Annotated in this window: 223 protein-coding genes, 2 tRNA genes and 4 pseudogenes (1 of these 229 only partly in view); 96 read left to right on the forward strand and 133 right to left on the reverse strand. The window is 64.5% G+C overall.

What is annotated here, in order from left to right; all coding sequences use genetic code 11:
* Positions 1 to 894, forward strand: partial view of a GlxA family transcriptional regulator gene (locus tag XI09_RS42410; RefSeq protein ID WP_271572255.1) — the 3' portion only. 84 nt of this gene lie to the left of the window's left edge; the window shows 894 of its 978 coding nt (coding positions 85-978); its start codon lies beyond the left edge, outside the window; it ends in the stop codon at positions 892 to 894.
* A gap of 401 nt (positions 895 to 1,295) precedes the next feature.
* Here XI09_RS42410 and XI09_RS42415 read toward each other — a convergent pair whose 3' ends face one another.
* Genes XI09_RS42415 through pdhA form a run of 3 tightly spaced genes read right to left on the reverse strand, consistent with a single transcriptional unit; the run spans position 1,296 to position 4,482 of the window.
* Positions 1,296 to 2,390, reverse strand: coding sequence for a dihydrolipoamide acetyltransferase family protein (locus tag XI09_RS42415; protein WP_271572256.1), 1,095 nt, complete (start codon positions 2,388 to 2,390; stop codon positions 1,296 to 1,298).
* Positions 2,391 to 2,411: 21 nt separating this feature from the next.
* Positions 2,412 to 3,392, reverse strand: coding sequence for an alpha-ketoacid dehydrogenase subunit beta (locus XI09_RS42420; protein WP_271572443.1), 981 nt, complete (start codon positions 3,390 to 3,392; stop codon positions 2,412 to 2,414).
* A complete protein-coding gene (gene pdhA / locus XI09_RS42425; protein WP_271572257.1) occupies positions 3,385 to 4,482 on the reverse strand; it encodes a pyruvate dehydrogenase (acetyl-transferring) E1 component subunit alpha in 1,098 nt (365 codons plus the stop codon). Before pdhA ends, XI09_RS42420 begins: the two co-directional genes overlap by 8 nt.
* A gap of 179 nt (positions 4,483 to 4,661) precedes the next feature.
* On the opposite strand from pdhA, the gene XI09_RS42430 reads away from it, so the two are divergent.
* Entirely contained in the window at positions 4,662 to 4,880 is a 219-nt protein-coding gene (locus tag XI09_RS42430) for a hypothetical protein (protein WP_271572258.1), read from the forward strand.
* Positions 4,881 to 4,987: 107 nt separating this feature from the next.
* Here XI09_RS42430 and XI09_RS42435 read toward each other — a convergent pair whose 3' ends face one another.
* Entirely contained in the window at positions 4,988 to 5,761 is a 774-nt protein-coding gene (locus XI09_RS42435) for a gamma-glutamyl-gamma-aminobutyrate hydrolase family protein (protein WP_271572259.1), read from the reverse strand.
* A gap of 259 nt (positions 5,762 to 6,020) precedes the next feature.
* On the opposite strand from XI09_RS42435, the gene XI09_RS42440 reads away from it, so the two are divergent.
* Entirely contained in the window at positions 6,021 to 7,151 is a 1,131-nt protein-coding gene (locus tag XI09_RS42440) for an AI-2E family transporter (RefSeq protein ID WP_271572260.1), read from the forward strand.
* 6 nt (positions 7,152 to 7,157) lie between these two features.
* Here XI09_RS42440 and XI09_RS42445 read toward each other — a convergent pair whose 3' ends face one another.
* The 6 genes from XI09_RS42445 to XI09_RS42470 all read right to left on the reverse strand — a co-directional run bounded on the left by XI09_RS42445 (position 7,158) and on the right by XI09_RS42470 (position 10,832).
* Positions 7,158 to 7,454: an antibiotic biosynthesis monooxygenase family protein gene (locus XI09_RS42445; protein WP_271572261.1), complete on the reverse strand. Its 297-nt coding sequence runs from the start codon at positions 7,452 to 7,454 to the stop codon at positions 7,158 to 7,160.
* Between the two features lie 101 nt (positions 7,455 to 7,555).
* The gene (locus XI09_RS42450) at positions 7,556 to 7,792 is read right to left on the reverse strand and encodes a hypothetical protein (protein WP_271572262.1); all 237 of its coding nucleotides are present in this window, start codon (positions 7,790 to 7,792) and stop codon (positions 7,556 to 7,558) included.
* A 56-nt stretch (positions 7,793 to 7,848) separates the two neighbouring features.
* Positions 7,849 to 9,069 (reverse strand): GGDEF domain-containing protein, encoded by a 1,221-nt coding sequence (locus tag XI09_RS42455; protein WP_271572263.1) that lies wholly within the window; start codon positions 9,067 to 9,069, stop codon positions 7,849 to 7,851.
* A 230-nt stretch (positions 9,070 to 9,299) separates the two neighbouring features.
* Positions 9,300 to 9,779: a 30S ribosomal protein S9 gene (gene rpsI, locus XI09_RS42460; RefSeq protein ID WP_011087725.1), complete on the reverse strand. Its 480-nt coding sequence runs from the start codon at positions 9,777 to 9,779 to the stop codon at positions 9,300 to 9,302.
* Between the two features lies 1 nt (position 9,780).
* Positions 9,781 to 10,245: a 50S ribosomal protein L13 gene (gene rplM / locus XI09_RS42465; protein ID WP_011087726.1), complete on the reverse strand. Its 465-nt coding sequence runs from the start codon at positions 10,243 to 10,245 to the stop codon at positions 9,781 to 9,783.
* A gap of 158 nt (positions 10,246 to 10,403) precedes the next feature.
* Positions 10,404 to 10,832, reverse strand: a complete 429-nt coding sequence (locus XI09_RS42470) for a PaaI family thioesterase (protein ID WP_018642441.1) — start codon at positions 10,830 to 10,832, stop codon at positions 10,404 to 10,406.
* A gap of 86 nt (positions 10,833 to 10,918) precedes the next feature.
* Here XI09_RS42470 and XI09_RS42475 point away from each other — a divergent pair, with 86 nt between their 5' ends.
* The 4 genes from XI09_RS42475 to XI09_RS42490 all read left to right on the forward strand — a co-directional run bounded on the left by XI09_RS42475 (position 10,919) and on the right by XI09_RS42490 (position 14,392).
* On the forward strand, positions 10,919 to 11,743 hold the full coding sequence (locus XI09_RS42475; protein ID WP_271572264.1) for an enoyl-CoA hydratase: 825 nt from the start codon (positions 10,919 to 10,921) through the stop codon (positions 11,741 to 11,743).
* 101 nt (positions 11,744 to 11,844) lie between these two features.
* On the forward strand, positions 11,845 to 12,429 hold the full coding sequence (locus XI09_RS42480; protein ID WP_271572265.1) for a CoA-binding protein: 585 nt from the start codon (positions 11,845 to 11,847) through the stop codon (positions 12,427 to 12,429).
* Positions 12,430 to 12,567: 138 nt separating this feature from the next.
* Positions 12,568 to 13,848, forward strand: coding sequence for an O-acetylhomoserine aminocarboxypropyltransferase (locus XI09_RS42485; protein ID WP_271572266.1), 1,281 nt, complete (start codon positions 12,568 to 12,570; stop codon positions 13,846 to 13,848).
* 199 nt (positions 13,849 to 14,047) lie between these two features.
* Positions 14,048 to 14,392 (forward strand): hypothetical protein, encoded by a 345-nt coding sequence (locus XI09_RS42490; protein WP_271572267.1) that lies wholly within the window; start codon positions 14,048 to 14,050, stop codon positions 14,390 to 14,392.
* A gap of 19 nt (positions 14,393 to 14,411) precedes the next feature.
* Here XI09_RS42490 and XI09_RS42495 read toward each other — a convergent pair whose 3' ends face one another.
* Positions 14,412 to 15,494, reverse strand: a complete 1,083-nt coding sequence (locus XI09_RS42495) for a COX15/CtaA family protein (protein WP_271572268.1) — start codon at positions 15,492 to 15,494, stop codon at positions 14,412 to 14,414.
* Between the two features lie 123 nt (positions 15,495 to 15,617).
* Here XI09_RS42495 and XI09_RS42500 point away from each other — a divergent pair, with 123 nt between their 5' ends.
* The gene (locus tag XI09_RS42500) at positions 15,618 to 15,836 is read left to right on the forward strand and encodes a DUF2842 domain-containing protein (RefSeq protein WP_027547383.1); all 219 of its coding nucleotides are present in this window, start codon (positions 15,618 to 15,620) and stop codon (positions 15,834 to 15,836) included.
* Positions 15,837 to 15,841: 5 nt separating this feature from the next.
* Here the strand turns inward: XI09_RS42500 and XI09_RS42505 are convergent, their stop codons facing one another.
* Complete coding sequence (locus XI09_RS42505) at positions 15,842 to 16,882, reverse strand: polysaccharide deacetylase family protein (RefSeq protein ID WP_271572269.1); 1,041 nt, start codon at positions 16,880 to 16,882, stop codon at positions 15,842 to 15,844.
* Between the two features lie 130 nt (positions 16,883 to 17,012).
* Here XI09_RS42505 and XI09_RS42510 point away from each other — a divergent pair, with 130 nt between their 5' ends.
* A complete protein-coding gene (locus XI09_RS42510) occupies positions 17,013 to 18,194 on the forward strand; it encodes a GNAT family N-acetyltransferase (protein WP_271572270.1) in 1,182 nt (393 codons plus the stop codon).
* A 196-nt stretch (positions 18,195 to 18,390) separates the two neighbouring features.
* Here the strand turns inward: XI09_RS42510 and XI09_RS42515 are convergent, their stop codons facing one another.
* A complete protein-coding gene (locus XI09_RS42515; protein WP_271572271.1) occupies positions 18,391 to 20,646 on the reverse strand; it encodes a GumC family protein in 2,256 nt (751 codons plus the stop codon).
* A 200-nt stretch (positions 20,647 to 20,846) separates the two neighbouring features.
* Here XI09_RS42515 and XI09_RS42520 point away from each other — a divergent pair, with 200 nt between their 5' ends.
* From XI09_RS42520 to XI09_RS42530, 3 genes are all read left to right on the forward strand, one after another.
* Positions 20,847 to 21,980: a glycosyltransferase family 4 protein gene (locus tag XI09_RS42520; RefSeq protein ID WP_271572272.1), complete on the forward strand. Its 1,134-nt coding sequence runs from the start codon at positions 20,847 to 20,849 to the stop codon at positions 21,978 to 21,980.
* Between the two features lie 115 nt (positions 21,981 to 22,095).
* Positions 22,096 to 23,646: an undecaprenyl-phosphate glucose phosphotransferase gene (locus XI09_RS42525; RefSeq protein ID WP_271572273.1), complete on the forward strand. Its 1,551-nt coding sequence runs from the start codon at positions 22,096 to 22,098 to the stop codon at positions 23,644 to 23,646.
* A gap of 84 nt (positions 23,647 to 23,730) precedes the next feature.
* Positions 23,731 to 24,987, forward strand: coding sequence for an O-antigen ligase family protein (locus XI09_RS42530; protein ID WP_271572274.1), 1,257 nt, complete (start codon positions 23,731 to 23,733; stop codon positions 24,985 to 24,987).
* Here the strand turns inward: XI09_RS42530 and XI09_RS42535 are convergent.
* On the reverse strand, positions 24,956 to 25,432 hold the full coding sequence (locus XI09_RS42535; protein WP_271572444.1) for a MarR family winged helix-turn-helix transcriptional regulator: 477 nt from the start codon (positions 25,430 to 25,432) through the stop codon (positions 24,956 to 24,958). The two genes, XI09_RS42530 and XI09_RS42535, sit on opposite strands and share 32 nt — an antisense overlap.
* A 147-nt stretch (positions 25,433 to 25,579) precedes the next feature.
* Here XI09_RS42535 and XI09_RS42540 point away from each other — a divergent pair, with 147 nt between their 5' ends.
* Positions 25,580 to 26,776: an FAD-dependent monooxygenase gene (locus XI09_RS42540; protein WP_271572275.1), complete on the forward strand. Its 1,197-nt coding sequence runs from the start codon at positions 25,580 to 25,582 to the stop codon at positions 26,774 to 26,776.
* A gap of 139 nt (positions 26,777 to 26,915) precedes the next feature.
* On the opposite strand, the gene XI09_RS42545 is transcribed toward XI09_RS42540, so the two are convergent.
* From XI09_RS42545 to XI09_RS42555, 3 genes are read right to left on the reverse strand one after another with little or no spacing between them, the layout of a single operon-like run.
* The gene (locus tag XI09_RS42545; protein ID WP_271572276.1) at positions 26,916 to 28,094 is read right to left on the reverse strand and encodes a saccharopine dehydrogenase family protein; all 1,179 of its coding nucleotides are present in this window, start codon (positions 28,092 to 28,094) and stop codon (positions 26,916 to 26,918) included.
* A 9-nt stretch (positions 28,095 to 28,103) separates the two neighbouring features.
* The gene (locus tag XI09_RS42550; protein ID WP_271572277.1) at positions 28,104 to 28,886 is read right to left on the reverse strand and encodes a DUF169 domain-containing protein; all 783 of its coding nucleotides are present in this window, start codon (positions 28,884 to 28,886) and stop codon (positions 28,104 to 28,106) included.
* A gap of 60 nt (positions 28,887 to 28,946) precedes the next feature.
* Entirely contained in the window at positions 28,947 to 29,663 is a 717-nt protein-coding gene (locus XI09_RS42555; RefSeq protein ID WP_271572445.1) for a YdcF family protein, read from the reverse strand.
* Positions 29,664 to 29,882: 219 nt separating this feature from the next.
* Here XI09_RS42555 and XI09_RS42560 point away from each other — a divergent pair, with 219 nt between their 5' ends.
* From XI09_RS42560 to XI09_RS42570, 3 genes are all read left to right on the forward strand, one after another.
* Positions 29,883 to 30,824, forward strand: a complete 942-nt coding sequence (locus tag XI09_RS42560; protein ID WP_271572278.1) for an acetamidase/formamidase family protein — start codon at positions 29,883 to 29,885, stop codon at positions 30,822 to 30,824.
* A 200-nt stretch (positions 30,825 to 31,024) separates the two neighbouring features.
* On the forward strand, positions 31,025 to 31,222 hold the full coding sequence (locus XI09_RS42565; RefSeq protein WP_007603456.1) for a hypothetical protein: 198 nt from the start codon (positions 31,025 to 31,027) through the stop codon (positions 31,220 to 31,222).
* Positions 31,223 to 31,295: 73 nt separating this feature from the next.
* The gene (locus XI09_RS42570) at positions 31,296 to 31,775 is read left to right on the forward strand and encodes a GcrA family cell cycle regulator (protein ID WP_271572279.1); all 480 of its coding nucleotides are present in this window, start codon (positions 31,296 to 31,298) and stop codon (positions 31,773 to 31,775) included.
* A gap of 280 nt (positions 31,776 to 32,055) precedes the next feature.
* On the opposite strand, the gene XI09_RS42575 is transcribed toward XI09_RS42570, so the two are convergent.
* A complete protein-coding gene (locus XI09_RS42575; RefSeq protein WP_271572280.1) occupies positions 32,056 to 33,534 on the reverse strand; it encodes a porin in 1,479 nt (492 codons plus the stop codon).
* A gap of 412 nt (positions 33,535 to 33,946) precedes the next feature.
* On the opposite strand from XI09_RS42575, the gene XI09_RS42580 reads away from it, so the two are divergent.
* The gene (locus tag XI09_RS42580) at positions 33,947 to 34,453 is read left to right on the forward strand and encodes a MarR family winged helix-turn-helix transcriptional regulator (RefSeq protein WP_271572281.1); all 507 of its coding nucleotides are present in this window, start codon (positions 33,947 to 33,949) and stop codon (positions 34,451 to 34,453) included.
* A gap of 15 nt (positions 34,454 to 34,468) precedes the next feature.
* On the opposite strand, the gene XI09_RS42585 is transcribed toward XI09_RS42580, so the two are convergent.
* From XI09_RS42585 to XI09_RS42600, 4 genes and pseudogenes are all read right to left on the reverse strand, one after another.
* Positions 34,469 to 35,584 (reverse strand): alpha/beta hydrolase family protein, encoded by a 1,116-nt coding sequence (locus tag XI09_RS42585; protein WP_271572282.1) that lies wholly within the window; start codon positions 35,582 to 35,584, stop codon positions 34,469 to 34,471.
* 275 nt (positions 35,585 to 35,859) lie between these two features.
* Positions 35,860 to 36,831 carry an SDR family NAD(P)-dependent oxidoreductase gene (locus XI09_RS42590; protein WP_271572283.1) on the reverse strand — a complete coding sequence of 324 codons (972 nt, stop codon included), beginning with the start codon at positions 36,829 to 36,831 and terminating at the stop codon, positions 35,860 to 35,862.
* A 35-nt stretch (positions 36,832 to 36,866) separates the two neighbouring features.
* A complete protein-coding gene (locus tag XI09_RS42595; protein WP_271572284.1) occupies positions 36,867 to 37,073 on the reverse strand; it encodes a hypothetical protein in 207 nt (68 codons plus the stop codon).
* Between the two features lie 19 nt (positions 37,074 to 37,092).
* Positions 37,093 to 37,599, reverse strand: a pseudogene (locus XI09_RS42600) (dihydrodipicolinate synthase family protein); the annotation flags it as partial.
* 361 nt (positions 37,600 to 37,960) lie between these two features.
* On the opposite strand from XI09_RS42600, the gene XI09_RS42605 reads away from it, so the two are divergent.
* Positions 37,961 to 38,200, forward strand: coding sequence for a hypothetical protein (locus XI09_RS42605; RefSeq protein WP_027547402.1), 240 nt, complete (start codon positions 37,961 to 37,963; stop codon positions 38,198 to 38,200).
* Positions 38,201 to 38,332: 132 nt separating this feature from the next.
* Here the strand turns inward: XI09_RS42605 and XI09_RS42610 are convergent, their stop codons facing one another.
* Entirely contained in the window at positions 38,333 to 39,307 is a 975-nt protein-coding gene (locus tag XI09_RS42610; RefSeq protein WP_271572285.1) for an alpha/beta fold hydrolase, read from the reverse strand.
* A gap of 119 nt (positions 39,308 to 39,426) precedes the next feature.
* Here XI09_RS42610 and XI09_RS42615 point away from each other — a divergent pair, with 119 nt between their 5' ends.
* From XI09_RS42615 to XI09_RS42720, 22 genes are all read left to right on the forward strand, one after another.
* On the forward strand, positions 39,427 to 40,053 hold the full coding sequence (locus tag XI09_RS42615) for a TetR/AcrR family transcriptional regulator (protein WP_271572286.1): 627 nt from the start codon (positions 39,427 to 39,429) through the stop codon (positions 40,051 to 40,053).
* Positions 40,054 to 40,576: 523 nt separating this feature from the next.
* Positions 40,577 to 41,053, forward strand: coding sequence for a DUF3833 family protein (locus XI09_RS42620; RefSeq protein ID WP_271572287.1), 477 nt, complete (start codon positions 40,577 to 40,579; stop codon positions 41,051 to 41,053).
* A gap of 27 nt (positions 41,054 to 41,080) precedes the next feature.
* Positions 41,081 to 41,422 carry a hypothetical protein gene (locus XI09_RS42625; protein ID WP_271572447.1) on the forward strand — a complete coding sequence of 114 codons (342 nt, stop codon included), beginning with the start codon at positions 41,081 to 41,083 and terminating at the stop codon, positions 41,420 to 41,422.
* Positions 41,423 to 41,961: 539 nt separating this feature from the next.
* On the forward strand, positions 41,962 to 43,278 hold the full coding sequence (locus XI09_RS42630; protein ID WP_271572288.1) for a site-specific integrase: 1,317 nt from the start codon (positions 41,962 to 41,964) through the stop codon (positions 43,276 to 43,278).
* A complete protein-coding gene (locus XI09_RS42635; RefSeq protein ID WP_271572289.1) occupies positions 43,275 to 44,225 on the forward strand; it encodes a hypothetical protein in 951 nt (316 codons plus the stop codon). The genes XI09_RS42630 and XI09_RS42635 overlap by 4 nt, the downstream gene beginning before the upstream one ends.
* A 433-nt stretch (positions 44,226 to 44,658) precedes the next feature.
* On the forward strand, positions 44,659 to 44,913 hold the full coding sequence (locus XI09_RS42640) for a DUF6074 family protein (protein WP_161534515.1): 255 nt from the start codon (positions 44,659 to 44,661) through the stop codon (positions 44,911 to 44,913).
* Positions 44,910 to 46,097 carry an AAA family ATPase gene (locus tag XI09_RS42645; RefSeq protein ID WP_271572290.1) on the forward strand — a complete coding sequence of 396 codons (1,188 nt, stop codon included), beginning with the start codon at positions 44,910 to 44,912 and terminating at the stop codon, positions 46,095 to 46,097. The genes XI09_RS42640 and XI09_RS42645 overlap by 4 nt, the downstream gene beginning before the upstream one ends.
* Positions 46,098 to 46,203: 106 nt before the next feature.
* Positions 46,204 to 46,572, forward strand: coding sequence for a hypothetical protein (locus XI09_RS42650; protein ID WP_271572291.1), 369 nt, complete (start codon positions 46,204 to 46,206; stop codon positions 46,570 to 46,572).
* Between the two features lie 11 nt (positions 46,573 to 46,583).
* A complete protein-coding gene (locus XI09_RS42655) occupies positions 46,584 to 46,748 on the forward strand; it encodes a hypothetical protein (protein WP_271572292.1) in 165 nt (54 codons plus the stop codon).
* Between the two features lie 265 nt (positions 46,749 to 47,013).
* Complete coding sequence (locus XI09_RS42660; protein WP_271572293.1) at positions 47,014 to 47,505, forward strand: hypothetical protein; 492 nt, start codon at positions 47,014 to 47,016, stop codon at positions 47,503 to 47,505.
* The gene (locus tag XI09_RS42665) at positions 47,502 to 47,912 is read left to right on the forward strand and encodes a hypothetical protein (RefSeq protein WP_271572294.1); all 411 of its coding nucleotides are present in this window, start codon (positions 47,502 to 47,504) and stop codon (positions 47,910 to 47,912) included. Before XI09_RS42660 ends, XI09_RS42665 begins: the two co-directional genes overlap by 4 nt.
* Positions 47,913 to 47,929: 17 nt before the next feature.
* A complete protein-coding gene (locus XI09_RS42670) occupies positions 47,930 to 48,181 on the forward strand; it encodes a hypothetical protein (RefSeq protein ID WP_271572295.1) in 252 nt (83 codons plus the stop codon).
* A gap of 45 nt (positions 48,182 to 48,226) precedes the next feature.
* Positions 48,227 to 48,520: a hypothetical protein gene (locus XI09_RS42675; protein WP_271572296.1), complete on the forward strand. Its 294-nt coding sequence runs from the start codon at positions 48,227 to 48,229 to the stop codon at positions 48,518 to 48,520.
* The gene (locus XI09_RS42680; RefSeq protein WP_271572297.1) at positions 48,517 to 49,407 is read left to right on the forward strand and encodes a hypothetical protein; all 891 of its coding nucleotides are present in this window, start codon (positions 48,517 to 48,519) and stop codon (positions 49,405 to 49,407) included. Before XI09_RS42675 ends, XI09_RS42680 begins: the two co-directional genes overlap by 4 nt.
* A 192-nt stretch (positions 49,408 to 49,599) precedes the next feature.
* Positions 49,600 to 49,923, forward strand: coding sequence for a hypothetical protein (locus XI09_RS42685; RefSeq protein WP_271572298.1), 324 nt, complete (start codon positions 49,600 to 49,602; stop codon positions 49,921 to 49,923).
* A gap of 217 nt (positions 49,924 to 50,140) precedes the next feature.
* Positions 50,141 to 52,342, forward strand: coding sequence for a hypothetical protein (locus XI09_RS42690; protein WP_271572299.1), 2,202 nt, complete (start codon positions 50,141 to 50,143; stop codon positions 52,340 to 52,342).
* 1 nt (position 52,343) lies between these two features.
* Complete coding sequence (locus XI09_RS42695; protein WP_271572300.1) at positions 52,344 to 52,604, forward strand: hypothetical protein; 261 nt, start codon at positions 52,344 to 52,346, stop codon at positions 52,602 to 52,604.
* 84 nt (positions 52,605 to 52,688) lie between these two features.
* A complete protein-coding gene (locus tag XI09_RS42700; protein ID WP_271572301.1) occupies positions 52,689 to 54,029 on the forward strand; it encodes a pectinesterase family protein in 1,341 nt (446 codons plus the stop codon).
* 200 nt (positions 54,030 to 54,229) lie between these two features.
* The gene (locus tag XI09_RS42705) at positions 54,230 to 54,601 is read left to right on the forward strand and encodes a hypothetical protein (RefSeq protein WP_271572302.1); all 372 of its coding nucleotides are present in this window, start codon (positions 54,230 to 54,232) and stop codon (positions 54,599 to 54,601) included.
* Positions 54,602 to 54,609: 8 nt separating this feature from the next.
* Positions 54,610 to 54,945 (forward strand): hypothetical protein, encoded by a 336-nt coding sequence (locus XI09_RS42710; protein ID WP_271572303.1) that lies wholly within the window; start codon positions 54,610 to 54,612, stop codon positions 54,943 to 54,945.
* On the forward strand, positions 54,942 to 55,226 hold the full coding sequence (locus tag XI09_RS42715) for a hypothetical protein (protein ID WP_271572304.1): 285 nt from the start codon (positions 54,942 to 54,944) through the stop codon (positions 55,224 to 55,226). Before XI09_RS42710 ends, XI09_RS42715 begins: the two co-directional genes overlap by 4 nt.
* A 121-nt stretch (positions 55,227 to 55,347) precedes the next feature.
* Complete coding sequence (locus XI09_RS42720; protein ID WP_271572305.1) at positions 55,348 to 55,611, forward strand: hypothetical protein; 264 nt, start codon at positions 55,348 to 55,350, stop codon at positions 55,609 to 55,611.
* On the opposite strand, the gene XI09_RS42725 is transcribed toward XI09_RS42720, so the two are convergent.
* The 3 genes from XI09_RS42725 to XI09_RS42735 all read right to left on the reverse strand — a co-directional run bounded on the left by XI09_RS42725 (position 55,598) and on the right by XI09_RS42735 (position 57,756).
* On the reverse strand, positions 55,598 to 55,846 hold the full coding sequence (locus tag XI09_RS42725) for a hypothetical protein (protein ID WP_271572306.1): 249 nt from the start codon (positions 55,844 to 55,846) through the stop codon (positions 55,598 to 55,600). The genes XI09_RS42720 and XI09_RS42725 overlap by 14 nt on opposite strands.
* 1,312 nt (positions 55,847 to 57,158) lie before the next feature.
* A complete protein-coding gene (locus XI09_RS42730) occupies positions 57,159 to 57,380 on the reverse strand; it encodes a hypothetical protein (RefSeq protein WP_271572307.1) in 222 nt (73 codons plus the stop codon).
* 142 nt (positions 57,381 to 57,522) lie between these two features.
* A complete protein-coding gene (locus XI09_RS42735; RefSeq protein ID WP_271572308.1) occupies positions 57,523 to 57,756 on the reverse strand; it encodes a hypothetical protein in 234 nt (77 codons plus the stop codon).
* A gap of 639 nt (positions 57,757 to 58,395) precedes the next feature.
* Between XI09_RS42735 and XI09_RS42740 the strand changes: the two genes are divergently transcribed.
* The gene (locus tag XI09_RS42740; RefSeq protein ID WP_271572309.1) at positions 58,396 to 58,533 is read left to right on the forward strand and encodes a hypothetical protein; all 138 of its coding nucleotides are present in this window, start codon (positions 58,396 to 58,398) and stop codon (positions 58,531 to 58,533) included.
* Between the two features lie 71 nt (positions 58,534 to 58,604).
* Here the strand turns inward: XI09_RS42740 and XI09_RS42745 are convergent, their stop codons facing one another.
* The 13 genes from XI09_RS42745 to XI09_RS42805 all read right to left on the reverse strand — a co-directional run bounded on the left by XI09_RS42745 (position 58,605) and on the right by XI09_RS42805 (position 70,472).
* Positions 58,605 to 58,874, reverse strand: coding sequence for a hypothetical protein (locus XI09_RS42745; protein WP_271572310.1), 270 nt, complete (start codon positions 58,872 to 58,874; stop codon positions 58,605 to 58,607).
* 209 nt (positions 58,875 to 59,083) lie between these two features.
* Positions 59,084 to 61,636, reverse strand: a complete 2,553-nt coding sequence (locus XI09_RS42750; protein WP_271572311.1) for a class I SAM-dependent DNA methyltransferase — start codon at positions 61,634 to 61,636, stop codon at positions 59,084 to 59,086.
* A gap of 552 nt (positions 61,637 to 62,188) precedes the next feature.
* Positions 62,189 to 63,019 carry a hypothetical protein gene (locus tag XI09_RS42755; RefSeq protein WP_271572312.1) on the reverse strand — a complete coding sequence of 277 codons (831 nt, stop codon included), beginning with the start codon at positions 63,017 to 63,019 and terminating at the stop codon, positions 62,189 to 62,191.
* 38 nt (positions 63,020 to 63,057) lie between these two features.
* The gene (locus XI09_RS42760; RefSeq protein WP_271572313.1) at positions 63,058 to 63,522 is read right to left on the reverse strand and encodes a hypothetical protein; all 465 of its coding nucleotides are present in this window, start codon (positions 63,520 to 63,522) and stop codon (positions 63,058 to 63,060) included.
* Between the two features lie 462 nt (positions 63,523 to 63,984).
* Positions 63,985 to 64,869 (reverse strand): DUF3037 domain-containing protein, encoded by an 885-nt coding sequence (locus XI09_RS42765; RefSeq protein ID WP_271572314.1) that lies wholly within the window; start codon positions 64,867 to 64,869, stop codon positions 63,985 to 63,987.
* Positions 64,853 to 65,614, reverse strand: a complete 762-nt coding sequence (locus XI09_RS42770) for a hypothetical protein (RefSeq protein WP_271572315.1) — start codon at positions 65,612 to 65,614, stop codon at positions 64,853 to 64,855. Before XI09_RS42770 ends, XI09_RS42765 begins: the two co-directional genes overlap by 17 nt.
* Before the next feature lie 107 nt (positions 65,615 to 65,721).
* Positions 65,722 to 65,799 (reverse strand) — tRNA-Pro (locus XI09_RS42775).
* 126 nt (positions 65,800 to 65,925) lie between these two features.
* The gene (locus XI09_RS42780) at positions 65,926 to 66,504 is read right to left on the reverse strand and encodes a MerR family transcriptional regulator (RefSeq protein WP_271572316.1); all 579 of its coding nucleotides are present in this window, start codon (positions 66,502 to 66,504) and stop codon (positions 65,926 to 65,928) included.
* Positions 66,505 to 66,530: 26 nt separating this feature from the next.
* A complete protein-coding gene (locus XI09_RS42785) occupies positions 66,531 to 66,872 on the reverse strand; it encodes an integration host factor subunit alpha (protein WP_018456841.1) in 342 nt (113 codons plus the stop codon).
* 134 nt (positions 66,873 to 67,006) lie between these two features.
* Positions 67,007 to 67,987 (reverse strand): beta-ketoacyl-ACP synthase III, encoded by a 981-nt coding sequence (locus XI09_RS42790; RefSeq protein ID WP_271572317.1) that lies wholly within the window; start codon positions 67,985 to 67,987, stop codon positions 67,007 to 67,009.
* A complete protein-coding gene (plsX, locus tag XI09_RS42795) occupies positions 67,984 to 69,045 on the reverse strand; it encodes a phosphate acyltransferase PlsX (protein ID WP_271572318.1) in 1,062 nt (353 codons plus the stop codon). The genes XI09_RS42790 and plsX overlap by 4 nt, the downstream gene beginning before the upstream one ends.
* Before the next feature lie 297 nt (positions 69,046 to 69,342).
* The gene (locus XI09_RS42800) at positions 69,343 to 69,912 is read right to left on the reverse strand and encodes a YceD family protein (RefSeq protein WP_271572319.1); all 570 of its coding nucleotides are present in this window, start codon (positions 69,910 to 69,912) and stop codon (positions 69,343 to 69,345) included.
* Complete coding sequence (locus tag XI09_RS42805) at positions 69,909 to 70,472, reverse strand: ubiquinol-cytochrome C chaperone family protein (protein WP_271572320.1); 564 nt, start codon at positions 70,470 to 70,472, stop codon at positions 69,909 to 69,911. Before XI09_RS42805 ends, XI09_RS42800 begins: the two co-directional genes overlap by 4 nt.
* 98 nt (positions 70,473 to 70,570) lie before the next feature.
* Here XI09_RS42805 and XI09_RS42810 point away from each other — a divergent pair, with 98 nt between their 5' ends.
* Together XI09_RS42810 and XI09_RS42815 are read left to right on the forward strand one after the other, a co-directional pair.
* The gene (locus XI09_RS42810) at positions 70,571 to 71,056 is read left to right on the forward strand and encodes an outer membrane protein assembly factor BamE (RefSeq protein ID WP_271572321.1); all 486 of its coding nucleotides are present in this window, start codon (positions 70,571 to 70,573) and stop codon (positions 71,054 to 71,056) included.
* A gap of 117 nt (positions 71,057 to 71,173) precedes the next feature.
* Entirely contained in the window at positions 71,174 to 72,175 is a 1,002-nt protein-coding gene (locus tag XI09_RS42815) for a Bug family tripartite tricarboxylate transporter substrate binding protein (RefSeq protein ID WP_271572322.1), read from the forward strand.
* 85 nt (positions 72,176 to 72,260) lie between these two features.
* Here the strand turns inward: XI09_RS42815 and XI09_RS42820 are convergent, their stop codons facing one another.
* The 16 genes from XI09_RS42820 to XI09_RS42895 form a co-directional block, all read right to left on the reverse strand.
* Positions 72,261 to 72,533, reverse strand: coding sequence for an acyl carrier protein (locus XI09_RS42820; protein WP_271572323.1), 273 nt, complete (start codon positions 72,531 to 72,533; stop codon positions 72,261 to 72,263).
* Positions 72,530 to 74,008 (reverse strand): hypothetical protein, encoded by a 1,479-nt coding sequence (locus XI09_RS42825; protein WP_271572324.1) that lies wholly within the window; start codon positions 74,006 to 74,008, stop codon positions 72,530 to 72,532. Before XI09_RS42825 ends, XI09_RS42820 begins: the two co-directional genes overlap by 4 nt.
* A gap of 35 nt (positions 74,009 to 74,043) precedes the next feature.
* On the reverse strand, positions 74,044 to 75,594 hold the full coding sequence (locus XI09_RS42830) for an amino acid adenylation domain-containing protein (protein ID WP_271572325.1): 1,551 nt from the start codon (positions 75,592 to 75,594) through the stop codon (positions 74,044 to 74,046).
* Positions 75,591 to 76,805: a class I SAM-dependent methyltransferase gene (locus XI09_RS42835; RefSeq protein WP_271572326.1), complete on the reverse strand. Its 1,215-nt coding sequence runs from the start codon at positions 76,803 to 76,805 to the stop codon at positions 75,591 to 75,593. The genes XI09_RS42830 and XI09_RS42835 overlap by 4 nt, the downstream gene beginning before the upstream one ends.
* 329 nt (positions 76,806 to 77,134) lie before the next feature.
* Positions 77,135 to 79,255 carry a sodium-translocating pyrophosphatase gene (locus XI09_RS42840; RefSeq protein ID WP_271572327.1) on the reverse strand — a complete coding sequence of 707 codons (2,121 nt, stop codon included), beginning with the start codon at positions 79,253 to 79,255 and terminating at the stop codon, positions 77,135 to 77,137.
* Positions 79,256 to 79,532: 277 nt separating this feature from the next.
* Complete coding sequence (thiL, locus tag XI09_RS42845) at positions 79,533 to 80,531, reverse strand: thiamine-phosphate kinase (RefSeq protein WP_271572328.1); 999 nt, start codon at positions 80,529 to 80,531, stop codon at positions 79,533 to 79,535.
* Between the two features lie 138 nt (positions 80,532 to 80,669).
* Positions 80,670 to 81,167 carry a transcription antitermination factor NusB gene (gene nusB, locus XI09_RS42850; RefSeq protein ID WP_271572329.1) on the reverse strand — a complete coding sequence of 166 codons (498 nt, stop codon included), beginning with the start codon at positions 81,165 to 81,167 and terminating at the stop codon, positions 80,670 to 80,672.
* A gap of 3 nt (positions 81,168 to 81,170) precedes the next feature.
* Positions 81,171 to 81,662: a 6,7-dimethyl-8-ribityllumazine synthase gene (ribH, locus tag XI09_RS42855; RefSeq protein WP_271572330.1), complete on the reverse strand. Its 492-nt coding sequence runs from the start codon at positions 81,660 to 81,662 to the stop codon at positions 81,171 to 81,173.
* A 112-nt stretch (positions 81,663 to 81,774) separates the two neighbouring features.
* A complete protein-coding gene (locus XI09_RS42860; RefSeq protein WP_271572331.1) occupies positions 81,775 to 82,383 on the reverse strand; it encodes a riboflavin synthase in 609 nt (202 codons plus the stop codon).
* A 1-nt stretch (position 82,384) separates the two neighbouring features.
* A complete protein-coding gene (ribD, locus tag XI09_RS42865) occupies positions 82,385 to 83,533 on the reverse strand; it encodes a bifunctional diaminohydroxyphosphoribosylaminopyrimidine deaminase/5-amino-6-(5-phosphoribosylamino)uracil reductase RibD (protein WP_271572332.1) in 1,149 nt (382 codons plus the stop codon).
* On the reverse strand, positions 83,530 to 84,012 hold the full coding sequence (gene nrdR, locus XI09_RS42870) for a transcriptional regulator NrdR (protein ID WP_011087793.1): 483 nt from the start codon (positions 84,010 to 84,012) through the stop codon (positions 83,530 to 83,532). Before nrdR ends, ribD begins: the two co-directional genes overlap by 4 nt.
* Positions 84,013 to 84,027: 15 nt before the next feature.
* A complete protein-coding gene (gene glyA, locus XI09_RS42875; RefSeq protein ID WP_271572333.1) occupies positions 84,028 to 85,326 on the reverse strand; it encodes a serine hydroxymethyltransferase in 1,299 nt (432 codons plus the stop codon).
* 254 nt (positions 85,327 to 85,580) lie between these two features.
* Positions 85,581 to 85,802: a hypothetical protein gene (locus XI09_RS42880; protein ID WP_091893260.1), complete on the reverse strand. Its 222-nt coding sequence runs from the start codon at positions 85,800 to 85,802 to the stop codon at positions 85,581 to 85,583.
* Positions 85,803 to 85,839: 37 nt separating this feature from the next.
* The gene (locus XI09_RS42885) at positions 85,840 to 86,076 is read right to left on the reverse strand and encodes a hypothetical protein (RefSeq protein WP_271572334.1); all 237 of its coding nucleotides are present in this window, start codon (positions 86,074 to 86,076) and stop codon (positions 85,840 to 85,842) included.
* A 198-nt stretch (positions 86,077 to 86,274) separates the two neighbouring features.
* Complete coding sequence (gene ldtR, locus XI09_RS42890) at positions 86,275 to 86,793, reverse strand: transcriptional regulator LdtR (protein WP_011087797.1); 519 nt, start codon at positions 86,791 to 86,793, stop codon at positions 86,275 to 86,277.
* Between the two features lie 530 nt (positions 86,794 to 87,323).
* On the reverse strand, positions 87,324 to 87,827 hold the full coding sequence (locus XI09_RS42895) for a DUF6163 family protein (RefSeq protein ID WP_135176087.1): 504 nt from the start codon (positions 87,825 to 87,827) through the stop codon (positions 87,324 to 87,326).
* Positions 87,828 to 87,950: 123 nt separating this feature from the next.
* On the opposite strand from XI09_RS42895, the gene hemB reads away from it, so the two are divergent.
* The 3 genes from hemB (at position 87,951) to XI09_RS42910 (ending at position 90,795) form a co-directional block, all read left to right on the forward strand.
* Positions 87,951 to 89,012 carry a porphobilinogen synthase gene (gene hemB, locus XI09_RS42900; RefSeq protein WP_271572335.1) on the forward strand — a complete coding sequence of 354 codons (1,062 nt, stop codon included), beginning with the start codon at positions 87,951 to 87,953 and terminating at the stop codon, positions 89,010 to 89,012.
* Between the two features lie 329 nt (positions 89,013 to 89,341).
* Complete coding sequence (locus XI09_RS42905) at positions 89,342 to 89,899, forward strand: RDD family protein (RefSeq protein WP_271572336.1); 558 nt, start codon at positions 89,342 to 89,344, stop codon at positions 89,897 to 89,899.
* A gap of 119 nt (positions 89,900 to 90,018) precedes the next feature.
* On the forward strand, positions 90,019 to 90,795 hold the full coding sequence (locus XI09_RS42910) for an arginyltransferase (RefSeq protein WP_271572337.1): 777 nt from the start codon (positions 90,019 to 90,021) through the stop codon (positions 90,793 to 90,795).
* A gap of 52 nt (positions 90,796 to 90,847) precedes the next feature.
* On the opposite strand, the gene XI09_RS42915 is transcribed toward XI09_RS42910, so the two are convergent.
* Complete coding sequence (locus XI09_RS42915; RefSeq protein ID WP_271572338.1) at positions 90,848 to 92,200, reverse strand: Nramp family divalent metal transporter; 1,353 nt, start codon at positions 92,198 to 92,200, stop codon at positions 90,848 to 90,850.
* A 169-nt stretch (positions 92,201 to 92,369) separates the two neighbouring features.
* Between XI09_RS42915 and XI09_RS42920 the strand changes: the two genes are divergently transcribed.
* Positions 92,370 to 93,614 (forward strand): MFS transporter, encoded by a 1,245-nt coding sequence (locus XI09_RS42920; protein WP_271572339.1) that lies wholly within the window; start codon positions 92,370 to 92,372, stop codon positions 93,612 to 93,614.
* A gap of 74 nt (positions 93,615 to 93,688) precedes the next feature.
* Here the strand turns inward: XI09_RS42920 and XI09_RS42925 are convergent, their stop codons facing one another.
* Entirely contained in the window at positions 93,689 to 94,948 is a 1,260-nt protein-coding gene (locus XI09_RS42925) for an adenylate/guanylate cyclase domain-containing protein (protein ID WP_271572340.1), read from the reverse strand.
* 177 nt (positions 94,949 to 95,125) lie between these two features.
* Here XI09_RS42925 and XI09_RS42930 point away from each other — a divergent pair, with 177 nt between their 5' ends.
* A complete protein-coding gene (locus XI09_RS42930; protein ID WP_271572341.1) occupies positions 95,126 to 96,283 on the forward strand; it encodes an MFS transporter in 1,158 nt (385 codons plus the stop codon).
* A 31-nt stretch (positions 96,284 to 96,314) separates the two neighbouring features.
* Positions 96,315 to 96,506, forward strand: coding sequence for a hypothetical protein (locus tag XI09_RS42935; RefSeq protein WP_271572342.1), 192 nt, complete (start codon positions 96,315 to 96,317; stop codon positions 96,504 to 96,506).
* A 6-nt stretch (positions 96,507 to 96,512) separates the two neighbouring features.
* On the opposite strand, the gene XI09_RS42940 is transcribed toward XI09_RS42935, so the two are convergent.
* Complete coding sequence (locus tag XI09_RS42940) at positions 96,513 to 97,343, reverse strand: N-acyl homoserine lactonase family protein (protein ID WP_271572343.1); 831 nt, start codon at positions 97,341 to 97,343, stop codon at positions 96,513 to 96,515.
* An 88-nt stretch (positions 97,344 to 97,431) separates the two neighbouring features.
* Complete coding sequence (dmeF, locus tag XI09_RS42945; RefSeq protein WP_271572344.1) at positions 97,432 to 98,394, reverse strand: CDF family Co(II)/Ni(II) efflux transporter DmeF; 963 nt, start codon at positions 98,392 to 98,394, stop codon at positions 97,432 to 97,434.
* A gap of 203 nt (positions 98,395 to 98,597) precedes the next feature.
* On the opposite strand from dmeF, the gene XI09_RS42950 reads away from it, so the two are divergent.
* Together XI09_RS42950 and chrA are read left to right on the forward strand one after the other, a co-directional pair.
* Positions 98,598 to 99,416 carry a chromate resistance protein ChrB domain-containing protein gene (locus tag XI09_RS42950; protein WP_271572345.1) on the forward strand — a complete coding sequence of 273 codons (819 nt, stop codon included), beginning with the start codon at positions 98,598 to 98,600 and terminating at the stop codon, positions 99,414 to 99,416.
* A complete protein-coding gene (gene chrA / locus XI09_RS42955; protein WP_271572346.1) occupies positions 99,416 to 100,801 on the forward strand; it encodes a chromate efflux transporter in 1,386 nt (461 codons plus the stop codon). Before XI09_RS42950 ends, chrA begins: the two co-directional genes overlap by 1 nt.
* Positions 100,802 to 100,892: 91 nt before the next feature.
* Here chrA and XI09_RS42960 read toward each other — a convergent pair whose 3' ends face one another.
* On the reverse strand, positions 100,893 to 101,042 hold the full coding sequence (locus tag XI09_RS42960) for a hypothetical protein (RefSeq protein ID WP_271572347.1): 150 nt from the start codon (positions 101,040 to 101,042) through the stop codon (positions 100,893 to 100,895).
* Between the two features lie 1,089 nt (positions 101,043 to 102,131).
* Here XI09_RS42960 and XI09_RS42965 point away from each other — a divergent pair.
* Complete coding sequence (locus XI09_RS42965; protein ID WP_271572348.1) at positions 102,132 to 102,737, forward strand: SgcJ/EcaC family oxidoreductase; 606 nt, start codon at positions 102,132 to 102,134, stop codon at positions 102,735 to 102,737.
* Here XI09_RS42965 and XI09_RS42970 read toward each other — a convergent pair.
* On the reverse strand, positions 102,720 to 103,406 hold the full coding sequence (locus XI09_RS42970) for an L-2-amino-thiazoline-4-carboxylic acid hydrolase (protein WP_271572349.1): 687 nt from the start codon (positions 103,404 to 103,406) through the stop codon (positions 102,720 to 102,722). The genes XI09_RS42965 and XI09_RS42970 overlap by 18 nt on opposite strands.
* 48 nt (positions 103,407 to 103,454) lie before the next feature.
* Positions 103,455 to 103,837, reverse strand: a pseudogene (locus XI09_RS42975) (RidA family protein).
* Positions 103,838 to 103,965: 128 nt separating this feature from the next.
* Here XI09_RS42975 and XI09_RS42980 point away from each other — a divergent pair.
* Entirely contained in the window at positions 103,966 to 104,595 is a 630-nt protein-coding gene (locus XI09_RS42980) for a LysR family transcriptional regulator (protein ID WP_271572350.1), read from the forward strand.
* An 876-nt stretch (positions 104,596 to 105,471) separates the two neighbouring features.
* On the opposite strand, the gene XI09_RS42985 is transcribed toward XI09_RS42980, so the two are convergent.
* The 13 genes from XI09_RS42985 to rpoZ form a co-directional block, all read right to left on the reverse strand.
* A complete protein-coding gene (locus XI09_RS42985; protein WP_271572351.1) occupies positions 105,472 to 107,016 on the reverse strand; it encodes a GMC family oxidoreductase in 1,545 nt (514 codons plus the stop codon).
* A 4-nt stretch (positions 107,017 to 107,020) separates the two neighbouring features.
* Positions 107,021 to 108,571 carry an ABC transporter substrate-binding protein gene (locus XI09_RS42990; protein WP_271572352.1) on the reverse strand — a complete coding sequence of 517 codons (1,551 nt, stop codon included), beginning with the start codon at positions 108,569 to 108,571 and terminating at the stop codon, positions 107,021 to 107,023.
* Positions 108,572 to 108,920: 349 nt separating this feature from the next.
* Positions 108,921 to 111,176, reverse strand: a complete 2,256-nt coding sequence (parC, locus tag XI09_RS42995; RefSeq protein WP_271572353.1) for a DNA topoisomerase IV subunit A — start codon at positions 111,174 to 111,176, stop codon at positions 108,921 to 108,923.
* Between the two features lie 61 nt (positions 111,177 to 111,237).
* Positions 111,238 to 111,522 (reverse strand): hypothetical protein, encoded by a 285-nt coding sequence (locus XI09_RS43000; RefSeq protein WP_271572354.1) that lies wholly within the window; start codon positions 111,520 to 111,522, stop codon positions 111,238 to 111,240.
* 99 nt (positions 111,523 to 111,621) lie between these two features.
* The gene (gene recO / locus XI09_RS43005) at positions 111,622 to 112,374 is read right to left on the reverse strand and encodes a DNA repair protein RecO (RefSeq protein ID WP_271572355.1); all 753 of its coding nucleotides are present in this window, start codon (positions 112,372 to 112,374) and stop codon (positions 111,622 to 111,624) included.
* A gap of 169 nt (positions 112,375 to 112,543) precedes the next feature.
* Positions 112,544 to 112,924 carry a hypothetical protein gene (locus tag XI09_RS43010; protein WP_011087820.1) on the reverse strand — a complete coding sequence of 127 codons (381 nt, stop codon included), beginning with the start codon at positions 112,922 to 112,924 and terminating at the stop codon, positions 112,544 to 112,546.
* A gap of 21 nt (positions 112,925 to 112,945) precedes the next feature.
* Positions 112,946 to 113,872 (reverse strand): GTPase Era, encoded by a 927-nt coding sequence (gene era / locus XI09_RS43015; protein WP_271572356.1) that lies wholly within the window; start codon positions 113,870 to 113,872, stop codon positions 112,946 to 112,948.
* Positions 113,862 to 114,677: a ribonuclease III gene (gene rnc / locus XI09_RS43020; protein ID WP_027547163.1), complete on the reverse strand. Its 816-nt coding sequence runs from the start codon at positions 114,675 to 114,677 to the stop codon at positions 113,862 to 113,864. The genes era and rnc overlap by 11 nt, the downstream gene beginning before the upstream one ends.
* Entirely contained in the window at positions 114,674 to 115,438 is a 765-nt protein-coding gene (lepB, locus tag XI09_RS43025; RefSeq protein WP_011087823.1) for a signal peptidase I, read from the reverse strand. Before lepB ends, rnc begins: the two co-directional genes overlap by 4 nt.
* A gap of 249 nt (positions 115,439 to 115,687) precedes the next feature.
* Positions 115,688 to 116,107: a holo-ACP synthase gene (gene acpS, locus XI09_RS43030; protein WP_271572357.1), complete on the reverse strand. Its 420-nt coding sequence runs from the start codon at positions 116,105 to 116,107 to the stop codon at positions 115,688 to 115,690.
* The gene (locus XI09_RS43035) at positions 116,104 to 116,856 is read right to left on the reverse strand and encodes a pyridoxine 5'-phosphate synthase (RefSeq protein ID WP_271572358.1); all 753 of its coding nucleotides are present in this window, start codon (positions 116,854 to 116,856) and stop codon (positions 116,104 to 116,106) included. Before XI09_RS43035 ends, acpS begins: the two co-directional genes overlap by 4 nt.
* 111 nt (positions 116,857 to 116,967) lie before the next feature.
* The gene (locus tag XI09_RS43040; RefSeq protein WP_271572359.1) at positions 116,968 to 119,256 is read right to left on the reverse strand and encodes a RelA/SpoT family protein; all 2,289 of its coding nucleotides are present in this window, start codon (positions 119,254 to 119,256) and stop codon (positions 116,968 to 116,970) included.
* A 209-nt stretch (positions 119,257 to 119,465) separates the two neighbouring features.
* Positions 119,466 to 119,858, reverse strand: coding sequence for a DNA-directed RNA polymerase subunit omega (gene rpoZ, locus XI09_RS43045; protein WP_027522935.1), 393 nt, complete (start codon positions 119,856 to 119,858; stop codon positions 119,466 to 119,468).
* Positions 119,859 to 120,184: 326 nt separating this feature from the next.
* Here rpoZ and XI09_RS43050 point away from each other — a divergent pair, with 326 nt between their 5' ends.
* Together XI09_RS43050 and XI09_RS43055 are read left to right on the forward strand one after the other, a co-directional pair.
* Positions 120,185 to 120,829, forward strand: a complete 645-nt coding sequence (locus tag XI09_RS43050) for a LabA-like NYN domain-containing protein (protein WP_011087827.1) — start codon at positions 120,185 to 120,187, stop codon at positions 120,827 to 120,829.
* A complete protein-coding gene (locus XI09_RS43055) occupies positions 120,810 to 121,484 on the forward strand; it encodes a uracil-DNA glycosylase (RefSeq protein WP_271572360.1) in 675 nt (224 codons plus the stop codon). The genes XI09_RS43050 and XI09_RS43055 overlap by 20 nt, the downstream gene beginning before the upstream one ends.
* On the opposite strand, the gene XI09_RS43060 is transcribed toward XI09_RS43055, so the two are convergent.
* The 4 genes from XI09_RS43060 to dapA form a co-directional block, all read right to left on the reverse strand.
* Complete coding sequence (locus XI09_RS43060) at positions 121,481 to 122,062, reverse strand: peroxiredoxin (RefSeq protein ID WP_271572361.1); 582 nt, start codon at positions 122,060 to 122,062, stop codon at positions 121,481 to 121,483. The two genes, XI09_RS43055 and XI09_RS43060, sit on opposite strands and share 4 nt — an antisense overlap.
* A 4-nt stretch (positions 122,063 to 122,066) precedes the next feature.
* On the reverse strand, positions 122,067 to 122,540 hold the full coding sequence (gene smpB, locus XI09_RS43065) for an SsrA-binding protein SmpB (protein WP_011087830.1): 474 nt from the start codon (positions 122,538 to 122,540) through the stop codon (positions 122,067 to 122,069).
* A gap of 73 nt (positions 122,541 to 122,613) precedes the next feature.
* Positions 122,614 to 123,030: a large conductance mechanosensitive channel protein MscL gene (gene mscL / locus XI09_RS43070; protein WP_271572448.1), complete on the reverse strand. Its 417-nt coding sequence runs from the start codon at positions 123,028 to 123,030 to the stop codon at positions 122,614 to 122,616.
* 57 nt (positions 123,031 to 123,087) lie between these two features.
* On the reverse strand, positions 123,088 to 123,978 hold the full coding sequence (dapA, locus tag XI09_RS43075) for a 4-hydroxy-tetrahydrodipicolinate synthase (protein ID WP_271572362.1): 891 nt from the start codon (positions 123,976 to 123,978) through the stop codon (positions 123,088 to 123,090).
* A 281-nt stretch (positions 123,979 to 124,259) separates the two neighbouring features.
* Here dapA and XI09_RS43080 point away from each other — a divergent pair, with 281 nt between their 5' ends.
* The gene (locus XI09_RS43080; protein WP_271572449.1) at positions 124,260 to 126,683 is read left to right on the forward strand and encodes a lytic transglycosylase domain-containing protein; all 2,424 of its coding nucleotides are present in this window, start codon (positions 124,260 to 124,262) and stop codon (positions 126,681 to 126,683) included.
* A gap of 147 nt (positions 126,684 to 126,830) precedes the next feature.
* Positions 126,831 to 127,109 carry a DUF3551 domain-containing protein gene (locus XI09_RS43085; protein ID WP_271572363.1) on the forward strand — a complete coding sequence of 93 codons (279 nt, stop codon included), beginning with the start codon at positions 126,831 to 126,833 and terminating at the stop codon, positions 127,107 to 127,109.
* 22 nt (positions 127,110 to 127,131) lie between these two features.
* Here XI09_RS43085 and XI09_RS43090 read toward each other — a convergent pair whose 3' ends face one another.
* From XI09_RS43090 to XI09_RS43105, 4 genes are all read right to left on the reverse strand, one after another.
* Complete coding sequence (locus XI09_RS43090; RefSeq protein WP_271572450.1) at positions 127,132 to 127,431, reverse strand: DUF3551 domain-containing protein; 300 nt, start codon at positions 127,429 to 127,431, stop codon at positions 127,132 to 127,134.
* A gap of 178 nt (positions 127,432 to 127,609) precedes the next feature.
* Positions 127,610 to 129,127, reverse strand: coding sequence for a porin (locus XI09_RS43095; RefSeq protein ID WP_271572364.1), 1,518 nt, complete (start codon positions 129,125 to 129,127; stop codon positions 127,610 to 127,612).
* A gap of 572 nt (positions 129,128 to 129,699) precedes the next feature.
* Positions 129,700 to 132,312: a tetratricopeptide repeat protein gene (locus XI09_RS43100; RefSeq protein ID WP_271572365.1), complete on the reverse strand. Its 2,613-nt coding sequence runs from the start codon at positions 132,310 to 132,312 to the stop codon at positions 129,700 to 129,702.
* A 374-nt stretch (positions 132,313 to 132,686) separates the two neighbouring features.
* Positions 132,687 to 132,780 (reverse strand) — tRNA-Ser (locus XI09_RS43105).
* Between the two features lie 267 nt (positions 132,781 to 133,047).
* Here XI09_RS43105 and XI09_RS43110 point away from each other — a divergent pair.
* Positions 133,048 to 135,069, forward strand: a complete 2,022-nt coding sequence (locus XI09_RS43110; RefSeq protein ID WP_271572366.1) for an O-linked N-acetylglucosamine transferase, SPINDLY family protein — start codon at positions 133,048 to 133,050, stop codon at positions 135,067 to 135,069.
* Positions 135,070 to 135,131: 62 nt separating this feature from the next.
* Here XI09_RS43110 and XI09_RS43115 read toward each other — a convergent pair whose 3' ends face one another.
* The gene (locus XI09_RS43115) at positions 135,132 to 135,398 is read right to left on the reverse strand and encodes a hypothetical protein (RefSeq protein ID WP_027547175.1); all 267 of its coding nucleotides are present in this window, start codon (positions 135,396 to 135,398) and stop codon (positions 135,132 to 135,134) included.
* A gap of 1,577 nt (positions 135,399 to 136,975) precedes the next feature.
* On the reverse strand, positions 136,976 to 138,460 hold the full coding sequence (gene gatB / locus XI09_RS43120; RefSeq protein ID WP_271572367.1) for an Asp-tRNA(Asn)/Glu-tRNA(Gln) amidotransferase subunit GatB: 1,485 nt from the start codon (positions 138,458 to 138,460) through the stop codon (positions 136,976 to 136,978).
* Positions 138,461 to 138,652: 192 nt separating this feature from the next.
* Here gatB and XI09_RS43125 point away from each other — a divergent pair, with 192 nt between their 5' ends.
* Entirely contained in the window at positions 138,653 to 140,095 is a 1,443-nt protein-coding gene (locus tag XI09_RS43125; protein WP_271572368.1) for an FkbM family methyltransferase, read from the forward strand.
* A 4-nt stretch (positions 140,096 to 140,099) separates the two neighbouring features.
* Here XI09_RS43125 and XI09_RS43130 read toward each other — a convergent pair whose 3' ends face one another.
* The 6 genes from XI09_RS43130 to XI09_RS43155 form a co-directional block, all read right to left on the reverse strand.
* Positions 140,100 to 140,405 (reverse strand): hypothetical protein, encoded by a 306-nt coding sequence (locus XI09_RS43130; protein WP_271572369.1) that lies wholly within the window; start codon positions 140,403 to 140,405, stop codon positions 140,100 to 140,102.
* Positions 140,396 to 141,871 (reverse strand): Asp-tRNA(Asn)/Glu-tRNA(Gln) amidotransferase subunit GatA, encoded by a 1,476-nt coding sequence (gene gatA, locus XI09_RS43135; protein ID WP_271572370.1) that lies wholly within the window; start codon positions 141,869 to 141,871, stop codon positions 140,396 to 140,398. Before gatA ends, XI09_RS43130 begins: the two co-directional genes overlap by 10 nt.
* Complete coding sequence (locus XI09_RS43140; RefSeq protein WP_027547180.1) at positions 141,868 to 142,080, reverse strand: hypothetical protein; 213 nt, start codon at positions 142,078 to 142,080, stop codon at positions 141,868 to 141,870. The genes gatA and XI09_RS43140 overlap by 4 nt, the downstream gene beginning before the upstream one ends.
* A 78-nt stretch (positions 142,081 to 142,158) precedes the next feature.
* Positions 142,159 to 142,446 carry an Asp-tRNA(Asn)/Glu-tRNA(Gln) amidotransferase subunit GatC gene (gatC, locus tag XI09_RS43145; RefSeq protein WP_271572371.1) on the reverse strand — a complete coding sequence of 96 codons (288 nt, stop codon included), beginning with the start codon at positions 142,444 to 142,446 and terminating at the stop codon, positions 142,159 to 142,161.
* A 77-nt stretch (positions 142,447 to 142,523) separates the two neighbouring features.
* Positions 142,524 to 143,600: an NAD(P)H-dependent flavin oxidoreductase gene (locus tag XI09_RS43150; RefSeq protein WP_271572372.1), complete on the reverse strand. Its 1,077-nt coding sequence runs from the start codon at positions 143,598 to 143,600 to the stop codon at positions 142,524 to 142,526.
* 26 nt (positions 143,601 to 143,626) lie between these two features.
* Positions 143,627 to 144,631, reverse strand: a complete 1,005-nt coding sequence (locus XI09_RS43155; protein WP_271572373.1) for an NAD(P)H-dependent flavin oxidoreductase — start codon at positions 144,629 to 144,631, stop codon at positions 143,627 to 143,629.
* Between the two features lie 97 nt (positions 144,632 to 144,728).
* Here XI09_RS43155 and XI09_RS43160 point away from each other — a divergent pair, with 97 nt between their 5' ends.
* Positions 144,729 to 145,619 carry a LysR family transcriptional regulator gene (locus XI09_RS43160; RefSeq protein WP_271572374.1) on the forward strand — a complete coding sequence of 297 codons (891 nt, stop codon included), beginning with the start codon at positions 144,729 to 144,731 and terminating at the stop codon, positions 145,617 to 145,619.
* A gap of 208 nt (positions 145,620 to 145,827) precedes the next feature.
* Positions 145,828 to 146,763, forward strand: a complete 936-nt coding sequence (locus tag XI09_RS43165) for a cyclase family protein (RefSeq protein ID WP_271572375.1) — start codon at positions 145,828 to 145,830, stop codon at positions 146,761 to 146,763.
* A gap of 65 nt (positions 146,764 to 146,828) precedes the next feature.
* On the opposite strand, the gene XI09_RS43170 is transcribed toward XI09_RS43165, so the two are convergent.
* Positions 146,829 to 147,044: a hypothetical protein gene (locus XI09_RS43170; RefSeq protein ID WP_271572376.1), complete on the reverse strand. Its 216-nt coding sequence runs from the start codon at positions 147,042 to 147,044 to the stop codon at positions 146,829 to 146,831.
* A 46-nt stretch (positions 147,045 to 147,090) separates the two neighbouring features.
* Here XI09_RS43170 and ruvX point away from each other — a divergent pair, with 46 nt between their 5' ends.
* Together ruvX and XI09_RS43180 are read left to right on the forward strand one after the other, a co-directional pair.
* Positions 147,091 to 147,576 (forward strand): Holliday junction resolvase RuvX, encoded by a 486-nt coding sequence (gene ruvX / locus XI09_RS43175; protein WP_271572377.1) that lies wholly within the window; start codon positions 147,091 to 147,093, stop codon positions 147,574 to 147,576.
* 4 nt (positions 147,577 to 147,580) lie between these two features.
* Positions 147,581 to 148,128: pseudogene (locus XI09_RS43180) on the forward strand (AEC family transporter).
* A 177-nt stretch (positions 148,129 to 148,305) separates the two neighbouring features.
* Here XI09_RS43180 and XI09_RS43185 read toward each other — a convergent pair.
* The 3 genes from XI09_RS43185 to XI09_RS43195 all read right to left on the reverse strand — a co-directional run bounded on the left by XI09_RS43185 (position 148,306) and on the right by XI09_RS43195 (position 151,676).
* The gene (locus tag XI09_RS43185) at positions 148,306 to 149,076 is read right to left on the reverse strand and encodes a CPBP family intramembrane glutamic endopeptidase (RefSeq protein ID WP_271572378.1); all 771 of its coding nucleotides are present in this window, start codon (positions 149,074 to 149,076) and stop codon (positions 148,306 to 148,308) included.
* 186 nt (positions 149,077 to 149,262) lie between these two features.
* Positions 149,263 to 150,906: an acyl-CoA dehydrogenase family protein gene (locus XI09_RS43190; RefSeq protein ID WP_271572379.1), complete on the reverse strand. Its 1,644-nt coding sequence runs from the start codon at positions 150,904 to 150,906 to the stop codon at positions 149,263 to 149,265.
* Between the two features lie 20 nt (positions 150,907 to 150,926).
* Positions 150,927 to 151,676 carry a M15 family metallopeptidase gene (locus XI09_RS43195; RefSeq protein ID WP_271572380.1) on the reverse strand — a complete coding sequence of 250 codons (750 nt, stop codon included), beginning with the start codon at positions 151,674 to 151,676 and terminating at the stop codon, positions 150,927 to 150,929.
* A 204-nt stretch (positions 151,677 to 151,880) separates the two neighbouring features.
* Here XI09_RS43195 and XI09_RS43200 point away from each other — a divergent pair, with 204 nt between their 5' ends.
* The 4 genes from XI09_RS43200 to XI09_RS43215 all read left to right on the forward strand — a co-directional run bounded on the left by XI09_RS43200 (position 151,881) and on the right by XI09_RS43215 (position 156,233).
* Positions 151,881 to 152,828 (forward strand): aspartate carbamoyltransferase catalytic subunit, encoded by a 948-nt coding sequence (locus XI09_RS43200; protein ID WP_014494716.1) that lies wholly within the window; start codon positions 151,881 to 151,883, stop codon positions 152,826 to 152,828.
* On the forward strand, positions 152,828 to 154,135 hold the full coding sequence (locus XI09_RS43205) for a dihydroorotase (RefSeq protein ID WP_271572381.1): 1,308 nt from the start codon (positions 152,828 to 152,830) through the stop codon (positions 154,133 to 154,135). Before XI09_RS43200 ends, XI09_RS43205 begins: the two co-directional genes overlap by 1 nt.
* A gap of 89 nt (positions 154,136 to 154,224) precedes the next feature.
* The gene (gene plsY, locus XI09_RS43210; protein ID WP_271572382.1) at positions 154,225 to 154,821 is read left to right on the forward strand and encodes a glycerol-3-phosphate 1-O-acyltransferase PlsY; all 597 of its coding nucleotides are present in this window, start codon (positions 154,225 to 154,227) and stop codon (positions 154,819 to 154,821) included.
* Positions 154,822 to 155,033: 212 nt separating this feature from the next.
* Positions 155,034 to 156,233 (forward strand): patatin-like phospholipase family protein, encoded by a 1,200-nt coding sequence (locus XI09_RS43215; protein WP_271572383.1) that lies wholly within the window; start codon positions 155,034 to 155,036, stop codon positions 156,231 to 156,233.
* A 9-nt stretch (positions 156,234 to 156,242) separates the two neighbouring features.
* Here XI09_RS43215 and XI09_RS43220 read toward each other — a convergent pair whose 3' ends face one another.
* The 3 genes from XI09_RS43220 to XI09_RS43230 all read right to left on the reverse strand — a co-directional run bounded on the left by XI09_RS43220 (position 156,243) and on the right by XI09_RS43230 (position 159,054).
* Positions 156,243 to 156,839, reverse strand: coding sequence for a cupin domain-containing protein (locus XI09_RS43220; protein ID WP_271572384.1), 597 nt, complete (start codon positions 156,837 to 156,839; stop codon positions 156,243 to 156,245).
* A gap of 43 nt (positions 156,840 to 156,882) precedes the next feature.
* Positions 156,883 to 157,740 (reverse strand): helix-turn-helix domain-containing protein, encoded by an 858-nt coding sequence (locus XI09_RS43225; RefSeq protein WP_271572385.1) that lies wholly within the window; start codon positions 157,738 to 157,740, stop codon positions 156,883 to 156,885.
* A gap of 72 nt (positions 157,741 to 157,812) precedes the next feature.
* Complete coding sequence (locus tag XI09_RS43230) at positions 157,813 to 159,054, reverse strand: amidase (protein WP_271572386.1); 1,242 nt, start codon at positions 159,052 to 159,054, stop codon at positions 157,813 to 157,815.
* Positions 159,055 to 159,145: 91 nt separating this feature from the next.
* Here XI09_RS43230 and dprA point away from each other — a divergent pair, with 91 nt between their 5' ends.
* Positions 159,146 to 160,288, forward strand: coding sequence for a DNA-processing protein DprA (gene dprA / locus XI09_RS43235; protein ID WP_271572387.1), 1,143 nt, complete (start codon positions 159,146 to 159,148; stop codon positions 160,286 to 160,288).
* On the opposite strand, the gene XI09_RS43240 is transcribed toward dprA, so the two are convergent.
* Complete coding sequence (locus XI09_RS43240) at positions 160,285 to 160,707, reverse strand: winged helix-turn-helix transcriptional regulator (RefSeq protein WP_271572388.1); 423 nt, start codon at positions 160,705 to 160,707, stop codon at positions 160,285 to 160,287. The genes dprA and XI09_RS43240 overlap by 4 nt on opposite strands.
* Positions 160,708 to 160,790: 83 nt before the next feature.
* On the opposite strand from XI09_RS43240, the gene XI09_RS43245 reads away from it, so the two are divergent.
* Positions 160,791 to 161,399, forward strand: coding sequence for an FMN-dependent NADH-azoreductase (locus XI09_RS43245; protein ID WP_271572389.1), 609 nt, complete (start codon positions 160,791 to 160,793; stop codon positions 161,397 to 161,399).
* 61 nt (positions 161,400 to 161,460) lie between these two features.
* Here XI09_RS43245 and XI09_RS43250 read toward each other — a convergent pair whose 3' ends face one another.
* On the reverse strand, positions 161,461 to 161,643 hold the full coding sequence (locus tag XI09_RS43250; RefSeq protein ID WP_271572390.1) for a hypothetical protein: 183 nt from the start codon (positions 161,641 to 161,643) through the stop codon (positions 161,461 to 161,463).
* 176 nt (positions 161,644 to 161,819) lie between these two features.
* Positions 161,820 to 162,593 carry an SDR family oxidoreductase gene (locus tag XI09_RS43255; RefSeq protein ID WP_271572391.1) on the reverse strand — a complete coding sequence of 258 codons (774 nt, stop codon included), beginning with the start codon at positions 162,591 to 162,593 and terminating at the stop codon, positions 161,820 to 161,822.
* Between the two features lie 121 nt (positions 162,594 to 162,714).
* Between XI09_RS43255 and XI09_RS43260 the strand changes: the two genes are divergently transcribed.
* On the forward strand, positions 162,715 to 163,182 hold the full coding sequence (locus XI09_RS43260) for a winged helix-turn-helix transcriptional regulator (protein WP_271572392.1): 468 nt from the start codon (positions 162,715 to 162,717) through the stop codon (positions 163,180 to 163,182).
* Between the two features lie 341 nt (positions 163,183 to 163,523).
* Here the strand turns inward: XI09_RS43260 and XI09_RS43265 are convergent, their stop codons facing one another.
* Complete coding sequence (locus tag XI09_RS43265) at positions 163,524 to 163,763, reverse strand: hypothetical protein (protein WP_271572393.1); 240 nt, start codon at positions 163,761 to 163,763, stop codon at positions 163,524 to 163,526.
* A 228-nt stretch (positions 163,764 to 163,991) separates the two neighbouring features.
* Here XI09_RS43265 and topA point away from each other — a divergent pair, with 228 nt between their 5' ends.
* Genes topA through XI09_RS43285 form a run of 4 tightly spaced genes read left to right on the forward strand, consistent with a single transcriptional unit; the run spans position 163,992 to position 170,331 of the window.
* Positions 163,992 to 166,748 (forward strand): type I DNA topoisomerase, encoded by a 2,757-nt coding sequence (gene topA, locus XI09_RS43270; protein WP_271572394.1) that lies wholly within the window; start codon positions 163,992 to 163,994, stop codon positions 166,746 to 166,748.
* A gap of 7 nt (positions 166,749 to 166,755) precedes the next feature.
* Positions 166,756 to 169,113 (forward strand): ribonuclease R, encoded by a 2,358-nt coding sequence (gene rnr, locus XI09_RS43275; protein WP_271572395.1) that lies wholly within the window; start codon positions 166,756 to 166,758, stop codon positions 169,111 to 169,113.
* Positions 169,107 to 169,547, forward strand: a complete 441-nt coding sequence (locus tag XI09_RS43280) for a DUF983 domain-containing protein (RefSeq protein ID WP_271572396.1) — start codon at positions 169,107 to 169,109, stop codon at positions 169,545 to 169,547. Before rnr ends, XI09_RS43280 begins: the two co-directional genes overlap by 7 nt.
* Positions 169,548 to 169,578: 31 nt before the next feature.
* Complete coding sequence (locus tag XI09_RS43285) at positions 169,579 to 170,331, forward strand: NUDIX hydrolase (RefSeq protein WP_271572397.1); 753 nt, start codon at positions 169,579 to 169,581, stop codon at positions 170,329 to 170,331.
* A 142-nt stretch (positions 170,332 to 170,473) separates the two neighbouring features.
* On the opposite strand, the gene XI09_RS43290 is transcribed toward XI09_RS43285, so the two are convergent.
* Entirely contained in the window at positions 170,474 to 171,016 is a 543-nt protein-coding gene (locus tag XI09_RS43290) for a hypothetical protein (protein WP_271572398.1), read from the reverse strand.
* A gap of 383 nt (positions 171,017 to 171,399) precedes the next feature.
* Here XI09_RS43290 and XI09_RS43295 point away from each other — a divergent pair, with 383 nt between their 5' ends.
* The 3 genes from XI09_RS43295 (at position 171,400) to XI09_RS43305 (ending at position 174,035) form a co-directional block, all read left to right on the forward strand.
* Complete coding sequence (locus tag XI09_RS43295) at positions 171,400 to 172,725, forward strand: LLM class flavin-dependent oxidoreductase (RefSeq protein ID WP_271572399.1); 1,326 nt, start codon at positions 171,400 to 171,402, stop codon at positions 172,723 to 172,725.
* A gap of 207 nt (positions 172,726 to 172,932) precedes the next feature.
* Complete coding sequence (gene rpmG, locus XI09_RS43300) at positions 172,933 to 173,100, forward strand: 50S ribosomal protein L33 (protein WP_007603295.1); 168 nt, start codon at positions 172,933 to 172,935, stop codon at positions 173,098 to 173,100.
* Positions 173,101 to 173,768: 668 nt separating this feature from the next.
* On the forward strand, positions 173,769 to 174,035 hold the full coding sequence (locus XI09_RS43305) for a DUF3551 domain-containing protein (protein WP_271572400.1): 267 nt from the start codon (positions 173,769 to 173,771) through the stop codon (positions 174,033 to 174,035).
* Positions 174,036 to 174,056: 21 nt separating this feature from the next.
* Here XI09_RS43305 and XI09_RS43310 read toward each other — a convergent pair whose 3' ends face one another.
* Positions 174,057 to 175,295: an MFS transporter gene (locus XI09_RS43310; RefSeq protein ID WP_271572401.1), complete on the reverse strand. Its 1,239-nt coding sequence runs from the start codon at positions 175,293 to 175,295 to the stop codon at positions 174,057 to 174,059.
* 131 nt (positions 175,296 to 175,426) lie between these two features.
* Between XI09_RS43310 and XI09_RS43315 the strand changes: the two genes are divergently transcribed.
* Positions 175,427 to 176,044, forward strand: a complete 618-nt coding sequence (locus XI09_RS43315; protein ID WP_333939202.1) for a TetR/AcrR family transcriptional regulator — start codon at positions 175,427 to 175,429, stop codon at positions 176,042 to 176,044.
* A 310-nt stretch (positions 176,045 to 176,354) separates the two neighbouring features.
* Here the strand turns inward: XI09_RS43315 and XI09_RS43320 are convergent, their stop codons facing one another.
* Positions 176,355 to 177,728: a PleD family two-component system response regulator gene (locus tag XI09_RS43320; RefSeq protein WP_271572403.1), complete on the reverse strand. Its 1,374-nt coding sequence runs from the start codon at positions 177,726 to 177,728 to the stop codon at positions 176,355 to 176,357.
* A 14-nt stretch (positions 177,729 to 177,742) separates the two neighbouring features.
* Entirely contained in the window at positions 177,743 to 178,108 is a 366-nt protein-coding gene (locus XI09_RS43325) for a response regulator (RefSeq protein WP_027547216.1), read from the reverse strand.
* A 237-nt stretch (positions 178,109 to 178,345) separates the two neighbouring features.
* Between XI09_RS43325 and XI09_RS43330 the strand changes: the two genes are divergently transcribed.
* Both XI09_RS43330 and XI09_RS43335 read left to right on the forward strand, forming a co-directional pair.
* On the forward strand, positions 178,346 to 178,657 hold the full coding sequence (locus XI09_RS43330; protein ID WP_271572404.1) for a DUF3572 domain-containing protein: 312 nt from the start codon (positions 178,346 to 178,348) through the stop codon (positions 178,655 to 178,657).
* Positions 178,654 to 179,958 (forward strand): DNA polymerase IV, encoded by a 1,305-nt coding sequence (locus XI09_RS43335; RefSeq protein ID WP_271572405.1) that lies wholly within the window; start codon positions 178,654 to 178,656, stop codon positions 179,956 to 179,958. Before XI09_RS43330 ends, XI09_RS43335 begins: the two co-directional genes overlap by 4 nt.
* 16 nt (positions 179,959 to 179,974) lie before the next feature.
* On the opposite strand, the gene XI09_RS43340 is transcribed toward XI09_RS43335, so the two are convergent.
* On the reverse strand, positions 179,975 to 180,130 hold the full coding sequence (locus XI09_RS43340; RefSeq protein ID WP_201760246.1) for a hypothetical protein: 156 nt from the start codon (positions 180,128 to 180,130) through the stop codon (positions 179,975 to 179,977).
* 199 nt (positions 180,131 to 180,329) lie between these two features.
* Here XI09_RS43340 and XI09_RS43345 point away from each other — a divergent pair, with 199 nt between their 5' ends.
* Complete coding sequence (locus XI09_RS43345) at positions 180,330 to 180,737, forward strand: ACT domain-containing protein (protein WP_271572406.1); 408 nt, start codon at positions 180,330 to 180,332, stop codon at positions 180,735 to 180,737.
* A gap of 68 nt (positions 180,738 to 180,805) precedes the next feature.
* Complete coding sequence (locus XI09_RS43350; protein WP_271572407.1) at positions 180,806 to 181,216, forward strand: nuclear transport factor 2 family protein; 411 nt, start codon at positions 180,806 to 180,808, stop codon at positions 181,214 to 181,216.
* Here XI09_RS43350 and XI09_RS43355 read toward each other — a convergent pair.
* The 3 genes from XI09_RS43355 to XI09_RS43365 all read right to left on the reverse strand — a co-directional run bounded on the left by XI09_RS43355 (position 181,193) and on the right by XI09_RS43365 (position 183,212).
* Positions 181,193 to 181,633, reverse strand: coding sequence for a MerR family transcriptional regulator (locus XI09_RS43355; protein WP_271572408.1), 441 nt, complete (start codon positions 181,631 to 181,633; stop codon positions 181,193 to 181,195). The genes XI09_RS43350 and XI09_RS43355 overlap by 24 nt on opposite strands.
* 58 nt (positions 181,634 to 181,691) lie before the next feature.
* Complete coding sequence (locus XI09_RS43360; protein WP_028171561.1) at positions 181,692 to 182,093, reverse strand: RidA family protein; 402 nt, start codon at positions 182,091 to 182,093, stop codon at positions 181,692 to 181,694.
* Positions 182,094 to 182,366: 273 nt separating this feature from the next.
* The gene (locus tag XI09_RS43365; RefSeq protein ID WP_271572409.1) at positions 182,367 to 183,212 is read right to left on the reverse strand and encodes a cell envelope integrity EipB family protein; all 846 of its coding nucleotides are present in this window, start codon (positions 183,210 to 183,212) and stop codon (positions 182,367 to 182,369) included.
* A gap of 246 nt (positions 183,213 to 183,458) precedes the next feature.
* Here XI09_RS43365 and XI09_RS43370 point away from each other — a divergent pair, with 246 nt between their 5' ends.
* The 4 genes from XI09_RS43370 (at position 183,459) to XI09_RS43385 (ending at position 186,490) form a co-directional block, all read left to right on the forward strand.
* Positions 183,459 to 183,926 carry a RidA family protein gene (locus tag XI09_RS43370; RefSeq protein WP_271572410.1) on the forward strand — a complete coding sequence of 156 codons (468 nt, stop codon included), beginning with the start codon at positions 183,459 to 183,461 and terminating at the stop codon, positions 183,924 to 183,926.
* Between the two features lie 10 nt (positions 183,927 to 183,936).
* Positions 183,937 to 184,683: a glycerophosphodiester phosphodiesterase gene (locus XI09_RS43375; RefSeq protein ID WP_271572411.1), complete on the forward strand. Its 747-nt coding sequence runs from the start codon at positions 183,937 to 183,939 to the stop codon at positions 184,681 to 184,683.
* Positions 184,684 to 184,760: 77 nt separating this feature from the next.
* Positions 184,761 to 186,002, forward strand: coding sequence for a GNAT family N-acetyltransferase (locus tag XI09_RS43380; protein ID WP_271572412.1), 1,242 nt, complete (start codon positions 184,761 to 184,763; stop codon positions 186,000 to 186,002).
* Between the two features lie 59 nt (positions 186,003 to 186,061).
* Positions 186,062 to 186,490, forward strand: a complete 429-nt coding sequence (locus XI09_RS43385; protein ID WP_271572413.1) for an HIT family protein — start codon at positions 186,062 to 186,064, stop codon at positions 186,488 to 186,490.
* A gap of 119 nt (positions 186,491 to 186,609) precedes the next feature.
* Here XI09_RS43385 and tsaA read toward each other — a convergent pair whose 3' ends face one another.
* From tsaA to XI09_RS43405, 4 genes are all read right to left on the reverse strand, one after another.
* The gene (gene tsaA, locus XI09_RS43390; protein WP_271572414.1) at positions 186,610 to 187,101 is read right to left on the reverse strand and encodes a tRNA (N6-threonylcarbamoyladenosine(37)-N6)-methyltransferase TrmO; all 492 of its coding nucleotides are present in this window, start codon (positions 187,099 to 187,101) and stop codon (positions 186,610 to 186,612) included.
* 31 nt (positions 187,102 to 187,132) lie between these two features.
* On the reverse strand, positions 187,133 to 187,483 hold the full coding sequence (locus tag XI09_RS43395; RefSeq protein ID WP_027548116.1) for an AzlD domain-containing protein: 351 nt from the start codon (positions 187,481 to 187,483) through the stop codon (positions 187,133 to 187,135).
* Positions 187,480 to 188,220 (reverse strand): AzlC family ABC transporter permease, encoded by a 741-nt coding sequence (locus XI09_RS43400; protein WP_271572451.1) that lies wholly within the window; start codon positions 188,218 to 188,220, stop codon positions 187,480 to 187,482. Before XI09_RS43400 ends, XI09_RS43395 begins: the two co-directional genes overlap by 4 nt.
* 229 nt (positions 188,221 to 188,449) lie before the next feature.
* Positions 188,450 to 189,472 carry a lytic transglycosylase domain-containing protein gene (locus XI09_RS43405; RefSeq protein ID WP_271572415.1) on the reverse strand — a complete coding sequence of 341 codons (1,023 nt, stop codon included), beginning with the start codon at positions 189,470 to 189,472 and terminating at the stop codon, positions 188,450 to 188,452.
* A gap of 39 nt (positions 189,473 to 189,511) precedes the next feature.
* Between XI09_RS43405 and XI09_RS43410 the strand changes: the two genes are divergently transcribed.
* The gene (locus XI09_RS43410; protein WP_271572416.1) at positions 189,512 to 190,528 is read left to right on the forward strand and encodes a TRAP transporter substrate-binding protein; all 1,017 of its coding nucleotides are present in this window, start codon (positions 189,512 to 189,514) and stop codon (positions 190,526 to 190,528) included.
* 70 nt (positions 190,529 to 190,598) lie between these two features.
* On the opposite strand, the gene XI09_RS43415 is transcribed toward XI09_RS43410, so the two are convergent.
* The 8 genes and pseudogenes from XI09_RS43415 to XI09_RS43450 form a co-directional block, all read right to left on the reverse strand.
* Positions 190,599 to 190,799 (reverse strand): hypothetical protein, encoded by a 201-nt coding sequence (locus XI09_RS43415; protein ID WP_011087899.1) that lies wholly within the window; start codon positions 190,797 to 190,799, stop codon positions 190,599 to 190,601.
* Positions 190,800 to 190,843: 44 nt separating this feature from the next.
* Positions 190,844 to 191,086: a hypothetical protein gene (locus tag XI09_RS43420; RefSeq protein ID WP_271572417.1), complete on the reverse strand. Its 243-nt coding sequence runs from the start codon at positions 191,084 to 191,086 to the stop codon at positions 190,844 to 190,846.
* A gap of 60 nt (positions 191,087 to 191,146) precedes the next feature.
* The gene (locus tag XI09_RS43425; RefSeq protein WP_271572418.1) at positions 191,147 to 192,445 is read right to left on the reverse strand and encodes a glycoside hydrolase family 130 protein; all 1,299 of its coding nucleotides are present in this window, start codon (positions 192,443 to 192,445) and stop codon (positions 191,147 to 191,149) included.
* A gap of 34 nt (positions 192,446 to 192,479) precedes the next feature.
* Complete coding sequence (locus XI09_RS43430) at positions 192,480 to 194,765, reverse strand: glycosyltransferase family 4 protein (RefSeq protein ID WP_271572419.1); 2,286 nt, start codon at positions 194,763 to 194,765, stop codon at positions 192,480 to 192,482.
* Positions 194,762 to 195,688, reverse strand: a complete 927-nt coding sequence (locus XI09_RS43435) for a class I mannose-6-phosphate isomerase (protein ID WP_271572420.1) — start codon at positions 195,686 to 195,688, stop codon at positions 194,762 to 194,764. The genes XI09_RS43430 and XI09_RS43435 overlap by 4 nt, the downstream gene beginning before the upstream one ends.
* Before the next feature lie 12 nt (positions 195,689 to 195,700).
* Positions 195,701 to 195,811, reverse strand: a pseudogene (locus XI09_RS43440) (signal transduction histidine kinase); the annotation flags it as partial.
* A gap of 126 nt (positions 195,812 to 195,937) precedes the next feature.
* Positions 195,938 to 196,222: a hypothetical protein gene (locus XI09_RS43445; protein ID WP_271572421.1), complete on the reverse strand. Its 285-nt coding sequence runs from the start codon at positions 196,220 to 196,222 to the stop codon at positions 195,938 to 195,940.
* 97 nt (positions 196,223 to 196,319) lie between these two features.
* On the reverse strand, positions 196,320 to 196,514 hold the full coding sequence (locus XI09_RS43450; protein WP_097658906.1) for a hypothetical protein: 195 nt from the start codon (positions 196,512 to 196,514) through the stop codon (positions 196,320 to 196,322).
* Positions 196,515 to 197,139: 625 nt separating this feature from the next.
* Here XI09_RS43450 and XI09_RS43455 point away from each other — a divergent pair.
* Positions 197,140 to 197,778, forward strand: a complete 639-nt coding sequence (locus tag XI09_RS43455) for an HAD family hydrolase (protein WP_271572422.1) — start codon at positions 197,140 to 197,142, stop codon at positions 197,776 to 197,778.
* Here the strand turns inward: XI09_RS43455 and XI09_RS43460 are convergent.
* Both XI09_RS43460 and XI09_RS43465 read right to left on the reverse strand, forming a co-directional pair.
* Positions 197,775 to 198,815 (reverse strand): phenylacetaldoxime dehydratase family protein, encoded by a 1,041-nt coding sequence (locus XI09_RS43460; protein WP_271572423.1) that lies wholly within the window; start codon positions 198,813 to 198,815, stop codon positions 197,775 to 197,777. The genes XI09_RS43455 and XI09_RS43460 overlap by 4 nt on opposite strands.
* A 27-nt stretch (positions 198,816 to 198,842) precedes the next feature.
* Positions 198,843 to 199,859 (reverse strand): carbon-nitrogen hydrolase family protein, encoded by a 1,017-nt coding sequence (locus XI09_RS43465; RefSeq protein WP_271572424.1) that lies wholly within the window; start codon positions 199,857 to 199,859, stop codon positions 198,843 to 198,845.
* A gap of 196 nt (positions 199,860 to 200,055) precedes the next feature.
* On the opposite strand from XI09_RS43465, the gene XI09_RS43470 reads away from it, so the two are divergent.
* The 6 genes from XI09_RS43470 to XI09_RS43495 all read left to right on the forward strand — a co-directional run bounded on the left by XI09_RS43470 (position 200,056) and on the right by XI09_RS43495 (position 204,878).
* On the forward strand, positions 200,056 to 201,012 hold the full coding sequence (locus tag XI09_RS43470) for a helix-turn-helix domain-containing protein (RefSeq protein WP_271572425.1): 957 nt from the start codon (positions 200,056 to 200,058) through the stop codon (positions 201,010 to 201,012).
* A gap of 104 nt (positions 201,013 to 201,116) precedes the next feature.
* Complete coding sequence (locus XI09_RS43475) at positions 201,117 to 201,353, forward strand: hypothetical protein (RefSeq protein WP_271572426.1); 237 nt, start codon at positions 201,117 to 201,119, stop codon at positions 201,351 to 201,353.
* Positions 201,354 to 201,468: 115 nt separating this feature from the next.
* Positions 201,469 to 202,494, forward strand: a complete 1,026-nt coding sequence (locus tag XI09_RS43480; RefSeq protein WP_271572427.1) for an aldo/keto reductase — start codon at positions 201,469 to 201,471, stop codon at positions 202,492 to 202,494.
* Between the two features lie 75 nt (positions 202,495 to 202,569).
* The gene (locus XI09_RS43485; protein ID WP_271572428.1) at positions 202,570 to 202,731 is read left to right on the forward strand and encodes a hypothetical protein; all 162 of its coding nucleotides are present in this window, start codon (positions 202,570 to 202,572) and stop codon (positions 202,729 to 202,731) included.
* A 147-nt stretch (positions 202,732 to 202,878) separates the two neighbouring features.
* Complete coding sequence (locus XI09_RS43490; RefSeq protein WP_271572429.1) at positions 202,879 to 204,300, forward strand: MFS transporter; 1,422 nt, start codon at positions 202,879 to 202,881, stop codon at positions 204,298 to 204,300.
* A 128-nt stretch (positions 204,301 to 204,428) separates the two neighbouring features.
* Entirely contained in the window at positions 204,429 to 204,878 is a 450-nt protein-coding gene (locus tag XI09_RS43495) for a PEGA domain-containing protein (RefSeq protein WP_271572430.1), read from the forward strand.
* Between the two features lie 79 nt (positions 204,879 to 204,957).
* Here the strand turns inward: XI09_RS43495 and clpA are convergent, their stop codons facing one another.
* From clpA to XI09_RS43515, 4 genes are all read right to left on the reverse strand, one after another.
* Entirely contained in the window at positions 204,958 to 207,366 is a 2,409-nt protein-coding gene (clpA, locus tag XI09_RS43500) for an ATP-dependent Clp protease ATP-binding subunit ClpA (RefSeq protein WP_271572431.1), read from the reverse strand.
* A gap of 293 nt (positions 207,367 to 207,659) precedes the next feature.
* Positions 207,660 to 207,992 carry an ATP-dependent Clp protease adapter ClpS gene (gene clpS / locus XI09_RS43505; protein ID WP_027548135.1) on the reverse strand — a complete coding sequence of 111 codons (333 nt, stop codon included), beginning with the start codon at positions 207,990 to 207,992 and terminating at the stop codon, positions 207,660 to 207,662.
* Between the two features lie 284 nt (positions 207,993 to 208,276).
* Positions 208,277 to 208,756, reverse strand: a complete 480-nt coding sequence (locus tag XI09_RS43510; protein WP_271572432.1) for a hypothetical protein — start codon at positions 208,754 to 208,756, stop codon at positions 208,277 to 208,279.
* Between the two features lie 122 nt (positions 208,757 to 208,878).
* Positions 208,879 to 209,217, reverse strand: coding sequence for a phasin family protein (locus XI09_RS43515; RefSeq protein ID WP_011087913.1), 339 nt, complete (start codon positions 209,215 to 209,217; stop codon positions 208,879 to 208,881).
* Positions 209,218 to 209,606: 389 nt separating this feature from the next.
* On the opposite strand from XI09_RS43515, the gene XI09_RS43520 reads away from it, so the two are divergent.
* Positions 209,607 to 211,442 carry a D-alanyl-D-alanine carboxypeptidase gene (locus XI09_RS43520; protein WP_271572433.1) on the forward strand — a complete coding sequence of 612 codons (1,836 nt, stop codon included), beginning with the start codon at positions 209,607 to 209,609 and terminating at the stop codon, positions 211,440 to 211,442.
* 223 nt (positions 211,443 to 211,665) lie between these two features.
* Here the strand turns inward: XI09_RS43520 and XI09_RS43525 are convergent, their stop codons facing one another.
* The 4 genes from XI09_RS43525 to XI09_RS43540 form a co-directional block, all read right to left on the reverse strand.
* Complete coding sequence (locus XI09_RS43525; RefSeq protein ID WP_271572434.1) at positions 211,666 to 212,391, reverse strand: DnaJ domain-containing protein; 726 nt, start codon at positions 212,389 to 212,391, stop codon at positions 211,666 to 211,668.
* A gap of 137 nt (positions 212,392 to 212,528) precedes the next feature.
* Positions 212,529 to 213,275: a VWA domain-containing protein gene (locus tag XI09_RS43530; RefSeq protein WP_271572435.1), complete on the reverse strand. Its 747-nt coding sequence runs from the start codon at positions 213,273 to 213,275 to the stop codon at positions 212,529 to 212,531.
* Positions 213,276 to 213,394: 119 nt separating this feature from the next.
* Positions 213,395 to 214,255, reverse strand: coding sequence for an alpha/beta fold hydrolase (locus XI09_RS43535; protein ID WP_271572436.1), 861 nt, complete (start codon positions 214,253 to 214,255; stop codon positions 213,395 to 213,397).
* 343 nt (positions 214,256 to 214,598) lie between these two features.
* A complete protein-coding gene (locus XI09_RS43540) occupies positions 214,599 to 215,522 on the reverse strand; it encodes a division plane positioning ATPase MipZ (protein WP_271572437.1) in 924 nt (307 codons plus the stop codon).
* A 282-nt stretch (positions 215,523 to 215,804) separates the two neighbouring features.
* Between XI09_RS43540 and panC the strand changes: the two genes are divergently transcribed.
* The gene (panC, locus tag XI09_RS43545; RefSeq protein ID WP_271572438.1) at positions 215,805 to 216,656 is read left to right on the forward strand and encodes a pantoate--beta-alanine ligase; all 852 of its coding nucleotides are present in this window, start codon (positions 215,805 to 215,807) and stop codon (positions 216,654 to 216,656) included.
* Between the two features lie 83 nt (positions 216,657 to 216,739).
* Here panC and XI09_RS43550 read toward each other — a convergent pair whose 3' ends face one another.
* The gene (locus XI09_RS43550; protein ID WP_011087921.1) at positions 216,740 to 217,180 is read right to left on the reverse strand and encodes a DUF1489 family protein; all 441 of its coding nucleotides are present in this window, start codon (positions 217,178 to 217,180) and stop codon (positions 216,740 to 216,742) included.
* Positions 217,181 to 217,284 lie beyond the last annotated feature (104 nt).

The following is a 217,284-nucleotide window of genomic DNA, read 5'->3' on the forward strand; positions in this document are numbered from 1 at the left end:
GTGATGCAGCAGAGCGGCGCAAAATCCCGCTTCGCCTGGCAGACGCTGTCGCTCGACGGCAAGGCCGTGCGCGCCGGCGGCGGCCAGACGGTCGCGGTCGACGGCGCGATCGGCAAACGCGCCGGCTTCGACGCGATCCTCGTCCCCGGCAGCCTCGTCGATCACGTCACGGCCGAGCGGCTGCAACCGCAATATGCCCGTGCCGGTGCATGGCTGCGGCAACAGCACGCGAACGGCCGGCTGATCGGTGCCTTTTGCAGCGGTGTGTTCCTGCTCGCCGGAGCTGGCCTGCTCGACAACCGCCGCGCCACCATCACCTGGTGGCTGCAAAGCGAGCTTCGACAGCGCCATCCCGCGATCGACCTCGCCCCGGACGCCGTCATCACCAGCGCGGACCGCATCGTCTGCGCCGCCGGCCCGATGTCGTGGGTCGACCTCCTGCTCAGGCTAATCGAGATGGTCGAAGGCAAGGAGATCGCAAAACTGTGCGCGGACTACGTCGTCATCGACACCGCGCAGCGCACCCAGTCGATCTTCATGCCCGTGGGCTACCTGCTCTCGCAGGACCCGCTGCTGACCAGGGCCGACCTGCTGGTTCGTCGCACCGGCAGGGGGCCGATGACGGTCAAGCGCCTTGCCGGCGCGCTCGGCCTCAGCGAGCGCACGCTGAACCGGAAGTTTCAGGAGCTCACGCACGAGCCGCCACAAGCCTTCATCATGCGCCGCCGCGTCGAGCACGCGCGCACGCTGCTGGAGACGACGACGCAGCCGATCAAGACCATCGCGCGCACGACGGGGTATGAAGACGAGAGCAGCTTTCGCAAGGCGTTCCGCAAGCTGACGTTGATGTCGCCGCAAGCCTATCGCGCACGACGGATGGTGCGGACGGCGTGAGCAGAACAAAAGCGGCGGCGGCCGTGTTACCCATCATCGGAGTGCAATTCCCATTTCGAAATTCGAACTGGAAAAGAGCACACTGAACGCGACTCCATCACCGTCACCCCCGCGCAACCGCGAAGCGGTTGTCGCTGGAGGTGCCGGAGCGAAGCGAAGGCCTCGAAGGGCGACGGCCCGGCCGGCAGCTGGCCGTTCATCCTTCGAGGCTCGCACGGCAGCGCGATCGCGCTGCCGCCCTCATGATCTGCACGGCAAGGGCTCCCTTGCCGAAGCATATGGTGTTCCGTTTCGGAACCTCGATGCCCCGGATCGGGACGAGGGATCACGCGCGTCGTTGTGCAGTGCAATGGTGCAGGTCGGTCGAAAAACTTTCACTGCCTGCAGTGCAGTCGCGCGGTTCATGAAGCCCGCTCGAGATCCGACTTGAGTGCAACGAGGAAGCGCGCGGCTTCGCCGCCCGTCACAACACGATGGTCGAAGGTGAGCGACAACGGCAAAAGGCGCCTGACCGCGAGCTGGCCCCGATGCGCGACCGCCCGTTCCGAGATTCGGCCAGCACCTACGATTGCCGCCTGCGGCGGCACGATGATCAGATTGGCAAACCGGCCTCCGATCATTCCGAAATTCGACAGCGTGATCGTGGCGCCGCGCAGTTCTTCCGGAGGTATCGCGCGCGCGATGGCGTCCGCCCGCAGACGATCGAGGCCGGCCCGCAAGTCGGATACCTCGCGCGCGGCAACATTGCGCAGCACGGGAACAATTAGGCCACCCTCGGTATCGACGGCGATGCCGAGATCGACGCGGTCGATCAGCCGCCGTTCTCCCGTACCTGAATTGTACCAGGCATTGAGCGCGGGGGCGGCTTTGCAGGCGGCAGCGATCGCCCGCGCGAGGCGGATCGTCACGTCCTCGCCCTGCCGCCAATCGTCGATGTCGGCTTCGTCGGTGACAGTGGCGGGGACGATCGCGGCATGGGATGCCGCCATGCGTTGCGCCATCGCGCGCCGCATCCCGCGCAGCGGCTCGGCAGGTCCCGTGTCGGACGCGCCCTTCGCAGCCCGCTCGACATCGGCCCGCGTAACGGTACCGCCGGGACCAGTGCCCTCGACGAGCTCGAGCGCGACGCCGAGCTTTTGCGCCAGCGCGCGTACCGCGGGGAACACCTGCGGTCCGGCCGGTTGCGCAGTAGCGATCGTTGCCGCCCGCGCGGCCTCGTCGCCGCCGAGCTCGCCAACGATGGTGCCAGTGTCCTGTTCGGCGCCCTCAGCAAATTCGACGAGTGGCATGCCGACCTTCACGATATCGCCCTTGGTGCCAAACACGCGCGCGATGCGCCCGCTTGACGGCGACGGGATCTCGACGACCGCTTTATCGGTCTCGACGGAAACGAGCGGCTGATCGGTGACGACGTGATCGCCTTCGCCGACATACCAGCTGACGATCTCCGCCTCCTCAAGCCCCTCTCCAAGGTCCGGCAGCGTGAACTGGCGCATGAGCCGAGATTCCATTGACGTCTAGGTGAACTGGCAGACCTTGCGGGCGGCGGTCACGATGCGTTCGACCGAAGGCATATAATGTTGCTCGAGGCGTGCCATGGGGACGATCGTGTCGTAGCCCGTGACGCGGGTGACAGGCGCAAGCAGCGAGGACAGGCGACGTTCGGCGATCATCGCGGCGATCTCGGCGCCAAATCCGCCGGTGCGTGCCGCCTCGTGTACGATGACGCAGCGCCCGGTCTTTGCGACCGAACCGAGCACGGTGTCTTCATCATAGGGTTTTAGCGTGGCGAGATCGATGACCTCGGCGGAGATGTCCTGACTAGACAGCGCATCGGCCGCGGCCAGGGTCTCCTTCAGCATCGCACCCCAGCTGATAAGCGTGAGGTCTCGGCCTTCCCGCAAGACAAAAGCGACATCCAGCGGCAAGGCTTCGCCATTGTCCTCCACCTCGCCCTTGGCCGCGCGGTAGAGGCGCGTCGGCTCCAGAAACACCACAGGATCGGGATCGCGGATGGCGGCAAGCAGAAGTCCATAGGCGCGTTCCGGCGACGACGGCATGACGACGCGCAAGCCGGGAATATGGGCGAGCATCGCCTCGGTGCTTTCAGAATGATGCTCGGGCGCTCGGATGCCGGCCCCGTGCGGCGTGCGCAGAACCATTGGACAGGTGAGCCGTCCCTGCGTCCGGTTGCGCAATCGCGAGGCGTGATTCACCAACTGGTCGAGGCAAGGGTAAATGAACCCCATGAACTGGATCTCGCCCACGGGCTTCAGCCCCTGCGCCGCCATGCCGACGCAGAGCCCGCTGATCAGCAGCTCGGCAAGTGGCGTATCGAGGACGCGCTCCGGTCCAAAGCGCTTTTGCAGGCCTGCAGTGGCGCGGAATACGCCTCCATTGACGCCCACATCTTCGCCAAGCACGACAACGTCGGGATCATCCTGCATCGCGCGTCCGAGCGCCAGATTGATGGCTTCCACCAACGTCGCCTCAGGCATCGTGCTCTCCCGCGAGTTCGCGGCGCTGCGCGGCATAGACCTCGGGCAGATCGGCATAGAGGTGATCGAACATCGTTTCCGGGCGGCGCGGTGCGGTTGCCAGATAGCGTTCGGCCGCCGCCTCGACGTGCTCATGGCATTCGGCGGCGAGTTGCTCCTCCTCTGCCTTGCCCCACATCTTCTGGGCGACGAGATAGGCCCGCAGCCGCGCGATCGGCTCTTCCTTCCAACGCGCCTGGACTTCCTCGGCCGAACGGTAGCGCGCTGCGTCGTCGGAGGTCGTATGGTCACCGAGCCGGTAGGTGACCGCCTCGATGAAGCGAGGACCATTGCCGTCACGGGCGGCGGCAATGGCCTCTTCAGCCGCGGCGCGCACCGCCACCACGTCATTCCCGTCGACCTGCTCACCGGTGAAGCCTGCGGCGATCGCCTTTTGGGCCAGCGTTTCGCAAGCCGTCTGCAGACGTAATGGTACCGAGATGGCCCATTGATTGTTGGCCACCACAAAAACGAGCGGCAATCTATGCACGCCGGCAAAGTTCATCGCTTCGTAGACGTCACCTTTCGAGGTGGCGCCATCGCCGAACAGGCAGACGGCGACGCGCGGTTCCTTGCGAAGCTTGAGAGCATAGGCGACGCCGGCGGCATGCGGCGCCTGGGAGCCGACCGGAACGCAAAATGGGAAATCGTGAACCGGTCCTGAAAACTGATTGCCGCGCTCGTCGCCGCCCCAGAACAGGAGGATCTCCTCCAGTTTGACGCCACGCCAGAGCAGCGCACCGTTGTCGCGATAGGACGGCAACAGCACGTCGTCCTCCCGCATCGCACCGGCAATCCCGACCGACACAGCCTCCTGGCCGAGCGAAACGGCGTAAGTCCCAAGCCGGCCGGTGCGCTGCAACGCAACAGCCTTTCGGTCGAACAGGCGCAGCAGCACCATCGATCGGTAAAGCGCAACCAGAAGCTTGGCGTCGGAGGCGAAGGCAGGCAGCGGCCGCTGGATCGAGCCGTCCGGCGCAAGGTAGTTGCGACGACGTACCTCGAAGCGCGCGATGACGGGAAGGTCCTGGTTTACCCTTCGGCTGGCCACGCTCTCACTCCCGGAGCGATTGTGCCTTCTACAACTCAGTCAGGTGGCGTTTGTGCCGACACGATGCAATACCACTGGAGGATTAGTTCCGGCGCGCCGATCGCTGCTGCACCGCCACTTTGGTGGCGATCGATCCATACGATCATGGAAACGAGGTCGTAACGGAGGTATAGGAGACAATGGCAAATGGTCAGGTTGTGCTGGTGACAACTGAGCCTTTGGGCGGCGGCGCGCCCGTCCGCACGGTTTTCTTTGTGGCCGAAGGAGATCCGGCAAGGGCCACCGCGATCATCGCAGCCATGATGGCCCCGAATGAGCGGGTCGAAGCATATGGACCGCTTCCGGAAGTCGCCGTTAAAGCGCTCGGACTAAGACCCGGCGACTTCACGCACAGCTGACGCGCAGTCAACCGCCAGGGATCGCAGCCTCAAGAGCGGTTCGACGATCGCTCACGATCCCGCCTGCTCATCAAACGGGGCACGCCCTCCCCGCCGCACGATGCGCGCTACGCCGTCGCCCGCTGCCGTGCCAAGAGCGCCTCGCCAAACGCCTCAAACAGCTTTCGGTTGATCGGATTGCGCTGGGGATCGTATTCGGCGTGCCACTGCACGCCGAGCGCAAAGGTCGGGGCTTCCGCAATGCGGATGGCCTCGATGGTGCCGTCCTCGGCAACGCCTTCGATCAGCACGCGCTTGCCGGGTTCGAGGATGCCCTGGCCGTGCAGGGAATTGACCCGGATCTTCTCGCAGCCCAGCAGCCGTGCGAACGCCCCGCCCGGCGTGAGGTCGACGTCGTGACGATCGGCGAACACCACGGTCGGATCGGGGTGGATCTCGCCGTTCTCGAGTCTGGGCATGCGATGGTTCATGCGGCCCGGAATTTCGCGGATCTCGGGATGCAGCGAGCCGCCGAAGGCGACGTTCATCTCCTGGAGGCCGCGGCAGATCCCGAACAGCGGAATGCCGCGGGAGACGCAGGCGACGGAGAGAGCCAGCGCCACCTCGTCGCGGTGAATGTCGTAGGGCTCGTGCTTTTCGCAAGGATCGACGTTGAAGCGGGTCGGATGGACGTTGGCGCGGGCACCCGTGAGGACGATGCCATCGACGGTATCGAGCAGCGCACCGATGTCGGTGATGTCGGGCGAGCCCGCAAACATCACCGGCAAGCCGCCGGAGACCTCGGCCACGGCCCGCAAGTTACGCTCGCCGACCATCTGGACCTGAAATCGATTTTCGACGCGATGGGCATTCCCGATGACGCCGACGACCGGCTTTCTCATCTTCCGTTCCGACCTCCCCCGTAAGAAGATTCTCCAAACATGCCCTTGGGGTGGAACAAATTCAACAGAAGGGATCGCGGGACGGCAATGCTATTTTCGCGCAAATGCCCGCCCCGGGGGCCGCCGTGGCCCCCTTTTGCACCCCGGCGTTGGCCAAAAGCAGGCCGCCGACGCGTCAAACCGGTGCATGGCCGCGGCTTGATCCCAGGTGAGATTTGGCGAAAGAGTGCCCTCTGCTACCTTTCTAAAAGGAGACGACGTGACAATTTCCCGAGATGAACGACCCCGGTCCCGCTCCGATCAGGCTTGGGCCATCTCGGTCGGCGGCATCGGCGTCGTGCTGTTCACGGCGCTGCTCGCCTTCACCTGGTATTTTGCCGCCACCCTGCTCCTGATCTTCACCGGCATGCTGCTCGGCGTCGGCCTCAACGCGCTGACCAATGCGCTCGGCCGCCGCGTGCACCTGCCGCACACCCTGCGGCTTGCGATCGTCTGCGTCGCGCTGGCCCTGATGCTCGCGGGCGTCGCCTATCTCGGCGGTGCCACCATCGCCGAACAGGCTTCGCTGCTCAGCAAGACAATCAAGTCGCAGATCACCAACGTGAAGTCCTTTCTCGACAACCACGGCATCGACACCAGCTTCTTCGATTTCGGCAGCGCGGCACCCGCCGCCACCGATGCGGGGTCGACGCCCACCCCAAACGCGGCCTCGCGCGGCAGTTTGCCGGGCGCAGGCGCCCTCGCTTCCAGCGGCGGGGCGATCGTGAGCCAGACCTTCAAGCTGCTGTTCGGGGCCATCAGCGCCGTCGGCAACATCTTCATCGTGCTGTTTCTGGGGCTCGCCTTCGCCGCCCAGCCCAGCGTCTATCACGACGGCCTGCTGTTCCTCGTGCCGGCCAGGCATCGCACGCGGGCCACGCTCATCGTCGACGGCATCAGCGAGACGCTGGAGCGCTGGCTGATCGCTCAGATCATCGTCATGCTGGCGGTCGGCGTGGTGACCTGGATCGGGCTTGCCATCATCGGCATCCCCGGCTCGTTCATCCTGGGAATCCAGGCCGGCCTGCTCGCTTTCATCCCGACCGTCGGCGCCATCATCGCCGGCGTGGTCGTGGTGCTGGCGAGCCTTGCCTCGGGCTGGATCGCGGCGCTATCCGCGCTGATCCTGTTTCTCGGCGTGCATGCGATGGAGAGCTATGTGCTGACGCCGCTGCTCCAGCGGCAGGCGCTGGACATTCCGCCGGCCACGCTGTTCGCATTCCAGATCCTGCTCGGCGTCGTCTTTGGCATCTGGGGCCTGGCGCTGGCGCTGCCCCTCGTCGCCATCGCCAAGGTCATGATCGACCATTTCAACACATATGAAGCGCCGCCTCTGGCAGAGGCGGCCTGAGGCGGCTCAGGTCGTCAGCACGGTCTCGGTGTGCTCGACCTCGGGGGGCGCGGCAAAATACTGGCCGACGAGGCCGCGCCATTCGGTGAAGTTCTCGGAGCTGCGGAAATCGACGGTGTGGTTCTCCAGCGTCGCCCACTTCACCATCAGACGATAGCGCTGCGGCTTCTCGATCGACTTGTGCAGCTCGAAGCCGTGAAAGCCCTTGGAGCGGCCGAACGCGGCCTTGGCCTTGGCCACGGCGGCCTCGAAATCCTTCTCGCTGCCCGGCTTGACGTCGATTTGCGCGATCTCGGTGATCATCGGTTTCCACCCTTCTTGTTTGATCGGCGTGTCTACCGCACCCCGCCCAAAAGAAAAAGGCGCCGAAACGGCGCCCTGGCTGGCCGGAAATTGCAGGTCTGTCAGGCGAACAGCAGAACGGTGCCGGCCACGATGAGCGCGCAACCGACGAACAGCACGAGCGGCCAATAGCTGCGGCTCTGCGTGTAGCGTCCCTGGGCGCGGCGCTCGGTGATCAGCGCCGTCTCGTATTCCTCCGCAGTCGAGAATAGACAGCCGAAGCCGCCTCGCGCCGAGGCGGCTTGAGCTTCGAGCGACATCAGGGCGGCCTGCGGGGTCTGTCGACGGATCGATTCCATGACCGGAATGGTAGGGATCGAATGGTAAACAGAAGATTACCGCAGCGCCCGTTGCCTCAAGCCGTGGCCGGACGCGCCTGCGGCGCGCCGATCCGCGCGGCGCTCTGACGGCGCCAGTTCTCCAGCGACAGCGGCAGCTCCTCCGCCGCCTCGACGCGGTTACGGCCGCCGCGCTTGGCCTGGTAAAGCGCAGTGTCAGCCGAGGCCAGCAGCACCTCGAGTTCGGTGCCGGCCGGACCGCCGGCCACACCGATGCTGACGGTGGTGTCGACCGGGCCTTCATCGACCACGACGCCGGAGGTCTCGAACGCCTCGCGCACGCGCTCGGCGACCAGCACGCCCTCCTCCAGCGAACACGGCAGCAGCGCCGCGAATTCCTCACCGCCGATGCGGCCGGAAAGGTCGGTCATGCGCAGATTGCTGACCACCACGGTCGAGAACAGCCTCAGCATCTCGTCGCCGGCGGGATGGCCGAAGCGGTCGTTGATCGACTTGAAGTGGTCGATGTCGAAGATCATCACGGTCACGGGACGTCCGGCCTTGGCCTCGCGGTCGATCACGCGGCCGCAGGCTTCCGAGAAGCCACGGCGGTTGAGCATGCCGGTCAAGGGATCGGTGGACGCGGCGGTCCGGTGCGCGGTGACGGTACGCTCCGACACCAGCATGAAGATCACGAACACGGTGCCGACGGCGTACAGCACGAGTTCGACCGCGAACACGGTGACCCAGATGCTCGAGGAGAAGCCGGCATCGTGCGGGCGCAGGAAGCTGCCGAGCAGAATCGGCAGCATCAGCACGCAGCCGTGCATCACCGGCACCACGAAGGCCGGCCAGCGCCGTTGCAGGCTCTTGCGCCGCTCGACCCAGAGCTCGCTTGCAGTCAGCGCCGCATAGACCGAGACGATGCCGGCGCCGATCATCATGCGCAGCATGGACGCCGCGGGATCGAGCAGCGTCGCGGCCGCGACCCAGGCGAGCGCGCCGAGCACGAGGCCGGGCCAGTTCGGCTTGCGGCCGTGGAAGACGCGCGCCGCATTCCACACCATGCCGCAGGCGACGAAGCCGACGGCATTTAACGCCAGATAGAGATGCGGCCCCAGCCGGTCGCCTGCCGCCGTCCACAATGCGACCGAGGCAGCGCCGAGGAGATAGGCGGTGCCCCACCATTTCAGCGCAGGACTGTTCTCCTGCTTGCCGAAGAACACCATCATGGCGCCGAGCAGTGCGGCAACCATGGTGGCAACCAAATAGAGCGTGATGCTATCGAGCGACATCATGTCGGCCCCCTTGAAAACATAGCAGTTACGCGATCGGCCCAGCCGATTTGCGCGCCCTTCCAAATGCGACGCTATGTTCCCGCGGGTTCCATTCAGGTTTTCACGCGGCCGCAAGTTTTCGGGAAACACGTCGTCAATTTGCATACAAACGAACAACAAAAAGGGCGCTGAAATCAGCGCCCTTTTGCATCTCATTGAAGCCGCTTTCGCGGCGAATGTGACCGAAGCGATTAACGCTTCGAGAACTGGAAGGACCGGCGGGCCTTGGCCTTGCCGTACTTCTTGCGCTCGACCACGCGGGAGTCGCGGGTGAGGAAGCCGCCCTTCTTGAGCACGGTGCGCAGCTCCGGCTCGAAATAGGTGAGCGCCTTGGAGATGCCGTGACGGACGGCGCCGGCCTGGCCGGACAGACCGCCGCCGGCGACGGTGCAGATCACGTCGTACTGGCCGGAACGCTGGGCCACGGAGAACGGCTGCTCGATCATCATGCGCAGCACGGGACGGGCGAAATAGACCTCGACCTCGCGCGAATTGACCGTGACCTTGCCGGCACCCGGCTTGATCCAGACGCGGGCGACCGCGTCCTTGCGCTTGCCGGTGGCGTAGGCGCGGTTGAACTTGTCGACCTTCTTCTCGTGCTTGGGCGCGTCGGGCGCCGCCGCCGTCTTGAGCTGCGAGAGCTGGTCGAGCGACTGGATGGATTCGGCCATGTTATGCGGCCCTCGTGTTCTTGCGGTTCAACTTGGCGATGTCGATCTTCTCGGGCTGCTGCGCCTCGTGCGGATGATCGGCTCCGCCGTAGACACGGAGGTTGCCCATCTGCACGCGACCGAGCGGACCACGCGGGATCATGCGCTCGACGGCCTTCTCGAGCACGCGCTCGGGATGCTTGCCCTCGAGGATCTGGCGCGCGGTGCGCTCCTTGACGTGGCCGACATAGCCGGTGTGCTTGTAGTAGGTCTTCTGCTCGCGCTTGCGACCGGTGAGGACCGCATGCTGCGCGTTGATGATGATGACGTTGTCGCCGCAATCAACGTGCGGGGTGTAGGTCGGGAGGTGCTTGCCGCGCAGGCGCATGGCGACGATGGTGGCGAGACGGCCGACGACCAGACCCTTGGCGTCGATCAGTACCCATTTCTTCGTCACCTCAGCCGGCTTTGCCGAAAAGGTTTTCATATCGGAGTTTCCGTGGACGGGAGATATCGGCGCGAACACCGCACCGGACTGCGCGGTTTTCTAGAGAAGAGACGCGCAACGGTCAATGCCCGAAGACGGAAATTACGCACGTAAAATCAATGACTTAAAAATATGGTGTGATATTACCTGCAAAAAGTTCAAACATTTGGAATGGAATAGGTCGAGGTGACATGGGCGATCGGATCGGGCGAGGTGCCCGACAACAGGTTCACCTCCCCGACCGCCAGCCGCTTGCCGAGCTTGAGGAGCCGCGCCTCGGCCAGAACGTCCTGGCCGGGCTGGCCCTTGCGCAGGAAGTTGATGTTGAGATTGGTGGTGACTGCGAGCCCGATCGGCCCGATCGCGGACAGAAGCACCACGTACATCGCAAAATCGGCGAGCGCCATCAGCGTCGGGCCGGACACGGTTCCGCCCGGCCGCAGCATCCTTTCGCTGTAGCGCTGGCGCAGGAGGCAGGTCTGGCCGTCCGCGCTCTCGATCGTGATGTCGTCGCCGCTGAAGGCCTGGGGAAACTCGTCACGGAGAAACTGCTCGACCTCCGCCACGCTCATTTTCGCTAACGCCATGCCACCCCTCACCCTCGCTTCAGGTCCGCTGTTGCATTAGGTTATCTGCATCATCCAATTGCAATAATCCAACTGGAAACGCTTCGATGTCCGTCCAGCCCGCCCGCCCCCCCTCCCCGGAACCGCCGATCCTGCTGCGGGAGATCGTCGGGACCGTCGCCGTGCTCACGCTGAACCGCCCCGCCGCGCGCAACAGCCTGTCGGAGGCGATGATCGGCCAGCTGCATGCGAGCTTCAACGCAATTGCCGAGGACAAGCGCATCCGCGCCGCCGTCATCGCCGCCAACGGTCCGGCCTTCTCCGCCGGCCACGATATGAAGGAATTGACCGCGCGCCGCAGCGACCCCGATCGCGGCCGCGCCTATTTCGCCGAGATCATGAACGCCTGTAGCGCGATGATGCAGGCGATCGTGCGTCTGCCCAAGCCGGTGGTCGCTGCCGTCCAGGGGATTGCGACCGCGGCCGGCTGCCAGCTCGTCGCAAGCTGCGACCTTGCGATCGCTTCAGACGCCGCAAGCTTCGCTACGCCCGGCGTCGACATCGGCCTGTTCTGCTCGACGCCGATGGTGGCGCTGTCGCGCAACGTGCCGCGCAAGCAGGCGATGGAGATGCTGCTGACGGGCGAGCCGATCCCGGCCGCCCGCGCCCGCGAGATCGGGCTCGTCAACCGTGTGGTGCCCGCCGGCACTGAACTCGGCGCAGCGATCGAGCTCGCGCAACAGGTCGCGCTGAAATCCGCCTACACGGTCAAGCTCGGCAAGGAGGCGTTCTATCGCCAGGCCGAGATGAGCCTTGCGGACGCCTATCGCCATGCGGCAGAGGTGATGACCGAGAACATGATGGCGCGCGACGCCGAGGAAGGCATCGGCGCCTTCATCGAAAAGCGCGCGCCGACATGGCGGGATGAGTAACCCCCGTCATTGCGAGCGCAGCGAAGCAATCCAGAATCTTTCCACGGTGACAGCCTGGATTGCTTCGCTGCGCTCGCAATGACAAAAAGATAAAGACGAAAATGAACCACGACGCCTATCCCGACAATTACATCCGCGCCATCCTCAACAGCGTGAAGTCGATCGCGATGGTCGGCGCCTCGCCGGTCGATGTGCGGCCGAGCTATTTCGCATTCAAATATCTGGCGCAGCGAGGCTACGACATGATTCCGGTCAATCCCGGCCATGTCGGCAAGGAGCTGCTTGGAAAACCCTTCGTCGCCTCGCTGTCCGACATCGGCCGTCCCGTCGACATGATCGACATATTTCGCAACTCCAGCCACATCATGCCCGTGGTCGAGGAAGCCCTGACGCTCGATCCGCTGCCGAAGGTGATCTGGATGCAGCTCGGCGCGCGTGACGACGTTGCGGCGGCAAAGGCGGAAGCGGCCGGCCTCAAGGTCGTGATGAACCGCTGCCCCAAGATCGAATATGGCCGCTTGTCGTCCGAGATCTCCTGGATGGGCGTCAATTCGCGCACGCTCAGCTCCAAGCGCGCGCCGGCGCCGACGCAAGGCATGCGGCTATCCCTCAATCGGATGAGTGTCGGCGGTGGCGATACCGCGGCATCCGATCGTGCCGCCAAAAACAAGAGCGAGCAAAGCTGACGCAATTGCGAAGGATTCGTTTCGCGAACGCGACAATACGCAGCACGATCGTTCCGATGTGAAGTCGCGCCTTGACGCCAGCAGCGGCGCCGATCAGCATGCCGCGCGATTTCAGACCACAAGAACAGGACGCCCTCAATGAGCGATCGCCTTCCGGGATTTTCAACCCTCGCCGTGCATGCCGGTGCACAGCCCGACCCGACGACCGGTGCGCGCGCGACTCCCATTTATCAAACAACCTCTTTCGTCTTCAACGACGCCGACCACGCCGCCTCGCTGTTCGGATTGCAGGCGTTCGGCAACATCTATACCCGCATCGGAAACCCCACCAACGCGGTGCTGGAAGAGCGCGTTGCTGCGCTCGAAGGCGGCACGGCCGCGCTGGCCGTTGCCTCCGGCCACGCCGCGCAGGTCGTGGTGTTGCAGCAATTGCTCCAGCCCGGCGACGAGTTCATCGCCGCGCGAAAGCTCTATGGCGGCTCGATCAACCAGTTCACGCATGCGTTCAAGAGCTTCGGCTGGAACGTGGTGTGGGCCGATTCCGATGACATCGCCAGCTTCGAGCGCGCCATCACCCCGCGCACCAAGGCGATCTTCATCGAGTCCATCGCCAATCCCGGCGGCAGCATCACCGACATCGAGGCGATCTCGACGGTGGCGCGCAAGGCGGGCGTGCCGCTGATCGTCGACAACACGCTGGCCTCGCCCTACCTGATCCGACCGATCGACCACGGCGCCGACATCGTCGTGCACTCGCTGACGAAGTTTCTGGGCGGCCACGGCAATTCGCTCGGCGGCATCATCGTCGATGCCGGCACGTTCGACTGGTCGGCGGGCGGCAAATATCCGATGCTGTCGGAGCCGCGGCCGGAATATCACGGCATCCGCCTCCAGGAGACCTTCGGCAATTTCGCCTTCGCGATCGCCTGCCGCGTGCTCGGCTTGCGCGACCTCGGGCCGGCGCTGTCGCCGTTCAACGCCTTCATGATCCTCACCGGCATCGAGACGCTGCCGCTGCGCATGCAGAAGCACTGCGACAACGCCAAGGCGGTCGCCGAATTCCTGGCCGGCCATCCGGCGGTGGCCTCGGTGAGCTATGCGGGCCTTGCCAGCGACAAGTACAACCGGCTTGCGCGCAAATACGCGCCGAAGGGCGCAGGTGCCGTGTTCACCTTCAGCCTGAAGGGCGGCTATGACGCAGGCGTCAGCCTGGTGTCGAAGCTGCAGCTGTTCTCGCATCTGGCCAATGTCGGCGACACCCGCTCGCTGGTGATCCATCCGGCCTCGACCACGCACAGCCAGCTCGACGACGCCGCCAAGGTGAAGTCCGGCGCCGGCCCCGACGTGGTGCGGCTCTCGATCGGCATCGAGGACAAGGAAGACCTGATCGCCGATCTGGAGCAGGCGCTGGGCGCGTAGTTGATGTCATTCCGGGATGGTCCGAAGGACCAGACCACAGGTGCGCAATTGCGCACCGGGGAATCTCGAGATTCCGGGTTCGGTCCTGCCGGACCGCCCCGGAATGACGGCGGCCGTTTTGGCCGCCGTCAGTTAACAGTCATTAACCACATCTGCCGCATACATCGTCTTTGGATCGCCCTTTGATTCGGAGCCGACGATGCTGCGCTGGATGGTGCCTGCCCTTGCGGCGATGCTGACGCTCTCAAGCGCGCTCGCCGCCGATCTTCCGGCCACGCCGAAGCGGCGGGCCGCCGCGCCGCCGCAGGAGGCGCCACAGGTCTATGTCGAGACCGATCCGGATGCGCTGATCTCGCCGGCCTATGGCGTCGGCAGCTACATCCGCAATCTGCCGGGCACGCCGCTCCTGCCCGGCTCTCACACGCTGCCGGGCTATTACGGCCGCCCCTGGGACTACGACTATCAGGGCTCGTATTACGGCGGGAAGCAGGTCGACTATTTCTGGCGCCTGCCCTACTCGTGCGGCATCTACGGCTATTGCTGATCAGCCGGGCTGATGGTGATCAGCCGGGCTGACTGACCGGAACCGCGCGCGGCTGTGCTTGCGCAGACTGCCGCGAGGCCAGCCGTTCCGCCTGCATCACCGCAAGCGTGAGCACCAGGATCGCAACCGCCTGGTGCGCGAGCGCGAGCCCGATCGGCACCTGGTTGAGCAACGTCAGGATGCCGAGCACCGCTTGCAGGCTCACCGCCGCGAACAGCCAGAGCGCGCCGTTCGCAGCTGAACCTGCGCGTGAGCGCACCGCATCGAACGCGTGCAGCGCCGCCAGCACGAACAGCGCATAGGCCGTCATGCGGTGCTCGAACTGCACCGTCAGCACGTTGTCGAACATGTTGCGCCACCACGGCGTCTCGAACCACAGCCGCTCGGCGGAGGGAATGAGCGCACCGTCGATCTGCGGCCAGGTGTTGTAGGCGCGACCCGCACGCAGGCCAGCGACCAGCGCGCCGAAATAGATCTGCACGAAGGTCACGACGAGCAGCAGCGCACTTGTGAACCGCAGCCGCGCAGGACCTGCGATCTTCGGCCGGTCGGCCAGCCGCCGTACCGTCCAGACGATGCCGGCGAAGATCAGCAGCGCGAGCACCAGATGCGTCGCCAGCCGATATTGCGACACCTCGACACGTTCCGTCAGACCCGAGGCCACCATCCACCAGCCGACCGCTCCTTGAAGCCCGCCGAGCGTGAACAGCAGCCACAGCCTGCGCTTCAACTCACCGGACAGGCCCCCGCGCCACAGGAAGAACAGGAACGGCAAGAGATACGCGACGCCGATGAAGCGGCCGAGCAGCCGGTGGCTCCACTCCCACCAGAAGATCTCCTTGAACTCGGACAGGCTCATGCCCGCGTTGAGCTCGCGATATTGCGGGATCCTCTTGTAGGCCTCGAACGCCTCGGTCCACTGCACCTGCGAGAGCGGCGGCAGGCTGCCCGTCACCGGCTTCCATTCGACGATCGAGAGTCCGGATTCCGTCAGCCGCGTCGCGCCGCCGACCAGCACCATCAGCGCGATCAGCGCGGCCACGGAAATCAGCCACCAGCGCACGGCGCGATACGGCTCGGACGGGGCGGAATTCGTCGTCATTTCAGGGCGACACCAAACCTTGTACCGAAGAGACTTGAACCAAGAGGCTTGAACCGGACTGCGTGCCCCTTATAGTCCCCCGCTCCCGCAGCGCAAGTTACGCGAAAGCCGCAGCATTCCGCCATGACGATCCGCACCCGCAAGTTCCTCGGCGCCATCCTGCTCCTGGTGCTGGCCACGGTCTGGGCCCTGCTCGGCATGGCGCTGGCGCAGATGCCGTGGATCGCCGAATCCGGCTGGCGGCAGGCGATCTACTACGTGGTGGTCGGCATGGGCTGGGTGCTGCCGGCGATGCCGATCGTGAGCTGGATGCAGCGCCCTGATCGCGCCAAGTCGACGTAACGCTCCTAAGTAGCGCTGCCCGTCGGTTTCACCGGCGCGAAGGCAATTCCCGACACCAGCACGCGCAGCATGCGCAGCGAACGCACCCGGCCGTCCCAGGAAATCCGCGGCAGCGCGCGCAGATTGGTGCGCCCTTCCGCATCCACGATGCCTGGTATGGTCGACACCGCGCTGGCAAAGCCCGCCTCCTCCGCCATCACCACATGGCTGCGCCGGAACGAGGCGCGATCGCCGAACGGAAACGCCAGGTGCCGGATCTCGCGGCGGAAGGCCGCTTCCGCCACCGCCTTGCCCATTGTCATCTCGCGTAGCGCGGCTGCATCCTTCATGTTGGCGAGAACGGGATAGTTCACGGTCGCGCTGCCGATCGTGACGAGCGGATCGGCCGCAAGCTTCGCCAGGTCCTCCCAATCCATCGACGCCTCGCGCGAGAGCGCAGGCAGATCGATCCGGTAGCGCGTGCAGAGATCGGCGATCGCAGCCGACACATCCGCCGGCGGCAGCGAGCGCAGCCAATTCTCGACGAACGAAAATAGCGCCTGCTTCTCGGCACTGCCTGTGACGGTGAAGCGCTGCTCCCTCTCGCCCATCATCAGGCTGATGCGGCTCTCGCGCGCGATCACCTGCTCGAGCCCGAGCCACCAGGCTTCCCCGACGCCATCGGGAAACGCAGTGGGCACATAGATCGTGAACGGCACGGCGTGGCGGGCCAGTACCGGATAGGCGAACGTGATGAGATCCTTAGCAGCGCCGTCGAAGGTGAGCGCCACGAAGCGCCGCCTCTCCGGCAGTGTCACCGCACGCCGGCAGACCTCGTCCATGCCGAGAATGTCGTACTTCCAGCGCTTCAGCGCCCGAATGACGCGGTCGAGGAATTGCGGCGCGATCTCGTTCTCGCGCAGCGGCTGAAACCCGCCGCGCCGCCGCGGCCGCACGTGCACAAAGCGCAGGATGGCGCCGGCCCCACGACTGCGCAGCGCAGCCTGGCCGGTGAACCAGGTCAGCTCCAGGCGCAGCCGTTCCAGCCATCTGTCGTCGGATGCCAATATCCCACCTTCGCGCTCACCGGCGGCCCGTTCCCTCGTCCATTGTCATTACCCTTTGTTGACATTTCTTTGCAAAGGTCGGCCACAGGCCGAAATACGCATATTTTTGATTTCTCGACAGGTTTCGCGAATGACCATGGCTGCGGCGATGCAAAGCCGGACGGCAGAAGCGCCAGCGCGGTCGAAAGCGAGCCGTATCGCGCACGTCGATATCGTCCGGGATCCCGGCGAGGCCGAACCGGTCTGGCGTGCCTTCGAGGAGAGCGGCCACCTCTTCACGCCCTACCAGCGCTTCGACCTGCTTAGCCCCTGGCAGCGACTGGTCGGTGGCTGCGATGGCGCGCGCCCCTTCATCGTGATCGCCCGCGACGCCGAACGCAGGCCGCTGCTGCTGCTGCCGCTCTCCTTGCGCCAAGGCCACGGGGTGCGCACGGCCTGCTTCATGGGCGGCAAGCATACGACCTTCAACATGGGCCTGTGGAACGCCGAGTTCGCGGCACAGGCCGTCGCCGCCGATCTCGACGCACTGCTTGCGCCGCTGCGCGAGCATGTCGACGTGCTCTCGCTGACGCAGCAGCCGCTGCGCTGGGACGATCAGCAGAACCCGTTCGCGGCTCTGCCGCGGCAGAGTGCGATCAACGGCTGCCCGCTGCTGGTGATGGAGCCGGGCGGCCCGCCCGCATCGCGGATCAGCAACTCGTTCCGCCGCCGCCTCAAGAGCAAGGAGAAGAAGCTCCAGGCGCTCGCCGGCTACCGTTATCACCTCGCCACCACCGACGCCGACGTCACCCGCCTGCTCGACTGGTTCTTCCGCGTCAAGCCGGTGCGGATGGCCGAACAGAAACTGCCCAACGTCTTCGCCGAGCCGGGCGTCGAACAGTTCGTCCGCAGCGCCTGCCTGTCGCCGCGCGGCGAAGGCCGTGTCATCGATATCCACGCGCTCGAATGCGACGACGAGGTGATCGCGATCTTTGCCGGTGTCGCCGACGGCCAGCGCTTCTCGATGATGTTCAACACCTACACCATGTCGGAGCACGCCCGCTACAGCCCGGGCCTGATCCTGATGCGCTACATCATCGACCGCTACGCCGAGCGCGGCTACCGCGCGCTCGACCTCGGCATCGGCTCGGACGACTACAAGCGGATGTTCTGCAAGGACGACGAGGACATTTTCGACAGCTTCGTGCCGCTGACCTCGCGCGGCAAGCTTGCGGCAATGGCGATGTCCTCGCTCAGCCACGGCAAGCGGCTGGTGAAGCAGAACCAGACGCTGTTCGACCTGGCGCGACGGCTGCGGCAGGCGTTCGGGTAGGTTTCACAGCCTCTCAATCTCTCACCACTTGCGAGCTGTTCTTCCTTCTCCCCTTGCGGGAGAAGGTGGCGCGAAGCGTCGGATGAGGGGTATCTATCCGCGGACTCAAAAGGCAGTGGGACTCGTTGAGAGATACCCCTCACCCGGCTTCGCTGCGCGAAGTCACCCTCTCCCGCAAGGGGAGAGGGAAGTGAAGCTAAGCCGCCACCACGCGCGGCGCGTCCATTGCATCCGACGGCTGCACCGGCCTGCTCAGCATCGTCACCTCGCTGAAGCCGACGGCCTTGAGCTGCTCGCACATCAGCGTGCGCGCATCCGGCTCCATCGACGTATCGGGCACCACGACCGCGCGGGCATTGGCCGTCAGCAGCTCTGCCGGAAGGTCGGAGGCGCTGCCGGCATCGAGCAGCACGTGGTCGTAGGCCCGCAGCAGCGCGTCGATCGCGAGCGTCACGCGCGGCGATTGCAGCAGGCTGCGGTCGAAGCCGGGACGGCCGGCCATCACCAGATGCAGCCGCGACAGCTTGTCCCGGGTGATCACCTGCGCGAACGAGGATTCGCCCTGCATCAGTTCGGCAAGGCCGGGCGCCGAGGCATCGACGGACACCGCGGCAATCGTCGGCGAGGACGCGGCGAGATCGACCACGACCACCCGCGCATCGCGCGCCAGGTGGCGGGCCAGCGTCAGCGCCGACAGCGTGACGGCTTCGCCCGACGCGGTGCCGAGCACCGTGATCTTCTTTGCCGCCGCGGTGCGCAGGCTCTCGGCCAGATGCTCGATCTCGGCAAACTCGGTGACACCGGCATCGGCCATCACCTCCGGCTGAAGCGGCGCGGGCTCTTCCATGACCGTTTCGACGACCGGCTCGACCACCGGCTGGACGAATGGTTCCTGGCGAACCGCCGCCTGCGTCGGAGCAAAGGCAGCCACGGCGCGCGGCGCGGTCTGGCGCAACAGCTCGCCCGTGACGGCGACGCCGGACGAGAGCAGCAGCGTCGCGATCGTCGCGATCAGCACGATCGGAAGTTTCTTCGGATAGGCCGGCGTGTTCGAGACGACGGCGCGCGAGATGATGCGGCCTTCCGCCGGCGCCGTGTCGATGGTCTCGCGGGTGCTGGCCTCGCGATACTTGCCAAGATACGTTTCCAGCAGGTCGCGCTGCGCCTTGGCCTCACGCTCGAGCGCACGGAGCTGGACGTCCTGGCCGTTGGTCGAGGTCGCCTGCTTCTTGAGCTGCTCGAGGCTCGTGGTCAGGCCGTCGACCCGGCCACCGGCGATGCGCGCATCGCTTTCGAGCGAGCGGGAGATCTTGGCCGCTTCGTCGCGGATCTGGTTGTCGAGGTCGCCGAGCTGCGCCTTCAGTTCCTTGATCCGCGGGTGATTGCCGAGCAGCGTGGACGACTGTTCGGCGAGCTGCGCCCGCAGCGTGACCCGCTGCTCGGACAGTCGCCGCATCAGCTCGGAGTTCACCACCTCGGACGCCTCGATCGGCTTGCCGCTCTGGAGCATCTCCTTGATCAGCCGCGCCTTGGATTCCGCATCTGCCCTCATCGAGCGCGCGTTGTTGAGCTGGGTGTTGACCTCGCCCATCTGCTGGTTCGACAGCGTGGTGTTGTTGGTGCCGACGAAGAGTGACGACTTGGAGCGGAAGTCCTCGACCTTGGCTTCGGCGTCGGAAACCTTCTTGCGTAGATTCTCGATCTCGCCCGCGAGCCATTGGCTGGCATTGCGCGCCTGGTCCTGGCGCGCATTCTGCTGGAGCACGAGATAGCCGTCGGCGATCGAATTGGCGACGCGCACGGCGAGATCCGGATCGGCCGACTGGAATTCGATCACGATCACGCGCGACTTGTCGACGGCATAGGCCTGGAGGCGCTCGTAATAGGCATCCAGCACCCGCTCTTCCGGCGTCATCGAGAACGGATCCCGGCCGATGCCGATCAGCGCCGCCAGCGACTTCAGCGGCGAAATGCCTTGCAGCACCGGATCGAATTCGGGGCGCTCGGCAAGCTTGTTCTTCTTGATGATCTCGCGCGCGAGATCGCGCGACAGCACGAGCTGGACCTGGCTGGTGACGGCCTCGGGGTCGAGCGCCTGCCGCTCCTCGTTGCTGCGGTCGCTGCTCGGACGCAGGAACACGTTCTCGCGGCCATCGATCAGGATGCGCGACTCGGACTTGTAGCGCGGCGTCACGAGATTGACGACGGCGACGGAGGCGACCAGCGCCAGCACCGTCGGCACGATGATCCAGCCGCGCTTGCGCGCAAGCGCGCTACCGAGCGCGTGAAGATCGATGTCGCCGGATTCGCCGGACGCCTGCCTGGTGACAACGGGCGCAGGCCTTGCTTCAACCTTGGGCTTGGCTTCGCGCCTGGCTTCGGCTTTGGACTTCGAAACAGCCCGCTCGACCACCGCCTTGTCCTTGCCGGCACGCCAGAACGCTAAACGCATCGAACACTCCCGCAGGGCAACGCCGCCAAGCTACCTCAACCGGGGCGATTACACTCCATTAAGGTTGCCGCTGGGTTAATCGGGCAATCCCGCGACCAGCGCACGCGTGCTCGTCATCGTTTGTTAACCACGAGGCCTCTTAATCCGTCTCGATATTTCGACAATTGTTCGGCATTCGCCGTCGAGCGCTGGTTCAGATCATGCCCCCCTCTCCCGACCGGCCGCTTCGCATTCTGCACGCCGTACGCGCACCCGTGGGCGGCATCTTCCGCCATATCCTCGACGTCGCCAACGGCCAGGTCGATCGCGGCCATCATGTCGGGATTCTCGCCGACAGCCTCACCGGCGGCGCGCGCGCCGACAAGGCGCTGGCCGAGCTCGCGCCGCGGCTGAAGCTCGGCATGCACCGCATGGCGATCCGCCGCGAGCCGTCGCCCGACGATGTCCTGGTGTGGCTTCGGATGCGGCGCCTGATCGCGGAGCTCAAGCCCGACGTCATGCACGGCCATGGCGCCAAGGCCGGCGCCTTCGTCCGTCTGCGTCGTCGCTCCGACGACACCATCCGCATCTACACGCCGCATGGCGGCTCGCTGCACTATCCGCTCAACACCTTGAAGGGCGAGTTCTACGCGCGGCTCGAACGCTCGCTGATGGACTCGACGGACTTGTTCCTGTTCGAGAGCGCCTTTGCCCGCGATACCTATCAGCGCATCGTCGGCACACCGAAGGGCGTGGTGCATTGTGTCTTCAATGGCGTGACCCCGGAGGAATTCGAGCCTGTTATCACCACCGAGGATGCCACCGACCTCTGCTATGTCGGCGAGTTCAGGCACATCAAGGGCGCGGATCTGCTGGTCGATGCCGTGGCGCGCCTGCACGAAGGCGGCAAGAAGGTCACCCTCACGCTCGGCGGCGACGGCGAGGAGACGGCAGCGCTGAAGGCGCAGGTCGAGAGGCTCGGCCTCTCCGGCGCGATCCGCTTCATCGGCCACGTCAAGGCACGCTACGGTTTCTCCAAGGGACGGCTGCTGGTCGTTCCCTCGCGCGGCGATTCCATGCCCTATGTGGTGATCGAGGCGGGCGCGGCCGGCATTCCCATGATCGCCGCGCGCGTCGGCGGCATTCCAGAGATCTTCGGCGCGGAGAGCCCGGCCCTGTTCGCGGCAAGCAACGCCGAGGCGATGGCGGAAGCGATTGCGGCCGCACTCGCCGATCCGCAGGCGACAGCGCAGCGCGCATCCGCCTTGCGCGAGCGCATCTCCGCGCATTTCTCCCAGCAGGCGATGGTTGACGGCGTGATCGCGGGCTATCGCGACGCATTTGCCAATCATTAACCATCCTTAAGGTCGCTTTAGAGAATCTTCCGATTTGTCCGATAACGAAGTGCGGGGGATGCTCGCCCGGGGTGCAAGGCTGCGCCGCGGGTTTTTGGAATGGACGTGGACGCCCGTGGAACCGCTCAACGCACGCTCGATGCTCGATGACGCGACCAGAGCCGCGGCGAAGCCGGCTGACCAGCCCTTTGTGGAGCGCCGCCGCCGGCTCTCTCCCGCCGCGCTCGACGTCGTCAACCAGAAGGTCGCCCGCGCCTATTCGCCGATTGTGATCACCGGCATCGTGCGCCTTGCCGACTTCGCACTGCTGAGCCTCGTCGGCATCGCGGTCTATGTCGGCTACGTCATGCCGCTGGCCGGCTCCTTCAGCTGGGTTTATCCGGCGGAGATCCTCGCCGTCGCGGTCGCCGCCGTGGTCTGCTTCGAGGCCGCCGACCTCTACCAGGTGCAGCTGTTCCGCGGTCAACTCCGGCAGATGACGCGGATGATCTCGTCCTGGTCGTTCGTTTTCCTGCTGTTCATCGGCATCTCCTTCTTCGCCAAGTTCGGCAGCGAAATATCGCGGCTGTGGCTTGCCGCCTTCTATTTCTTCGGGCTCGTCGCGCTCATCGTCGAGCGCCTGGTGCTGCGCTCGCTGGTGCGGGCCTGGGGGCGCGAGGGCCGGCTCGATCGCCGCACCATCATCGTCGGCTCCGACAGTAACGGCGAGCAGCTGGTGGAGGCCCTGAAGGCGCAGGAGGATTCCGACATTCACGTGCTCGGCGTGTTCGACGACCGCAACGACAGCCGCGCGCTGGACACTTGCGCCGGTGCGCGCAAGCTCGGCAAGGTCGACGATATCGTCGAGTTCGCCCGCCGCACCCGCGTCGATCTCGTGCTGTTCGCGCTGCCGATCTCGGCGGAAACGCGCATCCTGGAGATGCTGAAGAAGCTTTGGGTGCTGCCGGTCGACATCCGCCTCTCCGCCCATACCAACAAGCTGCGCTTCCGTCCCCGCTCCTACTCCTATCTCGGCGAAGTCCCGACGCTCGACGTGTTCGAGGCGCCGATCACCGACTGGGACCTCGTGATGAAATGGCTGTTCGACCGCCTCGTCGGCGGTCTCGCACTGCTCGCGGCCCTGCCGGTGATGGGACTGGTGGCGCTGGCGGTGAAGCTCGACAGCCCCGGCCCGGTGCTGTTCCGCCAGAAACGCTTCGGCTTCAACAACGAGCGCATCGACGTCTACAAATTCCGCTCGATGTACCATCACCAGGCGGATCCGACGGCCTCGAAGGTCGTGACCAAGAACGATCCGCGCGTGACCCGCGTCGGCCGCTTCATCCGCAAGACCAGCCTCGACGAGCTGCCGCAGCTCTTCAACGTGGTCTTCTCCGGCAACCTCTCCCTGGTCGGCCCGCGCCCGCATGCGGTGCAGGGCAAGCTCCAGAGCCGCCTGTTCGACGAGGCCGTCGACGGCTATTTCGCCCGCCACCGCGTCAAGCCCGGCATCTCCGGCTGGGCCCAGATCAACGGCTGGCGCGGCGAGATCGACAATGAAGAGAAGATCCAGAAGCGCGTCGAGTTCGACCTCTATTACATCGAGAACTGGTCGGTGCTGTTCGACCTCGTCATTCTCCTGAAGACGCCGGTCTCGCTGCTGACCAAGAACGAGAACGCGTATTAAGGCGAGATTCCCCGTCATGCCCCGCGAAGGCGGGGCATCCAGCTGTTTTGTGGCGTATGAGTTGCGCAAGCGTATGAGCATGTGATGGCGTATGCGGCGACAGCCGGTGGAGTGAACGTAGCCGCACCGGCTGCGCCCGGCGTGCTGGCCCTCCAGCGCGCGCTGGTGTGGCTGGTCGGCGCTTGCGGCGCCATCGTCTTCATCGAACCCAGCCCCTACGAGATCGTGACGCTGCTCGCCACCGTCACCTTCTTCGCCACCGGCCTGCGCCTGCGGCTCGCGCTGATGCCGCTGCTACTGATGCTGGTCCTGCTCAATGTCGGCTACACCATCAGCGCGATCCCGCTGTTCGAGCAGCCCGAGGTGGTGAGCTGGATCGCGACCTCCTGGTACATGGCGGTGACCGTGGTGTTCTTCGCCATGATCACGTCCGAGGATACCGCGGCCCGGCTCGACATGCTCCGCCGCGGCCTCGTGGTCGGCGCGATGGTTGCCTCGCTGGCGGCGGTCGCCGGCTACTTCCACCTGGTTCCCGGCGGAGACGACCTCCTCACGCTCTACGGACGTGCCCGCGGCACGTTCAAGGACCCGAACGTGCTCGGCGCCTTCCTGATCCTGCCGGCGCTGTTCGCGCTCCAGAGCGTGGTCTCTGACAAGCTCGGCAAGTCGTTCCGCAACGTCATCGCCTTCGGCATCATGTCGCTGGCGATCCTGCTCGCCTTCTCCCGTGCCGCCTGGGGCGGGCTGGTGCTGACCTCAGCCTTCATGCTGGCGTTGATGGTGCTGACCAGCCGCACCAACGCGCAGCGCTCGCGCGTCGTCGTCATGGCGATCGTCGCCGCAGTGCTGGGCGTTGCGCTGATCGCGGTACTGCTGTCATTCGATTCCACCGCCGAGATGTTCAAGCAGCGCGCCAGTTTCGACCAGAGCTATGACGAGGGCCGCTTCGGCCGGTTCGGCCGGCACATCTTAGGTGCGGAGATGGCGCTCGACCTGCCATTCGGCATCGGCCCCTTGCAATTCCACCGCTTGTTCCCCGAGGACACCCACAACTCCTATCTCAACGCCTTCATGTCCGGCGGCTGGCTCTCAGGCGTGTGCTATCCCGCCCTGGTCTTCACCACGGTGATCACGGGCTTCCGGCACATCTTCGTCCGTGTGCCCTGGCAGCGTGCCTATCTCGCGGTCTTCTCCGCCTTCGTCGGCACCGTCGGCGAAAGCTTCGTGATCGACACCGACCACTGGCGGCACTTCTGGATGATGCTGGGCGCGATGTGGGGCATGATCGCAGCCGCACAGGCCTACAAGATCAAGTCTCGCGACGAAGCTTCTTCAGCTTGAGATCGGGACGCTTCTCCGGCGGCGTGTCCAGAAGGCTCTTCAGCGCCTCGGTGGCCGCGAGCACGCCCTTGTAGCCCTCGGTCGCGAAGCGCAGCAGCAGGCGCAGCTCCTCGTCGGAATAGGCGCCAAAGACCTTCTCCATTGCCTGCTGCATCGGCACGTAGAACTGGCCGATCTTCATCGCCGCTTCCGGCACGACCGCGATGAAGACCTTGCGGCGGTCTTCCTCATCCCGCTCGCGGCGCACCAGGCCAGCCTTCTCGAGCCGGTCGATCACGCCGGTGATGGCGCCTGTCGTGAGGCCTGTCACCTCGGCGAGCCGGCCCGCGGTGACGCGTCCCTCGAGATAGAGGATGTCCATGCATTCGAGGTCGGAATTGGCAATTCCGGCAACGTTCGCAACGGTCTGGCCATAAAGCACGCCCTGCGCGGACGACCGGCGCATCGCCTCCTCGAGCTCCTGCAGCAGCGCAGCGCGCGCCTTCGTCCTTGACAAGGCCGACCTCATATCTTAGTCGATATATATCTCAGTCACTAAGAGATTTAGCGACCGTAATTTCTCCTAGCACCACGGAAACGTCGGGAGCAAGCCATGTCCAACCGTCCCCGCAAGGCCCTGATCATCGGCGCCGGCATCGCCGGGCCTGTCGCCGCGATCCTGCTCCGCCGCGCCGGCATCGAGTCCGCGATCTACGAGGCCTGGCCCTATTCGAAGGGCATCGGCGGCGGCCTCCAGATCGCGCCGAACGGCATGCATGTGATGGACGAGATCGGCCTTTCAAACGAGCTGATCAGCCGCGGCTCGGTCGCGGAGGCCTTCGACTTCTATTCGCAAGGCGGCCGAAAGCTCGGCTCGATCAATCGCGACATGGAGCGCCGCTTCGGCCAGCCCGCGGTGAACGTCTGCCGCGCCGCGCTGAACGAGATGCTGATCGACAAGGCCTGGTGCGCCTGCGTCTCGCTCTATTTCGAGAAGCGCCTGATCAAGATCGAAGACCGCGGCGACCAGCCGATCATCGCCTATTTTGCCGACGGCACCACCGCCGAAGGCGACTTCCTGATCGGCGCAGACGGCGTGCATTCGATCACGCGACGCCAGGTGGTGCCGGACGGACCCCGGCCCTTCGACACCGGACTGATCGGCTTCGGCGGCTTCGTGCCCCACGCCGTGCTCGACGGCAGGCCGATCGGCCGGCATGTCGAGACCGCGTTCGGCCAGAGCGGCTTCTTCGGCTACGGCTATTGCAGCCCGGATCCGAACGATGGCGTGATGTGGTGGAGCACGCAGCCCGCGCACGGCATGGACGCGGCGATGTTCCGCGCGCTCGATGCGTCGACGCTGAAGCAGCATCTGCGCAGCTTCCATCGCGGCTGGCACGATCCGATCCCCGACATCATCGAGGCGGCCGAGAACATCGTGGTCACCGACACGCTCGATGTCGCGACCCTGCCGACCTGGTCGCGCAAGCGCTCGCTGCTGATCGGCGATGCCGCGCATGCGACCAGCCCCCATGCCGGACAGGGCGCCTCGCTCGCTCTGGAAGATGCGATGCGGCTCGCGCGGCTGATGCAGGACGGACAGGAGCTCGGCGCCACCTTCCAGGCTTTCGAGGCCGAGCGGCGCCCGCGCACCGAGAAGATCGTCGCGATGGCGCGCCGCAACGGCAACAGCAAGCGCGAGTTCAGCGCCACCGGCGCGTGGGTCAGAAATCAGATGATGAAATGGTTCTTACCGTTGGGGGCAAAGGGCATGGACTTCATGTACGCGTATGACGCGCGGGCGGTGTAGCGATTGACGCTGTCATGCCCCGCGAAAGCGGGGCATCCAGTACGCCGCGGCCTCTCGGCTCAATCACTACTGTCTCTGGAATACTGGATCGCCCGGTCGCAGCCGGGCGATGACACCGTGATTGTGGCGCGCAACCGCGCTAGCCCTCCACCCCGAACGTCAGCCCGGCATGATCCTGCAGCCGCTTGATCAGCTTGTGCTGCATCGCTGCGCCCGGCGTCCAGATGCCCCCGGGCACGTCCGTCGCATCGCGCAGCAGGCAGATCGCGCATTCGGAGATCATCTTCGAGGTCGAGCCGTAGCCCGGATCGCGGTCACCGGTGACGCCGGCGCGGACCATGCGGCCGTCGGGCGCGACCGCGACATAGAGCAGATTGAAGAGCCCCTTCTCACGCTCCTCCTTCGACGGCCCCTCGCCCGGCTTCGGCGCATTCGGACCGGTCTTTTCGGCGTTGGCGGCCATCACGCGCTTCGCATTGGCCTCGCCCTTCTCGCCGGGGCCGGTCAGGACCATCTCGTCGTAGACGAACTCGCGGCCGTAGGGAAAGCCCATCAGCATGTTGGAGCGATGGACGTTGCGCGTGTTGATCAGCGCCATCATGAACGGCGCGGTCCAGGACTGCAGATCCTCCTCATAAGCTGCTCGGTTGCCCTTCGGCTGCTTCGGGCCGGTGAAGCCGGGTGTCAGCGCGAAGTGATCGTTGAGAATCGCGACAAGGCTGAGATCCTTGGCGACCGCATCGAAGGTCGCTTTCGCGCTCGCCGCGGTGCCGCCTGACAGCGTGCCGCGCATGTCCCGCACGCGGCCCTTCACGCGCGCAGCCGGCGTGCCGAACACGCGCCGGGCCTCTTCCTGCACGAAGAACGTGCCGAGCTCGAACGGCACGGAATCATAACCGCAGGAGAACACGATGCGCGCGCCGCTCGCCTTGGCCGCCGCCTCGTACTTGTCGATCATCTGCCGCATCCAGACCGGCTCGCCGCAGAGGTCGAAATAATCCGTGCCGCCAGCAACGCAGGCCGCGAGCAGCGCTTCGCCATAGTGCTGATACGGACCGACCGTCGTGATCACCGACTTGGTCTGTGCGACCATTGCCTTCAACGAGGCGGCATCGGACGCATCGGCCACGATCAGCGGCGTATCCGCGGGCGCGCCGATCGCGTCGCGCACCGATTTCAGCTTGTCGAGGCTGCGGCCCGCCATCGCCCATTTCAGCGCCTTGTCGTCCTTGTAGTGCGCTGCCAGATATTCGGCGACGAGCTGGCCGGTGAAACCGGTCGCACCGTAGACGACGATGTCGAATTTCGCAGAGCTCATGACTGGCCTTTACTTGTTCGCGTAACTCACGCCCATGCCGGCACGGACGTCGCTTTGAATGCCATAGGGCGGAATCGGATAGCGCAGGCCGTTCTTCGCCAGCGCCTTCATGCCGACAATCGCCTTGGCGAGATGCTCAGGCTTCAGGGCCATCAGCATCTCCTCGTCCGGCACGCCGCCATAGCGCCGTTCGGCATAGCATGGCAAGGACAGGCTGGGCTCCCCGGTCTTGAGCGCCCGCCCCCACGAATCCGCGCAAGCGGTCTCCCCGACCACGCCCCATTCGAACTTCCTGTAGCCGGTATATTGCAGGCCGTTGATCAGGATGATCATCTGCCCGGGCGTCGCATAGACGAGACAGATGTCGGGCGGATCGAGCCGGCCGCTGGCGAGCGGACTGACCGCGAGCGCCTGATAGTGCCCGAACGGCACCACGTCGAGCGCCTCCTGGCGCTTGCGTGCATCCTCCGCCGTGCCGTGCCAGACCCCGACATAATTTTCGCCGGCGAGCCATTTGTCGTCCTGCGGCGCAAGGCCGATCACCGCGCGGCACTGGCTACCTACGAGATCGTCGGCGGTGATGCCGACGGTCCACCCCAGGCGCGCGGCCATGCTGACGATCTGGTCGGTGGTGTGGATCGCGTTCGGCCGCCGGATTTTCGGGATCGCTTCCATGTCCGCAGCGCGTGCGAACAGCTTCATGCCGATCACCGTGGTCTTCAGCCGCAACAGGCTGTTGAGATCGGCGACGAGGCCGGCAAGATCGATCTTCTCAGCGCTCTGCTGTTGCATGGCGTCCTCCGGGCCGGCGATCGAGCGCCGGTGCTGTGTTCTTGTTTTGCGCCTCTCGTTCTAGTCCTTGCCCGGCCCCGGAAGCAACTCACCGGTCCGGCCCATGACACGGTAAGTCAACAGGCCGATCCATTCGCGCACCGCCACGTCGATCCTGGCGAGACCGTCCCCGCCGACGCGGGTGAACGTGAAGAGATCGTCACGCCCGCCCATTCGCCAATCCACGGGATAGGCTTCGACGTCGAACCCGGCCTTGCGAAAGATTCCCATCGAACGCGGCATGTGAAAGGCCGACGTCACCAGGAGCCAGCGCTCGCCCGGCTTCGGCGCCACCAATTGCTTGGTGAAGATCGCATTCTCCCAGGTGTTGCGGGAGTCCCGCTCGAGGATCAGGCGTTCCCTGGGTATGCCGAGACCTTCCAGGATCGGCGCGGAGTAGTCGGCTTCCCTGGTCTCGGTCGAGACAAGGTTCGCTGTGCCGCCGGTGAAGACGATGCGCGCATTGGGGTAGCGGCGCGCCAGCTCGGCCGCCGCCAGCAGACGGTCGGCCGCGTGCGAAACCACCGGCGTGCGGTGCGCCGCCGACAGATCGGTGTCGACGGAGCCGCCGAGCACGATGATGCCGTCGGGCGCGCCGCGCGACGCATCCCATGCCGGAAAGCGCGACTCCAGCGGATAAAGTAGAAGATTGCCGAGCGGTGAGGACGCGGCGAGTGCCAGCAGGACCAGCGTGGTCACCGCAAGCTTGCGGCCGAGCGCCGCAAAGCGCGTCAGCATCAGCACCAGCGACAGGATTCCGAGCTCGACCAGAAGATTGATCGGCAGCAGCGCAATGCCGAGAGTCTTGGAAAGAACGAAATACAGGGGAGCCTCGCTGGAATGATCGTGTCATGCGCGGGCTTGACCGGCCCGTCCATCTTCAGAAATCTTCTTGAAAGAGGATCGATCGCCCGGTCAAGCCCAGGCATAACAAGCAAAACCGAACGGACGCGGCAAATGACCCATCACCACCTGCATTCCAGCCCCGAGACCTGTCATTGGGGCTTCTTTGAAGCCGCGCTCAAGCCAGTGCTGACGATCAAAAGCGGCGATGAGGTGACCGTCGACAGCATCAGCGGCGGTCCGGACGTGCTGCCCGACCGCAACACATTTCACGTTCCGCCGGAGATGTTCGAGGTTCACGCCAGGAACGAGCGCATGCTGCCCGGCCACATCCTCACCGGCCCGATCGCGGTCGAGGGGGCCGAACCCGGCGACGTGCTCGCGGTCGAGATCCTCGACGTCCAGCTCCGGCAGGACTGGGGCTGGAATCTGATCAAGCCGCTGTCCGGCACCCTGCCCGACGATTTCCACGAGACGCGCATCCTCAACATCCCGCTGGACCGGTCGCGGATGGTCGGCCGCATGCCCTGGGGCCTCGACCTGCCCCTCAAGCCGTTCTTCGGCGTGATGGGCGTTTCGCCGCCACCGGCCTGGGGCCGCATCTCCTCGCTGGTCCCGCGCGCGATGGGCGGCAATCTCGACAACAAGGAGCTCGGTGCCGGTGCGACGCTGTATCTGCCGGTGTTCGTTCCGGGCGCGCTGTTCTCCTGCGGCGACGGCCACGGCGTGCAGGGCGACGGCGAGGTCTGCGTCACCGCGATCGAGACCGCGCTCCAGGGCCGCTTCCGCCTGACGCTGCGCAAGGACCTGCGGCTCGACTATCCCCGGGCCGAGACGCCGACGCACTACATGACCATGGCGATGGACCCCGATCTCGACCAGTGCGTGGTGCGCGCGCTGCGCGACATGATCGCGCTGCTCGGCGAGACGCGAAACCTGTCGCGCGAGGACGCCTACACGCTGTGCAGCCTGGCGGCCGATCTGCGGGTGACCCAGACCGTCAACGGCGCCAAGGGCATCCATTGCATGATCGAAAAGGCGATCGTGCACGGCTGAGCCGGCCCCCGCTTCCCTGACCTGCTGACGCCACACCGCCGCTCGGACTCTCGCGCGGCGCGCCGTCTCACGTCAAATTTCATGTGCGATTCCAACAGGCTGAGCGACAAGCCCAGCCCGCATTTGACTTCCACCCCAGAACCTAAATAGAGTCTTAATCGTTACTTTTATGTACCCGAGTAAGAGGCTAGCGTTCGGCCATGGCCACCGAAAAAGCCGAGACTGACCGCATTCCCGTAACCTTGGCGCTCTCGACCATCACCTATCTGGAGAAACTGGTGAGACAGGGCACCCACGGCACCAGCGTTCCCGGCGTCGCACGGACCTTGATCGAGGAAGGCATCCGTCTCGCCATCAAGGACGGGCTTTTGTCGATTCGCGACAATGGCAGGACGTGAGCACGCGCCGGACGTGAGGCGGACGGATCTCGAGAGGCGGATGGCCGACATCTGCAACCTGGGACCGCTACAAATGCCTGTTCTCTCACCGACCTGGACCGACGAACGAATCGAACTTCTGAAGCGGCACTTCGAGGCCGGCCTTTCCTGCCGCGAGATCGCCGCCGACATCGGCGTCAGCCGCAACGCCGTGATCGGCAAGCTGTCCCGGCTGAACCTCACGCGCGGACGCACGGTCGACGACCGCAAGGTTCAGGACAGGAGCTTTGCGCCGGCGCGCGCGTCGAGGGCGGTGCCGCGGCTGCAATATGAGATGCTCGCCACCATCTACGGCGAGACCGACGCGCGCGTGGTCGCAGGTCCGATCGACGACGCCAATCGCTGCTCGCTGCTGGAGCTTTCCGAGAACCGCTGCCGCTGGCCGATCTCGACGCCCGGCGAAGACGATTTCTGCTTTTGCGGCAATACTGCGCCCGACGGCCAGTCCTATTGCACCGGCCACAGCCGCCTCGCCTACCGGCCGAACTCGCGCGCGCGGCTCGCACGCGGCTGAGGCCGCAAGCTCATCACAAAACAAAAACCTCCGGCAGGGCATTGCCGGAGGTTTCGAGAGGCTTAGCGTGAAGCTAAGAGCCGTGATTTTGATATTTCGGCCTCCGACTATATAGCTGACTAACTCAGGTAAGTAAATAAATTTGGCGGCGATGGATTCGCATAGCTCGTCTTCGTCCTGTGCAGCGCGCTTTCTGGATTGTCGAAGCCTGCATCCAACAGCAAGAAAGCCCCGGCAGTTTTCCGCCGGGGCCCTCCGAATCGATCTGAAAGATCGATGATTAGAAGTTGCGCTGAGCGCGCAGCAGCATGGTGACCGAGTTCTGGTCCTTCAGCTCGTACACGGCCGCCGGCTTCGCAGCGGTGGCAATGCCCGGGCTCGCGATGGTGCCGGAGTACTTCTGGTCAAGGTGCGACCAGCTCAGGTCGGCAGTGAACGCCAGGTTCTTGACCGGAGTCCACACGGTGTTGACACCGACGACCGCGAAGTTGAAGTCCGGATTACAGGTAGCACCCGCGAGCGCGATAGCAGCGAAGTTGCCGCAGATCAGGGCTTTGCCGGCATTGCCGTACTTCAGCTGGGCATAGCCACCGTAGACGGCGCTCGCCCAGTTCGGGCTCCAGTTGTGGGTATAGCCACCACGGAGGCCCCAGGTCTTGACGGTATCGATGCCGGTACCGGCCCCGAAGACGCCGTCAGAAAGACCGGCGAAACCGGTGCTCTGATACGCGCCGGCGCTGCTACCGCTGAACATGAAGAAGCTCTGCGGGAACAGGCTCTGGAAGTTGTAGCGAGTCGCGCCATCCGTGTAGACGGCCTGCAGGTTGATGTTGTCGCCCGCACCGGTCGGGATATTCTTGATCGACAACGCGCCCTGCACAGCCCAACCCCACTTGTCTTCGGGATGGCCAGTCGGCTCCGTCGTGCCGTAGTAGGCAGTGTGGAGTTCGTGCGCGACAACCGAGATCTGGGCCAGACCCCAAGCTTGGTCGACGCGGACCTGACCGATGATGTCAGGAGAACGCGTGCCACCCCAGGCGTTGGCACCGTAGACACCCGTCACGAACTGAGCGGACGTACCCGAGGACACGTTCCAGAGGTTCGATTGACCGTTGTTCGCCGTCGTCTCATCCTGCAAGGCGAACGAAGCCGTGATGCCCTGGCCGAAGTCAGCCGTGTAGGCAACCTGGTTCACGCCGTTGGTGTGGTTCGAACCGCCCGGAATGGTGTCGGGACCGCCAGCCGGATAGCTCTGCCACGGGGCATCGAAGATCGAGACCGTGCGGCCGAAGGTGAAGCCGGCGAACTGGATGAACGCATGGTAGAGGCCGAGTGCGGCCGAACCGGTCGAGAACGTCGACGGGTTGCTGCCGGTGACCGACTGGGAATCCCAGGTGAAGACCATGTCGGCGTAGGTGCGAACCACGCCGTACTCGGTCGCCGTGCGCGTGTCGACGTTGAAGTCGAAACGAGCGCGGCTCATATAGTAGTTGGTCAGACGGTTGTTCGAGCCAGCGTTCGCGCCTTGCTGGAAATTATAGTCGCCTGCGCCGCCAAGGACCGCATCGGCGCGCAGATAGCCGCCGAACTTGATGCAGGTGTCGGTGCCCGGCATGTAGTAGAATCCGGCACCGTACAGGGAGCAGATCTTCACGTATTCGACCGCCTTGGCCTTCACGGGAAGATCGGCCGCCTGCGCCCCGCTCACGGCGATCAGACCCGCCGCTGAGCCGAGCAAGAGGCTCTTCACCAATTTCATATTCAATCTCCAAGTTGCTCATTTGCGAAGGAGCTCGAACCATTCGCGGCCCCTATGCTCTTTCGCTTTCAAAACCGCTCTGGGGGCTTCTCGACTTCGGACCCACCGCATCGACGCGAGGGACTTGAGCGAACCACCTGCAACGGGACGATTGAGATTCCCCCACCGCCGAACTCAATATGCATAGGTCTCTTCGCTAATTAAAATAGTTTATTAGATCAGCTATTGGATTCCAGCCACATTGTGTCGCACGCGCAACACCGTCGTCCACGCTGCCAATTTGCTGATCAGTTCATATTTGTAAAATGACTGACACAATTACCTGGCTCTGCACTTGCGTCAGAGCAGACTTGCGTGAACTATGGCCCTCCACGAACACCGGCCTGATGAGGCAGTTCACGGGAGTGATGCTGTGTCCGCAACGAGAAAAGAAGGAGCGCGCCTGCGCCCCATCGGCAATCTCGACATCATCAGGCGCTTCACCTGGGAGATATCGTCGATCAACATGTATCTGGAGGAGCTGCGTCAGTTCTGGGCGAGGACGCTCGGCATCAGCGGCCCGCAATGGCTGATCCTGATGGCCATCTCAGACCTCGACAAGGACGACGGCGTGCCCGTCAACATGGTCTCCAAGCTGCTCCACGTCGATCCCTCGTTCGTCACCACCCAGTCCAAGCTCCTGGAGAAGAAGGGCTTACTCCGCCGGCGGCCCTCGCCGACCGACGCCCGGGTCGTGCGGCTGTCACTGGCCGACAAGACCCAGAAGCACATTGCGAGCCTCAACGAGCAGTACAAGACGATTCGCGAATTCGTCTTCGAGGAGTTCGACGAGAACGAGCTGACGGAATTCACCGCCAAGCTCGCGACGCTGAAGAACCGGCTCGAAAAAGCCTGTGTCAGGATATCGCTCGACTTCTGAGCCGCGCGACCGCGCTCAGGTCCGCCGGCCGACGGCGCCCAGTCGCGATTCCAGCCAGTCGAAGATGTATTCGTTGGCCAGGCTCGGATTGTCCGCATGGGCCTGCGCCGCGCCGGTCTCCGCCGCGGTGAACACCTTCAGCACGATATCGGAGCTGCCGAGCCGGGATTTCTGGACGATCTGACGCGCCCGGTCGGCCTTGAGCCAGCCATCCTCGCCGAGCGTGATCAGCACCGGGCAGTCGGCGCTGGAGGCCATCAGCGGTGCATGCGGCACCGGAACGATGCTGAGGTCGCTTATTGCGAAGCGGCTGGCGAAGAAGGATCGTTCGTGCAGATCCCACAGGCCGCCATCGCAGACGGCGGCGGCGAGCCGCGGCTCCTGCAACACCGCGCGGGTCACGAAAGAGGATCCCCACCCGTCCGCCACGATGGCGACGCGATCGAAATCGACGTCGCTGCGCGTTTCCAGATAGTCCATGACGCTCGCGATCGAGCTCTCGAGGTCGCGGCGCTGCAAGAGCGTATCGGCATAATCGTCGCGCTGGTCGCCGAGCAGGTCCAGCGCGAGCATCGACAGTCCGCGCTCGCGCGCATGCGGCGCGAGCTTGAACAGGAATTCCTCCTTGCGGTGTCCCGGCTCGCCGATGCAGATCACGGTCGGGGCCCGCCCGCTCGCCGACGGCGCGGGCAGGAAATAGCCCTGCAACGAATGATCGTCGACCCAGGGAATCGTCACGACCTCGCCGGCCGGACCGCGCACCGCAAGATAGCGGCGGGCGCATTCCTGCATCGCCAGCACCGCGACCCAGCGGCGCTCGTCGGCCTGGTCGAGCGGCATCGCCGCTGCGCCGTAGTAGTTCATCGCCCGCAGCCAGTTGCGTTGCGCGGTCGCCATGTGGCCTTCCGCAAATGCGGCCTCGGCGCGCTGCCGGTTGGCCTGCGCCAGCCTCTTCCACTCGCGATGCCAGGATTGCTCGTCGCCCCGCCTGAGCTGCCGCGCGATCATCAGGCATTCCGCGATCGTGGAGCCGCCCTCCTGGGCCGCGGTCAGGAGCCGCGTGAATTCAGCGGAGATGTCCTCTCTCTCCGGGCACGGGGTCCAGTCGTCGGAGAGGCATGCGGGTATCATCGGAGCTGCGCTCTATTATCGCGTTACCCCTGATTCATTAAACTATTTTAATTCGCCAACCAAGCTGCGGCGCGCCGAGCGCGGCCCGTTTGTCATCACCATCGCTTGAACGATGCTTGAACGACAGACCATGTCCATGCGCGACATTACAATTCGTCATATGGCAACGAACGTTTGGCAAGAGGTGGCACGTAAAATTACCTGCGCGCCTCTTGCCATGATGATCATCATACCCATATTGGCGCGCGTTCGTTGACGGTCTCAGCCAACCTGATTCAGCCGAGCCGCCAGCCAACCTCCTGGGTCAAACTTTCGTAGAAGGCGCGATCATAGGCTTGCTCCGGCGTGGCGCGGACGCGCTCGTCAAGGCGCATGGCGTCCTCGCCCACAAGAATGCGCCAGCGCTCGGCCTTCACCCCGTCGAGGATGATCTTCGCGGCTTGCGCAGCCGTCGTCGGCGCATCCTCCAGGAAGCTGCGGGCCCGCTCGGCGAACGCCGCCTGGATATCCTCGTCCGACATCTTGTCGGCATCCGGCACGCCGGCCGCGACCATGCGCTTGCGGGTCAGCGCGACCTCGTCGGCGTTGAGCCGCTCCGACCCGTCCATGCTCTGCACCTTGCGCGAATTGGAGACGATCGAGGTGCCGATATGGCCGGGCATCACCACCGAGCATTTGACGTGCGGCGCGTGCAGGCGGAGGTCGTTGATCAGCGCTTCGGTAAATCCCTTCACCGCGAACTTGGCCGAGCTGTAGGCGGTGTGCGCCTGGCTCATGCCGATCGAGGCCCAGAAGCCGTTGACGCTCGCGGTGTTGACGATGTGGGCCTCGTCGGCCGCCACCAGCATCGGCAGGAAGGTGCGCACGCCGAGATAGACCCCGCCCCAGCAGATGTTGAAGGTGCGCTCCCACTGCTCGCGCGTGTTGGTGAACAGGCTGCCGCCGCCACCGATGCCGGCATTGTTGAACAGAAGATGGATCCGGTCGGTCTTCTGCTGTTCGGCGAGCTCGTCACGAAAACGCTTCAGGTGATCCTCGATCGCGACATCGGCGACATGCGTCGTGACGCGCAGGCCCTGCGGCAGCTTCTCGACCTCGCAGAGCCGCTTGGTCTCGGCCATCGCGGCCTCCGAGACGTCGCACATTGCGACATTGCAGCCCTCGGCCACGAGCTGCCGCGCGAGCTCGCGCCCCATTCCCGTGCCGCCGCCGGTGATGACCGCGATCTTTCCTGCAAAATCCTTCATGGGACTTTCGGCCCCTCCCTTGTCGGTATGTTTCTTCAGAGCATGATCCGGACCCGGAGGGCCGCGTTAGCGCAAAGTGTGAAGCGGTTTTCCGAAGAGATCATGCTCAAACAATAACCTAAAGCGCGATGATGATTCATCCCAATCTCATCGCGCTTCAGCGCCGCTGATCGCGGCGCGCGTAAAATGTAGCAGCGCCGCATCCGCAGGTAAAAGCGGATCGGCGCTGCCATCTTCGCCATCGTTATTTCGGCGGGCGGACTATTCGGCCGCCTCGACGCGCGGCCCGCCCAATGCGCCGAGTGCCTCCAGCGCCTTGCGGATCGCGGCCTGCTGCGCCGGCGAAGCCTCCGGCATCGGCGCGCGCGGATATGTCCTGGGCAGGCCCTGGAGCGTCTGCGCATGGCGCGTGCAGGCCGGCAGATTGTCGGCGATGACAGCGTTCCACAGCGTCAGCAGCTTCCTGTGCAGGTCGAGTGCGCGCGGATGGTCGCCCGCCTTCACCGCATCCCACAGCGCGACGGAGGCACGCGGCGCCGCGGTCAGGATCGCGGCGATCGAGCCGTGGGCCCCGAGCGTGTAGGAGGGATACATCAAGGCATCGACCGCGCTGTAGATCAGCTTGTCAGGCGCCATCATCATCAGGTCGGCGAACAGCTTGAGATTGCCCGCGCTCTGCTTGACGCCGATGACCAGCGGCACCTCGATCATGATCCGCGTCAGCAGCGCCGGCGACAGATAGGACCACGGCACCACGTTGTAGATGATATCGGCGGGATCACGCCGGTCGGTCTCACCTTCATGTTCTGCCCTCGCGCTTCCATAGCCCTTGTGGCGGTCCCGCTCTTTTGACGAGTATCCGCACGCTTTGAAACGTATCGGCTGTGCAGGCCCTGTGAAGGGCCGCCCGCGCGGCGCTGCCCCTGGAATCCGACATTCCTGTGGTCACCCCTCCGGTTCCCGTATTTGTCCGGATTCGGGCTAGGGGCAATTTTTTTACAATCCGAATCGTCAAATGGGGGTGGACGCTGGGGCGACTCGGCCAGGCCAGCGTGTTGTTTGTGTCACAGGCTCTGGCACTCCGCTTGCATCCTCTTCGTGGTCAGAAACTACCGATGAGGTGACAGGAATGTTCGTGACCGTCGTTGCCGTGCTCTGCCGGCTTGGTGCATCTGCCTCGGGCGCTTGCGTCGAGGAGATCGTGACCGACAGCAATATGACGCCCGAAATGTCGATGATGCAGTGTGCAATCGGCGCACAGGCACCCTTGGCGAAATGGATGGGCGAGCATCCGATCTATCACGCCAACTGGCGCCTCGAGCGCTACAAATGCGTGCCGGGTCACTACGAGATCAAGGGCCACGCCTAAGGCCCCGCAAAACTACTGATACCAAGACGACCGAGGAAACGCCCCGGGGGCCGCCTTTCTCCTCCGCGCGGGCACCGCTGGCGCCAGACCCATCGCGGCGGCGCGCTTTGTGACAAGCGTCACGCTCCCCCCTCAAGCAATCGCACGCAAGATGATCGCACGCGCCTGCCGCCCCTCCGGCGTCGGCATCAGCGCATAATTGTGCGGCTGGTCACGGAGCAGATGCAGCTCGACCGGCACACCCACCGCCCTCGCCCGCTCCGCTAGATCGACGCTGTCGGGGTAAAGCAGATCGCGCGTGCCAGAGAAGATCGTCATTGGCGGCAGCGAGCGGAACGCGCCGTTGAGCGGGCTGACGAAGGGATGGCCGACATCGAGCTCGCCGGCATAGAGGCGTCCCGCCTCGAGGATCCCCGGAATGTCCTGGATCGGATCGCGCGCCGCGATCGCAGTCTGCTCCGGACGACTGACCGATGCATCCGCCGCGGGCGAGATCAGCACCATCAGGTTTGGCTGCCGATGTCCGCGATCACGCAGCCACTGGCAGGCGGCGAGCGCAAGGCCCGCGCCGGCCGAATTGCCGACCACCGTGACCTTTGCGGGCCCGGCATCTTCCAGCAGCATCCGCAACAGCTCGGCCGTCCCCGGCACGACATCCTTGGCGGTGGCGCGCGGCGCAAGCGGATAGATCGGCACGACGCAGCAGACGTTCGCCTGCCGCGTCATCTGGCCGACGAAGCGCCAGTGCGCGGGCACGATCTCGTTGATGAAGCCGCCGCCATGCAGGAACATGACGTAGTTGCAGCCCTCATGCCCCGAAGATGGCGCGGTGTAATAGACCGGCCATCCGCCCATCCTGGTCAGCGTCACCTCGACACCACGGCCGAGCCCCGTCGGCTCGTATGAGGCTGGCTCCAGCGCGAGCTTCTGCACATGCGTCTGCACGGCCTCGGCGGATGCGAGCTGCGTCTTGAACGGAAGCTGCCGCAGCAGCATGTTGAAGCAGCGGCTCTGCAAGCTCGGCGCGGGATCGCGCGGCGGCGGCGCATCCAGCGCGCGGCCGCCAGGGCAAAACTGCAACGCCGACACGATCTTCGCAACGCTCATTGGCCACCTCCCCTGGCTCTCCCGACGCGGCGGCAAAGAGGCTTGCCGACCCGTCGCCACTTGCGGATATAATGCGAGCATTCACTCGCTTTTCCTACTCGCATTCGGACCGCTGGCCCATGGCGCGCAAACCACCGACAAAACCCCGGAAAAATGCCTCCCAGCAGAGGTCCCGCGCCACCGTCGACGCGCTGGTCGAGGCAACCGCTCGCATTCTGGTCCGTGAAGGATTCGAGAAGGCCAGCACCAACCGCATCGCCGAAATCGCCGGCGTCAGCGTCGGCTCGCTCTACCAGTATTTCCCGAGCAAGGAGGCGCTCGTCGCCGCCGTGATCGACCGCCACAACGAGGAGATCATGGCCATCGTCCGCTCAACGCTGACCGAAGTCGCGGACCTGCCGATCGAGAAGGCCGTGCGCAAGCTCGTCACCGTCGCGATCGAAGCCCACCGCATCGACCCGAAACTGCACCGCGTCCTCGCCGAGCAGATCCCGCGCACCGGCCAGCTCAAGGACGTCGAAGCCTTCAACCGCGAGGTCCACGCCTTAGTGCGCACCTATCTCGAAAGCCGCCGCAACGAGATGCGCAAGATCGACCCGGCCCTCGCCACCTTCATCTGCGTCAGCGCGATCGAGGCCGTCGCGCACAACACGGTGCTGAACCACGCCGAGATGCTCACGGAGAAGACGGTGCGGACGCTGGTGGACGAGACGACGAGGATGGTGGTGGGGTATTTGATAGCCTAATGCATTTGTATTTAGGATATCTCCCTAACGTGCAATTCTAAAGTGACGAGGCAATCACATGGCTGCGATTAGTCGAATTGAGGGTCGGCAGCGGTTCTGGTGCGGCACGGTGTGCCTAAGAGGCCACTAACTCTGGTATTCCTAATTCGAGCGTCGGATTTCCGACTCTTCTCCGCTCGCGTTGAAGTTAGAATGTGTGCGCTGGGGCTGAGATTAGCCGCTTGATTTTAGACTCCCGGTGGCCGCTCGTTTATTGCGGGCGGCCTTTTGTTCTTTTTACTGTGCGATTTGGGGTCTGCCATGGACCGCAATCAATACCGCTGTACCGCCTGCGACAAGCCGCGAAAGTTCGTCAGTAGCGAGCTGGCCGCCAAGCGGTACGAAATCCGATCGTATGAATGCCCGTCCTGCAAGAGCGTGTTGCGCATGGTAGAGTGCACCGACCGAGCATGTTTCCGCGCCGGTCGGGAACCTGCCCGATAGAGGCGACTTAGTTCGTTGGACGCTTTTCGAGGGCTTACCGATGGCGATCTATGCTTTCGCGCGCACAACGCCGCTGTTTCTTCCTGAACGATTTTTCGTCGGGCAGCTCGAAGGCTGGGTAGTGCTGGAGAATTTGGTCGGTGGACTACTGAAGCGAGCAGCGATAGCTGGCCACGGCGAACGGGATGCGGACACCGATGCGCTGGTGTTCAACGAGACATATACGTTTGACGATGGACACAGCGACACCTTGCATTGGACGATACGAAAAGGCGAGGCCGGCAAGTACACCGGGTTGGAAAACCGACTTGAAGGTGAGGCAGTAGGCGAGCAAGCCGGTTGCGCGTTCCATTGGAAGTACACGCGCGACACACCGCAAGCGGGCGGTAAGTCCATCAAGCTGAATTTCGACGATTGGTTCTATGCGATCGATGACAGGGTTTGCATCGTGCGAGGTAGCGCCGGGCGTGCGGGAATTCCGTTTGCGACGGCACACGTCACCTATCGGAAGCTATAGCTTCGCTTGGTTCAGTAGACTCGGCCGATCGACAAGGCCGTGCGCAAGCTCGTCACCGTCGCGATCGAGGCCCACCGCATCGACCCGAAACTGCACCGCGTCCTCGCCGAGCAGATCCCGCGCACCGGCCAGCTCAAGGACGTCGAAGCCTTCAACCGCGAGGTCCACGTCCTCGTCCGCACCTATCTCGAAAGCCGCCGCAACGAGATGCGCAAGATCGACCCGGCGCTGGCCACCTTCATCTGCGTCAGCGCCATCGAGGCGGTCGCGCACAACACGGTGCTGAACCACGCCGAGATGCTCACGGAGAAGACGGTGCGAACGCTGGTGGACGAGACGACGCGGATGGTGGTGGGGTATTTGAGGTAGGTGGAACGATGTCTGGGGGCCTGCACGCGACCTGCTGGCCGCGAGAAGGTTACGCTTCATGGCGCGGGGAGAGGACAAGTCCGCTCCGGACGTTCGTCCCACGAACCGGCATGATGACATCATGCCCTGTTTTGCCCGACGGGTCAAACCGATTCGGAAAAACGTTATCCGCCAATGGCCTCGCTACTGTGCATGGGGTTGTTTTCGGCATTTTACTTTGCCCGCCACCGAAGCGGCCACCCGCTACTGATCGTCGCGCATGCGTCACGGGCGGGAGCAGGCTCCACGCCGACGGTCAATCCACCCGACAGATGAGTTGGAAAAAATGGTCGGAGCGAGAGGATTTGAACCTCCGACCCCTAGTCTCCCAGTTTGATTATCCGGCATTCCCAGTCGTTCCCGCCAATTCCCTGGCTGTCAATTTCCACGAATAATCGCTTGTTTCCAGATGGTTATTCGAATATCCGGATGGACGGGCATTCCTGCCCATTTCCTCTACCGTGCTTACACGGTGCTTACACGAGATCCGGGGGGCAAAGATGGCGCGTCTGACGAAGACCTTCGTCGAAGGGTTAGAGCCGCGCGACCGGACCTTCATTGAATGGGATGACGACCTTCCCGGCTTCGGGGTCCGCGTAACGACAACCGGCGCGAAGTCGTGGGTCGTCCAGTATCGCGCCGCCGGCGGGGGCCGCGGTGCGCCGACCAAGCGTATGACGCTGGGATCGCTCGCCACCCTGACCAGCGAAAAGGCGCGGGGCGGCGCGAAGGACATTCTGGCGCGGGTTCGGCTCGGTGCGGACCCAGCGAGCGACCTTGCGAAGGGGCGCGGGGCGGCGACGGTCAAGGAACTCTCCGAAAAGTTCCTGAAGCCCGAGGCCAACGTCAAGCGGAAGACCGCCACGCTGGCTTTGTACCGCTTGTATTTCGACGTCCATATTCTGCCCGCCCTCGGGAGCAAGCGGGCTATTGACGTCACGCACGCTGACGTCGTTCGGCTACATCGCCGGATCGGTCTCGACGAAGGTAAGCCAGCAACTGCCAACCGGGTGTTGGCGACGTTGTCAGGCTTCTTCAAGTGGGGCACCAACGGCAAGCACAAGCTGATCGACCGTTCAGATAATCCGGCGCGGGAAATCGACAAGTTCAAGGAAACGTCCCGCGAGCGATTTCTGACGACGGACGAACTGTCGCGGCTGGGCGCGGCGCTGCGGGAAGCCGAAACGGTCGGCCTGCCCCACCTTGTCGACGAAACGAAGCCTACGTCGAAGCACGCGCGGAAGCCGGAAAACCGCCGGACCATCATCGATCCGTTTTCCGCGGCGGCAATTCGCCTGCTGATCCTAACCGGCGCGCGGCTGCGGGAAATCCTGCACCTGCGCCGCGCGGACGTCGACCTTGAGCGGGGCCTTCTGAACCTGCCCGACAGCAAATCGGGAAAGAAATCGATCGTGCTCAACGCGCCGGCTGTGCAAATTCTGACCGCCCTGCCCCGCGTTGGTCAGTTCGTCATCGCCGGCCGGTCTGCCGGGACTGAGGAAGAGGCGCCGCGCGCGGACCTGCATCGGCCGTGGCAGGCGATCACGAAGCGCGCCAACCTTGAAAGCCTTCGAATTCACGATCTGCGGCACACGCATGCGTCCATCGGCGCCGGCGCTGGCGTCGGTCTTCCGATCATTGGCGCAATACTGGGCCACGCCGACGCGGCCACGACGGCAAAATACGCGCATCTGGCGAACGATCCGGTCCGCCGCGCGTCCGAGCGGATCGGCAGCGACATCGCCGCCGCGATGGGCGAAGCACCGCCGCCACCTAGCGACGACGTCGTCGTCCCGATGGTGAGGGCCCGCCAATGACCAAGCGCACGAAAGTGGCAGCAGCCGCCCGCGGAAAGAAACATCCGACCACGCCGACAACGACGACGTCGACCGCACCGACGAGGTCGTTCGAACAAGCCAAGTCCGAATGGCTGCCGCTGCATGTCGCAATGATGCGGTTCTTCCCGACCTATGCGACGGAGAAGGCATTCCCGAACGACGTAAAGCAGATGGTCGCCACTCTGACCGGACCGGACGATTTCAGCGTCGCGGAAATCGCCCCCTATGTCGTCAGGATCGCGTGCGACCGCGTTGGTCTCGTGATCGATGCCGAGCACGGCGAAATCGAAATCGAACGGGACGTTGTCGGCGACGACTGGGAGGTGATCTTCGACTTCGCCAGCATTCGCGCTCGAATGGACCAATTCCCGGCAGAGTTTCCAGCCGTGGAAGTCAGGCCAGAATTCCGGGAAGCCACCCGGCGCCAGCATGATCTTGCGCTTCGACTGATCGGGCTTTTCGCGACCCGCTTCCGCGAGGCTGTTGACGATGGCGGGGCGGAACTCTTCGGCCGCTGGCGCGACCTGAAGGCGCCGTTCGAGCCTGTTTATCCGGATCAATGGCACCGACTGAAAAAGGCGCCCGGTGTGGATTGGTCGCCTGGGACGGACATGTCGACCACGACGGCCGCCGGCGACGTCACGATCTATTCGGTGCAAGTGCACCCGCACCGAAAGCAGGAGAGCGCATCGAACCTTGCTTCCATTGCCTGCACCGAATTCTTTGTCGGCGAAATCCGCAAACGCTCTTTGAGCGGTCGCGTGATCCAAAGTGAGTTGATAAATGACGCACGCGAGCGCTGGCCGCGAAATAGACTGCCCGAACGCGAAATCCTGCGCTGTTTTGCAAAAGCAAAAAGCGAAACAAATTCAACGGGATTGGTCCGACGCGGACGCCCGCCGAAATTAATTCACAGCACCCAATAAGGGCGCTGCTCTTATTTTCAATTCGCTTTCCAGCAATCTTCCACTCATTCCGACGCGTTCACCGCGTCGCCCTGCGGAGGACTGGAATGCAAGAAAGAGCGACGAGCAAGGCGGCTTCCCGCTATATCGATGACCGCGCCGCCGCGCGATATCTGAGCGTCTCAACGTCGGCGCTGGCGAAGTGGAGAATGCACGGCATTGGTCCGCGCTTCCACAAGTTCGGTACGTGTGTCCGGTACACGATCGAAGACCTGGACGCCTACGCCGAACAGTCTAGGTCGGCCTAGGCCCCCTTTCCCTTTCTTTGCTCCGGCGGACGCGACAGCCGCCGGCGCCCGCGCCGCCGGCGGACGTACCCGCGGCGCACCCGGCGGCGCGCTGTGATCCCTTGCAGCGCGCCGCCCTTCCCACGCATCAGTCTGCGAGGTCAGAAGTGACAACGATTATTCCGTTCCCCTACAGCCGGCAACGTCATCTCGTTGAGCGTCACGCACGCGCGATGCGCGGCCTGCCGCCTGATGAAGCTAGCGACTATCTGGCTAAGGTCCTCGAACGAGTTTGCGAAGACATCGAGAAGTTCGGCATCGCCTGTTGTGACGCTGACGACATGTTTATGGACTTCGCCAGCGCCATCGGACGCGAGTTGCACGGTCCGGATTTCCGCATCCAACTTGACGGGTCGAAATGACACCACGCGCTCAGATCAAAGAAGTATCGGACGCCGTCGTGCAATCTAGTGACGGCCGATCAAAGAGGGCATCAACTGTCGATTACGAGTTCTTAGGTGACCCCTCCATCGTTCAACGCAAGGAGTGGGTAGTTCCCGGGCTGTTCGGTATCGGAGAGGTCGTCGTGATCCATGCCGACACGAAGATCGGAAAAACCCAGTTCGCCACTCACCTCAGCTTGTGCATAGCAACCGGCACCGATTTCTTCCGACGGAAGGTCCGCCAAGGCGCAGTGTTGTACCTCGCCCTTGAAAAAGGTCGCATTACGAAGAAACGCTTTCGAGCCTCACAGAAGCTGCGCGGCAATATTCGGCCCCCGATCGCCGTATCGACCACGCCGATCAATCTAACCACCGCAAAGGATGCGAGCGCCGTGATCGCAACGATGCGCGAAATCTCATCCAAGGTCCAAAACGGCAGCTTAGTCGTAGTCGATACACTGAACCGTTGCGCGGGCGGGATCGATGAAAATGCCGCCGGTCCGATGGGCACGATGATGAACGAAATGACCCGCATAGCGGAAGAAGCCCGTGTTGCCGTCGTGGTTCTGCATCACAATACTGAAGGCCGTGGAAAGGCGCGCGGCAGCACCACGATCACCGCCAGCGCCGACGTCGTCATCTCCATTCAGAAGGAGGCGGATGAAGTTCGGGTGGCGGAAGTCACTCTGGCAAACGATGCTCCCGACGGACAAATATTTCGGTTTCGTATGCCCACAGTCGAGGTCACGCCGGCGACCGAAGAAGTGGATGCGGAGTTCTCGGTCTTCATCGAACCGATCTACGATGAAGGCGATCGTGATGCCGGCGGCGCGCCCAAAGGCGCGCAAGCCACCGCCTCCAGGGCGGACTTGCAACGAGCCGAAAGGGTGTTTGCACTGTTCAATACGATAGCTGCCGATGGTCGGGTCGACAGGGCTACCCTGTTGGATGTGGCCCGGCAGCAAGAGATCGTTACACCCCTAAATCCATCTTCCGGTGCCGAAATGCTCCGGCGTTGTTTAGTGGAACTGAAGAAGCAGTCCCGCTTGGATTTCACCTCCAAGGAGGTCTGGATCCAGCCAGAGCCGTCCCCAACCCCAACGGCCCAATCCTCTCTTAAGAGAGAGGATTTGTTGGGGGTCAGTCATTGGGCCCAACGATGATGCTGTTGGGGTTCTATTGGGCTTCATTGGGGTTATTGGGGCCATTGGGCCCTGCGGTGCCCAATGAAGATGCTGTTGGGCTTAGACGCTCAGGCGTGATCGCTAAATGTCCGAAGCGCCGGACGCGCCTTTGGGCGCGCGCCGGCGACGGGCAATCAACCGGATTGAAGACGGACACCGCAAGAAGCGGGGTCAGAACATGATCGACGGTGCTGAAATCCTCAGCCTGCGACAACGTCGATCCACGACCGGCGAAACGTACTTCACCGGTCGGATGGGCGCCGCTCTGGTTGTCTTAGTCCGCGACGACGTCGAACGCGATGTCTGGCGCTTGATCGCGACCGACCCTTCCCCGGGAAGCACCCGCAACGATGCCCTGGCGCCGGCGCGCGCCATAGCGCCGCCGGCGGACGACACCGGTTGGTATCAAACCGAAATGGACGATGACCTTCCCGAAGGCATCGCGACAGAGTGAAAGGAAAGACGATGGCAGACATCGATCACGATTGGGACACTGGCGAATTCCAGCCGATCAAGCCCGTTGCACCGTCACGCCGCGGCAAGCCGCAGCCGGCTAAGACATCGACGCCGATCGATCGTAACGGCGCCGCCGCGGTAGATCAGGGTCAGGGCGATGAACAAGCGCGGTAGCGCCGCCAAGCCAGAAGGGACGCGCGCTGATGCGCGCGCCAATCGGACGACGTCGGACAGCGGCCAACCGCAGCCAGCGAATGCTAGGCCCCTCCGCAGGGCAGCGCGCGCCCATCCAAAGGCAATGGCAAAAGACGTTAGGGACCGTATGACGGGCGGCTTTGGGGTGCGGCACGAAGCGCCCCGATTTCTGAGCATGTCCAGTCCGGTTGAATGCCCGTTTATATAATTGAAAGGCTCCAACGAAATGGGTTCAAAGCCAAAAATGAAACGCCCCTCCGGTAAGGTACCCGGCGTTTCGCAGGCGCAAGTCGCGCAGCACTTGGATGTCAGCCAACCTCGCGTCGCTCAGTTCGTCGGCGAAGGTGTGTTCAAGCCGCTACCAAACCGGAAGCTTGATCTAGACGCATCCCGGGTCGCGTATATCCGCTGGCTACGCGACGAAACGAGGAAGTCGACCCAGTCAGCGGCATCGGCGCGCGTGCAGGACGCGCGCGCCCGGGCAATTGAACTGCGTACCGCTCGGGAAGAAGCTCGGCTTGTTCCGCTTGACGACGTTCAGGCCGTGGTAGCCGACATTCTGGGAACGTACCGCTCTGAGCTGACCGGCATCGCCGCGGCGGCGACGCGCGATCTGTCTGTCCGCGCCGCGATCCAGCAGCACCTTGACGACGCCATTGATCGTTGCCGCGTCAAATTCGAGAAAGCAAACCGCGATCTAGTCTCCGGCTGCGACCCGCTAGAGGACAGCGAATGATGGATGATGCCGAAACGAAGCTGTTCGTCTACACCTTAGCTTCAAAGATCATGGGTCCGCCCCTTTTCCCGCGGCCACCGTCACCAGCACCGGCGGTCGGGAATTTGATCGTCGATAGCATCGTTGCTGATCTGAGTGATCTGATCGCGAACGCAACAGCGCTCCGCGATCGAGTTGCAGCGGCTTCGACGGCATCGGCGTCGCCGATCACAACGCCGACGCGGACCTATCGAAATGCCGCTGAAGCCTTCCGCGACCGCGGCTTCCCGTTCAATGACCAGAAGGTTCGCCGACTTTGTCGTGCCAACGCCATCGGTAAGCCCAGCGGCGCGCAGTTTGCGCAGATGCTTGCCGGAACGTGGCATGTGATCCTGCCGGCCTTCGAGCAATGGGCTGATCGACTTTAACGCGGCCTTGAACGGATTTGACGTTTTCTGCGATCCACATCGCGCTCATCATCGCAACGTCAACCGCAACCGGAGCGAACCTTGTGGCTTGGAAACAGCTTACGGACATCGACGGGCGAAGCCAGCACGTGAACCTCGACAACGTCGCGTACATCACCGCCGAAGGTGACCGTTCGTGGATCGCGTTTGCGGGTCGCGGCGGTCAGGGTTTCATAGGCACGATCGCTGTCCGCGAGAAGCCGTCCGAAATCCTCAAGGGCGTGTCTTGACCGTCTTTCGCTACCGTCGACCAACCCAACCTAACGAGGTTATCCATGCAAGCCGTTGCCGAGCGTAACCGGATCGCCGCGATCCGATCGCTCCCCGAAGCCGTCGGTCGCGAAAATCTCGCGATGACCTTAGCGACCACCACCGATATGTCGGTCGACCAGATCAAGACGGCCCTCGCCGCCGCTCCGATCGACGCCGCCGCTGTTTCCGCCCTGTGGAGCGCTTCGCTGGCCTCCCGCGGGATGAATGTGGGCGCTGTCGCACCGAACGCTTCGACTGACGACGCGCTGTGGACCGCGGCGCTAACTTCCCGTGGCATGCAGGTGAAGGACGCTTGACCGTGGCACTGTTCAACAAGCGCGAGGAAGACAAGCGCCTCACTTCCGCGCGTAGCGATCTGGACGCGGCGCAGCGCAAGCTGTCGACGCTGTTGGCGCGGGAAAGTGTCGCGTCGGCATCCGCGGATCGCTGGGCGCAGTGGACGGCAGAGCGTGACGCGGCACAGGCCGAACTCGCGCGGTGCAGCGCTCGGGTCGGACATCTCGAAGCCGCTGCCGAGGCGGCGAAACGAGAAGCAGAGAACGCCGAAATCCTAAGGCAGGTCGAAGCGTGCCGCGCCAAAAATGCTGCGGTCAAGGATCGCATTGGCACCGATGGACGCGCACTGATCACCGGCCTAATGGCGCTGGCGAGAGACGCAGCTGAGGCAACATTGGAGGCGCAGCGGCTTAACGCGATATTGCCGCCCGGCGTCCCTCCAATCGAGATCGGGGATTACGCCGCGCGTGACACGCTCAGCGAGCCCCGTCGTGACATTGCGACGACCGAGCAAATTCTTTGGGTCGACGCAGCCGGCAGTCCCATCGGTGATCCGGACAGCGTCGTCGCAAACAAAGATGGGGAGACCGGCTATGTTGCGATCAACCGATCAATGCGCTTGACCTGCTACAAGCGGCGGTTTCGGTCGACTACTTACCATCCCCCGCTTGCTCTCGACCATCCGGGACATTTCTTCCAGTCTATTCGTCTGCCTTTCGTTGACCGCCCGGGCACTGCTTTCGACGGCACCTACGCGTTGATTGAAACCGTGGCTGCGATGCCGATAGAGCTGCCGCCATTGCCGAAGCCATCAACGCGACCGCTGATGGTCGAATTGACGCCGATCGATCCTTGGCCGCCCGCCGGGATGGCGCCGACTGAAGCTAGTTGGAACATCGATGCGTGAAGTTCGACTGCCTTGGTTCCTTGCGTCGGCGCCAAGGCCGTCGTCGGGAGGGGCCGCGGGCTTGTCTAGAGCCCGCGGCCTAAGCGTTTCGAGTTCGTCCGTTCGGCTCTCCGTCGCCGTACAGGACCGATGGCCGCGGGTTTTTCGGGAAGGACCCGCGGCCCTTCAATTTCGACCCAGAGGGTAACTTCGATGGCACTTGCTGGCGTGAACATCACATTCGGTTACACAGGCGTGGCGATTGCCGGAGATGGGAACGCCGGTTGCGGCCCTCTTTTGGCAAAAGCGACCGCGTCCGACACGATGGCGGCTGCGGGCACGTCGCAGAAGACGGCATCCGAAGGGCCCCCGGGCTGCCATCCGATGATTTCGATCACGGCTTCGCTCGCGATCTTCTATGCGATCGGGCCGAACCCCGACGCGACGAACGGACCGCGGCGCTATTACGACCCGGCGTTCGGCACCACCGACATTGCGGTGAACGCCGGCGACAGGTTTGCATGGGTGGCGGCCTAATCGTGACCGTCGGAGGCCGCGGAAACTTCCGCGGTCCTTTCAATAGGAGGCAGCCATCGCTAAAATCATCGAAGCCAAGGCAATAATTTCCGCCGAAGACAAGACCGGCGCTGTCTTCGACAAGATCGCGAAGAAGATCGAAGGCATCGCCAAGTCGGCGAAGTCTTCGAAGGAAGTCGACGCGCTGTCGAAATCGCTCGCGCGGGCGCAACAGCAAATGGCGGCGATCGACCGCTTCGGGTCCGCCCGGGGCGGCTTCGCCGATGCGCGGACGCGCTTCCGGGAAGCACAGATCGCGGTCGATGCCGCTGCAAGGGCCATGAAGAAGGGCGAAGGCGATGCCCGGTCGCTCCAACGCGCCTACGAGAGCGCCCAAGGCGCCGTCAGCCGGGCAGCGCAGGCTTTCGAGCGGCAGAAGGTCGCCGTCCTTCAGGCGAAGTCCGGGCTGGAACAGTTGGGCATCCCCGCCAATCGCGCAGCTGCCGCACAGAACGCGCTGCGCGCGGCGGTCGACCGCACGAATGCTGCGCTGGAACGTCAGCCCGGCCTTGCGCGGCGTGCGCTGGGCGCGGCTGGCCGCGGCGCTGCAAATGCCGCCATGCTCGCCGGCCCGGGCATCCTTCACGGCACGAAGGAAGCGGCGAAGTCTGGCGCCGAAATCCAGTCCGAACTGGTCAAGATGCGCGCCGCCGGCATCCCGGAAGCCGATATCAAGCGCGCGGCCGCGGAAGCGCCGCACCTGACCAGCAAATATACGAACGTGAAGACCGCCGACGCGTTGGAGCGGTTCAAGGAACTGCGGTCGATCGTCCTTCATCCTGAAGAAGCGCATGAACTGCTTCCGACCGCTGTCGCCGCGAACAGCGTCCTGAACGCGATGGATCGCAGCGGCGAGGCTGGGCAGGGTCTCGGCTTCGCCTTCCGGGGCGCCGAAATCCTCGGGCGCGCGCAGAACCCGGAGAAGTTTCGCGACTACATGGACGCCGTGATCCGCGCTCGGCAGGTCATGGGCAACACCGTGACCGCCGAAGGCATCTATGAGAACGCCAAATATATGCGTTCGTCCGGCGCGCAGCTGTCCGACCGCTACCTGACGACGACGGCGCTGTCGCTGGCGCAGGAAATGGGCGGGTCCAGCGCCGGCGTCGCGACCGACATGTTCGAAAAGACCGTTCAGGGCGGTCTGGCGAACCGGCACGCCGCGGCGAAGGCGTTCGTTCGCTACGGCTTGGCGAACGAAGACGATTTCGAGAAGACCAAGACCGGAGAACTGAAGGGCCTGAAGGCTGGAAAGCACGTTCAGGACTGGAAGAAGGCGATGGCGAACCCGGATCAATGGGTCTGGGAAAACCTGATCCCGGCGTTGGAAAAGCGCGGCGTCACGGATCAGGCCGAACAGATCGCCGAAGCCCGGAAGATGTTCCCGGGGACGTCGTCCGATCTTGTCGCCAAGCTCATCACGCAAAAGCAGTCTCTGCAAAATCACGCGACGCTGTACGGACAGGCGCAGGGCCTGAAGGCCGCGGAAGGCAATCAGAAGGACCCCTTCGTCGCGCTCAATTCGCTGACGACGTCGCTGTCGAACTTCACCGGCGCGCTGACGTCCCCGGCGATGGAAAGCGCCGCCGGCGTCCTGTCCAGCATGTCGTCGGCGATCGGCGGCTGGGCTGAAAGCCTGTCGAAGTTCAGCGCCGATAATCCGACCACGGCCAAGTTGATCGGCGGCGGAACGCTCGCGGGCGGCTTGGGCGCCGGCGCCGTGGGAAGCGGCATGCTGGTGAAGAACTTGTTCACCGGCTTCGGCCTGTCGTCGTCAGCTGTCGCGCTCGATGGGTCCGCTGCGGCGCTCACGGCGGCCGCAGCGGAGTTGTCCGCGGCCGCAGGCGTCGGCGCCGCCGCCAAGGGCGCGGCCACTGGCGGCGTTGGAAGCGCCATCTGGACGGCAGGCGCCGCGGCCGCCCCTTGGGTCGCCGGGGCTGCCGGGATCGCTGGCGGGCTCTACGCGATGCACAAGTCCGTAGAGGACGCAGGGTATTCCGGCCTGACCAGCGGCGAGCGGCTTCGACTTCAGCGCGGCGGATCGATGCGCGACGTCTATCGCCGGGCCTTTGGTTACGGCGACAACACGCTGGCGCCAGAACTGTCCCCGACCATGACCTACGGGACCGGCGTCAGCGGCGACAAGGGTCCGCAGCACGTCGACGTTTCCGGGAACGTGACCGGCGACGGGAAGCTTCAAGTCGAAGTTAACGCCGGGTCGTCCTTGCTCGACGTCGTCAGGCGCGCCGAAGCCGCTATCCGGCTGTCTGGGACGATCAATTCCAGCGGCCCGGGGTCGCTGGGTCATTCCTCGCCCGACGCATCAGCGCCTTCGCCGCGGCCGTCGACGGGCAGCAGCGGCGCAAGCGGGAGTTGGTAGGATGGAAGCGCAGCGCGATATTCTTCTCGAAATCAGCCGCGTCACTGCAAGGTTGGCTGCCGCCGAAGCCGTCGTCGTGCAGATCACCGCCCCGATGTTGGAAGCGATAGAGCCGGGATTGTCGCGCCAGGTGATCCAAACCATCAGAGCAGGCTTGACTATGCCGACTGCTGACGAATTCCAGAGGCTCGCCGTCGAAGAATATCTGCAACGATTTGCGGACAGCATCGAAGCCCGCGTTCGCTCGAAGATTGGCACGTAGCGTCGAGCCATCGATGTCCTTCGCCTATCGAACAGAGACGTGCAATCCCAAGTTCAGCCCCAAGCAGAAAGGTAGATAGACAACATGGCTCTTGATCTTCTCGGCCCGGCATCGGCTCCCGGCGCGGTAACTGTCCGGCCGTCTGAAAGCCGGTCCTTTGGCGCGACCGATACGTTCTTCCGCGACTGTTCGTCGCCCGATCTGGACGACGGCACGGAATTTCAAGCCGCATGGTTCAATCAAGTGTTGGCTGTCATGCGCGCGCTCGCGCGCGGCAACGGCCAGACCGCGGCGACCGTGAACGTCGTCACCGAAGACAATACCGACGACAGCCTTCTTCTGAAGGCCGTTCAGCATCTGCTTCAGCGCGGGCAACCGAATTGGGCGATTGACACCGGAACAACGAATTCGATCGTCGTTTCGTGCACCCCGGCAATGGCCGAGTACAAGGCCGGGACGTCGATCCGCGTCCTGATGTTGAATAAGCCGACCGGGCCGACGGTCATCAACTGCAACGGTCTGGGGACGAAGAACGTCTATAACAACAGCGCGCCGTTGCTCGGCAACGAATGGCAGGCGCTGCAAGTTGTGTCGATGACCTATGACGGCACGCAATGGCAGTGTAGCGGATTGTCCGCTCGCCCCGTTCTGGCTCAGAACACGACGATTTACGTCAACAATGGCACCGGCAGCGATACGATTTATGACGGCACCGCGGCCGTTGTCAGCGGATCGCATGGGCCGTTCAAGACGATCCAGCGCGCCGTCAATGCAGCTTACGGCTACTCGCCCAGCCAATACACGATCACAGTTCAGGTTGCGGCGGGAAGCTGGATCGAAAGCGTCATCACTCCGGCTTACGCTGGCCCGAATATTGTGATCATCGGCGCGGGCGCGACGGCTACGCTGATCACTGGCGCTGGGACGCACGTATTCGAGGTTGTCGGACCAAACACGCTGACCATTCAGAACCTGTCGGTCACCGCAACCGGGTCGGGCTCAAGCTGTTTTGTTGCTGCAAATGGCGCGACGCTTACGACGAACAACACGGCGAGCGGCGCCGCTCCGCTCTCGGTTTTTCATTCCTTCGCTGGCGCCACGGTCAACGTTGGATCGCACACGTTCAACGCTGGGACTTACGCGGCGTTCTTCTATGCGACCGGCCTCGGCGTAATGGTGTTGCAGCAAGGCGCGCTGTTCACTGTGGGCGGGCCCGCCACGGTCGGCGCGGTCGCGCAGGCGACTGATATCGGTTATTTGCGCGCGCAGGCGCTACCTTCGCCGACTTGGAACAACGGCGGCAACGTCACCGGACAGCGCTATGCCGTCACGGGCAATAGCGTAATCAACAGCAGCGGCAACGGCGTCAACTTCTTCCCCGGCACCGTCGCCGGCGCGGCCGCAAACGGAGGCCTGTACCTCTAAGACCCGCGGGGGTGCTTCATCCGACACGAGCCGGTGAGTGAACCGGGAAATAACGCGCCTCAGACCGGGAGCCTGTTCTCGTTGGAGCCGGGAAAACGTTCAGACTATCTTCCCGCTCGCACTTTCTGCTAGCCCTGAAGCGGACCGCCGGCAGCTGCGAACTGCCGACAGTCCTAACTCACAGCACGATAGGTGACATCATGCAGCAAGCTGAACAGACCAATATCATCCTCGGACCTTGGGCGCACTCCCTAAGGAAGCTGACGCCGATCGAACAGCTTTGGAAGCAGTATCAGGTCACGGCAAGCGAGAAGCGGCGCATCTACGCTCTGGCGGATCAGCCCGTCGACGGCGATCTTGAAGCGGCAGAAGCTGCCTGCGACGCGGCGTATGAAGCTTTGGAGGCCATCGCTGATGCGATCCTAACCGCGCCCTTAGCATCGGAGGCGGATGCTACGATCCAGGCGCAGGTTCTATTGGCGCGTGGCGCCGACCCGGCGGACCTGCTTCACTACCGGCCGCAGGACTTGACGCGGTTCGTCCGGGAAGTCGGCGCCCTCGCCAAGCTGTAGACGCTCGCATGACTGGGGACCGCACCGAGCGCATCAAGGCACTCAGCAAGCTGGCGCTCGGTATTGTCCGCCGGTGCGGCGAGCGTTGTTGCGTCGATCGCGCCGACGGCCGCTATCGGCTGTCGGAGGTTCGGCACAACGAATTCAAACTGACATTGTCAAAGCCGATCGATAATGGTGACCGGACGTCCACGTTGGACGTCCGGTACGACGGCAAGTCCGTCCTGCACGTCGAATGGACCACAGAGAAAGTTTGGCGGACATCATACCAGCCCGGCTCTTGGGAAGCCCTCTTGCTTCGTTACGACCGGGCACCGGTGCTAGCTGGGCGTCTCAAAGCATGAAAGCCGAGTTTCCGTATTGGCCGGCAGCGCTGCGGCTGGATCAGGCGGCCGCCTACTGCGGCCTAAGCGTCCCAACGTTTTCGGCCGTCTGCCCGGTGAAGCCGATCGAATTCACTCAATCCAGCCGCGGGCAGCGCTACCTGCGGGCCCGGCTGGATGCATGGCTTGCATCGCTGGACAAGAATGATCCCGAAACCGGCAGCGTACGGCGCAGATTTGGGGACATGCTCGGCAAGTCGTCGCAACCGATCACGAGAAGGCGTCGCCGTGACCAGACCTGAACCTAACGACGATCTGCGCGACGCAGCTGACTTGGACCAAGCAAAGAGGCAACCGAGGGCAAGACCGCGTAGCTCCATAGTCACACTCGAACAATTGCCCCTGTTTGCTGACGAACGGGCCTTGAGCGAGGCCGTTTTGGGGCATGGAAAGTACACTCACTGGCGATCAGTTGTTCCCCTGCTAGAAGGCCGCGGCTTCCCCAAAATCGATGGCCTAATGGGCGGCCGCTACACACGCGCTGTCCGCGCGTTCTTTGACCGGGAATATTGCATCCACGGCAAAGAACAGATTTCGAAGCCGCATTCGCCGGCGAAGTTGGGGGCGGCGCATCAGCCTGCGGATTTGGGGGCACCTTGGAAGAAGCGCGATCTTAAACGGCGTTGAGCCGGCGACAATTTACATCGCCCTTCGGTGGTTGCTTGCCGGCTTCACCGCGCGTCGACAGCCGTCGAACAACGCCCGGATCGCGCTCTTCGGCGTCCCTGATCTGGCGGGCTTCGTGGATTTCTTTATCTGAAAGCCCAACGTCGGCGGCGCCCGGCTTCTTCTGCTTTGGAAGAAGCTGATTGTCGGCGCGCGTCCGGATTTCGCCCCGCGCCTGCGCCGCGTTCATATTCATCGGCAAGCCAGCGCTTCGCCTGCGCCTCGATATCCAGCGCGTCGGCCTGCGCGCGGAAGGCGCGGCGACCATTTTCCGGCCGGACATATGGTCCGGCAAAGAGCGTTCGCGGGCGTTGCCGCCAGCGCGTCCAGTTCAGCACCCTTGTCCAGCGACGTCCCAGCGATCCGATCCAGATCAGCGCCTAGCGTCTTGGCGCGGCTGGCATCGCGCTGGATTGTCCTTTCCGGCTTGCCGGTCTTGGCTGCCGTATCGGCGGTGAGACGGGCGACATCGTCGCCAAGTTGGCGACGATTGCGGCCACCGGCCTTTGTGGGGCGCGCCGGCCGTGCAACGGTCGTGGCACGCTAATGGACAAACTCCACCCCGGCGAAAGCATCGCGACGCCATACGAAGCGACAAGGGAAGCCCGTTCGGAATTGGTCGAAAGATAGGTCGAAGTTTGTCGACGAGATCGAAGCATCGTCCAGCAATAAGCCGGCGCCAAGAACCGAAAGGTTTCGCATTGTGCAGGGTGTGATTGTTGCGCCGCCCGAAAACGAGATCATAACTATCTGGTCGACCGTCTTGCGTGTGGCGCGTCGCCGCTCAACACCGGTCCATTCAACAGACACTTTCGGCTCCCCGAGGTTAACAGCATCATATGGCGGGGCCGCCGACCGAGGGGACGGCGACCCCTCGCCGCGAAGGCGTCGATACGCGAAACGAGGACGACTTCGCGGCTGCATCCAGCATCGGGTCCCCGCTGGCCGACGCAAGAACGTCCGTGCGTTAGTGTTACTTGGGCTGCTTAACGACGCCTGATGGCTTCGCAGATCGGCCGCGCGAGACGATCTCCTCAACACTTCGTAGCGTCCGAGCGAATTCGGACCAAATATGTCGAGCGTGCGCCGCGTCTTTTGGCTCTGAAAGAAATGCGGTCTTCACGAGGAAGCGGTTCAATCGCGATGTCACCAGAAGATTGTCAGAGTGTTGCGAGCGCAAGTTCGTGATCTGTCGTCGCATCTCAACGAGATCGAACCGGACTTCGTCGGGCTTATTCGCCAAATGAAGCTCATACCGTTGCGGCGGATAAACGAAGCCGCCGCGCCGAATATCTTGGCGCGACGACCTCGCCATGGTGAACCCGGACGGGGCAATGTCCGGTGCGCTAAAGGTATCGGCGAGCGGGGCGGGCGCAATCGAACTCGCGAATTAAGCTTGATGCCGCCGTCCGGGGTTAATTCCGGAACCGCGCCTGCGACGGCAATCCTTGGCACCTACTTGCTCAGGTACGACCAAAGGTCGGTCCCAACAACGGGGTGCGGCGTTCCTATCGTTGAGGATCGCCGATGTCGAATGCGCCTAGACGAAATTCTTCGCCCACCGACTGCTCGTCCGCCATTTGCGTGATCAAGGTGAACGTCGCGTGGGGATAGCGCGTCCACACTTCGATATCGTCTGACGTGACGGTTAGATAGCCGAAGAAGCACTTGTATCGGCCGGGCTCCGTCACGCGGCCGATCTTGTCCCAATTGATCTTGTTAACGCGCATCTCTGTCGATCAAAAGGGAAGCCCGCTCACCAACGGGGGAGCGGGCTCCTTATGCCCATGAGTATCGCGCTTGATCAGTCCACCAGCGCAATTACAAGCCTAGTTGCAGATTGGTTTCCGCCGAGTTTACGGCTCCTCCGCGCTAGCCCCAATCGTTCTCAGGCAACGAGCCAGGCGGCGGCTTGAGTTCTTCGAGGCCGGCTTCGATCACGGCAAGTTCGTCTTGTATTGCCTTCACCGCATTTTCGGGGTTGATGCCCGACACGGCCTGCAGCTGAGCGAGCACCGTGCGGCGATGCGATAGCAAGTCCGTTAGAGCGTGTCGATCCCGCACCTTCACGTAGCCAGCGACGATCAATTCTATGGCCGTGGACACTTTGTCTTCCTATCGGCAACTGCCGGTTATCGCGGTCGGCTGAGCTCCGTCAGACCGGCTTCGGTTATGCGGTATTCGACACCTTCGCTCGTTGCCCGCCGTTCGATCCATCCGTTTCGCAGGAGGGTAAGCTTTGTTCCGGGCGTGTCGGGCAATTTCGAGCAAGGCAGCCATTCGAGGTCACGGAGACGATCGAGAAATTGCCGGTGATATTGATTGAATGTCGGACTGCGGCGTTCTCGCCGACGGAGGTCTTGAAATATCATCTCAAGCGAACGTTCTGTTTGCATAGCGCTGCCCTAGCTTTGCATCGCACTATTGACGATCGGTTACGCGACGCGGAAACAGCGGCAATCTTTTCTAAACGGTTTGAAGGCATTCTTTCGCGGCATGGATCACGAGGATGCATCGGATTGGTTCGTTCTGGCTCTCCGGCGAAGCTACGCTCGTCTAGCAGCGTGGATGACGCGCGGAAATCGCGCGCCTGAGCCCAGCCGCTTGCCGGCGCCGCCGCGCTCAGAGCGGCCAGCTCGCTTTGCCGACCCACCGCGGCGGCCAGCGCCGCCGCGCATTTAGGCGTTGCACCAAACGGTTGATTTGGATCAATGCCACGGCATGGCCCCGGCCGAATGATGGAACATGACGGAGCCAAAGCAGAAGAGCGCGCCGAAGGAAGCGAAGCCAACCCGGGCTGAAGAAGCGCTGCGGATCATCGAGGAGTACGCAAACGGCCTACGCGAGATTATCAAGAAGCTGCGCCGCGCCGCCGGTAACTGACCCCGTCGGCTGCCGGGTCGATCCCAGCAACTCTGGATAGGTGCGTACCCCAACGCGCGGGGCCGAATTGGCTAGCCCACCAATGAGTTTTCGCGGGGGGAGAGCAGCTTTACATACGTGCCGCTCTCGTGAAGATCGAGCCAGCCCTTCTCGATCGCCCATTTGATGCCAGCGCCGAATTCGGGCCCGCTGCCGTTGCAGCCGTCCTTTGCCATGAAGGGATAATTGATCTTCTCGATGTGAATGCGGCCGTTGATCGGCTCGACGCCGGCGGCAAGCTCGACGAGCTTGCGCGCGGCCGCTTCCGGATCGGCGTAGGGGCGTTCGTCGACCAATTTCATTTCGGTAGTCCGGCAAATTGTCAATTGCTTGCGTGTCGAGGTGTAGTCGACACGCTGCGGCTTGTGGGTGTGGACAATGGCCGGCGGGCATCACTGCCGCCGGCCATCGCTTCGCGCTGCCTTTGGGCTGGGGGTAATCAGGCGGCGCTTGACGGCAAGCCTGCCGACCACCGATTAACAACCCGCTAACCAATTCAGGCAGGCTCAGGCTATTTCGCGGGCAACAACGCGGCATGTGCTGCGGCTCGTTTCTGGTTGAGCGTAAACAGGCGCGCAAGCGCCTCCTCCTCCGAAATGTCAGCCGGCCAGCCGTAGGCGGCAGCGACCGCGGCATCCAACTCGGCGTGCGCATTGACGAGCCAAGTCGGGCGTTCGTTGTAAAGGTTGGTCAGGCTGCGCTTCTTTAGCGTCTTTTCTGCCTCTTCGCTGACCGGAATAAGGCGATCGGGAAACCCGGGGACAACCTCAGGCTCAATGCGAACTAGATCACTGGGATTAAGCCAACGTTCACGCAGCGCGTTCAGATGGGCAGCAGCTGTCGCGATTTTCAATGCCCGCGGATCGTCCGCATAACTAGCTGCCGGCCGGTCGGGCGTAAGGCCTTCAGGAAATGGGAACGTCTCGAAAGTCGTGCTGGGCGTGTAACGAGGGTCGTTGCCTACGCCGAGCCACGTGCAAAGCCCTAATGCCCAAACCTCGTGAAAACGGCTGTTGAGGATACCGAAAGCTGTGTCGTCATCTCGGGCGATTACGATCAACTGATGATCGGCACAGATCGGCTTTTGCAGCCACGCGAAAATGCGATGCTTCGAGACGGTCGGGGTCACAATGAAGCGATCCATGTGCTTCAGAGCCGCCCACATGCCTTGCCGGGGCTCAACATGACGCCACCAATATTTCCGATACGCTTCTCGGCGGTTTTGCGCTCGAATAGGCTTTACGGAGGCTTCGACGTGAGCGAAAGGCGCGGCATACAAAGATGCATCGCCATCGCTCATCGTCCATCCGAAGTCGACGATCCATTTGCCGGCTGAGCGCCGAGTGACGTCCATTCCGTTTACCCAAGGGCGAAGAACCTCGGAATTGGGTTTTCCGTTGGGGTTGAGTGGAAGCTTAAGCCAGCCCCTTGCGACGACACCATCCACATCGAAGGCGCCGCCCTTCGTGTCGCCCATAAAAGCCACGCTGCGATTTTCAACAAGACCTGCCGCTTTTGTAAGATCAACGGCCGCCCCCGTCAGATCGGCATAGATTTCAGGGACCGGCTTGCCGTTCAAAGCTGGCGAGATGCCTGGACGTCCCGGTTCGAAGCAAATGAGCGAGACACGAACCGCCGCGCCTTCCACTACCCAAGCTTCATCATCCCAAGCGCTGAAAATGTGTCCGGTGCCAGCGATAGGTTCGAGGACCCGTCTATTTGCACCTCCACGGATCGAGTTCGTCGTTACGAGGCCGGCGCGACATGTGTCCCCAGCACGCATAACCTCCCACGTCTTGGCCAGCCAATAGGTTACCAGATCAGCTTCGGCCGGAACTCGGCCGTCGTAGCAACTGAATAAGTTATCAACGTAACCATCGCCGAGCACGGCGCGTAAGAGCTTCCCACCCAAGAAGGGGGGATTACCAATTACAACGTCTGCTTGGGGCCATTTCGCCTCGGAGCCGTCATCATTTAGGATAGCGTCGCGACACTCAATAGTATCGAGAGGCTTCAGGATGGGATGATCCGACACGCCGAAACCGTTCCGCCGCATCCACTGAATTTCGCCCACCCAAACCGAAACGCGGGCAAGCTCTGCTGCGTACCCGTTGATTTCGATGCCCTTGACCGACGCCGGCCCAACTTGGGAGAACTCGCGCTGCAATCCCATCGCTTCGGCTTCAATGCTGATACGATGTTCAACGTCCTTCAGAGCCAGCAAAGCGAGATAGAGAAAATTTCCTGATCCACACGCCGGGTCGAGAACTCTGAATGCGCGAAGCCTGTTCAAAAATGCGCGGTAATCGGACACTGCCTGATCGTGGGCCTTAGTGCGGGCACTGGCCGATTTAGCCGAGCGCGACTTCTCAATCCCGTTCGCAATCTGCGCCTTGGCGGCGTCCCATTCGGCTAACCAAGGGCGGACGACGACCGGGTCGACGATCATCATGATCTTCTCACGATCGGTGTAGTGCGCGCCCAGCTGGGAGCGTTTGCCCGGATCGAGACCCCGTTCGAAGAGCGTTCCAAGGATCGAAGGGTCAACTTCCGCCCAATCTAGCCGAGCGGCCCCAAGAGCAATTTTCAGATCGTCCGCGTCCAATGGTAACGCAACGTCATCATTGAAGAGGCCACCGTTAAACCAAGCGACCTGCTCGAAGCCGACCCGGCCACCAGACTTCATCGCCCGGAATAGATCAGTCGCCAGTTCCTGAAAGTGCTGTGGTGACGTCTGAGCATGTTCGAGCATCCGCTTGAACATTCCGTTGGGAAGGAGGTCGACGTCCTCCGCGAACATGCAGAACACAAGCCGATTGATGAAATGCGCAACAGTCTCCGCATCGTGACCTCGATCGCGAAGCCGCTGAGCGAGCTTCGCGAACTCCGCGGCAGCCTCCTCTGTCAGCGCCTGCCGCGTCTGACCCGGCCGCAGCCGCTCGGGATCGCTGAAGACCCACTTCAACTGCTCGCGGACATTGGCGTCGCGTAGGTCTTCGAGCTTGAAGTCGTACTTTTTGGAGACGCTATTGGTCCAGTTCGTGTGGATACGAAATTGATCCATGTCACAAACGACCAACAGCGGCGGATTTTCCAGAGCCAGCGCATATTGCTGGAGCTGAGCGAAGGCCGCGTTCAGGTCCTTCCGCTTGCCCTTATATTCCCAACCGATGGGCTTGCTTCCAGACGTCCGCCCAGCCTTCGCCGCCGGTCGTTTTGGTGGCGCCTCTCTCGAATGCGTACCACTCGCCTTTCGGGTCCGCGTCCGTGGGACCCGGCTCGCCCAAGAGACGGCATAGATCGATGAAATGAGATTGGGCCGCGGCGCGTTCGGTTAGTTCGGCGCTCTTCCACTTCGAAATGAACTGATCAGGTGTCAAACCGTCTACTCCCAAAGCTCTGTCCCAACGCGGTTTTGTCTACTGTGGCTTAGATGCGGTCCAAATTCTTCAAAAACCAACTCGCGGAAGTCTTCCATCTTCGGTGTCCACACTTCCAGCTTGGACGCTGCCCTCGCGATCATCATGGCAGCGTCGACGCATTCGATTTGCATTTCGTCGTCGCCGCCGTGCCTCAGCCAGTCGCGCTCTCGATTAAGCGATCCATGCGCGGGACGTCAGCCGAACCCCCAATGCGTCCGCTGGATGACCTTCAGCGGTGTGTTCCGGTCAAAAAAGTCTTTTGAAAGGTCGTCGTTTGGGGAGACCAAATAGAGCGGTTGCACCGATCGCGCCGACGAACTGTCGGGCGTCGTGACGTAAAGCTGCAAGCAGACAATGTAGCTATCGTTCTGTTCTTCCTTGGCCCGCCGGAAGCGAAGTCCGTCTTTGTCCCCATCCCAAGGATAACGCTGCACCACCTTCGCATGTACCGGCAAAATGTCTCCCGGCTTTATGACGATCTGGGTCGTATTAAGAACGATGGATTTGGCGAAGCGGCCATCGCATCCAGTCTGAGGATCAGTGATCAGCACCAATTCGGCGTAGATTTCGCTGATGACGGCTTGGCGGTTTCCAGAATTGATGAATATGAAATCCTGATCTTGCGCCAGCACTAATCCCCCTTTATCGCGTGTCACTTTCAGGGCTTCACCGATAACGACCCGAATGTCGTCGCGCTGGTAAAGAACGCTCGTGAAAAAGGCGATGCCCAGCGATGTGACCGTGACTGCCCCCAAGAACCAATCGAGCCAATGCTTCCTGTGCTGCCTGCCCTCCGATGCCTCTCGGTTGCGATCGCGCCATGCCAACCAGTCTTCAACGAAGCCGATCGTCATTTGCGTTGCGCCGATGGTAACCGAGCCGGCAGGGCCGGCGTCGGTTTGCGCTAGTCTGTTGCGAACGTTCAGCGCACTTTGCGTTTCGAGTTCCTCAAACCATCGCTTTGCTTCGTCCGGTTGGCCCGGTGACCATCGCGACGCTTCATACGGAAATCGGTCAGCCTTCATCTAATTCGAACCCTGTAAGTACCCGTTCCGCTCAGCCATCACCACGGCAGCCAAGCCTTCGTCTGCTTGTCTGTGAACTTCATGTACGGTCCGAAAATCGAGTTTAGCTGCGCGGGCTGCTCTACAATTCGAAGTTCGGCTTGATGTTTTTGATCGATCAGGGCTTCCCTGTTCGCCGTCGCAGGGTCGGCGAGCATGGCGTCCCTGTAGGTCAGACAGAACGCGAAGTCTCGTTGCAGAGCCTTCAAATGATCTTGGACGTCTTCACCGAACAGGAAGCGGGCGGCCGCTTTCGCGGTCAGTAGATCGTTGAAGCTTTGGCCGTCGACTTTACCGCTCGACTGAAAAGCTCCGACGGCTCGTTCCACCATTTCCATGACTTTCAGGCGTCGATCGAACAGGTCGAGCATCAGCTTTCGGCGGGCCATAACAAATTGGAAATAGGCAATCACAGCGCCGGCGACAGCGACGATCGTCGTTACGATGCCTAGCCAAACCGTCATGCCCCGAAGCCCCCGCCCGCGCCGCCAAGAGCTCGATCGCGACCGGCCCAACGTCTTCGCGCCGATAATCTTCGCCGCTTGGAAGGACACTCCCCCCATACCGGGCGAGTAAAGGTGCGGTTCCGGTCGGCCGGGATACGCGGTCCACCGGCGTTGGTCGGCGTGTGGATAACCTCGTTTTCGTCGACCTGAAACTGATCCCGACAGACCTGCGTCCGCGCCATAATTGCTCCCGGTTGCAGATACCGACATTACACGCGTCGCCGTCGACCGGGCATGCTCCCGTTGAGGTTTTCCACGTCAAATCTTTACGAGAGAGATAAGAGCAACTCGTCCGGTTCGTGGGCGAGTGCGCAGGGTTTACCGGCCGGCGGGCACGGGAGACGTTCTTGCTTCGATACGATCCGATGCACGCCGCCCGCTCCGGACCAAGCCGCAGCGGATCGTCCCTGATGCGCGCGGCTATTCGATCGGCAATGGAGGCCCGGCGAATTTTACTTTACGGTTCTTTTTGGGGACTGGTGTCGCCAACATCGCCATTGAATGGATGAACCTGTTGCGTTCGTCTGTACTGGCCCAGTTGATCAATTCCGCACCCTGATGCGCAGCGGCATCGAACGAAGGTCTTGCGATCTTTTCGAGGGTCGCGGACGCGCTATAGACCAGCCGAGCTTTCACATGGTCGGCGCCGAACCTCATTCGGGCGCGTTCGAGAACAAGCGCGGCAATTCCGACTTCGGATATCGCCTTTCGCAATGAACCTTCGTCGCCAGATGCATCAACGGTCTCCACGACGTGGAAGGCACCGTTTCTTAAGACGAGGTCCGCGACCAGCCCTTCATCTAATTCAAAGCCCGGTACGATCCTGTGTGACGACAGGTCTTCGTTCTTTTTCGCCAGAACGTGTTCCTGACGGAACGCCGTCTTCACCTGCTTCAGCAACTTCGATCGTTTCTCACGGATCCTTTTTATCGCCGGCTCCGACAGAACCATCGTCTTTAGGATTGCCTGAATACGTTCTTCATAGGCCGTCGCATCGTGCGCAACGAAGCTTCCGAGAGCCGAGAGCTGAAGCGGGCCGATCGCCGAAATAGCACTGTAGCGAGCCTCAACGCTGTCTTGCCCGGCGTCTCTGAAGCGCGCATCGATGTCAGCGAAAGAGCCAATCAGGTCACGCAGGGCGTCTGCGTCGGCCGCTGCGGACAACGCGCGCAGCTTGTCCAGCTTGGGCGGAATTCTGATGTCGACGCTTTGGTCGTTGAAGACCATCGCGCCGACGTTCAATCGTTCATCACGACCATCATCCGGCGCAAGGCGGATGATGGCGAACTTATAGGAGTGTGCCATCGCTAAAACCTCGCCGAAGAACTGCAATTCGAGTGGAGCAATGCCCCGCCGTCCAGATGTCACTGAATTGAGCACGTAACTGGTCAGTGCACCAATCTGTGGGCATGTGGTTAAGAAAACCCTCTATCGTCGCCGGCGCGAGGCCTCCGATGTTGTCCAAAACGGCGTTGGCGGCTGCGCTGTCGAACCCGTGAAGCTGCCGCAATACTCTCCCGTGCGTACGCGTGTGCGTTTGTGGGTCCGGATATCCATTCCAAGGCCATTGCCAGAACACCGCGCGGCTAAAGTCGAAGGCGTACAACCGCCGGACCCCGTTGTCGTCGATCGACAGATAATTGCCGAAGTGACGGTCGACGTTTCCGAGAAACATGTCCAGCGCATAAATGCGCGAGAGAATGCCCGTTAGACCGCTGATTGGCATGGCTACGTTCGAGGCGGACGGCGTCAGCAAGTAAGCGCGGGTCAGAATATCGTCGGCCACCCCGACAATGCGGCGCGATCCAAAAACGATGTCACCGTTCAACCGTTCGATCTGGACCGCGGCGGGGGCCTGTATTCCAACTGCTTCGGCAATGTGCGTCCCCAACCACTCGCTGGCCCGCGTCGGGCGACCGCGGTCATCGGCCTTGATGTAGTAGAGCGCCCCGTCGTCTGCTTCGGCCATTCCCAGACTGTCGGCCGTCTGCTTCGCGGGCGGATATTCGATCAGCGCCTTCCGTGGCCAGAACTGCAATTGTGCGGGCAATGAGGCCTCATTCCAGACCCGGTGCTTACACCGTGCTTACATGCGGAAGGCGCCGCACGCACGTCCCTGAAAGCTACCGAACAAGACATTGATTTAGCTTCTAAAAATGGTCGGAGCGAGAGGATTTGAACCTCCGACCCCTAGTCTCCCAGACTAGTGCGCTAACCGGGCTGCGCCACGCTCCGAACGTCGTTCCATTAGCTAGGATCGCCGCTTTGCGCAAGGCGAGGCCACACCATTTTGGTGTCCGGTTTGGTGCCTCTGCCCAAGGCCGCCGGAACTGCCCCGCAAAGCCGGCGGAATGCGGGCCCTCAGCCGTCCTTCAGCGCCAGGTCCAGCATCTCCCGGCAGGCGATGAGGTCGGCGAGCGCCCGTCCGAGCCGCTCCCGGTCCAGCGCGCTGGGGCCGGCGGGCGCGGCGGGGGTGCCGCCCTTGCGGAAGGTGGTGAGGATTTCCTCGTCGTCGACCTCCGTGAAGCGAAAGTCGATGCCTTCCTCTTCGTTGCCCTGGTAGTCGTCATCGTCGGCATCGGCGACGCCCTTGATCGGCGCCTCGTCGTCCGGCTCCATCAGGCTCGCGCCGATGGCGTCCTCGATGGCCCCGAACGAGACCGCGGCCGCGCCGTCGGCGAGCCCCTGCACCGATTTGACGCCGTGCTCCTTCAGGATCCGCTGCACGCCGCGGATGGTGTAGCCCTCCCCGTAGAGCAGCCGGCGGATGCCCTTGAGCAGGTCGACGTCGTCGGGGCGATAGTAGCGGCGGCCGCCGCTGCGCTTCATCGGCTTGATCTGGGAGAACCGGGTCTCCCAGAACCGCAGCACGTGCTGCGGAATGTCGAGTTCCTGCGCTACTTCGCTGATGGTTCGGAACGCATCCGGCGCTTTGTCCAAATGCCAAATCCTTATCCGAAAGGCGATTAGGCCTCGGGTTGAGCCTTGCTGGCGTCGCCGTTGGTGCGGTGCTGGGCGTTGATCCGCTGCTTCAGGATCGCCGACGGCTTGAACACCATGACCCGGCGCGGCGAGATCGGCACTTCGGTACCGGTCTTCGGGTTACGGCCGATGCGCTGGCCCTTCTTGCGGACCATGAAGGAACCGAACGAGGACAGCTTCACCGTCTCGCCCTTCTCGAGGCAGTCGGTGATCTCCTTCAGCACGAGTTCCACGAACGCAGACGATTCCGTCCGCGACAGGCCCACCTTCTGGTAGACGGCTTCGCAGAGATCAACACGCGTTACGGTTTTACTTTGATCGGTCATCGCCCTGCCCCACATCACGGCGAACAATTGTTGTCTGAAATTATGAGCTTACGATACGGCGGTCAACAGCGCTCATCAATGCATACGCATCGATAATCCGCGCTGATTCCGGCAAAATTTTATCGACTGTGGCTCTACCAGCGCACCAGCGCCGAGCCCCAGGTGAAGCCGCCGCCCATTGCCTCGAGCAGAATCAGGTCGCCGCGCTTGATACGGCCGTCCTTGCGCGCCACCGCCAGCGCCAGCGGAATCGAGGCCGCCGACGTGTTGCCGTGACGGTCCACCGTCAGCACCACCTTCTCCGGCGCGATATGCAGCTTGTGCGCGGAAGCGTCGATGATTCGCTTGTTGGCCTGGTGCGGCACGAACCAGTCGATGCTGTCGGCATTGAGCCCGGTCGCCTCGAAGGCATCGACGATCACGTCGGTGATCATGCCGACCGCGTGCTTGAAGACCTCGCGGCCCTCCATGCGGAGATGGCCGACGGTCTGGGTCGAGGACGGTCCGCCGTCGACGAACAGTTTTGCCTTGTGGCGGCCGTCGGAGCGCAAGTGCGTGGTGACGACGCCGCGGTCGGTCGCGGCATGGCCCGGCTGCTCCAGCGCCTCCAGCACGACCGCGCCGGCGCCGTCGCCGAACAGCACGCAGGTGCCGCGGTCGTTCCAGTCGAGGATGCGCGAGAAGGTCTCGGCGCCGATCACCAGCGCGCGCTTGAAGGCGCCGGTGCGCAGGAAATTGTCGGCGGTGGCGAGCGCGAACACGAAGCCCGAGCATACCGCCTGCAGGTCGAAGGCCGCGCCATGGTTGATGCCGAGCCCGTGCTGCACGGCGACAGCGGTCGCGGGGAAGGTGTTATCAGGCGTCGAGGTCGCCAGCACGATCAGATCGATCGACTGCGCGTCCACGCCGGCATCGGTGAGCGCGGCCTGCGCGGCCTTGATCGCCAGGTGCGAGGTGAACTCGCCCTCGGCCGCAATGTGCCGCTCGCGAATGCCGGTACGCTGGACGATCCACTCGTCGGACGTGTCGATACGCGCCGCCAATTGGGCGTTGGTCACCACCTGCTCCGGCAGGTAGGAGCCGCAGCCGAGCACGACCGAACGAATTTGAGTCACGAAACAGCCTCCTGCGCGGTCTGCACGGAATTGAGTGCACCACCCTCGCGGTTGAGCATCTGATTGATCTTGTTCAGGAGATCGTAGTGAGCCATCTCATAGCCAACATCGATCGCATAGGCAAAGCCTTCGGCGCTGGTTCCGCCGTGGCTTTTAACCACCAGTCCGTTGAGCCCCAGGAACACGCCGCCATTGGACTTGTTGGGGTCCATCTTGTCCCGCAGGGCCTGGAAAGCGCTGCGCGCAAACAGATAGCCGAGCTTGGACAGCCAGCTCCGTTGCATCTCGTTACGGAGTAATTCCGCCATCTGCCGCGCGGTTCCCTCGGCAGCCTTGAGCGCGATATTGCCGCTGAACCCTTCGGCGACGATGACGTCGGCCAGCCCCTTGCCGATGCCGTCGCCCTCGACGAAGCCGATATAGTCGAGCTCCGGCAGGTTCCTCGCCCGCAGGATCTCACTGGCTTCGCGGATCTCCTCGTGCCCCTTGATCTCCTCGGCCCCGATGTTGAGCAGGCCGACCGTGGGGCGCGGCTTGTTGAACAAGACGCTTGCCATTGCCGCCCCCATGACGGCCAGCGACACCAGATGGTGCGCATCGCCGCCGATGGTGGCGCCGAGGTCGAGCACGACGGACTCGCCGCGCTTGGTCGGCCATATCCCCGTGATCGCAGGCCGGTCGATGCCCGGCAGCGTGCGCAGGTGGAAGCGCGACATCGCCATCAGCGCGCCGGTATTGCCGGCGGAGACCGCGACATCCGCCTCGCCCTTCTTCACCGCATCGATGGCAAGCCACATCGAGGAGGTCCTGCGGCCACGGCGCAGCGCCTGGCTCGGCTTGTCCTCCATGCTGACGGCGACGTCGGTATGAACGATCCTGGAAGCGGCCTTGAGCGCGGGGTGCTTCTCGAGCTCGGGCTCGATCCTGGCGCGGTCGCCGACCAGCAGGAATTCGGTCTCGCGATGCCTCCGAAGCGAGATGGCGGCGCCTGGAATGACCACGGCGGGCCCGACATCGCCTCCCATGGCGTCAAGCGCGATGCGAACCTTGCTTAGCATAAAAGTCCTGGAAACCTGGTCTGGTGCGGTCTTGAACGAGCGGGGGCCGCGAAATGGGTTCGCCACGGACATGGCGACGGCCAGGCGCCACGCCGCGCCCCGGCCGGGGCGCGACAATAGCGTTTTGTTATCCCGAAACAACCTCTTGCACCCAGCCTTTTGCATTCGGGGCGACGCGGCGGCAAACGCGAAAATTCGAAGGAAATATATAGAAATCAGATAGATAAAACAGGCTTTCAAACCACTCAAGCAAAGACCTCGCGCGGCCTGGCAAGCGGTCTTACGGGGAATCGGCAGCTATTGGCCTTTCTTCTTGTCCTGGAGCGCCTTCAGCGCTGCGAAAGGATGGTCCTCCGGGTCGAGGGCAACGACCTCCGCCTCGAACACGGCCCCCGGCTTGCGCGGATAGGGGTCGATCGCCAGGAACAAGGCATCGGTGGCGAGCCGGCCGAGGTCGATGATGCCATTGATGATGGCCTCCGGCGAGTCGATGACCTCGGGCGGCTCCTCGTCGTCCTGCCCCTCCTCGATCAGGTCGGACAGGCGGCGCGCCTCGGCCTCGGGGGCGAATGTCAGGTCCACCTCCTCCTCGATCTCGTTCTCGATCGGATCGAGCGTGACCACGCAGGTCTGGCCGACCCGGGCGCGGACGTGCCCCGTGACCTGGATCCGGCCGCCGCTTTTCGGCACGACGTTGAAGCTGGCGTTGGCGGACAGGATCTCCCGCACGCCCGCGACCTCCGCCATCACCTTCCGTTCGGCGGCCGACGCCTCGATCTCGCGGTGCAGGCCGGTGTCGGGAATCTGCGCAACGATGACGGGGGCCCGCCAGGGATCGGGCTCGGATCCAGTATTCGGTCGGCTCATGGTGTGACATCCTCGGGAAGCGCCGGGGGAAAATTGAAGGACGCGCGCAGCAGCGCGGCCTCGCCGGTCCGGCCGAGATCGGCATCCGTGGCCCGCGCGTAGGCCGCGAGCCGCTTCGCCTGGTCGAGGCCAGCCCCATTCAAGATATTCTTGCAGATCGCCGCCGCCAGCGCCTCACCGCCACCTTGCATTGCCTGGTCATAGGCCTGCACTCGGCCGTAAAAGGCCTCGCCGAAGGCCCGCATCCGCTTCGGCACGGTCTGATCGCCCACCCCCATCTCCCGCAGATTGTCGTCCATGTCCTCGCAGAAACGGTCGAACAGCGCCTGCGACAGCTCCGTGGCGCCTCCGTTGGCGCCTTGGACCGTGCGCAGGCGGCGCAGCAGCAGCCAGAGATGGAGCAGCAACAGGTCGAAACGCCCGTTAACCGTATCCGGTACGCCCAAGTCGCGGTAAAATATGGGTTCTCGCGCCTGCGTCACGATCATGCCATAGATGGCTTCAATGGTGCCCGGCGGGGCGAGCCGGGGTTTCCTGAAGTGATTGAACGGCCAAAGCATTGTGGTTTCCGCAAGCGGGCGCGCGCGTGTTGCATTCAGAGCCTCCGCCCGGTACTTCAGCGCCTCGCGCGACGCAAGGGGACGGAATCAGTTCCGCTATGACGATAACGAACCAGACCAGCCCGCGCGCAGACAAGCGGCGCGGCCTTCATGCACGCTGGCGCGGCCTGCGCATGGCCGCGGCTGCGGCCTTGGTCGGCGTGGCGCTCGCGGGCTGCACCGGCGAGCAGTTCCAGAAGGGCTACATCCTGCCGCCCGGCGCGCTCGAGCAGATTCCGATCGGCGCGAGCCAGGACCAGGTGCTGATCGTGATGGGCACGCCCTCCACGGTCGCCACCCTCGACGGTGAGGTCTTCTACTACATCTCGCAGCGCTCGGAGCGCGTGGTCGCCTTCATGAACCAGAGGGTGGTCGATCAGCGCGTGATCGCGATCTACTTCGACAAGAACCGGCGCGTGCGCCGGCTGGCGAATTACGGCCTCCAGGACGGCAAGATCTTCGACTTCATCAGCCGCACCACGCCGACGTCGGGCCAGGAGATGAGCTACCTCACGCCGCTGTTCAAGCTGCTCAGCTTTAACTGAGCATTCAGCCTGCGGCGTCGTGCCGCCCTTCGCGCGGCCCTAACCGTCGCGTGCGACTTGCCGTTGCGCGCCGGGTTCCATACGCTCCCTGCAAAACAAGAAGCAGGGAGTGGATTCGTGCCTAAAACGTTGTTGTCCCGCCGCCGCGTGCTCACCGGCGCTGCCGGCCTGTCGGCCGCAGCGATCCTGCCGCGATCGAGCCTGGCGGACTGGAAGCCCACCGAGAACGTCCGCCTGGTCGTGCCGGCTGCGGCCGGCGGTTCGACCGACGTCATGGGCCGGCTGCTGGCCGCCCATCTGCAAACCGCCTGGGGCCAGTCGGCCGTCGTCGAAAACCGCTCCGGCGGCGGCGGCACGATCGGCACCGCCGAGGTGGTTCGGGCCAAGCCGGATGGCCACACCATCCTGGTCGGCAACCCCGGGCCGAACGCGATCGCCTACAGCATCTTCAAGAACCTCACCTACAAGCCGGACCAGCTCCAGCCGGTCTCCAACATGATCCGGATCCCGAACATCGTCTCGGCGCATCCGAAGACCGGCATCAAGTCGGTCGCCGAGCTGATCGCCTATCTCAAGGCCAATCCGGACAAGCTCAGCTATGCCTCCTCCGGCGTCGGCCAGAGCCCTCACCTGACCGGCGCCTGGTTCCTCCAGCTCACCGGACTGAAGATGACGCACATCCCGTTCCGCGGCGCCGGGCCTGCGCTCCAGGCCGCGCTCGCCGGCGACATCCAGATCCTGTTCGACAACCTCTATCCGAGCCTGCCGCAGGTCCAGAACGGCACGCTCACCGGCCTCTGCGTGACCACCACCGAGCGCAGCGACCTCGCGCCGAACCTGCCGACCATGCGCGAGAGCGCACCGGAGCTGGCCAATTTCGACGTCTCGTCCTGGTTCGCGGTGTTTTTGCCGAAGGGCGTCCCTGCCCCGGTTCTCGAAGCGCTCAATCTCCAGGTGAAGGCGATGCTGGAGCGCGACGACATCAAGAAGAACATCGCCGCCATGGGCGCCCGCGCCGACTACGGCACACCGCAGCAGTTCGCCGACTTCGTGGACGCCGAGACGAAGAAGTTCGCCGGCATCATCCAGAAGGAAGGTTTGCAGATGGATGTGCAGTAGCTCTGGTGTCCCCGGACGCGGCGCAGCGTGCAACGCTGGGCCGCACATGCGGGGTGCTCGAGTGGCAACATCGTTGCGAGCGGATCTAGGCAGACGCGGTCGCTGGCTGCTCCACCAAACCGGCGATGGCCGAAATCGAGTCCAGGCGCGTCAAGTCGAAACCAATGTCGGAGAAATTGATCCCATAGTCGGTTTCAATGCTCATGATGAGCTCGACTGCGTCGAGTGAATCGAGACGTCCACTGGTAAACAGCAGATCGTCATCACTCAGCGGCGCACCATCGCCCTTCATGAGCAGCCGTTGCACGATGTAGCGTCGCATTTGCGATCTGATTTCAGAGCCGGCTTTCGTGGTCATGGCGTGACTCCCAGGAGGTAAAACAGGAATTCGGCGCGTTGCCAGAGCGAATGCTCGCGGTCCAACGGCGCGTCGAAGACGTGGATGAGACAAAAGAAGGTCGAAACCCACAGGCAAGGCAGCAAGCGGCTGCCCAGCCATCCTCGCGACGCCGGCTGCGGTGCGCGACGCATCTGCGAGAGCCCTACGCTGATTGCCAGGACAAGCGTGTAGAACGCATGCGATTGCTGACCGATCACAGCCCGCCAAAGGCCCATGTCGCCGACGAAATGAATGTCGCGAATGAAGTGAAACAGCAGGTTGCCGACACAAGCCGCAGCGAAGGTGGCGAAGAACATTCGAAGCCGGCGATGGCCGCGGAAACAGCGAACAAAGGTCGGGTAGAAGAAGTGATCGACGAGCAGTTCCTTGTAGTAGAAGTAATAGCGATTCCAGAATTCGGCGAGAGTCGTTGACTCCAGAGGCCGGTAGGTGTTGCGCAGCAGGCGAAAACCGGCAAGCCGCGCCGTTGCTACGATGATGCCGCCAAACACCGTCATGCCAAGCAGGTCTTCCACAAAGAAGCTGACGAGACTCGCCCACCCTACGAAACGCGGCCAGGGATGACCGGCGAGATATTGCAGCAAGTTGTCGTCGAACAGTGGAAGCTGCAAATGATCGTGGACGAGTTCGCCGAAACAAATCTTGACGATAGCCAGCACCAAAGTCCAAGCCGCAAGCTTGACGCCTTTGAGTTGCGTGACCGCGAGTTCCTCGGGTGTCTTGGCCTCGAAGCGCTCGAGATAAGACAGTCCCTTCCCGAACGGCGTCAGCGTCGATCCCCAGAACGGGTGAAAAACGCTCAGACGCTGCCACACCGGAGATCGTATCTTGCCGGCATCGGCCAGACCGTAGGCAAGGAACCATAGGTAGGGTTGGGCTGCCATCAGAAACGACCAGAGCAGAACGCGTGGCATGCCGGCCATCATCGTTGCCTGCGTCGCCACGACAAGCGCCAGGAATACGAGCAACAGGCTGAGCGTCGGGCGGCGGAGCCCAATGCCTCCTGAACCTTGCATGGCCAGCAGGCACGAGAACAGCGCAAACACCACCGCCAACATGGTCGCCTCCAGCAGCGGCTGATGGATCCGGTCCGCGACGCCTTCGTCGATGGCCAACCGCTCGAGAAACGCGCGGTCAATCAGGAAGCCGCTCCGGAAAAGCAGCAGAAAGGTTGCCAGCAGGATCAGGACGCGCCGGTGCTTCCCGGCGTAGGCGCACATCATCGCGAGACCTGCCGCTGAAAAGTCGATACCCACCAGCGAGAGCAGCACGGCGAGCAGAGCGACGGTGCACCAAAGCAGCAAGCGGCCGCGGATTCCTTGGGCGCCGGCCACAAGTCGCGGGTCGCGATCGATCTGAGGGATCAACCGCCACGACGGCCTCACGAGAAGACCCGTGGCCGCGTAGCCGTAGGGCTGGCTATCGACGCTCATCGGAAAACGCGCGCGAGCACGGCGGGCTGTGGCATCTACGAGGCCCTTGCGACAGCTTCACCGAGCAATGACGCCACCGAGCGCCGGTCCGCCTTGCCATTGGCGTTGACGGGAATGTCCTCCAGCCAGATGAATCGGCTCGGCACCATGTAGGCGGGAAGGCGCGCGGCGCAGTGCCGGCGCAAATCGCTGTCCGCCGTTCTTGCACCCGAATAGGCGGCGAGGAGCCGGCTTGCTCCAGAGGCATCGTGAAGCACCACGGCGAGGGCGCGGGTGATGCCCTCGCATGCCACCAGGGCGTGGTCGATCTCCTCCAGCTCGACCCGATATCCCCGAAGCTTGACCTGATTATCCGCGCGGCCGCGAAAACGGAGCACGCCCGTTTCGGCTTCGGCCTCCACGAGGTCACCGGTCCGATAGAGGATCGAGCGATAGCCGTCGATCAGCGGGTCCTGACAAAAGCGGCGGGCCGTCTCCTGGGGATTGTTGATGTAGCCGAGCCCGACGCACGGGCCGCCCAGCCACAACTCGCCGGCAGTGCCCGCGGCGACCGGCTTCATGTCCTCGTCCAGAATCCGGTAGCTGAAATTGGGATTGAGCCGCCCCAGCGGAGCCAGACCGTCGTCAGTGTCGAAAACCGACTCGACGATCTCGAAACCGCTGCAGATGCAGCTCGTCTCGGTCGGGCCGTAGCAATTGATCAGCTTCGCCTTGCCGGCAAACGCGTCGTGGAACCGGCGCAGCCGCGCCAGCGGAAATCCCTCGCCGCCGAACATGAACCGGCTGACGCTCGGCAGCCATTCGGGACTCAACAGATGCATGGAGTCCAGGAACATGAAGAGGGTCGGCACGGCGAAGAAGAACGTGCACCGATGCCTCGTGATCTCCGACACCAGCTCCGCGGGCGGCCTTCCTTTCAGCGCGTCGAGCGCGACAATGGACGCGCCGTTCAGCAATCCGGCATGGATGTCAAAGACCGAATTGTCGAAGTAGATCGGATTGACATTCGTCAGCCGGTCTTGCGGCCCAATGCCAAGGTCGCTCTTTGCCCACGCGATCAGGTGAAGCACACCCTGATGGGGAATGACCACGCCCTTCGGCTCACCTGTCGATCCGGAGGTGAACATGACATAGGCCGGATCGGCCCCGGTGATCAGGGACGTCAGCGGCAGATTGTCGTCGTCGAGTTTCGAAACGGCATGATGCAAGGCCGCTCTGGCCTCTGCATCGCCGATCACCGTCCGCGGGCCGGATCCCTCGCGCACGCTGACGATCAAGGCGGGCCGGCATCGCTCCAGCATCAGCCGGGCACGCTCCGCGGGGGCCGCGGGATCCAGGAATGCATAAGGCGCTCCGATCTTGACGCAGGCCATGGCAAGCGCATAGGCCTCGGCAATCTTCGGCAACTCAAGGCACACCACGGCGCCCTTGCTCACGCCCTGCGACGTCAGCCATCGCGCCAACCGGTTTGCCGACTTGTTGAGCTCTGAAAACGTGCAGCTGTCGCCTTCGCAGATCAGCGCGACGGCATTCGGCGAGAACGCCACGACCTCTTCGAAGCGCAGCCCCAGATTATGGGTGGTCATATCGCTGCCTCGTCCGCTTCATGGCTGCCGGGCTCGTCCGGCGCGGACGACAACGACGGCGCAATCTCGGCAAAATCCCGCTGGTTGAGCGCAATCACGGCCGCAGGCAATTCCAGTCCCGGAAATTGTGTCCGCAACACGTTCCCGAGCTCCATGCCGAGATGCTGCAGGAACGCCGCGGCCATCGGATCGGTCGCCATCGGCCCGCTCTCGCTGGCCCAATGCTTCATCTGCGGCACGAGGCTGTTGTTCTCACGGCAAGCTGGAACAGCCTGATGATCGACACGCATGACCACATCGTACCGATAACGGGTCAGTTCGTAGCTCGATCCGCGCTTGAGCAGGACTTCCGCCCTCGATATCCGCGGGATGGATTCCGCGACACCTTGAAAATAACAGGGGTCGATGACCAGTTCGCGCTCCTGGGCGATCGACAAGAAGATCTTTCGCTCGAGCGAGGCGTCCGTTGCGCCAGGCGAGGCTTTCGCGGATTGGACTTCGCGATGGAAGACTGGCAAGAGCTCGAGGTTACGAACGTCACCGACGAAGATGTGCCCTCCAGGAGCCACCAGGTCGACGGCTTGTTCGAGGACCGAGTGCAGATATTCGATGCCCGGGAAATATTGCACGACCGAGTTGAGCACCACCGCGTCGAATGAGTGCGGCGACAAGCCCCTCAGATCCGTGGCTTCCCGCTCGAGAAATTCGACATGCCGAAGCTCAGGCCTGGACTGCGCGAACGCGCGCAACCGATGAACGGCCACCGGCGAGAGGTCGGTCCCGCAATACGTCTCGCATGAGGGCGCGAGCTTTTCCACGAGCAATCCGACACCGCAGCCGATTTCCAATATCCGCCTTGCACCGAGCGCACGAATTTGCCGGACCGTGTGATCGAGCCAATCGACCATGTCGGGCTCGGGAATGGGCCTGTTGGTGAAGTTGCTGGTCCACCCCACGAACGACGGCGCATAACCATCGGCGTCGTGGCGATAGGCCTGATCGAAAGCCCGACGCCACTGCCCTACCCTCCGATCCGTCTCGGCCTGGAGGCGCTTCGACTTTCCGGCGCTCAGACGATCGGGGTCTATCGCGACGAACGCGATCTTGAACTGGCGCCCGTCGTGGGTTTGCTCGAGGCTGAGGAAAGCCTTCGTCACGTCGGGATGCGCCATCAGTGCGCGCTCAATCTCGTTCATCGGCAGCGCACCCAACGGACCCTCCTCTTGCAATCGGCAAGCAACGAGCATCTGAACATGTCGAAAGGCACCTCGCGCCGCGTGGTGAGAGCGGAGTTCCCACGCGTGCGGCGCAAGCTCGCCGAATACCGCCGGCACCTCTCGCATTCTTAGAGCGCCGCCGGTTAAACAACCTTAAATATGATGCACGCTCAGGATGTGCATCGCAGGCTTGTTCCAGCGCCGGTTCCAGCCCGGGTTCCACGTGCAGATGATGCGTCCGAGGCGCGACGCAATCCGGATTCAAAGCAAAACCCCCGCGGCCTGCGCCGCGGGGGTCTGCTTCTTCTACGCGATGTCGTGTTTCAGTGCGCCAGGATCGCCAGCAGCAGCAAAGCCACGATGTTGGTGATCTTGATCATCGGGTTCACCGCGGGGCCGGCCGTGTCCTTGTAGGGATCGCCGACGGTGTCGCCGGTGACGGCGGACTTGTGGGCATCACTGCCCTTGCCGCCGTAATGGCCGTCCTCGATGTACTTCTTGGCGTTGTCCCAGGCGCCGCCGCCCGAGGTCATGGAGATCGCGACGAACAGGCCCGTCACGATCACGCCGAGCAGCATCGCACCGACCGCCGAGAACGCCGCAGACTTGCCGGCCGCACCGCCTCCGGCGATCACGTAGATCAGGAAGTAGACGACGATCGGCGACAACACCGGCAGCAGCGAGGGGATGATCATCTCCTTGATCGCCGCCTTGGTCAGCAGGTCGACCGCCTTGCCGTAGTCCGGCTTGTCGGTGCCCTGCATGATGCCCGGCTTCTCGCGGAACTGACGCCGCACCTCCTCGACGATCGCGCTCGCCGCACGGCCCACCGCCGTCATGCCCATCGCGCCGAACAGGTACGGCAGCAGACCACCGAACAGGAGGCCCACCACCACATAGGGATTGTTCAGCGAGAAGTCCGGATTGACGCCGGCGAAGTAGGGGTGATGCGCGGAGTCCGCAACGAAGAACTTGAGGTCCTGGTTGTAGGCCGCGAACAGCACGAGCGCGCCGAGACCGGCCGAGCCGATCGCGTAACCCTTGGTGACCGCCTTGGTGGTGTTACCGACCGCGTCGAGCGCGTCGGTCGACTTGCGCACCTCTTTCGGCAGGCCCGCCATCTCGGCGATGCCGCCGGCGTTGTCCGTCACCGGACCGAAGGCGTCGAGTGCGACGATCATGCCGGCCAGCGCCAGCATGGTGGCCGTCGCGATCGCGATGCCGAACAGGCCGGCGAGGCTGTAGGTGACGAGGATGCCGGCGATGATGACGATCGCGGGCAGCGCGGTCGCCTCCATCGAGATCGCAAGGCCCTGGATCACGTTGGTGCCGTGGCCGGTCACCGACGCAGCCGCGATTGACTTCACCGGACGATAGTCGGTGCCGGTGTAGTATTCGGTGATCCAGATGATCAGCGCGGTGACGATCAGGCCGACGACGCCGCATTCAAACAGCGACATGCCGGTATAATCGACACCGTCGAGCTTGCCGAAGCCGATCAGCGTGTAGATCACCACGGCAATGCCGATCAGCGACAGCACGCCGGTTGCGATCAGGCCCTTGTAGAGCGCGCCCATGATCGACTGGCTCGGCCCGAGCTTGACGAAGAAGGTGCCGATGATCGAGGTGATGATGCAGATGCCGCCAATGGCGAGCGGCAGCGTCATCATGCTCATGAGGATCGGCGTCTTGGCGAAGAAGATCGCCGCAAGCACCATGGTGGCGACCGCAGTCACCGCATAGGTCTCGAACAGGTCGGCGGCCATGCCGGCGCAATCGCCCACGTTGTCGCCGACGTTGTCGGCGATGGTCGCGGGGTTACGCGGATCGTCCTCGGGGATGCCGGCCTCGACCTTGCCGACGAGGTCGCCGCCGACGTCCGCACCCTTGGTGAAGATGCCGCCGCCGAGACGGGCGAAGATCGAGATCAGCGAGGCGCCGAAGCCGAGCGCCACCATGGCGTCGACGACGACGCGGCTGTCAGGCGCCAGCTTCAGCGAATAGACCAGGAAGCCGAAATAGAGGGTCACGCCGAGCAGCGCGAGACCCGCCACCAGCATGCCGGTGATCGCGCCCGCCTTGAAGGCGAGCTCGAGGCCGCCGGCGAGCGACGTCGTCGCGGCCTGGGCGGTGCGCACGTTGGCGCGAACCGAGACGTTCATGCCGATGAAGCCGGCCGCCCCCGACAGGATGGCGCCGATGGCAAAGCCGATCGCGACATAAAACCCAAGGAAATAGACAAGCAGCACGAAGATGACGATGCCGACGACACCGATCGTGGTGTACTGGCGCCGCAGATAGGCCTGTGCGCCTTCGCGCACCGCAGCTGCGATCTCCTGCATGCGCGGCGACCCCGCATCCGCGCTCAACACCGAAGACGTCGCCCAAATCGCGTAGACGACGGAAAGCACTCCGCAGAGCACTATCAACCATAATGCTGTCATGTGATTTTTTGCCTCAGATCCTTGATGTACCCCCGGCGCCTTTTATTGTCCGTCGTGCGGTGCGGCGCCTTGATTTCGAACAAGGCCGCCCCTTTCCCGAAGAGGCGGCCTCAGTCGGTCGCGAGCTTGCCAAAATCAACTTGATGGTGCAACGCCGGAAGCGGCCGAAAAAGCCGATCTCGGCAAGTATTTAGGCCAAGTCCTGAGCAAGTGCTGAGCAAGTCCTGAGCTCCAAGTCCTGAGCCCAGAGCCTGGACGCCGCGATTTGGAGCAATTCCTAGAAGTGGCTGTAGGACAGCCGCTTCAAAGCCAGTTCCTGGCCCTGTCCGTCCAGGAAGCGCGGCCGCGCGCCGCCCGCGACGATCGTGCCGATCGCCGTGACCGCAACGCCGACGGCCCGCCCCGCGGCAATCAGCGCATCGCTTTGCGCCGGCGGCACGGTGCACAGCACCTCGTAATCGTCGCCCCCGGCAAGCAGCGTCTCGACGCAAACGGCGTTGCGGGCGATCAGGCCCGCCGCGGCGGCCGACAGCGGCACGTTCGCCACGTCCACGGAGGCCGAGACGCCCGACGCCGCGCAGAGTTTGGTCAGATCGCCGGCGAGCCCGTCGGAGACATCCATCGCGGCCGACGCATGGTCCCTCACCGCCCGCGCCAGCACGTTGCGCGGCTGCGGGATGCGATAGCGCGAGACCAGAGCTTCCCTTGCAGCGGGATCGGACGCGAGCGCCGCAGCCACCACGCCGCCCGTGAGCACGTCGAGGCCGAGCGCGGCATCGCCGATCGTGCCCGTCACCAGGACGAGGTCGCCCGGCCTTGCGCCGGTGCGACCAACCATCTGCCCTTGCGGCACGCGGCCGAAGGCGGTGATCGAGATCATCTGCGGTCCCGGCGTCGACACCGTGTCGCCGCCGAGCAGCGGACACGCGAAGGTTTTCGCATCCTCGCCCAGCGCATCCGCGAACGGCCTCAGCCAGGCATCTTCCTTGCTCCGCAGCGCCAGCGTCAGGACGAAGCCGGCGGGCACAGCGCCCTTGGCCGCGAGATCGGACAGGTTCACCCGCAGCGCCTTGCGCGCGATGGTGTCGGGTGGATCGCCGGCAAGATAATGCACGCCCTCGACCACGGCATCGGTGGTGACGACGATGTCGTCGCCGGAGGAGGACAGGACCGCGGCATCATCGACCAGGCCGAACGCACCTGGATCGGTCGCCAGCGGCTTGAAATAGCGCGCGATCAGGGAGTCTTCGGCGGAGGTTTCCGGTGCGTTCGTCATCGGCACTAGCCCCAAACTCCACTGTCATCGCCCGGCTTGACCGGGCGATCCAGTACGCCGAGACGCCTGATATAGACAACCGCTGCCGCGGCGTACTGGATCACCCGCCTTCGCGGGTGATGACAGCGGAATGTGTAACTACCCCCGCCCGAACTCGTCACCGCGAAACTGACGGCCGATCTGGTCGAGCACCGCGTTCACCATGCCGGTCTCCTCGCGATCGACGAAGGCATTCGCAACGTCGACATATTCGGAGACGACGACACGGCCCGGCACGTCCTTGCGATGCTGGAGCTCATAGGCCCCTGCCCGCAGCACGGCGCGCAGGATCGCCTCGATCCGCTTCAAGGGCCAGCCCTTCGACAGCGCCTCGTCGATCAGGGGGTCGAGCTTCTTCTGGTCACGCACGACGCCGGAGACGACGTCGCGGAAGAACGCGGCTTCGGCCGGCAGGTAGGTGTCGCCCTCGACCTCGTTGCCGAGCCAGTAGCTCTCGAACTCGGCGAAGATGTCGTTGATGCCGGCGCCGGCGATGTCCATCTGGTACAGCGCCTGGACGGCCGCGAGCCGCGCCGCACCGCGTCGGTTCGCCTTCTTCTCCGAAGCGCCTGCCGGCTTCTTGTTGTTGTCAGCCATGGCTCAGGCCCGCGCCAGGCGGCGCTTGATGCGCAGCATCGCCAGCGCCGCGCGCGCGGCATCGCCGCCCTTGTTGAGTTCGCTGGCGCGCGCCCGCGCCCAGGCCTGCGCCTCGGTGTTGACGGTGAGGATGCCGTTGCCGAGCGGCAGCTTGCGCGAAACCGCAAGGTCCATCAGCGCGCGGGAGGATTCCTGCGAGACGATCTCGAAATGGATGGTGTCGCCGCGGATCACGCAGCCGAGCGCGACCACCGCGTCATAGGGATTGCCGTTGGCCGCTGCGGCATCCACCGCAATGGCCACCGCCGCCGGGATCTCCAGCGCACCGGGAACCGTGATGACGTCATGCGTCAGGCCGGCGGCCTTCAACTCGGCCACCGCACCGTCCAATAGCGCGTCCTGGAGATCGTCATAGAACCGCGCCTCGACAATCAGCGCACGTGCGCCGGAAATGTCGGTCTGGTCCTTCAGGGGTGCGCGCCGCGCGTCTGCCATGGTCAACCTATTCTGTCATTGCCGGGCTTGCCCCGGCAATCCGTCGGGCAAGCCCCTCTTAAGAGGATGGATGCGCGGGTCAAGCCCGCGCATGACGAACTTTATCCGCCGGTCACTTCATTTCCGTCAGCCGCGCCGCGTAGCGGGCCATCAGGTCGACCTCGATATTGACCTCGGCCCCCGCCTTCCAGCCGCCGATCGTCGTGACCGCCAGCGTGTGCGGGATGATCAGCACCGAAAAGGTCACGTCCGCAACCGTATTGATCGTCAGCGAGACGCCGTCGAGCGTGATCGATCCCTTGGTGGCGATGAACCGCGCCAGCTCGCGCGTCGTGGAGAGCACGAACCGCGCCATGTCGGGCAGGTCCTCGCGGCTGACGATGGTCGCGATCCCGTCGGCGTGACCTGCGACGATATGGCCGCCGAGTTCGTCGCCGATCTTGAGCGCGCGTTCGAGATTGAGCCTGGTGCCGACCTTCCAGTGCTTTGCCGTCGTCAGCGCCAGCGTCTCGGCGGCCGTATCGACGTCGAACCAGGTCTTGCCGCCCGCGACACCTGAAGCGACGACCGTCAGACAGACGCCATTGCAAGCGATCGAGGCACCATCGGCAATGGTGCTCTGATCATAGCGGCAGGCGATGCGCAGCCGGTGCAACTGGCCCTGCGCCGTTGGCGTGAAGCTGACGATCTCGCCGAGATCGGTGACAATACCGGTGAACATGTTAGGCGCGCTCGTAGATGGTGAGAGTATCCTTGTCGAATGTTTCGCTAGCATGAACCTTGTAGGCCTGCGACTGCGTGATTTTCGACAGGGGCAATGCATCGAGCGCATCGACGCCGCGACTGCCCACCTCTTCCGCGCCGCGGAACAGCCAGATCTCGTCGACGAGATCGGCCGCCACGAACGAAGCCGCAACGCGGCTGCCGCCCTCCACCATCAAGCGCGAGATGCCTTTCCCGGCCAGCGCATGCAGCACGGCCGGCAGATCGAGCCCGGAGGCGTTTCCCGCCGGTACGCGGATGATCTGCGCGCCGGCGGCTCCAAGCCGCGTGGCGGCCGCAGCCTCGACGAGTTCGGAGCCCACCACCCACAGCGGCGTCTCACGCGCGGAGCGCACGAGCTGGCTCGCTGCGGGGATGCGCAGGCTCTGGTCGAGCACCACGCGCACCGGCGAGCGCGCCGCCATGCCCGGCAGGCGGCAGGTGAGAAGCGGATCATCCGCCTGCACCGTTCCGATGCCGACCAGAATGGCATCGCTCTGCGCGCGGAGCAGATGCACGCGATTGCGCACAGCTTCGCCGGTGATCGCAACCGGCTTGCCGCCGGCGGCGCCGATCTTGCCGTCGGGCGAGACCGCAAGCTTCAGGATCACATGCGGGCGCTTGTCGCGGATGCGGCGGAAATGTCCGGCGTGGTCGAAGGCGGCCTCCGCCGCGCACAGACCGACGTCCACCGTGATGCCGGCGGCGCGCAGGCGCGCATGGCCCTGGCCCGCGACTTCAGGATTGGGATCCTCGATCGCCGCCACCACGCGCGTGATGCCGGCCGCAATTACCGCGTCCGCACAAGGCGGCGACTTGCCGAAATGCGAGCAGGGCTCGAGCGTGACGTAGAGCGTGGCCCCGCGCGCCGCCTCACCTGCCCGCCGCAGCGCCTCGGGCTCGCCATGCGGACGTCCGCCGGGTTGCGTCCAGCCGCGGCCGACGATGACGCCATCTTTCACGATGACGGCGCCGACGGCCGGATTGGGCCAGGTCCGCCCCTGCCCGCGCCGGCCGAGCGCCAGCGCAAGCTGCATGAAGCGGCGATCGGCGTCCTTGGATTCGCGGATCTTCTGCGCGAACTGATCCTCCAGGATGCGGAAGATCATTTGCGGATCGCGGCGAGCCGCGCTTCCTCCTCGCCGGAGAGCTCGCCGAGCACGTCGGCGAAATCCTTGGCCTCACGGAAATTGCGGTAGACCGAGGCGAAGCGCACATAGGCGACATCGTCGAGCGTGCGCAGATGCTCCATCACGGTCTCGCCGATCACCTCGGAGGAGATCTCGGCTTCGCCCCCGGTCTCGAGCTCGCGCACGATGGTGGAGACCATCTTCTCCACCCGCTCCGGCTCGACCTGGCGCTTGCGCAGGCTGATCTGCACCGAGCGCATCAGCTTGTCGCGGTCGAACGGCACGCGGCGGCCATTACGCTTGATCACCGTGAGCTCGCGCAGCTGCACGCGCTCGAAGGTGGTGAAGCGGAAATTGCAGGCGACGCACACGCGCCGCCTGCGGATCACGGACGAGTCCTCGGTCGGACGCGAGTCCTTTACCTGCGTATCGAGACTGTTGCAGTTCGGGCAGCGCATCCGCTTGGCCTAGCCTTACTGGTAGATCGGGAACCGGTCGGTGAGCGCCTTGACCCGTTCCTTGATCGCGGCTTCCACCAGCGGCGCCTTGCCGTCGTCGGACTGCGCGATCGCGTTCAGGACCTCGGCGATCATGCCGCCGACCTGCTGGAATTCGGCAACGCCGAATCCGCGCGTGGTCGCGGCCGGCGTGCCCAGCCGCAGACCCGAGGTCACGAAGGGCTTTTCGGGATCGAAGGGAATGCCGTTCTTGTTGCAGGTGATGGCCGCGCGAACCAGCGCCTTCTCCGAGACGTTGCCCTTCAGGCCCTTCGGCCTGAGGTCGACGAGCATCAGATGGTTATCCGTGCCGCCCGAGACAATATCGAACCCGTGGCTCTTCATCGCCTCGGCCAGCGCCTTGGCGTTCTCGACGACGTTCTTGGCATAGACCTTGAAGTCCGGACGCAGCGCCTCGCCGAAGGCAACCGCCTTCGCCGCGATCACATGCATCAAGGGTCCGCCCTGGAGGCCCGGGAAAATCGCCCCGTTGAACTTCTTGGTCAGCGTCTCGTCATTCCACAGCATCAGGCCGCCGCGCGGACCGCGCAGCGACTTGTGCGTCGTGGTGGTGGTGATGTGGGCATGCGGCACGGGCGAAGCATGCACACCGCCGGCGACGAGGCCGGCGAAGTGCGCCATGTCGACCAGCAGGTACGCGCCGACGCTGTCCGCGATCTCACGGAAACGCTTGAAGTCCCAGGCACGCGAATAGGCCGAGCCGCCGGCGACGATCAGCTTCGGCTTGATCTCTTCGGCCTGCTTCTGCACCGCATCCATGTCGATGATCTGGTCCTCGCGGCGCACGGTGTAGTGCGCAGCCTTGAACCACTTGCCGCTCATGTTGACGGGCGAGCCGTGGGTGAGATGGCCGCCGGCGGCGAGGTCGAGGCCCATGAAGGTGTCGCCGGGCTGGAGCAGCGCCAGGAACACCGCCTGGTTCATCTGGCTGCCGGAGTTCGGCTGCACATTGGCGAAGTTGGCGCCGAACAGCTTCTTGGCGCGGTCGATCGCGAGGTTCTCGGCGACGTCGACCCACTCACAACCGCCGTAGTAACGCGCGCCCGGATAACCTTCCGCGTACTTGTTGGTCATCACCGAACCCTGCGCTTCCAGTACGGCCCGGCTGACGATGTTCTCGGAGGCGATCAGCTCGACCTCATGGCGCTGCCGGCCGAGCTCGCCCTTGATGGCGGCAGCGATTTCCGGGTCGGCCCGGTCGAGCGAGGCGGTGAAAAACGAATCGGGCGCGGAGGCGGTTTTGGCTGAGGTCATCTTGCGAATATCTCCACCGCCGCAGCCTTTTGGCGGGCTACGGGCGGGTCTGGTGTGGCGATCGGAAGCGGCGAGCGCGATCTACCACATCGGCCGCCCCCGGCCAAGCATTTGCGGGTCGGGCCTGATATTTATGCAAGATATGGTGGGGATTGAAGGATCTGGACGCTGGTGCGGTTCTCTGGAACCGCCCCGTTCCGATTCCCTGAAGGAGCCGCTTTGGACCTTAAGGCCCTGCCGGCCGATGAGGCCCCTTAGAGCCCGGTATACCCCGCCTTCACGGGGTCCACGCTGCCGTCGAGTTGGCGCAAATAGGTCAGGCCGCAGACCGTCAACCTGTGGGTGTCCTTCTCGCCGGCTTCCATCAACGTGTTGAGGTAGTTCGTGACCTTGGCCCGTGCCTCCTCGCTGGCCGCGGCGGTGCGGTTGGCGAGCAGGTCATAGGTCTGCATGATGCGGTCGATGGCAGCTTCCATGGCACCCTCTGGTTCTCTGGAATATCGGGAGTTTTGATCAGGCAACCGCGCGGGCCTCGAACTGTGTCTCGAACCGGCCGATCGCCTTGTTGGCGAGCCTGATCTTGTTGAATTCGCCGTGCTGGAGCAGCTTGATGATGATCTCCAGCAGGTGTTCGTTGGTGACGAGCGTGTCCGGAATTGCCCCGGAGCGGCGGAGGTAATTCGCGGCGATGGCATAGGCATCGCTCACGAGTTCGACGTTCATTGCCTGCAACCCAGGCCCGACCTGCATCGCATCCTCCGATCCAGAGGACTAACGGCGATGCCGGGACTTGGTTCCACCCGAACGGCGAATTTTCTCGCAGCTGCGAAACGACAAAACGCACCGGTCCGGAGAGAAGCCGGGCCGATGCGCTTGGGGAAGTCAGGCACGTTCGGGGGGCTTGCCGGTCTTGTTGCGGGCCGGCTTGGCCATGATCCCTTTTAGAACTCAGAGCCGATACAGGATCTGGTCGGTCCAGAACCGCTCGAGACGGTGCAGCGACTTGTTGAGGGTCGAGAATTCCTCGCCCGAGATGCCGCCGACCTGCTCGACCGTCTTGACGTGCTTCTGATAGAGCGAGTCGACGATGCGGCGGACTTCCTGGCCCTGCGGCGTCAGGCGGATGCGCACCGAGCGGCGATCGACGCGCGAGCGCTGATGATCGAGGAAGCCGAGCTCGACGAGCTTCTTCAGATTGTAGGAGACGTTGGAGCCGAGATAGTAGCCGCGCGTGCGCAGCTCGCCCGCGGTCAGCTCCTTGTCGCCGATGTTGTAGAGCAGCAGTGCCTGCACCGAGTTGATGTCGGCACGGCCGCGGCGATCGAACTCGTCCTTGATGACGTCGAGGAGCCGGCGATGCAGCCGCTCCACCAGAGTCAAAGCTTCCAGATAGAGCGACTGCACCGAACCCTGCTGGCCGGAGACGCGCTCTGCGGTATCTGCCGCAGTTGCGACGGCTTTCATCATGACACTTCCCCTGTTGTCGTTTTTATCGACACTTATTCGACGAAACTTGTGTCCCGCCTGATAGGTGCAACTTAAGGGGCTCGTTTGAAGATCGGCTTAAATAAGAGAATAAAGAGATCATGAATTTAAGACAGTGAATTGCGGATTAAGCCTGTGCCACAAGGGCTTTTCGCAACCGTCTGTTGACCTTCGCAAGGTCCTGTTCACCCTCCGTCCGCCCCGATTGTCGCATTCCAGAACAGCGCGCCCCGTTTCGAAACGCCCGCGTAAGAGCTGTGGCGGAATGCACGGAGTCAACGAAAAGTTACCTCGAATTTTACGCAACCAACGGTCAACCAAGCGCGCACAACCGCGGTCGTGTCCCGGACAAGATCCAGCGCGCAGCGATGCATCGCAGAGCCGGGACCCAGACAGCCAGAGCGTACACCGTGGAGAGATGGGCCCCGGGTCTGCAACGCATCACGCCGCAAGTGCGGCGCGCCGCATTGCGTCCGGGGAACGAGCGCAGTTTGCCGTGTCGACGTCGCCGCCTACGGCGGCCGTTCGCGCGCGGCCATCCAGGCGAGCGCCAGATAAGCGGCGAGCATGAAGACCTCGACGCCGACCACGACCAGGCTGCCGCCGTAGATTCCCGGGAACATCAGCTCGATCACCGCCATCGACACCACGGTCGTCAGCCAGACCACCGCGCCCCAGGGCGTTGCGAGCCACAGCCCGACGGCGGCGACGAGCTCGATCACGGCGAAGTAGACGGTCGCGGCCTGCCAGGCCATCGACTGGTTCTCGAACGCCTCGTCCTCGCCGCCGACGAAGCCGGTCACCTGTGCCCAGTGATAGAGGCCCTTGAGGATCGAGAGCAGCGCCATCACCCGCAGGAACAGCACAAGCCGGCGCGTCCAGACATTGTCGTCGGACTCCGCGCGCTCCGACGAGATCGCCGCCACCGACATGGCATTGTCTCTGGCATTGTCTCTGGCGGCGTCCCTGGCGTTGGCGCTGTCGCGGGCCGCATCGCGGGTGGAGATCTCGGACATGGCCCCCTTCTGGCTGCTTCGCCCCGCAAAATCAATCGGCTGCCATCCCTTGCGGCAAGTCAAGCCGCGGTGACGGGAACCATGCGAGCTGGTATAAGAATAATTCCAGCCGGAGGAAGAGTGATGGCGATCAAATACGGGCGTCCGATCGAAGTGCGCGAGGTTTCGCGCCGGGATGGCGGTTTGGCCTCCCCTGCCCTCGATCTGACCGTCCGCCCGCGCCGCAACCGCAAGGCCGAGTGGGCCCGGCGGATGGTGCGCGAGAACGTGCTCACCACCGACGATTTGATCTGGCCGCTGTTCCTGATCGACGGCAACAACAAGCGCGAGCAGATCGCCTCGATGCCGGGCGTCGACCGCCTCAGCGTCGACCAGGCCGTGCGCGAGGCCGAGCGCGCCATGAAGCTCACGATCCCCTGCATCGCCCTGTTTCCCTACACCGACCCGTCCCTGCGCGACGAGGAAGGCTCGGAGGCCTGCAACCCGAACAACCTGGTCTGCCAGGCGGTGCGCGCGATCAAGCGGGAGTTTCCGGAGATCGGCGTGCTCTGCGACGTCGCGCTCGACCCCTTCACCAGCCACGGCCATGACGGACTGATCGCGGACGGCGAGATCCTGAACGACGAGACGGTCGCCGTGCTGGTGCGTCAGGCCCTGGTGCAGGCCGAAGCCGGCTGCGACATCATCGCGCCCTCCGACATGATGGACGGCCGTGTTGCCGCGATCCGCGAGGGACTGGATCAGGCAGGGCTCATCGACGTGCAGATCATGGCCTATGCGGCCAAATACGCCTCCGCCTTCTACGGCCCGTTCCGCGACGCCATCGGCTCAGCCAAGACGCTGACCGGCGACAAGCGCACTTACCAGATGGACAGCGCCAACACCGACGAGGCGCTGCGCGAGGTCGAGCTCGATATCTCCGAGGGCGCCGACATGGTGATGGTGAAGCCCGGCATGCCCTATCTCGACGTGGTCCGCCGCGTGAAGGACACCTTTGCGATGCCGACCTTCGCCTACCAGGTGTCGGGTGAGTACGCGATGATCGCAGCGGCTGCCGGCAACGGCTGGCTCGACGGCGACCGCGCGATGATGGAGAGCCTGCTCGCCTTCAAGCGCGCCGGCGCCGATGGTGTGCTGAGCTACTTTGCGCCGAAGGCGGCGGAGAAGCTGCGGGCGCAGGGGTAAGTCCCGCACGGCTTCCTCGCGATCGCTCTGCGGGGTTAGGCACTCTGGCTCCACAAGCGTCGTCCTGGCGAACGCCAGGACCCATACCGCGTGATCTATCGGCGGCGCTCGGTATCGGTACCGGGCGACTGTCAATCTTCGCCAAACTTCTCCCTGGGGTAATGGGTCCTGGCGTTCGCCAGGACGACGGTGGAAGCGCCGCGCCTTCCATAAGCCCCACCGCCCCCGAATCGCCGGAATATTTCGGCTTGTTAATCCCGACGCCCTTGGCACGCGGACCGCCTGTTCCCATCTCCTGCCACGGGAGTTTCCCTTCGGGAGGATGGACCATGTCGTATTCGGACTCGGGCAATTCAGGCCCCCAGGCGGACGCCTGGCGTAATGACGGCGGGGTGCAACCGCATGCCTACGATCCCTATCTGCACCCGGAACTGTTCCGCGGCGTTGCAACGCGGCGGGTGTTCGCCTTCCTGATCGACATGGTCGTGATCTCGGTGCCGGTCATCCTCGGCTACCTCTTCATCGCCTTGTTCGGCGTGGTCACGCTCGGCATCGGCTGGGCGCTGTTCTGGCTGGCCTGGCCGGCCTCCGTGATCTGGGCCATCGTCTATTACGGCGCCTGCATCGGCGGTCCGTCATCGGCGACGATCGGCATGCGGGTGATGGATCTGGAGCTGCGCACCTGGTACGGCGCGCCGGGCTATTTCGTGCTCGGCGCCACCCATGCCGTGCTGTTCTGGGTGACGGTCTCGTTCCTGTCGCCCTTCGTGGTCCTGGTCGGCCTGTTCAACGGCCGCCGGCGGCTGTTGCATGACTTCGTGCTCGGAACGGTCGTGATCAACAACTCGGTCCGCGCACCCGTGCCCCAGGGCGCCAGACCCTACTGATCAAGGACCTATCAACCAGGACCGACTAAGCTGACTGATCAGATCTGCCGAGCAGACCAATTGACCGGGGGCTTCCGTAGCGCGATGCTGATACCCACTTCGGAGGCCCACGACGTCCCTTGACCCAACACTCGCGCGACACCCCCCAATTTTACCTCACGGCGCCTTCTCCGTGCCCGTATCTGCCGGGCCGGCATGAGCGCAAGGTGTTCACGCACCTCGTGGGTGACCGCGCGGGCGATCTCAACGACCTCCTGACCCATGGCGGCTTCCGCCGCAGCCAGTCGATCGCCTATCGGCCCGCCTGCGACCAGTGCCGCGCCTGCGTGTCGGTCCGGGTCATTGCCAACGAGTTCCGCCCGTCCCGCAACTTCCGCAAGGTGATGGCGCGCAACGCCGACATCATCGGCGAGCAGCGCAGCGCGGTGCCGACCTCCGAGCAATATTCGGTGTTCCGCGCCTATCTCGACGCCCGCCACCGCCATGGCGGCATGGCCGACATGACCGTGCTCGACTACGCCATGATGGTCGAGGACAGCCATGTCGAGACCCGCATCATCGAGTACCGCAAGCGCGGCCCGGACAGCGGCATCACCGGCCGCGGCGAGGAGCTGATCGCGGTTGCACTCACCGACGTGCTCAGCGACGGCCTGTCGATGGTCTATTCCTTCTTCGAGCCGAGCCAGGTCAGCCGCTCGATGGGCACCTTCATGATCTTGGATCATATCGCCCGCGCCCGCCGGCAAGGGTTGCCCTACGTCTATCTCGGCTACTGGATCGAGGGCTCGAAGAAGATGGATTACAAGGCCCGCTTCCTGCCGCAGCAGCGGCTGGCGCCATCCGGATGGCTGCGCATCGATGTGCAAGGGGATTCGGCGTCAGAGCCGCAGGATTGAACGAGCGAATGGCGAGTGGCGAATAGGAAGCTCCCCATTCGCTATTCGCCACTCACCCGAACAGCGTATCCGCCAGCAGCTTCAGATTCAGGACCACGATGACGCCCGCGACGATCCACGCGATCGCGGCAACGTATGGCGGAATCGCGAACTGCCCCATCTTGCGGCGGTCGGAGACGAAGCGGACCAGCGGTATCACGGCGAAAGGCAATTGCATCGACAGCACGACCTGGCTGAACACCAGCAGATCGGCCGTGCCGCGCTCGCCATAGATCGCGGTGACAACGATGACGGGAACGATCGCGATGCCGCGTGTGAGCAAGCGGCGCGCCCAGCTCGGCAGGCGCAGATCGAGAAAACCCTCCATCACGATCTGGCCGGCAAGCGTCGCCGTCACTGTCGAGTTGAGACCCGAGGCGAGCAGCGCAATCGCAAACAGCGTCGAGGCGATGCCGAGGCCGAGCAGCGGTGACAGGAGCTCGAAAGCCTGACCGATCTCGGCGACGTCGGAATGGCCGCTCTTGTGGAACGTCGCAGCTGCCACGACGAGGATCGCAGCGTTGATGAACAGCGCCAGCATCAGGGCGATGGTCGAGTCCGTCGTCGCCCATTTGATCGCCTCGCGCCGGCCCTTCTCGTTGCGCTCATAGGCGCGCGTCTGCACGATCGAGGAGTGCAGATAGAGATTATGCGGCATCACGGTCGCACCGATGATGCCGATCGCGATGTAGAGCATTTCCGGATTGGTGAAGATCTCGGTCTTCGGCACGAAACCGTGCAGCACCTCCGCGACCGGCGGCGCCGCGGCCACGATCTGGACCGCGAAGCAGACCGCGATCACCGCGAGCAGCGCGATGACGAAGGCTTCCAGGAAACGGAAGCCGCGGTTCATCAGAAGAAGCAGCAGGAAGGCATCGAGCGCCGCAAGCAGCGCGCCGCCGATCAGGGGAATGCCGAACAGGAGCTTGAGCGCGATCGCGGTGCCGATGACCTCGGCGAGATCGCAGGCGATGATCGCCGCTTCGCAGGCGAGCCAGAGCAGGAAGTTCACCGCCGGCGAATAGGTCGCGCGGCAGGCCTGCGCGAGGTCGCGGTCGGTGACGATGCCGAGCCGCGCTGCCAGCGACTGGAGCAGGATCGCCATCAGGTTCGAGAGCAGGATGACCGAGAGCAGCGTGTAGCCGAACTTCGATCCGCCGGCGAGGTCGGTCGCCCAATTGCCGGGGTCCATGTAGCCGACCGAGACCAGATAGCCCGGACCGACGAAGGCGAGCAGCCGCCGCCACCAGCGGCCTGCCGCTGGAACGGCGACTGTGGAATTTACCTCGGCGAGGCTCTTGGTGGCCGGCGCGTCGGTGCGCCAGCCGGCGGCGTCGGGGGTGAGATCGGGCGAACGAGCATCCATGGGGTCAGAATACCGAAGTCGAAGCTTATTGCAACTCATTTGCAACTGCATCTAGCCGCATCGGTTCCCGGCGCGGCCCTGTTTTCTCCCGCCCTGTCGGGAAGCGGGTGGGTTTGGCCGGTCTCGGGGGCGGATACTGGCGCCAATCCGACTTTGCAGGAAATGAGCCATGTCAAATCCGCCGCGCCTCCCCGACACCTTCAACCGCCTCGCCTGGTCCAATCTCGCGGCGCAATCGGCCGAGCAGATCGCGCTGGCCGCAGCGCCCATCGTCGCGGTGCTGACGCTCGGGGTTGCCGAAGGCCAGACCGGCGTCCTGCAAACCGCGTTGACGCTCCCCTTCGTGCTGTTCGCCATTCCGGCCGGGCTGCTCGCCGACCGCATCTCCCGCCGCGCCTTGATGGCGGGCGCCGAGGCGCTGCGGGCCGCAGCCCTCGCGGCCATCGTGCTGCTGCTCGCGCTCGGCGCCCTCAATCTGCCGCTGCTGGCACTGCTCGGCTTCGCCGCCGTGTGCGGCACCGTCGTCTACAGCGTGGCCGCACCGGCCCTGGTGCCCTCGCTGGTGAGTTCGGACCTGTTGCCAGCCGCCAATGCCCGGATCGAGCTTGCGCGCACCATCGCCTTTGCCAGCGGGCCTGCGCTCGGCGGCGCGCTGGTCGGCTGGTGGGGCGCGAGCCCGGCTTTCGGCTTTGCCGCGGCGCTCTCGGCCATTGCCGTGGTGCTGCTCTCCGGCATCTACGAGCCCGCCCGCACGCCGGCGCCGCGGCGCCATCCATTCCAGGACATCCGCGAAGGCGCGGCCTTCGTGTTTCACCATCCGCTGCTGCGGCCGGTCTTCATCACCCAGTTCATCTTCAACACCGGCTGGTTCCTGCAGATCGCGGTGTTCGTGCCTTACGCCGTGCGCCATCTCGGCCTGACCGCCGCCGGCGTCGGCACGGTGCTGACGATGTACGGCGTCGGCATGGTGATCGGTGCGCTGCTCGCGACGCGGGTGATGCAGCGCGTCGCCTTCGGCACGGTTGTCGGCCTCGGCCCGGTCACCGGCTTCGTCGCCTCCCTGGTGATGGCGCTGACGGTGCTGGTCCCCTCGCCCTGGCTCGCGGGCTTGAGCTTCTTCCTGCTCGGCGTCGGACCGATCCTGTGGGTGATCTCGACCACCACCTTGCGCCAGTCCGTGACGCCGCCGCGCCTCCTCGGCCGCGTCTCCGCCATCAACATCATGAGCTACGGCGCCCGCCCGCTCGGCTCGGCGCTGGGCGCGATCGTCGGCGGCCTCTGGAGCGCGGAGGCGTGCCTTTATCTCGCTGCGGCGGTGTTCGGCATGCAGGCGCTCGTGATCCTCCTGTCACCCGCGGTGGCGCTACATCGGCAGCCGGACATGGTGGGGGACGGCGCGGCGGTGCGGTGTTAGCCCGCTGTGATTGGGAGCGAAGCGAAGCAACAATCTCTACTGTCGTCCCGGCCTGCGCCGGGACGACATTGGAGCTACCCCGCCAGATACCGCTCGTAGCTTCCCGTCACCGGCTCGCTCGCGTCGACCTCGGGATCGAGCGTGTAGAGGTCCTGCGCACGGCCGATGCCGCGCAGCGCATAGCGGCCGGTGGAGACGAGATAGCGGCGGCCGGCGGCATCGAGGCCCTTGTAGAACTCCGCAGATGCCAGCAGCTCGCGGTCGACCGAGCGGCTCATCGAGGCGATGCGGCTGACCTCGTTCACCGTCGGACCCACCGCCGTGAAGTCCAGCCGGTCCTCGCTGCCGATATTGCCGTAGAAGACCTCGCCGACATGCAGGCCGATATAGGCGGACGTGACGGGACGGCCGTCGGCCGCCCGGCGCGCGTTCAGCGCCACGACGTTCTGGCGGAACAGGTGCTCGGCTCGCAGCGCAGCGCGGCGCGCGGCCGCCATGTCCTCGCCGGTGAACATCGCGAGCACGCCGTCACCGATCAGCTTCAAGACGTCGCCGCCGGCGTCATGGATCGCGTCGATCACGGCCTGCGCATAGTCGTTGAGGAACGGGATGATCTCGTCCGGGCCGATGCTCTCGCTGATCCGGGTCGAGCCGCGCAAATCCGAATACCAGAGCACGGCGTTGATGCGCTCGGTGACGCCGCGCGAGATGCGCCCTCCCAGCACCTGCTCCGAGGCACCGCGGCCGAGATAGACGCGCCCCAGCGTGCGCGCGATGTCGACCTGCTGCGCCGACTTGATCGCGAGCCCCAGCACGGGCACGAGGTCGCGCAGCGCGGCGAGCTCGGCTTCCGTAAAGCCGTCGTCGCGTCGCGTCGTCCAGTAGGAGTAGAGGCAGTCCATCTGCCCGAGCGCTCCGGTCTCGCCGAAGCGGTGCACGAAAGCCAGGAAATGGCGGTGCCCCGTTTCGGCGAGGTCGCCGATTTGCGCGAAATCGAGCGAGGGCGCGTCGGCCAGATCGATCACCATCTCATCGTGGCCATGCTCGAGCAAATGATAAAACACCGAGCGGCGCCAGTTCTTGGCCGCGTCACCCTCAGCCGTCGAGCCGTATTCGATGACGTCGCTCTCGTTGGTCGGCGTATCGCTCCAGCGGAAGGCACGGCCCTCGTAGATCGGATGCAGCGTGTCGATGACGACGAGCCCGCGCGAGAGTTCCAGCCCCTCGGCGCGGCAGCGCTCACAGAACCCGCGTAGCAGTTCGGGTTCGGGCAGGCCGGTGAGCCCCTGGCCGGCCAGCCAGTTCATCAGCGCAAGGCGCGAGGTCAATTGCATGCGCCATTATGCCGTGCATTCGTGACGAGCGAAAGGCGCAAGCCTCGCGCGAGCCGTGCGCAAGGCTCCCGTCCCTTGCAGGTCGAATATGCCGCGATCGCGGTTGACGCACTCGCTGCGCGGGCGGCAAATGCCGGCGATGATGACTTGGTCGGCCAGAATCGGAAGCACGCGCGGATGAGCCAGCGCCAGCTCCCGATCATCCTGGCGCTCGGCACCACGCAGACCCTGGCCTGGGCTTCCAGTTACTACCTGCCGGCCCTGCTCGCCGATCCCATGGCGCACGACCTCGGCATCTCCTCCAACTGGATCTTTGGCGCGTTCTCGGCCTCGCTGGTGATCTCCGCGATGCTCGGCCCGCGGATCGGACGGCAGATCGATCTGGTCGGCGGACGGCAGGTGCTGTCGGCCTCCAACCTGATCATCGCCGCCGGCCTCGTACTCCTTGGATTGTCGCAATCCGTTCTGGTGATGGCGATCGCCTGGCTCGTGCTCGGCATCGGCATGGCGATGGGACTCTATGACGCCGCCTTCGCCGCGCTCGGCCGCATCTACGGCACCGAGGCGCGCAGGCCCATCACCGGCATCACGCTGATGGCGGGCTTCGCCTCCACCGTCGGCTGGCCGCTCACCGCCTGGGGCCTCGCCCATATCGGCTGGCGCGACACCTGCTTTGCCTGGGCCGCCGCCAACATCCTGATCGGCCTGCCCCTCAACTTCTTCATGCTGCCGGCGATCAAGGGCGCGAAGCAGGCGGCGGCGACGGCCGAGAAGCCGCACGTGCCGCTCGACCGCACCATGATCCTGCTCGCCTTCGTCTTCGCCGCGGCCTGGACGGTCACCGGCGCGATGGCGGTGCATTTCCCGCGCATCGTGGAGGCAACCGGCGCGACGCATGTCGAGGCGATCGCGGCCGGCGCACTGATCGGTCCGGCGCAAGTGCTCGCGCGCATCCTCGAGGCGAGCGTCCTGAGCCGCTTTCATCCGCTGTGGTCGACGCGGCTCGCCTGCGTGACCCATCCGATTGGAGCTGCCGTTGTCGCCATCTTCGGCGGCGCCGCGGCGAGCGCGTTTGCGTTGCTGCACGGCTCGGGCAACGGCATCCTGACGATCGCCCGCGGCACGCTGCCGCTGTCGATCTTCGGGCCGAAGGATTTTGGCTACCGCCTCGGCATCATCGGCGCGCCGGCACGGATGGCACAGGCGGTGGCGCCGCTGGCCTTCGGCCTGCTCATCGACGTCATGGGCGCCAAGGTGCTGATGGTCTCCTCCGCGCTGAGCCTCTCGGCGCTGGCGGCGCTGTTCCTGATCCGCGCCGAGCGCCGGCCCGATTGACCGCCCAGCCGCTTTCGCGCACAAGCGGGCCATGACCGAAGACAACAGCCCGCCCCGCACATTCAAGGGCCTCCTGCGCTGGGCGACCACGCCGCCGCAGGCCTGGGTCGTCTATCTCCTTGCCGTGCTGCTGGTGTGGCTGCTGTCGTTCTATGCCGGCACGCTGAAGCCGAAGAAGACGCCGGACGCGAGCCCTCCCGCGGCGACAGCACCGCGGAGCTGACCCGCCCTAGTCGTAGAACTCCGGCGACATCTTCTGGCTGTCGCGCTGGGCCTTGTCGTGATTGATCCAGAGCTGCGCCTTCTCCCTGGCGAGCGTGTCGGCGATCTTCTGCATCGAGGCCGCGCTCTGGTCCTTGTTGACGTTCATGCTGGGCACGCGGCGGTTATCCCAATTATCCTTGAAGTGAACGACATCGCCGGACAGGATCACCGCACCGGTCTTCGGCAACTTCACCAGCAGCGACTGGTGTCCCGGCGTATGGCCTGGTGTCGACAGGATGGTCACGCTGCCGTCGCCGAACACGTCCTTGTCGCCCGCGATCTGCTCGACCGGATGCGAGGGCTTGAAGCGGGGCTCGTTGTTGGCGCCAGGCCAGTCATATTCGGCCTTCTGCACGTAGAGGACGGCCTGCGGGAACAGCTCGACATTGCCGGAGTGGTCGGGATGGGTGTGGGAGACGGCCATCGCCTTGACGTCATCGGGCTTGACGCCGAGCTGTTCGAGCTGGGCGGCAAGCGTCTTCGGCCGCCGCCAGGTCACGGCCTTGGGATCGGCCGGCGCGAGACCGTTCGGCATGGCGGCGACGGAATCGGCGATGCCGGTGTCCCACAGGAACCAGCCCTTGGTGTGCTTGATGAGGTAGCAGCTGTCGACGAAGTCCATCGTCTTGCCCTCGTTCAGGCCGGGCGTCCAGCGCGAGATATCGCCGGCGGTGCCCTCACCGCAATTGAGGACGTAGAGCTTTTCGACGCCGGTCCTTTCCGACTGCGCCATCGCCCCATGGCTGGACAGAGCGAGCGCGGCGGCGGCAAGAGCGAGCTTGATTCTGGGCGTCATCCTTGGTCCCTCCTTGGCAGCGATTGGGGCAGCTGCGACCGAGGATCAACCCCGGCCGCGCTGCAGAATTCCGCCTTCACCGATCACGTCAGTGCGGGCAGGTCTCGACCTCGACCGTGACGTGGCTGAGGCCCTTCAGCCCGGCGAGCCGCTTCTTGTAGACGGCCGGCTGCTTCGGCTTGTCCGACACCACCGACACCAGCACGGCGCAGTGGCCGGGGCCGACCTGCCAGAGATGCAGGTCGGTGACACGATCGTCGCCGACCTCCATGCGTGCCCGGATCACCCGCTCAAGCTTCTCGTCGACGCGCACGTCGAGCAGGACCGCACCGGAGCTCCTGATCAGGCCGAACGCCCAGCTTGCGATCACGACGCTGCCGATCAGGCCGACGGCCGGATCGGCCCAGACCCATCCCGAAGACATCGCCACCAGCAGCGCGCCGATCGCCAGCACCGAGGTCGCAGCATCCGCCATGACATGGACATAGGCCGCACGAAGATTGTTGTCGTGATGATGGTGGTGATGATCAGGATCGTCGTGATCATGATGCTCATGGCCGTGGCCGTGATCATGGCCGTGATGGTGGTGATCATGGCTGTCGCGCAAGAGCCAGGCACTGGCGAGGTTGACGCAAAGGCCGAGCACCGCCACTGCGATCGCCTCGCCATAGGCGATCGGCATCGGCGTGATCAGCCGCAGCACGCTCTCATAGGCGATCTCGACCGCGATCAGGCCGAGGATGATCGCGCTGGAGAAGGCGGCGAGATCGCCGAACTTGCCGGTGCCGAAGGTGAAATGCGCATTGCCCAGGTGCCGGCGCGCGAAGCGGTAGGCGAAGGCGGCAATGCCGAGCGCCGCCGCATGCGTGCCCATGTGCCAGCCGTCGGCCAGCAGCGCCATCGAGCCGAACAGCGAGCCGGCGACGATCTCGCCGACCATCATGACCAGCGTCAGGACGACCACCAGCCAGGTGCGCCGCTCGTTCGCGTCGTGCCTGTCGCCGAGGAAGGCGTGCTCGTGGGTCCATTGTTCGATCGAATGGGAGTGCATCGCTTTTGTCTCCGGAACAGAATCCGCTTGCCCTTTATATAGGCCCGGGCCGCTTACGTTTCTAACGTTTGCTTGCTTCGAAACGGGCGGATTGACAGGTCGGCACGGATTCGCTGTAATGCTGCCCATGGGGATTGAAGCGATCTCCCCGTGAGGCGACATGCCCAAGTATCGCGTCCCGTTCACTTGTACGAGGGCGCATCATGTCTTCTTTTACGACGATAACTCCTGACAAACTGGTACGGCTGATCGGCACGGCAAACGCCCCTGCCCTGATCGACGTGCGCACGGAGGAGGATTTTGCCGCCGACCCGCGGCTGATCCCCGGCTCCATCAAGCTCAGCCACGACAAGGTCCAGGACTGGGGCGGCGACTTCGCCGGCCGCCGGGCCATCGTCTCGTGCCTGCGCGGTGAAAAGCTCGCACAGGGCACCGCCGCCTGGCTCCGCCAGCTCGGCGCGCAGGCGGAGACGCTGGAGGGCGGCTTCGAGGGCTGGAAGGCAGCCAAGCTGCCGCTGCTCGACACGCGCAAGCTGCCGCCGCGCGACGCCAAGGGACGCACCGTCTGGGTGACGCGGGCGCGGCCGAAGGTCGACCGCATCGCTTGCCCCTGGCTGATCCGCCGCTTCGTCGATCCCAACGCGGTGTTCCTGTATGTGGCGCCGTCCGAGGTCGTCGCCGTCGGCGAGCGGTTTGGCGCGGCGCCCTTCGACATCGAGAACGTGTTCTGGAGCCACCGCGGCGAACTGTGCACCTTCGACGTCATGATCGAGGAGTTCGGGATCGCGACGCCAGTCCTGCTCCGGCTTGCGACGCTGGTGCGCGGCGCCGACACCGCGCGGCCTGATCTGGCGCCGGAGGCCCCCGGACTGCTCGCCGCGTCCCTCGGGCTGTCGCGGATGTACGACGACGACCTCGAACAGCTCGAGGCCGGCATGCTGCTCTACGACGCCTTCTATCGCTGGTGCCGCGATGCCACGGCCGAGACCCACAACTGGCCGACCAACAAGGTGAAGGCGTAATGGATACCCGTAACGTTCAAGCAGGAGCTGATGCCGGTCACGGCATCAGCTTCAATGAAGCCTTTCGCGTCTGGCTGCGCGTCGCCTGTCTGAGCTTTGGCGGGCCCGCGGGCCAGATCGCGGTGATGCACCGCATCCTGGTCGAGGAGAAGAAGTGGATCTCCGAAGGCCGCTTCCTGCATGCGCTGAACTACTGCATGCTGTTGCCGGGACCGGAGGCGCAGCAGCTTGCGACCTATGTCGGCTGGCTGATGCACCGCACCGCCGGCGGGCTGATGGCGGGCGGGCTGTTCATCCTGCCCGGCATCATTGCCATCATGGCCTTGAGCTACGTCTACGCCGCCTTCGGCAATGTCAGCTTCGTCGAGGCGCTGTTCTTCGGCCTGAAGGCGGCCGTGCTCGCCATCGTCGTCGAGGCCGTGGTGCGCGTCGGCAAGCGCGCGCTGAAGAACCGCATCATGATCGCGCTCGCCGCGATCGCCTTCGTCGCCATCTTCTTCTTCGCTGTCCCCTTCCCGGTCATCATCATTGCCGCCGGCGTGATCGGATATATCGGCGCAAGAAGCGGCCGCCCGGAATTCGCCCCGGCTGGTCACGGTCCTAGCGGCAGCGGCGCGGTGATCGACAGCATGCTCGGCGACGCCGTGCCCGATCACGTCAAGCCCGACACCGGGCGCGCGATCCGGGTCGGCGCGCTCTGGCTTGCGCTGTGGCTGGTGCCGGTGATCGCGCTGCTTCTGGCCCTCGGCCAGGCCAACGTGTTCAGCCAGATCGCCCTGTTCTTCTCGAAGATGGCGCTGGTCACCTTCGGCGGCGCCTATGCGGTGCTGGCCTATGTCGCCCAGCAGGCGGTCGAGCACTATCACTGGCTGAAGCCGCACGAGATGCTCGATGGCCTCGGCATGGCCGAGACCACGCCGGGCCCGCTGATCATGGTGCTCCAGTTCGTCGGCTTCATGGCGGCCTATCGCGATCCAGGCGGCCTGTCGCCGATGCTCGCCGCGACGTTCGGCGGACTGCTCGCGACCTGGGTCACCTTCACGCCCTGCTTCCTCTGGATCTTCGTCGGTGCGCCCTATATCGAGCGCCTGCGCGGCAATACCGGCCTCGCCGGCGCGCTCAGCGCGATCACCGCCGCCGTCGTCGGCGTGATCCTCAACCTCTCGATCTGGTTCGCGCTGCACACGCTGTTTCGCGAGACCGTGCCGGTGCACGCGTTTCCGTTCGCTTTCGACAGGCCGGTGCTGACCAGCGTCGACATTCCGGCGCTCGTGCTGTCGATCGCGGCCGCGACCGCGATCTTCCGCTTCAAGCACGGGATGCTCACGGTGCTGGCGGGAAGTTGCGCGGCCGGTGTGGCGCTGCGGCTAGCGGGAATCATCTAGGAAGAGCAGCGCACCCGTCACCTGGCGCCAGGTCTTGGCCTTGTTCGGACGTCCGTATCACGGACTGACGCGGCCGCCGCCAAGTCCCGCCCTACAGGGCTTGATCGTAGGCCTGCAGGATCCGGACAAAATCAGCCATGCTGGATCGATCTCCGTTTTCAGCCATAGCCACGACCTGAGCATTGGACGCGGGTTGGTTTCGCTGCCAGACCCGCATCAGGAAATCGGCGATGTTTCGCATGGGCGTTACCCTCTGCACCAACCATGGCTGTAAGCCTCAGTTGAGCGGCAAAGCGCCGCTAGATCGGGAGAAGAGCCGGCGGGCGTTACGCCGCCGGCCTCGTCCCGCAACTGCCGGCTCGCAGGACCGGTTCCGTTGCTTTTCACTCTGGATGTATCGGTAGCACCAAGCACTTGGTCGGCGCCATCGCGCGGAGGTATGAAGTGACCATACCTAGGTAGACTTGGGCCGCTGAGTCCGGATTAGTCGACCAAGTGTCGGTTTGATCGCTGGTAGCTTGGCCACTTCCGTTGATGGCCGTAGCTGACTTATTCCTCACCTTCGAACGAGGGTCGCCTTTGACCCGAAGCCGACATCAGCGTCCGCCGCAGGAGCCATGTGATTGAAGCAGGATTATTTCCGCTGGGCGTTTCAACGCACGACTACCACCAATACGCGGTTGGGGAAGCGGCTGACATGCGATCAAAACGGCCCAGTTTCTTCATGAAGAGGTCTCATTTGCTCCTTGGCCCAAACGGCGGCAGATGCAAAAATTGTCGTCCTCGGCCAACGTGGATCGCGTTCTGGCTTGCGGCTCCAAGTCAGGTGAACCTCCGCAACGCGGCTATCGGCAAGTTCGAATAAGACATCGTCTCGATCATAACGCCTAGCGAGCGCAACAACTGATAGCCCGAATAGCGGATGTGACGCGCTTAATTCAGAATGAAGCTCGGTTTGTATTGCTTCTCGTTCCTCCGGCCGCTCGATTTGAACCCATGGTTCAAGCAACTCAATTTTCATCGACGCCACGCCTCAGTCAGGGACCTCTTTCATATCAGGCCAAGCCTTCGATGTCGCCTATTGGCCCATCGCGGGAGTCGGCACCGTGCAGAAATACGCCCGGAGGTCGGAGTCGACCGGAAGTCGTCCGCCGTAAAGCCCAGCGACGCTTGTGCCCCCAACGCGACATTGGACCTGATCTGCGCGTCAGATGTTTAGCCGCCATAGTCATTCCTTGAATGGTCGAGGTATAGTCTGCGCATTGCGCAAGGCAAGTTTTCAGCAGGATCTGCGAAGGCGCGACTTCATGACACTCGCGCAGTTTCGGGCATGGCGTTGGTGGTAAGCGCGATCCAACCGAACCGATCGATCTATTCGCAGATGATTATTCAAGGAGAACAAATGACAATCGCTGCGCGGATGGTTTCCATAGCTTTGATGATGTCGCCCGCTGTGGCCGCAGCTGGCCCGGCAGAAGACGCGAATGCGGCGCTTGACCGTTGGTCAGCCGCATATGGCAGCAATGATCCGGAGACGATCGCCAAGAGCTATTGTCCGGATGCGATCCTTCTTGGAACTGTCAGTCCCATCATTTCCGAGGGCACTCAAGCGATCATAACCTATTTTACGCCCATAAAGGGAAGCGGCAACAAAAACGCGATTGACGAACGGCGCACAATCACAATCAACGATAACGCTGTCCAGCTCGCCGGCTTTTACACGTTTACACGGATGGTGGACGGCAAAGCGGTACCCGGTCCATCGCGCTTCACCATGCTTGTCACCAAGCGTGGAAATGAATGGTGCATAGCGCATCATCATTCTTCCCCACACGTTCTGCCGAAGAACTGCCGCAATGACGAACGCGAGGCCGCCCTAGTTGGCGGCCATCACGCGAGGTCGCCGCTTTATCGGGCATCACCTCGAGAGACGTGAGAACCGGAAATTGCAATGGCTTGCTCCGCCAGCCAGTGTTTGCGTCCTCTCCAGACGGATGCCGCGCGTTGCATAGGCGTCGAAATCAAGCCCGCAGATGTTCGGCAGGATGTCCTTGTCTCCATGGCGCACGGCGAACTTGCAGAAGCCGCAAGCCTTGTAGTTGATGCCGAACTCAAAGGTATCACCCGCGCCCGGCTCGACGAAATCGTAGACGAAGTCATCCGGAAACGCGTTCTGATGGCTGCTTGTGATGCTTTGCGCAGCCTGCTCGCGCAGCAGGGCCTGGTTCTCGGGCGACATGAACTGACGCCCCGAAGCGAGACGTTCCGCTTCTGGCACGGTGAGCAATTGCGCCTTGTAGGTTTCCCGCTCGATCTCGCCGATCACGGGCAGCGGCACGCCGTGTCGCCGGAGCACACGGCTGATCGCCATAAAACCCATGAGACGCATGAAGAAATCGCTCATGCGACTTGCCGCGCCGCCGACATAGGGCATTTGGGTCAGCACGATCTCGAATTCGTCTATCACCTCCTGCCTGATCCCGTCGATATCGGACAGATGCGCGCGCTCGCGCAGCATCGCATCGGCAAGGTCGAGGCGCTGGTGCATGGCGGCCTCCATCGCACCGCGATGCGCCTCGTAGAAGGGATGGATGATCTCAGCCATTGGGCACCTGACACGATTGGCCTGTTGCGAGGTCGGCGAGAGCCGGGTTCATTCCGCAGCAATCGCCTCGATTTCCAGCAACCATTTGCTGTCGACGGTCTCGACGATCACGACCGTCAGCGCAGGCCGGTGTTCGCCGAGCACCGTGCGGCGAATGGTGCGGTTGGGCACGACCTGCTTCCGGTCGGTCAGGAACGTCGTGACCTTGACCAGATTCTCGACGCCAAGGCCGGCAGCGGCAAGCACCTCAATGACGCTTGCTCGCATTGCGCCTCGAAACCTTCAGGCACGGCGCCGTCGGATGCCTCGGGCACCTGGCCGCTGACAAATAGCAGGCGGCGATGCTGCTTCAATTCAAGTCCCATGCTGTAACCGCCGGCGGGAGCATGGACCGTTGCGGGATTGTGGCTGACGATGTGAGCTGGGGGCATAGTGTTTCTCCGGATTGCGGGCTGACCGTATCCGGCAACATCGCCGCGGCGCAAAGCATCATTCCTGCGGCCCAGCGCAAGAAAATCTATTGCAAGGCCACGGCCCATCGGTGTCAAAGTGCGACGCGATGACCTACACTCTTCCGCCACTCAATGCGCTCCGCGCGTTCGAAGCCGCCGCGCGGCATCTCAGTTTCAAGCTCGCCGCGCACGAGTTGCACGTGACGCCTGCCGCCGTCGGGCAACAGGTGAAAGCGCTGGAGGCACGCCTCGGCGTGCGCCTGTTCGAGCGGCTGCACAAGCAGCTGATCCTCACCGCCGCCGGTCAGGCCTATCTGCCCGGGATATCCGATGGCTTTCGCTGCATTGCGGATGCGACCTCGCAATTGAAACCGGCTGGTGCGGTGCTGCTCCAACTGGGGGTCCATGGCAGCCTCGATTTGCGCCGCCTCGCCTTGGCGGAGTTTCGCGGCGCGCATGCGGATATCGGTTTGCGGGTGCTGCAACCCGCCGGCCTGCACGAGCTGGTCGAGGGCAAGGTCGACCTGCTGATTGCCCGCGGGCTTGGCCACCATCCGGGCTATCGCTGCGACCGGATCAATGAGGGATCCGGATTGGGCGATTGGCTGATTGCACCCGAGGGCACCGCGGATTGCCCCGAGATCGTCAGCTTCCGCGCATGGCTGCGCGCCCTGGCGGCCGAGACTTCGCCCGCAAACCGCAACCGCCCTCGCCTGGTCCGCACCGTCGGAAGTTGAGGCAACCAGCGAAGCCAAAAGAAATTGCCCGTCGCGCAAAACACCCCGCGGGCATCACCTCATGGCCTGTCAATCCTCCGCCGCAAATATATTCCACTTTACCGAAATTCGGATTTATCGTACACACTGGACAACCTGGCCCGAGACAAGGGGCGGATCGCGATCGTCACGAACCGCGGGCCGGGCAGCGATGGACGCGACGGCGTCGGGCGCGATCGGCATTGCAGGGCGGGAAACCGTGAGCAACTGCCTTCGCGCGAACGACACGACGCCGGCAGCGTCTTGGCATGGCCGCGACGGTGAGCACACGCCAGCCGTCGAGGATGCATGCGAAGACGTGCGCGGACGGAGAAGTCGTGTGGTCCCGACGCCCGGGGTCTGTGCGTCAAGCCTTGCGGTGATGATGCGATCCCACCGGACGCGCACATCAGCCATCCGTGAGGCGACGGGGGCAATAGTGCATCGCTCCCCGAGGAGAGCACGAAGGACACCGTTAAAACCATTCGCGCAGGGAAGGCCGGGCGACCGGCATCACCTGTGGTCCACCCCGTGTGCACTCTTTGTAGCGCACGGACCTGCGGGTGCCAGCCGGCGCCCGGCCTTCCCTGCGCCCTTGTCTTTCCGAGGGCGACACATCAAGCAAAACTCGGGCGACATGCGCCGCGAGAAAGCGCACTCTCGTCCGCTGTTTGAAACGTGTAACCGAGCGATCACCCGTCTGGTCTAATCTCGGTGTCATCGCCCGGCTTGACCGGGCGATCCAGTACTCCGAGACGGTCGTGATTGAGAAGAGAGGCCGCGGCGTACTGGATGCCCCGGTCAAGCCGGGGCATGACACCTGTGTTGTGGCAGCAGACAACGCCTGGCCGGATTTCCCTATCGCATCATCATCCGCGCGATTGCCTCGCCGATCACCACCGTCGTGAAGTGGGTGTTGGCGCGGCAATCGGACGGCATGATCGAGGCGTCGGCGACGCGCAAGCCCGCGATGCCCTTCACCGTGCCATCGGGATTGACGACACCGTCGGCGTCGTTGACGCCGCTCATGCGGCAGCTGCCGGCGGCGTGCTGGATGTCTCCGGTCTCGCGGCGCAACAGCGCATCGAGCTCGTGATCAGGCAGCGCCGCGGCTTGCGGCAACGTCAGATCGGTGTCGGTCAACCTGATCCAGTCGGCAATGCCTGACAGCGCCGGCTGGGAGGTGATCACGGCCAGTCGCTTCACCGCATCCATCATGCGCAGCATGTCGCGGGGATCGGCCAGCATGTTCTCCTCGACAACGGGATCGATCGCGGGATCGGTCGAGGCCAGTTTGAGCGTTCCACGAGAATACGCGTTGAACAGCCCGGCGCCGATCGCGCCGGGAACGCCGATGCCGCGGTGGTTGAAGGCGATCAGGATCATGTCGCGCTTGCCGCCATTGGCGAGGCCCGAGGAATAGGTCACGCAGCAATTGGTGTGGCGGGTGTCCGGATCGGTCGGCCGCAGATTGTCGTGGAGCTGGATCGTGGCGCGAAACAGCGGGTGGTCGAAGAAGTGGCGGCCGACCGGCAGATCGCGCTCGACTGCAATTCCCATCGCCTTCAACTCGTCGGCCGGGCCGATGCCCGAGCGCAGCAGGATCGCCGGGCTGTGGATCGCGCCGGCGCACAGCACGATCTGGCGCGCACCGATATCGCTCGTGCCTTGCCCCTCGATGTGGACGCGGACGCCGGTCGCGCGGCCGTCGCTGATCAGCACGCGATCGACCAGCGCATGCCCGCGAATTTCCAGATTGGCCCGGCCGCGCGCGGGCTCGAGGTACCCTTCATTGGTCGTGATGCGGCGGCTATCGCGGCTGTTGATGGGATAGCAGGCGACGCCCTCGCCATCAGGGCCGTTGACATCGGCGCACCAGGGATAGCCGCTCGCCAGCGCGGCATCGCGCAAGCCGCGATCGATCGGCCCCCATGTCTCGGGCGGCGCCCGATAGACCGGCAGCGGTCCGCCACGTCCGTGACCTTCGGCGTCGCCGAATTCCATGTCGTCCTCGATCACCGAGAACAGCGGCATCACCTCTTTCGCCGACCAGCCGGTGCAGCCATTGGCCGCCCATTCGTCGAAGGCATCGGCAACGCCACGGATGGCGATCTGGCCGTTCATCATCGATGAGCCGCCCAGCCCCTTGCCGCGCCAGTAGAAGCGCGGCTCCTGCCCGGCCACGCGGCGCGTCAGGAGATCGGGCCACTGCCACTTCTCCTGGTACTCGCGCTTGTGGATGATCGGGATGGGGTTCGGCGTCATCACCTCCCAGGGCGCATCAATGGCGCGCCAGTCGAGGCCTGCCTCGAGCAGCAGGACGCGACGTGCGGGATCCTCGGAGAGCCGTGCCGCAACAGCGGCGCCGGCGGAGCCGCCGCCGACAACAATGACATCGTACATCGTGTTACTTCTCAACGTTCCAGAACACCGGGATGGCGGACGGTATCAGATTGCGAAGCGCCGCGCGAGAAAGCGCCGGCTGGGCGAACTGGCCCCACGGAATCCCGGGCGCCTGATCGTACATCACCGTCTGAATCTCGGCCGCGATCTTCTTGCGATCCTCCTCGGCAGGCGCCTTGGCGAAGGCTTCCATGAGTGGTGTGATGCGCGCATCGCATTGCCAGCCGGTGAAGTCGGCACAGTTGAACGCCACCATGACGTTGGTCAGTGGCGAGCCGAGATCGAAGCCGCCGGCGTGAACGCCATAGACGCTCCAGCCCTCCTTCTTGGCGCGGCGCGCCAGCACGCTCGCCCAATCCATCACCTGGAGATCGACGTTGAAGCCCGCCTGCTTCAGCCGCTCGGCCAGCACCTGCGCCGAGACGCGCGGGGCTTCGAGGTCGTTGGCCTCCATGACGATAACGGGTTCGCCGGCATATTTCGTCGCCTTCAGCGCGGCCTTCGCCGCTTCGATCGACGGCTTTGCGGCGGCTTCCGTGCCGGCCTTGCTGTCATAGGTGGTGCCGCACGTGAAGAAGGTCGCGCAGGGCGTGGCGTATTTGGCATCGAGACCGAGCGCGTCCAGCACCTCGCGCTGGTCGACCAGTTTCCACAGCACGCGCCGGATCGCGGGATCGTCGAACGGTTTCGAAGCGGCGTTGAGGCGATAGGCGCCAGCGAACATATTGCCGCCGGTGAAATTGACCAGCTTCACGCGGGAGTTCTTCTCGAGAGTCGGCAGCAGATCGAACGGCGCGTATTGCATGAAATCGACCTCGCCGGCCTGGAGCGCGGAAGCCGCGGTCGATCCGTCCGGAATGACGCGGATCTCGAGCGTGTCGACATTGACGCGCTTGCCGCCGGCGAGGAAGTCGGCAGGCTCGGGGCGCGGCACATAGTCGGCGAATTTCTTCAGGATCATGCGGTCGCCGGTGCGGTGATCGGCCTTGCTGTAGACGAACGGGCCGGAGCCGACGATCTCGGTGATGCGCTGGTCGCCGGGCGTCTTGGCAATGCGCTCGGGCATCATGAAGGCGACCGGGCTGACGGGATTGCCGAGCGCGTCGATGACGAGGCCGGACGGCTCCTTCAGCGTCAGCACGAACGTCTTGGCGTCCGTCGGCTCGAGCGAGGCCGTGATGGCGAAGATGCGGCGGCCGAGCGCGCTGCGGGTGCCCCAGCGGCGCAGCGAGGCGACGCAATCGGCCGCCGTGACCGGCTGGCCGTCATGCCACTTCAAGCCGTCGCGCAGCGTGAAGCTGTAGGTCAGGCCGTCGGGCGAGACCTTCCAGTCCTGCACCATCTGCGGCTTGACGTCGCCCTTGGAATCCTTCGCGAACAGCGTGTCGAACACCATGTAGCCGAACGTGCGCGAAATATAGGCCGTGGAAAAATGCGGATCGAGCGTGACGATCTCCGCCTCGAGCACCGCAACGAGATTGCCCGCCGCGTGCGCCGGCGGCGCCGCCAGCGCGAGGGCAAACAGCGCCGGAATGAAAGACTTTGGTTTGAACATTGGTGCCTTTTGCTGCTTCTTGAGAGTTCGTTTGCAGCCGAAGAAAAAGCAATGTTCGTGCCCGATCGACGTAGGCACTCATGCGCTCACGACTATCAGCCAAGCGTTTGCGCGCCACACCGTCGGTGTCATCGCCCGGCTTGACCGGGCGATCCAGTATTCCAGAGACGGCTGAGGGATGCGGAATGGAGGAGCGCTGCGCTCGCAATGACGATATGGAGGCGACGTCGCGCTACACCCTCAGTCGTCATGCCCGGGCTTGACCCGGGCATCCACGTCTCTTCTCAATCGCGGCGGCGCGTGGATGGCCGGGTCAAGCCCGGCCATGACGATGTGGCGAGAGCCCGCCCTACCCGATCCCCTGGCCGAACTTGTTCGACTTCGGGAATCCCTTCGGCGGCAGGCGGCCGGCGTCGGCGCGGGTGCCCTGCCACTCCGCGAGCTCCTTCATGGTCGCGGAGAATTCGCGACCGGCGGAGTCCTTCCAGGTCAGGCCCGCCTTGGCGTCGAACACGACGACGTCGGAGAGACCGCCGTCCTTGTACTTCTGCAAGCGGACGCCGCGGCCGCGGGCCATCTCCGGCACCTGGTCGAGCGGGAACACCAGCATCTTGCGGTTCTCGCCGATGACCGCGACGGTGTCGCCGACCACCTCGGTGACCGTGCGCGCCTCGTTCGGCATGTCGACGTTGAGGACCTGCTTGCCCTTCTTGGTGGTGCCGACGCAATCGTCCTCGTTGACGACAAAGCCCTGGCCCTCGTGGCTCGCGACCAGGAATTTGCGTCCACCCTTGTTGACGAACAGTGCGACGGGCGCCGCCTCCTGCTCGAGGTCGATGAACAGGCGGATCGGCTCGCCGTGACCGCGCCCGCCCGGAAGTTTCGCGACATCGAGCGAGTAGAACTTGCCGTTGGTGGCGAACAGCAGCAGCTTCGATGTCGTCTCCGCGAAGAACGCGAAGCCGAGCTTGTCGTCCTGCTTGAAGGCAAGGCCCGAGAGATCCTCGACATGCCCCTTCATGGTGCGGATCCAGCCCTTGTCGGAGACGACGACCGTCACCGGCTCGCGCTCGACGAAGGCCTCCTCGATCGCGGCGAGATCGTGCTCGGGCGCATCGGCAAAGGTGGTGCGGCGCTTGCCGAGCGGCGTCTTCGGCCCGAACATGTCGCGGACCTTGCCGACCTGCTCGCCGACCTTCTTCCACTGCTCGGCTTCCGAGGCGAGCACCGCATTGATGCCCTTGAGCTCATTGCGCAGGTTCTTGTCCTCGGTGCGGATCTCCATTTCCTCGAGCTTGCGCAACGAGCGGAGCCGCATGTTGAGGATGGCTTCGGCCTGCACCTCGGTGAGCTTGAACGCCTTCATCAGCGCCGGCTTCGGCTCATCCTCGGTGCGGATGATCTTGATCACCTTGTCGATGTTCAGATAGGCGATCAGGAAGCCGCCGAGAACTTCCAGCCGATGCTCGATCTGCGCCTTGCGGTAGTTGCTGCGCCGGATCAGGACGTCGCGCAGATGGTCGAGCCATTCGCGCAGGCACTCCGCGAGCCCCACGACCTTGGGGATGCGGCCCTTGATCAGCACGTTGAGGTTCAGCGGAATCCTGTTTTCGAGCTCGGTCAGCCGGAACAGCGATTCCATCATCAGCGCCGGATCGACGTTCTTCGACTTCGGCTCGATCACGATGCGGACGTCTTCGGCCGACTCGTCCCTGACATCGCCGACCAGCGGCAGCTTCTTCTGATCCTGGAGCTCGGCGATCTTCTCGATCAGGCGCGACTTCTGCACCAGGAAAGGGATCTCGGTGATGACGACGACCCAGGTGCCGCGCGCGCCCTCTTCCTGCTCCCACCTGGCGCGGACGCGGAACGAGCCGCGGCCGGTCGTGTAGGCTTCGGCGATGGCCTGCTTGGAATCGACGCAGATGCCGCCGGTCGGAAAGTCCGGGCCCTTGACCCACTTCAGCAGGGCCTTGGATTTGGCGTCGGGCTTCTCGATCAGATGCAGCGCCGCGTCGCAGAGCTCGGCGGCGTTGTGCGGCGGGATCGAAGTCGCCATGCCGACCGCGATGCCCTGCGCACCGTTGGCGAGCAGGTTCGGGAAGCCGCCGGGCAGGACGATCGGCTCCTTCGACTGGCCGTCGTAGTTGGGACGGAATTCAACGCCGTCCTCGTCGATGCCTTCGAGCAAAAGCCGCGCGACATCGGTCATGCGCGCTTCGGTGTAGCGGTAGGCGGCGGGGTTATCGCCGTCGATATTGCCGAAATTGCCCTGGCCGTCGACCAGCGGGTAGCGCGAGGAGAAATCCTGCGCGAGGCGCACCATGGCGTCGTAGATCGCCTGGTCGCCGTGCGGATGGAACGAGCCCATCACGTCGCCGACGATCTTGGCGGATTTCTTGAAAGCCGTGCCGGGGTCGAGCCTGAGCAGGCGCATGCCGTAGAGGATGCGCCGGTGCACCGGCTTCAGGCCGTCGCGTGCGTCCGGCAGCGCACGGTGCATGATGGTGGAGAGCGCATAGGCGAGATAGCGCTCTTCCAGCGCCTCGCGCAGCGGCACGTCATGGATTTCGGCCGGTTCCGGCGGAATCAATCGTTTTCCCATGCCGCCCGGTTAAACCGTGGAAGCGAATCGGGCAAGGATCGATTGGTTCCCTGTGGGCGGCTTACTGCCCCGCCCAGCCTGCGGTCACAGTCTGGGTGGTCTGGGGATTTTGGGCCTGAGTCGTGGTCGGCGCGTTGGTCAAGCAGCGCCGGGCAGCCTCGATCTCCGCTTCCGTCGCGCCCTTGGACCGGGCCCATGCCTCTGCAGCTGCTGCCGAATATTTGGCCACATAGAACCTGACGACCGTGCAGGAGGCACGGCGAACCAGTCCTGTTTGCTCGCCTGCGAGGGCGTCCGGCGCCAGCGCAATCAGCGCTGCCGACACAATAAGTCCCTTGATCAGCATCAGGTTATCCCCGGGTTGGAACCCCACGGCCCAATCCGGGAAACCCGATTTGGTTCCGGGATATGTCGTCTGATCAGGCAACACAGAGGCGCGCTGACGTCATGGCGCCGGGATCGCCGCCCTCGCCTGCTGCCGCATCAAGGCATTGATGAAGCCGGCCCGCGCGTCGGAATGGACCTGTCCGCGCGGCTCCAGCACGTGGCGCAGCAGGAACAATCCGGTCAGCCGAAAACCGTCCTGGAGATCCTGGTCGGTGAGTTCGCTCGCGGCTTCGCCCCGGCGCAGGAACGGCGGCAGGCGCAACAGCCGGTCGCGCCATGGCTCGCCCGCGCCGCGCGACACCGCACCGCCGGATTTCGGCGAAACGTAGATCAGGTCCGTGGTCTCCCCGGTCACCGCGCAATTGTCCAGCGCGAGCCCGAAGCCGAGCTCGGCGAGCATCGCCAGCTCGAAATGGATCACGTGGACGGCGGCGCTGCCGATGTCGTCGAAATCGTCGAGCGAATGTTCGAGCAGCGCAAAGATCTCCTCGTGCGGATCGCGCTCGGGAAGGAGCCGCGCAATCGAGGCGAGATGGGTGACGCCGTAGACGCCATGGGACGATGCCAGCAGCGTGGCCGCACGCAGCTTCAGGCCCTCGACCGCGTAGGTGCCGAGATGCTCGTCGAGCCGCGCCCGCCACACCGCGCTGACGCTGTTGCCCGGTTGCAGCAAGGGCCGCATCCGCGAGCCGGCGCCGCCGCGCACGAGACCGAGATGGCGGCCATGCGCGCGCGTCAGCAGCTCGACGATGGCGCTGCTCTCGCCATGCCGCCGCACACCCAGCACGATGCCTTCGTCGGTCCATTCCATGGGGTGAAGCTTACAGGATTTCAGCGCCGATCGCACTCACTCGTGCCCCGGACAAAACGCGGCGCTCAAGCGACGCGTTGCCGAGCCGGGGCCCATCGCTCCGCACCGACTGGATCCCGGCTCTGCGGCGCAGCGCTCACGCGCCGCACCTTGTCCGGGACACCAGAACTCAGGCGTTGAACCAGCCCTGCGCGTCGCCGCTGAAGGAGAAATACAGGCCCATCGTGGTCAGCACGCAGGAGACGATCTCGATCGCGCTGTCGAGCTCCATGCCCTTCTCGCCGATGATCTGGCCGAGCGAGATCACCGACAGCACCAGGGCCGCGGCCAGCACCCAGCGCGGCCAGTTCTTGCGCCAATGCGCAGCCAACCAGACGAAATAGACCAGCAGCAGGATCATGCCGCCGGCGAGCAGCGTCGCCGTCATGATCATCTGCTCGGTCATCTCGGCATTGGGCGTGCGGTCCTGCACCGCCACTGACAGCGCATCCAGCATCAACGACGCATAGAGCAGCGCTTCGAAGCGCCGGACGTTCGTGGGCACGCTCATCGGATACCGATCTGTTCTTGCTTATTCTTTGGGAAATTCCAGGCCCATCTCGCGATAGCGATCGGGATCGTCGCCCCAGTTCTCGCGCACCTTGACGAACAGGAACAGGTGCACCGGCACGCCGAGGATCTCACCGAGCTCCTTGCGCGAGTCCGCGCCGATCGACTTGATGGTGGCGCCGCCCTTGCCGAGCACGATCTTGCGCTGGCTTTCGCGCTCGACGAAGATCGTCTGCTCGATCCGCACCGACTTGTCCTTGCGCTCCTCCCACTTGTCGGTCTCGACCGTGGACTGGTAGGGCAATTCCTGGTGCAGCTTGCGATAGATCTTTTCGCGCGTGATCTCGGCCGCCAAGTGCCGCATCGGCGCGTCCGACATCTGGTCCTCGGGATAGAGGAACGGTCCCGGCGGCACCATCTCGGCAAGCGTATCCCTGAGATCATCGACACCGTCGCCGGAGATCGCCGCGATCATGAAGGTCTTGGCGAACGGCATGCGCTCGTTGGCGGCCTGCGCCAGCGCCAGCAGCTTCTCGCGCTGGACCAGGTCGACCTTGTTGATCACCAGGATCTTCTCGTGATTGACGCTTGCCGCCTTGGCGAGGATCGCCTCGGCCTCCTCGTCGATGCCGGTCTTGGCGTCCAGCAGCACGCAGACGAGATCGGCGTCGCGCGCCCCGCTCCAGGCGGTCGAGACCATGGCCCGGTCCAGCCTGCGCTTGGGCGAGAAGATGCCGGGCGTGTCGACCAGGATGATCTGCGCGTTGTTCTCGATGACGATGCCGCGGATCAGCGCGCGCGTGGTCTGCACCTTGCGCGAGACGATCGTGACCTTGGCCCCGACCAGCGCGTTGACCAGCGTGGACTTGCCGACATTCGGCGCGCCAATGAGCGCAACGAAGCCGCAGCGCGTCGCAGCGGGCGCCTCGCCGCTTGCTTCAACCGTCATTGCCGCCGCCAACGCCTTCACGTTCGATCATCACCGAGGCCGCCACCTTCTCTGCCGCGCGCTTGCTGCCGCCGATGCCCTCGGCCGGCGCCAGTCCCGGCAGGTCCACCGCGACGCGGAACTGCGGATCGTGATGCGGGCCGGTGCGCTCGACCTCGCGGTAAACCGGCGTCGGCAGCCCCTTCCCCTGCGCCCATTCCTGGAGCACGGTCTTGGGATCGCGCAAGGGACGCCGCGGCTTGTGCATGCGCTCGGTCCAGTTGCGCTTGACGAACTCGGCCGCCGCCGCGTGGCCGCCGTCGAGGAAGATGGCGCCGATCACAGCTTCGCAAATGTCGCCGAGCACGCTCTTGCGCAGGCGGGCGTCGGCGCTGGGACCGACCGAACCGAGCTTGATGTCGTCGAGCAGCCCGAGCGACTTGGCGACGTCGGCACAGCTCTCCTTGCGCACCAGTTCGGCGAGCCGCTTGGACAGCTCGCCTTCGTCGGCGTTCGGGAACGCGTGATAGAGCATGTCGGAAACGACCAGCCCGAGCACGTGGTCGCCGAGGAATTCCAGCCGCTGATAGCTGTCGCCGCGCTTGCGCCCGGACTTCAGCGCCGAGACATGCGTGATCGCCTGGATCAGCTGGTTCGGATCCGCAAAGCTGTAACCAATGCGCGCCTCGAGTGCCGCATTCGCGTCAGTCGCCTTGGCCTTGCGTACCCGCTTCTTCTTCGCAGGCGTCTTCGGTGCAGCTTCGCCCTCAGGAGCGGCTTGCGCCTCGATAGGTTGGGTCGCGATGTCCTTGGCTTCGTCTTTCATCGGACGATTTTGAAGAAGCGATTCCAGCGCACCGCCCACGGCCAGCGCCAGAACATCCAGGCATGCTCGCCTTCGGCGATGGAGAAGAAGATCATCTGGGCACGGCCGATCAAATTCTCCTGCGGCACATAACCGACCTGGCCGAGGAAGCGGCTGTCGGTGGAATTGTCGCGGTTGTCGCCCATCATGAAGAAATGGCCTGCCGGCACCGTGTAGACGTTGGTGGTGTCCATGTAGCCGTTGTCGGCGCAATCCAGCGTCTCATAGGACACGCCGTTCGGGAGCGTTTCCTTCCAGCGCTTCACCCGGGAGATGCCGCCGCCTTCGGAGCCGCACGGATCCTCGCCGACATATTCGCTCATGCGCTGCCGCTCGACCGGGGTGTCGTTGATGTAGAGCAGCCCGTCCTTCATCTGGACGCGGTCGCCGGGAAGCCCGATCACGCGCTTGATGTAGTCGGTGGAATCGTCCTTGGGCAGGCGAAACACGACGATGTCGCCGCGGTTCGGGTCCGAGCCCCAGAGCCGCCCCGAGAACAGCGGCGGCGAGAACGGGATCGAGTAGTGGCTATAGCCGTAGGAATATTTCGAGACGAAGAGATAGTCGCCGACCAGCAGCGTCGCCTTCATCGAGCCGGACGGGATGTTGAAGGGCTGGAACAGAAAGGTGCGGATCACGAGCGCGATCAGGAGAGCGTGGATCACGACCCGGATCGTTTCGCCGACGCCGCTTTCAGTTTTCGTTCCCGAAGTCACGCTCATTGCTCTCTCAATTCCGGCCGGCGGTCACAGAGCGCCCTCCTCCCGCGAACAGCCCATCGCTTCGCGGCCCAAGGAGATTGTCCTGATTCTGATAGTGAGGGCCAATTCCGGCGTAAAGCCGAATTCACCCAGCCTGATTTGCGTCCGCGGACTTTTAGACGGTTGTCGGAGGCCACGCAATCAAGGATCGCATCAAAACTGTGTAAACTATTGATTTCCAATAAGAATTATAAAATTATCCCGGAGCGGTCAGGACTTGGCCAGCGGAACGGCTGAAATGATGACGAAGGCCTGTGCGAGCGGCCAGTCATCGGTGATCGACAGGTCGATCCGCGCCTCGAAGCCAGCAGGCGTCAGGGCCTGGAGCCGAGCCAGGGCGCCGCCGGTCAGCTGCATGGTCGGCCGTCCTCCCGGCAGGTTGACCACCCCCATGTCGCGCCACCAGACGCCGCGCCTGATCCCGGTGCCGAGCGCCTTCGAGCAGGCCTCCTTGGCGGCAAAGCGCTTGGCGTAGGTCGCCACCACCATCTTCTCGTTCTTGGCGCGCCGCTCCGCCTTGGCCCGCTCAGCCGCGGTGAAGATGCGGTCGAGGAAACGCTCGCCGTGGCGCTCGATCACCTTGCCGACGCGGGTGATGTCGATCAGGTCGGAGCCGATGCCGATGATCATGCCCGGCTCCGTCCGCGGTCCATCGCCGCGCGCATGCTGCGCACCGTCTCGGCAAGACCGACGAACAAGGCTTCGCCGATCATGTAGTAGCCGATGTTGAGCTCCATGATCTCGGGCAGTGCCGCGATCGTCTCCGCCGTCGCATAGTCGAGCCCGTGGCCGGCGTGAACCTCCAGCCCCGCTTCCTTCGCCAGCTTCGCGCCCGCGACGATCCGCTGCCATTCGGCCTCGGCCTTCTCGGTGTGGCCGTCGACCACGGCGTCGCACCAGGCGCCGGTGTGGATCTCGATGACAGGCGCACGCAGCCGTGCCGCCATCTCGATCTGCGCGGGGTCGGCGGCGATGAACAGCGAGACGCGGATGCCGGCATCGTTCAGCCGCGCGATGTTGGGCGCGAGCGCATTGTGCTGGCCGACCACGTCCAGTCCGCCCTCGGTCGTCACCTCCTGCCGGCGCTCCGGCACGAGGCACACCGCATGCGGCCTGGTGGCGAGCGAGATGCGCATCATGTCGTCGGTCGCCGCCATCTCGAAATTGAGCGGCTTGGAGATCTCGGCCTTCAGCCGCGCCATGTCATCGTCGCGGATGTGCCGGCGATCCTCGCGCAGATGCGCGGTGATGCCGTCGGCGCCGGCCTCGATCGCCAGCAGCGCGGCGCGCACCGGATCGGGATTGCGGCCACCGCGCGCGTTACGCAGGGTCGCGACATGGTCGACATTGACGCCGAGGCGGAGCGGAGAAACAGGCATTGCAAGGCTCACGAAGGTGACATTTCTCAACTTGTCATGCGCGGGCCCGACCCGCGCATCCATCCTCTTCGAAGAGATGGGTTGCCGGGTCAAGCCCGGCAACGACGGAGTTCATCCATTAACACGTTCGACGCGGGCGACGACCGCCTTCGCGCGCAACTGGGCCAGGATCGCGCTCAGGTGCTTCAGGTCGTAGACTTCGAGATCGATCGTCGTCTCCGTGAAGTCAGGCGAGCGGCGCTGCATGCTGATGTTGTCGATGTTGCCGTCGTGCTCGGCGATCACGGTCGCGATCTGCGCGAGCGCGCCGGGCTCGTTGACGTTCTCGACCCTGATGCGGGCCGGGAAGCGCTGCGGCGCGGTGTCCTCGATGTCCCAGCGCACGTCGAGCCAGCGCTCCGGCTCCTCCTCGAAATCCTTCAGGGCGGGCGACTGGATCGGATAGATGGTGATGCCCTCGCCCGGCGTGACGATGCCGACGATGCGGTCGCCGGGCACCGCGCCGCCGTTCGGCGCGAACTTCACCGGCAGGTCGGAATTGATGCCGCGGATCGGGATCGCGACCGGGCTGCGCGGCGGCTCGGAGGCCGCCTTCTCCTTGAGCTTGGCGGCGAGGCCCTTCTTGATGCCGTAGCGGGCGACGCGCTCCTCCTTGTAGTCGGGATACATCGCGCGCGCGACGTGGGAGGCCTTGATCTCGCCGCGCCCCACGGCCGCCATGACGTCCTCGATCGAGGTACGCGCAAGCCGCGGCAGCGCGCCCTTGAGCTTGTCGTCGGCGTATTCGATCTTGGCGCGCTCGAACAGGCGCTCGACGATGCGCCGGCCGAGACCGACATATTGGTCGCGCACGGCGGTGCGTGTGGCGCGGCGGATCGCGGCGCGCGCCTTGCCGGTGACCGCGAGCGTCTCCCAGGCGGACGGCGGCGCGGATTGCGCCTCCGAGGTCAGCACCTCGACCTCGTCGCCGTTCTGGAGCTCCGAGGACAGCGGCGAGAACTTGCCGTTGATCTTGCAGCCCACCGCGCTGTTGCCGACGTCGGTATGCACCGCATAGGCGAAGTCGATCACGTTGGCGTGGCGCGGCAGCGCGATCAGCTTGCCCTTCGGGGTGAAGCAGAACACCTGGTCGTGGAACAGCTCGAGCTTGGTGTGCTCGAGGAATTCCTCGGGGTTGGCACTCTCCGAGAGAATTCCGACGGTGTGGCGCAGCCAGGCGAACGCGTTGGATTCGCGCTTGAGGAACTCGGTCGGCGAGCCCGCGCCTTCCTTGTAGAACACGTGCGCGGCGATACCGCGTTCGGCGATCTGGTCCATCGCCTCGGTGCGGATCTGGAGCTCGGCGCGCTGGTTGCCCGGACCGATCACGGTGGTGTGGATCGAGCGGTAGTCGTTCTGCTTCGGCGTCGAGATGTAGTCCTTGAAACGCCCAGGCACGACCGGCCAGGTGGTGTGGACGATGCCGAGCGCGCGGTAGCAGGCCTCGACGTCGTTGACGACGACACGGAAGCCGAAGATGTCGGACAATTGCTCGAAGCCGACCGATTTGCGCTCCATCTTGGTCCAGATCGAGAACGGCTTCTTGCGGCGGCCATAGACCCGCGCGCCAAGGCCCCGGTGGCGCAGATTGTTGGAGAGCTGGGCCTCGATCTCGCCGATCAGGTTGCGGTTGCGCTCGGCGAGCGCGTCGAGCCGCTGCATCACCACCGAATAGGCCTCGGGGTCGAGCGTGCGGAAGGACAGATCCTCCAGCTCCTCGCGCATTTCCTGCATGCCCATGCGCCCGGCGAGCGGCGCGTAGATGTCGAGCGTCTCCTCGGCAATGCGCCTGCGCGATTCCGTCGGCACGAATTCCAGCGTGCGCATGTTGTGCAGGCGGTCGGCGAGCTTCACCAGGAGCACGCGGACATCGTCGGCAATCGCCAGCAACAATTTGCGCAGGTTCTCGGCCTGCTTGGCCTCGCGCGACACCAGCTCCAGCCGCTTCAGCTTGGTCAGGCCCTCGACCAGCGCGCCGATCTCGGGCCCGAAGATCTGGTCGATCTCGGCCCGCGTCGCTTCGGTGTCCTCGATCGTGTCGTGCAGCAGCGCAGCCACGATGGTGGCGTCGTCGAGCTTCAGGTCGGTGAGAATCGCCGCCACTTCGAGCGGGTGCGAGAAATACGGATCGCCCGAGGCCCGCGTCTGCGAGCCGTGCGCCTTCATGGCGTAGACATAGGCGCGGTTCAGCAGATCTTCGTTGGTGTTGGGATTGTAGGACCTGACGCGCTCGACGAGGTCATATTGACGCATCATGCGCGCACGCGGCTTGGCCGGGCGCGCCACCGGCGCAGTCGGGGCCACGGCAACCGATTCGGTTGCGGCCTGCATCTGCGTTGGTCTGCGGCGTCGATACACCATGCCGTCCTGCCTTCAAACGGACCTCAAGGCGGCCCGTTGTATACATCTTAGCTCCGATCCCGCGCGCGTCCGATCAATTCGGTGACAGGTGCGCGGCGCGAACCGGCAACACTATGGTAACCACGAAAACGCCAACAAAAGCAAAGGCCCGAACACAGGTTCGGGCCCTTGATAAGATCACAAGAATTCGACGATTGCGACGGGACGATCTACTCGTCTTCCTCGGGCTGCTCTTCCGGCGGCGCGAGGCCTTCGAGGCCCTTCAGGAGCTCCTCTTCGGTCATGCGCTCAACGGCAACTTCGGTGTCGTCCGCATCGACGCTGGCGCCGGCGGAACCGATCAGCGGCACCGTGTCGGGCTCGGGCTCGTCGACCTCGACGAACTTCTGGAGCGAGTGCACCAGCTCCTCGCGGAGGTCCTCCGGAGAGATGGTCTGGTCCGCAATTTCACGCAAAGACACAACAGGGTTCTTGTCGTTATCGCGGTCAACCGTTAGTTGTGAACCCGACGAAATCATGCGGGCACGGTGGGCGGCCAGCAGGACCAGGTCAAACCGGTTATCGACCTTGTCGATGCAATCTTCTACGGTGACGCGAGCCATGGACTGTCGCTCCGTTGTGGGTGGGACGAAATATGTGGATGATTGGGGCTAGTTATAGGGGCCAAGACAATTTCGCAAGGCCAATTTGTGATTTGGCCTCGCCAAATGGCTCTGCTACCCCCACATTGGGGCTGGGATGGGCGATTTCCAGGACTGCCGTCGAGGGCGGTCCCGGGTGTTTGAAAGTTCGCCATAACTATACCTTGATTGCCCCGACTTCTCCGGATTTGCGGTTTCGACGGGTTTCGGCGGCACTCTAGAACTGCGCGGCCCGCTGCCGCGCCAACAATAAACGATCAATCACGAGCACTTCGCGAGCAAACTGAATGTCACCTTCTCCTACCAACAAGATCGCGCTCTTCATCGACGGGGCCAATCTCTACGCGACGGCGAAAACTCTGGGCTTCGACATCGACTACAAGCGCCTGCTGAAGGAGTTTCAGAGCCGCGGGACGCTGTTGCGGGCTTTCTACTACACCGCCATCATCGAGGATCAGGAATACTCCTCGATCCGCCCGCTGATCGACTGGCTGGACTACAACGGCTACACCGTCGTCACCAAGGCGACCAAGGAGTTCATCGACGCCTCCGGCCGCCGCAAGGTCAAGGGCAACATGGACATCGAGCTCGCCGTGGACGCCATGGAGCTCGCCGAGCACATCGACCAGATGGTGCTGTTCTCCGGTGACGGCGATTTCCGCTCCCTGGTCGAGGCCGTCCAGCGCCGCGGCGTGCGGGTCACGGTGGTGTCGACCATCGCCAGCCAGCCGCCGATGATCGCCGACGAGCTGCGCCGCCAGGCCGACGTCTTCACCGACCTCGTCGAGCTGCAGTCCAAACTCGGTCGCGACCCGTCCGAACGCCCCGCCCCGCGCGATCGCGGCGAGCGCGAGGCCCGCCACCACGCCCCGCAATTCCTCCAGCGCGCGACCACGATGGCGCCGAGGGGCGATGACGACTTTGAGGAGTGAGGCGGCCCGGTCAGGCCGCCAGCCCCCCACCCTCGTCCCCGATCGTGACTGTCCGCTCTGTCCGCGCCTGGCCGCCTTTCGCGAGGCGAACCGCGCGCGCGAGCCGTCCTGGCATAACGCCCCGGTCGCGCCCTTCGGGGACATCAAGGCGCGTCTCCTGATCGTTGGCCTCGCGCCGGGCATGCAGGGCGCCAACCGCACCGGCCGTCCCTTCACCGGCGACTATGCCGGCGACCTGCTCTACGCCACGCTGCTCGAATACGGCTTTGCCAAGGGCACCTATCAGGCGCGTCCCGACGACGGGCTGAAGCTGGTCGACTGCCGCATCGCCAATGCCGTGCATTGCGTTCCACCGCAGAACAAGCCGCTGCCCGCCGAGATCAACACCTGCCGCCAGTTTCTCGCGGCGAATCTGGCGACGATGCCGAACCTGCGCGCGATCGTCGCGCTCGGACGGATTGCGCACGACACCGTGCTCAAGCCGCTGAATCTGAAGGGCTCGCAAGCCCCTTTCGGCCACGGCGCGGTGCACCAGGCCGGCGCGTTCAGGCTCTACGACAGCTATCACTGCTCGCGCTACAACACGAACACCGGCGTGCTGACGCCGGACATGTTCCGGTGCGTGTTCGCGAAGGTGAAGGCCGACCTCGATTAGCCTTTGGCGGGATTGGCCTTCAGCCAGTCCAGGACATCGCCGGCGTTCCGGTCGGGCGGAAACACCGGATAGAACACATGCGAGACCTTGGCGTCGTCGATGATCAGCGCAAGGCGCTTGATCAGCGTCAGGCCTGCGACCTCCATGGTCGGCAGATTGAGGGCGCGCGTCAGCGCCAGCTTCTCGTCCGACAGCACCGGGAACGGCAGATGCAGGCGCGAGGCCATCTCGGTCTGGTACGCGTTGCTCTGGGTCGAGAGGCCGAACACATGAGCGGCGCCGGCAGCCTTCAGCTCGGCGAACAGGTCGCGAAAGGCGCAGGTCTGTGGCGTGCAACCGCGCGCGCCCGGGATCATGTCCCAATCGTCGACCAGCGAGATCTTGCCGGGCTCGCCGGTGCGGGGATAGGCGAACACCACGGTTCGGCCGGAGAGCGCCGACAGCACCACTGATCTGTCGTCGGTCGCGAGCAGGCCGATCGCCGGCAGCGTCATGCCCGGCAGATGCGCGGCGCCGCCGTCATCGGCCGGCGCCGGAATCTTGCTCCAGTCGACCTCGAGCAGGTTCTTCTGATTCATCCCGCTATCCCCTCGCCCGCAGCAGGCGGCCCTTCTCCCGGCTCCAGTCGCGCTTCTTCTCGGTCTCGCGCTTGTCGTGCAGCTTCTTGCCCTTTGCAACCGCCAGCTGCAATTTCGCGCGGCCGCGCTCGTTGAAGTAGAGCTTGAGCGGGATCAGCGTCATGCCCTCGCGGTCCACCGCGCCGATCAGCTTGTTGATCTGGCGGCGATGGAGCAGCAGCTTTCGCGGCCGTTTGGGCTCGTGGTTGAAGCGGTTGCCCTGGAGGTATTCGGGAATGGTGGCGTTGATCAGCCAGATCTCGCCGTTCTTCGAGTCGGCGTAGGATTCCGCGATCGTGCTCTTGCCGTTGCGGATCGACTTGACCTCGGTGCCGGTCAGCGCAATGCCCGCCTCGATCGTATCCTCGATCGCATAGTTGAAGCGGGCCTTGCGATTTTCCGCCATGACCTTGATCGGTCGTTCGTTCTTATCAGCCATTACCTTCAAAACCTGGCAGACAAACCTGAGTGAGATACGCGCGGACGCTAACAGTTTGGGTGAAGCGTGCGCGTCAAGACTTCTTGAGGAGATCGCGGATCTCGGTCAGCAGCTCGACCTCGGCCGACGGCTTCGGCGGAGCGGCCGGAGCCGCCTCCTCCTTGCGCTTCAGCGTGTTGATGGCGCGGATCACCAGGAACAGCACGAAGGCAATGATGATGAAGTTGATCGTCAGCGTGAGGAAGCTGCCCCAAGCCAAGACCGCGCCTTGCTTTTTAGCATCTGCTAAGTTGGTGGCGTTGACCTTCGCCGACAAGGGGGTGAAGTAGTTCGAGAAGTCGAGGCCGCCGGTGACGGCGCCGATCAAGGGCATGATCACGTCGCCGACCAGGGAAGTCACGATGGCGCCGAAGGCCGCGCCGATGATGACGCCGACCGCGAGATCGACGACGTTGCCCTTCATGGCGAACTCGCGGAACTCCTTGAGCATCCGCCTGCCCTTTTCGTCGACCCCGCCCATGAAAGGTTCCCCGGAAAGGCTACCGCGTCAGTTGATCAGGCCGGCGTGCACCATGGCGCTGCGCACGGCAACGCGCGTCGGCTCGGACACCGGCACCATCGGCAGCCGCAGCGTCTCGTCGAGCTTGCCGAGCAGCGACATCGCGTACTTGATCGGCGCCGGATTGCTCTCGATGAAGAGGTTGTTGTGCAGCGGCATCAGCTTGTCGTGCAGCTTCAGCGCGGTGGCGTGATCGCCCTTCTGCCAGGCGATGTGGAACTCCGAGCACAGGCGCGGCGCGACGTTCGAGGTCACCGAGATGCAGCCATGGCCGCCATGGGCCATGTAGCCGAGGATGGTCGCGTCCTCGCCCGAGAGCTGGTTGAAATCCTCGCCCATCGCCGCACGCTGCTGCGACACGCGGACCATGCTGGCGGTGGCGTCCTTGACGCCGGCGATGTTCTTCAGCTCCCACAGCCGCTTCATGGTGTCGACCGACATGTCGATCACCGAGCGCGGCGGGATGTTGTAGATGATGATCGGAATCCCGATCGCATCGTTGATCGCCTTGAAGTGCTGGTACATCCCTTCCTGGGTCGGCTTGTTGTAGTAGGGCGTCACCACCAGCACGGCGTCCGCGCCCGCCTTCTCGGCGTGCTGGGCCAGCTCGATCGCCTCCTTGGTCGCGTTGGAGCCGGCACCGGCAACCACGGGCACGCGGCCCTTGGCCTCCTCGATGCACCACTCGACGACCTTCTTGTGCTCGTCATGGCTGAGCGTCGGGCTCTCGCCCGTCGTGCCGACCGGGACCAGGCCGTTGGTGCCCTCGGAAATCTGCCAGTTGACCAGGGAGCGGAACGCCGCCTCGTCGAGCGAGCCGTTCTTGAACGGCGTGACCAAGGCGGTGAACGACCCCCGGAATTTCGTCTTGGCTGCCATGGACTTCCTCCGTACGCGGCGAGTTTTGAGAGCAAGCGCCATTCATATCGGGTCTATCCCGCCGGTAAAAGGGCCGCTCCCGTGCGACGCACCGTTTAGGCCGCGATTTTGCCGCGGTGATGGTGCAAACCCGCCCGCGGTAAGCGGCTGTTGGTATTTTGTCCGCATATTCAATCAAATTCAGCTAGATCTTGAGCCACTTGACTGATTCGGGGCGACGAAACGCCGTGACCTCATTTCCTCGTGCCACATGGCGATCTGCCGGTCTGGTCGCGTGCCTGATGGCAGGCCTGTCGGTCGGCTGCGCCGCCTGGGCCAAGTCCAATGAGACGCCCGCGGAAGGGGCCAAGGACACCGCGAAGCCAGCCGCCAAGGACGCCGCGAAGGGATCTGGCAAAGGATCGGCCAAGGAAACTACTAAGGAAACTCCCAAGGAAACTACCAAGGGAACCGCCAAGGACGCAGCGAAGGGCGCGAGCAAGGGGACGGCTGGCGCCCCGGCCAAGGATGCCGCGAAGAAACCTGTCCAGAATGCCGGCAAGGATGCTGGCAAGGAACCCGCCAAGGAATCCGCCAAGAACAAGCCCAAGCCTGCGGCAGCGGCGCCCGCGCCAAAATCGCAGCCGACCGCCAACGGCTCACTCCCCAAAGCCGCACCCGCGCCGGCCGCGACGGCCACCGTCAGACCTGCCGCCGCTCCGGCCGCCAAACCGATCGCAGCTCCCGTGCTAGCTCCGGCGACCCGCCAGCACGCGGCACCTCGCAAGCCGGTCACGCCGGCCGCGGTCGCGGCGACCTCGTCGACGTCGCAAGCCGACAAGGACACGCTGGAGAGCGTCATCGACCTCGTGCGCAAGCGCAAGGCGGGCGACGCCGCCAATGCCGCGGCCACGATCTCGGATCCCGTCGCGCGAAAGCTCGCGGAATGGATCATCCTGCGCAGCGAGGACAATGGCGCGACCGTCGAGCGCTACCGTGCCTTTCTCTCCGCCAATCCGAGCTGGCCGTCGCAGACCTTCCTGCGCCGCCGCCTCGAGGCTGCGATGTGGGACGACAGGCGCGACGATTCAGTTGCGTGGTCGTGGTTCGAGAACGAATCCCCAGTGTCCGCCAAGGGCCGCTTCACGCTCGCCAAGGCGATGCTGGCGCGCGGCGACCGCGCCAATGCCGAGCGGCTGGTGCGCGAGGCCTGGCGCAGTGATCCGATGTCGGAGGACACCGAGAACAACGCGCTCGACCAGTTCGGCGCCCTGCTGACGCCGGGCGATCAGAAGGCGCGGATGGACACCCTGCTCTACGGCAGCGAGAACGAGGCCGCACTGCGCGCCGCAAAACGTCTCGGCGCCGGCTATGTCGCGCTCGCCAAGGCCCGCATCGCCGCCGTCAAGAAGGCGCCGAACGCGCGCGCCCTGCTCGACGCGGTGCCGCGCGAGCTGCACAACGATCCCGGCTTCATCTTCAGCAAGATCCAGCTCCTGCGCCGCGAGGAGAAGTTTGCGGAAGCCGCCCAGCTCATGCTGTCGGCGCCGAAGGATCCGAACCGGCTCTACAATCTCGACGAATGGTGGATCGAGCGGCGCCTGCTCGCGCGCAAGATGATCGACACCGAGGAATTCCGCAGCGCCTATCTGATCGCGCGCGATGCGGCGCTGCCCTCGCGCGACATCTACAAGACCGAGCAGGAGTTCACGGCCGGCTGGATCGCGCTGCGCTTCCTCAACGATCCCGCCACCGCCACCCAGCATTTTGCCCGCATCGGCGTCGGCAGCGTCAATCCGACCACGCTGGCGCGCGCCGGCTATTGGCAGGGCCGCGCCGCGGAAGCGGCGGGCCGTCAGCAGGAGGCGCGCAATGCCTATGCGCGGGCGGCCGAGCAGTCCACGAGCTATTACGGCCAGCTCGCGCGCGCCAAGCTCGGCCTGCCGCAGATCGAGCTCAACAGCCAGCCGCGCGGCCGCGGCGCCGAACGGCTGGAGATCGTGCGCGCCGCGCAGCTGCTCTACGAGCTCGACGAACGCGAGATGGCGGTGCCCATGCTCGCCGACATGGGCGAGAACGGAGATCCCGAGGCGCTTGCCGGCCTCGGCGAGCTGACCCAGCGCCACAGCGACGCGCGCGGCATGCTGCTGCTCGGCAAGGCCGCGCTCAACCGCGGCCTGCCGTTCGACTTCTACGCCTATCCCGTCAACGGCATCCCGCAGTTCACGCCGATCGGCCCCGAGGTCGAGCGCAGCATCGTCTATGCGATCGCGCGGCAGGAGAGCGCGTTCAATCCCTCGGTGGTCTCGCCGGCGCAGGCCTATGGGCTGATGCAGGTGACACCGGACGCCGCACGCTATGTCTGCAAGCGGCACGGCGCGACTTACGATCTCGGGCGGCTGAAGAACGATTCGGTCTACAACGCCACGCTCGGCTCGGCCGAGCTCGGCGGCCTGCTCGAGGATTATCGCGGCTCCTACATCATGACCTTTGCCGCCTACAATGCCGGCCGCGGCAGCGTGAAGAAGTGGGTCGACCGGTACGGCGATCCGCGCGACCCCAAGGTCGATGCGGTGGACTGGGTTGAGCTCATTCCATTCTCCGAGACGCGCAACTACGTGCAGCGGATCATGGAGAACCTTCAGGTCTACCGCGCCCGCTTCGGCGGCGGCACGCGGTTGCAGATCGAGGCCGATTTGCGCCGCGGCACCGGCAGCGTCGAATAGCGGGACCCGGCTTGGTCCTGAGCTGTGGCAGCGATGCAGCAAGGCTTCGGTGTAGAATGTCGTGACGGGGCGGACGGCCTCGCGATAGGGCTGGAACAAGCCCCACCAATAGCTGTTGGTTAGCCCTCACGAACCCGGAGAGATCTCATGTCCCGCGTGGTCGGTGTGCCCATGTTCGCAGCCGTGGTCTTGTCCGGCTTGGTCGTTGCCGGCTCGCCCGCCCACGGCAAGAATCGTCACCATTCCCAGCCGCAGGCAACCGGCATTCAGGATCGTTATTGCCTGCAAGGACGGCGTTGGGGATACCCTGGCAACTGCCTGTTTTCCACCTACAGCCAGTGTATGGCGACTGCTTCGGGCACAATCGATTCCTGCGGTTTGAATCCAACCTACGCCTTCCAGGAGTGGAAGGGACCCAGATGGTAGTCTGATCGCTCTCGTTGAGCGGTCAGACCGCACGGAACTGCGGGGCCCGATTCCGCAGAGGATTTCGGTTCTCACCCGGCCGGAGTGGACCGGCCGCGGGGAGCGCGAGCCGGACCGGCTGAATCCGGCGGGGACCAATAAGGTTGGCCAGGCACATCGCCGACAACCCCATCGCGGAAGCCCTGCAATCTTCCCATGACAGGTAGCTGCAGTAGATCCTGCTGCTGCCGCCCCACTCCCATTTCTGGAGGCACACGGGATAGCGGGGATCCAAGGGTTCAGCAGCCGCCGGCGCGAAAAACGGGGTGAGCGCAGCGACCATGGATGCCGCGCCCAGCACGCTCAGCACCCGTCTCCAGATCCTCGAAAAATTCACGCTCAGAAACTCCCGTACCGCGTGCAGACGAACGATCTGCCTTTTAGACGGTCTCCGCGAGACCCACAAAGAAAAACCCCGGCAGTTTCCTGCCGGGGTTCGCTGATCAGTTAGACGACCGATCTTAGAAGTTGCGCTGAGCGCGGAGGAGCAACTGGAGGTTGCCCTGATCCTTCAGCTCGTAGGTGGCTGCGGGCTTCGCAACCGCGGCATTCGCCGTGGCCGCACCCGAGATCGTGCCCGAGTACTTCTGGTCGAGCCAGACGTAGCTCAGGTCGGCCGTGAAGGCCAGGTTCTTGACCGGGGTCCAGACCACGTTGCCGCCAACAACCGCGAGGTTGAAGTCGGGGTTACACGTGGCAGTGGCGGCGCCGTAGGCGGCGACGAAGTTGGCGCAGATCAGAGCCTTGCCCGTGTCGCCGTAGCGAAGCGAAGCGTAAGCACCGTAGATCGACGAAGCCCAGTTCGGAGACCAGTTGTGGACGTAACCACCACGGAAGCCCCAGGTCTTGACGGTGTCGATACCGGTACCGGTACCGAAGACGCCGTCAGCCATACCGACGAAGCCGAGGCTCTGATAGGCGATGCCGCTGCCACCGTAGATGTACATGTTCTGCGGCATCAGGCTCTGGAAGTTGTAGCGGGTCGCACCGTCGGTGTAGACGGCCTGCAAGTTGATCGAGTCACCCGCACCAGTCGGGATGTTCTTGATCGACAAGGCACCCTGCACCGCAAAGCCCCACTTGTCGTCGGGATGGCCGGACGGTTCCGTCGTGCCGTAGTAGGCCGTGTGGAGTTCGTGCGCGGCAACCGACACCTGGGCGAGACCCCAAGCCTGGTCGACGCGAACCGCACCGACGATGTCGGGCGTACGCGTGCCACCCCAATCGTTCGTGCCGTAGATGCCCTGGATGAAGGCAGCACCAGCAGCCGAAGCCGAAGTGAAGCCGCTGAGACCACCAGCAGTGATGCTGGCGTTATAGAGGTTCGACTGGCCACCTGCGGCGGTCGTCAGATCCTGCAACGCCACCGAAGCGGTGATGCCCTGGCCGAAATCAGCCGTGTAGGCGACCTGATTCACACCGGTCACGTTGTTGCTGCCGCCCGGAAGGAAGTCGGGACCGCCAGCCGGATAGCTCTGCCACGGCGTGTCGAAGATCGAGACCGTGCGGCCGAAGGTGAAACCAGCGAACTGGATGAACGCATGGTAGAGGCCGAGCGTAGCGGAGCCGGTCGAGAACGCCGACGGGTTGCTGGCGGTGGTCGCCTGGCTATCCCAGGAGAAGATCATATCGGCGTAGGTGCGCACCACGCCATACTCGGTCGCCGTCCGCGTATCGACGTTGAAGTCCATACGAGCGCGGCTCTGGAAGTAGTTGTCCAGACGGTTGTTTGCACCGCCGGGAGCGCCCTGGCCAATGCCGTAGTCGCTGTTCGTGTTCCCCAGCATGTCCGCGCGGACGTAGCCGCTGAACTTGATGCAGGTGTCAGTGCCCGGAATGTAGTAGAAGCCGGCACCGTACAGGGAGCAGATCTTCACGTATTCGACCGCCTTGGCCTTCACGGGAAGATCGGCTGCCTGAGCTCCGCCAACGGCGATCAGACCCGCCGCCGTACCGAGCAAAAGGCTCTTAAAGTTCATGGTAAACCTCCAAGTTTGCTCTATAGGGAAGGTTCCGGATCCGCTGGGTGAAACACCCTAAGGTTGGTTCCCTTGTCCCTTGTAACCACCGCTTAGCCGCTTCGCGCCTTCGGACACACCCGCTGAAACGCGAGGGACTTAAGCGAACCACCTAGAACGGGACGACCTCGGGATGCCCCCCTCCGTCGCTCAGTCACAATTACTGAACGTCTTTGCACACACAACAAAAGAACGCTTCGGACCGGGCCTCCAACGCGTGTTTTCCGATGGGTGTTGCACAAATAACACGCAGTTGTGATCAAAGCGCCCGTGTAACTGATTGAGATATATAGATAAATTTCTCAAGTTCCAGTCGCCTTGAAAAATCCCCGGTTTGGGCACCGCTCTCCACGGCGCTGCTGCGCCTCCGTCCCACTCGAATCGAGCGCGCGAATCCCCGCCGACTCCGTGCGGCCGCTCCTTCCAGGCAAAAAGCCGAATAGTCACATGGAACACGGCTGGGAACATCGAGAACCCGGCATCGGCTGCTCGCGGCTCGATCCGGATCAACCGATCGGCCGGTGTTCCAACCATCAGACGGATCGTACCGAGGACACCTCGATATGATCGGGCGGCAATCCGGCACGATACTGCCGAACCATGGCCTCAAACGCTTGTTCCAGGTTTCGGGCAAGCAGAGGCGTATCGAAGAGCGGCATCGTATGACGACGCTTTTCCAGCGTTTCCCTGATGCCGCGGAGCTTCTCGCGATCTAGAGCCAGTTCAATCGCGCGTTCCTCATATTCATCGCGAGAATGCGTGATGAGTTCGGCCAATCCGAGCGCATGCAGCAGGCTGGCTGCGACCCGGCCCGCATAGGTTTCTCCGGCCAGCGTCAGCACGGGCAGGCCGGCCCAGAGAGCGTCGCCTGCGGTGGTGTGAGCATTGTACGGCAGCGCGTCCAGGAACAGGTCTGCCAGGCCGTGACGCGCCAGATGATCCGCCGTCGAGGCAACGCGCGTGGCAAAGACCAGGCGCTGGGGATCGATGCCGCTTGCCTCGGCCGCTCTCCGCAAATTGGATTTTGCGACATCCTGGAGATCGGAAAGCCAGATGACGGAGCCGTCGACCTCCCTCAGGATGCGCATCCAGCTCCCAAAGGTCGCAGGATTGAGTTTGTAGGCGTTGTTGAAAGCGCAGAAGACGACGCCTTCGGCAGGCAATCCCTGCGCTCGCCTGTCGAGCCCGGCAGGCGAGATCGCGCGTCCCTCGGCATCGTGAGGCATGAAGCAATGCGGCAGCCAGACCACCTTCTCTGAAAAGTGCTTGCGGTCCTCGGCAGGAATGACCCGCTCGTCGGCGATCACATAATCCAGCAATCCTCCGCCGACGGTGCCGGCAAAGCCGAGATAACCTGCGAGAACTGGAGCTGGCCGCTGCGCGAGGACGGCAAGCCGTGCTCCGAGCGTATGCCCCATCAGGTCCACGAGGATGTCGATTTTGGCCGCCTTGATGCAGGCCATGACTTCATCATCGCTCCGCCCGAAGAGATCGGTAAACTGGTCGAAGCTCCTCTCCAATCGCGCGCGCAGATCGCTGCCGTCGGTCGGGCCGATCGAGAAACCATGCGTTTCAAATCGGGTGCGATCGTGGGCCTCGAAAAGACCTGCGGCCAGATAGCTGACCGGATGGGTGCGAAAATCCCCCGACAAGTAACCGATGCGGATCTTGTCGGCCTGAACGGGGACGGCGTCGACGGATTTGCGCGCGGCAAGACCAAGCATCCTTTCGATCCAGAAATCGGCGCTTCGTCGCTGGTCCTCGGACGATGCCGCAATCGAGAGCAGCGCAAACGGCTGACAGCCCCCCTCGCCCGCGCGAATGGATGCGATCAAGCGCGTTCTTTCAGCCTCGATCTCTGTCCAGTCGCAGCAATTCAGCTTCGAGTAGAGCCTCGCGCCTTCCACCCCGGGCAGGCCGCGATTGAGCGAGAACGCCCTGTCGAAGGCCGCGAACGCGTCGTCGTGGCGACGAAGGTCGGCGAAGATATTCCCCCGCCCGAACCAGGCCTCCGCCAGGTCGGACCTGATGGACAGCGCCTTGTCGTAGCCGTCGAGCGCCTCCCCGTAGCGCTTGACGTCGGCGAAAACGTTGCCCCGGCCCAGCCAGGCTTCCGCCAGGTCCGGCGCGATGGAGAGCGCCTTGTCGTAGGCGGCGAGCGCATCATCGTGACGCCGCAGATCCAGGAAGACATTGCCGCGGCCGAGCCAGGCTTCGGCCGAATTCGCTTTGCTCGAGAGCACTGCGTCGTAGAGCGCGAGGGCATCGTCGTGGCGCTTGAGGGCCGTGAAGACGTTGCCGCGGCCAACCACGGCCTGGATCGAATCCGGCTTGATCGAGAGTGCTTTGCCGTAGGCCGTGAGCGCTTCGTCATAGCGCTTGAGATCCGCGTTGACGTTGCCCCGGCCAAGCCAGGCGGCCGCCGATTCAGGGGCGATGCCGAGTGCGCGGTCGTAGGACGCGGCGGCATCCGCGTGGCGCCTGAGCTCGTACAGGACATTGCCCCTGCCGATCCAGCCCTCCGCCAGATCGCCCCTGATGGAGAGTGCCCTGTCGCAGGCGGCAAGAGCCTCGTCGCGGCGCCCGCCACGAGCCAGCGCCGTGCCGCGGCCGAGCCAGGCTTCCGCCAGTTCGGGCCTGACGGAGAGCGCCCGGTCATAGGCGGCCAACGCCTCGGCATGGCGCTCGAGTTCGAGCAGCGACTTGCCCTTGTTCGCATGAGCGTCGGCATAGTTCGGATCGAGGGCAATCGATCTGTCGAAGTCGGGTATGGCCGCTTCGTATTGGCCGAGATCGTTGCTGGCCACGCCGCGGTTGTTCCAGCTCTCGCGCACATTTGGATTGAGCCGCAAGGCCCTGGTGAATTGCTCGTGCGCGAGTGCGGGCTTGCCAAGCTGCTTCGCGATCAGCCCGTAATTGTAGAAGGAAACATCCGATCCCTGATTGAGCTTGACCGCGCGCGCGATGAATGGCTCGGCCTCGGCGAACCGGTTCGTGTTGACGAGAACGATTGTCAGCAGGTTGAGCGCAGGCACATGCGACGGCTCGGACTTGATGACCCGCCTGAAGCCCTCTTCGGCCTTCTTGAGATCGCGCGCATTGAGGGCCGAGAGCGCCTCGTTGAAGATTGCAGCGATGTTCTTCATCGACGGGAACCCACCTCTTGCACGGCGTCCCACTACGTCCATGGACCGACATCGCGCTCAGCACCCAAACCATGCCCATATTCGCCCAATCGAGCGAAAGACCGGTGAAGTAGCTCACGCCGGCTCGGTTGAACATACGGCGGGCGCCATGTTTTCTCAGGCAAGGTGCAGGGGGATATTGGGCCGGGAGGACCTCAGCAGAGCCGGATTTGACGGTTCCGGGACTTCCTTACGGCGATTCGCCGACCTGCAAGCCAGCCGCCGCGGACCATGTGGGATGGCAAGGCCGGGGATGCTCTGCCCTTCAGCCCATCCGGGCCGCCGAGCGAGCGACCAATCCGCGAAAAATGGAAGACATTTCAATTGGATATATCTGGCGGAGACGGAGGGATTCGAACCCTCGATAGGCCTTTACAAGCCTATAACGGTTTAGCAAACCGCCGCCTTCAGCCACTCGGCCACGTCTCCAACGCGCCGGGTATGCCCGACACGGCGGCGGGCTGCAAGCGGCAGAATTGGGACGAGCGGGTTTCTTTGCACATGAAACTCCGACAGTGATGGAAGAAGGCCGGGCGGGACTGACTGACACGCGCGAAATCTCGGCCCAAGCGCGATAGTTTCGTGCCTCGAAGCGCGAGCGGCGCGGCCGTTGTTCTCGCCGGTAAAGGCGGCTAGAGTTTTTGCACCAATTCGCCAAGGCACGGCCCCGTCAACGGGGTCCAGAAACCCAATCACATGTCGCAGCAAAGCCGCAACAAGGGAGCTTCGGCCCCCTCCTCACTCCATACGTCGACTATTCTGGACAAGGCCATTGCGGCGCACCGTGCGGGCAATGTGTCGGATGCGGAGCGGGCCTACACGGCGATCCTGAAGGGAAGCAGAACGCACCCCGTCGCGCTCCACATGCTTGGGCTGTTGCACGCACAGCGCGGCAATTTCGCGGATGCCGAGCCATTGCTCAAGAAAGCTGTCCGCGTCGATCCCGGCAATCCCGACGTCCTCTTCAACTATGCCAACGTGCTGCGTGCATTGGACAAGACAGACGATGCGCTCGGCTGGCTTGCGAAAGCGATTGCCCTGGCGCCGAACTTCGCCGGTGCGCATCTCAATCGCGGAGCGATCCTGATGGCACGGAAGGAGCTTCACGATGCCATCGCGGAATTTGATCGCGCCATTGCGATCGCGCCGTCGAGCGCAGCGTTCGCAAACCGAGGTAGTGCGTTTCACCAGCTCGGTCGGCTCGACGACGCGCATGACAGCTACCAAAGGGCCGTCGAGCTCGGACCGTCGAATCCACAGAACCATTTCCTCTTGTCTGAAGTCCTTACCCAGATGGGTCGGCACGACGAAGCGATCGGGGCGCTCGAAAGAACGGTCGCGCTGGACAAGGCTTTCCCGTTCGCATTGAGCAAGCTCGTTGGTTCCAGGCGGCAGCGTGCCGACTGGCGCAGTTTCGAAGCTGAACAGGCCGCTCTGGACGAGGCCGTCGAATCCGGCGTGGCGGTCGACCCTCTTACCTTCTTTCATGCCTCGTCGTCTCCCGCACATCAATTGACCTGTGCGAAGACATTTGTCGCCAAGGTCGCTTCGGACCAAGGTGCCGCGATCCCCAGAGCGCCGTCACCGGTTTCCCGGCTGCGGGTCGCGTATCTGTCTGCCGATTATCGCAATCACGCCACCGCGAATTTGATGGCCGGAGTTTTCGAGGAGCACGACCGCGAGCGCTTCGAGGTCAGCGCCATCTCCTACGGACCGGATGACCGCAGCGAAATGCGCAATCGCCTGAAGGCGGCATTCGAACGCTTTGAAGATGTCCGCGATCTTGCCGACGAGGACGTGGTCAAGCTGATACGCCGGCTCGACATTGATGTTCTTGTCGATCTGGGAGGCTTCACCACCGGTGCGCGGCCGAAAATCCTTGCGTGCCGGGCGGCTCCCCTCCAGGTCAGCTATCTCGGCTTTCCCGGCACGATGGGCGCGTCATATATCGACTACGTCATTGCCGACAGGATCGTCATCCCTGAAGCAGAGCAGAAGTATTACGCCGAGAAGGTGGTTTATCTCCCCGACAGCTATCAGGCGACCGACGCGAGGCGACCGCTCCTGCCAGATGGTCCGGCCCGGAGCGAGGTCGGACTGCCGGAAGATGCATTCGTCTACTGCGCGTTCAACAGAGCGTCCAAGATCACGCCCGTGCTGTTCGATGTCTGGATGAGGCTGCTGACCAAGACCGCAGGCAGCGTCCTCTGGCTGCTTGATGGGGACCCTATCGCCAGGGAGAACCTGAGGCGTGAAGCCGTTGCGCGCGGCGTCGCTGCCGAGAGGATCGTGTTCGCCCCACCCGTCCCTGCCTACGAACACTTGGCGCGCCACCGGCACGCCGATCTCTTCCTCGACACGTTGCCCTACAACGCCCATACCACGGCCAGCGACGCCCTCTGGGCCGGCTTGCCGGTCCTGACCTGCCTCGGCACTGCCTTTGCGGGACGTGTTGCAGCCAGTCTCCTGAAGGCTGTCGGCCTGCCCGAGCTGGTGACGCGATCGCTGGACGAATATGAGGTTTTGGCGCTTCGCATCGCGCACGATGCTGAACTTCGAACCGCCCTCAAGAGCAAGCTGGCGGCGCATCGGACCTCTTGGCCTCTCTTCGATACCGTCGGCATGACGCGACACATCGAAAGGGCCTTCGACGAAATGTGGCGCCGGCATTGCGCCGGCGAAGCGCCGGCCTCGTTTGCCGTCCAAATCTCATCGTGAGGGCGCCTTGGCGCTAATCGCGCCAATCGGCCAGTTCGGTTCCCTACGGCGGAGTAAACCGGTCAGTGGGTGGAAACCCACGCCCTCGCCTCGCGCTGCGCGGCCGAAATCTCGGCGTCCGACATCTGCCCGGCGACTTCCTGGCGCAGCGCGACGGCGTCCTTGCGGCCCTTCAGCGCGGCGAGGTTGAACCATTTGTGCGCGGCGACGAGATCGACGAGGCCGGCGCGGCCGCTCGCCCAATAGATCCCGCGCTCGAACAGCACGTCCGACAGCGCGCTCGCGTCGATCGGCGTCGCGGTCTCCAGATCGAAAGTACCCTGAAACATAACGCATCCCCTGTTTTCTTATGCCGCCTCGTTCCCCCGAGCGCGGCTCCCGTCCAACTCTGATCTGCGTGATCCCTTCTGGGATCATGCGCCGTTCAACTCTCCCCATGCCGTTTGCCGGCTTGTTGGAGGCGATGATGGCGGGCAAATTTGAATGGCAGTTTAAGTATCGCGATGAAGCAGACGTAAACGCGGGCCGCCGGCGCCCGCATGGAGAATGCAAAAAGCCTCCGCTTTGCAGGCACTTCTGCAATTCGTCAGATTCGGTTTACCTTGGGATTTTCGGACAACGATAACCATCGCGCGCGGTGGCGGGCGCTGTGGCGTACACTCCGCCACGTCTTGTCGTCACCCGCGACCCGGCTACGCCAAGACACCGCCCGGGCTTGCGGTCCTGGGACGCCGAAGCTTCAGCGAAGGCGGCAGGCGGATGACCCGGTATTCCGGAGACGCCAGTCATCCATCGAGAGCCGCGGCGTACTCGATCGCCGGTCGCAGCCGGGCGATGACACCGCAAATGGGGAAACGGCGCACGGACGCCGCGCAACGACAAAGCCGCAACCCTCGCCTGCCCCAGGGCAATGCACAGCGGCAGCGCGGCCACGTCGCGATCAGATCGGCAATGTATGGAAAGGAAATGCCGGCAATACCCCGGCCTCAGGAGAACGAGGGCGTCGGCGAACACGTCAGGACCAGATTCCACTTTGACCGCGAGGCCACTCGTGAAATTGCAGAACCGAAAGAATCGGCCCCGCACCGAACGAAGAAAACTCGTTTCTTCTGCCGGACCGTGAAGAGAACGATCCGACCGTTGACCTGATGTCTCGCCGACACCCTCTATCGTCGACCAGAACCTTCTAGGAGGCGCTGATGACGTGCCGGCTGTCTAGCAGCCGGCAACTTCAGAAGTCGAAGTTACTTCTTCTTCTTCGCGACCTTGCGGGTCTTCTTCGCAGTCTTCTTCACTGCGCTCTTCGCCTTCTTCGCCTTCTTCGCTTTCTTGGCCATGTTGCCCTCCGATGTGTGAGATGGCTTTAATCGCTGCGTGCACTCGGGGATCGAGATGCACACTCATCCCGAATACACCAACACGACGAAAAAAACAGCTTCTCGCTTAAAGAAGTGTTGACGCAGCAAGGCGCGTGCGCTTGGCCGGCGCGATGCAAGCACACTGCATGACGTGTTCGTGCGATCGCGGGGAGTGGGCGCATCATCGGTGTTTGCGAGAGTAATGATTGCAAGAAAACACTATGCAGAAAGTATTTTCCTGCACTCACGCGTTGCGCATGACCGGCGCGATGGCGCGCGTCGCGACGCGCAGGATCGCCTCGCGAAGGCGTTTCGCGGACTCTGAGTCGCAGATTTTGGCAACGAAAATATTTTCATGCTTAACGGCGCGAGCGCTCGTCGGAGCGTGCGCAAGCCGCCGTTTTGCGCGAATCGCGTGACGGCGATTCGGTCGCCGCGGAGCTGTCGATCGGGATGAAGTTTGCCGCCGAGGACGCGCGCGAGCGTCGCATCGCGAACCGAAAGCGAGGTGACGAAGCGTGTCCGTCACCTCGTCCGAACGCGTGAGGCTAGACGCCGAGCTTGGACTTGAGCAGCTCGTTGACGCTTTGCGGGTTGGCCTTGCCGCCGGACGCCTTCATCACCTGGCCGACGAACCAGCCGAGCGACTGCGGCTTGTCCTTGACCTGCGCAGCCTTGTCGGGATTGGCCGCGATGATGTCGTCGACCACCTTCTCGATCGCCGAGAGGTCGGTGACCTGCTTCATGCCGCGGCTTTCCACCAGCGCGCGGGGATCGCCGCCTTCCTGCCAGACGATCTCGAACAGATCCTTGGCGATCTTGCCTGAGATCGTGCCCTCGCCGATCAGGTCGATGATCCCTGAGAGTTGCTCGGCGGTGACGGGAGAGCCCGTAATATCCCGGCCTTCCTTGTTGAGGCGGCCGAACAGCTCGTTGATCACCCAGTTCGCCGCCATCTTGCCGTCGCGGGCGCGGTTGCCGAGCCTGTCGAGCACGGTCTCGTAGAACACCGCGCTCTCGCGCTCGGCGACCAGCACGCTCGCGTCGTAGGCCGACAGGCCGAAATCGGCGACGAAGCGCGTCTTCTTCTGGTCCGGCAGCTCGGGCAGCTTCGCCTTCAGCTCGTCGACGAAGTCTTGCGAGAACTCCAGCGGCAACAGATCGGGATCGGGGAAGTAGCGGTAGTCATGCGCCTCTTCCTTCGACCGCATCGAGCGCGTCTCGCCCTTGTTGGGGTCGTAGAGCCGCGTTTCCTGGTCGATCTGGCCGCCATCCTCGAGGATCTCGATCTGACGCCGCGCCTCGTACTCGATCGCCTGTCCGATGAAGGTGATCGAGTTCATGTTCTTGATCTCGCAGCGGGTGCCGAGCGGCGCGCCCGGCTTGCGCACGGAGACGTTGACGTCGGCGCGCAAGGATCCCTTCTCCATGTCGCCGTCACAGGTGCCGAGATAGCGCAGGATCGAGCGCAGCTTGGTCACATAGGCCTTGGCCTGCTCGGCATCGCGGATATCGGGCTTGGAGACGATCTCCATCAGCGCTACGCCGCAGCGGTTGAGATCGATATAGGACATCGCCGGCGACTGATCATGCAACAATTTGCCGGCGTCCTGCTCCAGATGCAGCCGCTCGATCCCGATGGTCGCGGTCTTACCGCCGTCCAGTTCGACAACGACCTCGCCCTCGCCGACGATCGGCGACTTGTACTGGCTGATCTGGTAGCCCTGTGGTGAGTCCGGATAGAAATAGTTCTTGCGGTCGAACACCGAGCGCAGATTGATCTGCGCGTTGAGGCCGAGCCCGGTGATGACAGCCTGCCTGACGCATTCCTCGTTGATGACGGGCAGCATTCCCGGCATGGCGGCATCGACCAGCGACACGTGGCTGTTGGGCTCGCCGCCGAACGCGGTGGACGCGCCCGAGAACAGTTTCGAGTTCGACGTCACCTGAGCATGGATCTCCATCCCGATGACCATCTCCCAGTCGCCGGTTGAGCCTTTGAGCAGTTTGTGGGGTGTCGCGTCAGCTTTCATGGCGAAGATGTCGTTCTGTGCTGGAGGATGCGGGTCGGACCCGGCCGGGCGGGAGCTACCACGCCCAACTAATTAAGCCGGCGCGGAAAGCGATGCAACCTGGGCCCCCCGCTCCCCGATCGGCCGAATTGGGCGTGAAACTGCACGCAATCCGTGTCATGACAACCGTAAAAGGATCGACACGGGAGGGACATGATGGGCGAGCTATCGCTCCGGATGACTGACGGGACGCATATCGTTGTGCCGGCCTCGCTCGGCGCCATCACCACCTATGTCATCCTCGAGCAGGAATCGTGGTTCGAGAAGGAGACGGCGTTTCTCGCAAGCTGGCTGAAGCCGGGCATGACCGCGCTCGACATCGGGGCCAATCTTGGCGTCTACAGCCTGCCGATGGCGCGGCTGCTCGCGCCTCATGGCCAGGTGTTCGCCTATGAACCAGCCAGCGAGCCGCGCCGCCTGCTCGCGCTCAGCAAGGCCAAGAACGAGGCCACCAACCTGCATGTCGTCGCCGCCGCGCTGTCCGACGGTGAGCGCGAGGGTCAGCTGGTGCTGGGCAGCTCCAGCGAGCTCAACTCGCTGCAAGGCAGCGGTCCCAGCGAAAAGGTTCAGATCACGTCGCTCGACGCCGAGCAGAAATCGAGGAACTGGGGCGCCATCGACTTCGTCAAGATCGACGCGGAGGGAGAGGAAGAGCGCATTCTGGCCGGCGCGCAGGCATTTTTCTCCGAGCACTCTCCCCTGGTGATGTTCGAGATCAAAGCCGGCGAGAAGCAGAACGACGGCCTGCCGGCAGCGTTCGCCAGTCTGGGCTTCGGCATCTACCGGCTCCTCGGCGGCGCACCCGTCCTGGTACCGGTCAAGATCGGCGAGCCGCTCGATCCCTACGAGCTCAACCTGTTCGCAGCCAAACCCGAGCGCGCCGCAGCACTCGCAGGCGAGGGTTTCCTGATCGAGACCATTCCGGTGTGGGCGCCCGACGACACCGCACGCGACTGGGCGCTTGCGCAGTTCAAGGCGCAATCCTTTGCGCCGATTTTCAATGCGCTGCCCGGCGGCGCCGCGGCTCAGGACCCGATCTATCGCGACGCTCTTGCCGGCTATGCGATCTGGCGCTCCCAGGAGCACGCATGGCCCCAGCGTTACGCGGCGCTGAAGTTCGCTTGCGATACGCTCGGCGCGCTCTGTCAGCAGCAGGCTTCGCTGTCGCGCCTTTCGACGCTCGCCCGCATCGCCTCGGACATCGGCAACCGCGCGATGGCTGTCAACGCACTGCAGTTCGCGGCAGAGGTGCTCAAGGGCGGCAAAGGCCGCATCCTGGAACCATTCTGGCCGGCAAGTCCGAGGTTCGACCATCTTGCGCCCGGGGACAACGTCGTCGGCTGGTTCGTGGCTGCAGCGCTCGAGCGGCTCGAACAGCTCGCGTCGTTCTCCTCATGCTTTGCATCGCCCTCCGTCGATCTCGACTGGCTGGCAAAGCAGCCGCTGGTTGCCACCGAGATCGAACGCCGCCGTGTCCTCCAGCGGGCGCGCGCAGGTCAAAAGGTCGCGGTGCCATCGCGTCTGCGCAAGGCGGCGCCGGACCACCTCAACGCCGCGGCCTGGCGCGCCGGCGCAGTGCCCAACACGAGCCTGTGAAGGCTCAGGCGCGCCCCGTTTCGAGCAGCGCCGTTGCGATCCGCTGCCACTCCGCTTCCAGTGAATCCTTTGCCGTGGGCTGGCCGGCCTGGCGGTACCAGTAGCCGGCGTTGCCGAGATCGCCTTCGACGCGGTGCAGATAGGCGTGCACCCAGGCGGCCTCGCGGCTGCTCTCGTCCTGGACGATCTTGTGCGCGCGGTCCCAGTCGCCCTTCGCCGCCCACCAGAGACCGGCGAGCGGCGCGTTCAGGTCCGGCGCAGGCGCAGCGCCGTCGAGGCTTGCGATGAACGCGGCGACATTCACCACCACCTCGCAGGCGTGAAGCGGCCGGCGGCCTGCTCGATCACCTCGCCGAGCGAGAACAGCGTCTCCTCGTCGAAGGGACGGCCGATCAATTGCAGGCCGAGCGGCAGGCCCTGCGCGTCCTTGCCGGCGGGCACGGCGATGCCGGGCAGGCCCGCCATGTTCACGGTCACCGTGAAGATGTCGTTGAGATACATCTCGACCGGGTCGGCGCCGCCCTTCTCGCCGATGCCGAAGGCCGCCGACGGCGTCGCCGGCGTCAGGATCGCGTTGACGCCCTTGGCGAAGCAATCCTCAAAATCCTTCTTGATCAGCGTGCGCACCTTCTGGGCGCGCAGATAATAGGCGTCGTAATAGCCGGCCGAGAGCACGTAGGTGCCGATCATGACGCGGCGGCGCACTTCGGCGCCAAAGCCTTCGGCGCGCGTGTTCTCGTACAGCTCGATGATGTTCCGGCCCTGCTCGCGCAGGCCGTAGCGGACGCCGTCGTAGCGCGCGAGGTTGGACGATGCCTCCGCCGGCGCCACGATGTAATAGGCCGGCAGCGCGTATTTGGTGTGCGGCAGCGACACCTCGACGAGCTCGGCGCCGGCCGCCTTCAGCCAGGCCGCGCCCTCGCTCCACAGCTTCTCGATCTCGGCCGGCATGCCGTCGAGACGATACTCCTTGGGGATGCCGATCTTGATGCCCTTCACGGACTTGCCGATCGCGGCCTCATAGTCCGGCACGGGCATGTCAACCGACGTCGTGTCCTTCGGATCGTGCCCGGCCATCGAGCGCAGCAGCATCGCGCTGTCGCGCACGCTGCGTGCGATGGGACCTGCCTGGTCGAGCGAGGAAGCAAAGGCGACGATGCCCCAGCGCGAGCAGCGTCCATAGGTCGGCTTGATGCCGACGGTCGCGGTGAACGCCGCCGGCTGGCGGATCGAGCCGCCGGTGTCGGTCGCGGTCGCGCCCATGCACAGCAGCGCCGCCACGGCCGAGGCCGAGCCACCGGACGAGCCGCCCGGCACCAGCGTCGTGTTGCTGCCCTCACGCCGCCACGGATTGCCGACGGGACCGAAGCACGAGGTCTCGTTGGCCGAGCCCATCGCAAACTCGTCATTGTTGAGCTTGCCGAGCATCACCGCGCCGTCGCGCCAGAGCTGCGAGGTCACGGTGGACTCGTAGGTCGGCACGAAATTGCCGAGGATTTTTGAGCACGCCGTGGTGCGCACGCCCTTGGTCGCGAACAGATCCTTGATGCCGAGCGGGATGCCCGCAAGCGGGCCGGCGTCGCCCTTGGCGATCTTCTCGTCCACGGCCTTTGCCATGTCACGCGCGCGATCGGGCGTCTCCATCACGAAGGCGTTGAGCACGCGCGCGGCTTCGATCGCGGACAGATGCGCGTCGGTCAGCTCGAGTGACGTGAAAGTCTTGGCCGCGAGACCCTTGCGGGCCTCGGCGAGCGTCAGCGATGTCAAATCGGTCATTTATTGATCGGGCTACAGAAGAACGGAGACAGGGTCTTGTCGTTGGCCGGATCGTCCTTCTTGGCGGCCGCTTTCGCGGCGGCTTCGATCTCGTCGAGCACGGCATTGACGGCAACATTGGGGTCGGCAGCCTTGCCCTGCCGCTCCATCTTGTCGAGATAGTTCATGTAGGCCTGGTAGGCCTTCTCATCGTCGCAAAGCAGGCACATCGGACAACGTCCTAAGACTCTTTGTTTGACGCGTTTTCTTCACGCGAACCGGCTTCCACTTCGCTCGAAAACGCTATGTTACTCGACGACCTTCGGCACCAGGAAGAAGTGACCTTCGGTCGCGGGCGCGTTGGCAACGATATTGTCGGCGATCTCGCCATCGTTGACCACGTCCTGCCGCTTCTTCATCTGCATCGGGGTGACCGAGGTCATCGGCTCCACGCCCTCGACATTGACCTCCGAGAGCTGCTCGACAAAGGCGAGCATGGCGTTGAGCTCGCCCTGCAGATGCGGAACCTCGTCCTCGGAAACCGCAATGCGCGCCAGATGCGCGATGCGGCGGACGGTAGTGGCGTCGACGGACATTATATAAGGCCTCTCACGGCAAAACCTACCCGCCGTATAGCAGAGGCCGCTTTTGCGCCGCAACCTGCGCTTCCCGCCTATCCAGCGAGCGCCTTCATGCGGGCCAGCGCCGATTTGGCCAAATCCCGGGTCAATTCGGCCGCGGGGACCTCGCGGCCCAGGGCGATGGCCTGGCCGGCCCAGAGATTGGTGAAATCCACCCTGCCCTGTTTTTCGGCGGCCGCCTTCAGTGGCCCCAAGGCGGTTGCCGCATGGGGAAACGGCGGCGCATCGGGCGAGATCGGACCGGCCTCGCGCATCAGGCGGTTCTGGACCCCGCGCGCCGGCCGGCCGGTCATGACATTGGTGATGACGGTGGAATCGTCCCGCCCCTCGGCCAGCGCGGCGCGGCCCGCCGCACTCACCTTGGATTCCGGGCAACGCAGATAGGCACTGCCGATCTGCACGCCGGATGCGCCGAGCGCAAAGGCCGCGGCAATGCCGCGCCCGTCGGCGATGCCACCGGCCGCGATGACCGGCACCTTCACGGCATCGGCGACCTGCGGCACCAGTGCGAAGGTGCCGGGCTGCTCGGCAATCTTGTCGGTCAGGAACATGGCGCGATGACCGCCGGCCTCGGCGCCTTGCGCGATCACGGCGTCGGCGCCGTGCTGCTCGAGCCAGACCGCCTCCTTCACCGTGGTGGCGGAGGAGATGACGAGACAGCCGGCCGCCTTGACGCGCTTGAGCAGCGCTTGCTCCGGCAGACCGAAATGGAAGCTGACGACTTCCGGCTTCAGCTCCTCGACGACTTCGCAGAAGGCGGCGTCGAATGGCGCACGGTTGGCCGCGGCGATCGGTGCCGCCGGATCGAGGCCATGCTCCCTGTAGTAGCTGGCGAGCCGCTGCTTCCAGCGCGCTTCGGCCTCGGTCGTGAGATCGACCGGCGTGTGGCAGAAGAAGTTCAGGTTCACAGGAGCCTTCACGCGTTGGCGGATGAGACCAACCTGCTCGCGCGCCTTCTCCGCCGAGATCATCGCGCAGGGCAGCGACCCCAGCGCCCCGCCTTGCGCAGCCGCGATCACCAGCTCCGCATCCATCACGCCGGCCATCGGCGCCAGCACGATCGGGAATTCGGTCTTGAACAGGTCGATCAGTCGACGGTCAGGCCACATGGTTGTTCTCTCTTGTTAGCTCTCTCTTACCCTCCAGGGGAGGGTGAAGAATTCCGCGCCGCTGTCACCGAGTTGCGCCGTCCCTCAAGCAACTGCTCCGCTTCAACCGCAATCCGCTCCACGATCTCGGCCGCGGGTGGAATATCATGAATCAATCCGACCGCCTCGCCCGCGATCACCGCGGCGACGTCGAAATCACCGGCCGCCTTCGCCGCGGCATACTCCGCCGCGACCGTGGCGACATTCTGCATCAGCTCGACCTCGCGCCCGATCCAGCGCCTGGCGTGGTCGTTGACCAGGCACCGTCCCGTGAACGGCGCCGGCCAGACGTTGTTGCGTGACAGGTCGAAGATGATGCCGCGCACGGTCGAGCCGCTGCTTGCGGTGCAGATGCGCCGCTTGGCCTCCTCGGCGCCGTCGGCCTCCTGGCTCGCATAGAAGCGCGTGCCGAGCAGAGCGCCGCTCGCGCCCAGCATGATCATGGCGGCGAGACCGCGTCCGTCGGCGATGCCGCCGGCCGCCACCACAGGCACACGGCCCGCCGCGAGATCGACGATGGCAGGCACGAGATCGACGGTAGTGCGTGACGCGCCGTGACCGCCCGCCTCCGTGCCCTGCGCGACCAGGATATCGGCGCCGGCGTCGAGCGCCTGGCGCGCCATCGCCTCGTCCTGCACCTGGCAGATCAGGTGCGCTCCCGCGGATCTGATCTTGGGTGCGAACGGCGCGGGATCGCCGAAGGACAGCATGATCGCGGATGGTCCGGCGGCGAGCGCAATGTCGAGCAGCTCGGGCCGCTTGGCGAGGCTCCAGGTGATGAAGCCGACACCGAACGGCGCGCGCAGGCCGGCGAGCTTTGCGGTCTCCCGCTCCAGCCACGCCCGCTCGCCATAGCCGCCGCCCAGAATGCCGAAACCACCCGCGCGGCTGACGGCCGCCACCAGGCGGCTGCCCGCGATGACGTCCATCGGCGCCAGCAGGACCGGATGCCTGATCTCCAGCAAGCTCGTCAGCGGTGTCGCAATGGGCATGGCTCCTCCCCGATCTGGACAGCGAGGGTAAGCGCGACTAGCATTCTCGAAAAATGAATTGTTGCGAACGCTGTCATCTCGAAAACGAAACGACGCCATGGAACTCAGCGATATCCAGACCTTCGCCGCGGTCGCCCGCACCGGCGGCATCACCCGCGCTGCCGAGGAGCTCAACACGGTGCAGTCCAACGTCACCCAGCGCGTGAAGGCGCTGGAGGCGGAGATCGGCACGCCGCTGTTCGAACGCCACAGCCGCGGCATGACGCTGACCGGCGCCGGCAAGCGCCTCCTGCCCTACGCGCAACGGATGGCCGCGCTGTCGCGCGAGGCCATGCTCGCCGCACGCGACGACGGCGAGCCGAAGGGACCGCTGGCGATTGGTTCGATGGAAACGACAGCCGCGGTGCGGCTGCCGCCGCTGCTGGCCGATTTCCACCGCCGCTTCCCGGCCGTGCGCCTCTCCCTGCGCACGGCAACGACGGCCGACCTCGTCGCTGGCGTGCTCGAAGGCACGCTCGACGGCGCCTTCGTCGCAGGTCCGATCGCACACGCCGACCTCACCGCGACCAGCGCCTTCCGCGAAGAGCTGGTGCTGGTCAGCGCGCGGCGCTGGGCCTCGCTTGCGGACCTGCGCGCCGGCACGCCGGAGTCCGGTCCGACGGCGCTGGTGTTCCGCACCGGCTGCACCTATCGCCAGCGGCTTGAGCAGATCTTCGTCGAGTTCGGCTGGCCGTCGGCCGCACGCTTCGAGCTCGGCACGCTCGACGGCATGATCGGCTGCGTCGCCGCCGACATGGGCGTGACGCTGCTGCCGCGCACGGTGGTCGAGCGCAGCGCGATGAACGGCAGCGTGTCGATTCACCCGCTGAGCACCTCGCACGCGCGCGTCGAGACGCTCTTCATCCAGCGCAGCGCCGGACATCAATACAGCGCGCTTCAAGGTTTTGCGGCTTGCCTGAAGACGGATGACGACGTCATCGCGGCCTGACGCAGGCGCGGGAGTTCCGCCGCACGAAATTCGCTGCCACAAATCTGTCGTACTCGAAGCGGTCCACGCGGCGTGCAGCTGATGCGGCGTTCAGCCGTTGCAGCGCGGCATGTCGAAAAGCTTTGAATGCCGTGGATTTTCTACGTTAGGATGCGCGACTAGCCAGCGCAAAAACCATAACGAAGCCAAAACATCGGGAGGACTATCGATGCGCAATACGCTCGTGTTGTGCTGTGTCGCCGCGTTGTCGGCGATATCAGGAACTGCAAGCGCACAGGACTGGACCAAATCGAAGTGGGGACCGAACGACGAGATCGGCGCCGCCAACTACATGACGCCCGAGCTCGTGGTGAAGGCCGCGTCTCTGGTGAAGACCGGCAAGACTTACGCCCTCGGCATTCCCGTCACGCCGCAGACGCCCGCCTATCCGCCGCGCACCTTCAAGATCACCATTGTGCAGCCGGGACAGGCCGGCAGCCCGGGTCTCGGCCCCAACAAGGCGACCTATAACGACGACATCCTCGACACCTGGGTCGGCATCGGCAGCCAGCTCGACGGCCTCGGCCATCTCGGCGTCGAGCACGTCTATTACAACGGCAACAAGCTCGCCGATTTCGCCGACCCGAACGGGCTGAAGAAGCTCGGCATCGAAAAGGTGCCGCCGATGGTCACCCGCGGCGTGCTGCTCGACATGGCCGCCTATTTCAAAACCGACGTGGTGAAGGAAGGCACCGCCTTCAACGTCAAGGAGATCGAGGAAGCCGCCAAGCAGCAGAACGTCGAGATCCGCCAGGGCGACGTCGTGATCTTCCACACCGGCTGGCTCAGCCTGATCGGCAAGGACGACAAGCGCTACTCGGCCGGCGAGCCGGGTCTCGGCGTCGAAGGCGCGAAATACCTGACCGGCAAGGGCGTCGTCGCAATCGGCGCCGACACCTGGGCGCTCGAGGTGCTGCCGTTCGAGTCCAAGAACGTGTTCGAGGTGCACCAGATCCTGCTCGCCATGAACGGGACCTACATCCTCGAGAACATGGACACCGCCGCGCTCGCTCGCGACAAGGGCTATGAATTCCTGTTCGTGCTCGGACAGCCGCGCTGGACCGGCGGCGTGCAGGCGATGATCAACCCGATCGCGATCCGCTGATCGGCAAACCTGCCCACGGGCGAGGATCCGGCTGCCAGGCGGCAGGCCCCCTCGCCCGAACTCTTCTACCGCGGCCTGAGATGCCAGCGCCGGAGCGCCACCACCGCCCAGATCGCCTCGACCAGGCCGAACGGCCAGGCGCCCTGCAGGAAGCCGTAGGCCGAGCCGAGCGCGCAGGACATTGCGAACAGCAGCACGAACCAGTGGCTGCGATCCTCCATGGCGTAAGTGACCAGCATCGCGGTGACGGCCAACAGGCCGAATAGCGTCAGCGCATCCATGTTCCGGGTTCACTCCGCAGCGCGACGCATGCTATGCGCTGATGCCATGCCGGCTCTTATCCTGCCCCTGGTCGATGCTGCAACCCACTGGCCCGAACGCGGCGGGTTGATCGGCCTTGATCTGGGCACCAAGACCATCGGCGTCGCCGTGTCGAACCCGGACCGGCGGTTAGCTACCGGCGTCGAGACCATTCAGCGCAAGGCGTTCAAGCAGGACGCCGCCCGGCTGCTCGCGATCGCCACCGAGCGCAAGGTGGTCGGCTTCGTGCTCGGCCTGCCCATCAACATGGACGGCAGCGAGGGCCCGCGCGCGCAATCGACCCGCGCCTTCGCCCGCAATCTTGCCGGGCTCACCACGCTCCCCATCGGCCTCTGGGACGAGCGCCTCTCGACCGCGGCGGTCGAACGCGAGCTGATCGGCATGGATGTCAGCCGCGCCAAGCGCGCCGAGGTGATCGACGAGCACGCCGCGATCTTCATCCTGCAAGGCGCGCTCGACCGCCTCGCCAACTTGCGCGCCGGAAACGGCTGACCCCATGGCCGTCGTGATCGCGGCGCTGCTGCCGGTCTTCATCCTCATTGTGCTCGGCGTCGTGCTGAAGCACAGCCTGATGCGGCTCGACACGCAATGGCACGGGCTGGAGCGGCTGACCTATTTCGTGCTGTTTCCGATGCTGCTGATCCAGACGCTGGTGAAGGCCGACCTTTCCAAGGTGCCGGTCGCCGGCGTCGGCGGCGCGCTGCTGCTGTCGGCGCTGGCGATGTCGCTGCTCTGCCTCGCGCTGCGGCCCGCGCTGGCGCGGCTCGACTAGGCCTCCTGCGTCCCAGCTTGAGCGCGACGATCGGCCTCGCCTTCAAGCTGGTCCTGATGCCCGTGCTGGCGCTGGCGCTTGCGGCCTGGTTCGGGCTATCAGGCAATAGTCTGGCAATCGTCGCGATCTGTGCGGCGGTGCCGACCTCCCCCAGCGCCTATGTGCTGGCCCGCCAGATGGGCGGCGATGCGCCGCTGCTGGCGCAGATCATCACGCTGCAGACCATCCTGGCGGCGGTCACGATGCCGATCGCGATCGCGCTCGTGGCCTGAGGCTCGTCATTGCGAGCGCACCTCTCTCACCATTGTCATTGCGAGGAGCCCTTGCGACGAAGCAATCCAGAATCTCTCCGCGGAAAGATTCTGGATTGCTTCGCGGAGCCTGTCATCGGGCCGCGCTTCGCGCGGACCCGTTGGCTCGCAATGACGGAACGTGGGGCGACCGCTAGGCTAGCCCCCCAGCCACATCGTCAGCACCACCGCAGTCATGTTGTTCAGCGCGTGCAGCACGATCGTGAGCCAGAGCGAATTGGCGCGATAGCGCATGTAGCCGAACCACAGGCCGATGGTGAAGACCTCGGCGAGGAAGTACATGTCGTATTGAAGATGCACGACCGTCCACACCAGCGACGACAGGATGATCGCGCCGGGCACGCGCAGGAAGCCGGCCGACCAGCCGCGAAAGAGAAAGCCGCGCGCCAGGACCTCTTCCGACATCGGCGCCGCCACGCTGAAGGCGAACAGCAGCAAGATGGCCGCGCCCTTGTCGCGGCCCGATTTCAACAGATCGGTCATGAAGCCCGGTGTCGCCTCCCGGCCGAGGCTTCGCGACATCGTCTCCCAGGCCACCACGATCAGGATGAGACCGACCGCGCCGAACAGAAGCTGCTTCCAGGACGGCCAATGCAGGGCGAGATAGTCGACGAAGGAGGCCTTCTTGATGCGGATGGCGAGCCATACCACCGCCAGCGTCGCCGGCAGGCCCATGATGACCGATAGCGCGAGCGCCGCCGGCTCGCGGCCGACCGACTGGATCGAGGCCATGTCGATCGGAAGGCCGCGCAGCGCGGCCAGCAGCAGGATCGCCCCGACCTGGCCGACGAACATCGCGACGAAGATGAGAAGGCCCCACAGCGCCGTGCCCCAGAACTTCCAGACGCGCGGCGCGGGATCCGCGGGCGTCATGGTCAGTGGCGGATGCTCGGGATTGAGGGAGTCCATCAGGGGGCTTTCGTTAGAAGCAGCGAAACATCGGGAGGCCGTCATGCCCGGGCTTGTCCCGCCTGCGCGGCCGAAGCCGCTTCGGCGCGGCGAAGGCCCGGGCATCCGCGTTCTTCATGCCGCGCAGCAAGACGTGGATGGCCGGGTCAAGCCCGGCCATGACGAAACGGAGAGAGCACGTCCCTTTCACGGCAGCGCCCTCTCCAGCAGCGCGCGCACGTCACCGCTCTCCAGCTCCACCGCGCCGTACATGCTGGCGTGGTTCGCGGCGAGGCGCGTGGCGGCGAACAGTTCGGCATGGCGCGGCGACACGCCGTTGAGCGCAGCCGAGGCCGCAAGCAGTGCCAGCTTCTCGACCGCGAGCCGCGCGACGCGCTCGCCGTCGGCGCGGCGGAAGGTCTTGCCGATGAACGCCGCCGCCTCGCCTGCGCCGGGCAGACCTTTGGTCTCGGCGGCAAGCGATTGCAGCACCGCCATCGCCGCCTCCGGCTCGCGCGACAGCGCGCGCAGCACGTCGAGGCACATCACGTTGCCAGAACCTTCCCAGATCGCGTTGACCGGCGACTCCCGGTAGTGGCGCGCCAGAATGCCGTCCTCGACATAGCCGTTGCCGCCGAGGCACTCCATCGCCTCGTAGAGGAAGGCGGGCGCGCTCTTGCAGGTCCAGTATTTGATCGCGGGCGTGAGCAGCCGCATATAGGCGGCCTCCGCCGCATCGTGCGGGCTGCGGTCGAAGGCACGGCAGAGCCGCATCACCAGGGCGACGCTGGCCTCCACATGCAGCGCCATGTCCGACAGCACCGCCTGCATCAAGGGCTGATCGGCCAGATGCTTCTGGAACACGCTGCGGTGACGCGCATGATGCAGCGCATGCGCGAGCCCCGAGCGCATCAGGCCGGTGGAGGCGATCGCGCAATCCTGCCGCGTCAGCTGCACCATCTGGATGATGGTGCGGATGCCCTTGCCCGCCTCGCCGACCGCTTGCGCATAAGCGCCGACGAACTCGACCTCGGAGGACGCATTGGAGCGGTTGCCGAGCTTGTCCTTCAGCCGCTGGAACTGGATCGCGTTGACCGACCCGTCGGGCGCAAAGCGCGGCATGAAGAAGCAGGTCAGCCCCTCGTCGGCCTGAGCCAGCACCAGGAACGCGTCGCACATCGGCGCCGACATGAACCATTTGTGGCCGGTGATGCGATAGGCGTCGCCGTCACGCACCGCGCGCGTCATGTTGGCGCGCACGTCGGTGCCGCCCTGCTTCTCGGTCATGCCCATGCCGAGCGTCATGCCGCGCTTGTCCCACCACGGCGCGAATGTCGGATCGTAGCTCCTGGTCGACAGCACCGGCATCACGCGCGCCAGCAGATCCGGCTGCATCGCCAGCGCGGCGACGGAGGCGCGCGTCATCGTGATGGGGCAGAGATGCCCGGTCTCGACCTGCGAGGCGAGGTAGAATTTTGCGGCGCGGATGACCTCGGCGGCATCGCCCGCAGGCTTCCCCTCCGCCGTCCAGGTCGAATTGTGCACGCCCGCATGCGCGCTATGCGCCATCAGCTCGTGATAGGCGGGATGAAACTCGACCTGGTCGCGGCGATTGCCCTTGGCGTCGAAGCTGCGCAGTTTGGGCGTGTTCTCGTTCGCCACGCGCCCGCGATCGGCCATCGCGGCCGAGCCCCAGTGCTTGCCGAACTCGGACAGCTCCCGCTCCGCCGTAGCGCCGCCATTGGCCTTGACCGCCTCGACCAGCGGCCGGTCCACGGCGAACAGATCGAAATCCTCGAACGGCGGCGATTGGTTGAAAACCTCGTGAGTTGCGAAGCTGGGCTGGGTCATGTTGCTTCCCCGGCGCGGAATCAGTTCCGCCGCGGCTGGATCGGGAAATCATAGGCCGGCCCGCCTGCCCCCGGCAGGGAAAAATGCCACCACTCCTTCGAATAGTTCACAAAGCCTTGCTTCGCCATCGCAGCCACCAGCCGCTTGCGCCAGGCGCGCTGGTCCGGTGTGATCGACGGTGCTGCGGTATGGCCCTTCGTGTCCGTACAGTCGTAGCCGGTGCCCATGTCCACGCTGCCCTCCGGCGGCCGCGCCGCGACCGGCGCCGTGCAGTCGGCATAGGTTTTCGACGGATCATATTTGCCGGCGTTGTCGGCTTTGAGATCGACCAAAGTGAGATCGAGCGCCGCACCCGTCGAATGCTGCGAGCGGCTTGCGATGTAGCCGAGGCGAAACAGCTCGGTCTTGGGAATCCTGGGATTGTAGCGCCGCTCGGCGGCCGTCTCGTGGCCGTTCTGCGACCACGCGACCATGTCGAGCGAGGCCCGCGCCGGTCGGTAGCAGTCGAACATCTTGAGCGACAGGTTTTGCGCGGCGAGCTCCAGCTGGACCGCCTTCAACCGCAGTCCGACCTCCCGCTTCACCACGCACTCGCCGGCGCCGTAGCCGGCGAGCGGACGGCCGACGAAATTGTTGGACGTGGCGTAGCGGATGTCCTGGATGATGCCGGGATCGATATCGCGCAGATAGACGAAGTCGCCGGGCAGCGATTGGGCGTGGGCGGCGCCAACAAATGCGACGACCAAGAGCGCTGTCAGAGTTGTCTTCAACGGAAGCCTCCACATCGTCATGGCCGGGCTTGTCCCGGCCATCCACGCCTATTTGCGTCAAATGCGATAGAAGAACGTGGATGCCCGGGACAAGCCCGGGCATGACGGCGAGGATGAGCCCGCACCGACAGATCAGGGGATAACTCCCCGCCCCGCCATTGGCCCTTGCCCCCCCAGCCATCCCCGCCTATAGCTCTCGTTTTAATGACATCGAAATCGACCTTTGTCCTCGGCCACCGGCATTTGCTGGGCATCGAGGGCCTTTCCGCGGCCGACATCACCGGCCTGCTCGACCTGTCAGAAGAATATGTCGAGCTCAACCGCCAGGTTGACAAGAAGCGCACCGTCCTGCGTGGACGGACGCAGGTGAACCTCTTCTTCGAGGCCTCCACCCGGACCCAATCCTCGTTCGAGCTCGCCGGCAAGCGGCTCGGCGCCGACGTCATGAACATGTCGGTGTCCTCCTCGTCCATCAAGAAGGGTGAGACGCTGGTCGACACCGCGATGACGCTCAACGCCATGCACCCGGATATCCTGGTGGTCCGGCATCACGCCTCAGGCGCGGTGGAACTGCTGGCCCGCAAGGTTGACGGTTCCGTGATCAATGCCGGCGACGGCGCGCACGAGCATCCGACGCAGGCGCTGCTCGACGCCCTGACCATTCGCCGCAACAAGGGCCGGATCGAGGGCCTCGTGGTCGCGATCTGCGGCGACGTGCTGCATTCGCGTGTGGCCCGTTCCAACATCATCCTGCTCAACACCATGGGCGCCCGCGTCCGCGTCGTCGGTCCCTCCACGCTGCTGCCGCCCGGCATCGAGCGGATGGGCGTCGAGGTTGCGCGCGACATGCGCGAGGGGCTCAACGGCGCCGATATCGTCATGATGCTGCGGCTTCAGCGCGAGCGCATGAACGGCTCCTTCGTGCCGTCGACCTCGGAATATTTCAACTATTTCGGGCTGGACCAGAAAAAGCTCGCTTATGCCAAGCCGGACGCTCTTGTCATGCATCCCGGCCCGATGAACCGCGGCGTCGAGATCGACACCGCGGTCGCCGACGGCGCGCAATCGCTGATCCGCGAACAGGTCGAGATGGGCGTGGCGGTGCGCATGGCCGTGCTCGAAGCGCTCGCCCGCAATTTGCCGAACGCGTGATGCTCATGCTGACTGACCGCCGTCCCATCCTGCTTGCCAACGCCCGCGTCGTCGATCCCTCCAGGGATTTCGACGGCCCCGGCGATGTCCTGATTGCCGACGGCATCATCCGCGAGACCCGCCGCGGCATCGGCGCTGCCGGCGTCCCCGAGGGCACCGACGTCGTCAACTGCGCCGGCAAGATCGTGGCCCCCGGCCTGATCGACATGAAAGCTTTCGTCGGCGAGCCCGGCTACAGCCATCGCGAGACCTTTGCGTCCGCGAGCCAGGCGGCCGCGACCGGCGGCATCACCACCATCATCTGCCAGCCCGATACGGAGCCCGTCATCGACAATTCGGCGACGGTGGACTTCGTGATGCGCCGCGCCCGCGACACCGCGATCGTCAACATCCAGCCGATGGCGGCGCTGACCAAGGGCATGCGCGGCGAGGAGATGACCGAGTTCGGCCTGCTCAAGGCCGCCGGCGCCATCGCCTTCAGCGACGGCGACAGAAGCGTCACCAACGCCCAGGTGATGCGCCGGGCGCTGACCTACGCGCGCGATTTCGACGCGCTGATCGTGCATCACACGGAAGATCCCGATCTCGTCGGCGAAGGCGTGATGAACGAGGGCGAGTTCGCCTCGCGGCTCGGCCTGATGGGCATTCCGAACGCAGCGGAAGCCGTGATGCTGGAACGCGACATGCGCCTCGTCGCGCTGACCGGCGGGCGCTATCACGCCGCCTCGCTGACCTGCATCGACTCGCTCGAGGTCCTGAAGCGCGCCCGCGACGCCGGCCTCACCGTGACCGCCTCGGCCTCGATCAACCATCTTGCGCTGAACGAGAACGATATCGGGCCCTACCGCTCGTTCCTGAAGCTGTCGCCGCCGCTGCGCACCGAGGACGACCGCCGGGCGCTGGTCGCAGCCGTCGCCTCCGGCCTCATCGACGTCATCATGTCCGACCACAATCCGCAGGATGTCGAGGTCAAGCGCCTGCCGTTCGCGGAGGCCGCTCCCGGCGCCGTCGGGCTCGAGACCATGCTACCCGCCGGCCTGCGGCTGATGCACAATGGCGAGCTGGACCTGAAGACGCTGATCCGGGCGATGTCGACCCGGCCGGCCGAGATTCTGGGGCTGCCGGGTGGAACGCTGCGCGCGGGTAGCCCGGCGGATGTGATCGTGATCGACCCCGACGTCCCCTGGGTGGTCGATCCCGCCGAGCTCAAATCACCCTGCAAGAACACCCCGTTCGACGAAGCCCGCTTTACAGGCCGCGTGGTGCGCACCATTGTCGGCGGACGGACGGTCTACGAGCATGTGTAGACTGGCGGGTCCGAGCGTCGCCTTGTGTGGCGATTGCAGAGCGGGACGAGATCATGCGTGGCGTCTCGGTTCGTCATGGAGATGCGGCGATGGGGCTTGAAGCCTTCCTGCCGGTGGCCTTCGTCATCGGTTACTTTTTCGGCTCGATTCCGTTCGGGCTGATTCTCACCAAGCTCGCCGGTACGCAGGATCTGCGCTCGATCGGCTCCGGCAGCATCGGCGCCACCAACGTGCTGCGCACGGGACGCAAGGGCCTTGCCGCGGCAACCCTGCTGTTCGATGCGCTCAAAGGCACCGCGGCCGTGGTGATCGCCGGCTACATCGCCGGCCCCAATGCCGCGATGGTGGCAGGCCTCGGCGCCTTCCTCGGCCATCTCTTCCCGGTCTGGCTCAAGTTCCGCGGCGGAAAGGGCGTCGCGGTCTATATCGGCATCCTGCTCGGCCTGTTCTGGCCGGCCGCGGTGGTGTTCTGCCTGCTTTGGTTAGCTACCGCCTTCACCACCCGCTATTCCTCGCTCTCGGCGCTGGTGGCGTCCTTCATCACGCCAATTTTCCTGTGGTGGTTTGGCCACCTCGCTTTGTCTGCGCTGTTCGCCGTGCTGACGCTGCTCTTGTTCTACGCGCATCGCGAGAACATCAAGCGGCTGCAATCGGGCAAGGAAAGCCGGATCGGCGAGAAGGCCTAGAGCGTTTTCGAGCGAAGTGGATACCGGTTCGCGTCAAGAAAACGCGTCAAAACAAAATCTAACGCCTGGAAAAAGTACGGATACCGCCGCGCCTCTTCCGCATTATACGCCAAATCCTGTTCGCAACTCGAAAGCCAATCGTGGCCAGAGTGGCGAACGAGTTCCATGCCTGTCATCCTGACTGCGGACATGGCGTTACGCGGTAGCTCAGAATGAGCGAGAAGATTGTCGGCGCGCATATCGACGGTGGCTCGCAAGGTGCGACGCCCACAGCGGCGAGCCGCCTGCTGTCCACGACGGACATCTGGTCCGATGCGCCCTCGCCGCCGCCTGTCCCTGGGCCTGCTCCCGTTCCTCCGCCAACGCCGCCTGCCCCCGTGGCGAAAGCTGCCGCTGCCATCGACGCCGTGACCACGGCTGCGCCTGTCGCGCGCGATCAGATCCGCGCCGAACAATGGCCACCGCGAAAACTCTCGCTGGCGCTTCAGGGCGGCGGCACCTTTGCCGCCTTCACCTGGGGCGTGCTGGAGCGGCTGCTGGAAGAGCCTGATATCGAGATCGACACGATCAGCGGCGCCAGCGCCGGCGCCGTCAATGCGCTGCTGCTCGCTTGCGGCCTCGCCGAGGGCGGCCGTGAAGCTGCACGCTCGCGGCTGAACCGGTTCTGGGTCCGCCTGATGCACGAGGCCTCGTTCCGCTCGCTGATGCTGGTCGGCGGCTTTTCGCCCGTGGGAAGCTCGGTCGCGTTCGGGCCGACGCTGCGCTCGGGCCAGTTCGATCCGTTCGATCTCGATCCGCTGCGGCAGGCGCTGTCGCGCGACATCGATTTCGCGGCGCTGCGCGCGGCGAGGTCGCCCAAGCTCCTGATCGCGGCGACGCGGATCCGCGACGGGCAGCAGCAGATCTTTCGCAATGACGCCATCACGACCGACGTCGCGCTGGCCTCGACCTGCCCGCCCCTGGTCCACTGCGCCGTCGAGATCGACGGCGAGGCCTATTGGGACGGCGGCTTCGGCGGCAATCCGCCACTGCTGAAGCTGGCGCAGGAGACGGCGGCAACCGACGTGCTGCTGGTCCAGCTCACCCCGTCCCGCGACAGCTACGTGCCGATCACGCTCGCCGCCATCGACCGCCGGCTCGACCAGATCACCGCAAACGCAGCGCTCAATGCCGAGGTCGCGGCGATCGCATGGGCGCAATCGCACGCCGCATGTTCGCTGCGGTTCTCCAGGATCGCGGCGGAAGACTCGATTGAAGGCCTGGCGCAGCGTAGCTCGGCCGATCTCGGCCGCGGCTTCATTCGCCTGTTGCACCGGAGCGGCCGCGAAGCCGCCGGGCGCTGGCTCGGGCAAGGCGCGACAGGCGCCGAGGCCCAACGCGCCCTGCCCGCTATCGAGCCAGCACTGTCCTGAGCTTTCAACTCAGGCCGCGACGCCGGCCCGTGCAAGCGTCTCGCTCAGCGGCTCGATCGCCATCCGGTAGCCGGCGAGCCGCGCCACCGGAGCAAGGAGAGCGAACAGCAGCTTCTGAAGCCAGATCGGCACGCCGGCGAGATAGAGATGATCGCGATAGGTGTGCAGCACCAACGCGATCAGGAGAAAGTTCGGATCGCCGGCACTCGAAAACCACGCGGGCTGCTTGACCGTGAGCGTGGCGAAATTGGCGAAGAAGCGCAGATGCTGCTGCGCCGGGACGAAGGAGATCTCGAGATCGGCATTGCTCTCGCCGACATTGGCAAAGTAATGCGGCCGGCCGCGGGGCACGATCGCGGTGCCGCCGGCATCGACCAGTTGCTCGCGCCCGTCGACGACAACCTTGATGCGTCCGCTCTTGACCGCAAAGTGTTCGTCCGCGCCGGGATGAACGTGCACCAGCGCATTGCCGCCGCCCGAGCCGCCTTTTTCGAGGATCACGCCGAAGCGCGCGACGCCGGGATTGTCGAGCGGTCCGGAGAAGACAAAAGTCTCCTTGTTGAAGACATTGCGCAGCCGTGTGCCGCGGGCGATCTCGGTCAGCATGTTTGCATCTCCTTGCAATCCAGGGAGATGCGCTGGTAGCGGCCTAGGCGACGAAGGTATTGTAAAAATCCGACGCCGCGAGCTCGGCGTTCCAGGCCCTTACGTTGGCGATCGACGACTGACGGCAGAACGCCTCCGGCGAAGCGCACGCGAGCGTGCGGAAATCGCGGATCAGATGCGCTTGGTCGGTAAAACCGGTCGCGTGCGCGACATCGGCCCAGTCGGAACCAGCGCGGCGCGCGGCAATCGCCCGCTGCATCCGCTCGATCCGCGCAAACTGCTTTGCGCTTGCACCGGTCTCGGCCTTGAAGCGCCGCTGCAGGCTACGCTTGCCGATGTCGAGATCGCCGGCAAGCCTGCGCATGGAGATCGCCGGATCCCGCCTGATCGTACGCATCGCCTGCGCGACCAGCGGATCGAGACGGCCGGGCCCTGTCCTCGTCCGGACGAAGTCTCGCATGCAGGTCACGCGCGCGGCCGCGCTGCCGGCCTCCGCGAGCTGTTCTTCGAGCAGCGCGGCAGCGCCATCGCCAAAAATGTCCGACAGATCGATGCTGGCATCGAGCAGATCGGCAGGCTTCACGCCGAGCACGCGGTCGGCCGCGTCGGCCTTGAGCCGCACCAACACGACGCCGAGCGAACCGCTCGGCTTCAGCACTGCTGCGCGGGTATGCATGCCGTTGATGGTGCGCTTGTAGACGCCGCGTTGCGAGGCCATCGGCGCGCGATAGTGCACGACCAGAACTGGCGACGGCGTCGGCAGAACCTTGATCGTCCGCGCGCAGGCGGCTGCGGCATCGTCGAGATCGGCATCCCAGAGGGACTCGACGATGTCGCCGAGTCCCTCGCCCGCGCCGAAAAATTGCGAGCTGCGTGGGATCTGTTTGTCCGGGAGAGCCATGAGTTCAGTTGGTCGGCTCAGCCCGGGCGCGGTTGCATCCTTCGCGCTCACATAAAGTTGAGGTGCCCCGCGTCAGGCCCGCGCCAGCGCATTCTCCAGGAACCACGCCGTCGCAAGCGCATGCGCGTCGTTGCCGAAGCGCGCGATCACCTGCACGCCGATCGGCAGGCCATTGGCCTTCAGCACCGGCACGTTGACGCAAGGATTGCCCATCAGCGTCCAGAGCCGGTTGTAGCGGGGATCGCCGGTGCTCGCGAGCTCCTTGGCCGGCGCCGTGCCCGGCGCCGAATAGGTCAAGAGCACGTCGACGCCCTCAAACACTTCGCCGAGCTCACGGCGGCCACGCCGGCCGATCCGGCGAGCCTCGTCATATTCCTTCGGCGTCAGCCCGACCGTCGCGTCGAGACTGGCGCGCAGCATCGGCGCGATCTCGTCGTGATGCTCCGAAAACTCCCAGGCGAGCGCGCGGTGCGCCTCGAAGTCCTGGATGATCGGATGGATGCGCCAGGCCTCCCGCACCGACTCGGGCAGATCGATGGTCTGCACACTGGCCCCGGCGCGCTCGGCCGCCTTGATCGCCGCTTGCAGCCCCTGCTCGGCCGCCGGCTCCACAGCACCCACGAACTCCTGCCTGACCACGCCGATGCGCGGTGCCTTGGCCGGGACGATGCCGGAGAATTCGCTGCGGCCGGTCATCGCCAGCAGTCCGCGCGCCAGATCCTCCGCGCGCGCGCCGAACAAGCCGACCGTGTCGAGCGCCCACGAATAGCACTTCACGCCGACCGTCGGCAGCATCCGAAACGACGGCTTGATCGCGGCCGTCCCGCAATAGGCGGCGGGCCGGATCACCGAGCCGCCGGTCTGGGTGCCCAGCGCCAGCGGGATCATGCCGGCGCCGACCGCCGCCGCCGAGCCCGAGGACGAGCCGCCCGGCGAATGGCCGGTATTGTGCGGATTGAGCGTCGGGGTCGGATCGCGCGAGGCGAACGCCGTGGTCGTGGTCTTGCCGATGATGGTGGCGCCCGCCCGCTTCAGCATCATCACGACCGGCGCGTCCGAGCGCGGCTGCCAGCCGCGATAGATCTCCGAGCCCATCTCGGTCGGCATATTGGCCGTGTCGATGATGTCCTTGATCCCGACCGCGATGCCGCGCAGCGGGCCGGAAGCTTGCGCTCTTGCCGACTTGTCGTGGCGGACGAAGGCATGGACCTCCTTCTCCCGCGCCTCGATCGCCGCGTGCGATTGGGCGATGGCGTCATCCGGCGAAAGTTCGCCCGCTTCGATGCGGCGCTGGAGGTCGGCGAGTGAGATCATGGCAAAAACCCTTCTTATTGGGATCGCTTTTAGCATCGGGGCAAGGTCGTGCAAGCGCACGACGCTGTTGCCCACGCCCTCAGGTTGTTCCATGCTGTGCCTGCAAGGAGACACCGTGGACGCCATCAATTCCAGCGTGGAGCTAACCGAGCTAGAGCGGATCGACCGCCTGCGGCTGATCCGTTCCGACAATGTCGGACCGCGCACCTTCCGCTCGCTGGTCGATCATTTCGGCACCGCGCGCGCCGCGCTGGAGCGGCTGCCGGATCTCGCGCGCCGCGGCGGCGCGGCGCGGTCGGGGCGTATCTGTAGCGTGGACGAGGCCAAGGCCGAATTGGCTGCGAGCCGCAAATTCGGCATCGCCTGGCTTGCGCCAGGCGAGGACGGCTATCCGGGGCGGCTGGCGACGCTCGACGACGCGCCGCCGCTGCTCGCGGTGCGTGGCGACACGACAACCTTGAAGCGGCCGATGATCGCGATCGTCGGCTCGCGCAACGCCTCCGGCGCCGGGCTGAAGTTCGCCGGCCAGTTGGCCCGCGAGCTCGGCGAAGCCGGCTTTGTCATCATCTCGGGGCTCGCCCGCGGCGTCGACCAGGCCGCGCATCGCACCAGCGTCGAGAGCGGCACGATCGCCGTGCTCGCCGGCGGCCATGACTGCATCTATCCGCCCGAGCACGGCGACCTGCTCGGATCGATCCTCGATCACGCGGGCGCGGCGATCTCCGAGATGCCGCTCGGCCACGAGCCGCGCGCCCGGGACTTCCCCCGCCGCAACCGGCTGATCTCGGGCGCTTCGCTCGGCGTGGTCGTGGTGGAGGCCGCCCACCGTTCGGGCTCGCTGATCACCGCGCGCATGGCGGCCGAACAGGGCCGCGAGGTGTTCGCGGTGCCGGGCTCACCGCTCGATCCGCGCGCCGCCGGCACCAACGATCTAATCAAGCAGGGCGCAACGCTCGTCACCGAAGCCGCCGACGTCATCAACGCTGTCGCACCGATCATGGAGCGGCCGCTGATGCATCGGGCGCGCGAGCCCGACAGCGAGCCGTTCGAAAGCGATCCGCAGACGCACGACCGCGACCAGATCACTGGCCTGCTCGGCCCCGTGCCGATCGGACTCGACGATCTCGTGCGGATGTCCGGCGCCTCGCCTGCGATCGTGCGCACCGTGCTGCTGGAGCTCGAACTCGCCGGCCGGCTCGAACGCCACGGCGGCGGATTGGTGTCGTTGCTCTAGTTCTCGCCGCGCTTGTCGAACCGCGTCCGTGCGGCCTCGATCTGATCCAGATGGTCTTTCGCCCATTTGCCGAGCGCCTCGACGGGCCGCGACAGCCCGTGGCCGAGATCGGTCAGCTCATAGTCCACGCGCGGCGGAATGGTCGGGAAGATCGTGCGCGTGACGAGGCCGTCGCGTTCGAGGCCACGCAGCGTCAGGGTCAGCATCCGCTGCGAGACGCCGTTGATCATGCGCTTCAGCTCATTGAAGCGCTTCGGCCCGTCGCTCAGCATCATGATGACGAACACGCTCCATTTGTCGCCGACGCGGGACAGCACGGAGGCGACCCCGCGGCAGTCCGCATGGTTGGGATCTGGCCTTTGATCCCGCCTTGGCGAGGCAGGCAAATCGGTGTGTGTCGGTTTCAATAATGTGTCCATGGCTCAAAAAAGTGCGTTCTTGCGGGGATTTCAACAGTCACTCATGTAGTCCTGGTTACAAACATATACCATGGGTGACCTCAATGAAACTCCTCCATATCGACTCCAGCGTGCTCGGCCCCCACTCCGTCAGCCGGCAGGTCTCCGCCGCCATCGTCGACCGTCTCAAGCAGGCAACGCCCTCGCTCGATATCGTCTATCGCGACCTGACCCAGACCCCGCTCGCCCACCTCTCCGGCTCGCACCTGGCGGCCGCGCAAGGCGCGCCAGCGCCGGCGGAACTCGGACCGGACCTTGCCGCAAGCGCAGCCGCGCTGGACGAATTCCTGACCGCCGACATCGTCGTGATCGGCGCGCCCATGTACAATTTCACCATTCCGAGCCAGCTCAAGGCCTGGATCGACCGCGTCCTGGTGGCGGGAAAGACCTTCAAATATGACGCGAACGGGCCGCAGGGCCTTGCCGGCGGCAAGCGGGTGATCGTGGCGATCTCGCGCGGCGGCTATTACGGCGCCGGCTCGCCCGCCGCGGCGCTGGAGCATCTCGAAACCTATCTGCGCGGCGTGTTCGGCTTCATGGGAATCCAGACCCCCGAATTCATCATCGCCGACGGCATCCAGGTCGGCCCGGAGCACCGTGAGAAAGCACTGGCGGGTGCGCTTCAGGCAGCAACCAGCCTTCAGGCGGCCTGAGGCTCACGCCGACCGCATCAGCTGCTGCCGGATTCCGGCGGCGGCTGACAGATCGCACGGGCTAAAACCAGGCGCCCTGAACGCCCAGGATGACGGCCACGAGCGAAACGAACAGGCCGATGCCGGAGAAGAGTGCCACCCCGATGAGCTCCGATTTGTCGGAGCGCCTGGCGGGAATGGCGGAACGTTCGGTGAAAATACGCGGTGCTGAAATCGACGAAAAAATGCGAGCTGCCTTTGGCATCACGGGCTCCCTGAAAGTGAGTCTTGTGACCCCTTGCCCGTAAAAGTGTCTTGGCAGCTTGCGCCAAGGTTCAACCACATCATGCAAGGTTCAGAAAATACATCCCGCAAGACGAGGGAACCGGCCGGCGCAACCGCTGTGGTCGCGCCGACCGATTCAATTTGCACTTGATTTGATCAGCCGCGATAGATCGGCGCGCCGCTCGGCGAGGCCACCGCGCCGCCGTCGACGAAGATTTCCTGGCCCTGCACATGCGCGGAATCATCGGAGGCTAGGAACAGCACCGTCTTGGAAATGTGATCGGGTTCACCGATGCGGCCGAGCGGCGTCGACAGCGCGATCCGTTTCTCGAACGCCTTCTCGGCTTCGGGTGTTGCGATCGCAGCGCCCCAGATCGGCGTGCGGATCGCGCCCGGCGCAACGACGTTGACGCGGATGCCGCGCGGCGACAGCTCCGAAGCCATGATCCGCGCCAACGCCCGCACGCCGGCCTTGGCCGCGCCGTAAGCCGAGTAGCCGGGAATGCCGAGCACCGAGATCACCGAGCCGTTGAGGATGATCGAGGCGTTGTCGTTCAGATGAGGCAGTGCGGACTGAACCGTGAAGAACACACCGGTGAGGTTCGTGCTGATCACCTTTTCGAAGACCTCCAGCGTCGCCGCACCGAGCGGCGTGCTGCCTGGAATGCCGGCATTGGCGAACACGATGTCGAACTTGCCGAACTTCTCGGCGCCCTGCCTGATCGCAGCTTCAGTGGCGGCGATATCGGTGGCATCAGCGGCAACCGCGAGCGCGTTCGGACCGAGCTCCTTCGCGGCGGCCGCCAGCGTCTCCTTGTTGCGCCCGGTGATCACCACTTTCGCGCCCTCGGCCACGAACAGTTTTGCCGTCGCAAGCCCGATGCCGCTGTTGCCGCCCGTAATCAATGCCGTCTTGTTCTTCAGTCTCACGCTCGCCTCCAGTGGTTTCATAATGAAACTACGTTGCCATCTAGGCCATTTGGTTTTATGATGCAACCACACAAGCGCGTGATCGCCACCGGCATCGGGCGAACGCGAAAGGACCAATACGATGGTGAAACGAACCAGCTTCGAGGGCGATACCTGCCCGATCGCGCGCGCGCTGGAGGCGATCGGCGACTGGTGGTCGCTCCTGATCATCCGCGAGGCGCTGTTCGGCCTGCGCCGCTTCGGCGAATTTCAGAGCAAGCTCGGCATGGCCAAGAACATCCTGGCCGCGCGGCTGCGCGCGCTGGTCGATCACGGCATTCTGGAAACCGCCCCCGCCTCCGACGGCAGCGCCTATTCGGAATATGTGCTGACGCCGAAAGGCCGCGGCACCTTCCCGATCCTGGTCGCGCTCCGGCAATGGAGCGAGGCATTCGACGATCACCCCGAGCAGATCGCGACCATCCTGGTCGATCGCGCGAAAGGCCGCCCGGTGCGCAAGCTCGAGCTGCGCGCGGAGGACGGCCGGCTGCTCAGCCAGGCGGACACGACGGTGAAGCCGCGGCCTGCGCCGCGGCGGCGGTCGGCCTAGTTAAGTCGAACTACCACCACACCGTCATTGCGAGCGCAGCGAAGCAATCCAGAACCTTTCCACGGAGACAGTCTGGATTGCTTCGCTGCGCTCGCAATGACGGCGTTGAAGCAGCGCGCTCAATTCTCTCACCGTCACCCCCGCGCAACGGCGAAGCCGTTGTCGCTGGAGGTGCGAGCCGTGGTGCGCAGCAGCGCGAGCGAGCCTCGAAGGGCGACGGCCGGCGGCATCCCGACCCGTCATCCTTCGAGGCTCCCGGCGCGATGCTTTGCATCGCGCTACTCGCGCCTCAGGATGACGGGTCTGAAGGATGACGGGTCCGATACTTGGCGGCGGCGCCGCTACGACAGCTTGCGCCTGGTGCGCAGCCGCAGGTGCTCGTCGGCCTCGAGCTGCGTCATCCCTAGGAGATAATGCAGCACGTCGAGCCTGTGGCGCTCGGCGAGCTTGCGCAACACCGCCACCTGCTCGGCGATGAAGGCCACCGCCTCGTCGGCGCCGCCCTCCCCCGGTTCCTCGTGGCGCGAGCCTCCCGGCGCGCCTGATGCGGCGCGCGCCCGTTTCTTTCCTGGCCTAGTCACCAGACCCCACCCCGAATCCATGCCCCGCGGGAACATTACGCCCACATCGATCGCAACTCCAGGGTGGTATTTTGCAACTTTCTCGATATGAAACTTTTCCCATCGCGGCGGCCTTCTACACCCCTCGATTTGACAGCGAGGGCCTCACCACCCATGTTCGCTTCGAAACGGCCGACCCGAATCTCGTCGAATTCGGCCCAGAATTTCCCCGTAAGTTACTGGAACTACATGAATATCGTCATTGTGGAGTCGCCGGCGAAAGCCAAGACGATCAACAAATATTTGGGCTCGTCCTACGAGGTTCTGGCCTCGTTCGGCCATGTCCGCGACCTCCCGGCGAAGAACGGTTCCGTCGATCCCGACGCAAATTTCAAGATGATCTGGGAGGTCGACCCCAAGGCGGCCGGCCGGCTCAACGATATCGCCAAGTCTCTGAAGAACGCCGACCGCCTGATTCTCGCCACCGACCCTGATCGCGAGGGCGAGGCCATCTCCTGGCACGTGCTGGAGGTGCTGAAGGAGAAGCGAGCGCTCAAGGACCAGAAGATCGAGCGCGTGGTGTTCAACGCCATCACCAAGCAGGCGGTCACGGACGCGATGAAGCATCCGCGCCAGATCGACGGCGCGCTGGTCGACGCCTATATGGCGCGCCGCGCGCTGGACTATCTCGTCGGCTTCACCCTTTCCCCCGTGCTGTGGCGCAAGCTGCCGGGCGCCCGTTCGGCCGGCCGCGTGCAGTCGGTGGCGCTGCGGCTTGTCTGCGACCGCGAGCTCGAGATCGAGAAGTTCGTTGCGCGCGAATATTGGTCGCTGATCGCGACCCTGCTCACGCCGCGCGGCGATGCGTTCGAGGCGCGCCTCGTCGGCGCCGACGGCAAGAAGATCCAGCGTCTCGACATCGGCACCGGCGCGGAAGCCGAAGACTTCAAGAAGGCACTGGAAGCCGCCGCCTACGCGGTCACCGCGGTCGACGCAAAACCCGCCCGGCGCAATCCGCAGGCGCCCTTCACCACGTCCACGCTCCAGCAGGAAGCCAGCCGCAAATACGGCTTTGCGCCGGCGCACACGATGCGCATCGCCCAGCGCCTCTATGAAGGCATCGACATCGGCGGCGAGACCACCGGACTCATTACTTATATGCGTACCGACGGCGTGCAGATCGATCCGTCCGCGATCACCCAGACGCGCAAGGTGATCGGCGAGGATTACGGCAACGCCTACGTGCCGGATGCCCCGCGCCAGTACCAGGCCAAGGCCAAGAACGCCCAGGAAGCGCACGAAGCGATCCGTCCGACCGACATGTCCCGCCGCCCGGACAGCATGAGCCGCAAGCTCGATTCCGATCAGGCGCGGCTCTACGAGCTGATCTGGAAGCGCACCATCGCGAGCCAGATGGAAGCGGCCGAGCTCGAGCGCACCACCGTCGACATCACCGCGAAGGTGGGCGGCCGCACGCTGGAGCTGCGCGCCACCGGCCAGGTCGTCAAGTTCGACGGCTTCCTCGCGCTCTATCAGGAAGGCCGCGACGACGAGGAGGACGAGGACTCCCGCCGCCTGCCCGCCATGAGTGCGGGCGACGGCCTGAAGCGGCAATCGCTCGCCGTCACCCAGCATTTCACCGAGCCGCCGCCGCGCTTCTCGGAAGCCTCGCTGGTCAAGCGCATGGAAGAGCTCGGCATCGGCCGGCCCTCGACCTATGCCTCGATCCTCCAGGTCCTGAAGGACCGCGGCTACGTCAAGCTGGAGAAGAAGCGCCTGCACGGCGAGGACAAGGGCCGCGTCGTGGTCGCGTTCCTCGAAAGCTTCTTCAGCCGCTACGTCGAATACGACTTCACCGCCAATCTGGAAGAGCAGCTCGATCGCATCTCCAACAACGAGATCTCCTGGCAGCAGGTGCTGAAGGATTTCTGGAGCGGCTTCATCGGCGCCGTCGACGAGATCAAGGATTTGCGCGTGGCGCAGGTGCTGGACGTGCTCGACGACATGCTCGGACAGCACATCTATCCGCCCCGCGCCGACGGCGGCGACATCAGGCAGTGCCCGAGCTGCGGCAACGGCCGGCTCAATCTGAAGGCCGGCAAGTTCGGCGCCTTCGTCGGCTGCTCGAACTATCCGGAGTGCCGCTACACCCGCCAGCTCGCCGCCGACAGCGAGGCAACGGCCGACCGTTCGCTCGGCCAGGATCCCGACACCGGCTTCGACGTCTGGGTCAAGGCCGGCCGCTTTGGGCCCTATATCCAGCTCGGCGAGCAGAAGGACTATGCGGAGGGCGAGAAGCCGAAGCGCGCGGGCATCCCGAAGGGCACCTCTCCGAGCGATGTCGAGCTCGAGCTTGCGCTCAAACTGTTGTCGCTGCCGCGCGAGATCGGCAAGCATCCCGAAACCGGTCAGCCGATCACCGCCGGCCTCGGTCGCTTCGGGCCGTTCGTGAAGCACGAGAAGACCTATGCCAGCCTCGAGGCCGGCGACGAGGTGTTCGACATCGGCCTCAACCGCGCGGTGACGCTGATCGCGGAAAAGGTCGCCAAGGGCCCGAGCCGCCGCTTCGGCGCCGACCCCGGCAAGGCGATCGGCGATCATCCGACGCTCGGCACCGTCACCGTGAAGAGCGGCCGCTACGGCGCCTATGTCACCGCGGGCGGCGTCAACGCGACGATCCCGGCCGAGTTCGAGAAGGACGCCATCACGCTGCCGCAGGCGATCGCGCTGATCGACGAGCGCGCGGCCAAGGGTGGCGGAAAGACCAAGGCGAAGAAGGCGGCGAAGCCTGCCAAGGCCAAGAAGGCTGCGGAGAAGGCCGCCGACGGCGATGGTACCGCGCCGAGACCCAAGAAGCCGGCCGCGAAGAAAGCCGCGGCCAAATCCGAATCCACCAGCAAGGCGCGCGCCGCCGTGCCGTCGACTGCCAAGACGTCGCCGACCAAGGCCGCCGCCAGCAAGAATCCTGCAAATACTCCGGCCAAGAAGAGTGCCGGCAAGAGTTAGAGGTTAAGTGAAACGCAAGAATGACCGTGGCTTTCCCGACAGGCAAGCCATCGTCGCCTTCATCAAGGCAAATCAGGGAAACGTCGGCACCCGCGAAATTGCGCGCGAGTTCGGCCTGAAGAACGCCGATCGCGTCGAGCTCAAGCGCATGCTGCGCGAGCTCGCCGACGACGGGATCATCAAGAAGAAACGCCACAAGGTCTCGGAGCCGGACAGCCTGCCGGCGACGCTGGTCGCCGACATCACCGGCCGCGACGATGACGGCGAGCTGATCGCCTCTCCCACCGAATGGGACGAGGTCGAAAGCGGCGAACCGCCCAAAATCCTCATCGTGATGCCGCGCCGGCCAAAGCCCGGCACGGCCGCCGGAATCGGCGACCGCGCGCTGCTGCGCGTCGAGCGCTTCGACGAGGCCGAAGGCCCGGCCTATCGCGGCCACATCATCAAGGTCTTCGACAAGGCCAAGAGCCGCATCCTCGGCGTGTTCCGCGAGCTTCCCGAAGGCGGTGGACGGCTGATCCCGGTCGACAAGAAGTCTGCCGACCGCGAGCTGAACATCGCCGCGGCCGACACGCAGGGCGCGCAGGACGGCGACCTCGTCAGCGTCGACATCGTCCGCTCGCGCGCCTTCGGCCTCGCCTCGGGCCGCGTCAAGGAGAAGCTCGGCTCGGTCAAGTCGGAGAAGGCGATCAGCCTGATCGCGATCTACGCCCACGACATCCCCCTGCAATTCCGCCCCGCGGCAGAGCGCGAGGCGGAAGCCGCAGAACCCGCGAACCTGAAGGGACGCGAGGATTGGCGCGACGTCCCGCTCGTCACCATCGATCCGCCCGATGCGAAAGATCATGACGACGCGGTGCATGCGCAGGCCGACGACGACCCCAACAACAAGGGCGGCTTCATCGTCAACGTCGCCATCGCGGATGTAAGCTTCTACGTCCGGCCGGGCACCGCGCTCGACCGCGACGCGCTCGACCGCGGCAATTCGGTCTATTTCCCCGACCGCGTCGTGCCGATGCTGCCGGAGCGCATCTCCAACAATCTGTGCTCCCTGGTGCCGGGCGAGCCGCGCGGCGCGCTGGCGGTGCGGATGGTAATCGGCCCTGATGGCCGCAAGCGCTCGCATACGTTCCACCGCATCCTGATGCGATCGGCGGCCAAGCTCAATTACGCGCAGGCCCAGGCCGCGATCGACGGCCGGCCTGATGACACCACCGGCCCCCTGCTCGATCCGATCCTGAGGCCGCTCTATGCCGCCTATGCCTGCGTCAAGCGCGCCCGCGACGAGCGCGATCCGCTCAATCTCGATCTGCCCGAGCGCAAGATCCTGCTGAAGAGCGACGGCACGGTCGATCGCGTCGTCGTCCCCGAGCGTCTCGATGCGCACAAGCTGATCGAGGAGTTCATGATCCTCGCCAACGTCGCGGCCGCCGAGATGCTGGAGAAGAAGTCGCTGCCGCTGATCTACCGCGTGCATGACGAGCCGACGCTGGAGAAGGTCCACGCGCTCGCAGAGTTCTTGGAGACGCTCGACGTTCCCTTCGCCAAATCAGGCGCGCTGCGCCCGGCCCTGTTCAACCGCGTGCTGGCGCAGCTCGAAGGCCACGACCACTTCCCGCTGGTGAGCGAAGTCGTGCTGCGCGCGCAGGCGCAGGCCGAATATTCCTCCGAGAATTACGGTCATTTCGGCCTCAACCTGCGCCGCTACGCGCATTTCACCTCGCCGATCCGCCGCTATGCCGACCTCGTCGTGCACCGCGCGCTGGTCCGCGCGCTCGGCCTCGGCGAGGGCGCGCTGCCCGACAGCGAAACGCCGGAAAGTCTCGGCGAGGTCGCAGCCCACATCTCGGTGACCGAGCGGCGCGCGATGAAGGCGGAGCGCGAGACCGTGGACCGCCTGATCGCCCATCACCTCGCCGACCGCATCGGCGCCAGCTTCCAGGGCCGCGTCTCCGGCGTCACGCGCGCCGGCCTGTTCGTCAAGCTCACTGATACCGGCGCCGACGGCCTGATCCCGATCCGATCCCTTGGCACGGAATATTTCAACTATGACGAGAGCCGCCATGCGCTCGTCGGCACGCGCAGCGGCACCATGCATCAGCTGGGTGACGTGGTCGACGTCCGTCTGATAGAAGCAGCCCCCGTCGCAGGCGCGCTGCGCTTCGAGCTGCTGTCGTCGAGCGGCGAGACCGCGCCGCAGGGCCGCAGGCGATCTGGTCCGCAACGCCGCCCCTCGTTCAAGGCGCATCCCGGACGCAGTCCGGATAAAAAACGCAAGCCAGCGAAGCCGAAGTCCGGCAAGGCGAAGAAGGGCAAAGGAAAAAGTAACGGGAAGGGCAAGGGTCAGAAGGGCAAGGCATGGTGACGATGAGCACGGCCCCAAAAATCTGGACGCGCGAGACCGGCCTCGTCGAGAAGCGCGACGTCTGGACGGCAATGAAGCGCGGCTTTCGCGGCCGCTGCCCGCGCTGCGGCGAAGGAAAGCTGTTCCGCGCCTTCCTGAAGACATCAGATCATTGCTCGGTGTGCGGCCTCGACTTCACGCCGCATCGCGCCGACGATTTACCCGCTTATCTCGTCATCGTCATCGTCGGCCACATCGTGGTGCCCGGCATCCTCTGGATCGAGACCAACTACACGACGCCGGTCTGGCTCAGCTTCGCGGCCTATCTGCCCTTCACGTTCTTCGCCTCGCTCGCGCTGCTCCAGCCGGTCAAGGGCGCCGTGGTCGGATTGCAATGGGCTCTGCGCATGCACGGCTTTGACGAGACCCCTCCGGATGGTATTCCGCCGGTGTAAGCAATAAGCAAAAAGTGGTTTGGGTGAGGACATGACGGACACGTCGCAGGCTGCTGAGAAGGCAAGGATCCACGAGGGCAAGGAAGCCGACCATCATCCCTATTTCCGCCCGAAGGATGCGGCGACACTGATCCTGGTCGATCGCAGCGGCACCATTCCAAGAGTCCTCGTCGGCAAGCGCCACGACAAGGTGGTGTTCATGCCCGGAAAATTCGTCTTCCCCGGCGGCCGTGTCGACAAGGCCGACTACCGCGTCCCGTGTGCTGCCCCGATCACCTCCGAGCTCGAAGCCAATCTCGCCAAGGGCAGCCCGAAGACGCCGGCCTCACGCGCCAAGTCGCTGGCGATTGCCGCGATCCGCGAGGCCTGCGAGGAGACCGGCCTCTGCCTCGGGCGCAAGGCCGAGGGCAAGGCGCCCAAGCTCGACGGCGCCTGGAAGCCATTTGCCGATGCGGGCCTGCTGCCCGACCCTTCAGGCCTGTTCCTGATCGCGCGCGCGATCACCCCGCCCGGCCGCGTCAAGCGGTTCGACACGCGCTTCTTCACCGCGGATGCCTCCGCGATCACCCATCGCGTCGAGGGCGTCATCCATGCCGATGCGGAGCTGGTCGAACTGGTCTGGGTCGAGCTCGGCTCGAAGCCGCTCGCCGATCTGCATCCGATGACGCGCAACGTGCTCAACGAGCTCGACACGCGCCTTGCCACCGGCCCGCTCCGCCACGACGCGCCGGTGCCGTTCTTCCATTTCTACGGTGGCAAGATGCAGAAGGATATTTTGGGCTAGGCCGTCATTCCGGGGCGCGCGAAGTGCGAACTACGATGCGCAATTGCGCATCTGAGAATCCATTCATCCACAATCCCCGCGGCCAGATGGATTCCGAGCTCGCGCCAAGAGGCGCGCCCCGGAATGACGAGGAAGTTCCTTCTCAGTCGGCGTCCGGCTCAGTGCCGACATAGTCGCGCGCCGGAAGTTTGAGCGCCCGCCCGAGTTCGTTGGCAAGCTTGTCCGCCTCCTCGCGCCTGGTGAAGCTCATCAGGTTGATCGGCTCAGTGCCCTTGTTGCCGCAGAGATTGACGTCATAGGTCGTCAGATCCGCGTCGTAATCGTCGGTGATGCTGATGAAATGATAGTCGGCGAGATTGCGGTGCTTGCGAATATTCAGCGGGCCGAACTGGCTGGTGATGACGATCTGGCGCAGCGTCTCGTTGAGCACGACGAAAGTGCGGAAGGTGAGCAGGATCAGGCCGGGGATGCCGACGAGCAGCCCGAGGCCCGTGAACACCAGCACCGGCACGAGGTCGTCGGCGAGCCGGCCGAAGCCGGAAAAATCCTGGCGCAGGCCGAGCGCGACATTCCAGAGCAGATAGCTACTCGCCGCCAGCAGCGGCAGCGACAGCAGCCGGCCGATCCAGGGCATCGGACGATCGATGCGGACCATGCCGCCATCCACTGTCATCGCTCCTGCCATTGATGGTCTCCTCACGAGGTCATGGCTTGGTCGGAGCGAGCGGCGGATTGGTTCGAGGAACGGCGCCTATTCACAAGAGGTCGTCATGCCCGGGCTTGTCCCGGGCATCCACGTTGTTCGACCCGTGCGGCAAGGCGTGGATGGCGGGACGTAGGCGAGCGGAAGCGACGCCGTCCTTCGGACGGCTATGCCCGGCCATGACGATGTGGAAGCTTTGGCGCCTCCAATGGATTCCGGGCTCGCCGCTGACGCGGCGCCCCGGAATGACGGGTTTGTACTGAGCTGACGGCGAAAAACAAAAGATTCTTCCCACCTGCCCCAATGGCAGAGTTCCTCCGCGTCCCTATGTGTTTGCGAACGACACCCAGAACGGATACGGGGCGATGGCACAACGGCAACTCAAGCTTGGCGCGTTCATGCGCCCGATCAGCATCCACACCGGCGCCTGGCGCTATCCCGGCGCCTGGCCGGACGCCAATTTCAATTTCGGTCACATCAAGACACTGATCCGCAAGCTCGAGGCCGGCAAGTTCGACGCTTTCTTCATGGCCGATCATCTCGCCGTGCTGAACATGCCGATCAATGCGCTCAAGCGCAGCCACACCGTGACCTCGTTCGAGCCGTTCACGCTGCTGTCGGCGCTCGCCGCGGTCACGGAGCGAATCGGCCTGATCGCGACGGGCTCGACCACCTTTGACGAGCCATATCACGTCGCGCGCCGCTTCGCCTCGCTCGACCATCTCAGCGGCGGGCGCGCCGGCTGGAACATCGTCACCACCTCGAACCCGGACGCGGCGCTGAATTTCGGTCTCGACGATCACATGGAGCACGCTGAGCGCTACAAGCGCGCCCGCGAATTCTACGACGTGGTCACCGGCCTCTGGGATTCCTTCGCCGACGACGCCTTCGTGCGCGATGTCGAGAGCGGGCTGTTCTTCGATCCTTCGAAGATGCACACGCTCGATCACAACGGCAAATATCTGAAGGTGCGCGGACCCCTCAATATCGCCCGCCCGGTACAGGGCTGGCCGGTGATCGTGCAGGCCGGCGCCTCCGACGACGGCAAGCAGCTCGCGGCCGAGACCGCGGAAGCTGTGTTCACCGGCGGCGGCAGCCTTGCCGACGGGCAGAAGCTCTATGCCGACATCAAGGGCCGCATGGCGAAGGTCGGCCGCGACCCCGAGCACCTGAAAATCCTCCCCGGCGCCTTCGTCGTGGTCGGCGACAGCGTCGATGAAGCCAAAGAGAAGCGCGCTCTGCTCGACAGCCGCGTGCATTACGACAGCGCCATCGCCTCGCTCTCGGTCATCCTCGGTACCGATGCCTCCGGCTTCGATCCGGACGGACCGCTCCCCGAAATCCCCGAGACCAACGCCAGCAAGAGCGGCCGCCAGCGCATGGTCGACCTCGCCGCGCGCGAAAAACTCACCGTGCGCCAGCTTGCCCAGCGCGTCGGCGGCTATGGCGGGCTCGCCTTCGTCGGCACCGCCAAGACCATCGCCGACCAGATGGAGGAATGGCTGGTCGGGCGCGGCTCGGACGGCTTCAACATCATGTTCCCGTTCCTGCCCGCCGGCCTCGACGATTTCGTCGACAAGGTGGTCCCGGAGCTCCAGCGCCGCGGGATTTTCCGGAAAGAGTATGAAGGGGCCACTTTGAGGGAGAATCTGGGCCTGCCGCGCCCGAAAAACCGCTTCTTCGAGGGGTAATCGGCCCGATTTGAGTGGTTTTTCGCGCTAGAGCCCCTGGCGGGGCTCTAGGTTGTTGTTTTTGACGCGTTTTCTTGACGCGAACCGGTGCCCACTTCGCTGGAAAATGCTTCGAAACCTTGACATCAGGCGGTTTCTGGCTAGGTTGCCGACCAACGCGGGCCGTTTGGCCGGCTCCAGATTCCTTTCATTTCTGAGGTTCAGAACATGGCCAAAGCGGTCACCATCAAGGTCAAGCTCGTGTCCTCGGCTGACACCGGCTTCTACTACGTCGCCAAGAAGAATTCGCGCACCATGACCGACAAGCTGGTCAAGAAGAAGTACGATCCCGTGGCGCGCAAGCACGTCGAATTCCGCGAAGCCAAGATCAAGTAAGATCGCGGGATATGCTGAAGGACTTTTGCGGGGCCCACTGGGCCCCGTTTTTATTTGTGCCACTCTCGTGTCCCGGACGCGCCGCAGCGTGCAACGCTGCTGCGCAGAACCGGGACCCAGAAGGCAACACTGCATGATGCGGCAACATGGGCCCCGGCTCTGCAGCGCACCGCTCAAGGAGCGCTGCGTCCGGGGCACGAGACTGAAGTTGACGGACTAGTCATCCTCCACGCCGTCATTGCGATGAGCGCTTGCGGCGGGCCTTAAGGTCCCGCCTTTGTTAGATCCGTCATCCCCGCGCAACGACGAAGCCGTTGTCGCTGGAGGTACGAGCCATGCGGCGCAACGCGCCGTTTGGAGAGCCTCGAAGGATGAACGATCCCGCTGCATCGGCCGGGCCGTCGCCCTTCGAGGGCCGCTGAAGAAAGCGGCCGCCTCCAGCGACAACCGCTTCGCGGTTGCGCGGGGGTGACGGTGAGATACCGAGCTCTGTTTCTTCAAGCCGTCCGCAGCACCGGCGACGGCAGCGCAGTCGGCCTGATCAGCGCAAACGCGATCTGGACAATGCCGGCGGCAGCAGCCAGCAAAGCTGCACCGGCTCCTTATCCAGGCTCCAATTGTTTTCAGAATGCTCTATGGTCTGTCGGCTTTACATGATGGAGGGTCGAATGCGACTCGCTTTGCTCGTTGTATTCATGCTGGTGGGGCTTTCGTCCGCCGCAAACGCTGAACGCGATTATCCTTGGTGCGTCTTCGGTGGCCAGCTCGGCTATTCCGGCGACTGCATGTATGAGACGAAAGAGCAGTGCCTGGCATCGGCGTCCGGCCGGTGGAACACCTATTGTGATATCAACCCGCGCGTGAGGTTCAGGCAGGAAGCTCCGCGTCGGACGACGTGCGACTCCCAGGGTCGCCGATGCGCGCCAAAACCGTGAGTCTCATGAGCTCGCGTCCGGTTAAGCCGTCCGCAGCACCGGCGCCGGCGGTTGCGACGGCCGGGTCAGCGCGAACGCCACCTGCACGATGCCGCCGGCTAGGCCCAGCGCCACGCCGATGCGCCAGGCCATCGTGTACGAGCCGAGCGCGTCATACAGCACCCCTCCCCCGTAAGCGCCGAGGAAGCTGCCGATCTGGTGGCTCATGAAGGCAAGGCCCTGGATCATGGCCTGCCAGCGCAGGCCGAACATCTCGGCGACCGCGCCTGCCACCAGCGGCCCTACTCCCATCCACAGGAAGCCCATGATCGCGCCGAACAGCAGCGTCGAGAACGACGTCGCCGGCAGCATGAAGTACCAGGCGAGCGCGAGCGAGCGCAGGATGTAGATCCCGCCCAAGAGCGCCAGCTTGTTCCAGCGCTGGCCAGCCCAGCCGAAGAACAGCGAGCCGAGCACGTTGAAGCCGCCGATCATGCCGAGCGTCTGCGCGCTCAGCATCGGATCGAGGCCGCAGATCGCAAGGTACGACGGCAGATGCGTGGTCAGGAACACGAGCTGCATGCCGCAGACGAGATAGGCGCAGGTCATCACCACGAAGGAGGCATTGCCGAACGCCGTCTTCGCAGCCGTCGCGGCCGTGGCATCGCCGATGTCGTCGGCGGACGGTTTCGGCAGCGGAATGCTGTCGACGCGTCCCGCATACCCGGCGGCAGGGATCATCAGCACCGACATGATGACGAAGCCGGCGAGCCCGATGCGCCAGCCAAAGCCTTCGTTGAGCAACTGCCCGATCGGCGCCGACAGCAGCGCGCCGAGCGAGCCCGCGCCGGAGACGATGCCGAGCGCGGTGGACCGGACGGTCTCGGGCACAGCGCGCGCGGCCACCGACATCGCGATCGCGGCCGCGGTGCAGGCGAGCGAGGTGCCGATCAGCACGCCGGCGCCGATCATGATGCTGACGAGTCCGTTGGCGGTCGCCATCAGAATGAGGCCTACGATGTACATCAGCGCGCCCACGATCATGATCGGACGGAAGCCGTAGCGCACCGTCATCGCGCCGGCGAGCGGCTGGAGAAAGCCCCAGGCGAGGTTCTGCACGGCGAGCGCCAGCGTAAAATCCGAGATCGAAATGTGGATGTCGTGAGTCAGCGGCTGCATGAAGATGCCGAGGCTCTGCCGCAACCCCATGCTCAGCGTCAGCATAATCGAGGCACCGATCAGGATGGGCAAAGTCGGCCGCAGGACCTGCAACAGGGGCATTTTTCTTCTCCCTCGTGGGCGCGGCGCGAGCGCCGACGTCTGCAATATCAGTTGATTTTGGTTACACAGACCTGTGTACTTAGGCTATGAAGAGGTGCACGCTGTCAAGCGAACAGGACGCGCGCTGCTGCATGGCTCCCCCGACGACCCCACAGACGATGAAGGAGCGGATCCTCGAGACCGCCGACAAGCTGTTCTATCTGCAAGGCATTCGCGCCATCGGCGTCGACACCATCGCGGCCGAGATCGGCATCTCCAAGCGCACGCTCTACAACCACTTCCCCTCCAAGGACGCGCTGATCGCGGCTTACCTCGAGCGCCGCTTCGTGCAGCCGCGCGCTTCCGACATGCCGCCGGCCGAGCAGATCCTCGCCACCTTCGATTCGCTGGAGCGGCGCTTTGCGGCGAAGGATTTTCGCGGCTGCCCGTTCGTGAATGCGGTCGCTGAGCTCGGCCCTCAGGACCGCGCCGTGAAGAAGATCGCGGTCGCCTTCAAGGAAAGCCGCCGCGTCTGGTTTCGGGAGCGGCTCGACGAGCTCGGTGTTGCGAATGCGGACGCGCTGGCAACCCAGCTCGTGCTGCTCGTCGACGGCGCCATCGCCCAGGACCTCGTGCGCGACGACCCCGCGATGGCGCGCGCCGCGAAGGAAGCCGCGACGGTGCTGCTGCGGAATGCGGGGGTGGATGTGGGGGATGGTGGTGATGGTACGGTGAAGCAAGTGAAGCGGCACAAGCGCGCGCCACAATAACCGCCGCCGCCGTACCTTACGGTGTCATCACCCGCGAAGGCGGGTGATCCAGTATTCCAGAGACAGTGAGGCTAGAACCGAGAGGCCGCGGCGTACTGGATTCCCCGCCGGAGCCTGTCATCGGGCTCGCCGAAGGCGAGACCCGGTGGCGGGGAATGACAGCGGAACTTGTGGGACCGTCGCATCCTGCCAAAATGCGCCTGTCTTGCCCGACGAGTCAAACCGCCTTGCCACCCGCGTAAGCCCTTGATCCGACTAGCGCCGGCTACTGTGCATGGGGTTGTTTTCGCACATTTTGCGCGAGCCGCCCTCACGCCGCTTGCGACACCACGCGGTTGCGGCCGTCGTGCTTGGCGCGATAGAGCGCAGTGTCGGCGCGCTTGAGGACGTCGGCGACCGCCTCGCCCTTCTGCTCCAGCGTGGTCAGCCCGATCGAGATCGTGACCTCGATGCGCTTGGTGCCCTTGTGGATCGCGATCGGCTCGCCCGCGATCGAGCGGCGCAGGCGTTCGGCGACCATGCCGGCGACGTGGAGATCGGTCTCCGGCATCACGATGACGAACTCCTCGCCGCCGTAGCGGCAGGCCAGATCAATGCCGCGGATCGACTTGCGCACCCGCACCGCGAATTCGCGCAGCACGTCGTCGCCGGCATCGTGGCCGTAATTGTCGTTGATCGACTTGAAATAGTCGATGTCCAGGATCATCAGCGCCAGGGGCTTGCCGCGGGTTGCGGCCTGCTCGGCGAGGGTCGCGAGATGACTCTCCATGTAGCGGCGATTGTGCAGGCCGGTGAGCGCATCCGTGATCGCCATCTCGATCGAGTTCTGCACGTTGTCGCGCAGGTGATCGGTGTAGCGGCGGCGGCGGATCTGGGTGCGGGCACGCGCCAGCAGCTCGGTCTTGTCGATCGGGCGCAGCAGATAGTCGTTGACGCCGATCTCGAGGCCGCGGAGCAGCCGCGTCGAGTTCTCGGGGTCCGCGATCGCCAGGATCGGCACATGGCGCGTGCGCTCCAGCGAGCGCGCCTGGCTGCAGAGCCTGAGGCCATCGAAATTGTTGAGGTCGAGCGAGACGATCAGCAGGTCGTAATTGCCCTCGGCTGCGTGGAACAGCGCTTCCGTCGGGTTCGGCTCGACATCGACGGTGTGCTCGGCCGCGAGCAGGCTCGCCAGCCGCTCAAAGGAGGACTGGCGGTCGTCGACCAGCAGGATACGGCCGCCCTTGCCGGTGTCGGCGACCGCAGTGCGCTCCGGCGCCTGCATGCCGATCTCGAGCGAGGTGATGGCGCGCATGCGCAGCTCGTCGGTCATCATCTTCAGCCGCGTCAGCGAGCGCACGCGCGCGATCAGCACGACGTCGGAGACGGGTTTGGTGAGGAAATCGTCGGCGCCGGCCTCGAGCCCGCGGTTGCGGTCGGACGGGCTGTCGAGCGCCGTCACCATCACGACGGGGATGTGGTGCGTGGCCGGATCGGTCTTCAGGCGGCGGCAGACCTCGAAGCCGTCCATGTCAGGCATCATCACGTCGAGCAGGATGATGTCGCATTCGGCGCGGCGGGAGATCGCCAGCGCCTCGGTGCCGTTCGAGGCGGTCATCACGTCGAAATATTCGGCGGACAGGCGGGCTTCGAGGAGTTTGACGTTGGCAGGAACGTCATCGACAACCAGGATACGCGCGGACACTTTGAACTCACTTCCTATCCGATAAAACGCCGGACCGTCTCAATGAACTTGCCGACCGAGATCGGCTTGGACAAATAGGCTTCGCAGCCGCCCTCGCGGATGCGCTCTTCGTCGCCCTTCATCGCGAACGCCGTAACCGCGACGACGGGAATGGCGCGCAGCTCCGGATCGTCCTTGATCCAGCGCGTCACCTCCAGGCCCGAGACCTGCGGCAGTTGGATATCCATCAGCACGAGGTCGGGCCGCATCTTCCGAACGAGATCCAGCGCCTCGTAGCCGTTGCTGGTGCCCGTGGTCTGGTAGCCGTGCGCCTCCAACAGGTCGCGGAAGAGCTTCATGTTGAGCTCGTTGTCTTCCACGATCAGGACGGTCTTAGCCATCCCGTCCTCCTGATTGGCACGAAGCCCGATACATGTGACGCCTCAGGCGCCGCTCCCCGGCGCTTCGAAAACTGGATTCAAACTAGCCTCAGATTCGCTCTAGTTTCGTTAAACCCGAGGGGCCACTTTCTGCGATGTGGTTTCCAGTTGCTTGTCGGGGGTCGCAAGACTCAGGCGCGAGACTCGGGCATATTCCAAAGTAGACACTGAAAGTTAACGGAAAGGCAAACCGGGCCCTTGAAAAAGCCTGTTCACAACCCCCGCGAAGTCGCTGAAATCGTTGCGATTCAGGCATTGTCCTTTGTCGCGGGCGAGCCCGAGCGGCTGGGCCTGTTCCTGGCCGAGACAGGTGTCGGCCCGGAGACCCTGCGGAACGCGGCCTCGGACCCGAATTTCCTCCTCAGCGTCCTCGATTTCGTGCTGCGCGATGACGCGACCGTGAAGGCATTTGCCACGGCCTCGGAGCTGCAGCCGACCAACGTTGCCGCAGCGCGGCAGGTGCTGGGCGACGCGCTCGGCGACCGGACCTGGGAGCGCGACGTGCCGTGAGCGTCCTGGAGGCAGCCGGGCCCCGCTGCTTCTGCCGGGATTGCCTGGCCGATCTGGACATCGGTTTGCAGAATTTGGGCGTGCGGCGCTGCTCGGCTTGCGGTTCCCCCCGCCTCGTCCGCCACCGCGCGCTTTCGAGCCTGACCATCGCCCATATCGACTGTGACGCCTTCTACGCCACGGTCGAGAAGCGCGACAATCCTGACATCGCCGACAAGCCCGTCATCATCGGCGGGGGCAAGCGCGGCGTCGTGTCGGCCGCCTGCTACATCGCGCGCACCTATGGTGTCCGCTCGGCGATGCCGATGTTCAAGGCGCTGGAAGCCTGCCCGCACGCGATCGTGATCCGACCCGACATGGCGAAATATGTCCGCGTCGGCCGCGAGGTGCGCCAGGCCATGCAGGCGCTGACGCCGCTGGTCGAGCCGCTCTCGATCGACGAGGCCTTCCTCGACCTCTCCGGCACCGAGCGGGTTCACGGCATGATCCCGGCAAAGGTGCTGGCGCGGTTTGCCCGCAACGTCGAACGCGACATCGGCATCAGCGTTTCGGTCGGCCTGTCCTGCAACAAGTTCCTCGCCAAGATCGCCTCCGATCTCGACAAGCCGCGCGGCTTTGCCGCACTCGATCAGGAGGAAGCGCGTTCGATGCTGGCTTCGAGGCCGGTCGGCTTCATCTTCGGCGTGGGCCCTGCGACGCAGCAACGTCTGGTGCAGCGCGGCTTCCGCATCATCGCCGACCTTCAGAAGGCCGACGAGATCGAGATGATGCGGCAATTTCCGAGCGACGGCCGCCGGCTGTGGCGGCTTGCCCGCGGCATCGACGACCGTCGCGTCGAGCCCGATCGCGGCGCCAAGACGATCTCCAGCGAGACCACCTTCGAAACCGACATCCGCGATTTCGCGACGCTGGAGAAGATTCTCTGGCGCCTCTGCGAGAAGACGTCGTCGCGGCTGAAGAGCAGCGAGCTCGCCGGCTCGACCGTCACGCTGAAGCTGAAGACCTCCGACTTCCGCCAGCGCACGCGCTCGCAGTCGATCGCAGCGCCAACGCAGCTCGCCGCAAAGATCTTTTCGATCTGCCGCGAGATGCTGGCCAAGGAGATCGACGGCACCGCCTTCCGCCTGATGGGAGCCGGCGTTAGCGCGCTGCGCGAAGGCTCGCCCGCCGACGACACCGACATGCTCGACCGCCGCGCCGCCCATGCCGAACGCGCCGTCGACAGCCTGCGCAAGAAGTTCGGCAGCGCCGCGGTGATCCGCGGCATTGCGTATGAGGGGCCGGAGAAGGAGCGGGAGTGATCGCGTCCTGCTCAACTCAGTCGCGTTCGAAGATCCGTGCACCCGGATAGACGCGCCTGGCATACTGAACGACCAACTGCCGATCCTGAGTTTCCAGGAACGGAGTTCGGATCTGACAAGACCCGATAATGAGGTGCCACAAGCCGTTGAGCTTTCGAATGACGACGTTCATTTGAGCCTCCTCGCAGTGACCCGAGTGGACTCAAATTGTAAGAATCTCCCGCCGTCGCTCAATTGTACCAGCGTAAGGTCAGCGTATGAGAAGGATTAAAAGAGATATACAAAGGTATGTTGGCCATGGCTCCAACAGCTTCCGGCATCGTTAGCTTCGCAAGGGATCAAACGATCCCGCCCGCCCAGGGGCTGGCACCGTGACAGACGAACGCGACCTCAACGCGCTGTTGAGAAATATGAAGCCGGAAATGCAGCCCGGCACGTTCGTGTTCTGCACGATCCCACCCGGCGAACGCATTCCCGCGACAGTCGATCCGCTGCTGACGTTCCGCGAGCAGGAAGGAACGACGCTGGTGATCCTGCGCGAAGAAGCCGAGGCGTCAGGCTTACGCCACGCGTTTGCCTCGCGCCTGATCACGCTGACGGTTCACTCCGCGCTCGATGCGGTAGGCTTTCTGACGGCCATCACGGCGCGACTGGCCGAAGCCGGCATCAGCGTGAATGCCGTTTCGGCGTTCCATCACGATCATCTTTTCGTGCCTGCCGACAGGGCCGATGAAGCGATGGCTCTCTTGCATGACGGGTTCAGTCCGAAACAGGGTTGATTGAGCTTGATCTAGAGCATGCTCTAGCCTGTAAAGAGATGGCTGGCCTCGATTCAAGGAGACAGCCCATGACAGTGACCGACAACAAGGCGCTCATTCAGGACATCATGGATGCGCGCGCACGCCGAGACCCCAACCCGTTCATCGCCGCGATGGCAGATGACTTCGTCTGGCGGATCACCGGCTCGACGGCCTGGTCCGGCGAGTATGTCGGCAAGGCCGACGTGCTGGAGCGCCTGATGAAGCCTCTCCACCGACAATTCACCGCTCCCACCAGCCTCACGGCATCCCGCATCATTGCTGAAGGCGATTACGTCGTCGCCGAGTGCCGGGGCAATGCGACGACGCTTACCGGCGAGCTCTACGCCAACACCTACTGCTTCGTCATTCGCATGGCGGACGGAAAACTGCGCGAGCTAACCGAGTACATGGACACCGCATTGGTCGAGAGAGTGCTAAGGCCGCCCGGCAGCCAATGAGGCCGGCGCGGCCTTGAGGCGTCCATGCGGCGACACGGCGGGTCTTTCACCACCGGCGATCCATTCCTCATAGAATTCGACCTTGGCTTCGATGAGCGCCAAAGCCTGCGACCACCGGTGGATGTTGTCCTGCACGCGCTGCTGGTGGGCTGCGAGCAGCGCGTGACGCTCGTTCAGCGTTGCTTCGCCGCGTTTCGCAAGCGCCGCATATTCGCGCATCTGCTTGACCGACATGCCGGTGCCGCGCAGGCGCTCCATCAGGTCCAACCAGCCGACGTGAAAATCGCTGTAGACGCGCCGTCCACCGCGATCCCTGACAACGCCGGGGATCAGGCCCTGAGCTTCATACCAACGGATGGTGTGAATACTGCGGCCCGTTCGGCTGGCGACCTCTCCGATGCGAAGCTCCCGCGACATGGTCTTCCCTCTCGTTCGAAACCACCTCGCAGGGCTCAACCCATTCTGCGAGGTCTCCTCAATCCGCGACCGCCACCGCCTCGATCTCGATCAGCCATTCCGGCGCGGCGAGCGCGGAGACGCCGACGAGGGTGGAGGCCGGCGGCTCCATGCCTTCGAAGAAGGCCGAGCGGGCCTTGCCGATGATCGGGCGCAGCTCCGGCTTGTAGTTCACCACGAAGGTCGTGATCTTGACGATGTTGGCGTAGCTCGCGCCGGCCGCCTTCAGCGCCAGGCCGAGATTCTGCATCACTTGCGTCGTCTGCGCGGCGATATCGCCCTCGCCGACGATCCGCCCCTCCTCGTCGGTCGACACCTGGCCCGAGATGTAGATCGTCCGCGCGCCCGTGGCGGTGACGACGTGGGAATAAGCGGGATTGTGATGCAGGCCGCTGGGGCGGAGATGGTCGAGCTTGGGCATGGTGCTTGCCTCCCGGAGTTTGTGGTTGGGAGGGAGCGTAGCTGGAGAGCGCGCTGAGGGCTAGCCCGTCATTGCGAGGAGCTCTTGCGACGAAGCAATCCAGAATCTTTGCTCGGAGAGATTCTGGATTGCTTCGCTGCGCTCGCAATGACGACACCGAGTGAGAGCCAACAAACAACTCTCGCCGTCATTCCGGGGCGGTCCGCAGGACCGAACCCGGAATCTCGAGATTCCGGGTTCTCGCTTCGCGAGCCCCGGAATGACGATCGACGCTCAATTACAGGGCTTGCTGTCCTTCACGTCGAACTTGCCCATCGCGCCGGAGATGACGAAATCATTGTAATCGAGCACGAGCTGGCGCGAGACGCCGTTCTCGTAGAGCTCGAACGCCATTGCGTAGATCGGCGTCTGCTCGCCCTCCTTCTGCTGGGCGTCGCGGTCGAAATAGCTGACCGTGACGGGCCAGCGCTTCAGCGATTTCATGTGCTCGTCCGTGGTCGACGGATCGGTCGAGGTGGTACGGTCGGCAGGGATCGGCTGGCCGATCACGGTCAGCGTGTTGTAGACCTTCTGGCCGTCGTCGGAGCCGTCATAGACGGACAGCTCCAGCAGCGACTTGCCGTCCCTGGCGGCGGCGATGATGCGCTGGATCTGCTCGGTCGGGAACACGATCCTGCCGTCGAGCGTAAAGCTCTTCGGCGCCGGCAGCTTCAGCTTGACGTTGATGTGGTCGCCGTCGCGCTCCGCCGAACCGTCGACCCGGCCGGCGTCGGCCTCATTCATCCGCGTCTCGATCTTGAAGCGGTAGCTCTTGCCCGCGGCATCCTCCCAGGAATTGGAACGAAGGTCGCTGAGCGTGACCTTGCCCTCACCGCTGTCGAGCTCGGAGACCTGGCGGAATTCGGAGGTGTATCCCTCGCAGGAGCTTCCGGTGAAATTGTAGAGGATGCGGCCGCGCGCGCTGTTGACCGAATTGGAGCGCGATTTGACGAGGCTGAGGTCATAGAGCGCCTGATGCGCGAGGAACGGACCATTGGCGGCCAGCGCCCCGCCGCATGGGCCACAAGCGGCCGCTGCGAGCGCCATCACACCGAGCAAAGTCCGGAAAAGGTGCATCATGTCTGTTCCTTGAAGATGCGTCCTTGGGGACAGCAGATTCGACATTTTAATGACCGTTCCATTGCGTCGCAACTGAGGCCGTTTCACGTAAAGTTGCGGCCCCCGCCCTGAACCTCCTGCCCTGCCTCAACAAAATGCAGCCCGCCGGGGTTGCTTGCATGTGGCGGCACGATGGGCGAAACAGGACGCACCCGGCCACCAATGGGACGCGCCGGGGTGGATGATTTTTGGACAACGAGGTCGAAGATGGCGGGCACGGTCGAGCAGAAGCTGGCGGAACAGGGCATCAAGCTGCACGAGGCCCCCACCCCCGTAGCCAACTACGTGCCGTTGGTGCGCACCGGCAATCTGCTGTTCGTCTCCGGCCAGGTCTGCTTCGATCCCGCCGGCAAGCTGATCGCCAAGGGCAAGCTGGGTGCCGGCGTCTCGATCGAAGAAGGCGCCGCGGCGGCGCGCGGCTGCGCCGTCAACCTGCTCGCCCAGGTCAAGGCGGCGCTCGGCGATCTCGACAAGGTCGCGCGCGTGGTACGCCTCGGCGGCTTCATCAACTCGGCGCCGGACTTCCTGGACGGGCCGAAGGTGCTCAACGGCGCCTCCGACCTGATGGTCGCTGCCTTCGGTGACAAGGGCCGCCACGCCCGCACCACCGTCGGCGTCGCCTCGCTGCCCGCGGATGCGGCGGTGGAGGTCGAGGGCGTGTTCGAGGTCGCCTGAGGCCAGCATCGTGCGCGCCCCTGATTGGCTGACAGCCCGGCCGGTCGCCCATCGCGGCCTGCACGACATTTCCCGCGGTATCGTCGAGAACATGCCGGGCGCGGTCCAGGCTGCGATCGCAGGCAATTTCTCGATCGAGGTCGACATCCAGCTCTCCGCCGACGGCGAGGCCATGGTGCATCACGACCATGCGCTCGGCCGCCTCACCGAGGCCACCGGCGAGGTGGTCGAGAAGACCGCGGCGGAGCTGAGGGCGGTCAGGTTCAAGGACACGGACGAGCGGATGATGTCGCTGTCCGACCTCTGCGCCATGGTCGCCGGCCGGGTGCCGCTGGTGATCGAGGTGAAGAGCCATTTTGGCGGCGACCGCAAGCTGGTGAAGCGGATGGCCGAGGTGCTGGCGTCCTATCAGGGCCCCGCGGTCGGCATGTCCTTCGATCCCGACCAAGTGCTGGCACTGCGCGAGCTGCTCCCCTCCCGCCCGCGCGGCATCGTCGCGCAGCGCAGCTATGAGGACGAGTACTGGGCCAAGCTCACCGAGGCGCAGCGCGACGGCATGCTGTACCTGCGCCACGGCTTCCAGACTCAGCCGCACTTCGTCGCCTTCAAGGTCGACCACCTCCCGGCCCCCGCCCCCTGGATCGCCCGCAATGTATTCGGCTGCGCCCTGCTCGGCTGGACCGTCCGCACGCCCGAGCAGCGGACCCGGGCCGGGCAGTATGCGGACCAGATGATCTTTGAGGGGTTCGTGCCGTAGGGCCAGGACGACTCGGGCGTCTGCACCTCAGTTCCCGCCTCTTGAAGTCGCTGCTGCAATGCACGATCTTGGACGCGATGGCATCATCCGAAATCACGCTCGAGGCCGTACCGTCCATTGGCGAAGTGTCGCCCGAAGATTGGGACGCCTGCGCAAATCCCGGCAAGGCTTGCAACGGGCATGGCATGGGATCCTCATCCGGGCTCCCAGGCGATTCGGCCGGTCTCTTAAAGCCTGCCTATAACCCGTTCGTCTCGCACGCGTTTCTCTCCGCCGTCGAGAAATCGGGTTCAGCGACCATCCGCACCGGATGGGGACCCCGGCATCTCGTCGCCAAGATCGACGGCCGCGTTGCCGGCGTCGTGCCCTGCTATCTGAAATCGCATTCTCAAGGCGAATACGTCTTCGATCGCGGCTGGGCTGACGCCTATGAGCGTGCTGGCGGGCGCTATTATCCGAAGCTTCAGGTCTCGGTTCCCTTCACGCCGGCGACCGGGCCGCGGCTGCTGGTCCGCGACGGCGTCGACCGCGAGCGCATCACGGAGGCGCTGGCGAGCGGGCTGGTGGCGCTGTGCGGCGTCAGCAAGGCCTCCTCGGTGCACGTGACCTTCGCGCGGGAGGCGGAGTGGAAGCTGCTCGCCGGCCACGGCTTCCTCCAGCGCACCGACCAGCAGTTCCACTGGCACAACGAGGGGTTTGCGAGCTTCGACGATTTCCTCGCCACCCTAAACTCGCGCCACCGCAAATCGATCAAGCGTGAACGCCGCGACGCGCTCGCGTCCGGCGTCACCATCCACTGGCTCACCGGAAAAGACATCACCGAGGAGGCCTGGGACGCCTTCTTCGAATTCTACATGGAGACCGGCTCGCGCAAATGGGGCCGTCCGTATCTGACGCGCGCGTTCTTCTCGTTGGTCGGCGAGACCATGAGCGAGGATGTGCTGCTGGTGATGGCCCGCCGCAACGATCGCTGGATTGCGGGCGCGATCAACTTCATCGGCTCGGACACGCTGTTCGGCCGCAACTGGGGCGCGGTCGAGCATCATCCGTTCCTGCATTTCGAGGTCTGCTACTATCAGGCGATCGACTTCGCGATCAAACACGGCCTCCGGAATGTCGAAGCCGGCGCGCAAGGCGAGCACAAGATCGCGCGCGGCTACCTGCCGAAGACGACCTATTCCGCCCACTTCATCGCCGATCCGGGCCTGCGCCGCGCCATCGACGACTATCTCAAGCGTGAGCGCGCCTATGTCGCCGAGGCCGGACAGGAGCTGGCCGAGCTCGGCCCGTTCCGGAAAGGCGCCGACGAGGCGCCTTGACGGTTCGCCGTGGCTGGTGGCAGTAAGCGCAAAATTCCGAGGAGCGCCGAGGAGCTGATATGACTGCCTACGACCCCAACAACATCTTCGCAAAGATCCTGCGCGGCGAGTTTCCCTGCCACAAGGTCTACGAGGACGAGCACGTCTTCGCCTTCCTCGACATCATGCCGCGCGTGCCGGGCCATACGCTGGTGATCCCGAAGGCCCCTGCCCGCAACATCCTCGACGTCAAGCCCGACGACTACGCCCATGTCGCCCGCGGCGCGCACAGAATCGCCGCTGCCGCGATGAAGGCGTTCAAGGCCGACGGCATCACCGTGCAGCAGTTCAACGAGCCGGCCGGAGGACAGGTGGTGTTTCACCTGCACATGCACGTCTTGCCGCGCCACGACGGCGTGCAAATGCTGCCGCCCGCGAGCCGCAAGGAAGACGTCAAGGTGCTGGAAGAGAACGCGACCAGGCTGATCGCGGCGCTGAAGGCGGGCTGACTGTCTCCACATCGTCATTGCGAGCGAAGCGAAGCAATCCAGACTGCTCCCGCAGAGGCAGTCTGGATTGCTTCGTCGCAAGAGCTCCTCGCAATGACGGGGTTGGAGCGGAGCGCCCCTTACTCCGTCTGGAAATCCCCGGCTTGCGGCGCGGCCAGTGGCGTGAACTCGCAGCGGTCGGGCTTGATGTCGATCAGCGGCGTGTTGTCGAGACAATCGAGCCCGCGCACCAGAATGGCATTGCCCTCGATGCCGACCAGCTTGACGATTGAGGTGCCGATCGGGTTGGGCCTGACCGGCGAGCGCAGCGAGAACGTGCCGCGGGTCTTCTCGTTGTTCTTCGGGCTTTGCAGGACAATGTCGCGGCGCGACTTGTCGAGCCAGTAGAGCACTTCGAGATTGCTGTAGAAATCGACGCCCTTGATGGCCGGTACGAACGGCTCGAAGATCTCGAGGCGGCAGATCGGGCCGTCGTGCCGCCCCTGCCGCGGCGTCTCCAGCCGCGACGTCCAGGGCGTGCGGATGCGGCCAATGAAGACGAGACCGGCATCCGCCGTCGACGGCAGCTCGATGGCGACCTCGCCCTCGCGGAGCTCGTTTTCGCGAACCATACTTCCTGTTCCTTGCTGTTCGCCGGCGGTTTTAGCCCAACCACCACTTGCCGGCCAGCATGAAGACTTCGCCGGCGACCACGCCTGCAAAAATCGAGCGGCGCGTCAGCAGGAAGACGACGAGGCCGGCGCCGACCGCACCATAGCGCAGGACATCGGGCACGCTTGCCAACGCGCCCGGCGGCTCGACCACGATCTGGGCGATGACGCCGGCCAGGATGGCGGTGGCGACCGCCCTCACCCAGACCAGCAGCTCGGAACCCTCGTCGATGCCGCCGCCGAACCACAGGCCCAGCATGCGCCAGATCTGGTTGGGAACGACGCCGGCGACGAACAAGACTGCGAGCGCATGCCAGTCGCCGATGAGCTGGGCGAAACTCATGCGCGCACCTCCCGCCACCAATGCACGCCGTAGGCGATCGTGCCCGCCACCACGCCGCTGACGAGGATGTCGAGGCCGGAGTTCATCTTCGCCGCCAGCGGATAGAGCAGAATCCCGAGCGCCAGCGCGACCACGTCGGCGACCTCGCGGCTGTTGCGCGCGGTCGAGAACAGGAAGGACAGCGGGGTCAGCAGCAGGATCGCCGCTCCAAGCGTCTGCGTCAGGTTGGCAGCGAGGAAATAGCCGACCGTGTTGGCGGTGAGGCATACAGAGACGAGACCACAGCCGAGCCCATGGACGAAGGCGATGCGCCGCTCGCGCGGCACCTGCGGCAGGAAGCGGTGGCATTCGACCCACAGCGTCACGGCGGTGAGATGCGCGGCGAAGACCAGTTCGCGCCGTTTCGTCGTCGGCGTGCGCATCAGCGGCAGCACCGAGACCACCATCGGAAACAGGCGAATGGCGCTGACGGTCACTGCGATCGCCGACTGGATCACGGTCGCGCCCGAGCCGAGCGTCGTGATCAGGATGATCTGCGCCGGGCCTGCCCAGACGAACAGCGTCGAGCAGAGCGCCCAGAGCAGGCTGAAATGGCTGTCGTGGGCGAGCGCGCCGATGCCGAGATAGGTCACGAACAACACGATGGTGAGGATCGTCTGCGTGATCGAGCGCAGCCCCCACGCAAAGGCGCGCCAGGGACTTTGCCATTGAGATGAATCGAGCGGAGGAAGCGCCACGGGACGGCCGGCCTGGGTGAGGAATCGTGCCGGCATAACGGGCAACGCGGGCGGTCGCGTCAAGGAAGGGCGCGGCGGGGCTGGCATGCGCGCGGCCAACACCCTCGCCGTCATTCCGGGGCGCTCCCTCTTGGGCGCGAGCCCGGAATCCATCAGGCCGCAGAGATTGTTGAGCAATGGATTCCGGGGTCGCGCCAAGAGGCGCGCCCCGGAATGACGAGTGGGGCCCCTACCCGCTCGCCCCCCTATTCTTCAGCACGAAGCAGGCGCCGCCGGCCTTGCGGATGCGGTTGCACAGATCATCCGCCTCGCTGCGTGTATCGGCGCCGATGCGCACCTGGTAGAACGCGCGCGTGCCGCGGCTGCGCATCACCGAACTCAGCAGGCTCGGATCGCGCTCGCCGATCACGGCGGTCAGCCGCGTGACGGCGCGGGAATACATCGCCAATGCCCTGTTGCGGTCGAAGCCGGCGGCGAGCTGCACGCCCCAGATCTTCGCGGCGGCCAGCTGCACATGCTGCTCGAGCTCGGCGACGAACGGATTCGGCGCGCGCTTCAACAGGGCCATGAGATCACGACAGCTCGTCGGCGGTGCGCTCGGCGGCCCCTTGCCGGCGCTGCCGGCCTTCGCCCAGGCCTCCACCGACGCGCCGGTGATGGCATAGACGTAATTGCGGGTCTGCTCCGGCATCGGGCCGGTGCCGGCGAGCCATTCCTGCACGCGACGCGGTCCGGCATTGTAGGCGGCTGCCGCAAGCCCGAGATTGCCGAACTGATTGCGCAGCTCGTTGAGGAATTCGGCGGACTTCGGCAAGGCCTGAACCGGGTTGAAGGGATCGAGCAGCCCGCGCTCGCTCGCGGTGCCCGGCATGAACTGCGCGATCCCCTGCGCATGCTCGCCGCTGCGCGTCATGGGCCCCACCGCATCGGTCTGGAAACGGCTCTCCTGCCAGATCACGCGGGCGAAGAATTCGAGCGGCAGATTGGCGTCCCGCGCGGCCGCCTCGACGATCAGGCAGATCGATTCCCGCGTGTCGCTCTCGCGCGCATCCGCGGCCTTTTGCGGCGGCGTCGCCAGCTCCTCGACGCTCGGCACCGCGACGTTGGTCCTCGCGGGCGAGCCGTCCCATGCCGCGACCTCTGTCGCAGAGGCCAGCAGTGCGGCAACGACGAGTGATGCAATTTGCGCCAACACTGCCCACGCATCGCTGTGGCGCGCGCCGGCGCGGCATGCGACAAGATGATCCGCCATGTTGTGGCATCGTGCCATGGTTTGACGAGTTGCCAATATATGCTGCCTGACCTGCTTCTCCCAATGCGCTCCCCCTCCAGACGGATCCGCGCGATCCTTGCCCTCGCCGCCCTGGTCCTGTCCGCCGCGCCGGCCCTGGCGCAGGTCAGCTGGCGGATGACCACGGAATATCCGCAAAACAACATTTCCGGGATCGGGCTCACCACTTTCGCCGATCGGGTGGCGGCGCGCACAAACGGTTTCGTGACCGTGGCTAGTGCCTTCGACAACGAACTCAAGATCAACTCGGGCGAGATGCCGCGCGCGGCGCTGGACGGCCGGATCGCAGGCGGCGATGCCTTTGCGGGCGCGCTGTCCGGCCTCGACCCGGTGCTCGGGCTTTCGACCCTGCCCTTCCTGGTGCGATCGGTCGACGTCGCCCGCGCCGCCAATGCGCGGGCACGTCCACTCTACGAAAAGGCGTTCGCCGCCCGCGGTCTCAAGCTGCTCTATCTGACGATCTGGCCGGCGACCGGCCTCTGGTCGGATCATGCGCTCGCAGGCGCCGACGATCTGCCAAAGCTGAACTTGCGGGCCTATGATGCCAATTCCAGCGCGGTGATGCGCACGGCCGGGGCCAATGCGCAGTTCCTACCGATGGACGCGGCGCTTGCCGGCCTCAGGGAACATCGGCTGAATGCGTTCCTCACCTCCGGCGACGGCGGTGCGGGACGCAAGCTCTGGGACTTCCTGCCGCATTTCACCGCCATCAACTACGCGATGCCCGTCTCGATCGCCTTCGTCCGCAGCGAGGCGTTCGCCGCGCTGTCCGAGCCGATGCAGCGCGAGGTGATGGCCGCCGCAGCCGAGACCGAGCAGAGCCAGTTCGCGCTGCTGGCCCATCGCACGGCCGAGAATTATGCACGCATGCGCGACAACGGTGTCAACATCGCCGAGCCCGCGCCGCCGTCCCTCGTCACTGCACTCCGCAACGCCGCGACGGACGCGATCGCCGCCTGGGAGACCCAGGCCGGCGCGGATGCGGCGGTGATCGTCGAATGGGCAAGACAGCAATAAGGGGAACGGTGGCGGCCATCGGCATACCGCGGCTCACCTGCGATGACCGCAGGCCTCGACTGTCGCTGCCTCAGTTTTTGACGGGCACCAGGCTTTCGCCGCTGATGGCGCGGTCGAGGGCGTCGATCAGCGCCTGAATCTCGACGAACTTGTTGCGCGCCCGCTCGGCCGTATCGCGCACGAAGGGAGCGGCCAGCACTTTCGCATGCGCGTCTCTGTCCTCGATCATGCGATCGCGGGCCTTCTTCAGGGTTTCAAGTCGTTCGCTCATGTAGGCTCCTCTGCAAAATATCTTCGCGATCGCAACCAGGGACTTTAGTCGAAGCCCGCCGGAAGCTTGCCTTTCCGGAAAAACACCGTCGGCTCATCGTCATAGTCACCCATTTCGGCATCGCCGCTGGACGAGAACGCAACGACGCCGAGCTTGCTCAAGGCCAGTCTCTCCGCCGTTCGCAGCGCGCCGCTTTCCGATTTGCAGACGATCGGAGAGTCGGCCTTGAGATTCTCGCCCTTGCCGGCGTTGAACGCCTGCACGACGTAGGTTGTTTGGCGGACCATGACGGCTCCTCTGACCCTGTTGGCAAACGGAATTGACGTCAACGACTGCGGACGCCGCGCTCAGCGTCGCATCGCATCCATGAGCGCGGAAATCCTGATCGTCGCGAAACTGGAGAAAGTGTCCGACACGGCATATGGCAGAATGATCTGGTCATTGTGCCTCATCGCGCCGCAGGTATAGACGACGTTGGGGACATACCCTTCGCGCTCGGACGGTTCGGGCCGCAACAGCGGCTCGCTCGAACGCGCCAGCACCCTGGATGGGTCGCGCTTGTCGAGCAGCGCCGCCCCGATCGAATATTTCCGGATGGGGCCGACACCGTGCGTCAGCAGCAGCCAGCCTTCGTCGAGTTCGATCGGCGACCCACAATTGCCGATCTGGACGAACTCCCAGGGAAACTGCGGTTTCAGAAGGGCCCGGCCGCCTTCCCATGTGGAGAGGTCGTCCGAATAGACCAGATACAGGTTCTCATTGTCCTGTCGCGCGATCATGGCATAGCTACCATCGATCTTGCGTGGGAACAGCGCCATGCCCTTGTTGTGTGCCGCAGCCCCCCGCAAAGGCGTCAGTCGAAACGACATGAAATCGCTGGTCTCGATCAATTCGGACCGGATCGCCCGCCCGCTGTAGGCCGTGTAGGTCGCGTAGTAGGTCTTGTGATCGCCGTCGCTGAATTGGACAAAGCGCGCATCCTCAATGCCGTTCGATTGGGATTCGGTCACGGGAAAGATGACACGCTCGCTGAGATCTTCCTCGGGCCTGAACATGAGTTCGACCCGGTCGCCGTCCGGGCCGGATGCGCGATGGCTGATCCGCGGGACCGAGGCAAGGCGCGCCGTCGGATCGACGGCGAGGCTCCCGTCAGCCGCGATCGTTCCGGTTCGAAACGTCAGGGACGACACATGCCCCTCGCCGATGGCCCGGAGACTGATGATGAAGCGTTTGCCCCCCTCCGGGCTACCTGATTGATCAGGGTGCGGCACGATGCTCGGATTGAACAAGGCAGAGGCCTCGAACGAATACTCGCTGAGAAAATAGGCGCCGATCAGCTGGCGCTGGGTTTTCGAGAAGATGCCATGCGTTGCGAAAGCATCCTCCATATCGTCGGCGCGGGCCTCGAACCTCTCCAGGAGGTTGCGATGGCGGCCCTCGAAATTGTCCAGGACGTCCGCGAGTTGAGCCGCAACGGCATCCGAACTGAGTGCGAGAACCCGCTCGACGATATGATTTGCGCGCAGCTTGTCGGTCGGATTGAGATCGCGCGGTTCGGTCGCCGGCTTGAACGGCCGCACGATGACCCGCGCGGGATCGGGACGCAGATGAAGCCCCTGCCGGTTCAGGAAGGAAGATTGTGACACGGTATCCTCGGCTCGCTGGGTGAGAAGGTGAAGTTCAGGCGCCCACGGCGCGCAACGCTATGGGCCTCGTCAGGCTCGTGGTGACGCGTGCAAGCTGGCGCATCTCGGCAAGGCCGAGGAGATAGCAAACCACGGACTCGCCCCCGCGGTTTTCGTTGGCGCGATCGGGATGCAGGCCATCGCGGCAACTGCCGGTGAGCGGATCGACCAGCGCCACCGAGAGATCATTGCTGCCGAGAAACCAGGCGAAGGCCCGCGCTGCCATGGCTTTCCATTCGGCATCGCCATCCGCGCGCCACGCCGTGAGGCAGGCCGCAATCGTCGCCGTTGCTTCCACCGGCTGCTGATCGAAGGCACGGGGATGTTGCCGCTGCTCGCCGAATCCGGCGGTGCCGACCGGCCGGAATTGACCTGCCGCGGTCGTTTGTTGCGTCATGAGCCAGCGCAGCGACCGCAATCCGGCATCGAGATATTGAGGCGCTTGCGTCGCCATGCCCGCGAGCATCAGGGCCTGCGGCAATCGCGCATTGTCATAGGCCAGCCCTTCCTCGAACCACACCCAGTCCGGCGTCTCCACCGACGCCAGACAGGACATCAACCTGTCGGCGAGGGAATGCCGGACCTCCCTGGCGCGAAGATCGTCCGGCGCCACGGCGCAGTATGCGTCCAGACCCAGCAGCATGAATGCCCACGCGCGGGGCGAGCGAAAGCTCTCCGCGATCGACAATGCCTGCGCGAACAAGGCTGCAGCCCACAGACGCCGCGCCGGGCTCGCGTCCGTGCGCGCCGCCTCACCCAAGGCCCATAGCGTTCGCCCGTGACTGTCTTCGGAGCCCCTGTCTTCAAGCCAGGTGCGATTGAAGCCCATGAAGTTGCGAAATTGCCCGGTGTCGGGGTTCCACGCATGCTGCACGAAGGCGGCAAAGCGGGCCGTCAAGACCTCCGACAGGGGTTGCTCGCCCGGATTGTTGAGGGCGCAGGCCAGCAGCAACGCTCGGGCATTGTCGTCGACGCAATAGCCGTGCGCGCGATCGGGCACCGAGTGCACCGCATGCTGGAACAGGCCGACATCGTCGCACATCGACAGGAAGTGGCCGATCTGCATATCCGGCGGCGCAGGGCCACGCAGCCCCGGCGAGCCCATATCGGAGCGCGCAAACACCTTGGGCCGGTGACCTTGCCGTGCCGTCTCGAAGACCGACATGTAACGCTCGGCCGTGCATTCCCACGTCATCATTCGGCTCGCGGAATAGGCGCGCCGGGACATCGCCTGCCGTCGCACGTCGTCGGTGAGCAATTTTGCGATCTCGCTGCCGATAGCGGCGGCATCGCCGAACGGCACCAGAACTCCGCATCCCTCAGTGAGCAGCTCGCGGGCGTGCCAGTAAGGCGTCGAAACCACCGGCTTCCCCAGTCCAAAGCTGTAGGCCAGGGTCCCCGACGTCATCTGGGCCTCGTTGAGATAGGGCGTGACATAGACGTCGCACATCGAAATGAATTCGAGCAACGTGGCCAGATCGACGAACCGATCGAGGAACACCACATGATCGTGGATGCCAAGTTCACGCACCCGCGCCATCAGGCCCTCGCGATAGGCCTCGCCCTGGTTTCGAACCAGATTCGGGTGCGTTGCGCCGAGCACGACGTACACTGCGTCCGCGCTGCGCTTCAGGATCGATGGCATGGCGTCGATCATGACCTCGATGCCCTTGTTGGGTGATAGCAGGCCGAAGGTCAGAACGACCGACTTTCCCGCAAATCCGAGCCTGGCCTTCGCTGCATCGGACCCGACGAAGGCGACATCGGGAATGCCGTGCGCAATCACCTCGATCTTGTCGTCCGGCACCAGGTAGACGTCGCGCAACAGCTCCCGGCCCTTGTTGGCCATCACGACGACCTTCGACGATGCGTCGACGATACGCTCCACGACGGCGCGTTGCTTGGCCGTCGGACTGGCCAGCACCGTATGGAACGTCGTCACGACCGGCATGGTGAGGCGCGACAACAGCACCAGGATATGGGCCCCGGCTTCGCCGCCGAAAATCCCGAATTCGTGCTGGAGGCACACGATATCGAACTGGCCGGCATTGAGGAAATCCGCGGCGCGCATGTAGTCGTCGATATGGCCGTCCTTGATCTGGAAGGCGACCGCCGGAGGATAGTCATAGGCCTGACCGGGATCGGTCATCGCCACGATGCTGGTCTCCAGATCCGCGCGCGACATCGATATCGCCTTCTGCAAGTCGGTCGTGAACGTTGCAATTCCGCATCGGCGCGGCAGCGAGTTGCCGATGACGGCGATACGGTGGAGTGGCGTCATGTCGGTACCTCGATGATTTCACTTGATGTCGGCGCGTGGGCGGCGGCGGAATTTTTCGTCAGTCCCGTGCAATCCTGCAGCAAGGATGCGATGGGATCCGGTCCCGGATAGGCGAGCAGCATGCTCATCCCGCCCGCGCCAACGTCGATGCCGGCACTATCGGCTTCGATGAAGATTGCCTCTCCGACGGACGCATTCGCCCGTCCGATGCGCCCCTTCCCGTCGATCACGAGGAGCCAGGCTTCCCGATCGGTATCGAGCTCCCAATGCGAATTGGCGTGAAGATCGACCCGCTCAAGCACGAAAGGCGGACTCGAGACGAGAACCAGTCGCGCATCGGTGAGGCGCCGCGGAGGCAATTGCGCTGGCGACGGCCCGGCATCGGAGGCGGCCACAGCGCTGTCCTCATGCAGCACGCGCTGCCGGCCAAAATCAAACAGGCGGAATGTCGTATCGCTGCGCTGCTGGATCTCGGCAAGCACGATATTGGCGCCGATGGCGTGGATCGTGCCGCCGGGAACGAGAATGACGTCGCCTTGCGCGACAGGACGCCATTGCACATGACCCGCAATCGAGCCGTCCCTGATCGCCGCGCGTAACGCCTGCGGCGTGAGGTTCCGCTTCAGCCCCAGCGCAACCCGCGCGCCCAGCGGCGCCGACAGGATGTACCACGCCTCGGTCTTCCCGTTCGGCAAGCCGATGGCGTGCGCGAGTTCGTCATTCGGGTGAACCTGGATCGACAAGGGCTGGCTGGTGAACAGCAGCTTCAGCAGGAGTGCCGGGCTGGCCGCACGCTCGTCCATACGCCCAAACCACAATTCGCCGACCGGATCAGCGGAAGCGTCGATGCTGCTCCAGGGACGCAGATCGACGCGGCCCCAGGGTTTGCGGGCGATCTCTACGGAGGCATGCTCGATGGTCATCTCCTGTCCGGCTCAAGCCAGCCGATGGAATGCCGGCGGCAACGGCTCGCGCACGAGTCCACTGAGATTCAGGGTCGCGCCGCTTTCCTCGATGTCCGAGACCAGAACCTCGCCGACGCGATGCGCGACCATACCAGGTGGGCCGTCATGGAAGCCAAACTGTGTATGTGACATGGCAGATCCTCCTGTTAATGGCGCTTGTTCACGCCGTTGGCCCGCTGCCATGCCCGCGCTGCCTGGTGACAAGCCTTAACACCCGCGACAGATATTCTTCAGCTTCGCCGCGGTTCGGGCCTCTTCCGCAGCGAATGGATCCTTGTATGGGGCCCGAGATATGTCGTTTTCCGCGGCAATGGGCTTCTTCACCTTCGGCGGAAACGCAGCGTCGTAACAGGCGAGCCGTCCGCTCGTGCTTTCGATCGCGTGGCAGTCAGATTCACCGGCGATAGCGCCTTGCGCGAATGTGCCGAGCGTCAATACGACAAGGAGCGTTTTCATCCAGATACCTTTCCGGGCGGCATTCACACCGAACATCCCACGATCTCCCGCTCGTTGGTCCGCTCGCTTTCGCCACGAGGCATTCTCTTGCGACGGACCCGGGGTCGCCATTTGACGAACCTCAGGTGTCACCTCATGCCTCGAACTGGTCGAACTCGTCAGACAGCAGGATCCGGCCTTGCGGCGTGCATATCCGCACGTCGATATAGCCTTCCTGCAATAGCTCTCTCGCCTTCTTCAAAGCGGCAGCCGTCGTGGCGCGAGCCAAGCTGACGTAGCCGCTTTGATCGCGTCCGCTCACCAGATATTGGAGCGGCGTCCTATCCATGCAGAAAAGCCGCAGCAGCCACCAGGAGCAATAGAAACAGCGGGACGATCACCGGCGGCACGATCCAGTCGGCCAGATTGAATCGAGGCATACACGCTCCTCCTCGTTCGGCGGGAGCGCTAGTGACCCTCAGTCACCGATGGATGCCATGGGAAGGGCGGTGATGGGACGACTCTACGCTTACGTCCCGCCAATAGCGAGCTTTATAACGGGACGCGACATCGGCGAACGCGATTTCGACGTCCCAACCATTTCGAATTGTCTGAAATGCCGCGGCGACGAGATCGCTGATCTTGAACCTTTCCGTCGCCTGTGCCGACCGACATCTACTGGGGGATTGCATTGTCCGGAACAAGATCAGCGCCGCCAGGCATCATTCAGCTTGGTCGCGCTGATAACGTGCCACGCCGAGACCGACGAGGCGGCCCTGCGAAAGCGAGACGGAGGGAGGTGCCGCCGCGGCCCAGAAAGCCGCAACAGGCACGATCGCCACCCGGGAGGCCCAGGCCGGCACGGATGCTGCGGCGATCGTCGGATGGGCACGACAGCAATGATGCAACGGGTCTTGACTTGAGGCCTGATCCAACTAGCAACGGGCGGCAGTTTCCACGCCGGCTCCGCCCTGATGATGACAATCTATTTCGATCTCGACGGCACCCTGACCGACCCGAAGCCCGGGATCACCCGCTCGATCCGGTATGCGCTCGAGCGCTTGAACCTCGCGGTGCCGAGTGAGGACGAGCTGACCTGGTGCATCGGGCCGCCGCTGCATGCCAGCCTGAAAAAGCTGACGGGAACCGACGAGCTCGCCGACCGGGCGCTGCTGCTCTATCGTGAGCGTTTTGCCGATATCGGCCTGTTCGAAAACGAGGCCTATGCCGGCATCATGGACACCTTGGCGACGCTGGCCGCGACGACGCCGCGCATGTTCGTCGCCACCAGCAAGCCCGCGGTCTACGCCACCCGCATTGTCCATCATTTCGGCCTGAAACCGTATTTCGAGCGCGTGTTCGGCTCCGAGCTCGACGGCACGCGCGTCGACAAGCGCGACCTGCTGCGCTACGCCCTCGACGAGGCCAAGGTCGATCCCACCAGCGCGATCATGATCGGCGACCGCAGCCATGACGTGGTCGGCGCCCGGACCAACGGCATGACCGCGATCGGCGTGCTCTACGGCTATGGCAGCGAGGCCGAGCTGCGGGACGCCGGCGCGCATCACATCTGCGCCGCGCATCCGGACTTGCTCGGCCATTGTGTGGCCTAGGCGTGGACCGTCTCCACCGCCGCCAGCATGCCCGTTTTCGGGTGACAGCTTCGATATTCGAAGAACTGCTCGTCCGCGGCCGCTACGGTAACCTCGTGATAGAGCCGCAGTTTTGCTGACGGCCCGAGCGTCGAGAGGTATTTCATCGCCGCGCCGAAGATCTTGACGTGGGTCGGATGTGACTCCGCCCAGCGTTCCAGCGCAGCAAGGCTCTTCCACCAGCTCTGGCCATAGGACTTTTCGCTCACGCTGCCGTCGGCGGCGAGGACATTCATGTAGCGGTTGGCGTAGCAGCCGATGCCGAGGCCGTCGTCGCGCAGAAAATCCATGCCCTCGCGCAGCACCGGCTCGACGTCGTCGAGATAGAGCTTTCGCTCCGACGCCTCGGTGTCACTCCAGTCCTGCCCGGACCGGATCAGGCAGAGATTGTCGTGCGCCTTCACCCGCAGCCGCGCGCCGTCGCGGACCAGCTCGGGCGCACCACCGGGTGCCATCGCGTCGGCCTGCGACAGCGGGATGCGATCGCGCATGCCGCCCCAATAGGCGTGCTCCTGCACCTCGCCGCTCATGCCCTCTGCAATGACGGCGATACCTTCGGGCCGGTCGAGCGAGGAGAACAGCGTCTCGTGCCGCGCCACAATGGGACGCAGCCCCTCGATGAAGGTGCCGACGCCTTCCCGCGCCTTGCCCGTCCACGCCTCGCGCGTCGGCGCGAACCAGGCGTCGAAGCGTGCGACGTCGTCCCAGTAGGCGACCGAGACAACGTTCTGGTAGCCGGACTGGTCGACATAATGCGCGCGGTCCCAATGCGGCGGACCGTTCTGCGCAGCAAACAGAGCCGCGATCTCCTTCAGCGCTTCCGTCGCAGCCGACGGCGCCACGCCGCGATACTGGACGCCGAAATAGACCATCACGACGCGGCTGACGGCAGGCTTGTAGCGCGCCACGAAGGACGGATATGGCGGCTGGTAATCATCCGGCACGCGCTTGTGGCGCGTGCGCTGAGTTTCAAGATGCAGAGGAATTGCGGATTCCATGATCGTGCCCTCCCCTCGATCCGGCAATCAGCTCGCCGCCGCGGCGATGTCCGTGGGCTCGACGGTGTCGACCGGCAGTGCGAACTGCTCGACGCGCTGATATCGCTTCTTGTTGAGCAGCAGCCGCGTGACGTCGGGCCGCGAATAGTGCCCGGCGGGATCGGCCGCATTCTTGGCGACGCCGATGGCGCCGAGGTCGATCTCGGCAATCAGGAGGCCCTCCTGGTCCGGCGCGAGCTTGTCGCCGATCTGGCTGCCGTCGGGGCCGTAGATCGCGGCAAAGCCGCCGCCCACGTGCAGCAGCGCGTGCTTGTCGGGCCGGTCGCAGAGTTCGTCGATCATCGCCTGCGACACCGTTGCGCACGGCGCGAGCACGAAGCAGGAGCCCTCCACGGCATAGACACGCGAAGCGGCGTTGTTCACCTCGGCGCCGAGCGCCGGCGCGAAGGGATCGTAGAGCGAGAAGCTCGGCCAGGCCGCGACATGCACCTGCTCGTTCTGGGCGTACATTGCGTATTTCGACAACGGCTGGAGGTGCTCCCAGCAGCACAGCGCGCCGATGCGGCCGATGTCGGGCCGCGCGTGCACGGCGAGATCGCTGCCGTCGCCCTCGCCATAGACGGTGCGCTCGGCATGGGTCGGCCGCAGCTTGCGGCGCTTTGCGATGGTCTCACCGTCGGGGCCGATCAGCCATTGCGCGAGATAGAGACTGCCGCCGTCGCGCTCGGACAGGCCGATCACTGCCGTCAGCTTCGCCTTGCGCACGGCATCGCGCAAGCGCTCGGCCTGCGGGCTGTCATAGGACAGCGAATTGTCGAAATAGCGCTGCACAAAGCCGCGGCCGATCGCCCAGGCCGGCGAGTCCATCCAGATATGCCAGGGGTAGCCGGGGATGAAGGCCTCCGGAAACGCGATCAGCCTGGCGCCCTTCTCGGCGGCCTCCCGGATCAGCGCGATCGACTTGTCGATCGAGGCGTCGAGGTCGAGCCAGGCCGGCGCCGCCTGCACCACCGCCACCTTGTATTTCGGATGTTCGATGCCCATTGCCGCCTCCATTGCCGGTTGATCGCGGACCTCGTCCGATGCAGTCTATTTGGCAAGCCGGGCGGCTGGGCGCTCGACCACGGCGGAACAAAAACTCGACCGGATCGGATCGCCGCTCCGGTACGGAACTTGCCTGCGGTCAGGCCGGATCTGCGCCGACATGCGGTTTTGCTGGATGTGAAAGGGAGGCTTGCCGATGCCAATCCAGTTCACGACGGACGGCAGCCCCGGCTACCGGCGGCTCGCCCTCTGGCAGGACATCGTCTGCGACGTCTTCGTCGGGCTCGACTGCAAGTCCGATCTCGGCAGCGCCTTCCGCGGCTCGGTCACGCAGGCCACGCTCGGCAAGGCCGTGTGCTCCGACGTCTGCTCCGACCGCCAGCACGTGTTCCGCACGCCCTCGCGCATCGCGCGCTCGGACCAGGATTTTGTTCTCATCGCACTCGGCAACCGCGGCGACGGCTGCGTGGTGCAGGACGGCCGCGAGACGGTGATCCACCCCGGCGAGTTCGCACTCTACGACACCACGCGTCCCTATGAGCTGAAGTTCAACGGCAGCTTCACGCAGACCATCTTCAAGGTGCCGCGCGAGATGTTGCAGCGTCGGCTCGGCGGCACCGAGACGCTGACCGCGATCTCGTTCGGCACTGATGCGCCGCTCGAGCGGCTCGCCTACGACTTCATCTTCAGGCTGTGCCAGAGCGCGGACCGGCTCGCCCCGAACAATTCCGCCGCGCTGTCGGAGCAGGCCGTCGATCTCCTGGCGATGGCACTGAGCGAGCGGCTCGGCAAGACGCCGCTGCCGTCCTCGACGCATCGCTCCGCCCTGCTCTACCGGCTGAAGGCCCACATCCGCGCGCACCTCGCCGATCCCGACCTCTCTCTGACGGAGACCGCGGCCGCGCTCGGCATCTCGCCGCGCTACGTGAACGACCTCCTCGCCGACGAGGAGACGTCGTTCCAGCGCCATGTGCTTGCCGAGCGTCTTGCCCAATGCCGGCGCGACCTCGCCTCGCCCATGCTCGCGCACCGCCACATCGGCGAGATCGCGTTTGCCTGGGGCTTCAACGACCTCTCGCATTTCGGCCGCGTCTTCCGCGAACATTTCGGGATGTCGCCGCGCGATTTCAGGCAGGGCCAGCTGCGGCACTGACGTTCATTCCGGTCAGCCATCACCGCATGCCTTCGTCCTGAGCGAAGGCAGCGCTCGGCAATTCCAGATTGTCTCGGTTGGCAGCCTGCATCAGGCTGGCTCACATGAGGACTCACGCCACGACAAGCGGATCGGAGCTGTTGCTGGGCATGATCGCGATCCGGCTCGGCGCGCTGGTCGTGGTGGGCTGGAGCCTTGCGCTCCTGCCGCGGCAGGCGCGCAACGTCGAGCTCGCCTGCACGCCCTCTGTCGCAGCAGCAATCGAGACGCAGGCTCCCGTGACGACCGTCGGCCCGCGCGTCGTCGATGCCGCGTTCGACGACATGCTTCGGCACGACTAGAGCGTTCCCGAGCAAGGCCGGTATGTGAGCGCGTGATAGGACAAGGCGCCTGCCTGCGCTAACTTCGACGCCAAGGCCGCACGGATCAATCCGCGGCCAGCCGAGGAGCATATCGATGGAATACCGACGCTTGGGCCGGTCCGGCCTCATGGTGCCCGCTTTGAGTCTTGGAACCGGCACCTTCGGCGGCGTCGGCCGCCTCGCGGCTTGGGGTACCACGGACGCGAGCGAAGCGCGGCGGCTTCTGGATATCTGTCTCGAGGCCGGCGTGTCGATGTTCGACACCGCTGACGTCTATTCGCTCGGCGAGTCCGAGCGTGTTCTCGGCGAAGCCATCAAGGGCCGCCGCGACAAGGTTTTGGTCTCGACCAAGGCGACGTTCCGTTTCGGCGACGGACCCAACGACATCGGCTCGTCTCGGCAGCATCTGCTCGCCGCCATCGACGGCTCGCTGAGCCGGCTCGGCACCGATTACATCGACCTGTTCCAGCTCCATGGCTTCGACGCCTTCACCCCGCCTGAAGAGGTGCTCGCCACCCTCGACGTGCTCGTGCGCGCCCGCAAGATCCGCTATGTCGGCGTCTCCAACTTTTCAGGCTGGCACCTGATGAAGTCGCTCTCCGTCGCCGACAAGCATGGCTTTCCCCGCTACGTTGCCAATCAGACCTACTATTCATTGATCGGCCGCGACTATGAATGGGAGCTGATGCCGCTCGGCCTCGACCAGGGGATCGGCGCGGTGATCTGGTCGCCGCTCGGATGGGGACGCCTCACCGGAAAGATCCGGCGGGGGCAGCCGAAGCCCGAGGTCAGCCGCCTGCCCAAGACGGCCGACTTCGGCCCGCCCGTGCCCGACGAGCACGTCTATCGTGTCGTCGACGCCATCGACGAGGTCGCCAAGGAGACGGGAAAGAGCGTCTCGCAGATTGCGCTGAACTGGCTGCTCCAGCGTCCGACGGTCTCGACGCTGATCATCGGCGCGCGCAACGAGGCGCAACTGCGCGAAAATCTCGGCGCGGTCGGCTGGTCGTTGACCAAGGACCAGATCGCAAAGCTCGATGCCGCGAGCAAGGTGACGCTGCCCTATCCCTACTGGCACCAGCGCACGACCTTTACCGACCGCAATCCGCCGGCGGTGTAGGGCGCGACCGCGCTTGAGCTGCATCAAGCCCGCTCGCGTCGGCCGTGGCATCGTACGGACCTCGCGAGGCTTCCGATGCGCCGATTTGCCATGAAGGCCCTGTTCACGGCCCTCAATCTCAGCCGCGCCGAGCGGACGCGGATCGACTGGGATCGCACCGTCCTAGTCTTTTCGACGGCCGTGACGCTCGGCCTCATTGCGCTCTACATCTTCGGAAAGTCGACAGCGCGCTGGTGAGCTGGCGAAGGCGGGGTCTGCCCCATGCCTGCCGCACCGGGCGGCCTGTCTTGCAGCGCGGGAACTGTCCGTGTCCTGCCGGGTTGCGGTCAAACCTGCAATTTCCTAATCCGGAGACGAAACACGGCTCGAATCAAGCGCGCCTTCATGTCGTCCGCCCCCACAGTGCATGCCGACGGCCTGCCGCAGCCCCAGCGCAACCAGGCGGTCCTGACCATTGCGCTCGGCATCATCATGGCGGTGGTGGACAGCGCCATCGCCAACGTCGCGCTGCCGACGATCGCGGCCGACCTTAACGCGAGCCCGGCCTTCTCGATCTGGATCGTCAACGGCTACCAGCTCGCGATCACCATCTCGCTGCTGCCGCTGGCTTCGCTCGGCGAGATCGTCGGCTATCGCCGCGTCTATCTGGTCGGGCTCGTGCTGTTCACGCTCGCATCCGCCTTCTGCGCGCTGGCCCATACGCTGCCGCTGCTCACCGTCGCGCGCATCGTCCAGGGCTTCGGCGCGGCCGGCATCATGAGCGTCAACGCCGCGCTGGTGCGCTTCACCTATCCGCGCAGCCTGCTCGGCCGCGGCATCGGGCTCAACGCGCTCGTCGTCGCTTTCTCGGCCGCGGTCGGCCCAACGCTCGCGGCCGGAATCCTCGCGGTCGGAAGCTGGCCCTGGTTGTTCGCCATCAACGTGCCGCTCGGCGCGGTGACGCTCGTGCTGGGCCTGCGCAGCCTGCCGCACACCAAGCCCGCGAGCCATTCCTTCGACTGGCAGAGCGCGGGTCTGTCCGCGATCACCTTCGGCGTCGGCATTGCCGCGATCGACAGCGTCGGTCACGGCGAGGCCGCGCTCACCTGCCTCATCCAGTTCGCAATCGCGATCGTGGCCGGGGCAATGCTGATCTACCGCGAGACGCACATGACCTCGCCGCTGCTGCCGGTCGACCTCTTGCGCATCCCTGTGTTCGCGCTGTCGATCGCGACCTCGATCGCCTCGTTCTGCGGGCAGATGCTGGCCTTCGTCGCGATCCCGTTCTATCTCCAGAGCCGCTTCGGCTATTCCGCCGTGCATATGGGCCTCCTGATCACGCCGTGGCCGATCGCGATCGCCTTCGCGGCCCCCCTCGCCGGCCGCCTGGTCGAGCATTATCCGGCTGGCCTGCTCGGCGGCATCGGGCTCACACTGTTCGCCTGCGGGCTCGGCGCGCTCGCCCTCCTGCCTGCCGCGCCAACGCCGCTCGACGTGATCTGGCGGATGGCGCTGGCCGGGGCCGGCTTCGGCCTGTTCCAGACCCCCAACAACCGCACCATGATCGCAGCCGCGCCGCGCGAGCGCGCCGGCGGCGCCAGCGGCATGCTGGGCACGGCGCGGCTGCTCGGCCAGACCACGGGCGCGGCGCTGGTCGCCCTGTTCCTCGGCCTTTATCCGGTCGACGGGACCCGAGTCGCGCTCCTCGCTGGCGTCGGATTTGCGCTTTGCGGCGCGGTGCTGAGCATGCTGCGGCTCTCGCCCGCAGGCGCGCGCGGCGCCGAGCATGTCCGCGTGCAGGACGACCAGCGCCTGCGCGGCGAATAGGACCAGCCAGCGCGCAGGCTTCCACCCGTTTTACACACAACCGGTGCGTGGCTTAACTATCTGGACCAATGACGTATTGCCCTCGCGCTCTGGTTGCGCTTCACTGGCGCCGGGACAAGGGGCATTTCATGCGATCATTTGGAATTGTGGCGCTCAGCGTCATGCTGGGCGGCTGCGCGTCCGTCACGCGCGGCACGACCGAGAATATCAGCATCTCATCGACACCTTCAGGCGTTGAAGCCGTCGTCAGCGGAATGGAGGTTCCGACCACCTGTACGACGCCATGCTCCGTGGTCGTCAAGCGGAACGCCGACATCTCCATCACCTTCCAGAAGGACGGCTACGAGCCGCAGATCGTGCCGCTCAGCCGCGACATACCGACCTCCGGCGCCGCTGGCTTTGCCGGCAATCTTCTGCTGGGTGGTGTCGTCGGCATGGGGGTCGATGCCGCGACGGGTGCGGCAACCGATCACAAGCCGAATCCGGTCATCGTGACGATGCAGCCGTCGGTCCCGCACGCAGCGCCGCGCGCTCCGAAGAAGCCGCGGCCGCCGCGCGCGCCCGAGGCCGGAACGTAAGGCCGCCCTGCGGTCCGACATCGGCGCAAACAAAAAGGCCGGCTGTTCCGCCGGCCTTTTCGATATCATCACGTGCCGCTCAAGCCTTGACCAGCGGCCCCTTGGAGGTCGGCCCCTTCGAGCCGCCGGGGCCGCCCGGCTTGGACTTGCCCGGCGGACGCTTGCGGGCGCCGGGCAGCTTCTCCTGCTTCGGCGTGACCGGGCCCTCGACGAACTCGAAGCCGATCTTCTCCTTGGTCTCGTCGGCCTCGTCCTTGACCAGGACGACGCGGACGTGGCCACCGCTCTTGAGCTTGCCGAACAACACCTCGTCGGCCAGCGGCTTCTTGATGTGCTCCTGGATCACGCGGGCCATCGGCCGCGCGCCCATCTGCTCGTCATAGCCGTGCTGGACCAGCCAGGCCTTGGCGGGCTCGGACAGCTCGATGGTGACGTCGCGGTCGCCGAGCTGCGCTTCGAGCTGAAGCACGAACTTCTCGACCACCGTGCCGATCACCTCGACGCTGAGATGGCTGAACGAGACGATGGCATCGAGGCGGTTGCGGAATTCCGGCGCGAACTGCCGATTGATCGCCTCGTGGTCGTCGCCTTCCCGCTTCGAGCGGGTGAAGCCGAACGCCTGCTTGGCCAGATCCGAAGCACCCGCATTCGTGGTCATGATCAGGATCACGTTGCGGAAGTTGACCTGCTTGCCGTTGTGGTCGGTGAGCCGGCCGTGATCCATGATCTGGAGCAGCACGTTGTAGAGGTCGGGATGCGCCTTCTCGATCTCGTCGAGCAGCACCACGCAATGCGGATGCTGGTCGACGCCGTCGGTGAGCAGGCCGCCCTGGTCGAAGCCGACATAGCCGGGAGGCGCGCCGATCAGACGCGACACGGTGTGCCGCTCCATGTATTCGGACATGTCGAAGCGCAGCAGCTCGACGCCGAGCGACGCCGCGAGCTGCTTTGCGACCTCAGTCTTGCCGACGCCGGTCGGGCCCGAGAACAGGTAGCAGCCGATCGGCTTCTCCGGCTCGCGCAGGCCGGCACGCGCCAGCTTGATCGAAGCGGCGAGCGACTCGATCGCCTTGTCCTGACCGAACACGGTGCGCTTCAGCGTCTGCTCGAGATGCTTGAGCACCTCGGCATCGTCCTTCGACACGCTCTTCGGCGGGATCCGCGCCATCGAGGCGATCGTGGTCTCGATCTCCTTGATGCCGATGGTCTTCTTGCGCTTGTTCTCGGCAACCAGCATCTGCGCCGCGCCGGATTCGTCGATCACGTCGATCGCCTTGTCGGGCAGCTTGCGGTCGTGGATGTAGCGCGAGGAGAGCTGCACCGCAGCCTCGATCGCCTCATTGGTGTACTTCAGCCGGTGGTAGTCCTCGAAATACGGCTTGAGACCCTTGAGGATCGCGATCGCGTCCTCGACCGTCGGCTCGTTGATGTCGATCTTCTGGAAACGCCGTACCAGCGCGCGGTCCTTCTCGAAGTGCTGGCGGTATTCCTTGTAGGTGGTCGAGCCCATGCAGCGGATCGTGCCCGAGGCAAGCGCCGGCTTGAGCAGGTTCGAGGCATCCATCGCCCCGCCCGACGTCGCGCCCGCACCGATCACGGTGTGGATCTCGTCGATGAACAGGATGGCGTTGGGATGCGCCTCGAGCTCCTTCAGCACCTGCTTCAGGCGCTCCTCGAAGTCGCCGCGATAGCGCGTGCCCGCGAGCAGCGTGCCCATGTCCAGCGAGAACACGGTGGCAGCCGCCAGCACCTCCGGCACCTCGCTGTCGACGATGCGCTTGGCGAGGCCCTCCGCGATCGCGGTCTTGCCGACGCCGGCTTCGCCCACGAACAGCGGGTTGTTCTTCTGCCGGCGGCACAGCACCTGGATCGCGCGGTTGATCTCGGAATTGCGTCCGATCACCGGATCGATCTTGCCGTCGCGCGCCTTCTTGTTGAGGTTGACGCAATAGGTCTCGAGCGCTTCGCCCTTCTTCTTGGCGTCGTCGCTACCCTTGGTCTCGGTCTCCTCGTCGACGCCGCGCACGGGGCGCGCCTCGGAGACGCCCGGCCGCTTGGCGATGCCGTGGCTGATGTAGTTGACGGCGTCGTAGCGCGTCATGTCCTGCTCTTGCAGGAAGTACGCGGCGTGACTCTCGCGCTCGGCGAAGATCGCGATCAGCACGTTGGCACCGGTCACCTCTTCGCGACCGGAGGATTGCACGTGGATCACCGCGCGCTGGATCACGCGCTGGAAACCGGCGGTCGGCTTGGCATCGTCGGCGCCATCCGTCACCAGATTTTCGAATTCGGTCTCAAGGTAGTTGACGAGGCTCGTACGGAGCTTGTCGAGATCGACGCTACAGGCGCGCATGACGGCGGCTGCATCGGAGTCGTCGATCAGGGAGAGCAAAAGATGCTCGAGCGTCGCGTATTGGTGATGACGCTCGTTTGCGATCGCCAGCGCACGATGCAGGGATTGTTCAAGGCTTTGGGAAAAAGTCGGCATTCGCGTCCTCTATGGCCCCCACCATCATGATCGTCCTCGCCCGGTCAGGCAACAACAACCTTTGTCACATATAGTTATACAAGACCGCGGCGAAAGACCGGTTCCGCGTCTCGGCAGCTAGCCGTCTGCGGTATTTTTCGATGCAAAACCCGTTCCGATTTGGGCGGGATCGGCGCCGGTTCAGAATTCAGTAGTTCTGCCGGCTGCAACGGACATCGCGCGCAGGCATCGCGCGGCGATCACACTGCGACATACACAAGCAAGAGCCGGCTACGAACGCGCCGTAAGGTGACTTATTTCTTCTCCATCACGCATTGCAGCGGATGCTGGTGCTTGCGGGCGAAGTCCATCACCTGCGTCACCTTGGTCTCGGCGATCTCGTAGGTGAACACGCCGCACTCGCCGATGCCGTGATGGTGGACGTGCAGCATGATCTTGGTCGCCGCCTCGACGTCCTTCTGGAAGAACTTCTCCAGCACGTGGACCACGAACTCCATCGGCGTGTAATCGTCGTTCAGGATCAGAACGCGATACAGGTTCGGCCGCTTGGTCTTCGGCTTGACCTTGGTGATGACGGAGGTGTTCGGGCCCGTCGGGCTGCCGGAACGGTTCTCGTCGTTGCTCATCCGGGGAGCGCGGGCGGCGGCGGCCGCAGACAGGTCGAGGCTGGAAGTCAATTGCGACATGGCTCAGGCGTTCAAATTCCCCACGAAAGCGATGACGGTCCCCCGCGCGGCCCCGCCTTTCGGAGCTTTGCGCTGGCGCACCGCGTTTTTGGATCGCCGCTTCCAACCGGTCCGGTCCAAACCAGATCGATTGCGGGAATATGGGCCTGCCCCCGGCTCGCCGCAAGCGTGCAAGATCCGGCTGCGACGGCCCCGATTCCCGATCCGGGCGATCCTGACCAAGGTTAATCAATCCGGACCGGTTTGACAAAAATTTCCGCGGCGCCCGTCTCGAACATGGTGACCAGGAACCCGGCCGTTAACGCGACTGCGACGGTTTCGCGCGGGATCATCTCCGGTCTTCTACGGTACCTGCTGTTCAATCGCGTGACGCGAAATCGGGCAAAATCGCAAGTTTCGAGGATTGCCGTGCTTCGCCTGCCCTGCCCTGTGTCCGCCGCATCGGTCGACAGTTCGCGCATCTTGCAGCGGCCGAACACAGGCCCGCTCCTCAATGCAGGCGGCGCTCGATCGTCGGGCACCATCACCACGTCGCAGATCAGCACCAAGGCGCAGGCCCATTTCAACGTGCTGTTCACCGGCACCAACTCGCTGCCGACGGACAGCGTCGCCGCCACCTGTACCGCAAGCACGAGCATTGATCCCACGAACACCACGCCGACGAGTGCGACCTCGGGCGTGCTGCCATATTGCGCGCGCAGCAACGACAAATTCTACTTGGTCACGCCGGCGAACCCGACCGCGCGCTGAGACGGATCCGTCGCGACAAACAAAAAAGCCCGGCTGGTTCAGCCGGGCTTCTTGCTTCCAGGATGACCAGGAAAGATTAGTTGGCGGCCGGGGTGAACTTCGACACGATGGTCTCGACCGGCTTGAACGCCTGCTTGGCGAGGTCGCTGTAGAGGCCGGCGATCTTCTGCGATTCCGCGACGAAGGTCTCGTAGGCGGAACGGGCGAAGTCGGTCTGCGCTTCCATCGCCTTGTCCAGCGACTTCACGCCGGAAAGCTTCTCGACGAAGGACTTGGTGTCTTCGAACGACTTCTTGGTGTAGTCGCCATAGGCGCTGGCGATCGCCTGGAGGCCGTGCTGCACTGAGGTCGCGGAGGCGACGCACTGCTCGAACTGCTCTTTCCCGTAGCTCTGAAAGTCTTCAACCTTGAACATTTCGGAATCCTTTTCCCTGGCTCGCGTCGGGAAGCCCCGGCTCCCTGACTCTGCCCACAATTAGTGCAACGCACAAAAAAGTCAAGAATCTTGTGCGACGCACAAAAATTAGATGCAATCCGCAGAGATTCCCGGGGTTTCCCGCAAGGGTTCCTTAAGCTTTTGGAAACCGCGGACCCCTACCTTGATTCCCTGGACGTGTTCAGCTTCCGCAAGCGGCCAAAAGCCGTTTGAGAACATCACCTTAGCCAGAACAGCGGCTCAGGCCCAACGTCCCCCGCGGCGGACACCCGCGGAGGGGCAGCCTGAGCAGGTCATGATCCCGGGTCCATTGGGCACAATTTCGCCTCACGGGCCGGTGATCAAGTCAGAAACGGGGACGGGGTTTCATGCTTCGTAAAAACTTGTCTTCCTCGCGCTTGGCGCGGGTCGGCGTTTTCGGGCTTCTTACGGTCACCACCGCGGTCATCTTCACCACCGATGCTGCCGAGGCGCGGCGTCACCGCCGCCATTACGCGCACCACCGGGTGCAGCGCGATGTGTCCGAGAGCTCCAGCCCGAAATTCGCGTCGATCATCGTCGACGGCAATTCCGGCTCCGTGCTCCAGGCAACGAGCCCCGACGGAATCCGCCATCCGGCCTCGCTGACCAAGATCATGACGCTCTATCTGCTGTTCGAGCGTCTCGAGTCCGGCAAGATGAAGCTCGACACCGAGATGCCGGTGTCCCAGCACGCCGCCGATCAGGATCCGACCAAGCTGAATCTGCGTGCCGGCCAGACCATCCGTGTCGAGGACGCGATCAAGGGTCTCGTCACCCGCTCCGCCAACGACGCAGCCGTGGTGATCGCGGAAGCGATCGCCGGCGACGAGGACGACTTCGCCCAGATGATGACGCGCAAGGCGCGTTCGCTCGGCATGTCCAAGACGGTCTACCGGAATGCCAACGGCCTTCCCAACGACGAGCAGGTCACGACCGCGCGCGATCAGGCCACGCTCGGCCGCGCCATCCAGGAGCGCTTCCCGCGCTACTACCGCTATTTCGCGACCTCGACGTTCAACTGGCGCGGACAGTCGATCCGGAACCATAACCACCTGCTCGGCAGCGTCGAGGGCGTGGACGGCATCAAGACCGGCTACACCCATGCCTCCGGCTTCAACCTCGTGACCTCGATGCGCCGCGGCAACCGCCACCTGATCGGCGTGGTGCTGGGCGGCCGCAGCGGCGGTTCGCGCGACGCCATCATGCGCAACCTGCTCGCGGAGAATCTCGAGAAGGGCGCGACCGCGCACACCGTCGCCGCAGTCACCGAGCGCAACGGCTCTGACGCCGCTGCCGAGGTCGCAGATGCGTCGGATGCCCCGGCCCGCACCGCTCCGCAGGTCCAGGCCGCGGCCGCCCCTGCTCCCGAAGCGGCCCCGTCACGTCTCGCCTCGCGCCTGTCCACGCTTGCGGCCGCCACCGCCGCAATGCCGCCCGCTCAACCCAAGCCTGAAGCGCGGCCGACTGAATCCAAGATCGAGCCCGCGCCGCTCACCAATGGCGTGATCTCCAGCCAGCCGCTGTCGATCATCCCGGGCTCGTCCGAACCGATGAAGCCGGTCCGGGTCAAGACGGTGCAGGTCAAGGCCGGCGCCGTGAAGGTCGCCTCCGCCGCTCCAGCTCAGGTCGCGCCGCAGATTACCAGCACGGTTGCGTCCCGTTCCGACGTCGCGGAAACCTCCGGCGCCGTCGTCGCCCGGGCCGATCTGATCAACAAGCCCGAGTTCCAGAACCAACCGGAAGCACCGAAGGCGGAAGTCGCCCGCACCGAGCTGCCGCGGCAGCCGGCCGGCTTCGGCACCGGTAACGGCGTCCTCGGCGTGCTGCCGGCTGCAACCGCCGCCGCGCCCGCCCCGGTCGCTCCGAAACTCGCGTCCGCTGACCCGGCGCCGCAGCCGATCCAGATGAGCGCCACCACCAAGCCGGTCGTCACCCACAGTGGCTGGATCGTCCAGGTCGGCGCGCTCGAGAGCGAGAACGAAGCCCAGCAGCGCATCGACGCCGCGCGCAGCTCGGCCCGCGGCCTGCTCAGCAAGGCCGATCCGTTCACCGAGCCGGTCGTCGCCAAGGACAATCGCAAGCTCTATCGCGCCCGCTTCGCCGGGCTCGAGCGGGATCAGGCCGAAGCCGTCTGCCGCGCCCTGAAGCGCGCCGACATCTCCTGCATCACCGTTCGCAACTGATCTCCTGCACCGTTCCGAAAAAAATGCCCGCGCCTTGCGCGGGCATTTTTGTTTTCGGCATGCGGCCGGCCAAAGTCAGTTCCGCGACAACCTCTCGTCAACGATTTACGGTTAAATTTTTACTCAAGAGATCGACCACGCCGACAATGGCGGGCATCGGGGCGACGACAGACAGAGCAAACGGAGCTCACGCGGTACGGGCGTTTGTAGCGTGGTGCCGGAGTTAACCGTTATGCGTGCGAAGCAGAGTATCCTTGGCCTCGTTTACCCGGGCAGCGAGATACGTCGAGCCCCCCTGGTCGGGATGGAGTTTCTTCATCAGGGACTTGTGGGCCCGGCTGATGTCGTCGCGCCCCGCTCCCGGCTGCAAGCCAAGGATCTGATAGGCCTCCTCCGCCGTCATTTTGCCGCTCGCCGCCGCGCGGCGTTGCCCCCCTGCCGCATCGCCCTGCGCGTTCTGACGCCAGGCGGGAAACCGGCGGTCCAGATAGCTTTCAAGTAAGGCCACGCTCTCGGCGTCGAACGCCGGGACCATCGCCAGCAGGCCGGCGAGGTCGAACTCGTCGAGATCGTGCCCGGCGTGAGGCCCGGCAACGATCTGGCCTCCGAGCCGGCCAGAATCGTGGTCGAGCCGCATGTCGAGGAATTGCGAGCGCACGCGCGAGGCCTGCCCGGGTGCGGGCGCCGCGCCGCCACCGAACAGCCCGCCGATATTGCCGAAGCCGGCATTCGCCAACGGCGTCCAGCCGAGCAGGCCGGCGCCAAATATCCCGAGCGGGATCGCCACCGCGAGTTCGCCCTTTATGCCGGTGAAGGCCGCGACCGCCAGCGCCACCACGCCGCCGCCGAACTTGATGGTGCGCGCCAGCACCGCAGGATTGGCGGCGCGGAACATCTGAAGCAGCAGATAAAGCGTGATAACGGCGACAGCGCCGGCGATCAGGGTCATGACTGGAATATAGGCGCCCTGTCGTCAAAATGCATGGCGTCCTTTCGCTGCGACATGAGGACGGATCAATTGGCGGGGCTTGCGAGCCCGCATGGCGCGCGGGAAGCCGCCAGCGCTAGCCGCGCCGGCGTGACCCGCTACTTCATCTGGCCGATCAGCTGGGCCGCACCGCTCGCGCTCTTCGCCAGCTTCAACAACGCCTCACGGCCGCCGGCGGCATAGGTCGCTGCTGCCCGCAACAGCTCGCGCAGCTGTGCCGCCGCGCCGGGATCGAAACGGCACCAGGCACCGCCGGTCAGGCGCGCGATCTCGCGAAAGGCCTGCTCGGCCACCGCGTCATGCCCCTCCTGAAACACGAACACGGGCACCTTGAGCATGCCGAGTTCGCCGGCCTTGGCGCAGAGCTCGTCAACCTGCTCCTCCATCGCATCGCCGACGAAGACCACGGCCCTCACGCCCGATGCGACCGCCTCGCGCCGCGCCTCGCTCAGCACCTTGCCGATCTGGGTGTCGCCGCCGCGGCAATCGATCTTGCTCATCAGCGTCGCGAGCCGGGTGCTGTCGGAGATCCACCCCGTGGCACGGCACTCGTTGAAGCCGCGATAGTAGACCAGCCGGATGTCGAGACTGCCGAGCGCCGCGGTCTCGCGAAACATGTCGGCCTGGAGCGCACAGGCCATGTCCCAGGTCGGCTGCCGGCTCATCGTCGCATCCAGCGCGAAGATCAGCCGCCCTTTCGCGCCAGGAGCATGCGGTGACAGCGCACGCGCCTTGGCGACAAAGGCGGCGATATCGTCCGAGGTCGACGTCCCGGCCTGCGGCACCGCGCCGCCTGCTTGCGGCGAGACGGCATCGCGGCCGCGTTTGATGGGTTCGCCCGACATCCCTTGGCCCTGTATGAACGGCTAATGTGGTTAGCGCGTGCAGCCCGGTCAATGTGCAAAGCCTCCGCGGGCGAGCGCCGGCGGAGGCTTTGAAGCCGTTTCTGACTATGATGAATACGTCAGCTCTTGGCAGGCGCCATCAGGGCGACCGGACCGGGCTCGAGAATCTTGGGCGGGGACGACTGCGTATCGACCGGCGCCACCTCGCTGTCAGTCGCGCTCAGGAACTTGTCGAGCATGCCCTGGATCGAGTTCTTGGCCGCATCCGGACCGGTGTCGCGCATGTCGTTGTGCTGGAATTCCGTCTTCACGACCTGGATACCGGCCTTCTCGCATTCCTCGTCGCTCGGGATCACGCCCGCATCCGCCTTGAACTGCGGATCGGTGGAGCGGAACGACAGGATCTTGAACTTGCCGGCGGTGACGAACGGCACGCGCAGATTGTCGAGCGTGACGACCTTCTTGACCTCATCCGGATACTGCTTGGCGAAGTACATCGTGATGTCGCCGCCCATGGAGTGGCCGACCATCGTCACCTTCTCGTAATCGGCGTTGGGCTGAACCTTCTTCATCTCCTGCATCGCCAGATGGATGTTGGCAACGCCGCGCAGGATCTGCGGCAACCGGCCGACATAGAGCTCGCCGGGCTTGGTCACCATCGGAGGATCGGTCGGCAAATCATGCTGCGGGCTCACGACGAGGTAGCCGCGCGCAGCGAAAATGTTGGCGAGGAAACCGTACTCGGTGTTCTTGACGGTGTTGCCATGGTTGATCACGGCGACAGGCATCGTGATCATGCCGGCATTGGCCTGCATTTCCTTGTCGCGACGGATCGCGATATCGACGGGCACCGGACGGTTGTCGCGCGAAGCGTCGTAGAAGGTGATGGTCTCGTGCCTGATGGCCCACTTGCTCGCCGTGAAATAGGCGATGCCGCAGAGGGCACTGACCGAAACCAGAACGGCAATTCCACGCTTCATTTTCGTCCTCAGCCTCAGGCCGTTGCGGCCTGAATCCCTGTTGAAAATCGTGTTGTTCCGGAGCTCTTCGGCCCCTGGTCGCCTATTCGCTAATATATGTCACAGGCACGTGACAGGAAGGCCAAATATTGTGAACTGGCAGCCCTTTCATTGTGCGCCGCACACGTTTCTTGGGCATCCCTCCCTCGTACGACTACGTCAGGCTGCAGGTAACCATCCGACGCAACCGGTCTCGATTGGGTTCAATTCGCAGTAAATGTAGAATGAAAACGGCCGAGCGCGGGCTCAGTTCCCGCGGGGACCGGCCCATCGGGTCGCCCGGAAGTAGCGATATACCGCTAACTTAGGCGCCGAGGATGTCGTGAACCTCGAGCGGCTTGTCGACCTGGCTGAACCACTCGGCGCGGTTGGCCGCGCGGCGGCGGCCGCGCTCGTCGAGCGGCAGCTTGAGCTGGCGGAGCAGGCTCGTCACCTCCTCCCGCGCAGTGAGATGGCCAAGATTGGGCCGCATGCCGAGCGTCGCCTCGTCGATCTCGTCGAGGGCGGTGAGGCCACGCGGGAAGAATTCGCGGTAGACGACACGTTCGGCGAAGCCGTCGACATAGCGGAAGCCGAGCCGCAGCGACAAATCCTTCAACCCGTCGGCGACGAGCTGCTTGTTGCGCGAGCCGAGCATGGACAGGCGGTTGCGCACCACGATCCAGTCGGTGCTCGAGCCGTCGAGCTGGCGACGCTTGCGGCGGGTATCCCGCACCATCTCGGCATAGTGGCTCTCGCCGGTGACCGCATAGTTGGCGGGATCGACGGTGCCGAGCACGTCGAAATCGAGGAAGCTGTCGTTGATCGGCGTGACCAGCGTGTCGGCCATCGAATGGGCGAGTCGCATCAGGTAGCTGTCGGTGCCGGGCGTATCGATGACGATGAAATCGAAACTGCTCTCGACCGCCGAGACCGCTTCCATGAACTGCTGGAACTCGGAGTTCTCGTTCTCGGCAATCTGCATGGTCTCGCCGAGCTTGATGCAGCGATGCACCGGCAGCTCGAGGTCGAGCTTGGTGCGACGAGCCCAGGCGGCGCGGTTGTTGATGTAGTGCGTAAAGCTTTGCTGGCGGCAGTCGAGGTCGATGGTGGCGACGCGCTGACCGGCCTTCAGGAGCGCAACCGCGATATGCAAGGCAGTGGTCGATTTGCCGGAGCCGCCCTTCTCGTTACCCAGCACAACGACGTGCGCCGAGCCGGATTGGCCTTGGCTAGCCTGCACAAGCATGGTGATCCTCAACACCCCTAAGCAATATCTTCGAGTTGACCGCGTCTGCGGTCAAGTGAAATGCGTGACAGGATAGCGAAATCACAGTGCGTTAGCCTTCATCATGAATCGCGTCGCCGCATCACGTCTGTGATCCAGCCCACAATGTCGCGACAGCCTCCGCAGCTTTGCGCGGGATGCTGTGCCGCATCCGGATGCATGGCGTCCACGATCGCTGCTTGTTAAGGTTAGCCGGCTGCGCCGCAGGCCGCGCCCAACCCATCCGCAAGCCCCCGAGTCCCGATGCAACGAAGCCCCCTGATCGCCCGTACGGTCCCTGCGCTCCGACGCGCCGTCGATAATCTTCGCAAGCGAAAGGCCACGATCGCGCTGGTCCCGACCATGGGGGCGCTCCATGACGGGCATGTGTCGCTGGTGCGCCTCGCCAGGCGGCGCGCCAGCCGCGTCGTGGTCTCGATCTTCGTCAACCCGACTCAATTCGCCCCGACCGAGGATTTCGGCGCCTATCCCCGGACCTGGAAGGCCGACATCGCCAAGCTCGCTGCCGAAGACGTCGACATCGTCTGGCACCCCGGCGTCGAGGCCATGTACCCGGAGGGCTTTGCGACTCGAATCGTGCCGGAGGGTCCGGCGCTGGCCGGCCTCGAGGACCGTTTCCGGCCCCACTTTTTCGGTGGCGTCGCCACCGTCGTCGGCAAGCTGTTCACGCAATGCCGTCCGGATGTCGCGGTCTTCGGCGAGAAGGACTTTCAGCAATTGCGGGTGGTGACGCAGATGGCGCGGGATCTCGATCTCGGCGTCAAGGTGATCGGCTCCCGCACCGTGCGCGAGCGCGACGGGCTCGCGATGTCATCGCGCAACGTCTACCTCTCCCCGCAGGAGCGGCAGAGCGCGACCACGCTCTACCGCGCCATGAAGGACAGCGCCGGGCGCATCCGCGCCGGCGAAGCCATCGCGCCGGCGATGGCGCGCGGCGCCGCGACAATCAAGGCGGCCGGCTTCGTGCTCGACTATTTCGAGGCCCGCCACGCCGAGACGCTGGCACAGATCACCTCGCGCAAGGACGGCCCCTTGCGGATCCTGGTCGCAGGCAAGCTCGGCACGACCCGGCTGATCGACAATATCGCGGTCTAAAGCGCGATGACGACGTCGCGCTTTAGGTTATTGTTTGAGCATGATCTTTCCGGAAAACCGCTACACACTTTTCCGGATCGTGCTCAGAGCAGCCCGAGATCGCGCAGCTCGCGCCGCATCGGCTCCGGCATCGCCGCGATGGTGCCCGCGGCGGACTTGCCGAGATCCGGCGGCACGGAATCATCGGCGAGATAGCGCCAGCCCTGGAACGGGCGCATCGGCCGCGGCGAGACCGGGATCACCTTCGGCTGCATCACGATCCGGCAGCGCCCGATGCCGTCCTTGTCGCGGAACGGCTCGATGCCGATGATCTTTTCGCGCGCGGCGATCTCGCCCTTGATGACCCAATAGAGCGACCCGCCCGAGAGGATCTCGGCGTCGCGCTTGGGCACCATGCGGGTGATGTGGATGTGATGTTGCGGCAGACCCTTCTTCTTGGCGGTCTGCATCCGTTCGGCCACCCACTCCTTCAATTCCTTGACGGAGTCGCAGCCGACGGCGAGCTTGATCAGATGGAGTGGCATGCCCCAGCATTAGCGGGCCGGCCGCAGGTTTTCAAAGCCGAACTATTCGTTATCCGCAGCCGCGGGAGCCGCAGCCGGCGGCGGTGCCAGCGGAACCGGTGCAG

This window comes from Bradyrhizobium sp. CCBAU 11386 (genome assembly GCF_028128955.1).
In the GTDB taxonomy this organism is placed as follows: domain Bacteria; phylum Pseudomonadota; class Alphaproteobacteria; order Rhizobiales; family Xanthobacteraceae; genus Bradyrhizobium.

Coding starts and splice junctions, on each gene's coding strand:
- XI09_RS43520 (WP_271572433.1), top strand. CDS start 209,607: ATGCTTCGTAAAAACTTGTCTTCCTCGCGCTTGGCGCGGGTCGGCGTT.
- XI09_RS42455 (WP_271572263.1), bottom strand. CDS start 9,069: ATGATGTCGCTCGATAGCATCACGCTCTATTTGGTTGCCACCATGGTT.
- XI09_RS43430 (WP_271572419.1), bottom strand. CDS start 194,765: ATGACGCCACTCCACCGTATCGCCGTCATCGGCAACTCGCTGCCGCGC.
- XI09_RS43305 (WP_271572400.1), top strand. CDS start 173,769: ATGCGACTCGCTTTGCTCGTTGTATTCATGCTGGTGGGGCTTTCGTCC.
- XI09_RS42450 (WP_271572262.1), bottom strand. CDS start 7,792: ATGGAATCGATCCGTCGACAGACCCCGCAGGCCGCCCTGATGTCGCTC.
- XI09_RS43470 (WP_271572425.1), top strand. CDS start 200,056: ATGCCAATCCAGTTCACGACGGACGGCAGCCCCGGCTACCGGCGGCTC.
- chrA (WP_271572346.1), top strand. CDS start 99,416: ATGGATACCCGTAACGTTCAAGCAGGAGCTGATGCCGGTCACGGCATC.
- XI09_RS42645 (WP_271572290.1), top strand. CDS start 44,910: ATGACACCACGCGCTCAGATCAAAGAAGTATCGGACGCCGTCGTGCAA.
- XI09_RS42650 (WP_271572291.1), top strand. CDS start 46,204: ATGTCCGAAGCGCCGGACGCGCCTTTGGGCGCGCGCCGGCGACGGGCA.
- XI09_RS43465 (WP_271572424.1), bottom strand. CDS start 199,859: ATGGGCATCGAACATCCGAAATACAAGGTGGCGGTGGTGCAGGCGGCG.
- XI09_RS43220 (WP_271572384.1), bottom strand. CDS start 156,839: ATGCTGACCGAGATCGCCCGCGGCACACGGCTGCGCAATGTCTTCAAC.
- XI09_RS42805 (WP_271572320.1), bottom strand. CDS start 70,472: ATGCTTTGGCCGTTCAATCACTTCAGGAAACCCCGGCTCGCCCCGCCG.
- tsaA (WP_271572414.1), bottom strand. CDS start 187,101: ATGGTTCGCGAAAACGAGCTCCGCGAGGGCGAGGTCGCCATCGAGCTG.
- XI09_RS43540 (WP_271572437.1), bottom strand. CDS start 215,522: ATGCTTGTGCAGGCTAGCCAAGGCCAATCCGGCTCGGCGCACGTCGTT.
- XI09_RS43160 (WP_271572374.1), top strand. CDS start 144,729: ATGGAACTCAGCGATATCCAGACCTTCGCCGCGGTCGCCCGCACCGGC.
- clpS (WP_027548135.1), bottom strand. CDS start 207,992: ATGAGCAACGACGAGAACCGTTCCGGCAGCCCGACGGGCCCGAACACC.
- XI09_RS42595 (WP_271572284.1), bottom strand. CDS start 37,073: ATGGCGAAGATGGCAGCGCCGATCCGCTTTTACCTGCGGATGCGGCGC.
- XI09_RS42560 (WP_271572278.1), top strand. CDS start 29,883: ATGACCCATCACCACCTGCATTCCAGCCCCGAGACCTGTCATTGGGGC.
- XI09_RS42930 (WP_271572341.1), top strand. CDS start 95,126: ATGAGCCAGCGCCAGCTCCCGATCATCCTGGCGCTCGGCACCACGCAG.
- XI09_RS43475 (WP_271572426.1), top strand. CDS start 201,117: ATGAGGACTCACGCCACGACAAGCGGATCGGAGCTGTTGCTGGGCATG.
- gatA (WP_271572370.1), bottom strand. CDS start 141,871: ATGACCGATTTGACATCGCTGACGCTCGCCGAGGCCCGCAAGGGTCTC.
- XI09_RS42800 (WP_271572319.1), bottom strand. CDS start 69,912: ATGAGCCGACCGAATACTGGATCCGAGCCCGATCCCTGGCGGGCCCCC.
- XI09_RS43240 (WP_271572388.1), bottom strand. CDS start 160,707: ATGGACACATTATTGAAACCGACACACACCGATTTGCCTGCCTCGCCA.
- XI09_RS42825 (WP_271572324.1), bottom strand. CDS start 74,008: ATGAGCGTCGATAGCCAGCCCTACGGCTACGCGGCCACGGGTCTTCTC.
- XI09_RS42820 (WP_271572323.1), bottom strand. CDS start 72,533: ATGACCACGAAAGCCGGCTCTGAAATCAGATCGCAAATGCGACGCTAC.
- XI09_RS43260 (WP_271572392.1), top strand. CDS start 162,715: ATGGTGAAACGAACCAGCTTCGAGGGCGATACCTGCCCGATCGCGCGC.
- XI09_RS42920 (WP_271572339.1), top strand. CDS start 92,370: ATGTCAAATCCGCCGCGCCTCCCCGACACCTTCAACCGCCTCGCCTGG.
- XI09_RS43080 (WP_271572449.1), top strand. CDS start 124,260: ATGGCAGGCCTGTCGGTCGGCTGCGCCGCCTGGGCCAAGTCCAATGAG.
- mscL (WP_271572448.1), bottom strand. CDS start 123,030: ATGCTCAAGGAGTTCCGCGAGTTCGCCATGAAGGGCAACGTCGTCGAT.
- XI09_RS42950 (WP_271572345.1), top strand. CDS start 98,598: ATGTCTTCTTTTACGACGATAACTCCTGACAAACTGGTACGGCTGATC.
- XI09_RS42755 (WP_271572312.1), bottom strand. CDS start 63,019: ATGAAGGCTGACCGATTTCCGTATGAAGCGTCGCGATGGTCACCGGGC.
- XI09_RS42610 (WP_271572285.1), bottom strand. CDS start 39,307: ATGAGCGTTGCGAAGATCGTGTCGGCGTTGCAGTTTTGCCCTGGCGGC.
- XI09_RS42830 (WP_271572325.1), bottom strand. CDS start 75,594: ATGACCACCCATAATCTGGGGCTGCGCTTCGAAGAGGTCGTGGCGTTC.
- clpA (WP_271572431.1), bottom strand. CDS start 207,366: ATGCCGACTTTTTCCCAAAGCCTTGAACAATCCCTGCATCGTGCGCTG.
- XI09_RS42485 (WP_271572266.1), top strand. CDS start 12,568: ATGAGCGATCGCCTTCCGGGATTTTCAACCCTCGCCGTGCATGCCGGT.
- XI09_RS42705 (WP_271572302.1), top strand. CDS start 54,230: ATGCAGCAAGCTGAACAGACCAATATCATCCTCGGACCTTGGGCGCAC.
- XI09_RS42445 (WP_271572261.1), bottom strand. CDS start 7,454: ATGATCACCGAGATCGCGCAAATCGACGTCAAGCCGGGCAGCGAGAAG.
- XI09_RS42715 (WP_271572304.1), top strand. CDS start 54,942: ATGAAAGCCGAGTTTCCGTATTGGCCGGCAGCGCTGCGGCTGGATCAG.
- XI09_RS42515 (WP_271572271.1), bottom strand. CDS start 20,646: ATGCGTTTAGCGTTCTGGCGTGCCGGCAAGGACAAGGCGGTGGTCGAG.
- XI09_RS43525 (WP_271572434.1), bottom strand. CDS start 212,391: ATGACCCTGATCGCCGGCGCTGTCGCCGTTATCACGCTTTATCTGCTG.
- XI09_RS43325 (WP_027547216.1), bottom strand. CDS start 178,108: ATGGCTAAGACCGTCCTGATCGTGGAAGACAACGAGCTCAACATGAAG.
- XI09_RS43355 (WP_271572408.1), bottom strand. CDS start 181,633: ATGTCGCGGGAGCTTCGCATCGGAGAGGTCGCCAGCCGAACGGGCCGC.
- XI09_RS43150 (WP_271572372.1), bottom strand. CDS start 143,600: ATGTGGCCTGACCGTCGACTGATCGACCTGTTCAAGACCGAATTCCCG.
- XI09_RS42970 (WP_271572349.1), bottom strand. CDS start 103,406: ATGGCTGAGATCATCCATCCCTTCTACGAGGCGCATCGCGGTGCGATG.
- XI09_RS43360 (WP_028171561.1), bottom strand. CDS start 182,093: ATGCCCAAGCTCGACCATCTCCGCCCCAGCGGCCTGCATCACAATCCC.
- XI09_RS43055 (WP_271572360.1), top strand. CDS start 120,810: ATGACGACTTTGAGGAGTGAGGCGGCCCGGTCAGGCCGCCAGCCCCCC.
- XI09_RS42725 (WP_271572306.1), bottom strand. CDS start 55,846: ATGAATATGAACGCGGCGCAGGCGCGGGGCGAAATCCGGACGCGCGCC.
- panC (WP_271572438.1), top strand. CDS start 215,805: ATGCAACGAAGCCCCCTGATCGCCCGTACGGTCCCTGCGCTCCGACGC.
- XI09_RS43090 (WP_271572450.1), bottom strand. CDS start 127,431: ATGGTCGCTGCGCTCACCCCGTTTTTCGCGCCGGCGGCTGCTGAACCC.
- parC (WP_271572353.1), bottom strand. CDS start 111,176: ATGGGAAAACGATTGATTCCGCCGGAACCGGCCGAAATCCATGACGTG.
- XI09_RS42565 (WP_007603456.1), top strand. CDS start 31,025: ATGGCCACCGAAAAAGCCGAGACTGACCGCATTCCCGTAACCTTGGCG.
- XI09_RS43485 (WP_271572428.1), top strand. CDS start 202,570: ATGCGCCGATTTGCCATGAAGGCCCTGTTCACGGCCCTCAATCTCAGC.
- XI09_RS42660 (WP_271572293.1), top strand. CDS start 47,014: ATGAAACGCCCCTCCGGTAAGGTACCCGGCGTTTCGCAGGCGCAAGTC.
- XI09_RS43050 (WP_011087827.1), top strand. CDS start 120,185: ATGTCACCTTCTCCTACCAACAAGATCGCGCTCTTCATCGACGGGGCC.
- lepB (WP_011087823.1), bottom strand. CDS start 115,438: ATGAGCGTGACTTCGGGAACGAAAACTGAAAGCGGCGTCGGCGAAACG.
- XI09_RS43350 (WP_271572407.1), top strand. CDS start 180,806: ATGACAGTGACCGACAACAAGGCGCTCATTCAGGACATCATGGATGCG.
- XI09_RS43125 (WP_271572368.1), top strand. CDS start 138,653: ATGATGGGCGAGCTATCGCTCCGGATGACTGACGGGACGCATATCGTT.
- XI09_RS42990 (WP_271572352.1), bottom strand. CDS start 108,571: ATGTTCAAACCAAAGTCTTTCATTCCGGCGCTGTTTGCCCTCGCGCTG.
- XI09_RS43060 (WP_271572361.1), bottom strand. CDS start 122,062: ATGAATCAGAAGAACCTGCTCGAGGTCGACTGGAGCAAGATTCCGGCG.
- XI09_RS43535 (WP_271572436.1), bottom strand. CDS start 214,255: ATGAAGCGTGGAATTGCCGTTCTGGTTTCGGTCAGTGCCCTCTGCGGC.
- smpB (WP_011087830.1), bottom strand. CDS start 122,540: ATGGCTGATAAGAACGAACGACCGATCAAGGTCATGGCGGAAAATCGC.
- XI09_RS42590 (WP_271572283.1), bottom strand. CDS start 36,831: ATGAAGGATTTTGCAGGAAAGATCGCGGTCATCACCGGCGGCGGCACG.
- XI09_RS43530 (WP_271572435.1), bottom strand. CDS start 213,275: ATGTCGGGCGAACCCATCAAACGCGGCCGCGATGCCGTCTCGCCGCAA.
- XI09_RS43190 (WP_271572379.1), bottom strand. CDS start 150,906: ATGACCCAGCCCAGCTTCGCAACTCACGAGGTTTTCAACCAATCGCCG.
- XI09_RS43215 (WP_271572383.1), top strand. CDS start 155,034: ATGAGCGAGAAGATTGTCGGCGCGCATATCGACGGTGGCTCGCAAGGT.
- XI09_RS43435 (WP_271572420.1), bottom strand. CDS start 195,688: ATGACCATCGAGCATGCCTCCGTAGAGATCGCCCGCAAACCCTGGGGC.
- XI09_RS42860 (WP_271572331.1), bottom strand. CDS start 82,383: ATGTTCACCGGTATTGTCACCGATCTCGGCGAGATCGTCAGCTTCACG.
- topA (WP_271572394.1), top strand. CDS start 163,992: ATGAATATCGTCATTGTGGAGTCGCCGGCGAAAGCCAAGACGATCAAC.
- XI09_RS43455 (WP_271572422.1), top strand. CDS start 197,140: ATGATGACAATCTATTTCGATCTCGACGGCACCCTGACCGACCCGAAG.
- XI09_RS43385 (WP_271572413.1), top strand. CDS start 186,062: ATGACTGCCTACGACCCCAACAACATCTTCGCAAAGATCCTGCGCGGC.
- XI09_RS43445 (WP_271572421.1), bottom strand. CDS start 196,222: ATGTTCGGTGTGAATGCCGCCCGGAAAGGTATCTGGATGAAAACGCTC.
- XI09_RS42575 (WP_271572280.1), bottom strand. CDS start 33,534: ATGAAATTGGTGAAGAGCCTCTTGCTCGGCTCAGCGGCGGGTCTGATC.
- XI09_RS43380 (WP_271572412.1), top strand. CDS start 184,761: ATGGCATCATCCGAAATCACGCTCGAGGCCGTACCGTCCATTGGCGAA.
- XI09_RS43310 (WP_271572401.1), bottom strand. CDS start 175,295: ATGCCCCTGTTGCAGGTCCTGCGGCCGACTTTGCCCATCCTGATCGGT.
- XI09_RS42765 (WP_271572314.1), bottom strand. CDS start 64,869: ATGGCACACTCCTATAAGTTCGCCATCATCCGCCTTGCGCCGGATGAT.
- XI09_RS43295 (WP_271572399.1), top strand. CDS start 171,400: ATGGCACAACGGCAACTCAAGCTTGGCGCGTTCATGCGCCCGATCAGC.
- XI09_RS42500 (WP_027547383.1), top strand. CDS start 15,618: ATGACGATCCGCACCCGCAAGTTCCTCGGCGCCATCCTGCTCCTGGTG.
- XI09_RS42605 (WP_027547402.1), top strand. CDS start 37,961: ATGTTCGTGACCGTCGTTGCCGTGCTCTGCCGGCTTGGTGCATCTGCC.
- XI09_RS43245 (WP_271572389.1), top strand. CDS start 160,791: ATGAAACTCCTCCATATCGACTCCAGCGTGCTCGGCCCCCACTCCGTC.
- ribH (WP_271572330.1), bottom strand. CDS start 81,662: ATGGCAGACGCGCGGCGCGCACCCCTGAAGGACCAGACCGACATTTCC.
- XI09_RS42730 (WP_271572307.1), bottom strand. CDS start 57,380: ATGCGCGTTAACAAGATCAATTGGGACAAGATCGGCCGCGTGACGGAG.
- XI09_RS43040 (WP_271572359.1), bottom strand. CDS start 119,256: ATGGTGTATCGACGCCGCAGACCAACGCAGATGCAGGCCGCAACCGAA.
- XI09_RS43035 (WP_271572358.1), bottom strand. CDS start 116,856: ATGCCTGTTTCTCCGCTCCGCCTCGGCGTCAATGTCGACCATGTCGCG.
- XI09_RS42700 (WP_271572301.1), top strand. CDS start 52,689: ATGGCTCTTGATCTTCTCGGCCCGGCATCGGCTCCCGGCGCGGTAACT.
- XI09_RS43450 (WP_097658906.1), bottom strand. CDS start 196,514: ATGGATAGGACGCCGCTCCAATATCTGGTGAGCGGACGCGATCAAAGC.
- XI09_RS43205 (WP_271572381.1), top strand. CDS start 152,828: ATGCTCATGCTGACTGACCGCCGTCCCATCCTGCTTGCCAACGCCCGC.
- ruvX (WP_271572377.1), top strand. CDS start 147,091: ATGCCGGCTCTTATCCTGCCCCTGGTCGATGCTGCAACCCACTGGCCC.
- ldtR (WP_011087797.1), bottom strand. CDS start 86,793: ATGATGAAAGCCGTCGCAACTGCGGCAGATACCGCAGAGCGCGTCTCC.
- XI09_RS43200 (WP_014494716.1), top strand. CDS start 151,881: ATGACATCGAAATCGACCTTTGTCCTCGGCCACCGGCATTTGCTGGGC.
- XI09_RS43170 (WP_271572376.1), bottom strand. CDS start 147,044: ATGGATGCGCTGACGCTATTCGGCCTGTTGGCCGTCACCGCGATGCTG.
- XI09_RS42710 (WP_271572303.1), top strand. CDS start 54,610: ATGACTGGGGACCGCACCGAGCGCATCAAGGCACTCAGCAAGCTGGCG.
- dapA (WP_271572362.1), bottom strand. CDS start 123,978: ATGGCAGCCAAGACGAAATTCCGGGGGTCGTTCACCGCCTTGGTCACG.
- plsY (WP_271572382.1), top strand. CDS start 154,225: ATGGGGCTTGAAGCCTTCCTGCCGGTGGCCTTCGTCATCGGTTACTTT.
- XI09_RS42750 (WP_271572311.1), bottom strand. CDS start 61,636: ATGGATCAATTTCGTATCCACACGAACTGGACCAATAGCGTCTCCAAA.
- XI09_RS42925 (WP_271572340.1), bottom strand. CDS start 94,948: ATGCAATTGACCTCGCGCCTTGCGCTGATGAACTGGCTGGCCGGCCAG.
- XI09_RS43340 (WP_201760246.1), bottom strand. CDS start 180,130: ATGAACGTCGTCATTCGAAAGCTCAACGGCTTGTGGCACCTCATTATC.
- XI09_RS42430 (WP_271572258.1), top strand. CDS start 4,662: ATGGCAAATGGTCAGGTTGTGCTGGTGACAACTGAGCCTTTGGGCGGC.
- XI09_RS43365 (WP_271572409.1), bottom strand. CDS start 183,212: ATGATGCACCTTTTCCGGACTTTGCTCGGTGTGATGGCGCTCGCAGCG.
- era (WP_271572356.1), bottom strand. CDS start 113,872: ATGACGGTTGAAGCAAGCGGCGAGGCGCCCGCTGCGACGCGCTGCGGC.
- XI09_RS42745 (WP_271572310.1), bottom strand. CDS start 58,874: ATGAAATTGGTCGACGAACGCCCCTACGCCGATCCGGAAGCGGCCGCG.
- XI09_RS42540 (WP_271572275.1), top strand. CDS start 25,580: ATGTCCAACCGTCCCCGCAAGGCCCTGATCATCGGCGCCGGCATCGCC.
- XI09_RS42480 (WP_271572265.1), top strand. CDS start 11,845: ATGAACCACGACGCCTATCCCGACAATTACATCCGCGCCATCCTCAAC.
- recO (WP_271572355.1), bottom strand. CDS start 112,374: ATGGAATGGACCGACGAAGGCATCGTGCTGGGTGTGCGGCGGCATGGC.
- XI09_RS42585 (WP_271572282.1), bottom strand. CDS start 35,584: ATGATACCCGCATGCCTCTCCGACGACTGGACCCCGTGCCCGGAGAGA.
- XI09_RS42510 (WP_271572270.1), top strand. CDS start 17,013: ATGACCATGGCTGCGGCGATGCAAAGCCGGACGGCAGAAGCGCCAGCG.
- dprA (WP_271572387.1), top strand. CDS start 159,146: ATGCTGTGCCTGCAAGGAGACACCGTGGACGCCATCAATTCCAGCGTG.
- rpmG (WP_007603295.1), top strand. CDS start 172,933: ATGGCCAAAGCGGTCACCATCAAGGTCAAGCTCGTGTCCTCGGCTGAC.
- XI09_RS43410 (WP_271572416.1), top strand. CDS start 189,512: ATGCTGCCTGACCTGCTTCTCCCAATGCGCTCCCCCTCCAGACGGATC.
- XI09_RS42665 (WP_271572294.1), top strand. CDS start 47,502: ATGATGGATGATGCCGAAACGAAGCTGTTCGTCTACACCTTAGCTTCA.
- XI09_RS42630 (WP_271572288.1), top strand. CDS start 41,962: ATGGCGCGTCTGACGAAGACCTTCGTCGAAGGGTTAGAGCCGCGCGAC.
- XI09_RS43285 (WP_271572397.1), top strand. CDS start 169,579: ATGACGGACACGTCGCAGGCTGCTGAGAAGGCAAGGATCCACGAGGGC.
- XI09_RS42880 (WP_091893260.1), bottom strand. CDS start 85,802: ATGGAAGCTGCCATCGACCGCATCATGCAGACCTATGACCTGCTCGCC.
- XI09_RS42415 (WP_271572256.1), bottom strand. CDS start 2,390: ATGCGCCAGTTCACGCTGCCGGACCTTGGAGAGGGGCTTGAGGAGGCG.
- XI09_RS43460 (WP_271572423.1), bottom strand. CDS start 198,815: ATGGAATCCGCAATTCCTCTGCATCTTGAAACTCAGCGCACGCGCCAC.
- XI09_RS42935 (WP_271572342.1), top strand. CDS start 96,315: ATGACCGAAGACAACAGCCCGCCCCGCACATTCAAGGGCCTCCTGCGC.
- XI09_RS43315 (WP_333939202.1), top strand. CDS start 175,427: ATGGCTCCCCCGACGACCCCACAGACGATGAAGGAGCGGATCCTCGAG.
- XI09_RS43185 (WP_271572378.1), bottom strand. CDS start 149,076: ATGGACTCCCTCAATCCCGAGCATCCGCCACTGACCATGACGCCCGCG.
- XI09_RS43095 (WP_271572364.1), bottom strand. CDS start 129,127: ATGAACTTTAAGAGCCTTTTGCTCGGTACGGCGGCGGGTCTGATCGCC.
- XI09_RS43495 (WP_271572430.1), top strand. CDS start 204,429: ATGCGATCATTTGGAATTGTGGCGCTCAGCGTCATGCTGGGCGGCTGC.
- ribD (WP_271572332.1), bottom strand. CDS start 83,533: ATGATCTTCCGCATCCTGGAGGATCAGTTCGCGCAGAAGATCCGCGAA.
- XI09_RS43490 (WP_271572429.1), top strand. CDS start 202,879: ATGTCGTCCGCCCCCACAGTGCATGCCGACGGCCTGCCGCAGCCCCAG.
- XI09_RS43420 (WP_271572417.1), bottom strand. CDS start 191,086: ATGGTCCGCCAAACAACCTACGTCGTGCAGGCGTTCAACGCCGGCAAG.
- gatC (WP_271572371.1), bottom strand. CDS start 142,446: ATGTCCGTCGACGCCACTACCGTCCGCCGCATCGCGCATCTGGCGCGC.
- XI09_RS43165 (WP_271572375.1), top strand. CDS start 145,828: ATGCGCAATACGCTCGTGTTGTGCTGTGTCGCCGCGTTGTCGGCGATA.
- XI09_RS42555 (WP_271572445.1), bottom strand. CDS start 29,663: ATGCTGACGCGCTTTGCGGCGCTCGGCCGCAAGCTTGCGGTGACCACG.
- XI09_RS43100 (WP_271572365.1), bottom strand. CDS start 132,312: ATGAAGAACATCGCTGCAATCTTCAACGAGGCGCTCTCGGCCCTCAAT.
- XI09_RS42885 (WP_271572334.1), bottom strand. CDS start 86,076: ATGCAGGTCGGGCCTGGGTTGCAGGCAATGAACGTCGAACTCGTGAGC.
- XI09_RS43155 (WP_271572373.1), bottom strand. CDS start 144,631: ATGCCCATTGCGACACCGCTGACGAGCTTGCTGGAGATCAGGCATCCG.
- XI09_RS43280 (WP_271572396.1), top strand. CDS start 169,107: ATGGTGACGATGAGCACGGCCCCAAAAATCTGGACGCGCGAGACCGGC.
- XI09_RS42685 (WP_271572298.1), top strand. CDS start 49,600: ATGGCACTTGCTGGCGTGAACATCACATTCGGTTACACAGGCGTGGCG.
- XI09_RS43250 (WP_271572390.1), bottom strand. CDS start 161,643: ATGCCAAAGGCAGCTCGCATTTTTTCGTCGATTTCAGCACCGCGTATT.
- XI09_RS43140 (WP_027547180.1), bottom strand. CDS start 142,080: ATGTGCCTGCTTTGCGACGATGAGAAGGCCTACCAGGCCTACATGAAC.
- XI09_RS42550 (WP_271572277.1), bottom strand. CDS start 28,886: ATGCAACAGCAGAGCGCTGAGAAGATCGATCTTGCCGGCCTCGTCGCC.
- XI09_RS43115 (WP_027547175.1), bottom strand. CDS start 135,398: ATGTTTCAGGGTACTTTCGATCTGGAGACCGCGACGCCGATCGACGCG.
- rnc (WP_027547163.1), bottom strand. CDS start 114,677: ATGAAAGACGAAGCCAAGGACATCGCGACCCAACCTATCGAGGCGCAA.
- XI09_RS42895 (WP_135176087.1), bottom strand. CDS start 87,827: ATGTCCGAGATCTCCACCCGCGATGCGGCCCGCGACAGCGCCAACGCC.
- XI09_RS42810 (WP_271572321.1), top strand. CDS start 70,571: ATGACGATAACGAACCAGACCAGCCCGCGCGCAGACAAGCGGCGCGGC.
- XI09_RS42470 (WP_018642441.1), bottom strand. CDS start 10,832: ATGGCGTTAGCGAAAATGAGCGTGGCGGAGGTCGAGCAGTTTCTCCGT.
- XI09_RS42940 (WP_271572343.1), bottom strand. CDS start 97,343: ATGACGCCCAGAATCAAGCTCGCTCTTGCCGCCGCCGCGCTCGCTCTG.
- XI09_RS42420 (WP_271572443.1), bottom strand. CDS start 3,392: ATGCCTGAGGCGACGTTGGTGGAAGCCATCAATCTGGCGCTCGGACGC.
- XI09_RS42985 (WP_271572351.1), bottom strand. CDS start 107,016: ATGTACGATGTCATTGTTGTCGGCGGCGGCTCCGCCGGCGCCGCTGTT.
- XI09_RS42435 (WP_271572259.1), bottom strand. CDS start 5,761: ATGAGAAAGCCGGTCGTCGGCGTCATCGGGAATGCCCATCGCGTCGAA.
- XI09_RS43085 (WP_271572363.1), top strand. CDS start 126,831: ATGTCCCGCGTGGTCGGTGTGCCCATGTTCGCAGCCGTGGTCTTGTCC.
- XI09_RS42690 (WP_271572299.1), top strand. CDS start 50,141: ATGGCGGCGATCGACCGCTTCGGGTCCGCCCGGGGCGGCTTCGCCGAT.
- XI09_RS42785 (WP_018456841.1), bottom strand. CDS start 66,872: ATGACCGATCAAAGTAAAACCGTAACGCGTGTTGATCTCTGCGAAGCC.
- XI09_RS43000 (WP_271572354.1), bottom strand. CDS start 111,522: ATGCTGATCAAGGGACTTATTGTGTCGGCAGCGCTGATTGCGCTGGCG.
- acpS (WP_271572357.1), bottom strand. CDS start 116,107: ATGATCATCGGCATCGGCTCCGACCTGATCGACATCACCCGCGTCGGC.
- XI09_RS42520 (WP_271572272.1), top strand. CDS start 20,847: ATGCCCCCCTCTCCCGACCGGCCGCTTCGCATTCTGCACGCCGTACGC.
- XI09_RS42495 (WP_271572268.1), bottom strand. CDS start 15,494: ATGACGACGAATTCCGCCCCGTCCGAGCCGTATCGCGCCGTGCGCTGG.
- XI09_RS43515 (WP_011087913.1), bottom strand. CDS start 209,217: ATGTTCAAGGTTGAAGACTTTCAGAGCTACGGGAAAGAGCAGTTCGAG.
- XI09_RS42760 (WP_271572313.1), bottom strand. CDS start 63,522: ATGACGGTTTGGCTAGGCATCGTAACGACGATCGTCGCTGTCGCCGGC.
- XI09_RS42960 (WP_271572347.1), bottom strand. CDS start 101,042: ATGCGAAACATCGCCGATTTCCTGATGCGGGTCTGGCAGCGAAACCAA.
- XI09_RS42740 (WP_271572309.1), top strand. CDS start 58,396: ATGACGGAGCCAAAGCAGAAGAGCGCGCCGAAGGAAGCGAAGCCAACC.
- XI09_RS43480 (WP_271572427.1), top strand. CDS start 201,469: ATGGAATACCGACGCTTGGGCCGGTCCGGCCTCATGGTGCCCGCTTTG.
- rpoZ (WP_027522935.1), bottom strand. CDS start 119,858: ATGGCTCGCGTCACCGTAGAAGATTGCATCGACAAGGTCGATAACCGG.
- gatB (WP_271572367.1), bottom strand. CDS start 138,460: ATGAAAGCTGACGCGACACCCCACAAACTGCTCAAAGGCTCAACCGGC.
- XI09_RS42905 (WP_271572336.1), top strand. CDS start 89,342: ATGTCGTATTCGGACTCGGGCAATTCAGGCCCCCAGGCGGACGCCTGG.
- XI09_RS42635 (WP_271572289.1), top strand. CDS start 43,275: ATGACCAAGCGCACGAAAGTGGCAGCAGCCGCCCGCGGAAAGAAACAT.
- XI09_RS43395 (WP_027548116.1), bottom strand. CDS start 187,483: ATGAGTTTCGCCCAGCTCATCGGCGACTGGCATGCGCTCGCAGTCTTG.
- XI09_RS43550 (WP_011087921.1), bottom strand. CDS start 217,180: ATGCCACTCCATCTGATCAAGCTCGCCGTCGGCTGCGACTCCGTCAAG.
- XI09_RS42490 (WP_271572267.1), top strand. CDS start 14,048: ATGCTGCGCTGGATGGTGCCTGCCCTTGCGGCGATGCTGACGCTCTCA.
- XI09_RS43415 (WP_011087899.1), bottom strand. CDS start 190,799: ATGAGCGAACGACTTGAAACCCTGAAGAAGGCCCGCGATCGCATGATC.
- XI09_RS43225 (WP_271572385.1), bottom strand. CDS start 157,740: ATGGCTCTCCCGGACAAACAGATCCCACGCAGCTCGCAATTTTTCGGC.
- XI09_RS42545 (WP_271572276.1), bottom strand. CDS start 28,094: ATGAGCTCTGCGAAATTCGACATCGTCGTCTACGGTGCGACCGGTTTC.
- XI09_RS42675 (WP_271572296.1), top strand. CDS start 48,227: ATGCAAGCCGTTGCCGAGCGTAACCGGATCGCCGCGATCCGATCGCTC.
- rplM (WP_011087726.1), bottom strand. CDS start 10,245: ATGAAAACCTTTTCGGCAAAGCCGGCTGAGGTGACGAAGAAATGGGTA.
- XI09_RS42475 (WP_271572264.1), top strand. CDS start 10,919: ATGTCCGTCCAGCCCGCCCGCCCCCCCTCCCCGGAACCGCCGATCCTG.
- hemB (WP_271572335.1), top strand. CDS start 87,951: ATGGCGATCAAATACGGGCGTCCGATCGAAGTGCGCGAGGTTTCGCGC.
- plsX (WP_271572318.1), bottom strand. CDS start 69,045: ATGCTAAGCAAGGTTCGCATCGCGCTTGACGCCATGGGAGGCGATGTC.
- XI09_RS43230 (WP_271572386.1), bottom strand. CDS start 159,054: ATGATCTCACTCGCCGACCTCCAGCGCCGCATCGAAGCGGGCGAACTT.
- XI09_RS42840 (WP_271572327.1), bottom strand. CDS start 79,255: ATGACAGCATTATGGTTGATAGTGCTCTGCGGAGTGCTTTCCGTCGTC.
- XI09_RS43110 (WP_271572366.1), top strand. CDS start 133,048: ATGTCGCAGCAAAGCCGCAACAAGGGAGCTTCGGCCCCCTCCTCACTC.
- nusB (WP_271572329.1), bottom strand. CDS start 81,167: ATGGCTGACAACAACAAGAAGCCGGCAGGCGCTTCGGAGAAGAAGGCG.
- XI09_RS42965 (WP_271572348.1), top strand. CDS start 102,132: ATGGCGTTGGTGGTAAGCGCGATCCAACCGAACCGATCGATCTATTCG.
- XI09_RS42695 (WP_271572300.1), top strand. CDS start 52,344: ATGGAAGCGCAGCGCGATATTCTTCTCGAAATCAGCCGCGTCACTGCA.
- XI09_RS42535 (WP_271572444.1), bottom strand. CDS start 25,432: ATGCGCCGGTCGTCCGCGCAGGGCGTGCTTTATGGCCAGACCGTTGCG.
- XI09_RS42620 (WP_271572287.1), top strand. CDS start 40,577: ATGGCGATCTATGCTTTCGCGCGCACAACGCCGCTGTTTCTTCCTGAA.
- XI09_RS42570 (WP_271572279.1), top strand. CDS start 31,296: ATGCCTGTTCTCTCACCGACCTGGACCGACGAACGAATCGAACTTCTG.
- XI09_RS42655 (WP_271572292.1), top strand. CDS start 46,584: ATGGCAGACATCGATCACGATTGGGACACTGGCGAATTCCAGCCGATC.
- XI09_RS43010 (WP_011087820.1), bottom strand. CDS start 112,924: ATGAGCGTGCCCACGAACGTCCGGCGCTTCGAAGCGCTGCTCTATGCG.
- XI09_RS43370 (WP_271572410.1), top strand. CDS start 183,459: ATGGCGGGCACGGTCGAGCAGAAGCTGGCGGAACAGGGCATCAAGCTG.
- XI09_RS42915 (WP_271572338.1), bottom strand. CDS start 92,200: ATGGATGCTCGTTCGCCCGATCTCACCCCCGACGCCGCCGGCTGGCGC.
- XI09_RS42615 (WP_271572286.1), top strand. CDS start 39,427: ATGGCGCGCAAACCACCGACAAAACCCCGGAAAAATGCCTCCCAGCAG.
- thiL (WP_271572328.1), bottom strand. CDS start 80,531: ATGACGAACGCACCGGAAACCTCCGCCGAAGACTCCCTGATCGCGCGC.
- XI09_RS42980 (WP_271572350.1), top strand. CDS start 103,966: ATGACCTACACTCTTCCGCCACTCAATGCGCTCCGCGCGTTCGAAGCC.
- dmeF (WP_271572344.1), bottom strand. CDS start 98,394: ATGCACTCCCATTCGATCGAACAATGGACCCACGAGCACGCCTTCCTC.
- XI09_RS43290 (WP_271572398.1), bottom strand. CDS start 171,016: ATGGCAGGAGCGATGACAGTGGATGGCGGCATGGTCCGCATCGATCGT.
- glyA (WP_271572333.1), bottom strand. CDS start 85,326: ATGACCTCAGCCAAAACCGCCTCCGCGCCCGATTCGTTTTTCACCGCC.
- XI09_RS42530 (WP_271572274.1), top strand. CDS start 23,731: ATGGCGTATGCGGCGACAGCCGGTGGAGTGAACGTAGCCGCACCGGCT.
- rpsI (WP_011087725.1), bottom strand. CDS start 9,779: ATGGCCGAATCCATCCAGTCGCTCGACCAGCTCTCGCAGCTCAAGACG.
- XI09_RS43405 (WP_271572415.1), bottom strand. CDS start 189,472: ATGGCGGATCATCTTGTCGCATGCCGCGCCGGCGCGCGCCACAGCGAT.
- nrdR (WP_011087793.1), bottom strand. CDS start 84,012: ATGCGCTGCCCGAACTGCAACAGTCTCGATACGCAGGTAAAGGACTCG.